The sequence below is a fragment of the Halobacteriovorax sp. DPLXC-1 genome (assembly GCF_036903125.1).
In the GTDB taxonomy this organism is placed as follows: Bacteria; Bdellovibrionota; Bacteriovoracia; order Bacteriovoracales; family Bacteriovoracaceae; genus Halobacteriovorax_A; species Halobacteriovorax_A vibrionivorans.
Genome location: NZ_JAYMCO010000001.1, coordinates 1384118 through 1614803, shown reverse-complemented (window position 1 = coordinate 1614803; position 230686 = coordinate 1384118). Strand labels below are relative to the sequence as shown.

At 36.2% G+C, this 230686-nt stretch carries 227 protein-coding genes, 1 tRNA gene and 1 pseudogene (2 of these 229 cut by a window edge); 106 read left to right on the top strand and 123 right to left on the bottom strand.

Annotated features, from left to right (window positions below):
• The 4 genes from VCM44_RS07780 to fusA all read right to left on the bottom strand — a co-directional run.
• Positions 1 to 446: the beginning of a LysR family transcriptional regulator gene (locus tag VCM44_RS07780; RefSeq protein WP_115362969.1), read on the bottom strand. The gene continues 454 nt to the left of window position 1, outside the view; 446 of the gene's 900 nt are visible here — the first part of the coding sequence; it begins with the start codon at positions 444 to 446; the stop codon falls past the left edge of the window.
• Between the two features lie 87 nt (positions 447 to 533).
• Positions 534 to 1049 carry a hypothetical protein gene (locus tag VCM44_RS07775; RefSeq protein WP_334678463.1) on the bottom strand — a complete coding sequence of 172 codons (516 nt, stop codon included), beginning with the start codon at positions 1047 to 1049 and terminating at the stop codon, positions 534 to 536.
• A 143-nt stretch (positions 1050 to 1192) separates the two neighbouring features.
• Complete coding sequence (locus VCM44_RS07770) at positions 1193 to 1669, bottom strand: hypothetical protein (RefSeq protein WP_334678462.1); 477 nt, start codon at positions 1667 to 1669, stop codon at positions 1193 to 1195.
• 443 nt (positions 1670 to 2112) lie between these two features.
• Positions 2113 to 4278 carry an elongation factor G gene (gene fusA, locus VCM44_RS07765; protein ID WP_334678461.1) on the bottom strand — a complete coding sequence of 722 codons (2166 nt, stop codon included), beginning with the start codon at positions 4276 to 4278 and terminating at the stop codon, positions 2113 to 2115.
• A 255-nt stretch (positions 4279 to 4533) separates the two neighbouring features.
• On the opposite strand from fusA, the gene VCM44_RS07760 reads away from it, so the two are divergent.
• Positions 4534 to 5229 carry a hypothetical protein gene (locus VCM44_RS07760; protein ID WP_120404902.1) on the top strand — a complete coding sequence of 232 codons (696 nt, stop codon included), beginning with the start codon at positions 4534 to 4536 and terminating at the stop codon, positions 5227 to 5229.
• Between the two features lie 541 nt (positions 5230 to 5770).
• On the opposite strand, the gene VCM44_RS07755 is transcribed toward VCM44_RS07760, so the two are convergent.
• Positions 5771 to 6271, bottom strand: coding sequence for a DUF805 domain-containing protein (locus VCM44_RS07755; RefSeq protein ID WP_120404903.1), 501 nt, complete (start codon positions 6269 to 6271; stop codon positions 5771 to 5773).
• Positions 6272 to 6356: 85 nt separating this feature from the next.
• Here VCM44_RS07755 and VCM44_RS07750 point away from each other — a divergent pair, with 85 nt between their 5' ends.
• The 3 genes from VCM44_RS07750 to VCM44_RS07740 all read left to right on the top strand — a co-directional run bounded on the left by VCM44_RS07750 (position 6357) and on the right by VCM44_RS07740 (position 8854).
• Positions 6357 to 6992, top strand: a complete 636-nt coding sequence (locus VCM44_RS07750; RefSeq protein WP_115362979.1) for a MarC family protein — start codon at positions 6357 to 6359, stop codon at positions 6990 to 6992.
• 70 nt (positions 6993 to 7062) lie between these two features.
• On the top strand, positions 7063 to 8400 hold the full coding sequence (locus VCM44_RS07745) for a D-alanyl-D-alanine carboxypeptidase (RefSeq protein ID WP_334678460.1): 1338 nt from the start codon (positions 7063 to 7065) through the stop codon (positions 8398 to 8400).
• Positions 8393 to 8854 carry an ankyrin repeat domain-containing protein gene (locus VCM44_RS07740; RefSeq protein WP_115362983.1) on the top strand — a complete coding sequence of 154 codons (462 nt, stop codon included), beginning with the start codon at positions 8393 to 8395 and terminating at the stop codon, positions 8852 to 8854. The genes VCM44_RS07745 and VCM44_RS07740 overlap by 8 nt, the downstream gene beginning before the upstream one ends.
• 302 nt (positions 8855 to 9156) lie before the next feature.
• Here VCM44_RS07740 and VCM44_RS07735 read toward each other — a convergent pair whose 3' ends face one another.
• From VCM44_RS07735 to cdaA, 7 genes are all read right to left on the bottom strand, one after another.
• The gene (locus tag VCM44_RS07735) at positions 9157 to 10311 is read right to left on the bottom strand and encodes a cysteine desulfurase family protein (RefSeq protein WP_334678459.1); all 1155 of its coding nucleotides are present in this window, start codon (positions 10309 to 10311) and stop codon (positions 9157 to 9159) included.
• Positions 10295 to 10858, bottom strand: a complete 564-nt coding sequence (locus VCM44_RS07730; RefSeq protein ID WP_115362987.1) for an Rrf2 family transcriptional regulator — start codon at positions 10856 to 10858, stop codon at positions 10295 to 10297. Before VCM44_RS07730 ends, VCM44_RS07735 begins: the two co-directional genes overlap by 17 nt.
• A gap of 320 nt (positions 10859 to 11178) precedes the next feature.
• Positions 11179 to 11634, bottom strand: coding sequence for a tRNA (adenosine(37)-N6)-threonylcarbamoyltransferase complex ATPase subunit type 1 TsaE (gene tsaE / locus VCM44_RS07725; protein ID WP_158536898.1), 456 nt, complete (start codon positions 11632 to 11634; stop codon positions 11179 to 11181).
• Between the two features lie 76 nt (positions 11635 to 11710).
• A complete protein-coding gene (locus tag VCM44_RS07720) occupies positions 11711 to 12475 on the bottom strand; it encodes a pyridoxine 5'-phosphate synthase (protein ID WP_115362991.1) in 765 nt (254 codons plus the stop codon).
• On the bottom strand, positions 12475 to 13839 hold the full coding sequence (gene glmM, locus VCM44_RS07715; protein ID WP_115362993.1) for a phosphoglucosamine mutase: 1365 nt from the start codon (positions 13837 to 13839) through the stop codon (positions 12475 to 12477). Before glmM ends, VCM44_RS07720 begins: the two co-directional genes overlap by 1 nt.
• Position 13840: 1 nt before the next feature.
• The gene (locus VCM44_RS07710; protein ID WP_334678458.1) at positions 13841 to 14773 is read right to left on the bottom strand and encodes a CdaR family protein; all 933 of its coding nucleotides are present in this window, start codon (positions 14771 to 14773) and stop codon (positions 13841 to 13843) included.
• Between the two features lie 2 nt (positions 14774 to 14775).
• Positions 14776 to 15582: a diadenylate cyclase CdaA gene (cdaA, locus tag VCM44_RS07705; RefSeq protein ID WP_115362997.1), complete on the bottom strand. Its 807-nt coding sequence runs from the start codon at positions 15580 to 15582 to the stop codon at positions 14776 to 14778.
• A 47-nt stretch (positions 15583 to 15629) separates the two neighbouring features.
• On the opposite strand from cdaA, the gene VCM44_RS07700 reads away from it, so the two are divergent.
• Entirely contained in the window at positions 15630 to 16049 is a 420-nt protein-coding gene (locus VCM44_RS07700) for a secondary thiamine-phosphate synthase enzyme YjbQ (protein ID WP_334678457.1), read from the top strand.
• A gap of 74 nt (positions 16050 to 16123) precedes the next feature.
• On the opposite strand, the gene rplT is transcribed toward VCM44_RS07700, so the two are convergent.
• The 9 genes from rplT to VCM44_RS07655 form a co-directional block, all read right to left on the bottom strand.
• Entirely contained in the window at positions 16124 to 16468 is a 345-nt protein-coding gene (gene rplT, locus VCM44_RS07695; RefSeq protein WP_115363001.1) for a 50S ribosomal protein L20, read from the bottom strand.
• Positions 16469 to 16606: 138 nt separating this feature from the next.
• Complete coding sequence (gene rpmI, locus VCM44_RS07690) at positions 16607 to 16813, bottom strand: 50S ribosomal protein L35 (protein ID WP_115363003.1); 207 nt, start codon at positions 16811 to 16813, stop codon at positions 16607 to 16609.
• Between the two features lie 204 nt (positions 16814 to 17017).
• Positions 17018 to 17617, bottom strand: coding sequence for a translation initiation factor IF-3 (infC, locus tag VCM44_RS07685; protein WP_255509247.1), 600 nt, complete (start codon positions 17615 to 17617; stop codon positions 17018 to 17020).
• 91 nt (positions 17618 to 17708) lie between these two features.
• Positions 17709 to 18137, bottom strand: coding sequence for a hypothetical protein (locus VCM44_RS07680; protein ID WP_115363004.1), 429 nt, complete (start codon positions 18135 to 18137; stop codon positions 17709 to 17711).
• Complete coding sequence (locus VCM44_RS07675) at positions 18138 to 19040, bottom strand: cation diffusion facilitator family transporter (protein WP_158536900.1); 903 nt, start codon at positions 19038 to 19040, stop codon at positions 18138 to 18140.
• Positions 19041 to 19054: 14 nt separating this feature from the next.
• Positions 19055 to 20839, bottom strand: a complete 1785-nt coding sequence (locus VCM44_RS07670; RefSeq protein ID WP_115363009.1) for a 1-acyl-sn-glycerol-3-phosphate acyltransferase — start codon at positions 20837 to 20839, stop codon at positions 19055 to 19057.
• Between the two features lie 11 nt (positions 20840 to 20850).
• Positions 20851 to 21912 carry a guanosine monophosphate reductase gene (locus VCM44_RS07665; RefSeq protein ID WP_334678456.1) on the bottom strand — a complete coding sequence of 354 codons (1062 nt, stop codon included), beginning with the start codon at positions 21910 to 21912 and terminating at the stop codon, positions 20851 to 20853.
• Positions 21913 to 22000: 88 nt separating this feature from the next.
• Positions 22001 to 23131 (bottom strand): outer membrane protein assembly factor BamB family protein, encoded by a 1131-nt coding sequence (locus VCM44_RS07660; protein ID WP_334678455.1) that lies wholly within the window; start codon positions 23129 to 23131, stop codon positions 22001 to 22003.
• A 9-nt stretch (positions 23132 to 23140) separates the two neighbouring features.
• Positions 23141 to 23803 (bottom strand): tetratricopeptide repeat protein, encoded by a 663-nt coding sequence (locus tag VCM44_RS07655; protein ID WP_334678454.1) that lies wholly within the window; start codon positions 23801 to 23803, stop codon positions 23141 to 23143.
• A 118-nt stretch (positions 23804 to 23921) separates the two neighbouring features.
• On the opposite strand from VCM44_RS07655, the gene VCM44_RS07650 reads away from it, so the two are divergent.
• The 4 genes from VCM44_RS07650 to VCM44_RS07635 all read left to right on the top strand — a co-directional run bounded on the left by VCM44_RS07650 (position 23922) and on the right by VCM44_RS07635 (position 26542).
• Positions 23922 to 24401 carry a hypothetical protein gene (locus VCM44_RS07650; RefSeq protein WP_115363017.1) on the top strand — a complete coding sequence of 160 codons (480 nt, stop codon included), beginning with the start codon at positions 23922 to 23924 and terminating at the stop codon, positions 24399 to 24401.
• A 14-nt stretch (positions 24402 to 24415) separates the two neighbouring features.
• Positions 24416 to 25189: a hypothetical protein gene (locus VCM44_RS07645; protein ID WP_334678453.1), complete on the top strand. Its 774-nt coding sequence runs from the start codon at positions 24416 to 24418 to the stop codon at positions 25187 to 25189.
• Between the two features lie 94 nt (positions 25190 to 25283).
• On the top strand, positions 25284 to 25658 hold the full coding sequence (locus tag VCM44_RS07640; protein ID WP_115363021.1) for a DoxX family protein: 375 nt from the start codon (positions 25284 to 25286) through the stop codon (positions 25656 to 25658).
• A gap of 53 nt (positions 25659 to 25711) precedes the next feature.
• Complete coding sequence (locus tag VCM44_RS07635) at positions 25712 to 26542, top strand: NAD(P)H-hydrate dehydratase (protein WP_334678452.1); 831 nt, start codon at positions 25712 to 25714, stop codon at positions 26540 to 26542.
• 8 nt (positions 26543 to 26550) lie between these two features.
• Here VCM44_RS07635 and VCM44_RS07630 read toward each other — a convergent pair whose 3' ends face one another.
• From VCM44_RS07630 to rnc, 3 genes are read right to left on the bottom strand one after another with little or no spacing between them, the layout of a single operon-like run.
• Positions 26551 to 28347: a GTPase gene (locus tag VCM44_RS07630; RefSeq protein ID WP_115363025.1), complete on the bottom strand. Its 1797-nt coding sequence runs from the start codon at positions 28345 to 28347 to the stop codon at positions 26551 to 26553.
• Positions 28348 to 28379: 32 nt separating this feature from the next.
• Positions 28380 to 29354 carry a GTPase Era gene (gene era, locus VCM44_RS07625; protein WP_334678451.1) on the bottom strand — a complete coding sequence of 325 codons (975 nt, stop codon included), beginning with the start codon at positions 29352 to 29354 and terminating at the stop codon, positions 28380 to 28382.
• A 17-nt stretch (positions 29355 to 29371) separates the two neighbouring features.
• On the bottom strand, positions 29372 to 30220 hold the full coding sequence (gene rnc / locus VCM44_RS07620; RefSeq protein ID WP_334678450.1) for a ribonuclease III: 849 nt from the start codon (positions 30218 to 30220) through the stop codon (positions 29372 to 29374).
• Between the two features lie 146 nt (positions 30221 to 30366).
• Between rnc and VCM44_RS07615 the strand changes: the two genes are divergently transcribed.
• Complete coding sequence (locus VCM44_RS07615) at positions 30367 to 31341, top strand: tyrosine-type recombinase/integrase (RefSeq protein WP_115363030.1); 975 nt, start codon at positions 30367 to 30369, stop codon at positions 31339 to 31341.
• Here VCM44_RS07615 and VCM44_RS07610 read toward each other — a convergent pair.
• Complete coding sequence (locus VCM44_RS07610; protein WP_120404916.1) at positions 31338 to 32168, bottom strand: hypothetical protein; 831 nt, start codon at positions 32166 to 32168, stop codon at positions 31338 to 31340. The two genes, VCM44_RS07615 and VCM44_RS07610, sit on opposite strands and share 4 nt — an antisense overlap.
• 101 nt (positions 32169 to 32269) lie before the next feature.
• Between VCM44_RS07610 and fsa the strand changes: the two genes are divergently transcribed.
• The 5 genes from fsa to VCM44_RS07585 all read left to right on the top strand — a co-directional run bounded on the left by fsa (position 32270) and on the right by VCM44_RS07585 (position 36883).
• On the top strand, positions 32270 to 32914 hold the full coding sequence (fsa, locus tag VCM44_RS07605) for a fructose-6-phosphate aldolase (protein ID WP_115363034.1): 645 nt from the start codon (positions 32270 to 32272) through the stop codon (positions 32912 to 32914).
• Positions 32915 to 33107: 193 nt separating this feature from the next.
• A complete protein-coding gene (locus tag VCM44_RS07600; protein WP_334678449.1) occupies positions 33108 to 33998 on the top strand; it encodes a matrixin family metalloprotease in 891 nt (296 codons plus the stop codon).
• Positions 33999 to 34070: 72 nt separating this feature from the next.
• A complete protein-coding gene (locus VCM44_RS07595; RefSeq protein ID WP_115363038.1) occupies positions 34071 to 34727 on the top strand; it encodes a paraquat-inducible protein A in 657 nt (218 codons plus the stop codon).
• Positions 34714 to 35310, top strand: a complete 597-nt coding sequence (locus VCM44_RS07590; RefSeq protein WP_158536902.1) for a paraquat-inducible protein A — start codon at positions 34714 to 34716, stop codon at positions 35308 to 35310. Before VCM44_RS07595 ends, VCM44_RS07590 begins: the two co-directional genes overlap by 14 nt.
• On the top strand, positions 35303 to 36883 hold the full coding sequence (locus tag VCM44_RS07585; RefSeq protein ID WP_334678448.1) for a PqiB family protein: 1581 nt from the start codon (positions 35303 to 35305) through the stop codon (positions 36881 to 36883). The genes VCM44_RS07590 and VCM44_RS07585 overlap by 8 nt, the downstream gene beginning before the upstream one ends.
• Positions 36884 to 36927: 44 nt before the next feature.
• Here the strand turns inward: VCM44_RS07585 and VCM44_RS07580 are convergent, their stop codons facing one another.
• Positions 36928 to 38859: a sigma 54-interacting transcriptional regulator gene (locus VCM44_RS07580; RefSeq protein WP_334678447.1), complete on the bottom strand. Its 1932-nt coding sequence runs from the start codon at positions 38857 to 38859 to the stop codon at positions 36928 to 36930.
• A gap of 207 nt (positions 38860 to 39066) precedes the next feature.
• Here VCM44_RS07580 and VCM44_RS07575 point away from each other — a divergent pair, with 207 nt between their 5' ends.
• The 3 genes from VCM44_RS07575 to VCM44_RS07565 are packed head-to-tail and all read left to right on the top strand — an operon-like array spanning position 39067 to position 41359.
• Positions 39067 to 39999: an adenosylmethionine decarboxylase gene (locus VCM44_RS07575; protein ID WP_115363045.1), complete on the top strand. Its 933-nt coding sequence runs from the start codon at positions 39067 to 39069 to the stop codon at positions 39997 to 39999.
• Between the two features lie 16 nt (positions 40000 to 40015).
• Positions 40016 to 40882 carry a polyamine aminopropyltransferase gene (gene speE / locus VCM44_RS07570; protein WP_334678446.1) on the top strand — a complete coding sequence of 289 codons (867 nt, stop codon included), beginning with the start codon at positions 40016 to 40018 and terminating at the stop codon, positions 40880 to 40882.
• A 12-nt stretch (positions 40883 to 40894) separates the two neighbouring features.
• Positions 40895 to 41359, top strand: a complete 465-nt coding sequence (locus tag VCM44_RS07565; RefSeq protein WP_115363048.1) for an EVE domain-containing protein — start codon at positions 40895 to 40897, stop codon at positions 41357 to 41359.
• Here the strand turns inward: VCM44_RS07565 and VCM44_RS07560 are convergent.
• The 5 genes from VCM44_RS07560 to VCM44_RS07540 form a co-directional block, all read right to left on the bottom strand.
• A complete protein-coding gene (locus VCM44_RS07560) occupies positions 41339 to 41596 on the bottom strand; it encodes a hypothetical protein (RefSeq protein ID WP_115363050.1) in 258 nt (85 codons plus the stop codon). The two genes, VCM44_RS07565 and VCM44_RS07560, sit on opposite strands and share 21 nt — an antisense overlap.
• Before the next feature lie 89 nt (positions 41597 to 41685).
• Positions 41686 to 42834, bottom strand: a complete 1149-nt coding sequence (locus VCM44_RS07555; protein ID WP_120404920.1) for a hypothetical protein — start codon at positions 42832 to 42834, stop codon at positions 41686 to 41688.
• Between the two features lie 92 nt (positions 42835 to 42926).
• Positions 42927 to 44840: a biosynthetic arginine decarboxylase gene (gene speA / locus VCM44_RS07550; protein ID WP_334678445.1), complete on the bottom strand. Its 1914-nt coding sequence runs from the start codon at positions 44838 to 44840 to the stop codon at positions 42927 to 42929.
• Positions 44837 to 45748 (bottom strand): agmatinase, encoded by a 912-nt coding sequence (gene speB / locus VCM44_RS07545; protein WP_120404922.1) that lies wholly within the window; start codon positions 45746 to 45748, stop codon positions 44837 to 44839. Before speB ends, speA begins: the two co-directional genes overlap by 4 nt.
• Before the next feature lie 18 nt (positions 45749 to 45766).
• A complete protein-coding gene (locus tag VCM44_RS07540; protein WP_120404923.1) occupies positions 45767 to 46900 on the bottom strand; it encodes a M14 family zinc carboxypeptidase in 1134 nt (377 codons plus the stop codon).
• A gap of 88 nt (positions 46901 to 46988) precedes the next feature.
• On the opposite strand from VCM44_RS07540, the gene VCM44_RS07535 reads away from it, so the two are divergent.
• The 3 genes from VCM44_RS07535 (at position 46989) to bfr (ending at position 48770) form a co-directional block, all read left to right on the top strand.
• A complete protein-coding gene (locus VCM44_RS07535) occupies positions 46989 to 47891 on the top strand; it encodes a hypothetical protein (protein ID WP_334678444.1) in 903 nt (300 codons plus the stop codon).
• 105 nt (positions 47892 to 47996) lie between these two features.
• On the top strand, positions 47997 to 48212 hold the full coding sequence (locus VCM44_RS07530; protein WP_115363062.1) for a (2Fe-2S)-binding protein: 216 nt from the start codon (positions 47997 to 47999) through the stop codon (positions 48210 to 48212).
• 72 nt (positions 48213 to 48284) lie between these two features.
• A complete protein-coding gene (gene bfr / locus VCM44_RS07525) occupies positions 48285 to 48770 on the top strand; it encodes a bacterioferritin (protein ID WP_115363064.1) in 486 nt (161 codons plus the stop codon).
• 24 nt (positions 48771 to 48794) lie between these two features.
• Here bfr and hemH read toward each other — a convergent pair whose 3' ends face one another.
• Positions 48795 to 51233, bottom strand: coding sequence for a ferrochelatase (hemH, locus tag VCM44_RS07520; protein ID WP_334678443.1), 2439 nt, complete (start codon positions 51231 to 51233; stop codon positions 48795 to 48797).
• A gap of 64 nt (positions 51234 to 51297) precedes the next feature.
• On the opposite strand from hemH, the gene queF reads away from it, so the two are divergent.
• Both queF and tatA read left to right on the top strand, forming a co-directional pair.
• Entirely contained in the window at positions 51298 to 51882 is a 585-nt protein-coding gene (gene queF / locus VCM44_RS07515; protein WP_334678442.1) for a preQ(1) synthase, read from the top strand.
• A gap of 21 nt (positions 51883 to 51903) precedes the next feature.
• Positions 51904 to 52116, top strand: a complete 213-nt coding sequence (tatA, locus tag VCM44_RS07510) for a twin-arginine translocase TatA/TatE family subunit (protein ID WP_334678441.1) — start codon at positions 51904 to 51906, stop codon at positions 52114 to 52116.
• Between the two features lie 3 nt (positions 52117 to 52119).
• Here the strand turns inward: tatA and VCM44_RS07505 are convergent, their stop codons facing one another.
• The 3 genes from VCM44_RS07505 to rpsP form a co-directional block, all read right to left on the bottom strand.
• Positions 52120 to 52488, bottom strand: a complete 369-nt coding sequence (locus tag VCM44_RS07505) for a response regulator (RefSeq protein ID WP_334678440.1) — start codon at positions 52486 to 52488, stop codon at positions 52120 to 52122.
• A 113-nt stretch (positions 52489 to 52601) separates the two neighbouring features.
• Positions 52602 to 52841, bottom strand: coding sequence for a KH domain-containing protein (locus VCM44_RS07500; protein ID WP_021267274.1), 240 nt, complete (start codon positions 52839 to 52841; stop codon positions 52602 to 52604).
• A gap of 57 nt (positions 52842 to 52898) precedes the next feature.
• Entirely contained in the window at positions 52899 to 53147 is a 249-nt protein-coding gene (gene rpsP, locus VCM44_RS07495) for a 30S ribosomal protein S16 (protein WP_115363074.1), read from the bottom strand.
• A gap of 137 nt (positions 53148 to 53284) precedes the next feature.
• Between rpsP and VCM44_RS07490 the strand changes: the two genes are divergently transcribed.
• On the top strand, positions 53285 to 53998 hold the full coding sequence (locus VCM44_RS07490) for a TatD family hydrolase (protein ID WP_334678439.1): 714 nt from the start codon (positions 53285 to 53287) through the stop codon (positions 53996 to 53998).
• The gene (locus VCM44_RS07485) at positions 53953 to 55014 is read left to right on the top strand and encodes a tRNA dihydrouridine synthase (protein ID WP_334678438.1); all 1062 of its coding nucleotides are present in this window, start codon (positions 53953 to 53955) and stop codon (positions 55012 to 55014) included. Before VCM44_RS07490 ends, VCM44_RS07485 begins: the two co-directional genes overlap by 46 nt.
• Positions 55015 to 55017: 3 nt before the next feature.
• Here the strand turns inward: VCM44_RS07485 and VCM44_RS07480 are convergent, their stop codons facing one another.
• A complete protein-coding gene (locus VCM44_RS07480; RefSeq protein WP_115363080.1) occupies positions 55018 to 55470 on the bottom strand; it encodes a MerC domain-containing protein in 453 nt (150 codons plus the stop codon).
• Positions 55471 to 55666: 196 nt separating this feature from the next.
• Between VCM44_RS07480 and VCM44_RS15145 the strand changes: the two genes are divergently transcribed.
• Positions 55667 to 56452 carry a hypothetical protein gene (locus VCM44_RS15145; protein ID WP_442905001.1) on the top strand — a complete coding sequence of 262 codons (786 nt, stop codon included), beginning with the start codon at positions 55667 to 55669 and terminating at the stop codon, positions 56450 to 56452.
• A gap of 34 nt (positions 56453 to 56486) precedes the next feature.
• On the opposite strand, the gene mgtE is transcribed toward VCM44_RS15145, so the two are convergent.
• On the bottom strand, positions 56487 to 57821 hold the full coding sequence (gene mgtE / locus VCM44_RS07470; RefSeq protein ID WP_115363082.1) for a magnesium transporter: 1335 nt from the start codon (positions 57819 to 57821) through the stop codon (positions 56487 to 56489).
• An 80-nt stretch (positions 57822 to 57901) separates the two neighbouring features.
• A complete protein-coding gene (locus VCM44_RS07465) occupies positions 57902 to 58759 on the bottom strand; it encodes an MBL fold metallo-hydrolase (protein ID WP_334678437.1) in 858 nt (285 codons plus the stop codon).
• Positions 58760 to 58906: 147 nt separating this feature from the next.
• Here VCM44_RS07465 and VCM44_RS07460 point away from each other — a divergent pair, with 147 nt between their 5' ends.
• The 6 genes from VCM44_RS07460 (at position 58907) to VCM44_RS07435 (ending at position 64589) form a co-directional block, all read left to right on the top strand.
• Entirely contained in the window at positions 58907 to 59578 is a 672-nt protein-coding gene (locus VCM44_RS07460; protein WP_115363086.1) for a succinate dehydrogenase cytochrome b subunit, read from the top strand.
• The gene (locus VCM44_RS07455; RefSeq protein WP_233500273.1) at positions 59578 to 61512 is read left to right on the top strand and encodes a fumarate reductase/succinate dehydrogenase flavoprotein subunit; all 1935 of its coding nucleotides are present in this window, start codon (positions 59578 to 59580) and stop codon (positions 61510 to 61512) included. Before VCM44_RS07460 ends, VCM44_RS07455 begins: the two co-directional genes overlap by 1 nt.
• Before the next feature lie 29 nt (positions 61513 to 61541).
• The gene (locus tag VCM44_RS07450; protein ID WP_115363743.1) at positions 61542 to 62303 is read left to right on the top strand and encodes a succinate dehydrogenase/fumarate reductase iron-sulfur subunit; all 762 of its coding nucleotides are present in this window, start codon (positions 61542 to 61544) and stop codon (positions 62301 to 62303) included.
• Between the two features lie 140 nt (positions 62304 to 62443).
• Complete coding sequence (locus VCM44_RS07445; protein ID WP_120404931.1) at positions 62444 to 63028, top strand: redoxin domain-containing protein; 585 nt, start codon at positions 62444 to 62446, stop codon at positions 63026 to 63028.
• On the top strand, positions 63028 to 64122 hold the full coding sequence (locus tag VCM44_RS07440) for a DUF2786 domain-containing protein (protein ID WP_334678436.1): 1095 nt from the start codon (positions 63028 to 63030) through the stop codon (positions 64120 to 64122). Before VCM44_RS07445 ends, VCM44_RS07440 begins: the two co-directional genes overlap by 1 nt.
• An 89-nt stretch (positions 64123 to 64211) precedes the next feature.
• Positions 64212 to 64589, top strand: a complete 378-nt coding sequence (locus VCM44_RS07435; protein WP_115363092.1) for a hypothetical protein — start codon at positions 64212 to 64214, stop codon at positions 64587 to 64589.
• A 7-nt stretch (positions 64590 to 64596) separates the two neighbouring features.
• On the opposite strand, the gene VCM44_RS07430 is transcribed toward VCM44_RS07435, so the two are convergent.
• Complete coding sequence (locus tag VCM44_RS07430; RefSeq protein ID WP_334678435.1) at positions 64597 to 65298, bottom strand: 7-carboxy-7-deazaguanine synthase QueE; 702 nt, start codon at positions 65296 to 65298, stop codon at positions 64597 to 64599.
• A 104-nt stretch (positions 65299 to 65402) separates the two neighbouring features.
• On the opposite strand from VCM44_RS07430, the gene VCM44_RS07425 reads away from it, so the two are divergent.
• The 3 genes from VCM44_RS07425 (at position 65403) to VCM44_RS07415 (ending at position 66933) form a co-directional block, all read left to right on the top strand.
• Complete coding sequence (locus VCM44_RS07425; protein WP_115363096.1) at positions 65403 to 65933, top strand: hypothetical protein; 531 nt, start codon at positions 65403 to 65405, stop codon at positions 65931 to 65933.
• Between the two features lie 17 nt (positions 65934 to 65950).
• A complete protein-coding gene (locus VCM44_RS07420; RefSeq protein ID WP_334678434.1) occupies positions 65951 to 66307 on the top strand; it encodes a hypothetical protein in 357 nt (118 codons plus the stop codon).
• Positions 66308 to 66501: 194 nt separating this feature from the next.
• Complete coding sequence (locus tag VCM44_RS07415; RefSeq protein ID WP_115363100.1) at positions 66502 to 66933, top strand: TraR/DksA family transcriptional regulator; 432 nt, start codon at positions 66502 to 66504, stop codon at positions 66931 to 66933.
• Between the two features lie 29 nt (positions 66934 to 66962).
• On the opposite strand, the gene VCM44_RS07410 is transcribed toward VCM44_RS07415, so the two are convergent.
• Entirely contained in the window at positions 66963 to 67652 is a 690-nt protein-coding gene (locus VCM44_RS07410) for a hypothetical protein (RefSeq protein WP_334678433.1), read from the bottom strand.
• 48 nt (positions 67653 to 67700) lie between these two features.
• Between VCM44_RS07410 and VCM44_RS07405 the strand changes: the two genes are divergently transcribed.
• Together VCM44_RS07405 and VCM44_RS07400 are read left to right on the top strand one after the other, a co-directional pair.
• Positions 67701 to 68099 (top strand): hypothetical protein, encoded by a 399-nt coding sequence (locus VCM44_RS07405; protein WP_120404935.1) that lies wholly within the window; start codon positions 67701 to 67703, stop codon positions 68097 to 68099.
• Positions 68100 to 68101: 2 nt separating this feature from the next.
• Positions 68102 to 68557, top strand: a complete 456-nt coding sequence (locus VCM44_RS07400; RefSeq protein WP_334678432.1) for a hypothetical protein — start codon at positions 68102 to 68104, stop codon at positions 68555 to 68557.
• Here the strand turns inward: VCM44_RS07400 and VCM44_RS07395 are convergent.
• From VCM44_RS07395 to VCM44_RS07385, 3 genes are all read right to left on the bottom strand, one after another.
• Positions 68554 to 68970 carry a hypothetical protein gene (locus VCM44_RS07395; protein WP_334678431.1) on the bottom strand — a complete coding sequence of 139 codons (417 nt, stop codon included), beginning with the start codon at positions 68968 to 68970 and terminating at the stop codon, positions 68554 to 68556. The two genes, VCM44_RS07400 and VCM44_RS07395, sit on opposite strands and share 4 nt — an antisense overlap.
• Before the next feature lie 16 nt (positions 68971 to 68986).
• Positions 68987 to 70294, bottom strand: a complete 1308-nt coding sequence (locus tag VCM44_RS07390; RefSeq protein ID WP_334678430.1) for a DEAD/DEAH box helicase — start codon at positions 70292 to 70294, stop codon at positions 68987 to 68989.
• Positions 70295 to 70404: 110 nt separating this feature from the next.
• Positions 70405 to 71700, bottom strand: coding sequence for a hypothetical protein (locus VCM44_RS07385; RefSeq protein WP_334678429.1), 1296 nt, complete (start codon positions 71698 to 71700; stop codon positions 70405 to 70407).
• A gap of 169 nt (positions 71701 to 71869) precedes the next feature.
• Between VCM44_RS07385 and VCM44_RS07380 the strand changes: the two genes are divergently transcribed.
• The 3 genes from VCM44_RS07380 to VCM44_RS07370 all read left to right on the top strand — a co-directional run bounded on the left by VCM44_RS07380 (position 71870) and on the right by VCM44_RS07370 (position 76374).
• A complete protein-coding gene (locus tag VCM44_RS07380; RefSeq protein ID WP_334678428.1) occupies positions 71870 to 74083 on the top strand; it encodes a hypothetical protein in 2214 nt (737 codons plus the stop codon).
• 304 nt (positions 74084 to 74387) lie between these two features.
• The gene (tgt, locus tag VCM44_RS07375) at positions 74388 to 75536 is read left to right on the top strand and encodes a tRNA guanosine(34) transglycosylase Tgt (protein WP_115363116.1); all 1149 of its coding nucleotides are present in this window, start codon (positions 74388 to 74390) and stop codon (positions 75534 to 75536) included.
• 7 nt (positions 75537 to 75543) lie between these two features.
• The gene (locus VCM44_RS07370) at positions 75544 to 76374 is read left to right on the top strand and encodes a S1 family peptidase (protein WP_334678427.1); all 831 of its coding nucleotides are present in this window, start codon (positions 75544 to 75546) and stop codon (positions 76372 to 76374) included.
• A gap of 9 nt (positions 76375 to 76383) precedes the next feature.
• Here VCM44_RS07370 and VCM44_RS07365 read toward each other — a convergent pair whose 3' ends face one another.
• On the bottom strand, positions 76384 to 77931 hold the full coding sequence (locus VCM44_RS07365; protein ID WP_334678426.1) for an NAD(P)/FAD-dependent oxidoreductase: 1548 nt from the start codon (positions 77929 to 77931) through the stop codon (positions 76384 to 76386).
• 106 nt (positions 77932 to 78037) lie between these two features.
• Here VCM44_RS07365 and VCM44_RS07360 point away from each other — a divergent pair, with 106 nt between their 5' ends.
• Positions 78038 to 79264 (top strand): CinA family nicotinamide mononucleotide deamidase-related protein, encoded by a 1227-nt coding sequence (locus tag VCM44_RS07360; RefSeq protein WP_334678425.1) that lies wholly within the window; start codon positions 78038 to 78040, stop codon positions 79262 to 79264.
• On the opposite strand, the gene VCM44_RS07355 is transcribed toward VCM44_RS07360, so the two are convergent.
• The 4 genes from VCM44_RS07355 to VCM44_RS07340 all read right to left on the bottom strand — a co-directional run bounded on the left by VCM44_RS07355 (position 79261) and on the right by VCM44_RS07340 (position 86644).
• Entirely contained in the window at positions 79261 to 79677 is a 417-nt protein-coding gene (locus VCM44_RS07355) for a transposase (RefSeq protein WP_334678424.1), read from the bottom strand. The two genes, VCM44_RS07360 and VCM44_RS07355, sit on opposite strands and share 4 nt — an antisense overlap.
• Positions 79678 to 79810: 133 nt before the next feature.
• Positions 79811 to 80275: a cyclic nucleotide-binding domain-containing protein gene (locus tag VCM44_RS07350; protein ID WP_115363123.1), complete on the bottom strand. Its 465-nt coding sequence runs from the start codon at positions 80273 to 80275 to the stop codon at positions 79811 to 79813.
• A gap of 40 nt (positions 80276 to 80315) precedes the next feature.
• Positions 80316 to 81293: a hypothetical protein gene (locus VCM44_RS07345; RefSeq protein WP_115363125.1), complete on the bottom strand. Its 978-nt coding sequence runs from the start codon at positions 81291 to 81293 to the stop codon at positions 80316 to 80318.
• Between the two features lie 29 nt (positions 81294 to 81322).
• On the bottom strand, positions 81323 to 86644 hold the full coding sequence (locus tag VCM44_RS07340) for a hypothetical protein (protein ID WP_334678423.1): 5322 nt from the start codon (positions 86642 to 86644) through the stop codon (positions 81323 to 81325).
• Positions 86645 to 87022: 378 nt separating this feature from the next.
• Here VCM44_RS07340 and VCM44_RS07335 point away from each other — a divergent pair, with 378 nt between their 5' ends.
• Positions 87023 to 91984 carry a hypothetical protein gene (locus tag VCM44_RS07335; RefSeq protein ID WP_334678422.1) on the top strand — a complete coding sequence of 1654 codons (4962 nt, stop codon included), beginning with the start codon at positions 87023 to 87025 and terminating at the stop codon, positions 91982 to 91984.
• Here the strand turns inward: VCM44_RS07335 and VCM44_RS07330 are convergent.
• Genes VCM44_RS07330 through VCM44_RS07320 form a run of 3 tightly spaced genes read right to left on the bottom strand, consistent with a single transcriptional unit; the run spans position 91971 to position 94789 of the window.
• Positions 91971 to 92996, bottom strand: a complete 1026-nt coding sequence (locus VCM44_RS07330) for a hypothetical protein (RefSeq protein ID WP_334678421.1) — start codon at positions 92994 to 92996, stop codon at positions 91971 to 91973. The genes VCM44_RS07335 and VCM44_RS07330 overlap by 14 nt on opposite strands.
• Complete coding sequence (locus tag VCM44_RS07325; RefSeq protein WP_334678420.1) at positions 92993 to 94078, bottom strand: hypothetical protein; 1086 nt, start codon at positions 94076 to 94078, stop codon at positions 92993 to 92995. Before VCM44_RS07325 ends, VCM44_RS07330 begins: the two co-directional genes overlap by 4 nt.
• 39 nt (positions 94079 to 94117) lie before the next feature.
• Entirely contained in the window at positions 94118 to 94789 is a 672-nt protein-coding gene (locus tag VCM44_RS07320; protein WP_120404949.1) for a hypothetical protein, read from the bottom strand.
• A gap of 341 nt (positions 94790 to 95130) precedes the next feature.
• Between VCM44_RS07320 and VCM44_RS07315 the strand changes: the two genes are divergently transcribed.
• Positions 95131 to 96909 carry a S41 family peptidase gene (locus tag VCM44_RS07315; RefSeq protein WP_115363137.1) on the top strand — a complete coding sequence of 593 codons (1779 nt, stop codon included), beginning with the start codon at positions 95131 to 95133 and terminating at the stop codon, positions 96907 to 96909.
• 24 nt (positions 96910 to 96933) lie between these two features.
• On the opposite strand, the gene VCM44_RS07310 is transcribed toward VCM44_RS07315, so the two are convergent.
• Together VCM44_RS07310 and VCM44_RS07305 are read right to left on the bottom strand one after the other, a co-directional pair.
• Positions 96934 to 97758, bottom strand: coding sequence for an SAM-dependent methyltransferase (locus VCM44_RS07310; protein ID WP_334678419.1), 825 nt, complete (start codon positions 97756 to 97758; stop codon positions 96934 to 96936).
• Between the two features lie 75 nt (positions 97759 to 97833).
• Entirely contained in the window at positions 97834 to 99933 is a 2100-nt protein-coding gene (locus VCM44_RS07305; RefSeq protein ID WP_334678418.1) for a hypothetical protein, read from the bottom strand.
• 329 nt (positions 99934 to 100262) lie between these two features.
• On the opposite strand from VCM44_RS07305, the gene VCM44_RS07300 reads away from it, so the two are divergent.
• Positions 100263 to 101000 (top strand): glutathione peroxidase, encoded by a 738-nt coding sequence (locus VCM44_RS07300; RefSeq protein WP_120404952.1) that lies wholly within the window; start codon positions 100263 to 100265, stop codon positions 100998 to 101000.
• Between the two features lie 38 nt (positions 101001 to 101038).
• Here the strand turns inward: VCM44_RS07300 and VCM44_RS07295 are convergent, their stop codons facing one another.
• Positions 101039 to 103225 carry a glutamine synthetase III family protein gene (locus VCM44_RS07295; protein ID WP_162929628.1) on the bottom strand — a complete coding sequence of 729 codons (2187 nt, stop codon included), beginning with the start codon at positions 103223 to 103225 and terminating at the stop codon, positions 101039 to 101041.
• Between the two features lie 75 nt (positions 103226 to 103300).
• Complete coding sequence (locus VCM44_RS07290; protein ID WP_158536906.1) at positions 103301 to 103447, bottom strand: hypothetical protein; 147 nt, start codon at positions 103445 to 103447, stop codon at positions 103301 to 103303.
• 69 nt (positions 103448 to 103516) lie between these two features.
• Between VCM44_RS07290 and VCM44_RS07285 the strand changes: the two genes are divergently transcribed.
• Complete coding sequence (locus tag VCM44_RS07285; RefSeq protein WP_334678417.1) at positions 103517 to 104068, top strand: 4'-phosphopantetheinyl transferase family protein; 552 nt, start codon at positions 103517 to 103519, stop codon at positions 104066 to 104068.
• On the opposite strand, the gene VCM44_RS07280 is transcribed toward VCM44_RS07285, so the two are convergent.
• Positions 104065 to 105807: a M61 family metallopeptidase gene (locus tag VCM44_RS07280; protein WP_334678416.1), complete on the bottom strand. Its 1743-nt coding sequence runs from the start codon at positions 105805 to 105807 to the stop codon at positions 104065 to 104067. The two genes, VCM44_RS07285 and VCM44_RS07280, sit on opposite strands and share 4 nt — an antisense overlap.
• Positions 105808 to 105937: 130 nt before the next feature.
• Here VCM44_RS07280 and VCM44_RS07275 point away from each other — a divergent pair, with 130 nt between their 5' ends.
• Positions 105938 to 106369: a HesB/IscA family protein gene (locus tag VCM44_RS07275; protein ID WP_120404956.1), complete on the top strand. Its 432-nt coding sequence runs from the start codon at positions 105938 to 105940 to the stop codon at positions 106367 to 106369.
• A gap of 21 nt (positions 106370 to 106390) precedes the next feature.
• On the top strand, positions 106391 to 107191 hold the full coding sequence (locus VCM44_RS07270) for a LysR family transcriptional regulator (protein ID WP_334678415.1): 801 nt from the start codon (positions 106391 to 106393) through the stop codon (positions 107189 to 107191).
• A gap of 25 nt (positions 107192 to 107216) precedes the next feature.
• On the opposite strand, the gene VCM44_RS07265 is transcribed toward VCM44_RS07270, so the two are convergent.
• Together VCM44_RS07265 and VCM44_RS07260 are read right to left on the bottom strand one after the other, a co-directional pair.
• Positions 107217 to 107714: a hypothetical protein gene (locus VCM44_RS07265; protein WP_115363154.1), complete on the bottom strand. Its 498-nt coding sequence runs from the start codon at positions 107712 to 107714 to the stop codon at positions 107217 to 107219.
• A 129-nt stretch (positions 107715 to 107843) separates the two neighbouring features.
• Entirely contained in the window at positions 107844 to 109601 is a 1758-nt protein-coding gene (locus VCM44_RS07260; protein ID WP_334678413.1) for a DUF6178 family protein, read from the bottom strand.
• Between the two features lie 222 nt (positions 109602 to 109823).
• Here VCM44_RS07260 and VCM44_RS07255 point away from each other — a divergent pair, with 222 nt between their 5' ends.
• Genes VCM44_RS07255 through VCM44_RS07215 form a run of 9 tightly spaced genes read left to right on the top strand, consistent with a single transcriptional unit; the run spans position 109824 to position 118481 of the window.
• The gene (locus VCM44_RS07255) at positions 109824 to 110537 is read left to right on the top strand and encodes a Crp/Fnr family transcriptional regulator (RefSeq protein WP_115363158.1); all 714 of its coding nucleotides are present in this window, start codon (positions 109824 to 109826) and stop codon (positions 110535 to 110537) included.
• A gap of 52 nt (positions 110538 to 110589) precedes the next feature.
• Positions 110590 to 113073 (top strand): heavy metal translocating P-type ATPase, encoded by a 2484-nt coding sequence (locus VCM44_RS07250; RefSeq protein ID WP_334678412.1) that lies wholly within the window; start codon positions 110590 to 110592, stop codon positions 113071 to 113073.
• Positions 113073 to 113279, top strand: a complete 207-nt coding sequence (ccoS, locus tag VCM44_RS07245; RefSeq protein ID WP_120404961.1) for a cbb3-type cytochrome oxidase assembly protein CcoS — start codon at positions 113073 to 113075, stop codon at positions 113277 to 113279. Before VCM44_RS07250 ends, ccoS begins: the two co-directional genes overlap by 1 nt.
• 2 nt (positions 113280 to 113281) lie before the next feature.
• A complete protein-coding gene (gene ccoN, locus VCM44_RS07240; RefSeq protein ID WP_115363164.1) occupies positions 113282 to 115438 on the top strand; it encodes a cytochrome-c oxidase, cbb3-type subunit I in 2157 nt (718 codons plus the stop codon).
• Between the two features lie 2 nt (positions 115439 to 115440).
• Positions 115441 to 115641 (top strand): cbb3-type cytochrome oxidase subunit 3, encoded by a 201-nt coding sequence (locus VCM44_RS07235; protein WP_115363165.1) that lies wholly within the window; start codon positions 115441 to 115443, stop codon positions 115639 to 115641.
• Positions 115634 to 116245, top strand: coding sequence for a c-type cytochrome (locus VCM44_RS07230; protein WP_158536908.1), 612 nt, complete (start codon positions 115634 to 115636; stop codon positions 116243 to 116245). Before VCM44_RS07235 ends, VCM44_RS07230 begins: the two co-directional genes overlap by 8 nt.
• A gap of 10 nt (positions 116246 to 116255) precedes the next feature.
• On the top strand, positions 116256 to 117659 hold the full coding sequence (gene ccoG / locus VCM44_RS07225) for a cytochrome c oxidase accessory protein CcoG (RefSeq protein ID WP_115363169.1): 1404 nt from the start codon (positions 116256 to 116258) through the stop codon (positions 117657 to 117659).
• Entirely contained in the window at positions 117643 to 118356 is a 714-nt protein-coding gene (locus VCM44_RS07220; protein WP_115363171.1) for a sulfite exporter TauE/SafE family protein, read from the top strand. Before ccoG ends, VCM44_RS07220 begins: the two co-directional genes overlap by 17 nt.
• Positions 118347 to 118481 carry a hypothetical protein gene (locus VCM44_RS07215; RefSeq protein WP_255509249.1) on the top strand — a complete coding sequence of 45 codons (135 nt, stop codon included), beginning with the start codon at positions 118347 to 118349 and terminating at the stop codon, positions 118479 to 118481. Before VCM44_RS07220 ends, VCM44_RS07215 begins: the two co-directional genes overlap by 10 nt.
• A gap of 7 nt (positions 118482 to 118488) precedes the next feature.
• On the opposite strand, the gene VCM44_RS07210 is transcribed toward VCM44_RS07215, so the two are convergent.
• Positions 118489 to 118956 (bottom strand): hypothetical protein, encoded by a 468-nt coding sequence (locus VCM44_RS07210; protein ID WP_334678409.1) that lies wholly within the window; start codon positions 118954 to 118956, stop codon positions 118489 to 118491.
• 138 nt (positions 118957 to 119094) lie between these two features.
• Here VCM44_RS07210 and VCM44_RS07205 point away from each other — a divergent pair, with 138 nt between their 5' ends.
• Positions 119095 to 120423 carry a cation:proton antiporter gene (locus VCM44_RS07205; protein ID WP_115363174.1) on the top strand — a complete coding sequence of 443 codons (1329 nt, stop codon included), beginning with the start codon at positions 119095 to 119097 and terminating at the stop codon, positions 120421 to 120423.
• Positions 120424 to 120476: 53 nt separating this feature from the next.
• A complete protein-coding gene (locus VCM44_RS07200; protein WP_334678408.1) occupies positions 120477 to 121190 on the top strand; it encodes a diacylglycerol/polyprenol kinase family protein in 714 nt (237 codons plus the stop codon).
• 11 nt (positions 121191 to 121201) lie between these two features.
• Here the strand turns inward: VCM44_RS07200 and VCM44_RS07195 are convergent, their stop codons facing one another.
• Complete coding sequence (locus VCM44_RS07195) at positions 121202 to 121474, bottom strand: hypothetical protein (RefSeq protein ID WP_133296971.1); 273 nt, start codon at positions 121472 to 121474, stop codon at positions 121202 to 121204.
• A gap of 36 nt (positions 121475 to 121510) precedes the next feature.
• Between VCM44_RS07195 and VCM44_RS07190 the strand changes: the two genes are divergently transcribed.
• Positions 121511 to 122176 carry a hypothetical protein gene (locus tag VCM44_RS07190; protein WP_334678407.1) on the top strand — a complete coding sequence of 222 codons (666 nt, stop codon included), beginning with the start codon at positions 121511 to 121513 and terminating at the stop codon, positions 122174 to 122176.
• Here VCM44_RS07190 and VCM44_RS07185 read toward each other — a convergent pair.
• Complete coding sequence (locus tag VCM44_RS07185; protein WP_334678406.1) at positions 122165 to 123181, bottom strand: metal-dependent hydrolase; 1017 nt, start codon at positions 123179 to 123181, stop codon at positions 122165 to 122167. The genes VCM44_RS07190 and VCM44_RS07185 overlap by 12 nt on opposite strands.
• Positions 123182 to 123230: 49 nt before the next feature.
• Between VCM44_RS07185 and VCM44_RS07180 the strand changes: the two genes are divergently transcribed.
• The 3 genes from VCM44_RS07180 to VCM44_RS07170 are packed head-to-tail and all read left to right on the top strand — an operon-like array spanning position 123231 to position 124663.
• Complete coding sequence (locus tag VCM44_RS07180; RefSeq protein ID WP_115363184.1) at positions 123231 to 123971, top strand: NAD-dependent deacylase; 741 nt, start codon at positions 123231 to 123233, stop codon at positions 123969 to 123971.
• A 58-nt stretch (positions 123972 to 124029) separates the two neighbouring features.
• Entirely contained in the window at positions 124030 to 124377 is a 348-nt protein-coding gene (locus VCM44_RS07175; RefSeq protein ID WP_115363186.1) for a hypothetical protein, read from the top strand.
• Positions 124378 to 124387: 10 nt separating this feature from the next.
• Positions 124388 to 124663 carry a hypothetical protein gene (locus VCM44_RS07170; RefSeq protein ID WP_115363188.1) on the top strand — a complete coding sequence of 92 codons (276 nt, stop codon included), beginning with the start codon at positions 124388 to 124390 and terminating at the stop codon, positions 124661 to 124663.
• Positions 124664 to 124755: 92 nt separating this feature from the next.
• Here VCM44_RS07170 and VCM44_RS07165 read toward each other — a convergent pair whose 3' ends face one another.
• The 10 genes from VCM44_RS07165 to VCM44_RS07120 form a co-directional block, all read right to left on the bottom strand.
• Positions 124756 to 125331 (bottom strand): hypothetical protein, encoded by a 576-nt coding sequence (locus VCM44_RS07165; protein WP_334678404.1) that lies wholly within the window; start codon positions 125329 to 125331, stop codon positions 124756 to 124758.
• Between the two features lie 706 nt (positions 125332 to 126037).
• Entirely contained in the window at positions 126038 to 126358 is a 321-nt protein-coding gene (locus VCM44_RS07160) for a hypothetical protein (RefSeq protein ID WP_334678403.1), read from the bottom strand.
• Between the two features lie 510 nt (positions 126359 to 126868).
• A complete protein-coding gene (locus VCM44_RS07155) occupies positions 126869 to 127522 on the bottom strand; it encodes a transposase (RefSeq protein ID WP_334678402.1) in 654 nt (217 codons plus the stop codon).
• A gap of 284 nt (positions 127523 to 127806) precedes the next feature.
• Positions 127807 to 128454 (bottom strand): hypothetical protein, encoded by a 648-nt coding sequence (locus VCM44_RS07150; RefSeq protein ID WP_334678401.1) that lies wholly within the window; start codon positions 128452 to 128454, stop codon positions 127807 to 127809.
• A complete protein-coding gene (locus VCM44_RS07145; protein ID WP_334678400.1) occupies positions 128451 to 128678 on the bottom strand; it encodes a hypothetical protein in 228 nt (75 codons plus the stop codon). The genes VCM44_RS07150 and VCM44_RS07145 overlap by 4 nt, the downstream gene beginning before the upstream one ends.
• Before the next feature lie 331 nt (positions 128679 to 129009).
• Complete coding sequence (locus VCM44_RS07140; protein WP_115363190.1) at positions 129010 to 130281, bottom strand: acetyl-CoA C-acetyltransferase; 1272 nt, start codon at positions 130279 to 130281, stop codon at positions 129010 to 129012.
• Positions 130282 to 130304: 23 nt separating this feature from the next.
• Positions 130305 to 131669, bottom strand: coding sequence for a hypothetical protein (locus VCM44_RS07135; protein WP_334678399.1), 1365 nt, complete (start codon positions 131667 to 131669; stop codon positions 130305 to 130307).
• A complete protein-coding gene (locus tag VCM44_RS07130; protein WP_158536909.1) occupies positions 131669 to 132502 on the bottom strand; it encodes an ABC transporter permease in 834 nt (277 codons plus the stop codon). The genes VCM44_RS07135 and VCM44_RS07130 overlap by 1 nt, the downstream gene beginning before the upstream one ends.
• Positions 132495 to 133223 (bottom strand): ABC transporter ATP-binding protein, encoded by a 729-nt coding sequence (locus VCM44_RS07125; RefSeq protein WP_334678398.1) that lies wholly within the window; start codon positions 133221 to 133223, stop codon positions 132495 to 132497. Before VCM44_RS07125 ends, VCM44_RS07130 begins: the two co-directional genes overlap by 8 nt.
• Before the next feature lie 9 nt (positions 133224 to 133232).
• The gene (locus VCM44_RS07120; RefSeq protein ID WP_120404971.1) at positions 133233 to 133661 is read right to left on the bottom strand and encodes an acyl-CoA thioesterase; all 429 of its coding nucleotides are present in this window, start codon (positions 133659 to 133661) and stop codon (positions 133233 to 133235) included.
• 70 nt (positions 133662 to 133731) lie between these two features.
• Between VCM44_RS07120 and VCM44_RS07115 the strand changes: the two genes are divergently transcribed.
• From VCM44_RS07115 to VCM44_RS07095, 5 genes are all read left to right on the top strand, one after another.
• A complete protein-coding gene (locus VCM44_RS07115) occupies positions 133732 to 134487 on the top strand; it encodes a MotA/TolQ/ExbB proton channel family protein (RefSeq protein WP_115363201.1) in 756 nt (251 codons plus the stop codon).
• An 8-nt stretch (positions 134488 to 134495) separates the two neighbouring features.
• On the top strand, positions 134496 to 135362 hold the full coding sequence (locus tag VCM44_RS07110; protein ID WP_120404972.1) for a vWA domain-containing protein: 867 nt from the start codon (positions 134496 to 134498) through the stop codon (positions 135360 to 135362).
• A gap of 127 nt (positions 135363 to 135489) precedes the next feature.
• Positions 135490 to 136701 (top strand): lytic transglycosylase domain-containing protein, encoded by a 1212-nt coding sequence (locus tag VCM44_RS07105; protein WP_133296972.1) that lies wholly within the window; start codon positions 135490 to 135492, stop codon positions 136699 to 136701.
• Complete coding sequence (locus VCM44_RS07100; protein WP_334678397.1) at positions 136676 to 137431, top strand: PilZ domain-containing protein; 756 nt, start codon at positions 136676 to 136678, stop codon at positions 137429 to 137431. The genes VCM44_RS07105 and VCM44_RS07100 overlap by 26 nt, the downstream gene beginning before the upstream one ends.
• A gap of 137 nt (positions 137432 to 137568) precedes the next feature.
• Positions 137569 to 138345 carry an endonuclease I family protein gene (locus tag VCM44_RS07095; RefSeq protein WP_115363210.1) on the top strand — a complete coding sequence of 259 codons (777 nt, stop codon included), beginning with the start codon at positions 137569 to 137571 and terminating at the stop codon, positions 138343 to 138345.
• A gap of 8 nt (positions 138346 to 138353) precedes the next feature.
• On the opposite strand, the gene VCM44_RS07090 is transcribed toward VCM44_RS07095, so the two are convergent.
• The 3 genes from VCM44_RS07090 to VCM44_RS07080 all read right to left on the bottom strand — a co-directional run bounded on the left by VCM44_RS07090 (position 138354) and on the right by VCM44_RS07080 (position 141571).
• A complete protein-coding gene (locus tag VCM44_RS07090) occupies positions 138354 to 139169 on the bottom strand; it encodes a DsbA family protein (RefSeq protein ID WP_334678396.1) in 816 nt (271 codons plus the stop codon).
• A gap of 130 nt (positions 139170 to 139299) precedes the next feature.
• Positions 139300 to 139998 (bottom strand): response regulator transcription factor, encoded by a 699-nt coding sequence (locus VCM44_RS07085; RefSeq protein WP_334678395.1) that lies wholly within the window; start codon positions 139996 to 139998, stop codon positions 139300 to 139302.
• Positions 139991 to 141571 (bottom strand): sensor histidine kinase, encoded by a 1581-nt coding sequence (locus tag VCM44_RS07080; protein ID WP_120404976.1) that lies wholly within the window; start codon positions 141569 to 141571, stop codon positions 139991 to 139993. Before VCM44_RS07080 ends, VCM44_RS07085 begins: the two co-directional genes overlap by 8 nt.
• A 110-nt stretch (positions 141572 to 141681) precedes the next feature.
• On the opposite strand from VCM44_RS07080, the gene VCM44_RS07075 reads away from it, so the two are divergent.
• Entirely contained in the window at positions 141682 to 142452 is a 771-nt protein-coding gene (locus VCM44_RS07075) for a 3'-5' exonuclease (RefSeq protein WP_115363218.1), read from the top strand.
• A 77-nt stretch (positions 142453 to 142529) separates the two neighbouring features.
• Complete coding sequence (locus tag VCM44_RS07070) at positions 142530 to 142928, top strand: DUF309 domain-containing protein (protein WP_334678394.1); 399 nt, start codon at positions 142530 to 142532, stop codon at positions 142926 to 142928.
• On the opposite strand, the gene VCM44_RS07065 is transcribed toward VCM44_RS07070, so the two are convergent.
• Positions 142851 to 143270 carry a group II truncated hemoglobin gene (locus VCM44_RS07065; protein WP_334678393.1) on the bottom strand — a complete coding sequence of 140 codons (420 nt, stop codon included), beginning with the start codon at positions 143268 to 143270 and terminating at the stop codon, positions 142851 to 142853. The genes VCM44_RS07070 and VCM44_RS07065 overlap by 78 nt on opposite strands.
• A gap of 59 nt (positions 143271 to 143329) precedes the next feature.
• The gene (locus tag VCM44_RS07060) at positions 143330 to 144595 is read right to left on the bottom strand and encodes a S8 family peptidase (RefSeq protein ID WP_115363224.1); all 1266 of its coding nucleotides are present in this window, start codon (positions 144593 to 144595) and stop codon (positions 143330 to 143332) included.
• A gap of 195 nt (positions 144596 to 144790) precedes the next feature.
• Here VCM44_RS07060 and VCM44_RS07055 point away from each other — a divergent pair, with 195 nt between their 5' ends.
• From VCM44_RS07055 to VCM44_RS07040, 4 genes are all read left to right on the top strand, one after another.
• Positions 144791 to 145495, top strand: coding sequence for a VC0807 family protein (locus VCM44_RS07055; protein ID WP_115363226.1), 705 nt, complete (start codon positions 144791 to 144793; stop codon positions 145493 to 145495).
• 24 nt (positions 145496 to 145519) lie between these two features.
• Complete coding sequence (locus VCM44_RS07050) at positions 145520 to 146572, top strand: aldo/keto reductase (protein ID WP_115363228.1); 1053 nt, start codon at positions 145520 to 145522, stop codon at positions 146570 to 146572.
• 86 nt (positions 146573 to 146658) lie between these two features.
• Positions 146659 to 147270 (top strand): hypothetical protein, encoded by a 612-nt coding sequence (locus VCM44_RS07045; protein WP_115363230.1) that lies wholly within the window; start codon positions 146659 to 146661, stop codon positions 147268 to 147270.
• Between the two features lie 94 nt (positions 147271 to 147364).
• Positions 147365 to 147922, top strand: a complete 558-nt coding sequence (locus VCM44_RS07040) for a hypothetical protein (RefSeq protein WP_115363232.1) — start codon at positions 147365 to 147367, stop codon at positions 147920 to 147922.
• A 53-nt stretch (positions 147923 to 147975) separates the two neighbouring features.
• Here the strand turns inward: VCM44_RS07040 and VCM44_RS07035 are convergent, their stop codons facing one another.
• The gene (locus VCM44_RS07035; RefSeq protein WP_334678392.1) at positions 147976 to 148995 is read right to left on the bottom strand and encodes a 3-oxoacyl-ACP synthase III family protein; all 1020 of its coding nucleotides are present in this window, start codon (positions 148993 to 148995) and stop codon (positions 147976 to 147978) included.
• Between the two features lie 218 nt (positions 148996 to 149213).
• On the opposite strand from VCM44_RS07035, the gene VCM44_RS07030 reads away from it, so the two are divergent.
• Together VCM44_RS07030 and VCM44_RS07025 are read left to right on the top strand one after the other, a co-directional pair.
• Positions 149214 to 150107, top strand: a complete 894-nt coding sequence (locus VCM44_RS07030) for an endonuclease I family protein (protein WP_334678391.1) — start codon at positions 149214 to 149216, stop codon at positions 150105 to 150107.
• A gap of 16 nt (positions 150108 to 150123) precedes the next feature.
• Positions 150124 to 150516 (top strand): hypothetical protein, encoded by a 393-nt coding sequence (locus tag VCM44_RS07025; protein ID WP_334678390.1) that lies wholly within the window; start codon positions 150124 to 150126, stop codon positions 150514 to 150516.
• A 4-nt stretch (positions 150517 to 150520) separates the two neighbouring features.
• On the opposite strand, the gene VCM44_RS07020 is transcribed toward VCM44_RS07025, so the two are convergent.
• Together VCM44_RS07020 and VCM44_RS07015 are read right to left on the bottom strand one after the other, a co-directional pair.
• Positions 150521 to 150655: a hypothetical protein gene (locus VCM44_RS07020; RefSeq protein ID WP_334678389.1), complete on the bottom strand. Its 135-nt coding sequence runs from the start codon at positions 150653 to 150655 to the stop codon at positions 150521 to 150523.
• 14 nt (positions 150656 to 150669) lie between these two features.
• Positions 150670 to 150843, bottom strand: coding sequence for a hypothetical protein (locus VCM44_RS07015; RefSeq protein ID WP_158536910.1), 174 nt, complete (start codon positions 150841 to 150843; stop codon positions 150670 to 150672).
• 188 nt (positions 150844 to 151031) lie between these two features.
• Here VCM44_RS07015 and VCM44_RS07010 point away from each other — a divergent pair, with 188 nt between their 5' ends.
• Genes VCM44_RS07010 through VCM44_RS07000 form a run of 3 tightly spaced genes read left to right on the top strand, consistent with a single transcriptional unit; the run spans position 151032 to position 152805 of the window.
• Positions 151032 to 151487: a hypothetical protein gene (locus tag VCM44_RS07010; RefSeq protein ID WP_115363240.1), complete on the top strand. Its 456-nt coding sequence runs from the start codon at positions 151032 to 151034 to the stop codon at positions 151485 to 151487.
• A gap of 6 nt (positions 151488 to 151493) precedes the next feature.
• A complete protein-coding gene (locus VCM44_RS07005) occupies positions 151494 to 152066 on the top strand; it encodes a DTW domain-containing protein (RefSeq protein WP_115363242.1) in 573 nt (190 codons plus the stop codon).
• A 13-nt stretch (positions 152067 to 152079) separates the two neighbouring features.
• On the top strand, positions 152080 to 152805 hold the full coding sequence (locus VCM44_RS07000) for an arginyltransferase (protein ID WP_334678388.1): 726 nt from the start codon (positions 152080 to 152082) through the stop codon (positions 152803 to 152805).
• Here the strand turns inward: VCM44_RS07000 and VCM44_RS06995 are convergent.
• Positions 152779 to 153402, bottom strand: coding sequence for an alpha-ketoglutarate-dependent dioxygenase AlkB family protein (locus VCM44_RS06995; RefSeq protein WP_334678387.1), 624 nt, complete (start codon positions 153400 to 153402; stop codon positions 152779 to 152781). The genes VCM44_RS07000 and VCM44_RS06995 overlap by 27 nt on opposite strands.
• 184 nt (positions 153403 to 153586) lie before the next feature.
• Between VCM44_RS06995 and VCM44_RS06990 the strand changes: the two genes are divergently transcribed.
• On the top strand, positions 153587 to 155374 hold the full coding sequence (locus VCM44_RS06990) for a hypothetical protein (protein ID WP_334678386.1): 1788 nt from the start codon (positions 153587 to 153589) through the stop codon (positions 155372 to 155374).
• Between the two features lie 7 nt (positions 155375 to 155381).
• Here the strand turns inward: VCM44_RS06990 and VCM44_RS06985 are convergent, their stop codons facing one another.
• The 4 genes from VCM44_RS06985 to trmFO are packed head-to-tail and all read right to left on the bottom strand — an operon-like array spanning position 155382 to position 159754.
• Complete coding sequence (locus VCM44_RS06985) at positions 155382 to 156458, bottom strand: hypothetical protein (protein ID WP_334678385.1); 1077 nt, start codon at positions 156456 to 156458, stop codon at positions 155382 to 155384.
• Positions 156459 to 156469: 11 nt separating this feature from the next.
• Complete coding sequence (locus VCM44_RS06980; protein WP_205570947.1) at positions 156470 to 157435, bottom strand: NAD-dependent epimerase/dehydratase family protein; 966 nt, start codon at positions 157433 to 157435, stop codon at positions 156470 to 156472.
• Positions 157436 to 157454: 19 nt separating this feature from the next.
• Positions 157455 to 158387 carry a DMT family transporter gene (locus tag VCM44_RS06975; RefSeq protein ID WP_334678384.1) on the bottom strand — a complete coding sequence of 311 codons (933 nt, stop codon included), beginning with the start codon at positions 158385 to 158387 and terminating at the stop codon, positions 157455 to 157457.
• Positions 158387 to 159754 carry a methylenetetrahydrofolate--tRNA-(uracil(54)-C(5))-methyltransferase (FADH(2)-oxidizing) TrmFO gene (gene trmFO / locus VCM44_RS06970; RefSeq protein WP_115363254.1) on the bottom strand — a complete coding sequence of 456 codons (1368 nt, stop codon included), beginning with the start codon at positions 159752 to 159754 and terminating at the stop codon, positions 158387 to 158389. Before trmFO ends, VCM44_RS06975 begins: the two co-directional genes overlap by 1 nt.
• A 114-nt stretch (positions 159755 to 159868) precedes the next feature.
• Between trmFO and VCM44_RS06965 the strand changes: the two genes are divergently transcribed.
• From VCM44_RS06965 to VCM44_RS06950, 4 genes are all read left to right on the top strand, one after another.
• Positions 159869 to 161623: an NAD+ synthase gene (locus tag VCM44_RS06965; RefSeq protein WP_334678383.1), complete on the top strand. Its 1755-nt coding sequence runs from the start codon at positions 159869 to 159871 to the stop codon at positions 161621 to 161623.
• 40 nt (positions 161624 to 161663) lie between these two features.
• Positions 161664 to 162290, top strand: a complete 627-nt coding sequence (locus tag VCM44_RS06960) for a hypothetical protein (protein ID WP_115363258.1) — start codon at positions 161664 to 161666, stop codon at positions 162288 to 162290.
• A 61-nt stretch (positions 162291 to 162351) separates the two neighbouring features.
• Positions 162352 to 162621, top strand: a complete 270-nt coding sequence (locus VCM44_RS06955; protein ID WP_115363260.1) for a hypothetical protein — start codon at positions 162352 to 162354, stop codon at positions 162619 to 162621.
• Positions 162622 to 162700: 79 nt separating this feature from the next.
• Entirely contained in the window at positions 162701 to 164869 is a 2169-nt protein-coding gene (locus VCM44_RS06950; protein WP_115363262.1) for an APC family permease, read from the top strand.
• Positions 164870 to 164883: 14 nt separating this feature from the next.
• On the opposite strand, the gene VCM44_RS06945 is transcribed toward VCM44_RS06950, so the two are convergent.
• From VCM44_RS06945 to VCM44_RS06925, 5 genes are all read right to left on the bottom strand, one after another.
• Positions 164884 to 166338: a sensor histidine kinase gene (locus VCM44_RS06945; protein WP_115363265.1), complete on the bottom strand. Its 1455-nt coding sequence runs from the start codon at positions 166336 to 166338 to the stop codon at positions 164884 to 164886.
• A 194-nt stretch (positions 166339 to 166532) separates the two neighbouring features.
• The gene (locus VCM44_RS06940; RefSeq protein ID WP_115363267.1) at positions 166533 to 167999 is read right to left on the bottom strand and encodes a PAS domain-containing sensor histidine kinase; all 1467 of its coding nucleotides are present in this window, start codon (positions 167997 to 167999) and stop codon (positions 166533 to 166535) included.
• A 20-nt stretch (positions 168000 to 168019) separates the two neighbouring features.
• Positions 168020 to 169285 carry a tyrosine--tRNA ligase gene (gene tyrS / locus VCM44_RS06935; protein WP_115363269.1) on the bottom strand — a complete coding sequence of 422 codons (1266 nt, stop codon included), beginning with the start codon at positions 169283 to 169285 and terminating at the stop codon, positions 168020 to 168022.
• Positions 169285 to 170709, bottom strand: coding sequence for a glutamate--tRNA ligase (gltX, locus tag VCM44_RS06930; protein WP_334678382.1), 1425 nt, complete (start codon positions 170707 to 170709; stop codon positions 169285 to 169287). The genes tyrS and gltX overlap by 1 nt, the downstream gene beginning before the upstream one ends.
• A gap of 96 nt (positions 170710 to 170805) precedes the next feature.
• Positions 170806 to 171165: a hypothetical protein gene (locus VCM44_RS06925; RefSeq protein ID WP_115363273.1), complete on the bottom strand. Its 360-nt coding sequence runs from the start codon at positions 171163 to 171165 to the stop codon at positions 170806 to 170808.
• A 50-nt stretch (positions 171166 to 171215) separates the two neighbouring features.
• On the opposite strand from VCM44_RS06925, the gene VCM44_RS06920 reads away from it, so the two are divergent.
• Positions 171216 to 171494, top strand: a complete 279-nt coding sequence (locus tag VCM44_RS06920; RefSeq protein ID WP_115363276.1) for a barstar family protein — start codon at positions 171216 to 171218, stop codon at positions 171492 to 171494.
• Here the strand turns inward: VCM44_RS06920 and VCM44_RS06915 are convergent.
• The 3 genes from VCM44_RS06915 to VCM44_RS06905 form a co-directional block, all read right to left on the bottom strand.
• On the bottom strand, positions 171484 to 172593 hold the full coding sequence (locus tag VCM44_RS06915; protein WP_334678381.1) for a lipase family alpha/beta hydrolase: 1110 nt from the start codon (positions 172591 to 172593) through the stop codon (positions 171484 to 171486). The two genes, VCM44_RS06920 and VCM44_RS06915, sit on opposite strands and share 11 nt — an antisense overlap.
• Complete coding sequence (locus VCM44_RS06910) at positions 172594 to 173745, bottom strand: hypothetical protein (RefSeq protein ID WP_334678380.1); 1152 nt, start codon at positions 173743 to 173745, stop codon at positions 172594 to 172596.
• Positions 173746 to 173871: 126 nt separating this feature from the next.
• Positions 173872 to 174018: a hypothetical protein gene (locus VCM44_RS06905; RefSeq protein ID WP_158536911.1), complete on the bottom strand. Its 147-nt coding sequence runs from the start codon at positions 174016 to 174018 to the stop codon at positions 173872 to 173874.
• A gap of 170 nt (positions 174019 to 174188) precedes the next feature.
• Here VCM44_RS06905 and VCM44_RS06900 point away from each other — a divergent pair, with 170 nt between their 5' ends.
• Complete coding sequence (locus VCM44_RS06900; protein ID WP_115363282.1) at positions 174189 to 174659, top strand: flagellar basal body-associated FliL family protein; 471 nt, start codon at positions 174189 to 174191, stop codon at positions 174657 to 174659.
• Positions 174660 to 174741: 82 nt separating this feature from the next.
• On the opposite strand, the gene VCM44_RS06895 is transcribed toward VCM44_RS06900, so the two are convergent.
• Entirely contained in the window at positions 174742 to 175164 is a 423-nt protein-coding gene (locus VCM44_RS06895; RefSeq protein WP_115363284.1) for a Kazal-type serine protease inhibitor family protein, read from the bottom strand.
• Between the two features lie 152 nt (positions 175165 to 175316).
• Here VCM44_RS06895 and VCM44_RS06890 point away from each other — a divergent pair, with 152 nt between their 5' ends.
• Positions 175317 to 176219, top strand: a complete 903-nt coding sequence (locus VCM44_RS06890) for a LysR family transcriptional regulator (protein ID WP_120404998.1) — start codon at positions 175317 to 175319, stop codon at positions 176217 to 176219.
• A 52-nt stretch (positions 176220 to 176271) separates the two neighbouring features.
• On the opposite strand, the gene VCM44_RS06885 is transcribed toward VCM44_RS06890, so the two are convergent.
• The 6 genes from VCM44_RS06885 to VCM44_RS06860 all read right to left on the bottom strand — a co-directional run bounded on the left by VCM44_RS06885 (position 176272) and on the right by VCM44_RS06860 (position 181096).
• Positions 176272 to 176448, bottom strand: a complete 177-nt coding sequence (locus VCM44_RS06885) for a hypothetical protein (RefSeq protein WP_158536912.1) — start codon at positions 176446 to 176448, stop codon at positions 176272 to 176274.
• A 110-nt stretch (positions 176449 to 176558) separates the two neighbouring features.
• Positions 176559 to 177296, bottom strand: a complete 738-nt coding sequence (locus VCM44_RS06880; protein WP_115363288.1) for a rhomboid family intramembrane serine protease — start codon at positions 177294 to 177296, stop codon at positions 176559 to 176561.
• Positions 177297 to 177305: 9 nt separating this feature from the next.
• Positions 177306 to 177716: a methylmalonyl-CoA epimerase gene (mce, locus tag VCM44_RS06875; RefSeq protein WP_115363290.1), complete on the bottom strand. Its 411-nt coding sequence runs from the start codon at positions 177714 to 177716 to the stop codon at positions 177306 to 177308.
• Positions 177717 to 177775: 59 nt separating this feature from the next.
• On the bottom strand, positions 177776 to 179653 hold the full coding sequence (locus VCM44_RS06870) for a hypothetical protein (protein ID WP_334678379.1): 1878 nt from the start codon (positions 179651 to 179653) through the stop codon (positions 177776 to 177778).
• A 205-nt stretch (positions 179654 to 179858) separates the two neighbouring features.
• Positions 179859 to 180539, bottom strand: a complete 681-nt coding sequence (locus tag VCM44_RS06865; protein WP_115363294.1) for a hypothetical protein — start codon at positions 180537 to 180539, stop codon at positions 179859 to 179861.
• Between the two features lie 20 nt (positions 180540 to 180559).
• Positions 180560 to 181096, bottom strand: coding sequence for an asparaginase domain-containing protein (locus VCM44_RS06860; protein ID WP_115363296.1), 537 nt, complete (start codon positions 181094 to 181096; stop codon positions 180560 to 180562).
• A gap of 172 nt (positions 181097 to 181268) precedes the next feature.
• Here VCM44_RS06860 and htpG point away from each other — a divergent pair, with 172 nt between their 5' ends.
• A complete protein-coding gene (gene htpG / locus VCM44_RS06855; protein WP_334678378.1) occupies positions 181269 to 183194 on the top strand; it encodes a molecular chaperone HtpG in 1926 nt (641 codons plus the stop codon).
• A gap of 107 nt (positions 183195 to 183301) precedes the next feature.
• Here htpG and VCM44_RS06850 read toward each other — a convergent pair whose 3' ends face one another.
• The 5 genes from VCM44_RS06850 to tatC form a co-directional block, all read right to left on the bottom strand.
• Entirely contained in the window at positions 183302 to 183805 is a 504-nt protein-coding gene (locus VCM44_RS06850) for a TraR/DksA family transcriptional regulator (protein ID WP_120405005.1), read from the bottom strand.
• 236 nt (positions 183806 to 184041) lie between these two features.
• Positions 184042 to 184467, bottom strand: coding sequence for a FliG C-terminal domain-containing protein (locus VCM44_RS06845; RefSeq protein WP_334678376.1), 426 nt, complete (start codon positions 184465 to 184467; stop codon positions 184042 to 184044).
• On the bottom strand, positions 184457 to 185437 hold the full coding sequence (gene rfaD, locus VCM44_RS06840) for an ADP-glyceromanno-heptose 6-epimerase (protein ID WP_334678375.1): 981 nt from the start codon (positions 185435 to 185437) through the stop codon (positions 184457 to 184459). Before rfaD ends, VCM44_RS06845 begins: the two co-directional genes overlap by 11 nt.
• Positions 185434 to 185952: a hypothetical protein gene (locus VCM44_RS06835; protein ID WP_334678374.1), complete on the bottom strand. Its 519-nt coding sequence runs from the start codon at positions 185950 to 185952 to the stop codon at positions 185434 to 185436. The genes rfaD and VCM44_RS06835 overlap by 4 nt, the downstream gene beginning before the upstream one ends.
• Before the next feature lie 16 nt (positions 185953 to 185968).
• Positions 185969 to 186700 carry a twin-arginine translocase subunit TatC gene (tatC, locus tag VCM44_RS06830; RefSeq protein ID WP_233500283.1) on the bottom strand — a complete coding sequence of 244 codons (732 nt, stop codon included), beginning with the start codon at positions 186698 to 186700 and terminating at the stop codon, positions 185969 to 185971.
• 82 nt (positions 186701 to 186782) lie between these two features.
• Here tatC and VCM44_RS06825 point away from each other — a divergent pair, with 82 nt between their 5' ends.
• Positions 186783 to 187382, top strand: a complete 600-nt coding sequence (locus VCM44_RS06825; protein ID WP_133296975.1) for a hypothetical protein — start codon at positions 186783 to 186785, stop codon at positions 187380 to 187382.
• Here VCM44_RS06825 and VCM44_RS06820 read toward each other — a convergent pair.
• Together VCM44_RS06820 and map are read right to left on the bottom strand one after the other, a co-directional pair.
• Positions 187375 to 188073 (bottom strand): (2Fe-2S)-binding protein, encoded by a 699-nt coding sequence (locus VCM44_RS06820; RefSeq protein ID WP_115363313.1) that lies wholly within the window; start codon positions 188071 to 188073, stop codon positions 187375 to 187377. The genes VCM44_RS06825 and VCM44_RS06820 overlap by 8 nt on opposite strands.
• Before the next feature lie 3 nt (positions 188074 to 188076).
• A complete protein-coding gene (map, locus tag VCM44_RS06815; RefSeq protein WP_115363315.1) occupies positions 188077 to 188847 on the bottom strand; it encodes a type I methionyl aminopeptidase in 771 nt (256 codons plus the stop codon).
• Between the two features lie 159 nt (positions 188848 to 189006).
• On the opposite strand from map, the gene VCM44_RS06810 reads away from it, so the two are divergent.
• The 4 genes from VCM44_RS06810 to aat are packed head-to-tail and all read left to right on the top strand — an operon-like array spanning position 189007 to position 193406.
• Entirely contained in the window at positions 189007 to 190614 is a 1608-nt protein-coding gene (locus tag VCM44_RS06810) for a YiiX/YebB-like N1pC/P60 family cysteine hydrolase (RefSeq protein ID WP_334678373.1), read from the top strand.
• A gap of 32 nt (positions 190615 to 190646) precedes the next feature.
• Complete coding sequence (locus VCM44_RS06805) at positions 190647 to 191600, top strand: NAD(P)-dependent oxidoreductase (protein WP_334678372.1); 954 nt, start codon at positions 190647 to 190649, stop codon at positions 191598 to 191600.
• Positions 191601 to 191614: 14 nt separating this feature from the next.
• A complete protein-coding gene (locus VCM44_RS06800) occupies positions 191615 to 192715 on the top strand; it encodes an arginase family protein (protein ID WP_334678371.1) in 1101 nt (366 codons plus the stop codon).
• Complete coding sequence (gene aat, locus VCM44_RS06795; RefSeq protein WP_334678370.1) at positions 192702 to 193406, top strand: leucyl/phenylalanyl-tRNA--protein transferase; 705 nt, start codon at positions 192702 to 192704, stop codon at positions 193404 to 193406. Before VCM44_RS06800 ends, aat begins: the two co-directional genes overlap by 14 nt.
• A 75-nt stretch (positions 193407 to 193481) precedes the next feature.
• Here aat and VCM44_RS06790 read toward each other — a convergent pair whose 3' ends face one another.
• Both VCM44_RS06790 and VCM44_RS06785 read right to left on the bottom strand, forming a co-directional pair.
• The gene (locus tag VCM44_RS06790) at positions 193482 to 195011 is read right to left on the bottom strand and encodes an NADH-quinone oxidoreductase subunit C (protein WP_334678369.1); all 1530 of its coding nucleotides are present in this window, start codon (positions 195009 to 195011) and stop codon (positions 193482 to 193484) included.
• Positions 195012 to 195018: 7 nt separating this feature from the next.
• Positions 195019 to 196362 carry a hypothetical protein gene (locus VCM44_RS06785; protein ID WP_334678368.1) on the bottom strand — a complete coding sequence of 448 codons (1344 nt, stop codon included), beginning with the start codon at positions 196360 to 196362 and terminating at the stop codon, positions 195019 to 195021.
• A gap of 32 nt (positions 196363 to 196394) precedes the next feature.
• Here VCM44_RS06785 and VCM44_RS06780 point away from each other — a divergent pair.
• Positions 196395 to 196481: transfer RNA gene (locus VCM44_RS06780), tRNA-Leu, on the top strand.
• Positions 196482 to 196571: 90 nt separating this feature from the next.
• Here the strand turns inward: VCM44_RS06780 and VCM44_RS06775 are convergent.
• Positions 196572 to 198062 carry a PilZ domain-containing protein gene (locus VCM44_RS06775; protein ID WP_334678367.1) on the bottom strand — a complete coding sequence of 497 codons (1491 nt, stop codon included), beginning with the start codon at positions 198060 to 198062 and terminating at the stop codon, positions 196572 to 196574.
• A gap of 151 nt (positions 198063 to 198213) precedes the next feature.
• Here VCM44_RS06775 and VCM44_RS06770 point away from each other — a divergent pair, with 151 nt between their 5' ends.
• Positions 198214 to 199149 carry a hypothetical protein gene (locus VCM44_RS06770; protein ID WP_334678366.1) on the top strand — a complete coding sequence of 312 codons (936 nt, stop codon included), beginning with the start codon at positions 198214 to 198216 and terminating at the stop codon, positions 199147 to 199149.
• Positions 199150 to 199272: 123 nt separating this feature from the next.
• Here the strand turns inward: VCM44_RS06770 and lpdA are convergent, their stop codons facing one another.
• Genes lpdA through VCM44_RS06755 form a run of 3 tightly spaced genes read right to left on the bottom strand, consistent with a single transcriptional unit; the run spans position 199273 to position 204684 of the window.
• Positions 199273 to 200676, bottom strand: a complete 1404-nt coding sequence (gene lpdA, locus VCM44_RS06765; protein WP_334678365.1) for a dihydrolipoyl dehydrogenase — start codon at positions 200674 to 200676, stop codon at positions 199273 to 199275.
• 28 nt (positions 200677 to 200704) lie between these two features.
• Positions 200705 to 201937, bottom strand: a complete 1233-nt coding sequence (gene odhB / locus VCM44_RS06760) for a 2-oxoglutarate dehydrogenase complex dihydrolipoyllysine-residue succinyltransferase (RefSeq protein ID WP_115363335.1) — start codon at positions 201935 to 201937, stop codon at positions 200705 to 200707.
• Between the two features lie 20 nt (positions 201938 to 201957).
• The gene (locus VCM44_RS06755) at positions 201958 to 204684 is read right to left on the bottom strand and encodes a 2-oxoglutarate dehydrogenase E1 component (protein ID WP_334678364.1); all 2727 of its coding nucleotides are present in this window, start codon (positions 204682 to 204684) and stop codon (positions 201958 to 201960) included.
• Between the two features lie 176 nt (positions 204685 to 204860).
• On the opposite strand from VCM44_RS06755, the gene VCM44_RS06750 reads away from it, so the two are divergent.
• From VCM44_RS06750 to VCM44_RS06735, 4 genes are all read left to right on the top strand, one after another.
• Entirely contained in the window at positions 204861 to 205253 is a 393-nt protein-coding gene (locus tag VCM44_RS06750; RefSeq protein WP_115363339.1) for a nucleoside triphosphate pyrophosphohydrolase family protein, read from the top strand.
• Positions 205253 to 206281 (top strand): FAD:protein FMN transferase, encoded by a 1029-nt coding sequence (locus tag VCM44_RS06745; RefSeq protein ID WP_334678363.1) that lies wholly within the window; start codon positions 205253 to 205255, stop codon positions 206279 to 206281. Before VCM44_RS06750 ends, VCM44_RS06745 begins: the two co-directional genes overlap by 1 nt.
• 22 nt (positions 206282 to 206303) lie before the next feature.
• Positions 206304 to 206516, top strand: a complete 213-nt coding sequence (gene nqrM, locus VCM44_RS06740) for a (Na+)-NQR maturation NqrM (protein ID WP_115363343.1) — start codon at positions 206304 to 206306, stop codon at positions 206514 to 206516.
• 235 nt (positions 206517 to 206751) lie between these two features.
• Positions 206752 to 207120: a hypothetical protein gene (locus tag VCM44_RS06735; protein WP_115363345.1), complete on the top strand. Its 369-nt coding sequence runs from the start codon at positions 206752 to 206754 to the stop codon at positions 207118 to 207120.
• Here the strand turns inward: VCM44_RS06735 and VCM44_RS06730 are convergent, their stop codons facing one another.
• Both VCM44_RS06730 and VCM44_RS06725 read right to left on the bottom strand, forming a co-directional pair.
• The gene (locus VCM44_RS06730) at positions 207121 to 207753 is read right to left on the bottom strand and encodes a class I SAM-dependent methyltransferase (RefSeq protein WP_334678362.1); all 633 of its coding nucleotides are present in this window, start codon (positions 207751 to 207753) and stop codon (positions 207121 to 207123) included.
• Positions 207754 to 207757: 4 nt separating this feature from the next.
• Positions 207758 to 208351 (bottom strand): YiiX/YebB-like N1pC/P60 family cysteine hydrolase, encoded by a 594-nt coding sequence (locus VCM44_RS06725; RefSeq protein WP_115363349.1) that lies wholly within the window; start codon positions 208349 to 208351, stop codon positions 207758 to 207760.
• 130 nt (positions 208352 to 208481) lie between these two features.
• Between VCM44_RS06725 and VCM44_RS06720 the strand changes: the two genes are divergently transcribed.
• On the top strand, positions 208482 to 210326 hold the full coding sequence (locus VCM44_RS06720; RefSeq protein WP_334678361.1) for a hypothetical protein: 1845 nt from the start codon (positions 208482 to 208484) through the stop codon (positions 210324 to 210326).
• A gap of 16 nt (positions 210327 to 210342) precedes the next feature.
• A complete protein-coding gene (locus VCM44_RS06715; RefSeq protein WP_115363353.1) occupies positions 210343 to 211041 on the top strand; it encodes a M15 family metallopeptidase in 699 nt (232 codons plus the stop codon).
• Here VCM44_RS06715 and VCM44_RS06710 read toward each other — a convergent pair.
• Both VCM44_RS06710 and VCM44_RS06705 read right to left on the bottom strand, forming a co-directional pair.
• A complete protein-coding gene (locus VCM44_RS06710; protein WP_115363355.1) occupies positions 211038 to 211316 on the bottom strand; it encodes a hypothetical protein in 279 nt (92 codons plus the stop codon). The two genes, VCM44_RS06715 and VCM44_RS06710, sit on opposite strands and share 4 nt — an antisense overlap.
• Before the next feature lie 68 nt (positions 211317 to 211384).
• Positions 211385 to 211840 carry an acyl-CoA thioesterase gene (locus VCM44_RS06705; RefSeq protein ID WP_115363357.1) on the bottom strand — a complete coding sequence of 152 codons (456 nt, stop codon included), beginning with the start codon at positions 211838 to 211840 and terminating at the stop codon, positions 211385 to 211387.
• A gap of 228 nt (positions 211841 to 212068) precedes the next feature.
• Between VCM44_RS06705 and VCM44_RS06700 the strand changes: the two genes are divergently transcribed.
• The 3 genes from VCM44_RS06700 (at position 212069) to VCM44_RS06690 (ending at position 216527) form a co-directional block, all read left to right on the top strand.
• Positions 212069 to 214303, top strand: a complete 2235-nt coding sequence (locus tag VCM44_RS06700; RefSeq protein ID WP_334678360.1) for a hypothetical protein — start codon at positions 212069 to 212071, stop codon at positions 214301 to 214303.
• A gap of 211 nt (positions 214304 to 214514) precedes the next feature.
• Complete coding sequence (locus VCM44_RS06695) at positions 214515 to 215738, top strand: tetratricopeptide repeat protein (protein ID WP_120405026.1); 1224 nt, start codon at positions 214515 to 214517, stop codon at positions 215736 to 215738.
• Between the two features lie 21 nt (positions 215739 to 215759).
• Positions 215760 to 216527, top strand: coding sequence for a Nif3-like dinuclear metal center hexameric protein (locus VCM44_RS06690; RefSeq protein ID WP_120405027.1), 768 nt, complete (start codon positions 215760 to 215762; stop codon positions 216525 to 216527).
• A 1-nt stretch (position 216528) separates the two neighbouring features.
• On the opposite strand, the gene VCM44_RS06685 is transcribed toward VCM44_RS06690, so the two are convergent.
• Genes VCM44_RS06685 through VCM44_RS06675 form a run of 3 tightly spaced genes read right to left on the bottom strand, consistent with a single transcriptional unit; the run spans position 216529 to position 221950 of the window.
• Positions 216529 to 217026, bottom strand: coding sequence for a PaaI family thioesterase (locus VCM44_RS06685; protein ID WP_115363363.1), 498 nt, complete (start codon positions 217024 to 217026; stop codon positions 216529 to 216531).
• On the bottom strand, positions 217026 to 217841 hold the full coding sequence (locus VCM44_RS06680) for a pyrroline-5-carboxylate reductase family protein (protein WP_334678359.1): 816 nt from the start codon (positions 217839 to 217841) through the stop codon (positions 217026 to 217028). Before VCM44_RS06680 ends, VCM44_RS06685 begins: the two co-directional genes overlap by 1 nt.
• Entirely contained in the window at positions 217841 to 221950 is a 4110-nt protein-coding gene (locus tag VCM44_RS06675; RefSeq protein ID WP_115363367.1) for a proline dehydrogenase family protein, read from the bottom strand. The genes VCM44_RS06680 and VCM44_RS06675 overlap by 1 nt, the downstream gene beginning before the upstream one ends.
• A 205-nt stretch (positions 221951 to 222155) precedes the next feature.
• Here VCM44_RS06675 and VCM44_RS06670 point away from each other — a divergent pair, with 205 nt between their 5' ends.
• The 3 genes from VCM44_RS06670 to VCM44_RS06660 all read left to right on the top strand — a co-directional run bounded on the left by VCM44_RS06670 (position 222156) and on the right by VCM44_RS06660 (position 224314).
• The gene (locus VCM44_RS06670; RefSeq protein ID WP_115363369.1) at positions 222156 to 222515 is read left to right on the top strand and encodes a response regulator; all 360 of its coding nucleotides are present in this window, start codon (positions 222156 to 222158) and stop codon (positions 222513 to 222515) included.
• On the top strand, positions 222515 to 223642 hold the full coding sequence (locus tag VCM44_RS06665) for a hypothetical protein (RefSeq protein WP_115363372.1): 1128 nt from the start codon (positions 222515 to 222517) through the stop codon (positions 223640 to 223642). Before VCM44_RS06670 ends, VCM44_RS06665 begins: the two co-directional genes overlap by 1 nt.
• A 102-nt stretch (positions 223643 to 223744) precedes the next feature.
• Entirely contained in the window at positions 223745 to 224314 is a 570-nt protein-coding gene (locus tag VCM44_RS06660) for a hypothetical protein (protein ID WP_334678358.1), read from the top strand.
• On the opposite strand, the gene VCM44_RS06655 is transcribed toward VCM44_RS06660, so the two are convergent.
• The 4 genes and pseudogenes from VCM44_RS06655 to VCM44_RS15140 all read right to left on the bottom strand — a co-directional run.
• Positions 224309 to 226483: a hypothetical protein gene (locus VCM44_RS06655; RefSeq protein ID WP_334678357.1), complete on the bottom strand. Its 2175-nt coding sequence runs from the start codon at positions 226481 to 226483 to the stop codon at positions 224309 to 224311. The two genes, VCM44_RS06660 and VCM44_RS06655, sit on opposite strands and share 6 nt — an antisense overlap.
• Positions 226484 to 226501: 18 nt before the next feature.
• The gene (locus tag VCM44_RS06650; protein WP_334678356.1) at positions 226502 to 227224 is read right to left on the bottom strand and encodes a hypothetical protein; all 723 of its coding nucleotides are present in this window, start codon (positions 227222 to 227224) and stop codon (positions 226502 to 226504) included.
• Between the two features lie 107 nt (positions 227225 to 227331).
• Positions 227332 to 229260, bottom strand: a complete 1929-nt coding sequence (locus tag VCM44_RS06645; RefSeq protein ID WP_199506664.1) for an acetoacetate--CoA ligase — start codon at positions 229258 to 229260, stop codon at positions 227332 to 227334.
• Between the two features lie 27 nt (positions 229261 to 229287).
• Positions 229288 to 230686, bottom strand: a pseudogene (locus VCM44_RS15140) (FumA C-terminus/TtdB family hydratase beta subunit) (its annotated part continues 47 nt past the right edge of the window); the annotation flags it as partial.

The following is a 230686-nucleotide window of genomic DNA, read 5'->3' as shown; positions in this document are numbered from 1 at the left end:
TCAGGAAGAACTAGGAAGTCGATCTTATTTTCTTCAAAACTTCTAATTAAGTCTTCTTGGAACCCAAGAGAAATATGAATTGAAAGTCCATCTTCTTTAAGTGCAAAGTTCAGTAATTCTTGAGCAAGCCAAGACTTACCAACACCTGTTAAGGTACCAATGCGAATACGTCCTTTCATTTCGTCTTTGTTATCTTTAATTTCAGTTAAGGCCTCATCCATTTCACCCAGAAAGTTTTGAGCAAGCTCATAGAGTCTCTCCCCTTCTTGAGTAAGAACGACTTTCTTTCCTGTTCTTTTAAAGGCCTTCACACCAATTTTATTCTCTAAATTCTTAACAGATTGAGAAATTGCTGATTGCGTTACATTCAAGTCCTCTGCTGCGCGAGAAAAGCTTTCAGCACGAGCTACGGCCACTAAAGTTTGTAATTGACTAGTTTCAAGCATAATTTAACCTTATCTTAAGTATAAGTTGAAGCTTATACCAAAACGCGAGTTTTGTAAACAAAATCTCTGTCTCCATAATGTAAATATCTAATAATTGAAAGTTACACCGATTGCGTGATTGGTAATTACAGGTGTAATGAGATTCATGAAGGATATTTGAAAGTCCTTCGACTTGTAAAGACTTATATTGGCCTCTACTCCTGCAATAGGAACAAAGTAGAACGAGCCAATTCTTGAAAAATAGGCACCTTCACTAAAATCAAAACCATCTTCATCAAAGTGATAGAAACCGACAGTAGCATTAAATTCAAGATAACGATTGCGATAGAGATTATAACTTTGTGTCACTCCCCAAATAGGTTCACAATACGAATTCTCACCTACAAGTAGTCCAGTGGACCAGTCATAGTCATAATTGATTCGTAGTGAATGGAGCTCATTATAAATAACGCCGCTGCCTTGAGATAACTCATTACACAGAGGCCTAGCATTAGCACCTGTTGGACGCTGGATATGAGGTGTGATGCCACCAAATATGTAGGTCATATCTAAGGCGCTAGCATTTAGGCTTGCAAGAATGAGTGTAGCGATAAGTTTCTTCACACTTCTATAGTTGCAATCTAAGTGCCAGAAATTTAACGGATTTATAACTAGATAGGTAGTCTACACAATGGGCACTGTTCAATAATTAGGCAAACGAAGGACCTTGTGGTGACAGAATACAAATTCGGCCACCTAGCAATTACCTACTCAACGTAAAGAGCATCTATTTTACATTTATACTTTTTAGATAATCCAAAAAGGCCACCACCGCTGAGCTTATATTTTACTTCAATAATATTATCTATTGATTGAGCAAACTCATTTCGAATTCTTATACACTCATTACGAACCTGCGAATACTTACCTTTAAGCTTCTTTTTAAATTCTTTGTTCACAAGTATATATGAGTAACTATTTAAATAAATGACAGTTACACATGTCGTATAAAAGTGCAGATTTCCTCCGGCCATTGTCGAATTTCGATTAACTGAAGTGTGAGCAAATAATCCATCAATATTCATTGCTTCTAATTTATTATCAAGAATCTCTCCTCTTCTATAACAAAGATTTGCCTCTTCTTGTGTGTGAATTGTCTCATAGTGATAAGTCATGGATTGAATGTCACTTGAAGCTAGAACTGATTGAATAAATAGTAGTAAGAATAAAATAATTTTTTTCATAGATACCCCTTATTAATGAACTCATCATCTGAGTTTTGTTACTTAATTTCTTGGGGATGGATTGGGAGATAAAATTAATACTATTTTGTTAGAACAATTTCAAGTCATTAAAGAAATTGTTATTAATTACAATAACTCTCCCATTGCTCCTGAAAACATCACGTGATTCGGTTATTTTAGATAAGTTTACTTGCTAACTTTAGCAGAGCTAAAGTGTCGCTACTATTATTCGATGGCCTTCCCATTGGCCTTGAGACGAACCGGTGTGCATAAACGCACACCTCTCGACAAACCTACTAGCTAAAGACTAGGGTCCTAGCACCGCAAACAATAGCCCGCCTTTGGGCGGCCAATTTTGCGGATGCTTCCCATTGCGCTGAAAAAAACAAGGCCCGCAGTAATGCGGGCCTGTTTTGAATATAAATCAATATTAAGATATTGGCTTAATCTTCGTTAGCAAGTTTCTCTTTACGTGCCTTCATAACTTCCTCTTGGATGTTAGATGGACAATCTAGGTAACGAGAAAATTCCATTGTGTATGATGCTTTACCTTGAGACATAGATCTTAGGTCATTTGAGTAACCAAACATTTCTGAAAGTGGTACCTCAGCATTGATGATAACTTCTCCACCTGGATCAGTTTCTGAACCTTGGATCATCCCTCTTCTTGAAGAAAGGTCACCAATTACAGAACCTTGGAATTCATCTGGAGTTGTAACTTCAACTTTCATAACTGGCTCTAGAAGAACTGGTTGTGCTTTGTTGATAGCTTGTCTCATCGCTTGTCTAGAAGCAATACGGAATGCCATATCAGAAGAGTCAACGTCGTGTGACTTACCGTCTCTTAGGTAGATTTCACAGTTAATAACTGGGAATGCAGCAAGAGGACCTTTGTCCATAACGTCTTGGAAACCTTTTTCACAGGCACCGATGAATTCATTAGGAATTGATCCACCTTTAATTTCGTTATTGAACTTAAATACCTGATCTTCTTTATCCTTATCTTCTTCAGCAAGTGGCTTAAGTAGACCAACAACTTGACCGAATTGACCAGAACCACCAGTTTGCTTCTTGTGAGTGTAATCAAAAGCTGCTTCAGTTCTGATTGTTTCACGGTAGTTAACCTGTGGAGCACCAACTTCAACGTTAGCACCGAACTCACGCTTAAGTCTCTCTACGTAGATCTCAAGGTGTAGCTCACCCATACCAGCGATACGTGTTTCACCTGATTCTTCATCAGTGTATACGTGGAAAGTCGGGTCTTCTTTAAGGAATTTAGCAAGACCTTTAGACATTTTAGCTTGCTCGTTCTTATCCTTACAAGAAATCGATAGCTCGATAACTGGGATTGGAACGTGAATACCTTCTAGTGATAGGTTCATATTATCGTCGTTACCAACGAAAGTATCCCCTGATGCACAGTCGATACCAACGATAGCGATGATGTCACCAGCGTGAGCTGAATCGATATTCTCTCTATCGTTAGAGTTCATACGAACCATACGTCCGATACGAACTTTCTTACCTGTTCTTGTATTGTAAACAGTATCACCTTTATTTAGTGTACCTCTATAGATTCTTGTATAAGTCAGCTGACCGAATTGCTCATCAGTGATCTTGAATGCCATCGCAAGTAGATCTTGTTCTGGATCTGGAGTGATCGTAACAGTTTCTTCAGTTTCTGAATCAACAGCTGTTGGAAGAGCACAAGTAAGTGGTGAAGGAAGGTATCTAGCAACTGCTTCAAGAAGTGCTTGTACACCTTTGTTCTTGAAAGCTGACCCCATGTAAACTGGAGTAAGTTGAAGAGATTGAACACCTTTTTTGATACATAGGTGAAGTTGTTCTTCAGTTGGCTCATTACCTTCTAAGTATGCTTCCATTACGTCATCATCAAATTCAGCAACAGCGTCAACCATTTCAGATCTAAGCTCTTCTACTTTATCCACTAGATCAGCTGGACAGTCTTCGATTCTAACTTTTTCACCGTTATCACCGTCGTAGTACCATGCTTTTCTTGTAATTAGGTCTACAGCACCAACGAATTCGTCTTCTGCACCGATTGGACATTGCATAAGTACAGCATTGTGGTTTAGTTTTTCTTTAAGAGCATCTCTACCATTAAATGCATTCGCTCCCATACGGTCCATCTTGTTTAAGAAAGCCATTCTAGGAACGTTATATCTTTTCATCTGTCTATCAACTGTAATTGACTGTGACTGAACACCAGAAACAGAACAAAGAACAAGGATAGCACCATCAAGAACACGTAGTGATCTTTCAACCTCAACTGTGAAGTCAACGTGACCCGGAGTATCAATGATATTTACACGAGTATCTTTATCGATACCATCAGCAAATGTCGTACCTTTACCTTCGATACCTTTCCAGTGAACTGTCGTTGCAGCAGATGTAATTGTAATACCTTTTTCCTTCTCAAGTTCCATGTGGTCCATAGTTGCACCAGCACCACCACCACGAACATCTTCGATTTTGTGGATCATGTCACAATAGAAAAGGATACGCTCTGTAAGAGTTGTCTTACCAGAGTCGATGTGAGCCGAGATACCAATGTTTCTCGTTTTCGCCATCAATTTGTTGTTAACCATTCTTAACTCCGTTTTGAGGTTGTTAATATTTTAAAAGAGTCCAAATAAATATGGATGTCCAAATTTACAGATACCTTAAATACAAAATAATCAGTGTTGCATATTAGAGAAAAAAGCCATTCAAGTCAACGAGTTATAAGGCTTTTTTACGGCCAAAACAAAGAATATTTAAGTATTTATTTTTGATAAAAGCGGTTGACAAAAAATGACGTAGTTCTTAAAAAAATTTTCACACTAAAATTAAGGAATAAACGTATGTCTTCACAGTTAAGCAAACAAGATCTGTACGAATCAGTAAAAACACTAGTTGAAAGCGATGCACAATTAGTACACTTGGCCCAACATAAATTATATACCCTCTTTAGTGTGGCATTCCAATATATGCTATTTAGATCGACAAAAGAGGCCGGAGCTTACATTATTCGAGTTCAGGATGCGAAGTTAGCGCAAAAGCTTGCTCGTAAGTCAAAAGATGAATCAACACGTAAATTCTTACAGCAATTACAGATTCCAAGAAAGATCAAATATGGAAAGTCTACTTTCTATTTAGACTTCTTCAATATTGCTAGCTGGAACCTAACGAAGAATCTAAATCCTGCAAATATCAAAGGATCAATTATTGTTCGTGACACGACTGAAGAGTCTCCAGTTAAACAAATCATGGCACTACAAGCAGAAGCGGCAATGAATGAAGCAATCTTAGAAGGGCGTGAAGAAGAGGATATCAAAATTGATATTCCAGAGCTTCCTGAAGACTTCTACTTTTCACACTTAGTTGAAGCTTCTCCAAAATCAATCTTTATCGCTTTTGATGAAGTGTTAGAAGAAGGAGTTCTTGAGCCTTTTAACCCGACTGCAATCAACTTCCCTTTTATTAAAAAGGATGTTCAAAAAACAATTTCCGGTGTAACGATTTCAAATGATCTAGATTGGGACAAAATTGATGAGTAGACGCGGCATTGTCTGCCCAAAGGCAGACTATTGGACGCGTCGACAGCTCCCCATTCTTTAGCTAATATACTTAATTCAACAAGCCGGGTTCAAGCCCGGCTTTGTTGCCTCAGGAGCAATGGGAAAGCCTACGCAACATTCACCACCCAAAGGCAGACTATTGGACGCGTCGACAGCTCCCCATTCTTTAGCTAATATACTTAATTCAACAAGCCGGGTTCAAGCCCGGCTTTGTTGCCTCAGGAGCAATGGGAAAGCTCACGTAATTTAAGCGATATTTTAGCGCAGCTAAAATTAGCACAAACCGGTACGTCGATACTTTTCGACACTTCAATCACATACACAAGACAGTAACAATTGAGCTTAGTTTTAAAGCATCTAATATTAATAAAAGTTATTCTTTTTAGACTTTTGTATTAGGGACCCTACTAATATGCTTCTTGTTACATAGAAATAGCTTTCCAGATGATAAAAAAACAAAATTTAAACACATAACATTATGAAATGTCGAAAAGTATCGACGTACCTATTTTCCTATTTTTTACAGATTACTTAAATTGTAATAGTACTGAGCGACAAAAAATAAAACCGGTGCGATTGGAAAAACAAACAAAGAAACTGTAATCGAAACGAGTCGATTGGAGAAGAATTTTAATACATACTTATTTTTAGCAACTCTTGTATATTCACTTGAAATAAAACCAGGACAAAGAACAAGAAATGCAGCCAAGAAAAGTTGTCCTATAATTGGTATCATCATTGTTCCATGAGCAAGCAATATATACTCTGGCATGAATCTACCGAATATATCTCTAGTTCTTCTAACAAATGAACTGATTAGAATATAGAAAGTAAAGCATATTAAAATAGCAAACAAGACCTCTCCAGACGGTGACATAGAAAGCCCTCCTTTATCACCAGGAAAAGCAGCAATAGGCCCGAAGATTACAATTGGAGTCATCACTATTGGGAAGATAAGCCCAAATATCAGAAACTCTTTTCGCGCTCCATGCCCTCTGAATGTTAAAAAGTCTAGAATCACGTCTCACCCAAAATTAGTTTATAAAATTATAACATACGTAAAGATTCTAACTTGAATATTTATTGAAAGCAGTCATAATCTAGATATGAAAACTGCTCACATGATCTCATTCTTTGTTGCCCTTCTCTCTGTTGTTAATCCAATTGGAGCACTCCCAATGTTTATGGGACTGACAAAGAATCTTTCAAAGACTCAAAGAAAGAGTATGGTGCGAGTTTGTTCCATTGCCGTCTTTGTTACTCTTGTGATCTCTCTATTTATTGGAAAGAAAATTCTAAGCTTCTTTGGCATATCAATAGGGGCCTTTACTGTAGGAGGAGGTATACTTATTTTCTCCATGGCAACTTCCATGATCAATGCAAAAGACGTTGAATCTAAGCTTACGCAAGATGAAATGGATGACGATTCAATTCGTGAAATTGGAATAGTACCTTTGGCCATTCCACTTCTTGCTGGACCAGGGGCCATATCAACGACTATCATCTACGCGCAAAAACTGACGTCCCCAATTGACTGGGCCTTAAGTATTCCGATCCTATTTCTTGCCGTTCTATGTATCTACATTGCTCTAATCAATGCGAATACAATTAGTGAAAAAGTTGGCCAACTTGGTGTTAATGTAACAACACGTGTCATGGGGCTCTTTCTCCTGGCCATGTCTGTTGAAATGATAACAAATGGATTGGCATCGATTCTACCAATTCTAAAAGCACAACTTTAAGAAAATCTTAATAACGCATAAAGACATCAGCTCTTGACCGAAGAGACCAAATTACCTAGAATCCCCCTTCATGAATTCGTTCAAACTTATATCCATTTTCCTTTTTGCCATTAGTATAAATGCTAATATCCACAATGGGATTGCCAATAAATGGTTAGAGCTCTCCAAAGAATTTGGCCTTGATAGCAAGGAGCATGGATTTTGCTATCTCTACAATGGAGAAATATACGGAAAAACGGCCCATCTAAAAGCGAGGCTAGCATCCACTTCAAAACCTCTAACAAGTCTTATGGCCTTAAAAACACAAGGCCCAAACTATGAGCATCAAACAGAAGTCATTTCCGACGGAAGAAATATACATCTTATTGGATCTGATGATGGCATGTTTAACGAAGATAAAATCTTCTATCTCATAGGCAGATTAAATGCTTTGGGAATAACAGAACTAGATAATTTAAGTTTTGATAACTACACTCCAATATTTGCAATTGCCCTATACTCACGCATGAGTATGAGCGAAGCGTGGTATTCAAAAGAATATAATATTGAGCAACTTGAAGAATATTTCAATTTAGATACTAATAAGGACATTCAATCGAGACTAAGAAGATTTCTAAAAAATACTCCGGTTGAAATACTAAACGATCTTGGAATCTCTTCAAGATATTCTGACTACAAAATGAGTACTAAAAGAGTTTTCTACAGTACAAGAATTCCTTTGATTGATTATAATTACAATTTCACACTAACTGCTCCAAAACTGCTGACTTATCTTAAGTATCAAAACTCAGTGTCGCATAATTGGCTTGCAGATATAACTTATCGAAGCTTTGGCGCAAGATCATATGGAGACTGGTTTCTAGAAAATTTAGCTGAAGAATCATTTGGAAACGACTACTACCAAAAACGAATTGGATTTAAAGATCAAGAGCCCCATGCACTACTCTACACAGGCTCAGGCCTAGATTCAAAGATCAATGATGAGCGTGTTGATAATTACGCAACTTGTGCAATTATAGTTAAAGCATATGAACAATTAGAGTTAGAATTAACAGACTATGGTAAAGGACTTAGCGATATATTACCAGTTGCTGGAGTTGATATAGGAACATTGGCCAATCGCTTAAATGCACGTCGAAACCTAGGATCAATAATGGCCAAGACAGGAACTCTAATGAATACAAAGTCTCTAGCAGGTAAGCTAAAGACGAAATCAGGAGATATATTCTTTGGCTTCTTTCATCATGTATATAAGGCCAATGGAAGCGAACAATATAATGCAAAAATTGTTCAAGATCTTATGACAGAATATTTAATTGAAGAATTTGGAGGAGCAAAACCTCTTATCTACAAAAGGCCAAAACAATTCTTCCCACTAAAATTATCAGAGGCAGTGCTACTTGAATAAACTTACCATTCCACTTGTCATATTTTTTATAGGTCTTGCTACTTATATTTCTCGTAACGGAACAAAGGCCGCTAATACAACGTTCGAGTCTCCTGTTCCTATTGAAATCTCAAGAGAGAGTAGAAAAGAATTAGAGCGCACTAATATAAAAAATCATAGCAATTATAAAAATTTTGATGAGGCCTTAATTGCAAGCCTAGCGATGGAGGATGACGAAGAAGTTATTCATGCATTAAAAGCAGGGGCAAATCCAAATATAATCTTTAATAATCGAAAGTTTACCATGGCAATGGATAAGAGTTTAAATTGTAACCCTAAAATTCTTATGGCCCTAATTGAAGCGGGGGCCGATTTAAATATGAAAGATACTCACAATAAAAGTGCACTTGATTATGCCAAGAGAAATGGAAATGAAGAGTGTATAAATATTCTTATTGATTCTGGTGCAAAATAAAAATGGGGCCTTGGCTTGTACTTTAAAAGAAAAGGTAGGATTTTAGAGCAAGAGAAAAAAACAAATTCTTGTTTTTCAGCATGGTCGGTAGAAGTGTTAAGTGGGACTCTTTTTAAAGAACCAAGGCCATCCAACCATTGATACTTTAATTAAAGCAATGCACGTGCCAACTTTTGAACTGATTCACTCAAGTAAATTCAAATAGTTAATCGAGGTGCATAATGCGTCCTGAGGTCAAAATGAACTCATTTCAAAATAGATCCTTGATGTCAAAGCGCACATTGGGGCGCATCATGCGGAGATTATTTTAGAAATTTAGATAGAACAGGATTTAGCTTTTGAATGATCTCACTAGAGCTTTCTGTGAACGGAGAAAGAGATAATCGTAGAACATTAGTCGAAGAAATATCATCTAATCCATAGGCTTTTGCCACTCGAGAAGGCTTTATAATACCAGAAGCACATGCTGAGCCACTTGATCCGCAGATACCGGCCATATCAAGTGCCATCATAAGGGTATTAATATCTCGCTCACCTATACTAAAGAAGATTGTCGTGGCATTACGGCCTTTAGCATTAGCACCAATTACCGTAATCTCATTTTTGAAGTTTTCTAATAACCATTTTTCAATTTCGACTTTGGCATTATTTACTTTATCGTAATCAAATTTTTCAAGATTGTATTCAAGAGCTAGCTTAATAGTATTTGTACCAAATGCATTCTCCGTTCCCGAACGCATGGCCTTCTGTTGACCGCCTCCACGTATAAGTGGAGTCCAATTAGACTTTGTCGAGATAAGGGTAAAGCCAACACTTTTCATGGCACCAAATTTGTGGCCAGAAAATGTATAGTAATCAAGACCTAAAGGAAGCTTTTGCCAATCTTTAACCTTAGAAACAAGTTGAACACAATCAATATGGACAGTTGCACCTGTCTCATTCTTTATCTCCAACACTTCATTTAAATCCCAAACAACACCGCTTTCATTATTTACGTAAGTGAAATTAATAAGCTTATCACCCTCAAGTCCTTTTAAGGCCTTAATAACTTCTTCTTTATTGAAGTCACCATCCTTAGTATTTAAAACTTGAAACGTACCACCTAATATTTCTACGTGCTCTCTTTGATTGACCATACTAGAATGATCGCTATCAAAGCATAGAACATGAAATGGCCTCTTTGCTTTTAATGAATTGAAGCTAAAGCCTTTTACAACACTATTAATGGCCTCTGTTGCACCTGAGTGAAAGAAGACATCGTATTCCCTAGCATTAAAAGTGGATTGAATTGTATCAATTGTTGCATTGATAAGAGATTTCGACTTTCTACCTAATTGATGGGTAGAGGCCGGATTACCAAAGCATGCGGCCCCCTTAGTGAGCCAATCTTCAACTGGTTTCACTAAGGGGGCCGTAGCATTATAATCTAGATAAAGACAATTATTGATTAATTTCACCTAAGCCTGATCTGATTCCTGAAGCGTACTCGCTAAATGCACTTTCTGTAGATGTGCTTTGAGTTTGAGCTTCAACTGTTTGTGAAGGTTGCTCATTAGTGCGCTCTTCGTTACCTCTTACTTCAGACTCAACCTCACCTGATTTTCTAATAAGGTCACCTAAAGAAGTTGTCGATAGGTATTCGCTCATAATGAAACCAAGGTTTTGGAAATAATTCTTTGATAAGTGGAACTCTACTGTATTTGCTTGTTCAGCTTCTGTTCCAAGAATATCCTTAGCAGGGTTGATGTTTTCACCAACACATTCAAGAACATCTTTAATTGTAATTTCTTCCATCGAACGAGCAAGAACATAACCACCACCTGGTCCTCTTACAGACTTAACTGCTTGACCATTTCTTAGCTTTCTAAAAAGCTGCTCAAGATAGTGTAGTGAAATGTTTTGTCTTTCTGAAATTTCCTGTAGTCTAACAGGGTTACCGTTGCTGTTTGTAGTTAGATCAAGCATTGCTCTAACTGCGTAGCGTCCTTTCGAAGTGAGTCTCATTGGTCTTCCTCCATAAATCCAAATGTTAAATAAAAAATTAGTTTTTTATACTTTAAGCAAGTGTGTGCTAATCAGGAGTCGCTTTCCATGCTATCCTTTCCTTGAAAGACCTTATCTATAAAATCTTTCTTCCTAAATATTATGTCAGCCCATCAGACTTAAAGTCAACTCGATTTAATCAATTATTATGAAAAAATATTTTTCATTTAATATATCTATAGAAATCTAATAAATTCAGACACTTGAAGGTGGAAAAGAGGCAAGTAAATCTATTTAAAAACAGACTTACTCGGTTATTTCTGCCCACTTGTTAGAAGATGTTAAAAAATAATTTTTTTCAGAAAGTAGTTTCTTGAGGCTTCATCGTGTCCATCTTTAACTTCATTGCTTTCAATGTCTAATTGAAAATAATGGAAATCATCTGAGAGTTCACGATAAATATCACGAATATAGTCTTTTCCCCATTCTACTAGAAAGTACTTCTTCTCTTCTAAGTACATAGGAAGTTCTAAATGCATGATCTCTTCTGCTGTTTCAAGACGATAGAAGTCAGCATGGACAACTTCTCCGCAATCATTGATTAGAGAATATGTTGGAGATCCAGAATTATCTTCACCAAGAAAAATATTTGTAAAAGTTGTCTTACCTGCACCAACTGGCCCATTTAAAACAACGATTGCTGGCTCTTTTAATGATTCTTTTAATTCGACAATAATATTTGAAATATCGCTTTGGTAAACTTTCTTCCAATGTCTAACGTCTTTGTAGTCAAACAACGGTTTCTCCTTAAAATTCATTTAAGAATATTTTCAACGATTAAAATTTTTAAAGCAACGAAAGGAAAAGCATTCCTTACTTAATTGGATGGTTTCTAAACAAATTAAGCATATCAGAAGTTACATTAGCTATTCCGCTAAAGACGGCCTGAGATACAATCCAGTGACCAATATTATATTCAACAAATAAACCCTGCTCTAATAAAGGTTTTACACTCTCCATCGTAAGGCCATGACCAGCATGGAAGGAAACCCCACTATCTTTAAGATAATTGAAGCATTGAACATATTTTTCTAAATGAGGATTTAAGTCGCCTTCTTTTAAAAAGTCGATTGCATAAGCACCTGTGTGAATTTCTACAGCATCAGCCTTCAAGTCAATACATCTTTGCATTACTTTAGTATCAGCTTCTACAAAGAGTGAAATTTTCGTATTTGGTGTCTTTTCGCGAAGATAATTCATTGAATCTTGTACCTTAGAAAAGTTATCACTCAATAGATCAAGACCACCTTCAGTTGTCTTCTCTTCCCTTTTTTCAGGAACAAGACAAATCCACTCTGGCCTAAAGTCTGCTGCTATCTCAACAATCTCTTTGGCACATCCTATTTCTAGATTAAGTGGTTTTTCATAGCGTTTTGTTACGGCCATAACACTTGTTAAGTCAGTATCTTGAATATGTCTTCGATCTTCTCTTAGGTGGATTGTAATTTGATCCGCACCGGCCTTTAATACATGAGCAGCTGCATCGGCAACGCTTGGATAACCTTCATCGCGTTGTTGTCTTAACGTTGCAACATGATCAATATTAACACCTAATCTAGCTATATTCTTTGTACTCATTACGCTATTTCCTTTTTAAGAGCGGCAACCAGACGATCACATACCGCTTCAATTAGAGCACTGCTCTTTCCTTCAACCATAACTCGAGCAAGAGGCTCTGTTCCTGAATAACGGAAAATAACACGCCCTTCATTTCCAAGCTCTTCCTCACAAGCTCTTAATTCTTTTTCAAAGCCAGGCATCTCTTCAATGCTTTTCTTTTGAGAAACTGAAACATTCTTAAGGATTTGAGGATATAATTCAATTTCTTCAGAAAGTTCATTGATTGATTTCTTAAAGTAGAAAGTTGCTTCAATGGCCTTAAGTGCAGCAAGTGTTCCATCCCCTGTCGTTGCATGCTCTAGGAAGATGATATGACCAGAAGGCTCACCACCTAAAAGGGCATTTTCGCTCTTCATATATTCCATGATATAGCGATCACCAACTTTAGTGCGATGAAAGTTAAGGCCAAGTTTCTTCAGATAATTCTCAAGTCCTAAGTTCGACATTATTGTACCAACAACAGTGTCTCCCTTTTTAAGTTTACCTTGATCAAGAAGTAACTTAGCAAAAATTCCAATTAATCGGTCACCATCAATTAGTCCACCGTTCTTATCAATCACCTGAATACGATCAGCATCACCATCAAGACAGAAGCCAATGTCAGCACGAAGCTTTACAACTTCATTTGCAGCCTCTGAAGGATGAAGACTTCCACAATTTAAATTAATATTTTCACCGTTTGGATTTACTCCAATTGAAAAAACTTCTGCACCAAGCTCACTCATAACAAGAGGAGCGACTTTATAACTAGCACCATTGGCACTATCTACAACGACTCTCATTCCAGTAAGGTCACATTCTTCAGCAATTGCTGATTTCACGTGAACAACGTATCGTCCTTCAACACCTTCTAACCTCTTAGCACGGCCAATTTCACCACCAACCTTTGGCGGGATAAGCTTAGGATTTAATACTAGTTCTTCAAGCTCAAGCTCAACTTCATCAGGAAGCTTAAAACCATGAGCATCAAATATTTTAATTCCATTATCATCAAAGTCATTATGAGAGGCCGAGATCATAATTCCAGCATCTGCTCTCATGGAAGTTGTAACAAAAGCCACGCCAGGAGTTGGAAGAGGTCCCGTAAAAATAACTCGTCCACCTTGAGAAAGTACTCCAGCAGAGAAAGCTTGTTCAATCATATAGCAGCTTAAACGAGTATCTTTTCCGATAATGATTAGAGGTGCTTTCTTATTTTCATTTTTCTTTTGAAAATAAAATGTTACTGCACGGCCTAGTGCCGTTGCGATCTCAGGAACCATTGGGTAAATATTAGCTTTTCCTCTAATTCCATCTGTTCCAAATAATTTTCTTTCACTCATTTTAACGACTCACTTTTATTACTTCTGGGTGTATTTTTAATAAGTGCACATCATCAGGGAGCTCTGCCCTTAAACGAATATTTGCACTTTTGCCCATATCTGCAGGAATATCTGCATAAATCTTTATATCACTTTCTTTAATTTTATCATTTCCTGTCTTTAATACATCTAGGGAAACTTTTCTCACTCGAGAGCGAAATTTAATATTAGGTGCGACAAAGAGAATAGGAATATTCTTTAATGTTAAATTGGCTTTTTGCGGCCTAATATCATATTTAAACTTTACGATATTCTTTTCCCCGTATCTTAAGAAGTCTGGCAGCTCTTCAAGTTCAACTTGGGCCTCACCTTGTCCAGTGTACTCAGATAGATCAATCATACGAGTTTTAACAAGCCCTACTCCTCGCATAATATCTCTTGCTCCTTCAATTCTAACTTTAGAAGGCTCTACATCGGCCGAAATAAGTTTTAAGTCCTTCGGGAGATTATTTGTATAATTTAATTTTACTGGGACATTCTTATAAATGAGTTTATCAAGGTTTATGGTTACATATTTTGGAGAAATTTCTACAACTTCAACACCAAAAGGGACAACCAGATCACTATCCTTAATCGTATACTTTATTCTTTTAGTATTGCGCTTTACCTTCAATTTCTTCAAATCAATTTGAAACTTTAAATGATCATCACCATGAAAGTCCTTTAAAAAGGCCCTTGCACCTTTTAGTTTGACATGAATCTCTTTTGCAGAAACAGATGTAACATCAACACTTGTTGCAGGAAGCACACTTAGATTATAGATCCTCTCAGTTTCAATTGGCTCAGAGTTTACAACGTAGAACCATAGAAAAACGGCCAGCGCTAAACTTGTTAGGATAAGAAATTGGTTTTGTAAGAACTCAAATAGTCGACTATTTTCAATTTTACGTAACATCTCTAAACTCCCTGTCCTGTAAGATGAGTTTGTGAATCAAGCCTTTTACCTGACCAAGCTTTCTTAAGAAGTACACGTAATTCGTTTTCGTTATGACAATATAAGAACTCTCCATTATAGCAAAGTTTGATTTTTCCAGTCTCTTCACTAACGATAATTACAATAGCATCTGAAACTTCTGAGATACCAAGAGCGGCCCTGTGGCGTGTACCAAAGTGGCGGTCAATTTCAATATTCTTAGATAGAGGAAGAAAACATCCAGCGGCCAGAATCTTTCCAGCACGTAAAATGATTGCTCCATCATGAAGTGGAGAAATCGTTTGGAAAATTGAATAAATTAAATCAGAGTGAACCTGAGCATCTAAGACAGTTCCAGTGTCGATATAATTTTGTAGTCCATTTTTTCTTTCAACAACAATTAGTGCACCAGTTCTCTCTTTTGATAATGCCGTAACACTTTTTATAACTTCTTCAAGGTCGTAATTAACAGGAGAACGATCGAAGAAGTTAAACATCTTACGTCCAGTACCAACAGTCGCAAGTGCTGCTCTTAATTGATCTTGAAAGATAACGATGAAAATGATGAAAATATAATCAAAAAAGTGTTCTAAAATCCAATTAACAGTGTAGAGATTATAGTTAATTCCTAAGAAGTAAAGAATGGCCAAAAAAACCATCCCCAATAATACTTGAATTGCTCTGGTACCTTTTACAATCTTTAATACTTGATAGATCATAAAAGCGACAATTCCCATATCGAAAAAGTCTTTTATACTGAGCTGCTTTAATAGCGTGGAGAATAAAGTCATATATAATTCTTTTATTATTAATAATATTAAATGTTTGGAGTTTAATGATGCCTATAAAAACGCAGATAGTAAACACATCAGGGGAAGGCTTTTATAATATTACAAAAGAAATTCGTCACTGCGCAAAAGAACTTAACCCACAAGAACGTGATGGAATCCTTGTTTTACAAATTCAACATACTAGCGCGGCACTATGTGTTAACGAAGCATTTGATCCAAGTGCAAAAGAAGATATGGAAAACTTCTTAAAACATCTTGTTCCAAGAGACTTAAACTTCATCACACATACGGCAGAAGGCCCAGATGACTCACCTTCACACATGAAGTCTATTCTTATGCAAACAGGACTGACCCTAATTATTGAAGATGGAGAATTTGATATTGGCAGATGGTCGGGAATTTATCTTTGTGAGTTTCGAGATCACAAGCAAGAAAGAAAAGTAAAAGTGAAATTTATAGAGGGATAAATAACAAAGGCCTCATAAAGAGGCCCTGTTATATAGTTTTGTTTTTTATTTTATTAAATCAATAGTTTAATGAATTACTTTGTTGATTCGTAGATTGCTTTAAATCCTTCAAAGTCTCTAGCAGCGATTTCCGCAAGCATCTTTCTGTTGATTTCAACATTGTTCTTCTTAAGCTGTCCCATGAACTTTGAATAAGAAGTACCAAGAAGCTTAGCAGCTGCAGAAATTCTAACGATCCAAAGCTTTCTCATATCTCTTTTAAGAAGCCTTCTACCGATATATCTGTAGTGTAATGCTCTTTTTACTGTTTCAGAAGCGTGATAGTACTTAGTTCTTCTTGAAAAGTGAAAACCTTTCGCTAATTTAAGAACCTTGTTTCTTCTCGCTCTTGCTTTAAAACCTCTTCTAACTCTAGACATAATTTACTCCATTTTTTTGACGTTTGGGGGTTAACTCATTAATCGTCAACTCTTGTACTTCCCAAAAATCAGGTTAAAAAAACAAATTGTTTTGTCGATTTATAGTTTCGACCAACTTAATTTTTGAATTGCTTGCGCTTAGTTTTTTGCAGCGTAAGGTAACATTCTTTTTACACGACCAGTATCTGAAGCGTGAACGTAATCTGTTTTACCAGCTCTTTTCTTCGCATCAGTTGGTTTCTTTTCAAGAATGTGTCTTAGGTTTGCTCTTTTTCTTTTGAACTTACCGTTACCTACTGGCTTAAATCTTTTAGCAGCAGCTCTTCTTGTTTTCATTTTTGGCATTAAATACTCCTTAAATTTTTCTGTGTTAAAACACAGATCGAGAATTCAACAAAATATAACAAAACTATAAGTGCATATTTGTAGCAGGTTTGCACACTTAATGCAAAGGATAATCATCTTTTAGTAAAAAAATATCAGGTACTTAGGAAGTATATGAGAAAGAGTGCCTGACGTAAAATCAGGCACTTACATATGAAAAAAGAGTTATTTCTTTTTAACAGGGGCAACGATTGTAATAATACGATTCCCCATCATCTTAATTGGAGACTCAATAGCAGCTGAGGCTTCTTCGCAAACTCCTGCAAGAATCGACTCAAACTTCTCTTTCCCCATATCTTTATAGGCCATTTCACGTCCACGAAATTGCATAACAAATTTTACTTTATCGCCATTTTCAAGGAATTTGTAGGCCTTCTTAAGCTTAGTTTCAAGATCATGTGCTTCAATATTTGGACGCAGCTGAATTTCTTTAAGTTGAACCTTAGCTTGCTTCTTCTTTGCTTCAGCAGCTTTTTTCTGTTGTTCGTACTTAAACTTACCGTAGTCCATTAGCTTTACAACAGGTGGCTTAGCTGTTGGTGCGATCTCGATGAGATCAACGCCAAGTTCTTCAGCAATTTCACGTGCCTTATCAATAGAAACGACTCCATACTGTTCTTCATCACTCATTAGACGACATTCTGGAATTCTGATTTGGTCATTCGTTCTAGGGCCTCTCTCTTTTCTTCTACCCCTTCCACCTTTAAAATTGTTGCTAATAAAACACCTCCGGAAATAAGACCAATTATTAGCGGTTGGTCTCATAATAAATAAATATCAAGAATTGATCATATACAATTCTAATAGTTTACAATTGTGATTGCAAACATAACAAAAAATATTCCTCGAGTATACATTAATGAAGGAGATATTTCTCATAAAAAACCTGATAATCCCCTTCATGTGAAGATATTCGTAAAAAATAGTCCTCATCTATACCTAAATCATTAAATAACTCAGAAATCTTCTTATATTCTCTTAACTTTTCTAGGCCAATCTCTACGCTTTCAATATCTCCAGAATTTAGATCCTTAGTTATAAGATTCTTATTCTGTATATTACCTATAATAGGAATCCCTACAATATACTCTAAGTCCTGCTCTTCATCCCTACTAACGAGAAGATAGAGTTCATCGTATTTGAAATGAATGAGATTGCCATGGACAATTTCAGACATTAAATGGGCCGCTTCAGAGAAAATGCGGCCTAATTCTTTATGAGTGGCCCCGTGAACCAATCGAATATTTCCAATTTTTCTAATATTTTTATCTTTACCTAAATCCATTTAGTCCTCGTGAGTCTCATCATCTGGTTCAATATGGATTAAAATATCAATATCGCGACAATAATCCTTAAGTAGTGATCTTAAGCGATCTTCAACCTCATGTGAAATTTCATGGGCCTTTGTTAATGAGAGCTTAGGATCAAGTAGAAGATGAAAGTCTATTTGCATCCATGTCGTATTTCCACGCGCTCTAAACTCATGTATATCACGGACATATTGCATATCCTCTAATGCTTTTAGATAACGGTCCTTAATAACTGGTGATACATCAAGAAGATCATTTAAATTATCTAATGTAATTTGAATCGCTAGATAAAAGAGGTAGAAGATAATAAGTCCACCAACAATATAATCGACGATAAAGATTTCAAACTTAGCACAAACTATTGAGATAAGAACACCAATACTAATGACCATATCACCGAACGTGTGCCCGCTATCTGCAATTAAAATCTTAGAATTTAACTCACGCCCTTTTCGACCTTCATAACTTGATACAAATGCACTTACTGCAATTGAGATGAGTATTGATAATATTGGGATGGCCCCAAATAAACCTCTGGTCTGCTCCCCTGAAAAAACAAAGTCGTGATAATCAATACCTAATTTAATTGAAGAACCAAATAACATTAGAGCAATAATTAGTGCTCCAAGGTTTTCAAATTTATAATGGCCGTAATTATGTCTACGATCACTTGGCTTTGCAGCGATAGCTATGGTGATTAAACCTAAGATATTTGAAGAGCCATCAAAAAGTGACTCAATCCCAGAAGATCTAAGAGAGAGAAAATCAAATTGAATACCAGCAAAGAGCTTAATTAAAGCGACTGCAATATTTAGGAAGAAAGTTATTAGTAAAACTTTCTTTATCGCACTTTCTCTTGATAGTAATTCAGTCTTCAAAGGCAACCTTTTAGTTATACCACTTTAAAATTAAGTTTGAGTTGGTCTAATAGAATCTTCTCAGTAGACTCGATAAAATCAGCGAGTTTATCTCTATCTGCTACGTAGTAAGAATTGTCTTCGTAACCTAAAACACCGACTTGTTCAAAATACTGCAAAGCAGTTTTCATTAATTCAACATTTTGGCTTTCTGGAAAACGGATGACTCTTTGAGTTTGAATTTCTGCATTATAAACATCCGCAAATCGCTTCATATAATCGGCCGTCTTAAAAGAGACATTATTCTTTTGAAAACTTTCTAACGTCAAGGCCGATACAAAGTATGCTTCGTTTATATAAGTAAGAGAGCGAGCAAAGATACTTAATTTGGAAGCGACTTCATAGAGATCTTTATTAGTGAACTCAATGGCCTCGTTTAAATTAGCAATATCTCTTCCCACAACATTACTTAGTATCTTAAGAGTCTTTGAATAGTATTGTTTTACAGTTGGTAAATAAAACTCCATCTTCAATAAGCTTCTTTGCTTAATGAAGAATTGTTTTAAACAATCGGCATTTTCTATCTCACCACTAAAAACATTAAACCAAGCAAGTGATATGGTCCAAGGTATAATGAAGTGATGAACTATTGTATTTTTGAAAAAGAGAAGCTCTCCTCTTGAGTCCTTCTTAATTGAATAAAATAGAGAAGATCCAACTTCTTTTTGCCCAATAACATCAACCTTATTATTGCCAATAAGGATGTCCATTGCACGGCCAATAGAGTCTTCTAATAGAGAGTCTTTTAGACCATCAGTAAAAGGAATATCATATGACTTACAATATTCTAAAATTGCCTGAGCTTTTAATATGATATCTGTCCACTTAAGAGCACCTGTTGGCTCATCAAGAAGAATAAGAACAAGTAAGTTAGTCGGCGTGATAACCATTTGATCACCAACACTTCTAAAACATTTAAATGCAAGGTCTCTTACATGCTTCTTATTCTCATCTGGATCATCTAATTTATATGCATATTGAGGCTTACCAAGATTGATATGTATTTTACCAAATTGATAGGCCATAAGTTTTAGAAGGCCAAAGAGTTGTCCTGTCGACTCTTTCTTCTTCTTTCCACCCATCATCTCTTTTGCAAGTGCTTTTTGCTCTGGAACATACTCATGAGCAATACTTACAGGAACAAATGCTAATCCTCTCTCTTTTGCATTTGGAAGATGTGAATGTGCCTCTAGTAGCATTTGGTATAGGCCGTATTTTGGTGGCCTAAGTTTTCCAGAGCGAGTACGCCCACCTTCAAAGAAGAATTCAATGGGCTCTTTCCTTTTTAATAGGGCAAAGAGGTAGGCTTCCATTGTAAATTTATAGAGAATGTCGTTTTGAAAGCTTCTTCTGATAAAGAAACATCCAGATTTTCTAAATATTTTACCAATTGGAAATATATTTAAGTTATCACCACCGGCAACATAGAGCATACGTTTGTATTCTTTAAAGAATTTGTAATTAATAGCAATATAATCGGCATGTGATTGGTGATTTGGAACGAGAACGACACTGTCTTTTTCAAGCAAAGCTCGAAGATCAGTGTCATTTTCTTTGTAACTGATACCATCATAAAGTCTTGGTAAAGTAGCATCAAAGAACTTTTCCATCGACTTCATATATGAAGGTGAGTTAATTGCACGCATTTCTTTAAAGTTTGCAATTACTTTCTTCCTAGTCGCTTCAGGATCTTTACTATCACTGATGCGTTTTACGATCTTAGGATAACTTAATAAGTCATCTAGGATATCAGTTTGCATAGAGCGGCCTTTTATTGTTTTCCGTGTGGTTTACTCTCTGCCATACCAGAAGATGACATTTCCATAAATAATCCGGCTTCGCTCATTTGATCAAGTTGATCAACTCCAAGATAAGTCATCCCTGAGCGAATACCACCTGTAAGTTCGTTGATAATATTCTCAACTGGCCCTTTACAAGGAATCATTGTATCAACACCTTCTGCGGCCATACCTTTTGGAAGCTCCCCACGCCAAGAAACTTGAGCGGCCTTTGAAGCCATTCCACGATATTCTTTCATTCCACCCTTAACTTCACCTGGAGTTTCTAATGCTCCTGAGAGAAGTGATCCGGCCATACATGAATTAGCTCCAGCACATAATGCTTTTACCATGTCACCAGAGTTCTTAAGTCCACCATCTGCGATAACAGGGATCCCTGCTTTCTGTGCTTCTGCAACACACATTGCAACAGCTGTTAATTGTGGAACTCCATGACCTGTAATGATACGTGTTGTACACATACTTCCAGGACCGATACCAACTTTAACAGCATCAGCACCTTTATCAATCATACGCTTTACACCATCTGGTGTTGCAACATTACCTGCAATAACATCAATTGATGGATAATTTTTCTTAATATACTCGAGAACTTCCATCATCATAATTGAATCACCATGAGCGATATCAACAGTTAGAATTTCTACTCCTAATTCAGCAAGTAGGTCTGCTCTCTTTTTTCCCTCATCCTTAACACCAACTGAAGCTGCGATAGGAAGAGAGATAGAATGTTCTTTGAAATATTTTTGAATTGCTTTTACATCTTCAACTTGTTGCTCTGGAGACATGAAACGATGAAGAATACCAACGCCACCTAGACGTCCCATCTCCATTGCCATCTCTGGTCCTGTAACTGTATCCATATTTGCAGCAATAATTGGAATATCAATTGAATGGTTCTTAGTAATTTTTGTTTTTAAATTCGTGTGTCTTCGAGAAGAAATCTCTGAATACCTAGGAATTAATAAAACGTCATCAAAAGTTAAACCTTTTCCACGACTTAAAATACCATTTGCTTTGAATGTTAAATCCATACTCTCCCCTAAAATAACAATCCCGTGTGTGTAATTTCAACGTCATAATATCATTGTCGAAAAGACACACACAAGGGAATTTTAGGTTTTATCTGAAAGTATAAAGACGATAACGTGATGAAATAAAAGCTAAAAACTCATCGTCATAGCTCATGTGACCAAATACGGCCGAGTAGGCAGAACCTAAGTCAAACTCTTGTTTGATCATTCCATTAGAGTCGATGAAAAAAGCAGTTTTACCAACTGTTGTGACAACAACGCCACCCTTCCAAGGAGCGAGAGACGACACTGCTTCATCTGAAAGCTTCACTCTCTTATATTCTTGAAATTGTTTATCAATATAAATGAGTTCACCATTAACGCTACCAAAGACCATATTTTGGCCGTTACCAATTTCTAGGCCTGCGCGGTTTGTACGGAAGTTCAATTTCTTAAAAAGAACACCAGACTTCGGCACGATCACTTCTGTACGATCATCAACTGAGCCAACAAGGATCTTTTCATTAAAAATGACAGGTCGCATATCAACATCAACAAATTTCTGCCCAGGGCTTAGCCTTCTTTCCCAAAGTACTTGACCTTCTTCAAGAGAGAAGCAGACAAAGTATCCATCAGCAAAACCTGCGTATAAGCGTCCATCAAGTATTAATGGTGTTGAAGCGCGTTGCACTGTTGAGTAGTATGGAACAGATCTCTTGTACGACCAAATAACGCGACCAGTATAAACATCAATACTAAATAATTTATGATTTCGAGTATGAATGAATAATCGGCCATTTGCTGTAACAGGAGTTGAATCGATTCCACCATCTAGGTCAAACTCATAAGCGAGCTCGCCCTTATTGAGGTCTCTTGCATAAACACGTCCAGTATCATCACCAAAGATCAATAGATTTTCAAAAATAATTGGAGCACTTGTCATTTGCCCTTTAATCTTGTGTGTCCAAATTAGGCGGCCATTTTCAACATTATAAGCATTAAAATTACCACGGCCATCAGCAGCATAGAGAATTCCATCAGCAATTAGTGGTGAAGATAATGAAATCGGAAGATTTCCAGACTCGTAACTTGGCTCTAGATTCTTAGTCCAAGTAAGAGTTAGAGGGTCCACCTCAAGCTTCTTGCCTTCTAACTTACTTGTTACTTTTTTTATGCTTGAACAAGAGGCAAGCAAAGTGGCCATTGTTATGACCACTAAAATATTACGATATAACTTCATAAATTCCGCTTATTTGATTGTATTTAAGTGATATTTAGCTAGCGACTTATATACATTTTCAGTTGTTAGAGTAAGGACTCTTTCAAAGTGTCCTTTGGCCGAAGCAGTGTCACCTTTTGCAAGGTAGCTACGTCCAAGTTCAAGTTCAATTCGACCCATTGATAGTGCACGATCATTACTTTTAAGTTCTTTAAGTGTCACAATTGCTCCATCATAGTCTTTTAAATCTTGCTGTATCACTGCCTTTCGAACATTGATAAAATATGATTGTAATGAATTAGATGCGCTTATTAGACTAATAATTTCAAAAGCTTCTTGATTTTGACCTTTATTCGTTAAGTGATCTACGGCCAATAAAGTTGTTGAAATAGCAGCAGAGCTATCACCAAACTCACCAAGAATCGTTTTTAGCTCAGAAACCATTGCGGCAGAGTCGATCTCACCTTTTTTAAACTTCTCTAAACTTCCAGTTTCAAAGCTATAAAGAGTTTGGGCAGCTTTCTCATTTTGTTGGTTTTTAACATATGAAAAAATACCGTAACCTGCAGTCGCACCGATAATAAGTAAGATTAATCCAATAACCAATGCCTTATTCTTAGCGATAAAAGCACCAAGCTCAGTTGAATTTAATTCAGAATTTAGGCCTTCATTTGGCGCTACTTGTGTTGTCATCCATTACCCTCTAGTTAAAAATTTTTATCATTTTAATAAATAACATTGAAAGTTGTCAAAAATACATGAGTATTGTTAGAATTAAATTAATTAATTTCATAAAGGATTATTACGCACCATGAAAAGGATTTCATTTTTAATAATTACCTTATTTATTTCACTTAACTCTTTTGCCATTGAAAGAGTAGGAAGATTAGGAGTTGGTTTTTCAAATACTATCTCTGACTCTATCCCTTCTCTGTCAATCAAGGTCCAAAGAAGCTCGACATTCTCATATGGAGCAATTTTTGGAGTAAACACTGCTGACGACGGTGGATGGCACGGAGGAATTCGACTTTACCGTAATATCTTTGATGAACCGTATCTCACATTTTATACGGTTGGCGCCGCGACATTGATCAACCAAAAAGTACCTGGCCAAGATAGCGAATCAGGATTTCAAGGCGATGTAGGACTTGGAGCAGAGTTTTCTCTACAAGGAATTGACAGCCTAGGCTTTAGCGTTGAATTTGGCGTACGCTTCAAAAATCTGGATGACTTTGAAGTTACGACAATGGGTGAAAACTTCTTAAATGCAGGTATTCACTTTTATCTTTAAATTGGAATTATTGAATGCATATATCTAAATACATGGCCTTCATTCTTGTCTTCTTTTTTGCAATTGTGTCTCCACAATTTACAAAGGCACAAGATGGGATGATCGGTGCAGATGATGACTTAAATATCGGTGGCGATATTTTCTCAGATTTTAATGAAGACCTACAAGAACAACAAATCTATGAAGATGAACGTTACTACAAATACGGACGCTTCTTTTCATTCTCAATGGGTATTGGTTACACAACTTGGGATGGCAATCGTGGAAAGATGTATGAGGATCTTCCTCCTACTTTCAACCTAACAGTTCAATACTTCTCAGACTTTCAATCGGCATGGAATATAGGTTTTGCATTTTCAAAACACAATATTAGTTTGACACAGAGAACTCAGGGGATCACATCAGCTGCATCAATTGATGTATCTATGCTTCGCATGTACTTTGGTTACCGCTACTATATCGACACTTCAAACCTTGGCACGGCCATAACTTATTCAAATCCTTATATAACAGCGAGATTTGAATATTGGTATGAGCAAGAAAAGATTCAAACTACAGACGGAACAACAGAAGACAGCTTTGGTGGCGCAGGACTGGGAATAGGTGGCGGACTTGAATTTCCAATAAAAATAAAAGAGTCATATGTGAACATTGAAGGCTTAGTACACACAGTTGCCTTACAAGATATACGTACAATTAAATATGCATCATTTAAAGGTGGCCCAGGGGTACCAGACCTAACGGGATTCGCCTACTCACTAACAGTTAATTATGTTTGGAATTGGTAGAGCAATAAAGTAGAAACAATAATCTCATTGAGCTTTAGCTCGATGATGATCGCAAAGAGCAAACTTAATTTGCATAAAATAAAAGGATGTATTTATGAATCGTTTAAACTCAGATTTAGGTTGGTTATGGCTTAGAATCACAGTTGGACTAGCGATGCTACTTGGGCATGGTTGGGGAAAACTTGCAGGCTTTAGTACTCTAATGACAAAATTCCCAGATCCAATTGGACTTGGCTCACCTTTTGCACTTTCGGCAACAGTATTTGCAGAAGTGTTTTGCCAGATTTTTATTATCATCGGATTTAAAACGAGATGGTTTGCTGCAATTTCAGCAATTACTATGCTTGTAGCGGCTTTTGTCGTTCACGCAAGCGATCCATTCTCTGGAAAAGAAAAGGCCATAATGTATGCAATTATATACATCGGACTCTTTTTCTCTAATGGTGGTAAATATTCAGTTAAAGCATAATCTTAAGCTCCCACAAGGGAGCTTTTTTTTTCATTAAATACTAAGATCATATTATGAAAAAAATTGATTCAAGAGAACTTTTACAAAAGCTTCCACCTTTCACAAAAGAATCAAATAAGTACAGTTTTGGTCACGTTGTAATTATCGGTGGGAATGTCGGTTATGCAGGAGCAGTCAAGCTCTGTGCACAAGCAGCTCTGCGCTCAGGTTCAGGTTTAGTTACAGTCCTTACAAGGCAAGAGAATGTTTCTTCAATTGTTTCAACAAGAGCTGAGCTAATGGTGCGAGGTTTTGACACACAAACTTCTGGAATCAATCAGGCCAGACCAATCCTAGAAAAAGCAGATGCTATCGTTATTGGCCCTGGCCTTGGAAGAGACGAATGGGCAAATCATATATGTTCAATGATTGAAGATTTCACGGTACCAAAAGTTTTAGATGCTGACGCTCTTTGGAACCTATGTCAAAGAAGTGAAAAGCAAAGATATCAAAATGCAATAATCACCCCTCATTTTGGCGAAGCCGCACGTCTTCTAAATTGCACGAGTGAAGAAATTAGAAAAGATAAAAAAGAAGCAGCTAAAAATCTTCTACAAATAAGTGAATGCGTTGTCTTAAAAGGAGACCATTCTCTTATCGCAAATGATCAAGATATCTATGAAAACGATACAGGAAATTCCATCTTAGCAATGGCCGGGACAGGAGATATTCTAGCAGGAATTATCGGTAGTTTCCTAGGACAAGGCCTGAGCTTAACTGAAGCAGCTTGTCTTGGTACTTGGGTACATGGCAAGGCCAGTGACTTATTAAGAGAAAATACAAGAGGAATACGAGGAAGTATAGCCTCTGACCTCTTTCCTTATATTCAAGAGGTCATTGGCTAATATCTATTTTATTTTGAAACTTTTTTCATACGCTTTTGAAGATCTGTACCTGTTCTAAAGATCAGGTGAATCGGCGTATTATCAAGCGGGAAGGCCCCTCTTAAACCGTTTTTAAGGTAGCGTCGGTAGTTTTCAGGAATTCCACGTGACTTATTTGTGTAAAATAAGAACGTTGGTGGATTCGCTTTAATTTGAGAAGCGTATTTAACACGGAATCTCTTACCACGAGAACCTTTAAGGATAATAGGATGTCTTTCAATAAGCTCAAATACGAAACGGTTAAGCGCACCTGTTGCGATATTTTGTCTTCTAATGAAAATCGTTTTCGTAAGAATCTTCTTAAGACGCTTAAGACCTCTCTTATGCTTTGCAGAGATTGGAATAATATCGCAATAATTAAGCCATGGAAGTTTATCGCGAATATCAAGAAGCCATTCTTTACGTGACTCTTGATCTCTAAACTTATCACCCATCAGATCAACTTTATTTAGACAAACAATTACAGAAGCACCTTTTTCAATAGCGATATCAAGAAGACGCTTATCTTGGTGTGAAACACCTTTTGTTGCATCAATCATATAGATACAAATATCACTATCAGCAATACTTCTTAGTGAGCGATAAACTGATTGTGACTCAACAAAGTCATCAATTTTCTTTTGCTTTCTAATCCCTGCAGTGTCTACGATGTGAATTGAGCGCCAGAAACTTCCTTCAGAAACTTCTTGCTCATCATCTACTAATTCTTGCTCGACTTCTTCACCAGTAGCTTCTTCACCGAAAACTTGTGCTTCCATACGATTAGCAGATGTTTCATCCAGCTGCTCATCCTGCTCGAGCATTACATCCTCAAGACCTTCAAGCTCATAGCTATCAGTATCTAACTCTTCTTCAACATCATAAGATGAAACAAGTTCGTTATAGAGATCAGGATTATTCTTTTTAAAGTCTTCGTATTGAGATTGAAGAAGATTATCATTTTTAAAATGCTCTTTTGCTTGATCAAGCTTTCTAGCATCATCTCCAAGGTAGATATCAAAGTATCCATCAATTGGATCAACTGTAGTTCCAGCAATATCAGAAACTAGAGCACGTTCACTTCCAAGAAGTTGATTTAGTAGAGTTGATTTACCAGCATTAGGTGCACCAATTAGTGCAAGTTTTGCTACAACATTCTCACGTGGAGTTACTCCTTTTTGAAGAGCTGTGATATTCATAACATCAGCAGAGTCATCAAAACGCATCATCTCCTCATGAATATTCTCACGCAATGTCTCCATTCCCCTACCGTGAGCGGCAGAAGTAACAAACATTTCGTCATCATTTACACCAAGTTCATAGAAGCTATACTCATCTCCACTTTGAGACTCAGAATCATACTTGTTAACAACAAGCCACATCTTCTTCTTTTGCTTTCTAATATAATTAGCAATGGTCTTATCAAAAGGAAGAACACCTTCTCTTACATCGACAACAAAGAGAACAAGATCAGATTCTTCAATCGCTTGATGAGCATGATCTGTCATAATATTGAAGAACTTATTAGCATTAACTTCTTGATCATTCTTTCCACTCTCATCAACTTGAGTTGGATAGAACCCACCAGTATCAACAAGTATCGCATCTAATGGACGGTCTTCATCTTTATCATTAAAAGATGTAATTCCATAGTGGCGATCACGTGTTACACCTGGCATATCGTGAGTAATGGCCTTATGTTGTTTTTTCATTAGGCGGTTAAAGATGGAACTTTTCCCAACGTTTGGCCTACCAATTAATGAAATAATCATTGAACGCTTTTGCATTTCAAAATCCTATTTAAGTTTATTATTTATAATTATTTTTGTTTCCATACACGGGCAGAGTTAATTGCACGTGGAAGTCCTAGTTCTTCTAGAACAAAGTTATTCTTAAACCACTTTGGTGATACTTTCACGTGTAGGTTTAAGTGAACCTTACCATCAGTCATTGCTGCAATCTTCTTACGAGCACGTGTTCCAATTTCTTTGATCATCGAACCTTTAGAACCAACAACGATAGCTCGCTGTGATGGACGATTAACAAGAATTGAAGCTGAGATGTGAGAAGTAAAAGCGCCTGTCTTATCTTTAAAATCTTTATATTCATCAATAATGACGGCCATCTCATATGGTAGCTCATCCTTTAAAAGGTCAAATGCCTGCTCACGAATATACTCAGTAGCAAAGAATCTCTGGTTCTTATTCGAGATAGCACCATCAAGGTATAAGTGTGAACCTGGCTGAGCATTATCACAAAGAGCTGCTGTTAAAAGGTGTACATTATCTCCGGACTTAGTTGAGATAACAAAGTATCTCTCAAGAGCTGGAATCACTTCTTTTGCCTGATCAAATACCTTATCAAGTGGCATATTTTCAGCATTTTCAACACGGTCAGACTTAGTGAAAACAAGCCATGTTTTCGATAACTCTTTCTCTTTTCCACCAATGAAATCTTTGAAGGCCTTGATTTGCTCAAGAATATCTTTTGTTAGGTCAATTAGAAGTAAGTTAACATCAACACCATCAACACCTTCAACGGCCTGTTGATTAATACGCTTATTAAGCTCCTGGCTTGAAGTGTGTAGACCTGGAGTATCAACTAGAACAACTTCAGTATGATCAACTGTGAAAACTGCGTGAAACTTATTACGTGTTGTTTGTGGTTTACTCGTTACAATTGAAAGGTCCATTCCTAGTAAGTAATTTACAAGTGAACTCTTTCCTACATTTGGTGCACCAACGATTGCTGCCATAATGGATTTGTTGTCTGGGTGTTGATCAGTCAATAACATAATTTTCTCCGTTGTCCTTATTTAATTTTGTCTAATAGATTATTTTCTAAACATTCTTTTGCGATTTCTTTTGTTCCTAATTTTTTACTATTGGAGATTAATTTCGATATTAACTCTCCATTTATATAAAGTTCGATTTCAAACTCTTGACCTTTATTTAAGGCCTTTGTGCGGTACTCAGGTAGACATTTAAATCGTGCCAATGTCTCCTCTTGTAATTTTGTCTTTGGATCAAAATCCACAAGTTTTTGAGCATTAAAGAAGACCTCTCCACTTTCCTTTTCATAAGTCGCAATAACCTGGTCGAGATAAGAGTTTGCTTTATCATTTCCTTGATCAATAGCAATGGCCCCAAGAATTGATTCAAAAAGATCACAACGAATCCCTTTATTTACTTCTTGGTCTAATTCACCTTTTCCAACGATTAGAAATTGAGAGAGTCCTAAAAAGTCAGTTAATGAACTTAGGCTATCTTCATTTACAAGTGCACTTCTTAATTTTGAAAGTTGCCCTTCATTCATATCTTCAAAATTTAAAAAAAGGTTCTTTGTCACATATGAGCCAAGAACAGAGTCGCCATAGAACTCTAGGCGCTCATAACTTTTAAACTCTAGTTTGGCCTCATGAACATATGAACTATGAGTAAAGGCCCTCATGACAAGAGAATTGTCATTAAATTTTAGGTCGAATTTATCTAAGAAAATTGATTGAATATTGGATTGATCAAAAAATAGATCTGTGACTTCATGCTTAGACACGCCATTACCAGCACCTAATTGCTTAAAATCAGCAATAGTTAGCCTATAAAATGCGTGTGCAAATGTAGGACTCTTCCCTTGTGGGTTGAGTGAGGTCGTCTCAAGCATGTAATCACCTAATATTAAATTGTTAAACGATTTATAATGCTTCTGCCCATCATTTGCAAGTGCAAGATTACTACTTGTGAAAGAATAACAGGTTCGTTAAAATCTCTTACAGTAATATACGTAGTTACAAGTCCTTAGGGTGGTTTATGGAACTAACAGAAGTCAATAAAAAGAAATTAGATAAGTGGCAAGATGCATTTTTCAAGAAAATAGCGGCCAAGGGCCGTTCAAATAATACCCTGAAAAACTATCGCACTGACCTTGCTTGCTTTAATCAATACGTAACAGAACATAAGAAACAAACGGATATTGAAAAGTATTCAATTCCAGAGATTCAAGAATACGGAAAGTATTTAGAAGAAAAATATAAGTCAGATAATTCACGAAGACGCCGTGTCCAGGCACTTAGAATATTCTTTGATCACCTAGTAGAAGAAGGTGTCTTTAACGTCAATCCAGTACGAAAAATACCTACTTCTCCAAAGTTTCTAGATATACCAAGGCCAGCTTCGTTTTCACATATTAAAAGTCTTTGGCACACATTACTCAATGATCAAAGAAATGCTCAAAGTGATCTTGAAAAACTTAAGGCCAAGAGAAATGGAATCATCTTTGCAACCGTTTATCTAGGAGGCCTTAAGGTCTCAGAACTATCTAAAATAAAAGTTGCAAGCTTCTCATTTCGCGATGAAATCAAGGCCATTATTACACATGAGAAAAGAGACCCCTATACCGTCACATTTCCAAGTATCTTTGGCCGTATTTTCTATGAATATGTTGAGCTATTAGAGAAGGTTAAAAAGGCCCAAGGTGTCTCTTTTGACCACTTACTTTTTAATGCTAACGCTCATAAGATTCTATCAGGTGGGCTATCTGCACGTGGGATGGAGCTACTCTTTGAAGACTGGCGCTCTAGACTTATGATTGAAATAACACCAAAGACTTTAAGACAGGCCTGTGTCTTTACTTGGCTCCACGACGGGGTTAATGACACAACCATAAAGGAATGGCTTGGTGTCTCGCCAGCATACTCTTTAAAACTTTATAAAGAGCATATGGACTCACATTTCTATAATCAACAATTTATTGAATTGGCACTTAATGAAGATAAATTGATTTAAGGCTGCTTAATTGGAACTGGCCTATCATAAACAGGAAGGCCGGTATCCTTATCGAGGTGCCAACGATCTGTATAAAGCTCATCTTTTTCAATACGATAGAAGTCGAGATCTTTATCTAATTTATCCAAACTATAGATTAGCTGTGATTGTAGTCTGACCTGATCGTTCTTCTTAGAAAGAAGTAAATTTAAGGCCTCATCTTTTTTTCGTTGTAACTCAAGAATCTGCTTATCGTATTCTGCAGCGACCTCAACTTGTTTCTGTGAAAAGCCCCAGACAAATTTATTCACTTCATTTAATTGAAATGTGAAATCTCTTTTTTTCGCCAACAATGTTAAACGGTAACGAGAAGCTTCCTTAATTCTCAATGCTAGCTTATCACTTTCAAAAACAAGAATTGTTCCTCGTCTTAAAGTCGAGTTTTGCCCCCAACAATTCTCAAGGTCTTTTGCGTAGATTGTAATATACATATCTTCACTATTTCTGACGTGGCCCTTGCACTTATCTTCATCCATACGTCGCGCCACATTGAAGTAAACAATATCAGAAGGCTTCAAGAACTTAACATTCTTTGATTCGACTTGAATTTTAAACACAGTACTTGATGGGTCCTTATCTGTAACTCGACCAGAGAACTTTGAATAATCAATGCTAGGATCGTAGAAAGTATCATAACCATGATCCTTAATATAATTATCGTAGGCATCATAATCATTTTTGATATCTTTATTTCTAACCTCATCTCTTTTAATAATAAAGCCATCACTATTTGCAACAGAGACCAGCGTTATTAAGCTCAATGAAATGAATAGAAAAAATCTTCTCATACGTTCATTATAACGCAAATCTAAGCAGACAATAGGGGGAGAAAACTTGTCCATTACCTGTGCTCATGATAAATTTTTAGAAAATTTATTAGGAGAATAGAATGCAATTTTTTATCGATACAGGTGATATTGAAGAAATCAAAGAAGCAGTAAAATGGGGCCTAATTGACGGAGTTACGACTAACCCATCAATTATTGCCAAAACTGGGCGTACTCAAGAAGAAGTAATCAAAGACATTTGCGAAATCGTAGATGGACCAATTTCAGCAGAAGTTATTGCAACAGATACTGAAGGGATGATCAAAGAAGGTAGTGAACTTGCAAAGATTCACGAGAATGTCGTTATTAAACTTCCACTGACAGAAGCTGGAATCGCTGCTTGTAAGTGGTTTAGTGACAATGATATTAAAACGAACGTAACACTTTGTTTCAGCTCAAACCAAGCATTACTAGCAGCAAAAAATGGTGCTACTTACATCTCTCCATTCATCGGCCGTCTCGATGATATCGGTGCAGATGGTATGACTCTTATTCAAGAGATCCGTCATATGTATGATGTTTACGGTTTTGATACAGAAGTTCTAGCAGCATCTGTACGTCACGCAGACCATGTAAAGCACTGCTCGATGGTAGGTGCAGACGTTGCAACGATGCCATATAAAGTAATCAAGTCACTTTTTAACCACCCTTTAACAGATAAAGGACTGGCACAATTTTTGGCCGATTATGAGAAGTCGCAAAAATAATACCAATTAGGCGACTTATTAACTAATTCAATAATATCTATATAATAACGGGGGCTTACAGTCCCCGTTTCTTTATTTTTTCTAAATTTAAAATCTTAAATACCGATATCGTATAAAATGGTGCAAAGCACGTCATAGTCGAGCTTTAAGCTCAACTTTGTACCTGTAAATGTATTTTCAAGGTATTTTTGGGATGAAAATTAATAGAACCATATTATCAGTTTTGGTGATTCTGCTGACTCTATCCTGTGTCGAAGAGCCAGAGAAAGTTTCTATTACGGCCCTGCCTTTAAAATGGCGTGAAAGTGCACTTCCTTTAACAGTAAAAGTTCATGCAGATTTTAGCAGTTTAAATGCAATTGATGGATCATCAGATGATCTTCCATTAGCGGCCGCTGATGATGGCCTCTATGATGATTACGATTTAATGCAGGAGATGCAAAAGGCATGGAATGATGCTGATGATGCAAGAGAATACTTTGTTCTTGACCACGGCCAAGCCGCTGGAGCAGACCCATATACTGACCTAGATGACTATTACGACGGAGAAATCGGAATTTATGTAACAGAGAATTGGTTTTCAAGTATTGGTTATGGTGTTTTGGCAATCACTTCATATTTTGCAGAACAACGAACAGATCACTTAAGAATGGTTCATGGTGATATTATTGTAAATTTCCGTGATTATTATTTCTCATTTGATAAGGCCAGAACTCAGGAGTCAACGACTTACTACGACCTTCCTTCTGTCATCTTACATGAACTTGGCCACCTCTTAGGACTTAAACATACTACCTCATCAACAGTTCAATCAATCATGTACCCACAACTTGGTTCAACAGAAGTTAAGAGAACTCTTGGTTACTATGACTCCCTATCAATTTCAAATCTATACGACACAAATACTCAAGCACTTAAGACGGCCCAAGCATTCAGTTCAGCTAGTATAGACGAATCAATGAAGAACGCTGACGATGGCCAAGAAAAACCGAAGATTATCCACGGCTATATTGAATTAAGGGCCGACGGACATTGTCGCCATTTTCAAGATGGAAGCCTAATACACGATCATAAAGTCTTTTAATTTTTAACAAATTTTAAGAATGCACCATTTTGCTCTCTAAAAAAAATCCATAACTTATGGCCTAATAGTAGTATGGGCAACAATTACGAAAACATTTATCAAAGTCAAATTGATGAAGAAACTTTGAAGGATAATTCAAAGCTTCTACTTTGCCCAGAATGTGATGAAATCTATCTATTTGAAATGATCAATAAGCGACAAAGGGCAAAATGCCATCGCTGTGGAGAAATTCTTTATAATGGAGACAGCACCATAACGATGGTGAAAGTCTTAACGATTTCAGGACTACTACTTTTTTATCCAGCAATCTTCCTACCAGTATTGAAAATAAAGATGGCCGGAGCAAACCTTGAAACTTCAACTTACGAATCGATATTTGCTTTTACAACTAAAGCGTATTGGCCAATAGCAATTAGTGTTGTTCTCTTTGCAATCTTAATTCCCCTCTTTCGCCTCGTTGCATACTTAACTGTTGTCTTTAAAAACCAATTTATCAATCATCACCTTGGAAGAACTTTCATCAGATTTCTAAGGGCCTCACACGAATGGTCTATGATTGATGTCTATTTTATGGGAATCATTGTAACGGTTGCTAAAATGGTTGATCGTTCTGAAGTAGAGCTCACTATTGGAACATTAAGCCTTATCCTATTAATGGTTAATAATATCTTACTACAATCAGTTACTCACTATGATGAGTTATGGAAGAAGCTATATGAGAGGAATTGATCATCAAAAGGCCCTTTGTCCAAAGTGCTATAAAGTAAATTCAATACTCACCTGCCAGCGCTGTGGAACTCCCATCAAACTTCGAAACTATGAAGGTATCTCACGCTGTAAGGCCTACTTAATTGCAGCAATTGCATTATATATCCCTGCTAATATCCTACCAATTATGACGGTTTTAAAATTCAACCATGGTATCCCTCGTACAATTGTTGGAGGTGTCGTCAATCTGATCAATCTGAAAATGTATCCCATTGCCATGATTGTTTTTGCAGCTAGTATAATTGTTCCAATATTTAAAATAGTTTCACTTTGGTATATCATAGATAATATAAACACCTTAAATGAAAAGAAAAAACTAATGCTCACAAGACTTTATCGAGTCGTACATGTTGTCGGTAAATGGTCCATGTTAGATATTTTCGTTATTGCCCTATTAGTTATTCTCGTCAAGGTTGAGTTTATATCAGAGATAAGAGCTGAGCCTGCAGTCTTATATTTCACTGCAGTTGTTATATTGACCATTCTAGCGTCAAATGAAGTCGACACTAGGTTAATCTGGGATGATAAGGAAAAGTATGAGTAATGCCACGCCTAAAGTAGAAAACAAAAGAGGAATTAATCCTATATGGTTCTTTCCTGTTGCTGCTGTATCGATTGGACTTTGGCTTTTATATACTAGCATTATGGCCCGTGGCTCATATATCACTATAAACTTTAGAAATGCGGATGGTATCACGCCAGGAAAGACCACTGTTATCTACAAAGGTACGATTGTCGGTAGAGTAAAAGATACTGAATTAAATAAGGACCTCTCAAGTGTTGCCGTCCATATTGAGATGTCTCCACAAATGAAAAACTATCTATCTAAAGATACAAAGTTTTGGCTTGTAAGTCCGACAGTAAATCTATCTGGTATCTCAGGGCTAAGTACCATTATAAGTGGAAAATTTATCAATATGTTTCCAGTGAAGGGAAAGGCCGTAAAAGTATTCAACGCTTTTGAAGAGCCACCAAGAGGACTAAGAAAAGACGGCCTTTATGTAAAACTTCACAGTAAAAAACTAGACTCAGTTTCAATTGGCTCACCTATTTATTTTAATAAGGTACAAGTTGGAGAGGTTACAAATTTTGATCTCGATATGGATGGCAATGGTGTTGAAGTTACGATCTTTATTGAAGAAAATTATCGCAACCTACTTCTAACAACGTCACGTTTTTACAATGTTAGCGGCTTTGAATTAGATGCTTCTCTAGCAGGAGTAAAGGTTCAATCAGACTCACTTATTTCAATCATCAAAGGCGGAATTGCATTTGTTAATCATGAATCAGAAGAGAATAAGAATAATCAGAAAGTAACAACTAACTTTGAAAAGAAATATACTCTCTACCCTAGCTATGCTCATACTGTCCCAGGAAAAAAAATAAAAGTAATATTTCCTCTAGGAAGTGCTGTAGCAAAAGAGAAGACTCCAATTAAGTTTAGAAATATTAATATCGGAGTTGTTACAGGTTCAGAAGTTGATCGCAATAAGGCCCAGCTCTTAGTAGAAGCGACGATAAAGAAAGAATTTGAGAATATTATTGTTAAAGGTGCTAAGTTTTGGGAAGTTAAACCAAAAATCTCTCTTAAAGGAATTGATAATCTTGATGCAATAACTGGCAACTATATCGCAGTTGATATCAGTCGTTATAATTTTAAGAAATCAAAGCCTGCAGGAACCTTTACAGCTCTTGCCCAAGCTCCATTAAAAGAAGTTCACAATAAATATGGGACCCATTTAAACCTATTTAGTTCAAGAAGAAATTCACTAGCAAAAGGCCAGGGAGTTTACTATAGAGGCGTTCAAGTAGGTGTTATAACAGATGTTAGACTTAATACACGAGCAAAGAATGTTATAACAGAAATCTTTATCAACTCTCCTTATCACAAGCTGGTAAAGGAAGAAACAAAGTTTTGGAATACAAGTGGTGTCGATGTAGAATTTGGCCTATTTTCAGGTGCAAAAATAAGTACCCAATCAATTGAAAGTATTCTTTCTGGTGGAGTCGAATTTGCAACCCCAGAGAAGTTTTCAATGCGTAAGAAACAATATTTTCAAGTTCATAAGAAAGCGCAGAAAGAATGGCTAGAATGGACACCAATAATTAATTTATAATAAAAAAGGCCTCGTATGAGGCCTTGATATTTTTTATGCTTTTATTAAGCAGCTTTCTTTTCATTTCCTTCAAGAGAATCAAGAACCTCTTGAGAATAAATTAACTTCTTACGTAATGCCTCACGAGAAATTCCCATCTCCTTAGCAGCTTTTGATTTATTACCAAAATTACGCTTAATCTCCTCTAAAATCATTTGTCTCTCAACAAGAGCTAAACGCTCTTTTAGAGGAAGTGTGAAGTCTGTCACATGATCAATTTGACCAAATTGCTTTTGCTTCATTGAAATATCAACTAGAGGTGCAACACCATCATTAATTTCAATATCAGATATGATATGAGATTTTGGATGATAAAGAACAGCTCTTTCGATACATTTCTTTAGCTCATAAACATTTCCTGGCCAATCATATTGTTTAATTTGATCCATTACTTTTTTAGAGAAGCTCTTTAATAGAAGTCCTTGTCGTTTACATTCAACTTTTAAGAAATATTCAACAAGCATTTCAATATCTTCTTCACGACGACGAAGTGGATCTAAATTAATCTGGGCCTGTGAGATATATTCAAACAGATCACGATAGAACTTTCCTTCATCTGTCATTATGGCAAGATCTTTAATTGATGTGGCCATAATACGACAATCAAAACTTACGATTCCACCTTCTAGGCCTTTCTTTTCGATAAGTTCAAATAGTCTTTCTTGCCACTCAAATGACAAGTGCTCAATATGGCTTAGAACAACAGTTCCACCTTGAGTGCTAGTAAAAACACATTCTTCTTCATTAGGGCCAAAAAGCATTGCTTCCAGCCTATTGAGATCTTTTAGCTTACAATCAACTGTTGTAATATCATGTAGCCCACGCTTACCTTCATAGTGAAGAACAGTGGCAAAAAGATTTTTACCAACTCCTTTTTCACCAGTGATCAGTACAGGACTATCTAAGTCTTTAAGTTTTGAAATAGAGTTTCTCATTGATTTTACACCTGGCGTGTTACCAATGATTGCAAATTGACGATCATAAGGCGCTGAGAAGCGGCGAATTTTAGAAGTTGTCGAAATTGGATTAAAACTATGAAATACTGAAGAGAAAACAAGAGCAAGGACTTTCATTGTCTTTTCATCTTCTATAGTAAATCGATCTTCATTTCTTTTATTGATAACTTCAATTACACCAATTATCTTATCTTCACGATTATGAATCGGATAACAAATAATTGATTTCGTTTCAAATCCATTCTTTTCATCAAATGCATTATTAAAACGAGAGTCATCACTTTCAGTACAAATATTTAAGGCCACACCTGTTGTAAAAACAGACCCAGCAATACCAAGACGATAATCAAACTTTAATCCTGTCTTATCCAAACCTAGAGCAGCGACTGCTTCTAATTCGTTTGTATCTGGATTAATAAGAAAGATAGAAGAACGTTGAGCATTTAGGATACGAATAACCTCTTCAAGCATTGTATCGAGGAATCCTTCTTTATCTCCAAAATGTGTAATATCTTTAAATAATGAAAGAAGTAGAGAAAACATTTCAAACCCTTCATTAGGGTCTGTATATCGCTCCTTAAGTGCTGACTGAATAAGACAGTCTTTTAATCTTTCTGAAGAGAAACTCATAATGTAACTTTCAAGGAATTTATTAATTCCTTTTTCAACATCAAGCTCAACTCCATATATAATTTCTTCGTCTTCTAAAACATTTGAAAATGCACGAACAACTCGACCAGTTAGATCAAGGTGACGTTTTTTAAATTGTAGAGAAACTTCCAACTCAGTTCCAACAGAGATTCTTTCATGTGTCTTAAAACCGAATCCTGTAACTGAAATGTCCACAAGCTTTGCATCATCGATATAAGAAAGCCTCCCCATGTCGTCTTCTTTTTGTATCAAAAACCTTAGATTATCGGCTTCCTCAACTGGAATACGAAACGATTGAAAAAACTTAAATTCTGAAAAACTAGCGAGCATGTTAATCCCCTCATTAAACTATACTGTGAACATATCGGTAAATTTGCTTTAAACTTTAGGTAAATGCCCACAAAAATTGGCTATAATTTCTATACGTTACACGAAAATCAACTCCTTACTACTTGCCTAGACTTAAGCTTTTGCGTATGATGATGCTTAAAAAAAGATCGTAATTTTAAACACTTGCAAGAGTGACAGGAAGAGTAAATGATTTTTGAAGGTTCTGAAAAGAAGGCCGAAATAATTGTTGGGCCTAACTTAAATCTATTGGATATCTCAGACGACTTTTGGTCTCAGTTAGTCGAAAAAGCACAAGCAACAATTTTATCCACTATTAATAATGAAAATATAAAAGCATTTCTCTTATCAGAATCCTCGCTTTTTGTTTGGAAAGATCGCATGCTGATAATCACATGTGGACAAACAACCTTAATCAAGGCCATCGACTTCTTCACAGATCGCTTTGGTAAAGATGTAATCAAACAATTAATTTTTCAAAGAAAGAATGAGTACTTCTCTCATATGCAACACTCAACTTTTGCAGATGATGTGAAGCTATTAGAAAATAAATTCTCAGGACAAGCACTACGCTTTGGAAATATAGATGATCATCACAACTTCATCTATTTTCTCGATCAAGAATATGCACCAAGTGCAGATGATCACACTCATGAGTTACTTATGTATGAAATCTCATGTAAAGCGAGAGAAATTCTAACTAATGAGAGTGTGACAAAAGATGAAATTCGCCAACTTTTAAAACTTGATAAGATCTTACCTGGTTTTGAATTGGATGATTTCGTATTTAATCCATACGGCTACTCTTTAAATGCCATCAAAGATGATAATTATTTCACATGTCATATTACACCTCAGGAAGAGTGCCCATATATTAGTTTTGAGACTGATATCAATATGAAAGAGATTGCAGATGTTCTAATCGAAGCAATGGAGCCAATTTCATATGACTTTATCGAGTTCTGTCCAAATCAAGATGGAAGCTGTGGATTAAATCTAAAGAAAGAAGATTATATAGCTAAAACCCAAGTTGAAAGCTATCTAAAATGTGGCTATATAATGTACTTTTCACACTTTTATAAAGTACGCCCAAATCGCCTAAAGCCTTATAAATTACTTTAAATGAATAGGAGTTACCATGCATAGCAATCTATGGATCGAAGAAAGATATAAAGATTTTTACGGAATGAGATATAAAGTAGAAAATGTTCTCTACTCTAAGAAGACTGAATTTCAAACTGTAGACGTTGTAGAAACAAAGGGGCATGGAAAGATGCTTCTTAACGACGGCCTAGTTATGGTAACAGAAAGAGATGAAATCGCTTATCACGATATGATTGCTCACGTTCCATTATTTGTTCATCCAAATCCAAAGAATGTTCTTGTAATTGGTGGTGGTGACGGTGGTACAGCTCGTGAAGTTCTACGTCACTCTTCAGTTGAAAAGTGTACGATGGTAGAAATCGATGGTGCTGTTTGCGAAGCTTGTATGGAATTCATTCCACAAACGGCCGAAGTTTTAAAAGGTCATCCTAAATTAGATCTTATCATCGGTGACGGTGTTAAATTTGTTCAAGAAACGACTGAGAAATTTGATGTTATTATCATCGACTCAACAGATCCAATCGGGCCTGCTGCTCCACTATTTGGACCAGAGTTCTACACAAATGTTAACAAGTGCCTTGCTGATAACGGTATCGTTGTCTCTCAAGGAGAATCTCCTTGGTTTGAAGCAGAGATTCAAAAGAGCATGCTTGGTGTTTTAAATGATATTTTTAAGAATACATTTATCTATAATTTCTCTAACCTAACTTATCCAGGTGGGCTTTGGTCATTTACATTTGCAACAAAAGGTGACACCCACCCAATCAATGACTTTAGAAAAGAAGCTGTGGCAGCAAGTGGCCTAGAGTTTTCTTATTATAATGAGGGGCTTCATCAAGCTGCATTCTATCTTCCTACTTTTATGAAGAAGAATCTTGAAGGACTAATACAAAATCCATAATAAGGAATCGTCATGCAATACTGGCTCTTTAAAAGTGAACCTGATGCTTTCTCAATTGATGACCTTGCCAAAAGGCCCAAGCAAACTGAATCTTGGGATGGGGTAAGAAATTATCAAGCACGAAACTTCATGCGCGATGAAATCAAGATGGGAGATAAGGTCTTTTTTTATCACTCAAGTTGCAAAGAGCCTGCGATTGTTGGAATAGCAGAAGTTGTAAAAGAGTCACATCCTGACAAAACTCAATTTGATAAAAATTCAAAATACTATGACCCTAAGGCAACAAAAGAAGAACCGCGATGGTTTCTCGTTGATATAAAGTTTGAAGAAAAGTTTGAAAAACAACTCAGCTTAAAAGAGATGAAAGCTGATAAACGATATGATGAGATGCCACTAGTTAAGAAAGGCTCTCGCCTATCAATAATGCCTATCCCTAAAAAGATTGCCACATTAATTTTAAAAGATGTAAAAAACTAAGCCTTGAAGAAACTCACGTCCAAAACTTGTATAACTCAAAAACAGAGTTGCAAAGCTTAAGATTAGGCCAATTGTAAAGAAGCTTAAAATTACGATTCCCGTTCGTCCAAGCAATGATTTAATTGGCTGCTTATAATAGAGAGAAAGATGTGAGAGATCATTATGGCCGTGGGTACCACCAAACTGATGAACCTTTGCTCCACCACCTTCTTGATTACCAAAGTCTTCTGCTGCCATAAATTCCCCAATACCCTCTTAACTTTATTAAAGCTAAATAGAGTATCGGTAGAATTTAAGTAAAAATTAAATTTGAGTATTTTGGCGGTTTATTGAATTAGTGAAGCTGTTTCAACTAATGGGTCCTGAGAGCTTGAAACAAGGCCCGCAGAGGCTTTAGTATCTGTAATTACAGAGCTTTCCTCACTATCAGCATCAATATTTGGATCATCGAGATCATCTTCAGCAATAACGACAGAGTCAACTAGGATCTCTCTAACAAGATCTAATTTATCACAAGAAATTTCATTCACACTATCTAGCTGTTCTTTCAAGTCCATCAACTGAGAGCTTAGATCTTGCTTGGCCTCTAATTCTAAATTAAATTGCTCTAAGCAACTAGTGAGACGATCTGTAAGATCCTGTTGTCCAGATCTTACTTCTTGTTCGAGATTAGAAAGAAGCCCAATGGTATTATTGAAGAACTTGGCCAAATTACGACTTAGCCCTTCAAGCTCGACACTACTTTGAGTTAATTCGCTATCATTGCTAAGTGAAGCTTGTACATCAACTCTAAAACTTAAAGTCTTAAGCTGAAAAATAAGATCTTTCATATCTTTAAACTCATTCATAAATGTATCAAAGAGTTCATGAAATTTAATCTCATCCTGTTCTTGAGTCTGCTCACTATCTTTCTTATGCTTTAAGCTATCAGACATTTCTTTTTCAAAATCAATAAGCTCTCTACGAGCATCAATTAAAGAATTAACAACAGTATCTAGCGACTTGCTAGTATCTTCAACGAGAAGTAATTGATCATTAATATCATCGCTTGCTGCAATAACTTCTAGATCATCTGCTTCCATTTTCTCAATATCAGACTTTAGACGATTTGAATCTTCGATTTCTTGAGAAAGCTTAATTTGAAGCGAATGCTTACTTTCTTTTAATTCTGAAAGTTCTTCATTGATTCGCTCTAGCTCTAAACTTAGTAATTCTTTATCATTGTGGATTCTTACTTTTGCATAATACTCTTTGATCATTGGGATAATTGCTAAGATAGCAAAAGCAATGGCAGAGGCCATAAAAATTAAGTTTAGAAGGTTTCTATTTAAGAACCAGTTATATATTAATGCTCCATGCGTAAGCAAGGCCAATGCACAGATAATTAAGTAATTTGTTTTTGATTTTGGATTTGTATTCTTTCCAGAAGCTGATTTTGTGGCCTCTTTTAATTTTTGATCAAACTTTAATGACATGTTATCGATCCCTGATAAACTCTTTTAACTTCAATGTTAATATAATTATTAGACACTAAAGTAAGTAAGTCAATTATCAGGGACCAATATTTTTACGAAAGGTAGGTATAACTCTTTAAACAGCTCTCATAGAAATCAACTAATGACACACCGTCACGAGGTCTAATTGTTCCCCTAGCAACTTGTTTATCAATTGATCTTTTAACCTTAAACGCCATATATTCTGGATTATACTGCATCGTCGATAAAACATTACGTGCTGAAGAGCCTGGAACGGTCTCTTCAATGTAGAAACCTTTAGGGTCATGCTTATCAGCGTATACATGTACTTCATTCACGCGGCCAAAAAGATTATGCATATCACCCATTACATCCTGATAAGCACCAGTTAGAAAAATACCAATATTATATTGCTCCCCTTCTTTTAACTCGTGTACAGAAAGTGTTTTCTTAAAGCCTTCATCTGGGTCATAAAAGCGGTCGATCTTCCCATCACTATCACAGGTAATATCAGCAAGAGTTGAACGCTTTGTTGGCCTTTCATTTAATCTTGTTAATGGAACAACAGGTAAGACTTGTTCAATTGCCCAGCTATCGCATGCAGATTGAAAAACAGAAAAATTACAAAGATACTGGCCACTTAAGCTATTTTCAAGTTCTGCTATTTGTTCGGTTTGAAAATCTTCATCAGGAACAAGATTATTGATCTGCTTAAGAATTTGTAAGTGAAGTGTCTCGATCTTTGCACGCTCTTCTAATTCTAAAATACCAAGTTTGAAAGCATGGATTGAATCAGACTTAATCTTTACAGAGTCATTATAAGCTTCTTGCCAATTTTTACTTTTATCAAGGAGCTCTTTTACTTGTCTCATCTCAGTAACAAGATGATGCTCTCCTGTCTTCTTCTTCGTTGAGAATTCAATCTTTGTATTATCAATTTCACCTATAATATTTGTAATGACACAACTGTGATGCGCCGTCATAGCACGGCCACTTTCAGTAATAATATGTGGGTGCTCAACATTTTCAAGATCACAAACTGTTTTAAGGCCGTAGACGATATCTGTTATATAATCACTAATAGAATAATTTATAGACGAATCATTCGTTGAATTTGTTCCATCGTAATCAACACCGAGTCCACCTCCAACATCAAAATACTCCAGAGGTGCACCAATTTTTTGCATCTTACAATAGATACGAGAGCCTTCTTCAATGGCCTCTTTAATCGAGCGAATATCTGTGATTTGAGAGCCGATATGGAAGTGAAATAATTTAAGTGCACCTAATTTCTTATGCTTTTTTAAATATTCAATTGCTAGAATAATTTCAGATGTCGTTAGACCAAACTTGGCCTTTTCTCCACCACTTGACTCCCACTTACCACGACCTTTAACAGTCATTCTTCCACGTATTCCAATATTTGGAATAACACCATATTCTTTTGAAAGCTCAACAAGCATCTTAAGTTCAGAAAATTTTTCAATGACAACAAAGATCTTACGCCCAATCTTAGTTCCTAAAATAGCAAGTCTTAAATAATCACGATCTTTATAACCATTAAGAACAGTTAGTGAATCGATATTTGTATTATATGCTAGAGCAGATAAGAGCTCAGGCTTTGACCCAGCTTCAAGCCCATAATTATATCGTGAACCTGCATCAACAATTTCTTCAACAACTTCTCTCATTTGGTTAACCTTAACAGGATAAACCCCAAAGAACTTTCCACCATAATCTTCTTCATCAATAACTTTTTGAAAAGTACGATTGAGAAGCTTTACTTGAGAGCGAAGAATATCATGGAATCGAATAACAAGAGGAAGGCTTAGGCCTTGCTCTTTAGCATCCTCGATTACATCATCAATGAGAATTCCTACATCTTTTTTTGGATTAGGTGTTGCCTTAAGCTTTCCACTTTCATCTATTTTAAAATAACCATTACTCCACTTACTAACATTGTAGAGTCGGTCTGAATCATCAATTGTCCAAGTACCATTTGTCATTTTATGGCCCCTTTTGTTTTCGAAGTTAGAAGAAGAATTAATTCCCTAACAACTTTTGCTGCAAATACAGAACTATTTCCTGTTGAATCAATTTCAGGAGAAAGCTCAACTACATCACATCCAACAATATTCTTCTCTGTTAGGATCTTAACAAAACTAATAAAAGAATGAAAATCTTCACCACCTGGCTCTGGAGTACCTGTTCCAGGAAAGAAGCTTGGATCAAAGTAGTCGAGATCCAAAGTTAAGTATATTGGCCTATTAGAGTCGATTTTAGATACTCTCTCAAGAAATTCCTTGCGAGACTTAGCAATCGATCCAGAACTATTCATATATTCATATTCTTCTTTTGTTCCAGAGCGAATACCGTATTGAATTAGCTCATGCCCTTCTTTGAAGTGATCAAGACTTCTTTTAATGATTGAAGCATGTGAATAATGATAGCCTAAGTAACCATCTCTAAGATCCGCATGGGCATCTAAATGTATGAGAACGAGATCATCAAAATCATTCAGATATTTTTTAATCGGAGCATATGAGATGGAATGCTCACCACCTAAAGTCATAAGTTTGATATCATGTTCTTTAAAGTTAATTTGACTAAAGTTATCCTCGAAACATTTCGTGGCCTCTTGCCAACTGGCCTCAGTTTGATCTTTTACTGGCAAATTTCCAAGATCATAGAAAGTATAATCTTCAGTTGTTAAGTCAAGATATGGTGAATATGTTTCTATACCATCTGAGACTTCTCTTAGGGCATCAGGACCTAGGCGAGTTCCCTTTCGAAAACAAGCGGTACCATCAAAGCCAAAACCGATAAGAGAAACAGATGAGTCTCTAAGTTCATCAGTAGCAATTGACATATCATATGGAGTTTCAGGCGCGATTGGCCCTTTTAGTTTTAACATTGCACTTCTCCAAAAAGTCTAATCTAACTTTTCTTTATTCCTATTAGCGGCAAACTCTCGACGAGTCATGGGTGCATGAAAGAGAGCGAAATCGATTGATTCACGAAACATCTTCCAATATTTCTTATGGTTACGATTATCACTTGAAGGCAGCTCAAGTGTATAAGTTGGTATCTTCCTTTCATTCCCAGCATAGTTGCCTAGGCTTCCAGGAAAGAAGGGATAATTTTTAACACGATAGCCATTTGCTTTCTCACTCATAACATTTAATAACTCTTCTGCTTTTAGGGCCAGGCCATCTTCATCATGAACATGATTACTTACAACTGGGCCATCATAGTCGAGAATCGTAAGAGGAGCATGTACAGTAATAATCTTATCTGGGTTATACCTAGCAATGATATTTACTTGAAAGATCGTTTCTTGTTCTGAATTTGCACGAACTCCAGGATAGCGTCTCTTCGCTGCTCGGTAGCGTGTCTTCCAAAGCTTTAAAGCTTTCTTATCCCAATCTTTCGTTGGGAAGTTGCGATTTGGATCGATTCCACGAGCATTCGTTCTCGTAGGTCTTCTTTTGAAAAAAGAATCTGGTGAAACAATTGGTGCCACTGCTACTAAGTTATTTTTAAGTTTCTTCTGCCCTTCAACAGTAGCGACTTCATGATAGAGGTGATGTAAAATATCAAAGCAGAATTTAATTGGTGTAATCTCATCCCCATGTACACCACAAAAAACGAGAGTCATATTCTTTGGCTCGATACGGTGTTCAACTTCATCACCAAAAACAGTCCACATTATTGGCTGACCTAGGTGGCTATTTCTTACGTGAATCCACTTATAAGAATCACAATGAGATTTACCCCAACCATACTTACGAAATTTCTCATCTATCTTATTACAATAGTCTGAAACGGCCTTCGTATTTTCAACTTTAACAAATTCATTCTTATGAGAATGATCTGTAAATTTTGAATCATCTAAAATATCTTTGCTCTTATCAGTCTTCTTAGTCTTTGGGGGCCCGACTTTCTTTCGCGCAACCTTTAACTCCTCTTTCTTCTCATTAGAGATTTCAAGCATCTCAACACCTGAGCAGCTAATAAGTGTTAAAGTTAAGGAAAGGAAAAGAGAGATTTTACTTACTAAATTCATAATCACCAAAAGGGCATATTGTTAAAGTGTTATAATATCATATAATTAACAAATATTATCAATATTTTATCGAGTCAAAAGACTATTTATGCACAAGGCCATCAACTTCCTCATTATCACCACAAACCCCAATGTCTATGCTGCTAAGCAGTTAAAAAATCATATTGAGAAAGAAGGTCATCTAATTAACATTTGTTCACCTAAAAGTCTTGAAATAGATACACTAAAAAGTGCTGATATTATCATCAATCGAAACACTGGCTTAAATTATTCAGATAAGGATTTAGAACTTATTGAAGAAGTACTTAGGCCAGATAAACAGCTTTTAACGAACTCTCTTAATTGCTCTAGGACCTTAAGGGATAAATTACGACAGGCCGAATATTTAAGAAGTCTTATCCCTAATGAAAACCTAATTGCTACCTATAGCTTGTTAGAATATCAAAAAGCACTTATCGACTCTCCAGAACAAAGAAAGTGGATTATAAAAACACGAAGAGGACAAAAGGCCAAAGGGATACATTCAAGCGTCGATCTTGAAAAAGATGCCAAAGACCTTATGGCCAAAGGTGATCATAATTATATTATTCAGCCCTACTTCCCTCTATCGAGAGAAATTCGTGTCCTAATTCTTAAAAGCCTAGATTCGAAACATTCTAAATTAATATATCTTGAAAAAAGACCATTAGATAAGAAGTCTCCATTTTATATTCTAAATTTTGAAAACTCCTCGCCAAGTTTAATCAAAGACAATCAAGTCCCTAAGGTTATTAACGAATTGGTAAGTATTATCATAAATTCACAACTTGATTTTCACTTTATCACCATCGACTTCTTAGAAGATGAGAGCGCTATGATAAAGCTTCTTGAAATCAATAGTTCTCCTGGTCTTGAAGGGGTATCAAATCTGCTACAAAAGCAGTCAAATTCCACCAATATTATTGAAACTTATCTTCAATACCTAAAATCAGATTTCAATAGACTTGTATAACGTATTGAAATCATATTAGGCGACTCTAAAAAATATATCGCAACTCAACTTTTTGTTTGATTATTAAAACTTTTGTCGATAAGATAGAAGAAGGAGATAGTTTATATGTATATTTGTATATGTAACGCCATTACACAAGATATGCTAGACAATGCGATAAAGCAGGGTCAGAGCGAAAAAGAAGTCATGAATAAGTTAGGCATTGGTAATTCATGCGGTGTTTGTGTACTTGAAAAAGTAAGCTCAGGTCTTGCGGCCAAAAAGAAAGCTGAAGCAAGTCAACAGACGGCAAAGAAAAACTTAACTCAACCAAAAAAATAATTTCTTGAAACACATTCACTTCTTCTATAGCATTAATCCATACAATTATTAATTTAATGAAAGGGTTTAATCATGAAAGGTGATCAAGACGTCATAAAAGCACTAAATGGTGTTCTCACAAAAGAGCTTACAGCAATTAATCAATACTTCCTTCACGCACGCATGCTTGAGGACTGGGGACTCGATAAAATCGGTCATCTAGAATACAAAGCAAGTATCGATGAGATGAAATTTGCTGATGAAGTAATTAAAAGAATTCTCTTCCTTGAGGGTTTACCTAATCTACAAAAGCTAGAAAGAATCAGAATAGGTCAAAATGTTGAAGAGATTATCAAGTCAGACCTTGAAACTGAGGCAGAAACAATTCCATTATTAAAAGAAGCAATCGAGCTTTGTGAAAAGAAGCAAGACTATGTTTCACGTGATCTTCTATCGAAGATTCTTGATTCTGAAGAAGAGCATATTGATTGGCTAGAAACGCAACAAGAACTTATCAAAAAAGTTGGTGTTGAGAACTACATGCAATCTCAAATCGAAATGAAATCATCTGGCCACTAAGGCCGCATAATATAAAGCAGACTCTTAGGAGTCTGCTTTTGCTTCACTAGGCTTAGGTAACTTCGCCACCATTATAATAGGAATAATTAAAAATACACTTCCAATAAAATAAGGTGCTGCAGAGTTGTATCTCCAATAAATAAGAGATGCAATAATAGGCCCAAAGACACGGGCAAGAGCACCTAGAGATCTAAATACACCAATAACATGTCCTTGATGATTTGATGGTGAGTACATTGAAACAAGAGAAGTTAAACAAGGTACAACTAATGATGATCCAATTGCTAAGAAGAAAAGACCTGCATAAACGAGCCAACTTGAAGAGGCCAATCCAATTAGAACAAGTCCAGGTATAATTGCAATAAGACCTTGAAGGGCCATCTTCCTCTCACCTACCTGATGGGCTTTTCTTCTAACATATCCTCCTTGAACCATTGCGAGAATAAATCCAATAAAGATAAACATATAAGCATTATCCATTGATGAATAATTTAGTCTCTCAGCAGCTAAGAATGTTAGAGTGAACTCCATTCCTGAAAATGCTAATAGGAATAAGAAGTATCCAAAGTTTGTTAAATTAACTCCTTCGTATGGAAGAAGCTTAAATAACTTTAAAGGATTAGCACTTCTTTCAGTCTCATGCTTACCTCTTTTTTCCTCAGGTAATGTCTCATCAAATTTATTAAATAAATTAACAAGATTAAATAATGAAAGTAGTCCAGCAACAATGGCGGCCATAGAGAAAGGATTTATTCCAATAGACTCTAGTGCTGGATACATTTTTGTTAAATCAAATAGAGATAAGATACCACCCATTGCAGGGCCAATAATAAATCCAAGTGCAAAGGCAATACCAATGATGGCCATTCCTTTTGAGCGATTCTTTCTAGTTGTCACATCAGCAACAACTGCTGTCGCTGTTGAAATATTACCTCCCATAATTCCACCGATAAAACGCGCAAGAATGAGAATAGTAAAGTTGCCAGCAACGGCCCAGAGAACATAACTTACAAAGAGTCCAAATACAGAGATAAGCAGAACTGGTCTTCGCCCAATTCGATCGGAAATAGTTCCCCAAATTGGTGCAGCAACAAATTGCAATAAAGAATATAAGGCACCAAGGGCACCACCAAAGAGAACGATAGCAGAAAACTCTCCTGCTCCTCCTACATTTGTGAGTGTATCAATTGAGCCAAAGATTGCTTTTAAAAAGAAGTTATCAGCGTCAACCGTTAAGTAGTATTTGGCCAAGGCCGGAAATAATGGAAAGATAATTGAGAAACCAACGAGGTCTAAGAATAATGTTAAGAACACAATTTTTAGAGACTTCTTAGCATTGTCACTTAAGGGCTCTGATTCCATATTAACTTTTGGCATATCCATATACTTTTCCTCTTCAACTTCATATTCTAATTGTGCAACCTCATTAGGTTTGTCACAAAGTGTTTCTACATAATTGGCAAAACCTTCAGACCACTTCTGATCATCATTTAAACAAGGGATTGCATGTATTGTTGTTCCAAACTCTTCAACTTCTTCTTGTAACTCAGTACCAATTTCATCAACTGTTTCTAAACAATCTGCAACAAATGCAGGACAATAAACAGCGATATTCTTCTTTCCACTTTTAGCAAGCTCACAAACATAATCGTCAGTATAAGGAGTTAACCACTCTTCACTTCCAAATCTTGATTGAAAAGTAAAATGTATGCGATGACTATCAATTTCTGAAACGCGATCTTTAATCAACTCAAAAGTTTCAAAGCAATGCTGATAGTATGGATCTTTTTTATAAATCACTCTTCTCTTTGGGATACCGTGAAATGAGATAACTAAATCATCGATCTGTTCACTTTTTAACTTTTCATTAATTAGTCTTGCAGAGTTATCAATAAAAGCTTGGAGACGATGGAAATTAGTAATAACCTCAAAGTTAGGAATCCTAACCTTTGTCCCTAATAGCCTACCTAGAAAGTCTATCCCACTAGCAATTGTTGATTCTGAATACTGTGGAAACATAGGTATAACGATGAGCTTTTGAGCAGGATCCCTTCTCTCATCTAATTCTTTTTCCCACTTCGCATAGACATCAGCAACTCTAGGCTCACAAAGTAGAAAAGCGTGTTCAACTTCAATATGCTCAGGCGTTAACTCATTTACCTTATGAGTAAACTCCCGTGTGATACGAGTAAGAGGAAATTCATTGCCTTCCCAAATCCTGCTATATAAAGCAGCTGAGCGCTTAGGCCTAAATGGTATGACAAAGAGATTTAAAATAATCTTCCATAGAGTTGGATTAATATCAACAACTCTTGGGTCCCCTAAAAACTCTTTTAAATATGATCGTACATCTGAAACTTTTGGACTCTTTGGAGAGCCTAGTTGAACGAGAACGACTTTAATGACTTTCTTTGCATTTTTTTTAGATGCTGGAAAAGTTAATTGCTCATGACGCATTGTCATTGGTCCTTGATAGTGTTAAATTAGATGACTATAACCTATCAAAATAATTCAAGAGAGTCGATAAATGAGTGCATCGAAGAAATCTATCAAAAAGAAAGCAACAAAGAAAAAAGCAGCGACAAAGAAGACGACTAAGAAAGCGCCAAAGAAAGGTCGTAACGTAGAAGAGCTAACAGCATTTGCCCTTGGTAGCGCAAATACACAATATCCAGATACATATGCTCCAGAAGTATTAGAAGCATTTGATAACAAGAATCCAGGCAGTGATGCATGGACAACATTTGTTTGTACAGAGTTCACTTCTCTATGCCCAAAAACAGCACAACCAGATTTTGCAAGAATCTATATCAACTATATTGCAGACAAGAAAATGGTGGAATCTAAGTCACTAAAACTATATCTGTTCAGCTTCAGAAATCACGGAGATTTCCACGAAGATTGTGTGCAAAAAATTTGTGACGATTTAACAAAGCTCATGAAGCCAAAGTTCATTGAAGTTATTGGTGAATTCACACCTCGTGGTGGTATTTGTATCTATCCATATGCCTCAAATTCCAATAATAAGAAGATTTATAAGGAAATTCGAGCAAAAAGGTTTAGCGAATATGCCCCAGGTAAGTATACAATGGACTTATCTAAAATTTATTAATTTAGCATAAAAGAGGATTTTATGAGTCTTGGAATAACAGAAAGTTTAATCATCTTAGCTATTATCATCCTATTATTTGGTGGTAAGAAGCTTCCTGAACTAGGTAAATCACTAGGAAAAGCAATTACAGGCTTTAAATCAGGACTAAAAGAAGAGCAAAACGAAGAAACAAATACAGCAAAGAAAATAACAGAACAGAGCGAAAATAAGAAAGATGACACCAAGAATAGCTAAAAGCTATTCTTGGATCACTGAAATAACTTGTTTGAGAGTAAAAGGCTTTGGAAGAATTCCAGAAACACCCATACCCTTAATAGAATCATCATTTATTGTGCAGTCACCTGTGGCCAAAATAAACGAAGGCATATCCTCTTTAAGAAAGCCTCTGGCCTGACTCGCAAGCTCCATTCCATTCACCTCAGGCATTTGATAATCTGAAATAATATGAGAATAATGATTACTTCCTAAAGCGTTTAATGCTTCTTTAGCACCAGCACAAGCGTCAACTTCATAGCCCTCAGAAATTAGTGCATCTTGAAGAAGCTCCAATATCTCAACCTGATCATCCACAAGTAAAATACGCTTTGAATTCATAATTCTTTCCACACATCCTCCTAGGATTGGAAATTTGTTTATTGGTAGATGCTCAATTTTGAGCAAAAAAAAACCTATCTTTCGATAGGCTTTTTTAAAACATAAAAATTATTGATTCAAGTAAATTATTCTATAATTTCTAAAACAGATCTTTTTTTCAATTTTGTTGATGCAGCATTAAGAATTGTTCTTAGTGCACGAGCTGTTTTACCTTGCTTACCGATAACTTTACCAAGGTCAGTCTTATCAACTTTTAATTCGATAACTGTTGTCTGCTCACCAACAATTTCATTTACTTCTACTTGCTCTGGCATATCAACTAGTGCGCGACTAACTGTGTCGATTAAATCTTTTAACTCACTCATCATGAACTCCTTCTACAAAAATGCCGTTATCGCTTAATTTAAGAAAAATCGAAATTCTTAGTTAAGAGTAATTTCGTTTTTCTTTAGAAGTGTTCTAACAGTGTCAGAAATTGTAGCACCTTTACCTAGTAGCTCAGAAATTCTCTCAGCTTTAACATCGATAAGGTTACCTTCTTTAAGTTGTGGATTGTATTGACCTAGTTTTTCACTAAATTTACCGTCTCTTGCATTTCTTGAGTCTGCAGCAACGATTGTGTAAATAGGCATGTGAGTTCTACCACCGCGTTGTAATCTAATTGTTAACATTAAGTACTCCTACATCTATAGTAACGCTATAATAATCAGTTTAAATATTTCTAAATAAATAATTGATTTTAAAAAGATAAGCAATATCTTTTTTCAAATTTTTAATTAGAACGGTAATGTATTAAAATATCTGTCATATGACAAGCAAAGAATCCCAGAGTGCAAAATTTATCGACCTCCACGGCCATCACAGCTCTTCTAAAAGCGAAGATAGAGACTTCTTATATATTTATTCCTACTCTCCCAAAATCAATGACTTACCTGAAGAGGGCCAATTCTTTTCCGCAGGAGTACACCCATGGGAGATTGAAGATGCAAGAATAAGCTTTGAAGAGGTAAAGAGATTATGTGGTGATAGTAATTGTCTAATGGTTGGAGAAGCAGGACTTGATCGCTCAATCGTGGATGATAGTGACCTAAGGCAACAAGAAGAAGTCTTTAAGTGGCATATTCAGCTAGCAAATGAGCTTAAAAAACCACTTATCATTCATAATGTGAAATGCCTGTCCGAAATTTTTCGCCTCCACAAGCAATTCCCAAATCACTCGAATTGGGTCTTACACGACTTTAATGGAAGTCTTAGCGATATCCAAGAATGCCAAAAAAGAAGCATTGCCATGAGCCTTGGGCCACGCTTTTATGAATCTCAAACCGCAAGGATTGCTCATACAATCTCTGATCACAAAATTGATTTGAATCTTATTTTCTTTGAGACAGATGAGCGAGGTGATATTAATATCCAAACAATCTATGAAAAGTTTGCTCAAAAACAAGAAATAGAGATTGATGATTTAAAGGATAGAATTTGGCAAAACCTGAAGGCCCTTCTTGGCACAAATTTAACGAGCTAGTCCAATTTAAGGCCCTCCTGGCCCCAATGGTTGGACTCTCACATGTGGCCCTAAGAGATGCCCTACGTCCCTACTTTCCAGAGGATACACCAACACTTTGGACAACAGAGATGCTAAATTCGCGTCGAATTCCAGGCCAAAGGCTTGGGGAAACACCAGAGACCCTAAAGTCACAACAAGATATAAATCTCTATCCCCAAATTCTATGTAACGAAGAAAGATATATTCAAGATTCAATTCCAAAGCTAGAAGAATGGGGAGCAAAAGCAATTGATATAAATATGGGTTGCCCAGTAAAAAAGGCCTTAAAACATAATTATGGGGTCTCATTAATGGGTGATATAAAATATGCCTCCCAAGTTGTTTCTTGTGTAAAGAAATATGCCACTGTTCCAGTATCAGTGAAGCTAAGGGCCGGACTTCAATCAGATAAGGGCTTCTTACTTGAATTCTGCCATGCTCTTAAGGAAGGTGGAGCAGATTGGCTTATCCTCCACCCTCGCCTAGCAGAGCAAAAAAGAAAAGGAAGTGCAGATTGGTCACAAATTAGGCTTCTTCAAGAAAGTATCGATATACCAATTATTGGCAATGGCGATATTCAAGAAGCTCAAGATATCACTCGCATGCTTGAAGAAACTGGCTGCCAAGCCGCTATGCTTGGAAGGGCCTTAACAGCAAAACCTTGGATTATTACACAATATGCTTACGAAAGTGGACATCAGCTAAATGAATACCAAGAAGCAATAATAAATAAAGATCCAAGTGCCCACGCTGTCTTATATGGAGAATTTGTGAAGTCCTATATTGAAGCTTGTTTTCGTTATTACGATTTTAAAGATGCTTTAAAGAGAATACGCTTCTTTCTAAAAGTGGGACACGTCTGGCTTAATTTTGGGCATAGCTTTTCAAAGAAGCTCTTTAAACTTGAGACGCTACAAGAGTACAAAGAGGCCATTGACCAATTCATGTCAAACTCTTCTCTTAAAATGTCAGCTCGAACAAATCTTAGATATTAATATTTAGTGATCGCAGTGATGACAGCGACAAAGCTTAATATTAAGCATATGGGCAGCAATCAATGCAAGTCCACCAATGATGGAAGCAACGATTTCAACTGGACCGATAGTATGAACATGGTGTGCATGTCCTGCGTGTTCTGCAAGTAGAAAGAGATGCTTAAAATGCCCAAATAAAATGGCCGCCATACCAAGAACACCAATAATAAGAGGTCTCTTATCCGAGTGAACCTTAAGATTCTTAACAAAAGCGTAGAGGCCAACAGGAACCACGATGAAGATAGAAAGACTATGAATTAATGGATTTTCAAAGATACTTGCCACTGAAGGCGTAAACATTACCAATAAAGGGATTGCCATACAATGTAGGCAACATAGGACAGAAACGATAAGTCCCGCGCGATCCGCAGATTCGTTCAAATTTGTTACTTTTGTTTCTTCCATATCATTATCCATAATCGTCCAACTATTTATTATAAGTATATATAGAGAATTCTTAACTCCAAAGCAAGAAAATATTAAATTATTCAGAGTATTAAAGTGTTGAAAATACTTGCTAATGAGTTTACCGTATTAAGGTAATATTATTGATACCCATTCAAGAATGAATCGGTTGAGATTTTAACCAAGAAGATCGATAGCGAGGATAAAAATGAGCTTAGAAGATTTTTTAAAGAAGAAGAATAAACAGGCAAAACACGCCCTAACTTCTTCAAGTGATGAGATTCTAAAAAAGTGTAAGCATTTACTAGAGCGAATTCAAGATGAAGGTAGTGAGAAGTACGATGAACTCTATTACCACTTTCGTTTTCGTTACGACAAAGTAAATGTGCAAAAGCATAAACTTGAAAAATTCTATGAAGAATTAAAAGAAGAACTCGATCGTCTTGGTAAAGATCCAATGAAAGTCTTGGCCCAATATGAAGAGAAGATTGAAAAAGAGATTGCTTCTCTTGGCCATGGGGAAACATATCAAAATGTTAAAAAAGGGACTAAGAAAGCGATAAATCGCGTTAAGAAAGCGGCCAAAGATGTTTCTGATGAGATGGAAGAAACCGTTGAAGAGGTACGCAAAACAACGAAGAAAGTTGCAAGTGACTTAAAGAAAGCAGCAAAGAAGAAAGTTGTAAAAAAGGCGGCCAAAAAGACAGCAAAGAAAACAGCAAAGAAAACAGCTAAAAAGACAGCAAAGAAAACAGCAAAGAAAACAGCTAAAAAGGCAGCAAAGAAAACTGCCAAGAAAAAGGTAGCCAAGAAAACTGCCAAGAAAAAGGTTGCTAAGAAAACTGCGAAGAAAAAGGTTGCTAAGAAGACAGCGAAAAAGAAAGTAGCAAAGAAAACAGCCAAAAAAGTAGCAAAGAAAACTGCCAAGAAAGCTGCCAAAAAAACGGCCAAGAAAAAAGTAGCCAAGAAAACAGCTAAGAAAAAGTCAAAATAAATACTAATACTAGGCCCTGAAATTCAGGGCCTTTCTATAAGAGTGCGTGAGCAATTGAAAAATAAATAATGATTCCCGTGACGTCACAAATCGTTGCAACAAAGGGAGTTGAAGCTGTAGCAGGGTCAAAGCGTAACTTTTTTAAGAGAAATGGCAGCATTGAGCCAACAAGTGTCCCCCACATTACGATACAAATAATACTACATCCAACAATTAAAGATATCTGAGCAAAGTTCACACCGTATGCTTCATTAGCATGAGGCCAAAAGTAAATTCTCATGAATCCAAAGATTCCAAGAATAAATCCCATAAAAAGACCTGAGCCTAATTCGCGAAAGAAGACGCGAAGAGAGTCACTATTTTTAACTTCACCTAGGGCAAGCGCACGAATAACGAGAGTCGAAGCTTGAGCACCTGAATTCCCACCAGATGAGATAATAAGAGGAATAAAAGTCACTAATGCTACTGTGTGAGCAATGGCCGCTTCAAAATGAGTCATGGCCGTCGCAGTTAACATTTGTCCGATAAAGAGTATAACAAGCCAACCGAGACGCTTTTTTGTCATCTCAAAGAAGCCTACTTCAAGATAAGGAGCATCAAGAGATTCGACGGCCGCAATTTTTTGCATATCTTCCGTGGTCTCTTCTTCAACGGCCTTGATAATATCATCAATTGTAATGATACCTTTCATTCTGAACTCATCATCAATAACCGGAAGAACAACTTGTTCAAAACGACTGAAGACGCGTCCAATTTCTTCCTGGTCCATATTATCAGGAATAGCAATGAGGTCATCTCCACTAGTCATCAGATCTGATACCTTTTGACCATCTCGTGCACCAAAGAGTTCACGAAGGGAAACAACACCTAGAAGCTTTTGAGTGGCATCGATTACATAAGTATAATAAATTGTTTCAACATTACTTAAAGTTTGAGTGCGAATATAGCGAATGGCCTCTTCAACATACATATTGGCGCGAAGTCGAATATAATTCGAATTCATTAAACCACCGGCCACATCTTCTGCGTAGGCCATAAGGGCCATGACTTCGATACGAGCGTGTTTTGCTAATAAGCTTAATGTTTCTTCAACTTGTTCAGGTTCAAGAAGCTGGAGAATATCTGCAAGATCATCATAGGCCAGGTCATTGGCCCATCTTCTTTTCAGGTCACGATCAAATTGTTCAAATAAGTCAGCTTGGTAATTCGAATCTAGTGAATCAAAGAAGTCACTTGCCTCTTCTTCTGACAAACTATTAAAAATCTCAAGACGCTGCGACTCCGAAAGAGACGGCCAGTCTTTTAAGGCAATACCAATTTTAGTAAATTGCATTGTCTTTTCAATTTCAGAATGAAATTCGTTTGTCATTATAATTACTCCAACATCTTACTTGTCGACATCGAATAATAAAACTTAAATAAAATTAGATAGTTATATTACTCAAGTTCCTACTTAAACTTTAAAGGAACTTTGACATAAGGGCCACCATCAGCTTCAGTAAATATAAATTCTCCGCCATTCATATTATATTGGATACTAGGTATAATTAATCTCGGCTCATTAAGCTGTGCATCTCGATTAGTACGAAACTCTAAGAACTCTTCCTTGGAAGTCGAGCTTTTACATTGGATATTGCTACGCTTTTGCTCACCTACTGTTGTTTTATATTTTATCTCACGCCCACCAGGTCCATAATCATGGCCAACATAAATCTCACATTCATCATCAAGTGCGTAAATCTTTTGAATTGAATTGTATAGCTTATCTGCACTTCCCTTTGGAAAGTCACAACGTCCGGTACCCATATCAGGCATAAATATCGCATCACCTACAAAAAGGGCCTTCTCATTTACATAAAGACTCATACACGCAGGTGTATGGCCTGGAGTCTCAATAATTTTCACATTAATATCGCTACAAACATCAAAACACTCACCTTCTTGTGTAAGAATATCAAATTGCGAACCATCCTCATTAACATTTGATGAAAAGACAGCATTAAATACACCCTGAACCAACTTAATATTCTTATGAATAACAACTTGCGCAGTGGGATAAAGCGATTTTAGTTTAGATGCTCCCGACAAATGATCGGCGTGAACATGAGTTTCAAAGATATACTTTAAACTCAATTCATTTTCTTTTAGAAATAAATCTATTTGATGGATATCTTCACTTGAAACACTACCACTTGCGTAATCGAAGTTCAGAACGGGGTCAACAACAATGGCCGTTTTTGAGACCGATGAATAAATGATATATGTCATTGTATTAGTGACCTTATCAAAGATAGAATGAACCAACATTTAGAACTCCTTTTCTCATTAACAACTTGTTGCACCACGCAGTAAAAAAACTACTAAAAATTCGCTTAAGTTTTGGTGATTTAAGGATTATAATCCAAATCAAATAACATTTAAAACTTTATTAAATCAGACAAAGGAAATGGATCAATGTCAGCATTACGCTTTTATTTGACGAACTCCATTGCTAAGAAACAGGTAATGGGAGTGACGGGACTACTTCTATGTGGATTCCTTTTTTCACACATGTTAGGAAACTTTTTATTAATCGCAGGTAAGGATGCATTCAATCAGTATGCATACACCCTTACTTCCAACCCGCTAATTTACTTAGCAGAAGCAGTTCTTTTAGTGATCTTCTTATCTCACATCTTTATGGCGCTTAAGCTTACGATTGAGAATAAGGCAGCTCGCCCAGTTAAGTACTACATGAAGCAACCGACAGGAAGAGGTTCGACATTTGCATCATCAACTATGCCTTACACAGGTATGTTGATTCTTTTCTTCCTTGTTATGCACTTAATTAACTTTAAGTACGGTGATGTTTACATGACAACACTTAATGGAATGGAAGTTCGTGATCTTTACAAAACTGTTATTGATTATTTTGCTTCACCACTGAATGTTGGAATCTATGTACTATTTATGATTACAATTGGAATTCACGTATCTCACGGATTCTGGTCAGCATTTCAATCAATTGGTTTTAACCACCCTAAGTATATGCCAGCAATTCAATTCATTTCTAAGCTTTATGCTGTGATCTTAACTGTTGGTTACTCGACTATCGCTATTTGGTGTCACGTTAAGGGAGGAATGTAATGACAAATATTAAGAAGATGGATGGAAAAGTTCCTGCGGGAAATGACATCACAAAAGTTTGGACTGATCATAAATTCAAAATGAAACTTGTTAACCCTGCCAACAGACGTAAGTTTGATATTATCGTTGTTGGTTCAGGTCTTGCTGGTGCATCTGCTGCAGCAACTCTTGGTGAACAAGGATATAATGTTAAGTGTTTCTGCCTACAAGATTCTGCAAGACGTGCTCACTCGATTGCAGCTCAAGGTGGTGTTAACGCAGCTAAAAGTTATCCAAATGATGGTGACTCGATTTGGCGACTATTCTATGACACTGTAAAAGGTGGAGATTATAGAGCACGTGAAGCTAACGTTTATCGTCTTGCTGAAGTTTCAAATAATATTATCGACCAATGTGCAGCACAAGGTGTTCCTTTTGCTCGTGAATACGGTGGGACACTTTCTAACCGTTCATTCGGTGGTGCTCAGGTATCACGTACATTCTATGCTCGTGGACAAACTGGTCAACAGCTTCTTCTAGGTGCTTACTCTTCTCTAATGAAAGAAGTAGGACGTGGAAAAGTAGAAATGCTTACTCGTCGTGAGATGGTTGAGCTAGTTGTTGTTGAAGGTAAGGCCCGTGGTATTATCACAAGAAATGTAATCACTGGTGAATTCGAAAAGCACGCAGCTGATGCAGTTCTAATGTGTACTGGTGGATACGGAAACGTTTACTACCTATCAACAAATGCTATGACTTCAAATGGTTCAGCAGCATGGAAGGCCTATAAGAAAGGTGCAATGTTTGCTAACCCATGCTTCACTCAAATTCACCCAACTTGTATTCCAAGACACGGTGAAAACCAGTCGAAACTAACACTTATGTCAGAGTCTCTAAGAAACGACGGACGTGTTTGGGTTCCAAAGAAAGCTGGTGACTATAGAGCTCCAAATGATATTCCAGAAGAAGAAAGAGATTACTACCTAGAAAGAAAGTATCCATCTTTTGGTAACCTTGTTCCTCGTGACGTTGCTTCAAGAAATGCAAAAGAACAAATCGACCAAGGTAAGTCAGTACGTGAAGGTGAAGAAGCTGTTTATCTAGACTTTGCAACTGCAATCGAGCGCGATGGTGAAGATGCAATTAGAGAGCGCTACGGTAACCTCTTTGATATGTATGAAAGAATTACTGATGAAAACCCATATAAAGTTCCAATGAGAATTTATCCTGCTGTTCACTACACAATGGGTGGTTTATGGGTTGATTACAACCTTCAAACAACAGTTCCAGGACTATTTGCTCTTGGTGAAGCAAACTTCTCTGACCACGGTGCAAACCGTCTAGGTGCTTCTGCACTTATGCAAGGTCTTGCAGATGGTTACTTCGTTGCTCCATACACAGTTCCAAACTACCTAGCTAGTGAAGGACTAATGGGTAAAAAAGTTGGTACAGATCATCCTGAATTCGACAAAGCACTTACTGATTCAAAAGAAAGATTCACAAAGCTTCTTTCAATCAATGGATCAAGATCTGTTGAGTCAATTCACAAAGAGCTTGGACGTATTATGTGGAACCACGTTGGTATGGCCAGAAATGAAAAGACTCTTAAAGAAGGTATTGAGAAAATCAAAAAACTTCGTGAAGTATTCTGGAAAGACGTTAAAGTTACAGGTACTCCAGATGGAATCAATATTGAGCTTGAAAAAGCAAATAGACTTGCCGACTTCTTAGAACTTGGTGAACTTATGGCACGTGATGCACTAGAGAGACCAGAGTCATGTGGTGGACACTTTAGAGAGGAATCTCAAACTGAAGAAAGTGAAGCCTTACGTGATGATGAAAACTACTGTCATGGTGCTGTTTGGGAATTCACTGGTCAAGATAGCGACCCAATTAGAAACGTTGAAGAATTAGACTTCCCTAACGTTCCACTAACGCAAAGAAGTTATAAGTAAGAGGTATTAATATGAGTAGTAATAATAATATGACTTTACATTTAAAGATCTGGCGTCAAAAAAACCGTGAAGACAAAGGTCAAATGGCGGATTACACACTAGAGAATGTATCTCCAGATGCTTCTTTTCTAGAAATGCTAGATCAACTTAACGAAGAACTTATCCCACAAGGAATTGAGCCGGTAGCTTTCGACCACGACTGTCGTGAAGGTATCTGTGGTATGTGTTCACTAATGATTAACGGTCAGGCCCACGGGCCAGAAGCTGAAACAACAACTTGTCAGCTTCACATGAGAAAGTTCTCTGACGGTGATACGATTGTAATCGAGCCATTTAGAGCAAGAGCTTTCCCAGTAGAAAAAGACCTTATGGTTGATAGAAGTGCATTTGATGAAATCATCGCTGCTGGTGGATTTATCTCAGTAAATACTGGTAACGCTCAAGATGCAAATGCTATCCTAGTTCCTAAAGAAAACGCTGACCTTGCAATGGATGCAGCTGCTTGTATCGGTTGTGGTGCATGTGTTGCTTCTTGTAAGAATGCTTCTGCAATGCTTTTCGTTTCAGCAAAAGTTTCGCAAATGGCACTTCTTCCACAAGGACAAGCTGAAGCTTCTCAACGTGTTCAAAACATGGTTAAGAAGATGGATGATCTTGGATTTGGTAACTGTACTAACGAAGCAGAATGTGAAGCATCATGTCCAAAAGGAATTGAGATCACAAATATCGCTCGTATGAACAGAGAGCTTCTAAAAGCTGCTGTTGTTTCTCAAACGACACCAAAAGTATAATTTAGCTTAACAGTTAAAAGATAATTAAGAGGCCTACGAAAGTAGGCCTTTTTTTGTTAATTTCTAGTAAACTTTTATTGATTTCATTGGGACTTAAGAAAAGTTCTTCTAAAATGTAGAAAACAAAAAAAGGAGTTTTGATGAAGTTACTTATAGCAATATTACTCACATCCCTAACTTTCGCCCTTTCTCCAGGAGAGAAAGCTCCTGAATTTATTTTAATGAATCAAAAAGGAGAGCTCGTCTCGCTTGAGAACTTAAAAGGCCGAAGAATTGTTCTTGAATGGTATAACGAAGGTTGTCCATTTGTTCGTAAACATTATGATTCAAAGAATATGCAAGAGACTCAAACGTTTGCATTGAGACATGGCTACACATGGCTGACAATTAATTCTTCAAATGTAGGAAAACAAGGATATATAGAGGATTCTGAAGCGGCAAAGAAGCGCTTAAAAGCAGAGGGATCTAGAGCGCAACACTTTCTACTTGATACGAAAGGAGTCACTGGTCGACTCTATAATGCTAAAACGACACCAGAGATTTTCATTATCAATGAGCAGGGAAGAATCGACTATATGGGCGCGATTGACAGTATCCCATCGGCCGATAAAAGCGATATTCAAAAAGCCGAAAACTATGTTAAAACAGCTATAAAAGAGATTGCTAAGGGAGAGAAGGTCTCAACGGCAAAAACTAAACCATATGGATGTAGCGTTAAATACTAATGTTTATTTATAATGAAAATACCCAATTATTTATAAAGAAAGTTCGTCTCAAGGCCCGTGATATTTTTGCGGGCATGGGACTTGAGCTAAAAAGAAGTCGCCTGCATTATAAGGGTGTAATGTATCCCCTATCTTTCGTGGTTAATGAATCAGATAAAGTCTTGGGCTTCTACGATCCACTTATTTACCAAATTGGAATTAATAAGTGCTTTATGACCATGAATGATGAAGAGCTCTTAGAAAATGTTCTAAAGCACGAAATTGCTCACTTTATGGTACACGTAACGTGCGGCATAAGTGAACAAGCACATGGCGTTGAATTTCGAAATATCTTTAAAAGATATGCGTGGAATCAGGACTTTTCAAAATCACAGATTAATCTAGCTGCTTACACAAAGACTAGTAACCAAGTTACTCAAAAAATTCAAAAGCTACTTGAACTTGCTAAATCTGATAACGAATTTGAGGCCAAGCTTGCAGCAAGAAAGGCCAATGATCTTATTGCAAAACACAATCTAGAAAAAGTAAGACTTACTAATTTCACTCGCAATGAGATCGATATGCGTGAGCTTGAAGACACCTATGTCAAAAGAGTCGCCTCATTTAAAAGACGAAACCTCTTACATGATTGCCTCTATGATATTCTAAAAGAGTTTTCAGTTGCACCAGTATTTAGCAGTGGCCGTGGTGGTGGCTATCTTGAAGTTATCGGCGCAAAGGAAAATGTCGAAGCGGCCCATTATATTTATGACTACACTACACAGGCCATGAACGGACTTTGGCTTCAAGCTAAGAAGTCATCTAACCTTAAAGGTGTTCGAGCTAAGAATACGTACTTTAAAAGCTTCACAAAATCCTTTCTACAAGAATTAAAGAAATCTCAACAACAACATATTAGCTCTCGTGAGCTTATCCATTTAAATGGCCTAACTTCGGCCCACCGCAATCGTGTCTATCCCCGCGTTAGCTCTCAATCGAGCCAATCTTCAAGCTTTGATCCAAAGGCCTGGAGCCTAGGTAATAAAGCGGGAAAGTCATTTAAAATTGGCAAAGGCATTAATGGCAAAGCCTCCACAAAATTAATAACTTACTGAATTTCGTAACAAAATTCGTTTTATTTAAAGATTATCTAAAACTTTTGAGCGGATTTCCGATATGTGTTAATGTGAAGTTTGGAGTGTAAATGGCAAAAATAGCAAATTCTAAAAAGATTATTAGAGGATTCATTACTCAATGTACGTTAGTATTTAAGTCCTACGACTACAATGTAGTTGAATCTAAGAATAAGCAGAATCTTTGGCATTTTAGCGTAACTAAAGACGATAAGAAGTATGTCGTCTACTGCACAAACTCACTTGAAAAAGTTCAGGGTATTATTAAAATTGCTCTCAAGAAACTTCCAGAAGGCACTCGCCTAGTGGTAATCTGTAATGATTTTACCGATGAGGATCGTTCAAAAGCAGAGGCCAGCCAGTATACAATCACTTCTCTAGGTACGATTAAGCAATACGGTGTTGAAATGCTCGATGCTAAGCAGAGAGCTCAAAGACAAGCCTCTTAAAAGGCCTTTAGACACTTTTCTTATCTGCGCCAAAAATCCACTTATGCTGTTGTCCAATAACTCGGAAAGGACCACCTTCGATTTGATTCCATTCTTGAATATCGATAAATCGCTGCATAGGAAATTCTTCACTTGGCTCATAACAAGGAGTCAAAACCCAAGGAAATTCAATATTACCAAGCTTTGATTCAAGTTCGCGATAAGCGCTTAATGTGTATTCAAAATCCTTTCGATCAGCAATCACGGCCTTCACTTGAAAGCGATTAGGATATTGCTGTGCCATCTTTTCGATAAGTGACAGACGTGTTCTAACACCTGTTGAAGGAGTTTTTAGGTCATAAGAGATATAGTCAAGAAGATCAAAAACCTCGTCAACAACTCGAGTTCCAGCGGCCTCAAGATTAATTTTAAAACCTCTCGATTTTAAAAACTTTGTAAGCTCCACAACGCTTGGAACGTGTTTAGGATGAAGAGGATCACCACCAGTAATAGAAATCCAATTAATTTTACCTTGATAGCTCTCTTCAAGAATTCTTTCAAAGATTGTATTAAGAGAAGTGCTCTCGATATCAAAACTCCAGGTGTCCATAGAGTCGCAATTAACACAACCGATATTACATCCTTGAAAACGCACAAAGACTTGTGAGCGTCCGACAAAGACTCCCTCACCTTCTGTAGCGCGATAAATATCGTTAATTAAAAATTCCATGAAACCTTCTAAACACCAATGTTTAAGCCTATTTATATAGCATAAGCCTTTAAAATGTCATAGAATTATGTAAAAGCTACACGAAATAACTTAAGGCAATGATTATGATTGATATAAATGAACAGTTTCAAGCTGTCATTAAGGACTTACAAAGTGGGAAAAGACCAAATTGCAGCTATTCCAAACAAGATATAAAAGTCTTTAAAGATGAATTTATTCGACTCAATGACAAGAGAGACTGGCAGGCCTTAATTCCCCTTCTGTGTATACTCGATAATACGATAACACTCGATCACGACTTATATCCCCAAATTATCCATGCAATAAAAGAATGTGATGATAATGAGGTTCTTGTTCTAATATTAGGAGTTGCAAGAAAGCAGATTATTGATGAGCACCACAAGCGTGGAGAGAGACTTCCATTTGACTTCTTAGAGGTACTTGAAGGCCTTATCGGTCATAGTAATCCGGAAGTATTCGAATGGAATCTAAGGCTAATAGAAGGACTTGGCTCACAGTCTATCTTCTTTAAAGAAGCCATTTTAAAGGCAAAACCAGGCTTTTTTGCTCGATTTAACCAGCACAAGAAGGCGTGCACGGAAATAATTGAGCTTCTTGAGCGTCGCTGGGGCTAAGATGTTATAATAGCTCTATGAATAGAAAGTTTGATGCTAATGAAAATTTTGAATTGTTAAAGAATGAGCGCAATATTGCAGGACGGGCAATGTATGAAAAGCGCCCTTCTCAAGAAGTAAAAGTTCAAATCTATCCAGATAAGAGCGTCTCTCCAGCTAAATTTATTCCAAATCAAAGTATGCCTGGAACATTTCGCGCCCACCCAACGACTATCGCCGCAATGCGAAGTGATCTCTTTGCAAATATGTATGACGAAGCATTTGAGGAATTAAGCGCAATAATCACTTGTTCAAGTTGTAAAACTCAGGTTGATCAGCAATTTTGGAAGTTTTGCCCCTACTGTGAAGCACCGTTTCCAAAAAATCACGGATAAGTACCTGAAATCTCGTTACAAAGTAAATCTTTGTAAGAAAAATACCTTTTACTAACACTTTCTAGACCAGTAAATTCTTTCTACAACACACGAACACAATATTTGTTGTAAATAGCTTTAATTTTGCCAAATCGAAATTTTACAGCTACAAGCAACTTGTTTCACTGGAAGAAACACGGCACAAGGGAGTCGAAATGAAAAGAGCAAACTCGTATCTATCGGACAAGCAAATAGCTGCACTAAAAGATGCACTACTTGCTGACAAAGAAAGAATTCTTAACAAAAACAGTGAGAAAGAGCAGTATTGCATGGACAAGAATGAACTACTTGATCCTCTAGATGAGGCAGTAGCAAATGTCCAAACTTCGCAGGAAATTCGTTTCAGAAATCGTGAGAACTTCTACGTAAAGAAAATCAATAAAGCACTTCAAAAAATTGAAAAAGGCGAATATGGCCTTTGTGATGAGTGTGATATTGAAATCGGTTACGATCGCCTTATGGCAAGAAATACAGCAGAACTTTGTATTGCATGTAAAGAAGAAGCTGAGCATGAAGAGAAATCAAATGTTTATCTAAAGCGTTCGAAATCTCTTGGAAAAACAATTGCTGAAATTGGAAAAAGATAAAGATACTAAAGGCCGCTTATGCGGCCTTTTTATTTTCTGAAATAACTAAGACTAAGTAATTCAAACTCATCTGCAATATGGTATTGGCCGGACGAGAAGCTCACAGAACGGGCAAAACCAGAAGACTCGACAGAAGTTTTAATCTTCTTAATCTCATCTCTTTCAACTGAAAAATCTAAGACATAAACTGAGCCAGATAAGTGTTGTGCTTTCTTAACAATATGTCCTTTGGCATTTAAATATTTTTGTAGATCCACTACAAGATCAGATTTAATAGAAACGATAAGACGATGTGGATTTATCCCTTCACAAGCACCTTTTCGTGAAGCGGCCAATGGCAACATATCTTCACCTTTATCAAAAACTAACTCTCCATCTTTACTGGCATTTGCACGAAGACAATACTCTACTGCATCGTAAGTCACACGAAATGCGATGGCCAAACGAGGGCCACAAATTCCATAAGTATGGATGGCATCGATCTGATCAGCTTTAAATCCTTTCTTATGAAAAAACTTAACCACGGGAGCTAAAATATCATCTCGAGAGGTATTTAAACTTATTTGATCATTGAATGAAGCTATTTTTGTACGATAGTCACCTTCTTTATACCAGCAGGTATCATTTCCAACTGAAGTTAAAGGACCGGCCAATAGTGAGCTTGAAGTCACTATCATGATAAATAAGAATACTCGGTAGCTATCTAAAATTTTCTTCATACATATGAATCGGTATTTATGATGCAATATTTAGTGTAGACTTAAGTTATGAAAAATCAGGAAGAAAGTATTAAATTAATCGAGAAAGTTACTCGGTCTTTTTATCAAAAGGCCATAAATGACGTTTTCATTGGTTATCACTTTCGTAAATTAACTTCAAACAACGGGCCAATCTCAAATATTGAAGACTTCAACGAGCATCTAAAATCAATAAATGCCTTTTGGCAGGCCCAATTACTTGGAATAAAATTACCTAAAGGGGCCCATCACCTCTTATCGGCCCACGAGTATTTAAAGATTCGAAAGGGAGAGCTAGGTCGATGGGTCGTATTGTTTAAACAAACACTAGAGGAAAATCGATCTGAAGATCCAAAATTTATTAATATTTGGGAACATAAGATTGATACTTTTAAAGTAGGCTTTGAAAAGTATTTTTTTGAGGGATAGACATGATTAAATATGAGAAGAATATTCAATATGTCACAATTGACAGCTATTCTAGAAATATATTCTTAATTTGCACCTTCTTCTTACTAGCATTAATCCTAACGCTTATCTTCAAAGACCCAAGGCCTGCAACAAAAGACATTATAATTTTTCTCATCCCAATTATTGCAACTATTTCAATATTAAAAAAGCGTCATCTTGAACTCAATAAACCTCGCAACACAGGAAGGCTGGAAACACGCTCTCTTATAAGAAAGAAGTTTGAAAACTTTGGTCTAGATGAGATTGAAGAAGTTGAACTTAATAAAGGCCGTGGCAGTGGAAATGCAGGCAACTACTTTATTACATTAAAATTGAATAACTCTAAGAGACTAAAAATTATGACAACTGATGCTTTTCAGTCAAATAAAGAGATTAATGAAATTTATGAAGAACTCAGAAATTGGGTTAAGAGCTAATTACAACTTTCGATACTTTTAGGGTTTTTGGCCTTATAAACTTTTTTAACAAAGTCCTCAAGAACAGGCTCACCTGTCACATCATCTAAAAGCCAATTACGAGCATGCCATTGACCAATCTTTGCGGCCGCACGACAAGCATCACGAGTTGTCATGTATTGAACAACGATCATCTCCACAAGACGAACCTTAAAGCGCTTAGGAGAGCCCTTAAGACAACCTTCTTGAGGATAATCACTACACTCTAAATGACGATCCTTATCCTTTGCGGCAATACGAACTTCTTCAATTGTATTATCAAATTTATAGGCCATATCAAACATTTCTAAAGGAGTGTAAATATCCTTTTCAGAACAAGACGTAAAAAGTAGAGATAATGTAAATAGAAAGACAATGCTAATATGTTTAGACATATTAGCATTTTATCACTTAACCGCGACGGCCGCGAGATTTTTTTGACTTATTAGGCGTGTTTCGTCCAGATACAACAGGTTTCTTAGGCATACGTCCACGTCTAGCAGGTGCCTTCTTCTTAGAAGCTCCCTTATTCGCCTTACCCATTGTCGATTTAAGAAAGATTGGATCAATTTTGAGTGTATCCTGATTTTTAATTGCATCATTGATTTGACCAATGAGCTTTTGATCTTTCTTTGTAACAAAATTATAAACACGTCCGCTTCTTCCAGCACGTCCAACTCGTCCTGAACGGTGAATATAGTAAACAGCTTCAAAAGGAAGATCATAATTTAAAACCCATTGCAGTGTTTTAATATCGATTCCACGAGCGGCCATATCTGTTGTGATGAGAACACCACCAGTAGACTTAAAGTTTTTAAAGTTATCACTTCGCTCTCTTGCGCTGATATCACCATGAGATAGGAAAAGCTTTTTTGCAAGCTTCTTCTCTTTCATATAATTATAAACTTCAACGGCCTTCTCTTTTTGATTCACAAAAATAATACCATTGCCTTTGGCCTCATTTTTCATAAAGACATCAAGCATGGCATTTTTCTCAGTATATTCCAGAGCGATATTATAAGTTTCAATAGTTTGAGATAGACCGTGAGCATCAGTTAAGCTGATTGTCTCAAATTCCATTCCAGAGAAGAAGTCTGCTTTTAATAGGTCAAAGTCATCGGCCATAGTTGCAGAAACAAGGGCCGCTTGATAATCATTTGTTAAATGTCTTCTAATGGATTTTAGCTCACGCATAAATCCCATATCAAGAAGTTGGTCTGCTTCATCAATAACAAGAAATTCAAGATTATCTAGACGAATTTCTTTTTTCTCAATCATAGACTTAATTCTTCCAGGGCCACCCACTAGGATATCAAAGTTCTGGCTCTTTAGAGAACTTACTTTCTTTCCCTTCTCTCCACCAAGTGCCAGTCTAACTCGAAGCTTTGCATGGTGAGAGATCTTCTTACACTCATCGGCAACTTGTATTGCAAGTTCTTTAATAGGAAGAAGTATAATTGCACGTGGAGAACCAGGTTTTTGATCATTCTTACTAAGATTTGCTTCACTTTCTTTAAGCATTTGAAAAAGTGGAAGAAGATAGCTTAGAGTTTTACCACTACCAGTTTTCGCCTGAATTTGAATATTTTTTCCATCTAGAAAAACAGGAATTGACTGAACTTGAACATCAGTTGGTGCTGCAAGTTTATTTTCTTTTAGAAAACCTGCAAATAGGTCCATATTAATTAAATCAATAAAATCTTGTGAGTCTTTTGCCATTATGTACTCTCCTAAAGTGACAATTCCGCTCGCGGCTCCCCGTAGCCTACACGGTAAAAATAAAAAGGGGGATCAAAGATCCCCCAATATGTAACACAATGGCAGTTGTATTAGAAGTGTAGTCTGAAATTTACAGAGTGAATTGTTGCAATTTCCACACCTTTTACCTCAGAAGTGATTGGTTGCTTAAGAGAATACATGAAATCCATGAATCCTAGCTTAAATCTTGGAGTCAGAGTCAGGTGTTCTGAATCAACCATCCCTCTAAGAGTTAAGGCAATTCTTTGCTTCCATACGTGAAGCATAACATCTGTACCAGCATAAACACCATCTGCGAAATCATACCCATCTCTCATATGGAAACCAACAAATGGACGAAGTTTTAAGTTTGAAAGATCAAAACTATAGTCAGTGTGCATACGGTAACCAACTTCTGGCTCATAAATTGGAAGATATCCTTCATCACTTTCAATAATTGTTGCAAGTGCAATATCTTGAATCTTAAACATTGTTCTAAAGTTTGTTAGCCAATTGAAACCATAAGTAATATCGGCCATAGCATAAAGAGTCATATTCTGATCAAGGTTTTCAGTGTCGATAGCATCACCATCTCCAGCAATTGCATCCTGATCAAGAACACGTCTTACGTCAGCTCTATATAGGCCATATAGAGAAAGTCCACCAAAGTGGTTCTCATTCTTATAATCAAAATTTAATCCAGCTGTAACATCAGCTTTTACATAAGCATCGATAATAGCTGCAGTTTGTCCAGATCCAGCAAATGGAATAACAGTAGAAGGACCACCAAGTGCATCTTCAAGTGCAGCCTTCTCACTTGCACTTAAACCTAGATCTGTTGCTAAATTGTCAGTATCATAACCAGGTGTAGTAATAATCGTTTGAACGATTGAGTTCGTTAACTTCCCTTCTAGTGCAGTCTTTAGTTCTGCATTACCCGGAATAGCAGCAATAAGAGTATCGGACTCAATATCTTCTTCTCCAATACCAATAAGAGAGCCAACATTAACCCCTAGTCTTACACTTGGGCTAATTGTTCCTTTAAAAGCACTAAATGAAGGAAGAGGAACTCCGACTTCAACATTTACTCTTAAGTTTTGTTCTGTATCAGCATATTCGCTAAGAACTTCAGCGGCAGCAGTTGAATCTTCAGCATCTGATACATCTGAAGCAAGCTCCATAATATCAGTATTAGCATAGACTGACATATCAATTAGAAAGTCATGTCCTGGCTCTCTTAAGAATTCTTGAGTTTGAAACTTGTCTTCCATTAGACGGAAGCGATCAAGTACATTGTAATCAGCGTCTGCTGCGTAAGCTACCTGTCCTACCATAAGAGTCGCTAAAGCGGCCTTTGTTAGGATTGATTTTTTCTTCATTTTAAACATCAACGTCCCCTAGTTGTTATAATTATTCGAGTCTTTCGAACTTAATAAAGCATGAAATTTTTGTTAACTGATTTTACCATGAGCGTGAGAGAAAAAATTAGTAGGAAAATTTATATATTCACCTTAAAATAGTAATTAAATTAATAGATTACGTAAGAAAAGGTTGAGTATGCAGGTTGGTTTTACCCACAGCAATCAGGGGGACGCACAGGAAGTTAGTGTCTCTAATCATGAATTTTATTTTAAAGAAGAAAATAATGAACTCATTATCTCTGAAAACGGAGGAAGTATCCGTGCTCAAATTGATGATGATTGCCTAATCTTAAAAGTCATACAAAAAATCCCACATGCCATTTTAGAAGAAGCAAGCCTCCAAGAGGGTTCTACTTACTTCATGGAAGTCGGAGAAAAGCTTTCATACAAAGACAGCACGTATGAATTAAAAACTCTTGATACCTCATCACCTATTCCAGAACCAACTATCACACAAAATGATGAAATTGCGCCAAACTCAGTCAATGAGGACTTGGAACAATCACCATCGTTAAGTCTAGAAAATGAAGAAAGTCATAATAGTATTCAATTTGAAGATGCAGATGATGACGAAAGTAATGAAAAAAAGGCTAAAGAGATCTCTGAATCAAAAGAGACTCCAGACTCAGCTGACTCACCTGATTCTGAAGATGAGTCTGATGTCGAGAATTCAGGAAATGGCTACTCATTTCAATTAGATACTAACCTTGCTCAAGATACAAATGAGGATGAAGAAAAAGACTCTGGTACAATGAGCATCACTCAAGTCCTAAATGTTGCAAGACTTCAGGAAGATGAAAAGCAAGCATCAAAGAAAGAAGATGAGCATGTAAGTAGGCCATTAAAGAAAAAGAGTAAGAAGAAGGCCAAGAAAAAATCGGGAAAGAAAAAGAGCAAGAATGCCTCAGACTCAGGATTGGCCATCACAACGGCACGTGATTACAAAGGAAATCGAGCCAAGAGAGATTCAAAGAAGAAAGCAAGATCAAGATCAAAACTTTTAAATGATCATAAATTAGTTGGGCCATTTACGAGATTCTTAAGTGCTTTATCTCTAATGTTTGTGACAGTCTTACTTAGTGCTCAAGTTGAAAATGAAGCAGTTAACTCTTTGAGCAATAAGGGAACTGAAATCATCAACACACAAATTGCAAAATTTGTAGACTTTAGCTTCAATCCAGAAATTACAAAGTCACTAATTGTCCTATTTATTATTCTTTTTATCTCAAATTTACTCTTTAGTGTTTCTCCTACACTATTTATTTGTGGGGCAACAACAAAAGGAAGCTTTCTAACAAAGAGAGCAAAGGCAATTTTAAGAACGCCATTTGACTTTATTGCACATTTCTTTCCAATTTTTGAAACACCAGTTATTTTTGATACTCCATCTTTGAAAGAGATTATAACGAGGGGCCCTATCAGCTATCGCCTAAGAGCTTTTCGCTATATTCCACTAGTAACCCTTTCAATATTTACATTTATTTGTGTTGGCTACCCTATTATTGAACAAGGATTATCTAATAGTAATCCTCCAGAAAAAATAAATATTCCTAAGAACCTAGGAAAGAGGCCTTTAAAAATGAAAGAGCTTCTTATCTCAAAACAATTCTCACAAGAAAATATTATTCTAAGAATACCAGCGACTCGACCGAGCTACTTCATTATTAATAAGAAGTCTGGAAGATCACTCTATTTAAAGAACACATCTTCCACTTTCTTTGCTTCATTTAAAAAGACTTTAGAAACTATACCATTCTTTAAATATCGCTATCCTTACCTAAGTAGTTTCTTAAAGGATGAAAAATCATCATTTCTTGTAAGAGAAGACTTTTCTAAGATTCTATGGGGTGGAGAAATCATTAAAGGAATGGCAACTGAAGATTTAATGTATCTAGACTTTCTTGCAATTGATCAATCAAAGAAGATATTCAATCATTTTAAGTTTCCATATGTTGAATATCGCAACTTAAATAAGTTTACATCTTTTTATCGCTCAAAGGTTGAGGATGTTTATTTGTACATAAATGATAACTCGCTAATGCAATTTGCAAAAGTCGCTGGCACGATGCGATCAAGCGAGCTTTCTGGTTTTACATTCCTTGCACGTCCTAAAGTAAGAATTGAATATGTTGATGCAGTAGAAAAAGCATTCAAAGGAACAAATGATTCTTTCTTAATAAAAGAATTAAAAGATATTCAATCTATTATTGCCGTTACAGATAATGGTGAAAATAGAAAGGCATTTAGAGACTTCACTCAATATCTTGTGGAATATTTTAAGGCCTCAGGTAATGAATCGGCCAATCGAGTTGCAACACAAATTCTGAATCTAAATATTCTAAGTAACTAAAACTTCAATAAATGAGGCCAAGCAAATCAATCTTGGCCTTATCTGCTCTATAAATATTTCATAACAATGGTGACAATAGACTCGATATGTTTAATTGAGCTTATGAACTACTTTTTTATCCTATTTTTTATGGTTTGCTTATTTCTCTCATCACTGACTGTGTATGCGTCTTTTGTTTAATTTTTACAGATAAGAGAGTTTTAAATAGACAAGCAAGCCTAATGGCCTTATTAATGCTAAATACTTTAAATAACTAAAGTTATTAGAACGAATACATAAGTCGAGTTACGACAAAGGGCAGTCCATGCGCATTCAAGATCAAGTCAAAGAACATTTTCAATTTAAAGTTGTCCACGAAGACAAAAAGTCCGGGGCAAGAGCTGGTGTCATCACTACTCCTCACGGAGAAATTCCGACACCTGTATTTATGCCTGTTGGTACACATGGTGCCATCAAAGCATTACCACCTAACTTTCTAGAAGACTTAGATACAAAAATTATTCTATCAAATACATATCACCTTCACCTATCACCAGGTTCAAAACTAGTTAAGAAAGCAGGAGGCCTTCATAAATTTATGAATTGGCCACGCCCAATCTTAACAGATTCTGGTGGGTTCCAAGTATTCTCTTTGCAGAGAAAAAGTATCAAAGAAGAAGGAGCAGAATTTAAAGACCATAAAGGTAAGACAATTCTTCTGTCTCCTGAAACATCAATTGAGATTCAGCAAGAGCTGGGATCAGATATTATGATGGCCTTTGATGAGTGTATTCCATACCCTGCAACACGCGAATACACTAAGAAGTCAATTGATCGAACACATCGTTGGCTAGACCGCTGTATTGAGTCTTGGACAAATCCAAAACAAGCACTTTTTGGAATTATTCAAGGATCAACATACGATGACTACCGTGACGAATGTCTCGATGAACTCGTAAAAAGAGATCTACCAGGCTATGCCATTGGTGGAGTATCAGTTGGTGAAGGCCCTGAGTTAATGGAGAAGATCGTAAAGTACACAGGTCCTAAGATGCCAAAAGATAAACCTCGTTATGTAATGGGTGTTGGTAATCCTGAAGATCTTTGTATGATATGGGAAAACGGTATTGATATGAGTGACTGTATCATTCCAACGAAATTTGCTCGCGGTGGAACTCTCTTTACAAGAAGAGGAAAGATTAGAATACGTCATAAGAATTATCGTCGTGACTTCTTTCCTATTGAACCAAATTGTAAGTGTTACTGCTGCCAGAACTTTACACGCGCATATGTGAAGCACTTATTTGATTCAAATGAAATTCTAGGACAAGTTCTAGCAACAATGCACAATATTGAATTTTATAAGAATATGGCAGAAGAAGCTCGTGAAGCAATTCTAGATAATCGTTACTCACAGTGGAAAGAAGACTTCTTAAAGAGTTATAAAAAAGACGACGGTTCAAAGAATAACTAGGAAAACAATGGCACTGATTAGGTTAAGCTTACTATTGACTCTTCTTACTTTCGCATTATCAACTAATGCAAAGAGGTATATAGGTGGTGACCAATGGAATAGGCCACGTATAAATAAAAGCTTCTTTATAAAGCAAGACAAGTTTATAAAAGAGCTAATCTTAAGAACTGTAAAAGTCGTAAATACAAAAAAAAGAAAAGTTGGAACAGCATTCTTTTATAAAGAGAATGCTGACCACTATATTTTCCTAACAAATTACCACGTCATATCTGGCAACAGAGAATGTCGCGACTCAAAACTTCTTCTTATTAATTCTCAATTCAATAAGCGCTACGCTTCGTGTGATGGAGTTATTCAAGAAGGTACAATCAAGTCAGGAAGTGATTATATTTACTTTAAAGTAAATAAAGAAGAGAGATTAAACTTCTTATCTCAAATAAGTGAGGTTCGTACTGATTTTTCTGATCCGGTAATCGGAGACAGACTTGTGAGTGTAGGCTTTGGCGCGGGAAAAGCAAACCTAAGAAGATATGATGCTAAAATATCAATGGATCGCGATTGCCTTTATTTAAATGGAAATATCGATATAACTTTCAATAAAGATAAAGTCAGAGATGTTTTCTTCACTGCCTGTGATGCTCAATCAGGAGACTCAGGAAGTGCTGTAATGAATTTAGAGACTGGTGATATAATTGGACTCTTCTTTGCTGTTGCCGATCAAAAGCGCAGTAATCCTCTCACATCAAAAGAGATTCAAGACAATCTCGGTACGGATTATATGGAATTCTACACCAATGCTTCAATGTCGATTGATCTTAGAAAAATTAAATTAAAATAACTTCATCACCTAAACATTCTTTTCTTTACGAATCATGGCCATGGCGACTTTCACACCATCGACAGCAGCAGATGTAATCCCACCTGCATAACCAGCACCTTCACCACATGGATATAGGCCTTTGTGAGATTCTGACTCAAAAGTTGCTCGGCTTCTCTTTATCGTTACAGGAGCAGAGGTTCTTGTTTCAGGGGCCATTAGAATAGCATCATTATTTATAAAACCTGGCATTTTCTTATCAAAGCTTTCAAGTCCTTCCCTTAAGCCCGTTGCAATAAAGTCAGGTAGAACAGAGTTTAATGAATGAGAAAAGATTCCAGATGGACAAGAAGTCTTAGGAAGATCTTTTGAAACCTTACCTTCTAAAAAGTCCTTAAGTCTTTGGGTTGGGACCTGCTTACCTTCAGCATGCTCCATAGAAGCTTCATATGCCTTTTTCTCAATATCACGTTGAAAGTAATGGCCATTTAAGACATCATCAGTTGAGAAGTCTTTACCAGCTTGAACAGAAACAACAAGGGCCGAATTTGACCATGGTGAATTACGAGCGAAGTTACTCATTCCATTAACCACAATACCATCTTCATCTGTTCCAGATGAAAGAACATATCCTCCAGGACACATACAAAAAGAATACGTACCTTTGTCATTATCTTTATTGTGATATGTAAGCTTATAACGAGCAGCACCTAGGTTTTCGTGAACAAAGCGTCCATATTGAAGAAAATCAATTAACTCACGACGATGCTCAACTCTAACACCAACAGCAAAGTCCTTTGGTACCATCTTAACTTCTTTTTCTTTTAAATGACGATACATCTCTTTAGCTGAATGGCCTGTTGCTAGAACAATATTGTTACTTTCTAATAATCTACCATCACTAAGCTTTACACCACGAGCTTGAGATTCATCAAAAAGAACCTCATCAACCTTCACGTTATAGTAGATCTCACAACCTTTTTCTTTAAGGTGATCTGTTATCTTTTTTATTAGTCCTCTAATTTTATTTGATCCAAGATGTGGATTTGAAACATAGGCCGTTTCAGGAGGAGCACCAAAATCAACAAATTTATTCATCACATATTGAACATATGGAGACTTAATACGAGTAATAAGTTTACCATCTGAAAATAGGCCCGCGCCACCCTCACCAAAGCAAACATTATTGTCCTTATCAAATTCATTATATCGCCAAAAACGAGCAATATGCTTCATACGATTATGGGCACGATCTCCTCTTTCAATGACAATTGACTTTATTCCATATTCAGCAAGTCTTAGAGCACAGAATAATCCAGCAGGCCCTGCTCCTACAATAATAGGCTTTTCTTTGAACTCACCTAGAAAATTGAATTGCTCTTGATAAGCACTAAATTTCTCACCAGGGTAAATAACTTCTATCTTATAATTATAGATTGGCTTTTTCCCACGGTTAGCACCACGTGCGTCAAGTGCCTTATTATGAATACGATAATCCTCAAAACCTGGAAAGTTCTTATTTAAGTAGAATTCTAAGTCTTGATCAAAGTCTAATTTAAAATTTGTAATTTTACTCATTCAATCTCTTTCTTGTAAATTTATATGATAAAATATCAGCGTATATTATAACCTATCTTGGTAAAGTTAAAGGATTAACATGGTTAAAATTTCCCTTAGAGTCTCCATGATAATTATTGGAGATGAACTATTAAACGCTAAAATCAACGATCTTAACTTGCAGATACTAGCAAAAGAGATCGCACCTTTAGGATTTAGCTTTAAAAAATGCACCGTCTTAGGCGACAAGTTCGATCAAGTAACAAATGAGATACAAAAACAATCTAAAGAAAATGATATTTTAATCATCACTGGTGGCCTTGGCCCTACTAAAGATGATCTTACGAAGTCGATTATCGCTAATGCTTTAGGTGTCTCTTTAGTAGAAAATGAACTTGCTAGAGAATATGCTATAAAGCAATATGCCAACTTTGGTAGAGAGTGGTCAAAAGAAAATAGTCACTATCATATGATGCCTGAAGGATCTTTACCTTTATACAATCCTGCGGGAATGGCACCAGGAATTCACGCTAAAATTGATAAGTGTGAAGTTTTTTGCACCCCAGGAGTTCCAAGAGAATGCCAGGCAATGGTTCGTGAGACAATCGTTCCAATGTTAAAAGATCGTGCTCAAAGTGGTCATGAATTATTCATATGTAGAACTCACAGTATTCCTGAAGAAACCATCTTCTTTAAACTTTGCCCCAACTTGTGGGAGACATTAGAGGAGTTTGGAAAAGTCAGCTCTCTTCCAATTATCTCTGGTGTGGATATTACTGTAGACCTAAGGCCAGAGCATCAAAACGATGAAAGTCGTCAAAGATTAAAAGCAATATTAGAAGAAACTCCCTTAAAAGATAATATATGGACTTATGGGCCTCGTAATATCGAGGAAGTTATTGTTCATGAAGCCAGTGCAAAAGGCTTAACAATTGGATTTGCAGAAAGCTGTACAGGAGGTCTTGCAAGTTCAACAATAACAGATGTCTCAGGATCATCAGCGGTTTTTCTAGGCTCAGTGGTTAGTTACGCTAATTCCATCAAAGAGAGCATTATTCACGTTAAAGAAGAAACCTTAAAAGAAAATGGAGCTGTAAGTATTGAAACAGCTAGTGAGATGGCCAATGGCGCAAGAAAATCCCTTGGCGCTGACATTGTCATCTCTTATACAGGTATTGCTGGTCCAGGCGGAGCTACTCCAGGTAAGCCTGTTGGAACCGTATGCATAGGTGTTGCTACTAAGAATGGAGTAAGTGCAAGCAGATATGAGTTTCGCGGTGACCGAAAAAGGTTGAAGAATAAGTTCTGTCAGCAAGGATTAATCGTTTTATTGAATGAAATTAGACAAAGCTAACGAATCTTAAACTCTTCTTTTTCAAAAGTTGATATACGTTTTGATATTTTAAAATAGCGATAAACATTTTGTAAATACTGTTCATCCTCGACAATTGACCATTTATAACGATTACTAAATCTATGATTAATATGGCCAGACGCCTTCCTTAACAGGATAGAAAATCGCATATTGAAATACTTCATAAAGTGATCAATATTTTCACAAGGTGTAGTTACGAGTAAGTGATAATGATTATTCATTAAAACAAAACAATTAACCTCAACCTTCGCATGTTTTCCTGCATAAATGAGTGACTCCTTACAAAAGTCCCAGGCTTTGTATATTGGGACAGGAAATGGAACTTTATTATTAGTTCGCGAAGTAACATGATAAGGAAATTTACTTTGTCTGATGAGCTTAGGTCTTGGCATTCGAAAAAACTACAAGTAAGAACATCATCTCTCAATCAACAAGTCATTCTTAGGTCAACAAGTTCGAAGTACGCTTACAAAATAAGAGGGGCCAGATTCGTGACCAGGCCCCTCCCCCCATCTGTACTTCAACTTAGGCAGCTTTTTTAGATTCTTCCATTTCCGTGATAAGGTTAGAGATCCGTTTACCTGCGCCTTGTAAACGTCCGGCCAGTAACCTTGATAGATTGAGTATCAAGAGTGAAAATATTCGAGGATTGGTTTTGTACAGGCCGAATATGTCTGAGTACTTCATAACGAGAACATCTGTATAATTATCTGATTGAACTGTCCCATAGCGGACATTTTCTTTTAGAAGAACCATCTCACCAAAGAGGTCTCCTTTTTTACATTTAGCAATTTCTTTATCATTTACATTAAAGACCTTAGCAGAACCGTTAAGAATCAAAAAAAGCTCTTCACCCACATCGCCATGCTTAAATACATAGTCACCAGGCTTTAAAGTTAGAACCTTACAGCGCTCACATATAGTCATAATTTCGTTGTCGTAAAGGTCGAAAAATAGCGGACAACCTTTAACGATTGATAATACACTCATATCTTCCTCTCTTTATTAAAATTAGTATTACAAGTTTTAATTAAGCAGCATCTTTCTTATCATCACGCTTTGCGTGTTGCTGCTCTTTTAAAGGTGCGTCTTCTTTTAAGTACCTTTCAATACTTTGAAGAACTTTTAAAACACCTTCCATTGCAATTTGCTCTTTAGCATTACCTCTTTGCAGGTGATACCAAAGGTTTTGCATACTTGTTTCAACTTTCTTAAAGATCTTAAAACGCTTCTCCGGTAATGGGAAAAGAGTGTTTAGGAAAGTTAAGATTAAAGAGAAGAAAATCCCCGCAATCGATGTCTTCATGGAGAAGGCAACGTTAATAACGAAGTTTGTAAGATTATCTGACGACTTTTCAATATTATTGAAGTCAATGGCAGCAATCTCAGGAAGTGCCATGGCAATACCAATGAAGGTACCAAAAACCCCAAATACAATGAATAAGTTTGGAAGAATATCGATCATACGAGAAGCACCATCAATTGGAATATGCCCATAGAGCTTCGTCCAATTTCTATCATCACTCATAATACGATCAGTAAGTTCAGTATAATTTGGTGGAACAGTTGATTTAAAAACCGAACTCTCCCCATGAATGGATGCAATAAGACCGTGCTTAGAACCAATGTATTGATTTAGAGAAATACTTGTTCCATCAGAACTCTGCGCCTCTTTATCAATTTCTCTTTGTTGCATAGCCTCTTTACCGTCATAGTGACGATTTTGAATATTAGCATTATTACTGAAACGAAGAGCGTTATCAGGTAATGCAGCATTTACACGTCCAAGTAAATTAGACATATAAGAATCGATATCATCAATAGGAATATTCTTTTGCTTATCATCATCGATACAAGCATCTAATTCTCTTGTAAAACGTGAATAATAAGCATCATCATCTTTACTGTGGCGATAGGCCAAGTAGCGGAAGACAAGAGCACAACATAGTAGCCCCATCATAAATTCGATAAGATAATTACCGAAAAATCCTAATACTAACTCAATCATACGTACCTCTTTGTTTACCAAATCCTCGACTATTTGGTTGTATAGTTATCCTTTTTCACTATTGGATCTAATTTCATTAAACGCTCCATCGCTTTTGGATCATCCTTAAGCGTAAAGCTAAGCTCAACACGTTGTGATTCAGAACAGCTGTAAATACCACACTTCATATCTTCATTTTGAAGTGGTACAGCGATCACACTTGCAGGAGCACGGTCTTCAAGGATAAATCCTTTAGGCTCGATAAGCTCTGCTGCGATTGATTCGCGCTGGCGCTCAATTACCTTCTTGATTGGAACAGGTCTTGAGAACCCGTAACCAATCGACTTCGTCACATTTCTCATATAGAACTTATATGGATAGTTCATGCCATCACTATAGATATAGTTAGAGATAGCAAGAGCTCTTCGTGACGAAAGGTTTAAGTTAAAGTTATATGAATATGCTTCGGCCATCATTGGATCAACTGCTTTACCAGCAAATAGTGGTGAAGCGTGCCCTTCAACGTTGAAGCTATCAATTTGTTCTCTAACAGTATCATCTTCAAATAGAACTTCAGAATATAGAGGGATTAAGCCTTTAAGCTTAGTCTTTGCATGGCGACTAAGTCTTGACGATCCTGTCTCAAATAATAAGTTCTTATTCATAAGTAGTGTTACGTTACCTGTAACCGGATCAACTGCTGCATCAATATCGTTTTCTCTAAACTTATTAGCAAGATTCTTTGCGATATTGGCACGTAGGTTACGCTTTTGATCATCAACCTTTTTAGCAATCTTCTTAACTTGCTTCATTAAGTCTTTCTTATCGTTAATTTCAGTTAAACAAGAATTAAGCTTCTTAGTTGTTCCATCTAGCCCATTTCCAAGTTCTGTAACTTTCTTGCTTAAGTCAGCATTACCTGCCTGACAGTTATTAAGATCATTACCAAGAGAGGCGATTTTACGACCTAAGTTACCATTTTCATCATTCTTATTAGCAAGTGCATTTTGAAGATCATTAACTTCTTTACCAAGACCCGCAACCTTACCTTTTAGATTATTATTATCTTTATTAAGAGTTGCAATCTTCTCTTTTGCCTTACCGAGATCACCCTTGGCCTTTCCAAGTTGATCTTTAAGTCCTTTATTTTCTTTTCCAAGACCTGCAAGTTTTCCTTGTGCTTCACCAAGAGCTTTCTTAAGACCACCGTTCTCTTTTCCAAGACCAGCTAACTCACCTTTAGCTTTTCCAAGGGCCTCTTTAAGTCCACCGATCTCTTTTCCCATACCTGCAAGTTTACCTTTTGCTTTTCCAAGTGCTTCTTTTAGGCCACCATTTTCTTTACCAAGACCAGCTAGCTCACCTTTGGCTTTTCCTAGTGCATCTTTAAGTCCACCGATCTCTTTACCCATTCCGGCCATCTTACCTTTGGCTTTTCCAAGTGCATCTTTAAGTCCACCGATCTCTTTACCCATACCGGCCAACTTACCGCGAGCTTTTCCAAGAGCATCTTTTAGACCACCATTCTCTTTTCCAAGACCAGCAAGCTTACCTTTAGCTTTACCAAGTGCATCTTTAAGTCCACCGATCTCTTTACCCATACCGGCCATCTTGCCTTTTGCCTGACCAAGGGCCTCTTTAAGTCCACCGATCTCTTTACCCATACCGGCCATCTTGCCTTTTGCCTGACCAAGGGCCTCTTTTAGACCACCTATTTCTTTACCCATACCAGCAAGCTTTCCTTTCGCTTGTCCAAGGGCCTCTTTTAAACCACCATTTTCTTTTCCAAGTCCAGCAAGCTCACCTTTTGCTTTACCAAGAGCCTCTTTAAGACCACCGATCTCCTTACCCATACCGGCCATTTTGCCTTTTGCCTGACCAAGAGCCTCTTTAAGTCCACCGATCTCTTTACCCATACCGGCCATCTTGCCTTTTGCCTGACCAAGTGCCTTTTTTAGACCACCGATTTCTTCGCCCATTCCTTTCATCTTGCCTTTAGCTTCACCTAGAGCTTTCTTGAGTCCGCCATTTTCTTCAGACATACCAGCAAGTTTTCCTTTGGCCTGACCAAGAGCTTTTTTTAGGCCTCCGATCTCTTCGCCCATTCCTTTCATCTTGCCTTTAGCTTCACCTAGAGCTTTCTTAAGACCACCATTTTCTTCTTGCATACCTGCAAGCTTTCCTTGGGCCTGACCAAGGGCCTTCTTTAGGCCACCGTTTTCTTCGGCCATTCCCTTAAGTTTACCTTCGGCCTGCCCTAGAGCATCTTTAAGTCCACCATTTTGTGCCATTAAAGACTTCTTATCACCTTCAAGTTTTCCAACCATCGCCTTTAGACGATCAACTTCTCCAGCAAGACCTTTATTCTTCGCGTCTCCTTGAGCTAGCTTTGATTGAAGGTTTTTAATATCACCTTTTAAACCCTGGTTATTTTGTTGAGAGCGTGCAAGATTTGATTTAAGACCTTTTACATCATCATTTAAGCCTGCAATCTTTCCATCACGAGCGGCAACATCCGCATTAAGCTTTTTAATTTGAGAGTCTTTTTGAGCTGTAAGTGAATCCATCGCCTGGGCGTGTTTTCCTTTAAGATCCTTGATTTGATTATCATAGGCCATTTTTTGATCGGCCTTACTCTTTTCAAATTGCTTAGTTAAGTCAGTAAGCTCACGTTTATGATCAGCATTAAGTTTTGCAATTTGAGACTTTGCATCCTTCTTAACACCTGCAAGTTGCTTTTCTTTTGTATCAAGTTCTGACTGATACTTCTTATTAAGATCAGCAATTTTAGACTCATAACCTGCTTTTTGTTTTGCTTCAGATTTCTTGTGCATTTTCTCAAGATCAGTAATTTTCTTAGCATGATCAGAGTTAAGCTTGGCAATTGTCTCTTTTGATTTTTTAATTTGACCAGCAAGTTGTGCTTCTTTTGTATCTAACTCAGACTGATACTTCTTATTTAAATCAGCAATACGACTTTCATAACCAGCTTTCGTCTTTGCTTCTGTTCTTTGGTGCATTTTTTCTAAATCATTAATCTTCTTAGCATGATCAGAATTAAGTTTTGCAATTGTTTCTTGAGATTTTTTAATTGTTCCTGCTAATTGCTTATCTTTAGTCTCTAATTCAGACTGAAATTTCTTATTTAAGTTAGCAATTTGAGTTTCATAACCCATTTTTGTATCTTGCTGCTTTTTCTCATATGACTTAGTTAAATCATTCACTTTCTTTGCGTGATCAGCATTTAGCTTAGCAATTGTTTCATCAGACTTCTTCTTTTGACCAGCAAGCATCTTATCTTTAGTATCAAGCTCTGATTGATATTTCTTATTGAGATTTGCAATTTGAGTTTCATAACCCATTTTTGTATCTTGTTGCTTTTTCTCATATGACTTTGTAATAGAGTCAACTTTCTTTGCATGATCTGCATTTAGTTTTGCGATTGTTTCTTTTGACTTTTTAATTTGACCATCAAGTTGTTGTTGCTTAGATGTAAGCTCACTTTGATATTTTTTATTAAGATTTGCTATTTGAGATTCATATCCCATCTTTGTATCTTGCTGCTTTTTCTCGTAAGACTTCGTTAGGTCATCGACTTTCTTAGCGTGATCAGAATTAAGACGAGCAATTGTCTCTTGAGACTCTTTCTTTTGTCCTGCTAATTGCTTCTCTTTAGTATCAAGTTCAGACTGATACTTCTTATTAAGATTTGCTATTTGCGTCTCATAGCCCATTTTCGTATCTTGCTGCTGCTTTTGATAAGTTTTCGTTAAATCAGCAACTTTCTTTTGGTGGTCAGAGTTTAAACGAGCAATAGTTTCTTGTGACTCTTTCTTCTGTCCGGCAAGTTGTTTGGCCTTCGTATCAAGTTCAGCTTGATACTTCTTATTTAAATCTGCAACCTTCTTTTCAAAGCCTGCTTTTTGAGATTGCTCTTTCTTTTCAAATTGCTTAGTAAGATCAGCAACTTTATTCTGGTGTTGGGCATTTAGAGTTTTAATCTCATGTTCTTTAGTTGAAATAATATTGGCATACTTCTTATTAAGGCTCTCAACTTTGAGAGTATGATCTTGATTTAACTTTTGAACTTCCTGCTCTTGGGCCTTCTTTTGTTCAACAATCTTTTTCTCTAGCTTCTCTTGAGCAATAATTCGACCTTGTATTTCACGATTAGCTTTAGCAATAATTTCTTCATTCTTACGCTTTACTTGCTGAAGTTCTTGAATTTTTTTAGTATCTTCTGATAATTTTTGAAGAGTATTGGCCAATTTTGAACGAACCTTTACGATTTCATTATTCACAAGCTTATTTTCTGCAACTTGTTCTTGTACTTTTTGCTGCTCTTGCTTAAGTTTTGTTTCTAACTTTGTTTTAACATTTTCAATTTGTTTAATATTCTGTGTTTGCTTAGATACTTGTGTTGTAAGCTCTTTTAACTTCTTTTCTTGCTGAGACTTAACTTTCTTAGCTGAAGCAAGCATCTCTTCAATTTTCTTCTTTTCTTCCTCAACTTCTTTCTTTTTCTTATCTAATTCACCGACTTTAGAGAAAAGAATATTTTCCTTATCTTTTGCCTTTGCGAGCATAGAGTCGCGATCTTCAATCTTCTTTTCAAGATTAACGAGAGACTTTTCTTTAAATTCTAAAAGTTGCTTAATTCTTGCTTCTTCTTCTGCCTTCTTCTTTACTTCTTCTTTTGTTTTTTCAAGATTCTTAGAAAGCTTTTCGTTCTCTTTAGACTTTTGTTTCATTTCTTGAACGATTTTCTTTATCTTCTTTTCAAGCTCTTTTTCTTCTTTCTTCTGACGCTCCATCATCTTTGACAGCTTGTCTAATTGAGATTCTTTTGACTTTAAATCGTCTTTGTTTTTACGAATTTCTTCAAGACGCTTTTTAAGTTCTTCAGACTTCTCATTAATTTCTTTCTTTAATTTTGTGTTTTCACGAGATATTTTAGATGATTTATACTTCTCTTTATCAAGTTGCTTTCCAACTTTTTCAACAATTGATTCTTTTTTGATTTGATCCTTAACCATATCCTGCATAACTTTCTTGTTTTGCTCTAACTTCTCAACAAATTTAGAAAGCTCTACCATCTTTTGATTAATGACGTTCTTATAGTCAGTGACCTCATTGATTGATTGCTCAATCTTATTCTTGGCCTTCATTTCTTTGATTTTCTGCTCTTTTGAAACCATCCCCTGCATCTGCTCTTCATGCTTCTTTTTCTGTTGAGCTTGCTGGAGTGACTTTACCCCGACCTTGATCATGGCAAAAACGAACATAACTAGGAAAACGACAGCAACTGTCGTAAACATATCTGAATAAGAACTCCAGATTGATCCGTCGTCTTTTCTTTCTTCTTTTTTCATAATCCTACCCTCGAATAGCACCTAGAATAGCGATTTCTGTGACTTATAAAAGATACTCATGGCATACAGAGCTATATATTTAGTAATGATCAATAAAATCAGATAGATAAAGTTCTACTGAGCATATTAGGGGCCAAAAACAGCTTTTTTAAATATGGTGATATTTTGACAATTAAAATAGTCACATTGAGTTCATTTAAATAAAAAGATATGAATGCCCACTATCTGAGCTAATCCCTCAAGTTTAAGCCCTCAGATTTCAGGTGCAACTAGCTGAAAGCTCATAAAAGTTGAAAATTACTACGGCATTTTTTAACCTTACTTTATATTAATCTTAAGTAGTTACGTGATTGAGACGATAATTACTTGGGATAGTAAATGAAGAAATACACGGATAAGTTAAAATTCATACTGGTAAGTACACTAGTGCTAGTGATGGCGTCATCGTGTGTACCTGAAGCGGCCAATAATCGTCTAACTTCTAGTACAGATAGTGAAGACGTTGGTAGTAACATCAACGAACCAGACTTTGAGTCGTCGGCAACATATATTCAATATGGTGGCAGCACTTACTCTTCAGTCTTTGAAATTGATAATTACTTTGATGATCTGATTACACTTAAAGGTGAAGGTGTACACAATTACGTTAAAGAAAACCTAGCAGATACTTATTGTGCAGTTGTTAATTTTCCTTCTATTAATTCGGGAACACCTCTTCTTGTGGTTGGTTTTCCACAATACACTATAAATGTAGAAGACTCATCACGTGAATACTTTATACGCTTCACTTATCGTAAGGATGATGCCGGATTATCACAGAGCTATTGCGGTAACTTACAAACTTATTTTACAGCAAACGGCCTTGACTGGTCTAAAGTGACTTACAAAGTCTCAGACCTTTCTTCAAGTTTATCAAATGTTTCAATTACTTCCGCGCCACTTAAGTTTGCGACCTCAATGGGAAAAGACCTATCAACGAATCTTGGAAACAACTTGGCCTTTAAAGTTTATTTTACATACAATGGCGACAATAGTGGTGGGAGCAATAACCTCTGTAGTAGCGATAGTGCATGTGCAACTTACGGAAGTGATTTTTGCTGTTTAAATAATCAATGTGTTCAAGATCTTTCACAAAAAACAGAAACAGTACCAAATTCAATTCTTAATGAAATTGAACTCAATCCATCTGCTATTTACAATTATCCAAATTATTACAATATCTGTACAGTAGGAAGCACTCCACCTACAGATAACGAAGATCAATATACTCCAGATGAAGAAGCAGCTATTCGCTTTAATCGTTTAAAACAATTATATCAGTGTACAACTCCAATCGATGGAGAAAGAGGTATTTGTACAACTATTTATGAAGGTGCGCGTACAGATCTCGTTTCAAATTACGAAACGAATATCGATGATACAAACTTTGACTATATTTATAAAGGGACTAAACCATTTTTAAATTCTGTACACGAAGTAAGATATCAAAATGCAGTTATATATAAAGATGGCTCATCAGTTAGACCTGGAGAGGTATCAATCTCAGGTGAAAATGACAACTTAACTGACACAACAAAGCTTACAATTACCACAGCATATGATGAAGAAAATAAATATAAAAATCTAGAAATAGACGCTTATACTGATGTTTCATGTAAGAGAATCAATAACTTCCAGGCACAATGTTATAAAGTGTATAAACAAGGACAAAATGAAGGCCTTATCACAGACCACTACCCTGGAACACAACGCTTTCAAATTCCATACTATGCAAATCTAGGAAATAAATTAGTTGTACAAGTTGATGATGTAACTCGTACACAAAATACATCTTGGAACTTAGAAGTTGGTGCAATCAATGAAGTTGTCTTTAATAGCTCACATATTGTACAAGACTCACAAACTGTAAAGATCATCTTTTATGTTGATTTAACTAATCACACAACAATACTTGATGCAAAAGAAAAGGCACAAGCAGAAATCGCATCATATTGTAAGTGTGCACTAAGAGAATGTGCGCTTGAAGAGGTTAGAAACACGAGTGATACAGTTGTAGATTATCAGTGTTATTTAAAACCAACACAAGATGATCCTCCGCTACAACAAAACTTTTATCTTTCTGCTAAGACTGCACCTCAAAGATACTTTGACTCAAACGGTGTAACAAAGAAAGACTTAACTCTTTCAGATGTCATCGCCGACCCTACACTTGCTCAAGAAGGATCTGCTTTTGCTTATATTAGTGGAGACAAGGCGAAGCCAAATAATATTGATGGATATGTTGGATTTAATGAAATATACGGAAGTTTTGACTTAACAAGTAGTTCAGCAAAACCAGCTAAAGAGATTCAAGTTAAAGAAGGTACAACTTATGATATTTTTGTATCAGGTGGTAACTACTCTAGCTGTTCATCTTGTGGAAATGACTACTACGCTTCTTCTGTAAAAATGTTCCCTAATGAATTTGAAAATGGTCCTGCTGGTTACCAGCCAGACCTTTCCACTTCTTCAAGAAGTGAGACAAGTAAATACCGCTCTGATGATTTTCTCTTTGGACGCGCCTGTTTTGTTCCAGCAACAATGATTGGATGGGCCCATCAGACTTTTGAAGATGTGCAAGAGCAGAGATTAAATCGTATGCGTACACAACACTTCATGGTCGCCAATGGTTATGATCGCGATTGGTATGGTTTCAATTATGGATCAGTCATTGGTTCATTTGATGGAGTAAAATGGTTTGCTGTAGGTACAAAGAGACGTATCAAGGCCACAACGAATAAATTATTTCTTGCAATAAATGCTAAATTTTCAGATCAAACAGTTGAAAATAGTTATTCAGTAACTGTTCAAGACTCTACTATTAATGGAAGTATTAGTATTCCAACAACTGACTTTGAAACCGATGGTGCCACTTGTCAGCAAGTTCATACTTGTAACACAGATAATGAATGTGTTTCATCTCTTGGTTGGGATTATGTATGTGAGAATATCTCAACAGTATCTTCTCCATATCCAAACTTTGATATCAATGCTAATGAGATTCCACAAGAGTTAGATATTGATCGCCTACTATCTTTAAATGGTACTTTTTCAGGTAATGTGAAACGATGTGTATATAGAGGTCGCGGTGCTGCTTGTCGACCAGAGTATAATGAAACAAATTCATCATCTATTTCATATACTGCTGTAGGGACAAAGAAACTTCACGGTTGCTCTTTTAATAATCACTGTCAACCTCTTGAAGGAGCAGACAACAAATACTTCAATAATCGTATCTCTAGAAAAGCAACTTCTCTAGCTCTTCAAAATGGGCAAGCTGACAATGATACTGAAATGGTTTCAACTGTAGGTTTAGTGGCACCAAGCCTTGGAAGACCTTTTAAATATAGAGGTGATGAAGAGCCAAACTACCAAGCAAGAAGAAATCTTATCCTTAATGATGTAAAAGGACTCTGTCTACCAGGCCGTGATGCAAACTTAGAAGATGTCGTAACATCTATGGATGAGCCATCTGAATTCATGCCTGACTTTATTGGAAATATGGGTAATACAGTATCAGATATGCAAAATAATACTAATGAGAATATGTTCTTAAGCTGCCCTACTTTTGATACTAATGGAAATTATGTAGCATTTGATCCTCTTCAAGATGTAACAACTAAGACGACAGAACTTCAATTACTATCACGTTCTCAAAACTTAAGTACATACTTCTTAGAAGTATTTGATGGTCTAACAAACGAAGAGCTTCTAACAGATTTAAATGAAAGTGATACAAGTATAATCGAAAGTCTATCTCTACCGGTTAACGCTTGCTTAAGAGCGCCAGGTTCAACGTGCTTCACAGACCTTGACTGCTCAGCTTCTAAATTTGTGGCCGACAACACTAAAGGTGTTGCACTAGAAGATATTTTAACTCTAACAAGCCAATATGAATTATCATTCTGGCAAACAGAACTTGTGTGTTCTCAACCGGCCAGAGTAACAGACAGTGACTATGATATTAGAAATAATCGCTGTTGTTCAGAAATTGGAAATACATTTAAACTTCCGACTCTAGAAACGACTGGATCACCTATTTCTACAGATTCATCTATTACAGTAACAGACACTGTTGATCTTGAAAGAGTTCCTGCAGCAGAAATCGGTGCCAAGGAAGCAACACGCTTCTCAGGTAATGTTCTAACAGAGTACGAGAGAAATACAGACTCTCTTAATACAATGGAAATCCAAAGAAATGATCTCACAGTTGATATCTCAGACCCAACAACACCATCTGTTGATAGACAATACAAATTACTGACAACATATGGTAAGAAGATGTGTTGTTCTGAAAACTGGGTCAGAAGTTTTAATAAAGATGAAAACGGTGGCGGCCATGAATGGGGTCCTAATAAGATGCAGGCCCATGGTCAACAAACCCTATCTGATTTCAAATGTTATAATTATGCTGAGCAAGACAAGGCAACATGTGATGGGAATAATGCTCTAAACGGTAATCTATGTTCTCTACTCGATATCCCAGAGCCTATCGCTCTCGATATAACGAAATGGCTTAGTTATTATGAACTAACAGGTATTCCTAATGTTGTCATAAAGGATCATATTGAATCTGTTCATGATACATCAGCTTCCTACCCAATGTGTAGAAAACCAATATATAGATCAGCAGCTGCGACTCCAGAATATTCAAATGGAGCTGCTCCTGATGCTAATCAAGATGAATATACTGATGACTTCTATACTCTAAATGGACTAACTAACGCGACAAGAGATGTTGATACAACAACACAGGCCGGACAAGACTTTAAGACAGTATTTGAGGCCGATGAGTTTGCATGTTGTATGCCAGCAGGAACTCAAATGGCAGCAGGAGATGATGCTAATATGTGTTGTACGGGATACATCAACCCACAAAACAATAAATGTCAGCTAAAGAATTATACTAATGTAACGGCCTATACAAATCGCTATGTCTCAAGTGAGCTACAAACATTACCAGACACAGAGTTTGAAGCAACAACAGGTATGATGACAGACCGTGAGAAACTAGCGGTAATTGCATGTGAAAGAGAAATGTGTGCAGAAGGATTTGTTGCTTTTGGACTTGTTCACGGACAATACGGACTTCCTGAAGAGACTCTTGAGGACGCTGATCAACTTGGTGCAGGTAATGTAAAAAGATTCATGCAAAACTATGATAATGATAATGAATTAGGACGCGTGGACTACTTCCTCGAAGGAATGAAGTGGAACTCTAATGTTTATTGTATTCCACAAGCAACAGCTAACGCACTTCAAAGCGCTACACCACCAGTGCAAGTTCTTAACTGTAATTAGATCTTATTTCAGTGGTGATTTTATCTAAGATATTTTTTGCGGTATCAACATGATTTTCGCTTATGAAAGGATGTACTTTTAAAGTAAGAGAAAGTTTAGCATTAAACTCCATGGCCACTAATCCAATGGGAAAATTTCTTGAACCAGGAGTCGTTGCAAACCACACCTCTTGCTCCCCTAAACTATCATAAGTTTCATCTCTCACATCCCATGAACCGACATTTGAAAATGTACCAAGCCAAAAATTCTTACCTGCTGATTTACGAGATAACTTTGCCATATAGCCTCGACCAAAGAGCACGCCTATGTGATGTACCCACCAAAGTCCTATATGATTTAAAGTCTTAACTTTTGCACTAAAAACTTTTCTAATACTTTCATATGTAGAGTTAGCATTTAAGCGCATCTGGACAAATGATGTATGATTCTCATAAGGATTAATTTTATTGACGATGCCTCGAATATTAATTGGAAGTAACCAAGAATATGATTCATTTTGACTTTCTTCTTTTATCAACTCAAATACAAAACGATTTAATAATTCTAAGATGACGATATTTTGCGAAAGTTTATTCTCTTTCAAGTAATCGTTAAACTTTTTTGTTTCATCTACACTTAAGGCCTTTAGCGCAAACTCATAATTATTCTTAGGTCGTTTTTGACTTTGAATTTTCCAATCAGGTTTGTGTGCTGGTGAGATATCCTTTGCTCTAAAAGCAAGTTTAATATGATCAAAGAAACTAATCTCTTTTTTGTAATTAGAAAAGATTGGACCTCTTTTTGCCCCAAGCTTAGTAAGATAAAAAGGGATTGAAGCACTACCATCCATTAAGGAGTGTGAGTATTCAAAATACTGAGGCTCATGAATATCACCATCAATATATTTGGCCCTACCAATAACACATTGATCATTCTCTCCTCTTTCTTTTAGAATCTCATACCAAACACCTACCCAATCTCTAGAGAGGTAACGGTTTTTTAAAATACTAAATGGCCAAATAGAAAAGATCACAGAACACTTCCTTCAAATCGAAATTTTCTCACTGGCCAAAGAGGACCTGTTGTATCACCGTGAATTTCAAACATATGCCCTGTCGATTCAACGATTATCCCATCAATAAAGTACGAGAAATTAAACTTTTCCTGACCTGTATATAAATTACAAATATGAAAATCCTTCATCGTCTTATTAAGACTGAAATATTTTAGAATACTCATTATCATTTCTTTTTTTGCTTCATTACTCAATGATTTTTCAAATGATAAATAAAGAACTTCAAGAGTTTGTAAGATACCATTACTAACCCCTGGCCTTCCCATCAATTGTACAAGCTTTGTTAATAGCCTCTTAGGTGCTTGCATATTATATAATTTATAACGACGTCCCAATGACTTGTCTGTAATCATAAAAACTGCACTAAGCTTTGCTCCATCAAATACACCAAAGTATTTATTGTCCTTCTCATCAGTGATCTGCTCTCTTAGTTCAAGATTAGAGTTTTCACTACGATAGAAATCATTAAATTTCTTAAAATCTATTTTTTGAACTCGCCCTCTTGCTGGATTAAAAACTGGAGGACAGACAACGGAGTAAACATGGTAATTATCAATATGACGGTAATTGAAACCTCGGCCATTTTTCGTCAAGGATTTAATGGCACGCTCATTATCAGATAAAATTGCAGTATAAGACATTTCACATCTTAACTCTTCACTTAAATTTGGCAGGGCCTCAATGATATCTTTAAACAATTTTCTCCATTGAACTTTAGCTCTTCTGCCCCCAACGGGAGAAACTCGTAAGTCACAAAAATAAGCAACTGGTCGAAACTCTCCATTAACATGGCGAATTTGCCTAATAATAGTCCCTACTCCACATATTGTTTCATCATCATTTAAAAAGACGAAACTCCAGTAGTGATTTCCTTTTCTTTCATAAAATTCAAAGAAGTTTTCACCACGATCAAAAGACAGGGACTCTGTCCCTGTTTGCATATGTATATCTTTGTAGAAGTTTAAGATGGCGTCATTATCGGATTTCGTAGCGAGTCTGATATGACTATATGGTTCCATGACCTCTTCTAAGGTCAACATAGACGCCTCCTTAAAGACTTAAATCGGACTTAAAAAAGTCTAAGTATAAGATTTAACTTTTCTTACTGATCTTGCTCTAACTAATCTCTTTAATAAGAAAGTAACAATACGACCAAATGAAAAGTGGACATTCATCATTGTTCCATACTCGATAACTTCATCATCTGGTTCAGTCATCCCTGGAAGTAACTTAGTATATCCTTTATAAAGTCTAAAAGGTCTAATAGTATTATAAATTTCACCTAATTTTGGTTTAGAACTTGAATATGCATAAATATAGAAGTTTCTTCTCATCTTAGTAGCTTCAAGATACATCATGAGCCAGAAATAAACTCCAAGCATACGACAACGTTGATAACGAGACATCCAAAGAGCAGTTGCCTCGAAGAGATCATTTTCAAAGTCAGGTACATCTTTTTTAAGTTTTGCTAAGGCCTCATCTGGAAGACTTTTAACAACACGTGAGTCACTTCCTAGTGCAAAAGTAAAACCACCACACATAACGCCGTGACGATTAAAAAGTGCGAATGTTTTATTTCTAGCGAGAAAGTCGATTGGAAACTTAACTCCAATTCTTTGGTAGGCCAATCTTTGAAATTCTTTTAGTTCATCAACCTCAGTAATATTTCTAAGCTCCGAACGGTAGATACGCTTTACGCGGCGTCCTGTTCCTACAATAACACCAGGTAGTACAGCTAATTGCTTTATCATATCTCTCTCCTCCATAGAGTATGTAACCGGGGACCATCTTAGAAAGCGCAGTAACCAAAAGTAAAATCTCATCCAAATATTAAGATTTCCCCATTTTCCTTGAGTGCACATATAATACCTATAAAAATAGGTGCTTATAAAGGGCCAATGAAAATCTTATTCAAAATCTAACAACAGTTTTGGCCATATTCGTCAAAAAAGATCTGTTTACAACAATTATTAGTGTCAACATGCCACCATATGAAAAGAGTCATTTTTGTAATGCTTTCAGATATTTACGCAAAGAGTCATGACGTGTACATCAAGGATTGGTAAATTCCCTCATTCACAAAAGGAGCCCCATGAATACGATAAAGTATGTCTTAATCTTAACCATCCTCAATATTTCTTTTAATATTCAGGCAATCAATAAAACGGCCTTTTCTGGCAAAGAATTTTGGTATATCGATCAGGCAGACCGTGTAGAAATCTTAACTGATCTTTATAAGCAAACAAAAGCAGAATACGCTCTTTGGGAAATTAAGAAAAAGCGTATCGGTGTTGATGGAGATAAGTTATTTAAAGAGGCAATCGAAGCAGAAAAAACAATTGCTGATGTCGATGGTGCAATTGCACAAGCAAGAAGCAATATGAATTTCTACGATCGTACTAAAAAGATCATCGCAACTTTCCAAGATACTCACTTTGGACTTAACACTCATATACCTGCACCTTGGATTGTATCTGGCTTTAATACTAAATACATCCCAGCAAGTGATAAAGTTGTTATAGCACAAATGTATGAGAAAGTTATTCAAAAGACGGTTTTAGAAAGCCGCTCAGGAGTTATCGAGCAAGTAGAACTTGGAGATGAGCTACTAAGCGTTGACGGTGTACCAGTAAAAGAGGCTATGAAAAACCTTATGCCATATATGGATGCATCAAGTGTTGGTTTTGCAAAGTCACAAGCAGGACGTTTTCTATTAGAAAGATACTTCCTCTTTCCATCAAGACCTTTCTTTGATGCAGAAATTAAGAGTGCTAAAAACGGAAGCATTTATAAAGTACGCCTACCACTTTATTTCTCTGGTGATACATCAGTTATTAGAAAGAAAGATATTTCATACTACCTTGAGCAAAAAGGTTTCCTAAAGCTTAAAGAGTTAAGATTTACTTTTTCAGATAAAGAAAGAAAATTTGTAAAGAACACTAGCCTAAAAGTAAAAGGCTTCGATTCAGGACTACCAAAAGGTGCAATTGAACTAGAGAATTGGACATCTGCAAATGGTGGAGGAAGTCCAATTGTTCACTCAGCTTTAATACTTAAAAACACTAAAGCCTATGCTTACCTTGCTGTAAATTCATTTTCGGTATCGACTGTTTATAACAATGGCCAAAGCAAAAGCTTCCTTGATGCTTTAAGACAAAACATTAAATACTTTAAAGATCAAGGCCTAGACCTAATTCTAGACATAAGAAATAATGGTGGTGGAAACGGTGGTTACCCTGCACAACTACTTTCAATGCTAACTCAAGAGAATGAGACTTATCCAAATGCAACTTGGGCAACAGCAACAACACGCTATATGCGCCAATTAATAGAATACTATGGGGTAAGAGAGTTATTTAAAGATATCAATGGAATGGATTGGGAAAGACAATCAGATGCATTCTTTGAAGCAGCATATAACGAACGTCCATACTCTAGAGCTGTACAAAATGAAGATATTAAAGCAGATGAAGAAGTTGGTGGTTACAATGGAAAAATCGTCGCTCTTATCTCTCCAAATTGTATTTCAGCGTGTGATATCACAAGTATTCTTCTTAAAGGATCAAAACGAGCTAAGTTAATAGGTACACATGCTAATGGAACAGGGGCAGGTTATCGCTCAAATGATGAATACAATACACAGTTTAAAGACCGTTTTCATGTATTCTCTACTCAGATCCCTAATATGCTATTTGGTTACGGACAATCTGAAGTTAGCTACAAACAAGACCTAGGTTTAGACTCGGCCTATGAACTAAATTCAGAAAATGTACCTGTTAAGGCAGATATTGAATATGTAGAGACATTAGAAGATTCTAAAAACTACATGTCAGGATGGATTTCAAAAGCAATTGAAGTATTAAATCAATAATTGATCTCGGCCGCTTAATAGATCTTAGTTATTAAGCGGCCTTATCATAAAGCCGATCTCTCTGCGATGAGATGGTAAATGAAAAACTGTCACATCATATTTATCCGAGAAGTTCTTTACCCACAAATCAATCTTTTCTAAATCACTTAAGACTGGTGTTTTAATCGTAAGAAAGCCACCTTTAATATCTTTATAAAAGTCCATAATGCGTCGAGATTGATTTGTATTTAAGTCTCCATTTAGATTTAGATCTGAAATCAACCAATCACAATGTTTTGGCAATTGAGTTCGAGTGATATCAAATACACTCTTTTTAATATGTTCAAAATTATCACCGAACTTTTCACTAATAATTGGATCCATCTTAGCAGGATCAATTGAGACGAGCTTAGCACCCCTTTCTAATACATAGTATGAGATTCCACCAGGAGCACTTCCGACTTCAATAACCTGATCATCTGATGATAGCTCTATATTAAATAGTGTAAATGCTTGGTTAATCTTATGATAAGCACGAGCAGGAACTTCCTGCGCTAATTCAACCTCTTCAATCTCAAATGTATCGACCGAAGTAGAAATTGTACGATAAGACCAGAATTGATTCTCTGAGACTGCGACAGACTCTCCAGCAGATGGCTTTTCCTGACTCTTCTCATTAAAGACTGCTTGTCTGCGTGCAAAGATTAAGGGATTTGCTGTTAGTTGTTCTTCATATGAAGAAGGGCCTTTCATACTGATGAATTCTTTATTAGAGAAACTTAATCTAAGCTTAGGATGCTTTAACTTAATTTCTTCAAGTAGTAGATCCTTTAGCTTTTCATGATAGAAAAATAAGTAAAAATCGTTCATAGGCCCATCCTAACATGATTTATATGCACATGCGCCCATAAATTATTTATGGGCGTATACACAAGTATATTGAAATTATAATGATGCAGGTGAACGAAGATTTTGTTCAATCTGAAATTGAGTAAAGATATTCTCCTTATTCTCTCCTTCAGAATAATAATTCTTATAAGGTATTGAACCATTTAAATTAGCACTAAAACTTCCTTTATTTGAATAAGAACCAAATAGTCGACGAATGAGATAGTCTTTTTCAACGTGATTATTAATATTGTAAGCAATATCTTTAAAACGCCACAGTGGTAGTTCATGCTTATACTTTGCATAGAGCTGCTTTGAACCTATTTCCATACATGCTGCGACCATTCTTCTACGCTTTGAAGGCCTAAAGAAATACTTCCAACGATACTTTCTTTCACACTTTCTTTTTATTTCAGAAGTATACTTTCCAACGGACCACTCTTTTAAGAATGTCCCATATGAACGATAAAGCTTGTGACGACAAGCACTGAAAAAAGACCTTAGGCGTCTAAAAAAGTTCTTTGATTTTCCACCACAAGCTTCTTTAAAGATATCGTAAACTTCAGATGAATTACGATTTAAGAAGTTTGCCATATTAGAATTATCAATTGTCATAGTAGATGAAAATTCAGCAGGTGCCTTAACTGTATAGTTATCAAGGACTGAAGCAAAGTTACCATAACTTTGAGTGCGATCTCTAATAAGACCTCTCATCTTTTTTTCGGTTTTATTCTTACTCCACTTATAGTCCTTATTTACCTTGCTTTGCTGATCAAGGGTCATGGTATAGACATTAGAGCTAAAGATATCAAAATCACGACGAGACTTAATAAGCTCCTCATTTGATTCATAATTGATATCAACGACCTTAGAATCAACTCGATCATTTGAGATTAATTGATCATAGCCAACTAGTTGACCAAGAACGATATTAAGTAATTTAGTAAAAAAGTTTTGTGTATACGATAGACGTTCATAGCGATGAGAAAAGAATTTATAAACCTTTCCATCTTTTACGACCTCTGTCGATTCTGTTTGAGAGTCTTTGACCCCACCTATAATAAAGGCCAAGTACTTACTCTTTTTTAATTCTTTCTTACGATTTTCATAGCTAGTTATATTATCTGCTAATTTTGAATAATTAAATTTTCCAAAACGAGTTACATTTTTTAACTCAGATAACTTCTCTCTATCATGTAAGTCCTGAACATAAATAGACATATAGGCCTTATATGATTTTTCAAAACTATAACTAAAGTCATAGCGAAATAATGTAAGCTTAACAATATTTAAAAAGTCCGCCATAAGCGTGATATTTGCTCCAGCTGAAATTAACTTAGAATCTTCTGCTGTAAGACGTATTAACTCATTTTCTTTTGCATTATCTGCCGGGCCAAGTCTTTGTATTTCAACAGAGGACTTTCTTTCATAGCTAGCAAGTGCACCAGCTGCAACACCAATACCTTGATAGGAAGCAGTTGCTGCCGCTCCAGCTGCAAAAGTAAGTGCATCTTCTTTTTTGATAAAATCGTAATCACTTAATTTATCAAAATTTTCTGGATTCAAATAACGATACATAAAGAATAAACGATCAAAGTTTGTCTGAAGAGCATCCGTTGCATTTGCAGCAAAGTGATTGTAGCGAATTGTTCTTTTAAGAGATAAATTACTATAAGACTTCAAAACCCCTGGAGCAATATCAATGATCCCCTTTTCTTGAAGAGCGCTTAAGAAATTACGGGCAGAAATTTCAATCACCATCTCATCATTTACAAGATACTGATCCTCATCAAAAAGAGAAGGTGCAGCTGAGCGATTAAACATAACTTTAAAACCATGAAAATTTCCAGCGTGTCTCCACCCCACAAGATTGACACCACCAAAGAAACCATTTGATTCATTACTAAGTCGATCACCAATGGACTGGTAATTTGCTTCGTAATTGTCATAAATCGTTTTATAAATTGGCGATATGTCGGCCAGATCTGTATCGGAAAACTCACTTTCTAACTTATACTTATCAACACTGAAATTAGAAAATTGAACAGATTCCTGCCCTGTCTGTGCGAAAGCAAGATTTAGATTAGTAAAAGTTGTGAATGTTAAAATGAGAAGTAGAGTTTTCAAATTCTTCTCTGCATTACCTTTAGTGTTCACGGTTCATCCCCCTATTTCCCCTGTGGACTATCCACATTGGACCTTTGGTAGGAAAAGAAACGGAAACTAACGTGCAATACAGATTCTTAGCCTAAAAGGGATGTTCGTTCATTTATCGACGCGAAGCAAGATTTTTCTTATCCATTATTAACACTGGCTTAATTTCATATATTTACGACTAAATAGTGATAGATATTATCTAATACGACTTAATATTAATTTACTGGATTTATACAAGAAAGCGTTCGATAATGAATATAACGATAAAATTCGTTGAAAGTTAAAAGTTGTAATAATGAATAAACGAGTAAATAACTAGGAGAAAAAACATGGCATTTGAAAGTATTGATGGAAAGCAAGTACCTAAGACATCATTTAAAGTTTATAGAGATGGTGGCCTGGTAGATTTAAGTTATGATGATGTGTTTAAGGGAAAGAGAGTTGTCGTATTCTCACTACCTGGTGCATATACACCAACATGTTCATCAACACACTTACCTCGTTATAATGAACTGGCCAATGCAATCAAAAAAGAAGGTGTTGATGAGATCTATGTTCTCTCAGTAAACGATGCTTTTGTAATGGATGCTTGGATACAGGATCAAAACGCAGAAGATATTCACGTCCTACCTGATGGTAATGGTGAGTTCTCAAAAGGTATTGGACTACTTGTTGATAAGTCAGATATTGGTTTTGGATCACGTACTTGGCGTTACTCAATGGTGGTAAATGACGGTGTGGTAGAAAAATCATTTATTGAACCTGATAAGCCAGGTGACCCATTTGAAGTATCTGATGCTGATACAATGTTAAAATACTTAAACCCGCAAGCTAAAGCACCTGAGGCCATTGCTCTATTTACAAGACCAGGTTGTCCTCACTGTCATCGTGCAAAAGAGCTTTTAACAGAAAAAGGCCATAAGTATAATGAAATTATCCTTGGTAAGGATACTTCAAATCAGGCCCTATTCGCTATCACAGGTCAAACAAAAGTTCCGCAGATTTTTATCAACGGGGAGCTGATTGGTGGACGCGATAAATTAGAAGAACTATACGCTTCAAAGTAAAAAAATAAGGCCAGCATTAAGCTGGCCTTCTACATATCTTAAATACAAAAAAGCATTTCAAAGTAAGTTGGAACTGGCCACATATCATCAGGAATGATCTGCTCAAGATTAGCACAGTTTTGTGCAATCAATTCACTTACAGGCATTAAGTCATAAGCAATTTTTCTAGCAGCTTCTTCTTCTGAGTTTTTCTCATGTAAGTCACTTAGGGCATTCTTTAGGTTTCTCGTTTGCTCAAATGCACCCTCAAGAGAAAATTGTAGCTCTTTTAGAAGTTCTTTTTCGACAGTTGCCTCAACCTTACATGACTTACTCGCTAGAATTGAATTCGTAAGTTTTTCTTTATATTGAATCGCTGCAGGGATTACATGCTGATTAACCATTCCAATGAGAGTATTAAATTCAATCTCACGCTTAGTGATATAAGCTTCTAAGTGAACGTTATAAAGAGTCTCTAATTCAGAATTGCGATAAATACCATGCTTCGTTAAAAATGAAGTCTCATCTTTATTAACTAAATACTCTAAACAATCTGCAGTTGTTTTAAGATTTGGTAGTCCCCTACGCTCAGCTTCTTCTAACCATTCTTGAGAGTAACCATCACCATTGAAAATTACATTCCAAGACTCATTTAATAACTCATGACAAACATCTAATAAGGCCTGATCAACAGGTGTTCCTTCATTAATTTTGCTTTCAAGCTTATGATTAACTTCTTCAAGAACACTTGTCACAGCTCCATTGAGAATTGTTAGAGGAAATCCAATTGATTGATCAGAACCACATGCTCTAAATTCAAACTTATTTCCAGTAAAAGCAAATGGCGAAGTACGATTTCGGTCCGTATTATCTTTTGGAAGCTTGGCAAGTTGTCCAGCACCAAGATCTAGTATTTCTTGAGACTCTGGAGCAAAGTCAGATTTTTCTTTAATTGCTTTAAAAATTTTCTCAATTGTTGATCCAGTAAAAACTGAAATAATAGAAGGAGGAGCTTCATTTGCACCAAGTCTATGGTCGTTACTATGAGAAGCAATAGAAGCTCTTAGTAGTTTTGCATGGCGATCTACCGCAGTAATTACGGCAGCAGTAAAAGCTAAGAAGCGATAATTTTGGTGAGGCTCTTTTCCTGGGTTTAATAAATTGATTCCAGTATCACTTGCAAGTGACCAATTTAGGTGCTTACCTGATCCATTGATTCCAGCAAACGGTTTTTCATGCATTAGAGCTTCAAAGTCATGGCGCTTGGCCACGTTTTCAATTGTCGCCATTACCATGTGATTATTATCTGCAGAGATATTTGCATCTCTAAAAATCTGAGCAATTTCAAATTGTCCTGGAGCAACTTCATTGTGACGAGTCTTTGCAGGAATCCCTAATTTATGAAGTTCAAAATCAAGCTCTTCCATAAACGCCATAACTCTTTCGTTAATAGCGCCAAAGTAGTGATCATCTAGTTGTTGGTTCTTTGTTGAAGCAGCACCAAAGAGAGTTCGTCCAGTCATTACGAGGTCGCGTCTTTGGTAGTAATAGGCCTTATCAATTAGGAAATATTCTTGTTCTGCCCCACAAGTTGCGATAACGCGCTTAACATCAGTTTCTCCAGTTAAGTGCAAGAATTTCTTTGCGACTTCACCAAGAGCTGAATTTGACCTTAGTAATGGAGTCTTAATATCAAGAGCCTCTCCGTGATAAGAAACAAAAGCCGTTGGAATACAAAGCGTCTTTGACTGTCCAGAGCCGATTAAGAACATTGGAGATGTTAAATCCCATGCAGTATAACCACGGGCCTCAAAAGTTGATCTCGCTCCCCCATTTGGGAAAGAAGATGCATCTGGCTCACCTTGAATAAGTTGAGTCGCTGATAATTCTTCTATTGGCTGGCCAGTTGAATAATCGTAATCAAGAAAGGCGTCATGCTTTTCAGCAGTTGCACCTGTTAACGGTTGAAACCAATGGCAAAAGTGAGTTGCACCTTTATTTAAGGCCCAAGCAGTTACGGCCTTTGCCACAATCTGCGCCTGAGACTCTGTGATTTGAGCGTTACTATTAATGACTTCGTTAATTTCTTCTCTAATAGAATCAGGGATTTCTTCGGCTGTTTGAATATCAAATGTATTTTCACCGAAATAATCTGATATCTTGTGATAATTTCCAGCTGTATCCTTAGGGCGAAAAAAACTTAAACCTTGATTGATAGTGTCATTAAGACTACTTTGAACACTCATATACTTCCTCTCCATGGCAGTGAGTTATTATTACCAATATTATAGGAAAGGATGAATATTTATGCCAACAAAATCTTATTGAGAAATTTGAATTTCTTGGAATGTTTGGATTTTAGAATAATCAATTGTTTCGGCCTTGATTTTAGACATACAAAGAACACAACCTGCCATTAAAACAAAGACCATTTTTAATATTGCTTCATATGCATCTGGTGGTAACATTGCGAACTCCAAAACTTTAAGCTACAAAAATAATTGATAGATAAATGCATAATTGCAAAAGAAATGCTGATGAGCAATAAAAATTTTAAACGAAGTACATTTTTATATGTGACACCAAAAGAAGTTCCAAAAGACTATCTTATGGATCACAAGCTTGATTACCGCTTATCCAGATGGTGCCTAAAAGAGCTGACCCAAGAAGAGAACTTAAGTATATCCAATCACTTACATATGGAAGCTGACGAGACTAAGTTGGTATCAATAAGTCACACCAAGGAGCTAGCAGCCTGTGCGCTATGCATCAACAAAGACGTACGTTCTATCGGCATCGATATCGAATGGGTTGGAAGAAAAATAAGGGATGGAAGCTTTAAATACTTTGTCTCAAAAGAAGAGGAATTAGAACTCTATTCTCCCCTAGAGATTTGGTGCATAAAAGAAGCGGCCTTTAAGGCCTATTATCCATTTCACGATCAATCGCAAAAAACACTTGTTCTAACTGATTTTGAAATTCAAGAAAACGCGACTTTGTTGGCCCCAAACGGTGAAACCTTTGATTTTTCACTAACAAAGCAAAAAGTAGAGGACAAAGAATTTATCCTTGTCCTCGCAGAATATTAACTCAAATACTTTTTAAATAATTCTTCATCATTAACTTTAAGTTCTTTAATTGATCTTAATCCATTGCCTAGAGTAACTGTTACAGTTTGCAACTTACCTGTACGTGCGATTAAAAGATCGATTTGATCATTTTCACTATACATCTCATCTAATTTATCGATGATCTTCTTATCTACCCTTAAAGCATTGATTGCAATAATTTCATCTCCAGCATTTAGGCCACTTTTATATCCGCAGCTTCCTTGTCTTACTGACTTAATATTGATTCTTCCCTTTTCATCCGAAAGATTAACACCAAGATCAAGTTTAGGAGTTGTCCATTCAACCTCAACACCCATTTTTTTAAGATGAGATTCAAAGTCAATCTCTTCAACACCTTCTACTAGAAGTTTAAATTCATCACATACTTTCTGAGAAACAAGAGATGATAAGATGTCAAAGAAGCCATCTTTAGTTAAACCAGTCTCAGGCCTTTCCTTATAATCCGCCCATAGAGCACGGACGAGGTCATTAATCCCCTTACCTTCTTCTTTCATAAGAACATTTAGGACGAAGAATACAAGGCCACCTTTTAAATAATAGCTAACTGAAGAATTTTTAAAATTCTCCCCTGCGCGATAAAGCTTTACCCATGCATTAAAAGATGAATCTTCTAAAGAGTGATAACCACGGCCAGGTGTTGAAAGAAAATTATTAATATTTTTCTTCATGCACTCCATATACTCACTTGGTGAATAAAAGCCTGCACGATAAGTTACTAACTGATCCACAAAACTAGTTAGTCCTTCAGTAAGCCAGTGCATACGAGTATAATTCTCATTCTTATAATCAAAAGGTCCAAGCTCTTTTGGCCTAATCCTTTTAACATTCCATAGGTGAAAATATTCATGGGCAACTAATTCAATAAATTGCTTCCTTCCTTTTTCTTTTGCCAATTCAAATGGACAGAATTGAAGAACTGTAGAATCGAGATGCTCTAGACCTCCAAAGCCATTAGGAGTTAGATGAGTGATGAAATAATAAAGATCATAAGGTAAATCTTCATCGAAAATCTTTGCTGTCTCGTGAACGGCCTTTTCCATATCCGCCATTAGTCCAGAGAAGACATCTTTTTGTGAAGCAAAATCTCCATAGAAAGCAACGTGATGTTCCTTATCTTTATACATAAACCCATTAGTTTCATGACAGCCTATTTCAAAGGGAGAATCCATTAATTCATCAAGATTCTCTGCTTCATATAAGAAAGTCGTTCTCTCAGGAGATACATCTTTTAATGCAGTTGTAACTTTAGTCCAAAGAGGATTAATCTTGATCTCAATTTGAGCAGGGCCTTGCTGATTTTCAAATGCAATAAAGACACTTGGCCCATGTAAGAAGGCATGTGTATTATCCACGTGAGATGTTCTAACCGTTAAGTCATGACAATAGACACTATATTGAATAAGAACCTTTGAATCGTCTTTAATCACTTCTGACTTGAAAACAGGATGATCAAGTTGAACTTCCCATTCATTCTTAGATACTTGCTTGTGAAAAAGTCGATTACCTTTAGAGTCCTCAACTTTTATCTCTTTAATATGCCTTGCATACTCACGCATTAAATAAGAGCCTGGTGACCAAGATGGCATATAGAAACGAAAAATATCACCTTCTACACCTTGAGATTTGATATCTGCTTCTAAACTAATATTGACGAGATGAGTGTGTGGATTTGGAATATCAATAGTATATTTAAGCACTTCTATAGCTCCTTTTATCTTTACTTTATAACTGTTAGATAACTCTAATTTATTTCATCAAAAACCTCTTGAAAAGGGTTCGTTTACTTGCTAAAAGCCATTAACAACACAATTTAATGGAAGACAACCGATGAAAACTGAATCAAAATCAGCGCAAAGCAGTGCGTCGTACAATATCGACCGCTCTCAAGTAACGCTACCAAAATTAAGTTTTACTCAAATGGCCCAAGATCAGCTTAATCTTATGCTTGAAAACGACTTTACTCTACAAGGCAAGTACTTAAGAATTCTTATAAGTGGTAAAGGATGCGAAGGATTTAAATATTCAATAGGTTTCCACGACTTAAATGATGATGACTTTCTAGTTCCTGTGAAGGAAATGGATATTGAAGTGGCCATTGATCCATTTACTGCTTTCTACTTAGGTGAAACGCAGATCGATTATCAATTTAACTACATTAACGACGAAGAAGGTTTTGTCGTTGTTAATAAGCAACAAGATGAGTTCCAAGGAAAATTTTGGCGTAAAGATAAGTCAAAAATTCCTCCAAAAGTTCAATAGCAAAATTCAGTAGGATAAAATATGGATTATCGCTATCTAAAGGCATTTACTCTAACGGCAAAATACCTAAGCTTTTCAAAAGCGGCAGCAGAGTTAAAAATTGCTCAATCTGCGGTATCTCGTCAAGTAAAGCTATTAGAAGAATCGATGAATGAAGAACTTATTATTCGCTCTAGTAAGAAAGTTATTCTTACGAAAAAAGCAAAAGATCTTCTTAAGTCGATAGAGCACTTTGAAGTTGACGTTGGTGAAATCTTTGAAAAAAATCAAGATAGGCCAATTCACATAGGAATCCTGGATGGACTACTTGTAAACTGGTTTAATCCAATTCTTGCAAAGTATGCCCAAAATTATAAACGCGATATATATGTACACGTAGCAGACTCTCCGGCCCTTAGACGAGGTATTGAAGACGGTGTCTATGACATGATCTTTTCAACTGATGGCTTTCAATCAGACCTAACTTCGTCATTGAAGTTATTTGAAGAGAAGTTTGTCATTATCTCAAAAGAAGAAATTAACAAGAAGAAGCTTCACGAGTACACGTGGATTGTTTTTAGTGAACTAGACCACTTATACAAGCTTTCAAAGAAGGCTCCCGCAAAAAAGATCGTTGTTAGCTCTCTTGAAAGTATAAAAGCGCTAGTTAAGCACGGTGTAGGTATTGCTGTAGTACCTGATCATACCCTATCTAAGAATCATAAATTTCATACAGAACCTATTACAGGCCTTAAGAATATGAATATTTATATGACCACTCTTAGCTATAAGAATATGCCGCCATTTTTAAAAGAATTTTCAAAGATATTACAGGCGAACTAGAAACGCTCGCCTGTTTTTTAGATAATTATTTAACTCTTTTGATGTCTTTGATACCAATTGTTCCAATTAGAAATTTCTTATTAGAAACAAAGTGAAGCTTTGATGAAGCTCTCGATTCAAAGTTAAACTTCCAATCTGAACCAACTCTTTCAACAGAGGCATCGTAATGCTTTCTCTCACCATTAATACCTGAGTACAAAGTATCAATTGTGATATCGGCACCATCCGATGGGTTTAAGTTTGAAGCCTTGATTTTTACAACTTGACGATCAGAGCGCTCAACCAGAGTCACTCCTTTAAGAAGCTGTTGTAAGGTATATGTCTGTGTTGAGATAACTTTTCCATTTTGATCGAATTCATTCTTATAAAGAGATTCAACCTCCAAAGTTTCATCATCGACATTAATACCAAGATGGTAGTATGACTTGTCTTCATCATTTGTAATGTGAACAAGTTTAACTGGTGCGGCCATAAGTTTAGTTGCTATAAATGCCACAATCGATAATTGAATAAGTAATTTCATATTTACTCTCCCTTCCAATTTGATAAGGCATACTGCCATTATTTCGTAATTTTTGGGAGAGAAAATATTACATGCTCCACTCGTTGAAGACCAACAAGCATTAGCTTAAACTAATAAGTACCATTAGCCTCAGCTTAAGGTGTTGAAAATAATAGGGCCACCGATGTGCTTGAACTCATCATCTCGTAAATTTTCGAATTCATAACCAGATAAATGATCATGTAAAATCTTCATAATATAGGCGTGAATATTATCTATCTTATCCAATCCAAAGGTTTGAGCAAAAAGCGCAATCTTTTCTTTAATATATGGGTTATCAAAGATTCCATCACTAAGCTTAGACTTTCCTAGAAAGTCCTTAAATTCTTCAATGGAAACACCCATTTTTCGAGAGTCATCTTTTTTAAATTTCTCTAAACTAAAATTAATAAATGTGGAAAGAATAATGGCCTCAAAATCAATCGAATTCACATCGTAATTTAAATAGTAATTATCAGATAATAGTCCATCATCTTTTAATGAAAGATATGTTTCTTTTAACCCTTTTATAAAAGGCATAAGCTCTCTTAACAAGTTGCACTTACTTTGAAGCTTTCGCCAAACCTCAGCATTATTGACCACGACAATTTTGTTATCATCATCACGATACTTAACCAGATCACTAAAGAAATCATCGAGGAAAAGATCAAAAGATGCACCTAAGAAGTTATCTGTTGAGTCCTCCATTAGATTATTACGAAGGGCCTTTTTCACATCTTTTTGTAAGATGCGAATAAGAGAATTTCCAATTTTATATATATCTGTAAAATCGAAGTAATCAAAAAGACTTTCATTATCAAAAGATCTTTGTTCATTGATATAAGACATTCCAAGTAAGACAAGTTCTCGGTTTTGGTTTCCAATTCTTGTCATGGCCACTGGGCCATCTTTTAGAACGCCATAATATTCCATACTCGCATTGAGCATACGAATAAAGTTAAAATGAAGGTAGTTAAAACGCTTTTCATCTGAAACCTTTGAAAGTTCCTCATGAATACTTCCAGAGTTCTTTTCAAAAGCGATAATTGAGTTCTGATGAAGAGTTTGAAGCTTGCCAAGAGTAGAAATATTTCCAGTTAAGGGCTCTCTCTTTTTAATAAAGAAATCGATATGACTGATTGATGGGAATGCATTCATTACCTCTAGCGCATCAAAATAATCGACAAAACCATACTCTCTAAGTCTCTCTTTTTTGGCCTGATATTGGTTTTCATTATAAATCATATAATCTTCAGAGATCATTTTAAAAAGATGCTGATAGGCCTTTTCGACTCCAACATTTGTATAGAGATCACGAATTAATTGTCTTACTTCATCAACAATTTCATTTTCTTCATCAAATTCAAAAAGTAGTAAATTATCTTCAGTTAAGAAATAATTATCGTGGTCAGGGTACTCAGGATCTTCAACATCAAAAGTCCATACATTGAAGCGTCCCTTTAGAAAGAGAATAAATTGATCAGATTCAATAAACTCGTAACGAATATGATCATCTGGACTCTTAGCAACAGAGCTTACCCACGATGAGAATTCGTTAATGTCTAAGTCATCTTTTGACCAAAGATCAATATCGTAGAAAGTTTCTCTTTGCTCCTTTGATAAAAGGCTTAGAGCATGAGTCTTAACTTCAATTGGCAAGGCCTTAATAGAAACATAAAGAGGCTGAACAGGTAGTTTTTCAAGGCTTTCTCCCTTTGAAATATAGCTATTAACTAATTCCATCGAAGTGTAGGCCTTAGATTCTTTAAGAATAAGGTTAATAACATCAGTATTAGGAAGCGATGCATTCCCGGGATTTTTCTTAGAATTATCTTTGATTTCTTTCTTATTTTTTAAATCATTAGTCATATACCTAATTTACGGCATTTGGTATAAGATGTTAATATTTATATTGGTTTGATAAGCACTTAGAAACACTGCATCAACAAAAAGAGGCTAAATTGGCTAAGTATATGAAAATTTGACTATAAATAATGCAACTAATATGATGAAGATCATGTTTTTTTACAAAAATATTATTTAACTTAAATAAGTGTTAATTTATGTTTGTAAGGAACGAGTAGGTAGAAAATGGCAGTTTTAGATAAGAAACAATGTGCAGATTGCCCATCAAAAGATATGGGAATTTTTTGTGGTCTAACTTTCCAAGAAGCAATGGAAGTTTCATCGACGACACACACATTAAAATTTAAACGTGGCCAAAGTATTTTCTCTCAGGGAAATAGCCCAGAAGGAATCTACTGCATTCAATCTGGAAATATAAAACTTACAAAAACTGGTCAAGACGGGAAAGAAACAATTATTAGAATTGTTACTCATGGTGATGTTATTGGTCACCGCTCTCTTTTTACAGCACAAGAATTTCACGGAACAGCTACGGCCCTTGATGATGTCGTGGTTTGTTTTATCGATCGCAATCATGTCCTTAAGCTAATCAATGATAAGCCATCAATCGCATTAGAATTAATTAACAAGCTTAGCCGTGATATGGGTGTTGCTGAAGAGCGCTCAAGTTCTTTTCATCAAAAAAATGTAAGAGAGCGTATTGCACAGCTTATACTGGAACTTTCAGACTCGCACGGTGTTGATCTTGGTAACGGCGAAGTTCAAATTAACCTCAAGCTTACAAGAGAAGAGATGGCAACAATGATTGGGACAGCGAATGAAACATTAATTCGCATCATCTCTGAATATCGAAAGGATGGCCTTATTGATCAAAATGGTAAATTGATAGTTATTAAAGATCGCAAAGAGCTACAAAAAAGAGCCGACGGGGTTCACTAATATTTTACTTAATTAAGTTTAAAGAATTGTTATTATAACGAAGAATTGAGAAATGGATTTTGAAAGGGCCCAGGCCCAAGAGCACTTAGTCGCAGCTCAAGATGGCATATGTCATCACTGCGGTGAACCTCTTGATGCCAATAACATTATCACATCAGAAAGTGATGGTAATGAGAGTGGTAAGAAACATCACTTTTGTTGTTACGGCTGTATGAGTGTCTATGGCCTACTTCATTCAAATAACCTACAAGAATTCTATCAATATCAAGATGTCCAAAAGTCTAAGAATCCAAAACTTTTACAAACAACAAGTAAAGAAAGTTACGAAAAGTTAAGTGATAAGTATCAATTTATGGATAAGAAAGAATTCTTAGATGACTTTATCACAATTGATAATGACAAGCTAAGAGTACACTTTCTAATAGAAGGAATTCACTGCCTTGCTTGTGTCTGGTTAATTGAGAGAATCTCTAAGCTACTGGACTTCATCGATCATGGCCAAGTTAATATTGGTAATAATGTCGCAAGTTTTACTATTGACACTAAGAAGCCTTATTCAATAGCAAAGTTGGCCGCTACTTTAGAAGGACTTGGTTATCTTCCTCATGCTTATAATCCTGCATCAAATAAGGGTGTAAAACTTAGTAATCGTACAGAAATTTTAAGAATCGGAGTTGCTGCTTCGGCCATGATGAATATTATGATCTATGCGATTTCAAATTATGCAGGAGCAACTCATGAGTACGCTCGTCTATTTGATGGAATTAGTCTTGCTTTTGCCCTACCTGTTATTCTCTTTAGCGCAAAACCTATCTTTATTAGCAGTTTAAGCGCGATTAAACTTAAAAGTACAAGTGTTGATATACCACTTGCTATGGCAATTGCATTTGGCTTTATCCTCTCAACATATAATTTTCTAATTGGATCAGGTCCTGTATATTTTGATTCAATCACAACATTAGTTTTCCTAATCTTACTATCGCGATTTGCTGTTAAGGTATTAACGCAAAAATCAATGTCCACAAAAGGTATCTCTTCTCTTTTCTACAATACAGGTGTGAAACTTGTTAAAGATGGAAAAGAAGAACAGGTTTACTCAAGTAAGATTGAAGTCGGCGATACAATTGTCGTTGAAGAAGATGAGCGCATAATTTTTGATTGTAAGTTATTGAGTGAAAAGGGAATTATTCTCAATACAATCAACACAGGAGAAAGCCACCCTATAGTTCTTAATAAAGGCGACAAAATTAAGGCCGGAGCAATTTGCATTGGCCCTAGTATTTCTCTTGAGGTTGAAGAAATAGGACTACAAACTCAACTAGGAAAGACACTAGAGAGAATTGAATCAAATTCAATCCAAAAGAACCCTGCTAATTTATGGGCCCAAAAGATTTCGAAGTACTTCACTATTGGAATTATTTTCTTAAGTACAATCGTTCTATTACAAGGCCTATATACAGGTAATCTTACAACAAGCTTTGAGAAGATCTTGGCCATTTTAATTGTAGGCTGCCCATGTGCTTTTGCAATTGCTACACCTATTGTTATTGCAACAAGAATTAATAAATTAAAATCAATTGGTATCTATATTAAAAATGAATCTTCTCTTGAAGAATTAAATAATACTAAGAATTTAATCTTTGATAAAACAGGGACTCTGACTAAAGGTGACTTTGCCGTTAATCACTTCATTAATAAGTCTCAATATAGCGATAATGAGATTCTTGCAATAGCACTAGGAATTGAGCGAAGTATTCAACATCCAATTGCCATTGCTATAAAAAAGTATGCAAAATCGAAGTTAACAAAAGAGGAAGCAAATCAATACCAACTTATTGATGTTGTTAATATTTTAGGAAGCGGAGTTAGTGCAATTATTAACAAAGCTCAATATGAAATAAAAGCGATTACTCAACAAGAAAAGAATCTTATTGGATTATTTGAAGATTCAACTCTTCTTGCAACATTTGAAGTATCAGATAGTGTGAGAGCAGAAAGTATACAAGTCGTTAACTATCTTAAAGAAAAAGATATCGATATACACTTATCAACTGGTGATCATTCTGATTCTGCATACGATGTTGCAACAAAGCTTGGAATTAATCCAAAACATATCTACATCGAACAAAAGCCTGAAGAAAAGCTAACATTAGCAGCAAAGCTTAAGAATGTTACATTTATTGGTGACGGTGATAATGACGCTCTAGCTATGGTTAAAGCAAATACGTCAATAGCGATAGGAGCAAGAGCAGATATGGCCATGAGAAGCTGTGATATCTACGTTGCTAATGATGATCTCTCACCTATCCAAATTCTATTTCAAGTTGCTTCAAATGTAAGGGAAACATTAAGAAGAAATATCTTCTTTGCAGTAAGCTACAACATCGTAGGAATAAGCCTGGCCATGGCCAATATAATTACTCCTCTTTATGCGGCAATACTAATGCCACTAAGCTCTTTAACTGTATTGCTCTCTAGTACAATACCTCTTATTGGATTTGATAAGAGAATTTTAAAAATAAAGGGTGAAAGCTGATGGAAGTCATATTTGTTTTGTTACCTCTTGCGATAATGCTAGGTGTGGCGTTTCTAGTTTTCTTTATATGGGCCGCAAAGAGCGGACAATATGATGACTTAGATACGCCATCTGTAAGAATGTTATTTGATGACGATAAAGATATTAAAACTGAGAAGAAAAAAAATCATATAAATGATGATGTTAAAAACAAAAAGGAAGAGTGATTATGAGTACAAATCATGAAGCCCAATTAGAAGAGTTTTCGTACGACGACAAGATTTCGAAAGCCTTCTTAATGGCAACAATTCTCTGGGGTGCGATAGCTCTATTCATGGGAGTCTTTATTGCATTTCAACTAGCTTATTGGAAATTTAACCTTGGGCTAGAATGGACAACTTTTGGTCGTTTAAGACCACTTCACACTAATGCGGCGATCTTTGCCTTTGTTGGAAACGGGATGTTTCTTGGTGTTTACTACTCGACTCAGAGACTATGTAAAACAAGAATGTTCTCAGACTTCTTATCTTGGGTACACTTTTGGGGTTGGCAATTAATTATTGTTTCAGCTGCCATTACACTCCCACTGGGAATTACAACTGGTAAAGAGTATGCAGAACTAGAATGGCCAATTGATATTGCTATTGCAGTTGTGTGGGTTGTCTTTGCTGTAAACTTCTTTGGAACACTGATAAAGAGACGTGAACGTCATATGTACGTAGCTCTTTGGTTCTATATTGCAACGATTGTAACAGTAGCTGTTCTTCACATCTTTAACTCTCTTTCACTACCTGTAAGCTTTATGAAGTCTTATCCGGTATATGCAGGGATTCAAGATGCACTTGTTCAGTGGTGGTATGGCCACAACGCCGTTGCCTTCTTTTTAACAACTCCATTTCTAGGGATTATGTACTACTTCATTCCAAAAGCGGCCAATCGTCCGGTTTATTCTTACCGTCTATCGATTATCCACTATTGGTCTTTAGTATTCATTTATATTTGGGCAGGTCCTCACCACCTACTCTACACTTCAGTTCCAGACTGGGTACAAACACTAGGGATGACTTTCTCTATTATTCTATGGATGCCTTCTTGGGGTGGGATGATCAACGGTCTTCTAACTCTACGAGGAGTATGGGATAAAGTACGTACCGAGCCAATGCTTAAATACTTTGCCACTGCTGTAACTTTCTACGGTATGGCAACATTTGAAGGTCCTCTACTGTCAATCAAATCAGTAAACTACATTGGACACTTTACTGACTGGGTAGTTGGTCACGTACACGCAGGAACGATTGGTTGGAACTACATGATGATTGCTGGGGTAATTTACTTCTTAGTTCCAAAATTATTTAAAACAGAAATCTATTCAAAGAAAATTGCAAACGCACAATTCTGGCTAGCAACAATTGGACTTCTACTTTATATGATGTCGATGTGGGTTGCTGGTATCACTCAAGGTCTAATGTGGCGTGCAGTTGATGCTTCAGGAAAGCTTGTTTATCCAAACTTTATTGAAACAGTAGTAAAAGTTGTACCTATGTATTGGGTAAGAGCTTTTGGTGGTGTATTCGTTCTAGTTGGTTTCTTCTTAATGATTTTTAATATTTGGATGACATATAGAAAATCAAAATGGGTAAACCAAGATAAAGAAGAAGCAGAAGAAGTATACAAAGCAGCTCCTTTATCAGCACAACCTGAAGAAAAAGATGCAGATAGCCACCGTAAGCTTGAAGGTTTACCAATGGTATTTACTGTACTTACTCTTCTAGCGATTCTTGTTGGTGGTGCTGTCGAGATTATTCCATCAATTCTATCGGATCGTTTTGTAGAAAAAGATCCACGAGTAAAACCATATACTCCACTTGAATTACTTGGACGTGATATCTACGTAAAAGAAGGTTGTTATGTATGTCACTCTCAACAAATTAGACCAACTGTTTCTGAAAAGCTTCGCTATGGTAACCCATCAGTAGCGGCCGAATCAGTATATGATAGGCCATTCCAGTGGGGATCACGTCGTATTGGTCCAGACCTTGCTCGTGTGGGTGGAAAGTACAACGATATGTGGCACTATCGCCATATGATCAATCCACGTGAAGTAACAGCTGGATCGATTATGCCAAATTATGATTGGTTAACTAAAAAGAAAGTAAACTTTAAAATGCTTCCAAAGAAAATGAATGCAATGATGGCACTTGGAACTCCTTACACTCCTGAGCAAGTAACTCGCTCAATTGACGATGCGATGGCACAAGCTCAAGAGATCGCACAAGGTCTAAGTGAGAATGGTGTTTCGATGAAAGTTGCCGATAAAGAAATCGTTGCTCTAATCGCCTATCTTCAAAGACTTGGTATTGATACTAAAGAAGAGGCAGGAGAATAGAGATGAAAACAGAAGCAATGCAAAACATGCCATGGGAATGGATGCCAACATTAGCACTTCTAATTTTCTTTACGATCTTCGTAGCAGTCCTGGCCTGGTCACATCGACCAGGCTCTAAAAAGCTCTACGAAGAAGTGGCAAACAATGCCCTTTCTGATGGCGAAGCCGTCAAAAATGAAAACAAAGGAAGCAACAATGAGTAACGAAAACAAAAATAGCAAGAGCGAAAATATTGTTTTAGAAGATGAAAAACATCTAGTCCTCGATCATGACTACGATGGGATACAAGAGCTTAATCACCCACTTCCAAGTTGGTGGAGTGGACTTTGGGCGCTTTCTTTCATTTTCTCAATCCCTTACTTTATGTATTACGTTTTAATGGATGGTCCAACACTACTTGAAACGTACAAAAAAGATATGCAGGAAATGCAAAAAGTTATTGATGCAGAAGCTGCAAACACAGCAAATTTTGATATTGAAGTTTATAATAAATATGTTGAAACAGATGCTGCAAAAGAGCTTGGAAACACAGTATTCATTGATAACTGTGCTGCCTGTCACCTTGAAGATGGTGGCGGTGATATCGGTCCAAACTTAACAGATAAGCACTGGAAAAATATTAAGAAATTTGCGCCAGAACAAATCTATAGTTTCATTGTTCATGGTAACGTTGATATGGGGATGCCTGCATGGGGAGAAGTTCTAAGTAAAGAAGATATTATGGCCGTAACTGACCATGTAATTCAGCTTCAAGGAACAACTCCAGCTAAGGCAAAAGAGCCTCAAGGTGAAATACTAGATTACTAAAGAGAAGAAAATGGCAAATAAGAACCAATTTGAATTACACGACTCACGTCTAGGCACAGTGGATGAAAAAGGTCACCGTGTCTACCTCTTCCCAGAAGAGGTAAAAGGCTTTTGGCGAACAAGGCGTGAGATATTCTATTGGTTCTTAATATTCTTTTATCTCATCTTGCCGTGGATTTATATTCAAGGAGAACAAATGATTCTCCTTAATATCCCGGCAAGAGAGTTTTCATTTTTTACATATAAATTCTATGCTCACAATGCACCAATCCTTATATTTGTCATTCTTGGCTTCCTCTTCTTTATTGGATTCATCACAAGTATCCTTGGAAGAGTATGGTGTGGTTGGGCCTGTCCTCAGACAGTATTTATCACTTCAATTTTCCTCAAACTAGAGGCACTAATTGAAGGAAAGCCAAGACAAAGAAAAAAACTTAACGATTCTCCATGGAACAAAGAAAAAATCATTAAGAAATCACTAAAGTGGATTGTCTTTACGATTGTTTCTCTTCATATTTCTCATACGTTTCTCGGCTACTTTGTAGGAACACACCACCTTGTATCAGTCAGTTTCCAAAACCCGGCCGAAAACTTCACTCTATTTTCTATTATGCTCTTTTTGACTGCATTATTTCTTTTAGACTTTGGCTGGTTTAGAGAGCAATTTTGTATCATTGCTTGTCCTTACGGAAGAATGCAATCAGTAATAATGGACGATAACTCGATGGCAATTCTCTACGATGAAAAACGTGGAGAGCCGAGGCGTCAGCCAGGGATGAAGCCTAACGAGCACGGTGACTGTATTAACTGCTATGCATGTGTAAAGGCCTGCCCGACAGGTATTGATATTAGACGTGGTGTTCAACTTGAATGCATTGCTTGTACTAATTGTATTGATGCATGTGATGATATCATGGTGAAAACAAAGAGACCCAAGGGTTTAATTCGCTACGATACTCAAAGTAATATGGAAGGCAAAGGACGCCATATTTTTTCATTTAGAAATATCGCTTATCTTATTGTCTTAATTGGACTTTTAATCGGCTTTATTTTCAGTGTCTCAATGTCACAAGGAATTACGACTACTGTCCTCAGAGGTCCAGGTACACCTTTTAGAGTACAGTCAGATACAAAGACATTAAATCATTTCCAAATTGTTTTAGAACAAAGTGGTGATATAAAAACTCATAATGTGAAATTTGCTATCGAAGGTGTTGATAAAGAAAACTATGAGATAAAAATGCAAAGGAACCCTTTTGAGTTTACGACAACTCACAAGAGACAAAACGTATTTATTGTCTTCGATAATAGTATATTAGAAAAAGGAAGTCGTAAGTTTACTTTTATCATTACTGATTTAGATACAAATAAAGTTATAAAAAAAGAGGCGGTACTCGTTGGACCAACTAAGTAGTCTCCAAGGCATTTCTCCATATCTCATTATAAGCGCAGGCTTAACAATGGGACTTGTTGCAAATTTCCACTGTGTGGGAATGTGTGGTGGCATAACAATGGCCGTCTCAAGAAATGTCGGTCAAAATCTCTCATACCAATTGGGAAGACTACTAGGTTACCTATCAGTTGCACTAATTATACCAACTCTAGGTTTTACTCTACTTGACTTTAAAGGTAACCCTTACTTAATGCTTTTTTCGAGTCTAAGTATTGGACTCATTCTTATATGGATGGGTGCAAAGAAAGTCTTTAAGTTTAATAATTTTAAATTTGCTGCAAAGATCTCTCAAAAGCTTCATCAATTGAATGCGAGGCTTTGGCCTGCAATATCAAAGAAGGTTGGAAATAGGCCTTACCTATTTAACTTTTCTATTGGAAGTATTAGCGTCTTACTTCCTTGTGGTCTACTTTGGGCGATGCTAGCTCTTGCGATCAGTGCAGCTTCCCCTGCCCTTGCGGCCCTATTTGTTTTCTTCTTTTGGCTTGGAACTTTACCTGGTTTAGTTTTTGGCCCAACACTTATTCAAAAAATTAAATTCCCGGCCAAGGTGCAAATGGGAATCCCATACTTATTTCTAATCATTGGAACGGTGACAATTGCATATCGAGTATATACAATGTGGAACCCCCAAGCTGGAGCCCCACTATGTCATTAAATATAAAGAAAATTATTATGAAATTCTTTCGTGACCCTGATTACTATGCATTCAACTTTCTGATCTTCACAGTAATCATTCTCTTTCCATGCTTACTAGTCGCCCTAACTGCGAAGTACTGGTAGAGCAACCTTACTTGCAGTCGCGCATACGCTGAAGTAGTTCACTATCTTGTGCTTGAATCTTAGGTCTTAAGTATTCAACGACAGATGAGTTTTCTTGTAGAATACGAACAAGTCGACATAAGAAGACATTATCTTCACGACTCTCCACAACTTGCCACGATTGTACGACATTATTAGTCTCATAGAATAATTTGAAAAAGAGTTCTTGGTATTTAAGTTTTACATCTCTTCCGGCCTGTGCTGTTAACTGCTCACCAATGGCCTCATCATGAATGGAGAAATTCCAAGTTAATTTATCTCCACTTCCAAGGTCTAGAGTTCCCTCATATGTTTTAAAAACAACACCCTTCTTTGTGATACGAACAAGTTTTCCTGAACGATAACCATCAGACTTAGGGTAATTTAGAATTCCCCACCCCAGTAAACCTGCTAGAATGACTAAAATAAAAACAATAAAGTAGACCTTTTTTTTCACTGAACACCCTCAAGATTTAATTTTCTCTATTGTATCCGCAAAAAACTAATTTTGTAAAAATTAAGACCTCTTAAGTTGGTCAAAGTTTCTCACTGCATTAAATTACTCATGGTACTCAGAAAACGCTCGAGGTAAAAATTGTTCAACTTTATTGACCCATCAGACACTCAGGCCGTTATTCCTATTCTGGGATTATGCCTACTTCTATGTCTTATTGTGGCCAGGTTTTCGAAGAATATTGGAATTCCAAAAGTTTCTGGTTTCATTATCTTGGGCATACTTCTTGGGCCATATGTAAGTGGTGTGATAACTCATGAGTTCTTAGAAAAAACAAGCTATCTCTCGGATCTTGCCCTAGGACTTATTCTATTCAATATAGGTGGCGAGTTTAATAAGTATCTTTTGAGGCGTATATCAGAGCAGGTTGTGAAAGAATCACATATAAAAGTTGCCCTCATGTTCTTCTTTAGTTTTATTCTCTTTGCCATCACCCTATTGATTTTTTCTTCCTTCACTTTTAGTAATATCCTTATTATTTCATTTATGCTTGCTGTTATAAGTGTTGAAGCGGCTCCCCCTACAACAGTTCTTGTTATGAAAGAGTATAATAGCCATGGCCCCCTAACTGACGCTATTATGATTCACCTTGGAATTGTCACGGGTGTAACAATCATTGGAACTTTAATCTTTACTGCTATCTTTGAGGCCACTGGCGTGTGGCCATCTTTTGATACTCCATACGAGACCATCTTAAGTATGGCCAAGGTCATTTTTGGCTCTATTGCAATCGGTGTTGTTCTAGGAATCCTACTTGCCTGGCTAGAGAATTTTGAAAATAAAATTGGAAACTTTCTCTTTTCAATTGTAACAATGCTGATATTTGCGCAAACCCTTACTTATTTTTTAAATTTGAACGTCCTATTGGTTTCCTTAGTGATGGGCTTTACCATCACTCAGGCTTCTTCCAAAGGTCGCCTCATTCATACTACCGTAAGAGATATGGGAAGCTCCCTCTATGCAATTTTCTTCGTCTATGCTGGTACCCATATCAATATTGCAGGTATTATCTCAGAGGGCGCCCTCTATGTTCTCATGTATATAGTCGTTAGAGTTATTTCAATTTACTTTGCTAATAAAGTCTTTGCCTATCGTGTAAAAGAAAATGACTACCACAATCTTGGCCACTGTCTATATTCACATGCAGGTACGGCCATAGCTGTTGCAATGGTTATTGGAGAAATCCCACATGTAACAAGTGAAATCATCTTTCAAACAATAATCTCTAGTATATTCATATTTGAGTTAGCTGGTCCCCTTATCCTAAAGGAAACATTGAAGCGAAGTGGAGAGATATCAGTGGAGATGATGAACGATGCTGCAAGTCGTTACGGCCCAGATCAAACACGAAGTTTCTTTAAAATTACGAAAGATTTCATTGATAATAGTATTTCCGCCCTTAAAAAGTAGGAATATACTGAAATATCTTTGTCAGGATTTACGTTGTGAGTTAAGATGGGGACATGGATACAACCTCAATGACTGCTAATGAACAAGACACTTGTGAAGTGAAAGCAAGTGAGACAGAAAATACAGATAAGAATAACGATAAGAAAGAAGAGATAACAAAAACTCGTAAAGACCTTCATATGCCGCGTCGTATCTTCCATTTCTCGATGGGAGTTATTGCAGGAATGATTTATAAGCACTTTCTTACTCACACTCAGGCCGTGCATATCCTAGGGGTGGCCACGTGTCTTTTCTATATTCTTGAACAAATTCGTTTAAACTATCCAGAAAACAAGTTAACAAAACTTGGTTCAAAATATCTTCTAAGAGCAGAGGAGCAGCTTAAAGAATCGGCATCAATGCCTTATCTCATGGGCCTACTTCTTACAATTTTAACATTTCCAAAAATTATTGCACTTGTGGCCATCTTCACACTAGCTGTTTGTGATCCATTAAGTGCCATTATTGGAATTCGATTTGGTAAGACAAAGTTAGCGCCAAATAGATCACTTGAAGGTACTGTTGCATTTCTTATTGCAACTCTAGCAATCCACATTGGTGTACTTACAAGTGTTTACACTTTTGATGTGAAACTCGCATTAGTATGTGTTTTTAGCTCAATTGTCGTAACCGGTTTTGACTTCTTAGACTTTAAAATTGATGACAATCTCACAATTCCACTTGTGACAGCCTCTTCAATTTGGGTATTTCTTGCATTGATTATGTAGAAGAGAGAAGCTTAGAAGATTCCAAACCTCTTTTTCTTTTTAATTTGCTTGCGGCGATAATAAGGCTCTTTTCGAGAGTTAATTATTTCAATTTTTCTCTCGATTAAATCCTCATTTAAGAATTCACTTAAGTAATCTTCCAGGACTTCCATATTGACCTCATCTAAGAGAGTGAGATCTTCTTTTTTTATCGAGATAAGAATATTTTCCATATTCATCCATTCAAAGAATGAAATATTTTCTAAAACAATTTCACGGGCCAAGTCCACACTACTAGAATTCACTTTTAATATCTCCTCGCCCCTACTATTATATGACATATGGAAAATAATACTAGCCGAATAAATGTCCAAACGACTTTACCGATTGACTATATTGAGATGGGAAATAAGAACGCCGAGCAAACTCTACTTGTCTTGCATGGTTTTGCCCAAAATGCTGAGCAAATAAAAGAGACATTAGTTGATAAATTAGCAGATGAAGTTAAAGATAAGTTTCGAATCCTTATCCCTAATGGCATCCTTCCCATTCCAAAGATAAGACCAAAAGTTATTCATTATCGTTATAGTTGGTACTTCTTTGATCATAGTAAGGGTAGTTATCATATTGATATGCAGGCACCAATTATGGCCTTAGAAAACTTTCTAAATACATTAAATGTGCCTATGAATACAGTGAGTTTGATTGGTTATTCTCAAGGTGGGTATCTTGCTCCGATTATGGCCTCGTCGATAAGCGGGATTAAGTCATCTATTGCCATTAACTCAAATACTAGGGTTGATAAATTAGGGCAAAATAAAGACTTCACTCACCTTTCAGTTCACAATGAGGGAGACCCTGTTGTTGAGTATGAGAACTCTTATAAAAGTTTTGAAAAACTGAAGACAATCATTTCAAATGCACAATATAAGAGTTTTAAAATTAACTCTCACGAGCTGCAAGAAGAAAATATTGAATACCTATCAAGTTACCTCTTAGAAATCTAAGAGTAGCTTTAAGAATTCTTTTCTAGCATTCACATCAACGGCCCTTTCAGTATTAAAATGAACGTGGCCTGGGCCTTTATGAAATTGAACAGACCACATGGCCTCAGAAGAATATGGCAGAATGCTATAGCGAGAATCTACTATAGTGTTATTCTTTCCCCAATGTAGGTAGCCACTAGTAAAGTGCTTAAAGCGTTCATAATCATAAGAGAACTTTTTTGAATCATAATGCTTGAGTAAGTTTTCAATCTCATCCTCTTTTACAATCTTTGCGCTCTCATATTTTGGATAAAGTTTAATCTCGCCAAAAGGAATACTTTTTACAGCATAGAATTTCGCTTGAGACTGATCTAGAACAATAGATCTCCATACGACATTATTAAAGATTGTTGGTTTAACCATAAAGCGTGTTGTTTCATTATTAATTAGCGATTTACTAATCAAAAACTCAGTCACCCTCTGCTTTTGGTAAAGGCCTAGACTCATAAACAAACAAAGATAAGTAATGGCCGCTATATTAAATCGTATATCTTTAAGCCTAATAGCGACTAAGACAAGAATCACAAGCGGTATTGTGCAAAGAGGATCAATGACTGCAACACCATTTAGAGCAACACGCATATCACTGAGTGGCCAAAAAAGCTGTGTCCCGTAATTAGTAAAAGCATCAAGAGTTCCATGAGTGGCATAACCTAGAAAAGTATAGAGATAACTTCTTTTAATTGGCACTCTAAATAATCGCAAGAATAAACTGACGACAAGAGCACCTATGGGAATAAAGAAAATGGAATGAGTAAAATGGCGATGAAATTGTACATGGAAAAGAGGATCACTAGCTGAGCGAATTAATACATCTAAGTCCGGAGCTAATCCCCCCAGAGCACCCCACAACGCAATGGCCTTAAAGCTTGGGCCAGACTCCTTTTCAGTCGTCTTAGTTTTCTTTTTACGTATGCTTCCAAGAGCTGCCATTGTTCCCACAACGGCTTGAGAAACTGGATCCACCTATAAACCTCATATTTTTAAATTCACTCGCTTATGATACCATATTCCCATGGATTTTCTAAAAGAGCTTACAGGTTCACATTCAATAAAAAATATCTGTGTCTTAAGTGGTGCAGGTATCTCAAAAGAGTCAGGTCTTAAGACTTTTCGTGATCAGAATGGCCTTTGGGAAAATCATGATATTTATGAAGTGGCCTCCCCCTTGGCCTTTAAAAACAATCCCACTTTAGTTTATGAATTCTACAATCAAAGAAGACGTCAGCTTTTAAGCGATGAGGTAACTCCCAATGCTGCCCATATAAAACTTGGTGAACTTGAAGCAAGTGGTGAGTATACAGTTAATATCATTACGCAAAATGTGGACAACCTCCATGAATCTGGTGGCTCAAAGAACGTCTATCATATGCACGGAGAACTTCTAAAGGCCCGCTGTATAAAAACGGGTCGTGTCTATCAATGGCTTGACGATTTAACTGGCGAAAGTCGCTGTGAGTGTTGTCATACAAAGGGCAATCTTAGGCCAGATATTGTCTGGTTTGGAGAAGTCCCCCATCATCTCGATGAAATCCAACAGATTTTACTTGATTGTGACTTATTTATCTCTATTGGAACGTCAGGTTTAGTCTATCCAGCGGCCAACTTTGTAACTATGGCCAAAAGCGCTGGTGCATATTGTCTTGAAATTAATCCCCATCCAACTAATAACGCTCAATTATTTGACTACACAATAGATAAGACTGCGACAGAGGGCGTCATAAAAATAGTTGAGAACTTATTACATATCTCTTAAATTAACTTTTATTTTCGTTATGCGTTCGTTATAAGTGGCCAATTACATTGGAGAGGTCATGAAGAAAATAATAGCAATATTAATGCTAGCTACTAGTTTTTTTGCAAATGCGCAGACGCTACGTGAGCAATGTGAAAATGCATATTATGCAACAGGTTACGTAAAGTTACATCAATATAAGATTGTCGTTAATTGGGCAAGAATCTCAGACCACGCACTTGTGGAACTTGAAAATATCTTATACTCAGATAATTTTAAAGTTTTAAAAGAAAAAGAATTACCAAATTACAAAACATTATATGTATTAAAAGAATCTAATGGGGAAGATGCCTATTACTACGAAGCGGCACTAGCAAAGCTAGAGTCTCTAACTGGGAATAAAGCATCTTGTGTGTATGATCTATAAGGGGAAAAATATGAAAGGATTATTAGTAGCAGCTACTTTAGTATTATCAGTAAATGTTTCAGCAAGCGTTTTAAAAGTTTGTGCAAAACAAGCAAATGAAGTTTGTAAAGAAATAACAAATAAAGATGATTTCATGGCATGTCATAATGCAATCATGGACTCATGTTTAAACGGGCCATACTATGCATCAGGAAATAAGTCGATGCCATGGTGTTACGATGAGTGTGCACTTGTTGCTGACGAAGCTCAAAGAAATCTTTGTTACGAAACTTGTAACGAAAAATAATTTTAAAAATTTAAAGATTATATTTGAACAAAGAGAAGGGCATCATTGATGCCCTTTTTTATTTAGAACTTTAATTATTAGTATATATTAAACTACGGACAAACCCCACCTTGAACCTTATTTAACAACTTTAAATCAACTTCTCTTGGTTTAAAGTAATCATTATTCACTATAACTTTATCTAAGGAGACATTATTATTTTGGAGAATACTGCAACTATCATTTGTACTATCTTTAACAAAATATAACTCTATACTATTAAATACATTATTCCCTAAATTTAATTTAATATCTTTCTTTTTAAATAAATATTTAAAACGTGGATTATTATCTCCAATAACACAGTACAGTTTTCGAAGATAGACAACGCTCTGATCACTACTTATGACATACCTCCCATCCATATTTAATAAGTGACCATCAGTACCATTTCCATTATCAAAACCAAAATGACAATTTTCAGAGATTAACATATCATCATAATAGATCCGTATTTTCCCAAAGAGGTTATATTTATATTTTTCAATCCTCTCTTTTATTTGAAGTTTATCATAAGTTTTTAAAACACCATTTCTTTTATAAAAACCAACCATGTTTTTTTGAAACTCAGAAAGTGAACATGATGTTAATACAAGCAGAGAAGTTATAATCACCAACCATTTTACCATATATATGATCCCCCTTCCGATGATCTTAATTTCTTATCGTCACATCCATATTCATTGATTAAAGAAACAGTAGTAAATAGAATGTCGTCGAAAATTCCAACATATACTTAATTAGCTCTGTTTATGTATTTAGTCTTTCACACCCAGCAATGCTTTATTGTTTTATCAAATCTTTGAAAAAGAAAAACAATATAATTTCGGGGATTAATAATAGTACAAGAAGTACTAACAGACACTCTCCGGCTTCTTTGTTAAACTGATTGTATACAAGAATTAAAAAGGTCAAGAAGAACAAGTTTCCGAAGACTCGTCTTTTGAAATTTTCAAATTTAAAGTATAATATAAATTCTTTCTGATACTTTTTTCCTAGACGATCAAAAAAGTTTTTGCCATCGCTCTCCCTTGTTGACGAAAGAATATGCACAAAATCTAAAACTAGCCTTATAACAATTAAAGTACAAAAAAGAAAAGTAAAAAACTTAAGCTGAGGAGTCATTCCTAAATCTAAAAACAATGTAACAACAATCAAGCCTATATAAACAATATAGTTGAAAAAATGTTTAAATAAAAAAAACTTTGAACTATTATTCATACACTTTCTATCTATTTTACTTGTTCCTCTACCGTTACACCACAAAACATGGAAAAATCTTATAGAATAATTGTTCCAGTTGCTTTTTCGTTGTATTATTTAACAACTAAGACTTTACTCAACGTTAAATAAATCTAACGACTTTAATTTAACAAGAAATTTCTCAGCCTCAGGAAGACGTGGCTCCTTGTCCTTAATAATAAAGTTATTAAAATCATTTGTTACCACTGTTATTTCAAAAAACTTAAAACGTTCAATATTCTTATAATCAATGTATACTTTTTTAATCATATCAAATGGAACTCTTCTCTCTTTTTTTAAGAATGGAATAAATTTCCAATTTGACGTAGGGATACATAGAACTCGCTCCATTTTAAATGCAATAATTCTATTTCCAATTTCAGTATTATTTCTAAAGAAGTTGGTAGCGGTCATTATAAAAATAATGAAAACTGAAAATATAAGCACACCCATGAAGAAGTTATAAGACATCTCAATATACTCCTCTCTTAAACGAAGAGAATAATCACTATATACTAAAGAAAAGAAGATTAAAGATAGTATAAAAAAATATATGAAGTTGTTAATCCTTGAAAATTTTCTGACATACAAAACATCTGAATAATTCATGCTAATGATATCCTTTAATCTAAGGCATATTAAATTGTTCTAGCAAAACATAATACGCAGTACATATAAAAATCATACAAAAAAGATCATGTTCCAGGTGCTTTTTCGTTGACACCGCGTAACTGATTTAAAATCGTATTAGCTATTAATCGACAATATAGTGAAGAAAGTTGAACAAAATCATCAACTTGAGATATACATAAGGTTTATAAGATAAGTGTAAGATTTCACAGTAGAAATTAATTATAACTAAAACAGAGAGATTTGATTTGAATTCGAGTTTTGCACAGGAACAATCTCTTCCCATAAGCTATCCTACTTAGTATATCTTGGATGAATTATCTCTGGTTCGATTGTTCTATTTCGCAAGTCCTTTCCATAACGAAAATCTGGCCTTAATAATCCTTGAGATATACTTTTATCCTCATCAATATTGAAGCTATTGTTTAACCATTCTAAAACTTCATTTGCTCGATACAAATCAAATACGAATAAATCAATCAGCTCCGAAGCAATAACAGGAACTTCATGACCAAATAATGAACAAAACGAATACGGGTACATTTGAACTTCTGCTACAAGGCTAGCCTTAACAGGATTTCGTAGGATATATTTATAAGTATTGGCCCTATAGCTTGCATTAGTTAACAAAGAGGATTTATAACGGCCGCCATAAATTGAATTTAAAACACCGGCCTTTTTTTGAACTTCTAAAGTTGAGGTCTTCATTATCCAATACATCACTTCATCTATATTTGCCATTGGAGTCTCAAGCATTAGATGAAAGTGATTATTCATAAGTGTAAAAGCGTATATTTTTACATTATAATCCCTAACTACTTTTTCTAAAGTACTTAAATATATCTCCCACATTTCCTTAATAGGTAAAGGGAACCAAGTTTTATTATGTGACCTTGCAACAACATGATATGGATATTTATTCGATCTTAGCGTCTTTCTTCGTCCCATTACTACCTCTCAATCCTAAGTAATGAAGCAAAAAGGTTTTAAGATCAAGGAAACGTAAGCACCTAATATACTTAACGAAATTCTGTCTACGAGATAAATATTTAATAAACTATTCCAAAAATCTAGAAACGCCCAGCACAAAGAAAAAGCACCTGGAACCTTTATTACTTAAGTCTTATTTCTTCCACAGAGTCTCCACTTCCTCCTGTACTAAGATTAAGAGTTAAAGCAGAACTGCCAAGGGAAAATAAAGAGAATATCAGAAAGCATAGAGACTTCACTTATCATCCACCATTTATCTCATTAATTATTTTATTAGCTATTTCTTTGTGAACTTTATTAGTCGCTGAATTTAGACCATCAAGAAAAGGCATTGCCGGTAGTAGAAAAAGTTGTCTGACCTCAGAAAAGCTGTGACTTATAGAAAACTCTCTACTTCCTTTGCTAAATTTTCCTTTAACAAGGTAGTTTTTAGTATTCCAGTATGGCAGAAGTCCCAAAGTAATAATATTAACTGTCTGCCAAGCTTTTTTCCCAAAACTTTGGTTGTGATTGATTTCAATATTTAGGTTCAAATAGTTACTACTTTTAAAATCACTATTGTTAGTGACAAAAATAACCTTTTTAAAACCATTATTTTTCAAGTTAACTATTAACTCACACAAGAACCTAAAAGCATAAGAGGTGTCTAATCGAGCTTCCTCTTGCATTAGTTTTCCAGATGCAGAAAGATCACAACCATTTACACTATTAATTTGATCCACTAATAATTTAGGGAATTTAACAAGCTTCTTCTTACTATCTATTGAGTAAAGCGTAACTTTTAATTCTAACTTCTCATCTGTAGGCTTAATAAGCTTTTTTGAAGAAGTATCGACAAAACTTGCACAGCCAAATAGAAAAATTAGCATCGTTAGGTATATCATTTTCATTGAAGTTCCTCCGCATCAAACTCTTCGGCTATTTTCGATATAACTGTTGGCACTAGTGAACCTGAAGCTAAAAACGAGTACGATTCTGCTTTAATAAATGCTCCGAAACTTCCACCCGGTGCCGGCCCTCCATTCATATAAGAGTAACCACCATCTCCTGTTCCAGAGTTACAGCTAAAAAGTAAAAAAGAACAAAAAACTAAAACTATGAATGAACTCTTCATTTATCCCTCATCAAATATTTATATTTAATTGAGTATCGGGTAGAGTTAACTTTTCTGAAAAAGAAAACTAATATTTCTTTGAAATAGGAAATAAATTCAAAGACTTATACGTCAAAGTTAAAGAAAATGCACAACTACGACATAAGAGAGTAGTACTATAAAAAGCTAGGCGAGCAGTTTCTAAAGATATCCTTTAGAAAATGTATCTTTTGACTTAAATTTTTAACTTTCGAAATTCAAGAAGTACAAAATATTGGCGAATATTCTCATATTATTTAAAGTTGAATTTATAAAAAGGGCATCACTAAGATGCCCTTCTTTATTAGAAAATTTATTTTTCAACAATGGCAACGACTCCCATCCCACCTGCTGTACAGATTGAGATGAGTCCTCTTCCACCGCCTTTTTCATTAAGCATTTTAGCAAGGCCTGCCACAATTCTTGCGCCAGTAGCACCAAATGGATGTCCAAGAGCAAGAGATCCACCTTTAACATTTAGCTTCGAGCGATCAATTGATCCAAGTGCCCCATCAAGCCCTAGTTTTGTTTTACAGAATTCTTCATCTTCCCAAGCTTTTAAAGTACAAAGAACTTGAGCAGCAAAGGCCTCATGGATTTCATAGAAATCAAAATCTTGAAGAGTAAGGCCTGCTCTTTTTAAAAGTTTAGGAACGGCATAAACAGGGGCCATAAGAAGCCCTTCTTCTTCAATAAAATCAACTGCAGCAGACTGGCAAGTTGTAAAGTAAGCTTGAATCTCTAGATTATTTTCTTTTGCATATTCTTCACTACATAAGAAAACGGCAGATGCTCCGTCAGTAAGAGGAGTTGAATTTGCAGCAGTTAATGTCGCCTTATCGGACTTCTCAAAGGCCGTTCTCAAACTTCCCATTTTCTCAACTGTCGTATCCGCTCTTAAGATCCCATCCTTTTCTAATCCCTTAAATGGAACAACGAGATCACTATAGAAGCCTTCGTTATATGCACGATCTGCATTTTGATGAGACTCCCATGCTAATTGATCTTGCTCACTTCTTGGAATCTGCCAACGTTGCGCCATAAGTTCACAACTTTGTCCCATCGAAAGACCTGTACGAGGCTCTTTTACAGCAGGAAATGAAGGCTTTAAGTCCGCTGGACGAATACTCAATAAAGCCTTAATACGATCACCTGTTGAACGAGCATAATTTGCTTTACTCATAGCATCTGAGAAATTCTTAGAGAACTCAACTGGAATATCACTATTTGTATCAACACCACCTGCAATACCGCATTCAATTTGTCCTGTAGCAATTTTCATGGCGATAATATTAGAGGCCTCAAGAGAGAGGCCACAAGCTTTTTGAATATCTGTTGCAGGAGTATGAAATGAAAGCCCTGCTTCAATTGTACATTCACGGGCCAAAGAAAAGTCATAAGCATGTTTACTAACAGCTCCAAGAACAACTTCACCAACTTCTTTTCCCTTTAAATTCATTTTATCAACAAGACCTTTAAGGGCCGCTGTCATTAGTTCCTTATTAGAAACTCCTTGATACTTTGTTCCAGAGCGAGCGAATGGAATTCTCGAACCTGTAACGATACATACTTTTCTTTGATTCATAACTTTCCCTTTATATTATGATGTTAATTAGGATTAATAAGGCTTTTTAATTCGAAAACTATCTTACGATAACTACTTAAATGAAAAAAGTCATCGAGCTCTAATAATATCGAGTTAAGCTTTAGTTTTTCACGATTCTCAAGACACTTAAGAATTTCAACGACATACTTCTCAATAACAATAAAACAAATTGCTAAAGGAGAAAGATTGGATGTGTAGACATCAGGGAATCCAATTCCATTTAATGCCCCATGATGTTGGCGTACAATAACATCAATACCACTAGGAATCCCTGAGATTTCCTGTAGAAGTGTTGTACACATATTTGCATGCTCTAATACAAGCTTCTTTTGATTTGCTGTAATATCGGCCAAGGCCAAGTCTTCAGAGTCGTGAATCTTTAGTAACTCCTCATCTCTTAAAACAATGTCGTGAAAGAAACAGATATAACATACCTTATCCATAGTTTGCTTTAATTGGTCTCCACGCCCCCAGCCGAGATTTGGAATAATCTGATAAAAGAATAAACTTATAAGATAATTTCTTTTAAAGGCATAAGATGTTTCATTTTCAAGTAATCCTCTTAAAAGTGGCATTAACTTTTTAGAGCCAGCAATAGTCTTTTGCATGGCCACAATTGAAGTCTTAGCAAGTTTAACAGTCTGAGGAGTTATTCCCATATCATTTAATAAATTCTGAGAGATCTCATAAGTATCAGAACTTGTTTCTAATACCTTACTTCCCTGCTTAAAAGCTTTAACGACTTTACTTAATGATTGAGATAAAATTTGTCCCATTAATTTTTCAAAGTCTTCCTTTTGAACATAGAAATGAGTTAGATTATTATCTTCATAACGACGAACGATATCCTTATCTAGAACATCATCAGCATAAATACGCTTAACGTAGTGATCCTCACCTGTTTTAGTCATTTTAATATAAATATCACAACAAGGATTTGATAATTGATAGAAGTTGGATATCTCAACCTGGATATAATCAGGCATTTTAAGATGCCTTAACTCTTCTTCAGTTACACCAAGGCTCTTGATTAACTGAAGACTCACGTCTCTTAATGAAAAGCGTGAAGGTAGACTGACATAATTTCCATAGTCAACTTCCACTTCACCTAAGATAATGATTGGCTTTTTAATTGAATGATCGATAGAGAAGTTAATTAAGTTTCGGCCAGAAGTAACATTGAAGCCTTCCTTATCAGTATACTTATTTTCACAAAGAATACCGTCAAAAGTAGATAATTCTTTTGGTGATTTAATCTCTTCAAAATGTCTAATCGACTCAACTTCAAATGAGTATTCATTTGAGAGATATTCTCGCAAGCTAGATTGAACACCTTGATCTGAGTGTATAATAAGTATTCTTCTCATTAGAACGATCTTTTTCTAAATAAATAATTAAATAAAAATCCCCATGCACTTAAAGTTGCAACTAAATGAATTAGACCAAATATTATACTCTTAACTTTTTCACCATCAAGCTCGGCCCCAAATGAAAGCATATCAGAAATAGCAGAAACTTCACCAATACGTGGTAAGATTCCATAAAAGATACTTCCAAATATAGATGATATATTAAAGCCTGTGATAACAGGGTTTCCACTGCTAATATATGCATAAGTTCCGATTGAAGCCAGAACATAAAATAAAGTTAATAATAAAGTCCCAATTTTATTAAAGTATAAACTTAAAAAACAGCTTACAAACATAATGATTATAATCTGTATAAAATGGGGAATAAGTGAAGCAATCATACTTATGACTGGTAAGTCCATTCCCTTAGGAAGTAGATTATTTACACTTAAAATAATCATACCAATAACAAGAATTATCACAAGATAAAGAAAGCTTAAGATCCCTCCACCAAGCATACGGTTTAAAACATATGAAGAACGTTTAATTGGTAATGCTAAGATCTGAGAAATAACTCCACTCTCTAAGTCACTTTTAAAGATATTTGCAGCGATAAGGGCCGCCACAAGTTTTGCACTTAAGCTAATGACCCAAATAACAACTGTCATACTAGCATTTGCTAGATATGTACTAAAGCCAGACTCTTCTATTTCAATTTGTAATGTATTGGTTAAAACGCCACCTAAGTACATAACTACAAATGTTAGAACAAATAAAAAGATAACTGACTTATTTCTTATTTCTTTTTCTACTGTATTTTTAATTAATGTAAAATTTATTAAATTAAGCATGTTCACTTCCACTATCATTTTTAACTAAATCATAGAAACGCTCTTCTAATGAGATATCCCCTCTTACTTCATTTAGAGGACCTTGAGCTTTGACTTGACCGTTATTTAGAATAATTACCTTTGTTGCAAACTTCTCGACCTCAGAAAGAATATGAGAGTTGATTAAAATCGTCTTTCCTTGTTGTGATAATTCAAGGCAGATATCTTTTACATCTTTAATTCCAATTGGATCTAGGCCAGAGAAAGGCTCATCTAAAATGATAAGCTCCTTATTGGCAACGACAGCAATACAAAGACCAACTCTTTGCATTTGTCCCTTAGAAAGTTCTTTTAATTTCTTCTTTTCAAACTTATCAATCGATAACTTCTTTAAGGCCTCATCAATTCTTCCATTTACTTGAGACTTTTCCACACCGTGAAATTCTGCAAAGAACTTAAGTGTTTCTTTTACTGTGAAATAATCATAAAAATTAAACTTCTCTGGAAGATAAACGAGACTTTCTCTCGAGCGTGGATCCTTAGAAGACTTTCCAAATATTGTAATCTCACCTGAATCAGCGCTTATTAAATCCAACATACATTTTACAAATGTCGTTTTCCCTGCTCCGTTTGGCCCTAGCAATGCCACAACATCGCCATTTTCAACACTTAAAGAAAAATCACTTAAGGCCAATTGGTCACGATATCTCTTCGATACACCTCGTACATCAATAACACTCATAGATAACCTTTATTTTAGAACTGTTTTAGAATTAATACTTCTTGGACGTTTGTCCTCATCAATAGCAACATATGTGAAAACACCACTTGTTACTTTAACTCGTTCTGTTTCAAATTTACGAACAACCCAAGCCTCAACCTTTACAGACAAAGAAGTATTTCCCTCTTTGACAGTAGAGCAATAACAACAAAGAATATCCCCAACACCAACAGGCTGAATAAACTTCATGGCCTCAATTGCGATTGTGGCAGTTCGTCCGTTACATCTTTTTCCTGAATAGATTGCACCTGCAATATCCATTTGAGAAAGAACCCAACCTCCAAAAATATCACCATTGTGATTAGTATCACATGGCATTGTTAGAGTTCTTACTGAAAGCTCACCTTCAGGTTGAATATTTTCTTGCTCGCTTTGAGCTTCACTATTTTTTCCCACCATTTATATCCTTTTAAAATTCGATATAATTATAATAACATATACTTATCATCATAATTTAAAAGGTAGCTCAATGCTAGAAAAGAAAGAATTGCAACTCATTGGACAGGCCGTTGTTTTCAGTACTGTTTTTATTGTCATTTTAAACGGAGCATATCTGTCGGATATTTTTGCAAAAGATGGTATCGTCTCAAGGATATTAATCCTATTAGGTGGAGACTTTATTAAAGGCGGCTATATACAGTGGTTAACCTATATGGCATTTATTTGGTCTTATAAAGAGATCAAATCTTTAAAGGCACAAATTAAAGCTGAAAAATCATATTTTAAAGCAAATCTTTTACCGACTAATGAAGGTCACCTTTTAATGGCAAATGAAGTCATTGAAATTGGCCGAAATGTTAAAGAATTTGAAAAGAAATACTCAAAAACTCTACTTACTCAATTAATAAAAAATTCTTGTGCAAAGTTTCGCTCTTCAAAAAGTATTTCAGAAGTCTTAGAAGTTATTAATATTATCACTGATCTTCATCGCGATAATTCTGAAACAGAACAATCAAATATTCGCTATCTACTGTGGGCCATTCCTTCTCTTGGTTTTATTGGAACTGTTCTAGGTATCTCAAGTGCATTGATGATTGCAAATTCAAAAGATATGAATCTCATTACAGCAACACTTGGTGTAGCTTTCGATACAACACTTGTTGCACTAATCTTAAGTATTATTCTCATGTGGTTATTTCATGACCTACAAAAGAAAACAGACAAATTCCATATGAAAACAAAGGAATATGTCATTGAAAACCTTGTTAATAAAATCGAAGTATAAGGAAGTCTATGCGCCGCCAAAGAAAGTCCATCGACGTCTTTAATATTTCATTTCTTGATCTACTTTCTGGTGCCCTCGGCGCTGTCATTATTTTATTTATTGTCGTTCCAAAAAATGAAAAGCCAGTTGCCCAAAAGCCACCACAAAAGCAAGAGGTCTGTGTCGATAACTCACAGGCACTAGATCAATGTCAAAAAATTGTAGCGCAACAACAAGACCTTATAAAAGAGCTAAATCAAAAACTTAAGGAAAGTATAAAACCTAAGAAAGAAGATAGCGTTGAAAAGATCACTAAGAAGCAAGATGATACATCAAATACTAATGATGTAGGATTTAACTTTAAAGGAAAGAATGTTGCCTTTGTCATTGATGTTTCTGGATCAATGGCAACAGATGACCGTATAGGAGAAGTAAAGGCTGGCCTTAAAATGTTAATTGCCTCAATGGGTAAAGACTATAAAGTTGATATCATTTATTATCCAGGACCTAATCGCTCATCATATTATTCTCTTTGGGGTGTTTTACAAAGCCTTCATAATCTAAAAGTAAAAGAAGAAGTATATGGGTTTCTTGCTAGGCTTACTCCAAATGGTACGACACCAACTAGAGCAGCTTTAATGTACACCCTCGATCAATATTCTGATCTAAGTGATATTGTCTTATTAAGTGATGGCTCACCAACAAAGTCAGGAGCAACAGCATCTCCCGATAATATCGATGATATCGTCAAACAGGTCACGACTAAGAACCGTCTTCGCAAGGTTCAGATTAATGCTATCGGAGTAGGGGCCAAAAACTTCAGTAAATCCTCTAACTTATACAAATTCCTAAGAAACTTAACAAAATCCAATAACGGTTTTTTCTATGGCTTCTAAAGTTGGCGAAATTTACGATTTTTCATAACTAGAATTTTTATGGAAAAAATGGGTTAAGACTCTGTAATCATTCAATTAACTTCCCAGTATCTACTGCAACTTACACAAAATTGACATAATATTGTCAATGAACGCTTCCAAGAAACAAACATTTATCAATTACATGGCCCGTGCCTTAACACGTGCCTGTTTCTCAGCATTACTTTTAGGGGCCACGGTCCTTCTAAGTTCATGTGCAGGCCCTATGAATCCATTTGGAAGTGACACTCTATCTCTTATTAATGATCGTGATGATTTTGAGAATTTACAAGCATTTACAAAGATCTTAGATGAGCATATTAACTTTGATAATGTTGGTACAAGTACTATCGGAATCGAATTCTTCCCAAAAAAGCAAAACCGTCATTCCATCTATGACTTATACGTAAAAATAAATTCAACAAGAGGTAAGCTAAATCCAGATAATATCGTTATCTTTTGGAATGGAAAAAATGTTACCTCAAGTTTTAAGCATAATAATAAAGTTATCTTTCAAGATGAAAAGAATATCATCTATAAGATAAATCGATTAAGCCTACCTGCTAGACTTACTACGGACATTAAAGTTGGATATCAATATCGCGGAGAAATTAGATCTCTTTATCGATATGAAGAACCTTCATGTCGTCAAGCATCTAAAGAGAAGATCAAAATATCTTCTACCGATCCTTTTAATGTAAAAGATAGCTTTATTGAATTAGTTGAAAAAGAGGCAAATAAGGAAAAGACAAACCCTTCTATGCTTCTTGGCCTAATTGCACAGGAATCTGGTTTTAATTATCGCTCAGTAAGTTCGGCCAAGGCCATAGGCCTTACACAAGTAACAGATGCAGCAAGCCAACATGTTATTAAAAAGCATGATAAATGGAAGGTTGATAAAAGAATTGAAAAGCTTCCTTATGGTGTTGTTAAGTTCTTAGTTAGAACAGGAAAAATTAATTATAAAAATGACTGGCGTCTTAATAAGAAGAAGTCTGTTATAGGTGGCCTTGAATATATTAATTACCTAAAAAAGTACTGGAGAGGAAATTTTGATCTGATTCAAAAGTCTTATCCAAAAATTAAGACAGTGAGATCATTTGAAAAAAGCCAATTATTCACTGATCTTATACTAGCAAGTTATAACTCAGGCCCATTTCGAGTAAAGTCACAGCTAATAAAACTAAGTACTAATTGGCGTCAATCAGATCGCCTAAAAGAAGCAAAGAATTATATTAATAAAGTAAATAGCTACTGTTATCACTTTAGCCAAAATCAAGAACAAGGAGAAATCCATGAAGATCAAGCCGTTAATCTTTAATGTTTATGCATTTGTATTTTTAGCAATTGCAGTAAGTATACCAGTCCAAGTGATGTTCCTCTATGGGTACAACGCAACAGATATTGGTGCAATCTGGTCCAAGATGACATTCTTTAATTTAATGGTCATGGCATCTTGCTGTATTAATGCATACTTCTCATTCACGGCCCAAAATGATATTAAGTGGAGCTTCCCTCTTTCAATTGGCTTTGTTTGTTTAAATAATTCGATTGTTCTCGTTTATGGAAATGATTTTGAAGCAGCGACAGTTATTTTATCGACATTCGCATATATCTTAATGACTTCATATTTTATTCTAAGTCAGGATACAAATGTAATTAACTCACCAGCTGCTCAGTGGTGGAAGACGGCCCTAAGATATAAGGCACCTCTACCAACAAAAGTATCTTCAACAGATATTCCAATTAACTTAGGTAATACTTTTGATATCTCTAGAACTGGAGCCTATATTTCTTATAATGTTCCAACTCAAAAGGATATTTTCTCATGTGGTGATGTTTTCACTTTTAATATTGGTGACGAGCTAGAACTTAAGGCAAAGGTAGTTAGAAAGTCTATGGCCGTAGGACGTTACCCAGAAGGAATGGGCGTACAATTTATCGACCTTGGCGTTAGTGAGAGAATCCAACTAGAGAAGCTTTTAAACAGTCTTAGAGACAGTGTAGAAGAAGAAAATGAAGAGTACCAACAATTTAATAAAGCTGCTTAAAACACGTTTTTAAGTGGCCTGATAACCAAGCGCTTGATTTCAATAATAACAGGACCTTACGGGGTCCTGTCTTTTTATTTACACGTAAATTCTACAATAACCTATCAAGAATTCATAAATGGCCGTAAAAACATCTCATGCGCAGATTTATAACTCTTATTAGTCTATTTATTCTTTCAACCTCAATACTTGCTGGCGAAATCACACCGCTAGGACCAGAGCGATCTCTTGAATTAAGACAAAAGCTAATCGTCCTAATGAAGAAGAATAAAAAGACTCTTTATTACAAAGAAGCAAGACTACATCTATTTAATGAAATCTATGCTTATTATAAAGAAGGAAGTGAGAATAACTTTATAAGAGATATCTACTGTGAAGTTGAATACCAGAATAATGTTGATATCTTTATGGATAACGATGACCTTCCTGATGGAAATGTTTTAAATACAGAACACACTTGGCCAAAGTCTCGTTTCTTTGATTATGGTCCGCAAGTACCTCATCATCAAAACACTTATGATGAAATGGTATCTGATATGCATCACCTCTATCCTACTGACTCATTAGTAAATCAAAAGCGTGGTGATCACTTCTTTGGAGAAGTCGATCAGGAAAATAAAGGCCAATTATGTGAAGCTTCCAAAATGGGACAAAACTCTAAATACCCTCAAGTACAATTCTTTGAGCCACCTGATGAAGTTAAAGGTGATATTGCAAGAGGCCTCTTCTACTTTGCTGTAATGTATGAGCTTCCAATCGACGATAGAGAAGAAGAATTTCTAAGAGCTTGGGACAAACTTGACCCTGTTTCTTCTTTTGAAAAATTTAGAAATGAAATGGTTGAAAAGTATCAGGGTAACCGTAACCCATTTATCGACTACCCTGAATTAATAAAATTAATTCCTAATCTATAGGCCTAGACTTACTTAGTATCAGCAGTCTTATTCTCTAACAAGCGATCAATAATCTTCTTGAAGTGAGCATAAGGATAAGCACCCTTCACAGGAACTCCGCCAACTACAAATCCTGGTGTTCCACTGAAGCCAAGCTTATTTGCACTTTCAATATCAAAAGCAATCTTATCATCAACCTGCTTTGAATTAGCTAGCTTTTTAATTTCTTTAGTATCAAGTCCCATTTTCTTAACGACTTCTAATAAGTACTTCTCTCCTAGTCGAATCTTTGCTTGATTACGAAGGATTGTTTCATGAAACTTAAATGCTTTTTTTCCATGCTTAATACGAATAGCTTCGTAGTACTGTGCTGCTAATCTTGCTTGAGGATGAATTGAATCGATTGGTAAGTGGCGATAAATAAAGGCCACATCTTTACCATATTCATCCATTAACTGTTTAACAGTTTCAAGGGCCCTAAAACAGAATGGACATTGAAAATCAGAATATTCATAGATCTTAACCTTGGCATTTGGATTTCCTATAATAAGATCATCACTATGAGATTGAACCTGAATTGGATTTTTAAAAGCATCTTCTAGAATCTCTTTTTCTTTACGATTACGATCGGCCAATGCCTGTTGTTTCATTTCAGATGCCATTTGTTGTAATGTTTCCATAAAAACCTGAGGGTTTTTCTTCATAACATCTGTAAGAATTGTCGGATCCTCTTCTAGTGCCTTTCTAATATCTTGCGCGGAGTTCTTATTTGAGCAAGATGCTAAGAACAAGGCAACCAGCACAAGTAGAATTGAAAAGTTAAATGTTTTGTTAGAACTAAGCATTATTTCTCCTAAGTTGTTAACAACCTATCGTACAATTATGCACTAGCTTTATCGAAGCTACGTTAGAGTTATGTCAATTCTTTGAAAAGTTGTGAATACTAAAGGGGGAAGGACTCCCCCTTTCAATTATTTATTGAGCATGTTGCGGTCGAAGCTTATAACCGATACCTCGAACTGTTTCAATTAAGTTTTCATTAAACTTCTGACGAAGCTGAAGAACGTGTGTATCCACAGTACGTGTTGAAGGATAACACTCATAACCCCAAACCTTATTTAAAATCTCATCTCTTGAAAGAGCGCGATTTGGATTTTCGACAAGTAGCTTTAAAAAATCAAACTCCATCTTAGTTAACTCAACGAGACCACCATCCCAAGTTACTTCACGAGTATCATTATCGATCTTAAGTTTACCTAAGGTTAGAATTCCTTTTGTATCAACGGCGTTATTGCCATTATTATTCCCACCTTGTTCACCAATTCTTAGCTGAACACGAATACGAGCAAGAAGTTCTCTTGTCTCAAAAGGCTTTGTCATATAATCATTTGCTCCTGACTCAAGGCCAACAACTTTATCGATAAGATCAGTTTTTGCCGTAAGGATAATCATTGGCGTCGTGTTTCCATTTGAGCGTAACTCTTTTAGAAAATCAATTCCTTGGCCATCAGGTAACATCCAATCCTGAATGATAAGATCGACATCTTTAAGATCAATCTTTCTTGCATTCTCTAAGGTCTGCGCCCAAATTGCATCAAAGCCTTCCATCTTTAGGAAGTCCATAATCCCTTTGCCTAAAGAAACATCATCTTCTACTAGTAATAATTTATCCATTTGGCTTTTTCCTCTTAGGTAGCGTAATAATAAATTTCGTTGGCTTTTTTACCAACTCAATTTTACCGCCCCATTCATCTACGATATTTTTAATAATATTTAATCCTAAACCTGTTCCAGAACTTTTTGATCCTTTAACAAATTCACTTGTTAAGGTCTCTAGATCCTTATTCAACTCTCCGCCATCACCAACTTCAATGACAAAGTTTTTATCTTTCTCAAAAACATTAATATAATGCTTTTCTTCACCGTGGATAAATGAGTTCTCCACTAAGTTTTTTATTAAAATTTGAAACCAATAAAAATCCACAAAGACAGGGCCTTTAAGATCGATATTGATATCAATTTCCTTTAGGTAAGTATCCTTAATAGGAATTATTGTATCATAAATTAAGTCCTCAGGATTTTCGAGTTCTTGATATGTAAACGAGAGCATTCCTCTTGCATTTGCCCCCTGTAAGTAATGTTTCGACTTCTCAGTTAACCTCTGAAGGCGATAAACTTCACCGGAGATTCTTAATAAGTCCTCTTGCTGCTCTTCAGGAAATTTATCAATATCACGATTGAGTTTATCAATAATTAGAAGAAGAGATGCCACTGGCGTTCTAAACTCATGAGTTAAAACCTGCAAGGCCATTTTCTTACGATTCTCTTCTACTTTGTCCCACTTAATCTTGCTAAAGAGTAGCCATAAGATAATAAAGAATATGACGAGAATTCCAATGAAGGAAGTTAAGGTTGAAGTTGAAACAGTTTGCAATAAGTGCTTCGTACTTTGACGCCAACAAATTGGACCTTCAGTATAAACACACCATTTACCAGGTCTTGCTCGAGAGATTTGATACGGAGTCGACTCCAAATAGCGTTCAATAGAGTCCATTGTGTAAAAACGATACTCAAGAACATTGTATTGGCGTGGGTATTTTATTCGAGAAAGTAGATAATTTTTTGCTAAGATCCTAGCTTCCTCATTGATGATATCTCTTAGAGTGTCCTCAGATAAAGAAGCAAGTAGTCCATAAATTCCACCAAGTGGCCCAATCTCACGTTGTAATTGAGAAAGTTCAGAAACGTGGAAGAAAGATAGTCTTCTTCTAACCCAAGATGTGTTTTCTGCTTGTCCTGTTGCTAATTGATATTGAAATAATAAATATGCATAACTAACACCAGAGTCATGTAGAAATGGCGGGGTCTTAACAAACCATCTTGGAATACTTCTAATACGTCCACATCTGATAAGCTCCCACATCCCCTTCTTACGACTTGCTGTTAATTGGGACTGAAGAACCTCAATATTTGAGCATCCTTTTGAACTTGATAAAAGGTCAGAATCAAATTCTTCAATTGCCATTGATGGATTCAATAATTGGAATTGTTCATCAGAATAATATAGAGACGAGAAGTTCACTATTGCATAAGGCGTGATCTGACTTTTCATCTGCTCTTTAATATCGTTTATCTCTTCAATTTGATATTGGCTGGCAAAACGAGGTGCAAAAGTCTTTAAAACAAAACTTCCAGAGAAAAAGGCCACAATTAGGGCCGTGAATATGAGTACAATATATGGTTTCATTAAATCTTTAAAATCCCAGCATTTACATTAGAGGTTGTATCGCTCATAATTGTCCTAGATTAGTCAGAAATTTGTCAATTCTGCCATAACACAAAGCAAAAGGAAATCTCATGCTCATTCTTGGTGTCGACTTAGAAGGAATCAACGAAAATCTTACACAGAAAGGCGTAAACCTCAATGTCGATAGAGTTACTGAAATTGGTGCAGTCCTATGGGATACACGAATCAACTCTCCAGTGAGAATCTTCTCAGAGCTTATTGACGAAAAAGATCGTCTTAAACTTACTCAAGAAGTTATCGAATTAACAGGAATTGATGAGCAATTATTAAAAGACTGGGGACGTCGAGGTGACGAAATTAAGATGGCCCTTGAAAGATTAGCTCTATTAATTAAAAAAGCAGACTATCTTATGGCGCACAACGGTGCAAAATATGACAAGCCAATGTTAACGGCCATGTTTGAAAGATACGAAGTAGATATGCCAAATAAGATTTGGATTGATACCCAAGAAGATATCGAATACCCAAGTAAAATCAGACATAAGTCCATGGCAATGCTTGAGCACTCTCACGGCTTTATTAATCCATTTCCACACCGTGCGGTTACAGATGTTCTAGCAATGCTTAAAATTGCTTCTCACTATGATTATGCAAGAATGACAAAGCTTGCAAGTGCACCAAAAGTTCGCATCGTAGCGGAGCTGAAGGCACCAAATTGGAAGAATAAGCAAGAAGTTGAAAAGTTTAATACTATCAAGCACAAAGTTGCACGTGCTCGCTTTCAATGGGATCCAAATGTAAAAGAATGGTCTAAGATTGTTTCTCAAGTTCATATTGATGAAGGTAAGCTCATGTATGACTTTGACTGGAGACTCTCATAAGATATTCTGATCGAGCGCTACCTGTATATAAGTTTCGCCCAGGAAAGAACCCTCACCCACTCAAAAAAGATGGGCATATGGAATTTACAGGTGAACCAGAAACAAATGCTCTAAAAAGTAGTGCAGACTTTAGAAATAACTCAGATTATCTATACGCTATTGACCTGATTAATCACGGCTACTACTGGGAATGTCACGCGTATCTTGAATCACTTTGGAATGAACATAACCGAACTGATGATTATGCCATCCTCTTTAAGGCCATCATTAAAATTGCGGCAGGCTTACTTAAAAGAGATATGGGCCAAGAAAGCGCTTGCGCCACTCACCTTGAGCGCTGCCTTGAATTATTAGACCAATTAGATTACGAAGAATTTTGCGGCATCGAACTTATGGAATTAAAAGTTCTGGTTTCTCATATGCTCAGCAAACCGCTGGAAAGCAGACCAGATCTCATCATCAAACTTAGGCTTTAGCTGCTTTTTATCAAGAGCTTTTCTCATACAATAGAGCCATTCATCACGCTCAGCAAAACCAATCTTGAATGGGAAATGACGCTTTCTCATACGAGGATGGCCATATTTTTCAATATAAAGACTTGGGCCCCCAAGCCATCCCGATAGGAACATAAATAATTTCTTATTTGCACCCTCAAGGGAAGTAGCGTGAAGCCCTCGACACTTTGATGCTTTTGGGTCAGTATCCATGATTTCATAGAAATCATCCACAAGCTCTTGGACGCCAGCTGCGCCACCTAGTTTTTCATAAGGAGTCATTTTAAATTTACGAATGAGAAATTCTGGTAGTTTAATTTTCATAATAAAAAAGGGAGTCAATTGACTCCCTCTTATATATCACTATTATTCAGATATTTGAATTAATTTTGGATATTGTTAAGTAGACGGTATGCTTCGATACGTCCCGACTTAGCTTTTGTAATAAGAGTAGCATTTGGAACTGCTGTCTTATAAATTCTTTCCTTGATCTCAGAAAATGAAAGTTGATCTTCTTTTGATAATAGAAGTCCAAGAACACCTGAAACCATTGGTGTTGCCATTGAAGTTCCTGACATTTTCTTATAACGCTCACCTGGAACTGTTGAAAGAATATTAGAACCTGGAGCAAATACGTGAACTGTTTCTTGTCCGTAGTTAGAAAATGATGAACGATTACCTTTACCGTCCATTGCACCTACTGAAATTACATTTTCAACTTCATAATTTGCTGGGTACGTTGATCTAACATCATTATCTGAACGAGAGTTTCCTGCAGCAGCAACAAATAGAACACCTTTATCACGTGCATTCTCAATTGACTCTTTTAATGCTTCTGAATATTCTCCTCCACCCCAAGAGTTAGAAAGAATTTTTGCACCATTAGCAACGGCATAATCAATTGAAGAAATTGCATCAATTGTTTCACCTGAACCACTATCACTTAGGAATTTAATCGACATAATTTTTACATTTGCCATTACTCCCATGATCCCAGTTCCATTATGACGAGCACCAATTACACCAGCACAGTGAGTACCGTGAGAGTGGCCATCCATTGGATCTGCATCTTTATTAGCAAAATCATATCCGTAAACGTCATCAACAAATCCGTTTCCATCATCATCAATCCCGTTACCAGCAATCTCGCCTTCATTCTTCCAAGTATTGGCCTTTAAATCAGAGTGAGTGTAATCAACACCTGTATCAATTACCGCTACTACTAAATCACGATTTCCTGTTTCAACATTCCATGCTTGAGTAGCATTAATATCTTCTCCAGCTTTACCTCTTGAAAACCAACCACCACTATTGCGGCCATCATTTAGTAATCCCCATTGCTTAGAGAATTGCTCATCACGATTCTCTGTTAGAGCAGATTCTACTGATTGAGGAGCACTAAAATCATTTAAGTTAATGATCCAGTTCTTTTCAACGTACTCTACTGCAGGATCAGCAACTAACCCTTCAAATTTTTCTTTAACAACAGCAAATGTACCAAAGCTAAGCTTTCTCATTTGAGCGTCAGCATACGTTGTATTAACAAATGATTCGTATCCTGGCTTAAGTTTTACAATGTAACCGTTGAAGTCTTGAGCTGATGCGCTCAGTGCACAAGTTAGTCCAAGTGCTAGAAATAGTTTTTTCATGTTTTTATCCTTATGTTCTTCCGTGACCAAAAGTTTTTCAATTCTAAAACTATTTCAAATTAATTTTCTTAAGACAAGTTCACTTTACAAGGTGTAAGAAGTTGTTACGATACCCGACTTTACATGTCGGATGATTAAAACTTTGAATAGCTTAGACAATTGGGTATGATAATTGCGTTTAGCTAAGGATCACAAATGACGGATATGCCAAATAATAACGAAACAAGAAAAAAAGAGAACCCATTCATTAATCTAATATGTAATGTGGTTATTCCTTCAGTAATTTTAACGAAATTTTCATCTGAAGAATATTTAGGACAAGTTAATGCCTTAATCATAGCATTGGCCTTTCCCCTTATTTATGGAGCATGGGACTTTATTTCTCAAAGAAAGTTTAACTGGATTGCGGCCATTGGTCTTATCAGTGTTTTACTTACTGGTGGAATTGGACTTTTCCAACTTAATAAGACCTGGATGATTGTAAAAGAAACTGCCCTTCCTCTAGTTATTGGTTTATTTGTTCTAGCTTCACAATTTACTAAGAAGCCACTTGTTAAGACTTTAATAGAGCAAATTTTTGATTTAGAAAAAATCCATCAAGCAATGGAAGAGAAAAATATAAAAGACGACTTTGATCAAAAAATCTATATTGCTGGATTTTACTTCTCTTGCACATTCTTTCTGTCTGCAGTTTTAAATTATGTACTTGCTGTAATCGTATTGAAAGGTTCTCCAGGAAGCGTTGAATTTAACGAGAGTCTAGGTAGAATGACGGCCCTAAGCTTCCCAGTAATTTCAATTCCAACAGTTATTGCCACTGGTTTTATTATTTTTGGACTTGTTAATTATATAAAGAAGCAAACTGACCTGCCTCTAGAGGCCATGGTTAAACAACAATAACCCAAACGAAAACGAGAGGGATAGATGCAACAAAATCAATTAGGAAATTCACAAATAAAAGTAAGTAAGATCTGTCTAGGGACAATGACATGGGGTGAACAAAACACACAAGAAGAGGCCCATGAGCAATTAGATATGGCCCTCGAATACGGTGTCAACTTCATCGATACAGCAGAGATGTATCCTGTGCCAGGACGAAAAGAGACATATACTAAAACAGAACAATATATTGGTACTTGGGATAAGATGCAAACGAAGAGAGACCAATTTGTTCTCGCTTCTAAAGTTGCAGGCCCGGGTAGCATGGATAGCTACATAAGAGAAAGTGAGATTAGAAAAACTCCTTTTTCAAAGTCCGATATCAAAACAGCTTGTGAAGCTTCATTAAAAAGACTTAAAACAGATTATTTAGATCTCTACCAAATTCACTGGCCAGCACGAGTAACTAACTTCTTCGGCCGTCTAAATTACGAGCACTTCACACCAGAAATAGAAGTATCATTTCGTGAACGAGTAGAAGCGATTGGTGAATTGATAAAAGAAGGAAAAATCCGTACTTGGGGACTTTCAAATGAAACACCTTGGGGTGTGATGCAATACCTTAACGCTGCAAAAGAATGTGGTGTCGATGCACCCGTTTCTATCCAAAATCCATACTCTCTTCTAAATCGCTCTTTTGAAGTTGGCCTTTCAGAAATGGCCATCAGAGAAAAAGTTGGGCTTTTGGCCTACTCACCACTTGCCTTTGGAGCCTTAAGTGGAAAGTACCTTGGAGGTGCTAAGCCAGAAGGTGCAAGATTAACGATCTTTGGTGAATACTTCACACGCTATTCATCTGAGCATGCAGCAAATGCAATTAGAGAATATGCAACACTAGCAAATGATGTTGGACTAACACCGGCCACCCTAGCACAGGCCTTTGTTAATGACAGAGAATTTACAACATCAAATATTATCGGTGCTACAAATCTTGAGCAATTAAGAGAGAATCTAGCAAGTAGTGAGATCACACTAGATACTGAGACTCTCCAAAGAATTGAAGATATTCATAAGATCTTCACGATTCCTTGCCCTTAATTGGAATTTCTTGCCTAGTCCTCCACTAAGTTTTTGATTTTACATATTTTGTTAAAATCTATTTATGAACGGATGTGGAGGAACTCATGTTTAATCGAATTAGAAAGACCAATAATGAATTCGATCAGGGTAAAAAAGAGTTAGCGAAAGTGTTTTTTGAACTTGAAGAGTTTGAAGATGCACCTTTAAAAATGGCCCTTTCAACTTATGAGTCTCTACGTGAAAGCACAAAATCGAGTGAAGACTTCTTCTACTATTTAATTGAAGACTCTATCTTCACATCACTATATGCAACATTTTATGAAAAAATTTTTCAGGCCATCGCCTCTCATCCAGAGCGCGCACTTGATTTAATTGATAGCTTTAGTGCTGATGTTGATGAAAGAGAGCAAATTATCGCAACTCAAACACAGCATCATTTAAACTTTGTTGAAAATTATGGAATGTGTAATGGCTGTTCATCTTGTGAATTCCACCAGGATGTTGCCGAACTCATCTCTTATTATCAACGTGGTGATATTAATTTCTTCACAGAGTTATTCCTAGGTATGCAAACAATGCAATTTGCCATGGAGTACTTCCTCTACGACTACATTCCTAGTAATCCTGCCTACGCTAAATTATGTGGACCTGAATATATCCAATACTGGCGTGAATTGATCTACAATTATTGCAAAGTTAAGGCCCGTGAACTTTAAAGATAAACTTACAAGTTCTATCTTTAAGCTTTACTAAATTGCATAAATTAAAACTCCTTAATATCATTAATAGGATTATAAAAAGGAGTTTATAATGAAAGTAATCATAAGTTTACTACTGCTTCTGCCTGCCTTTGGTGCTGGGCTTAAAATTGGAAATGACCTAACGTCAAACCCTGTTGAGGGAACAATCCGTCTTACATGCTCTGATCGTAATGGAAGAGACTTTCGCTTTGTCGATTGCCGCGCAAACTTCTTAAGTCCATCAGAATTCTCAAAATTCGTTCTTGGTGAAGGTGAAAGAGTTGATGCTGATGAAGTAACTCTTTACTACAAAGACCACAAGGGTCGCACGAAATCAAAATCATCACGCTTTGACTCTGAAAAAGGTGAAAGTAAGAATAGATTTAACCTTTGGATACATACACTTTTTCAAAGACCTCTCCTAAATTATTACGGAGAAAATGAAGTTGAGTATAAGCTTGAAAAAGATGGACGCGAAGTTGCAACAGGAAAGTTTGTCGTTAATGTTGAAAAACAAGAAACGAAATACTGCCCTCAAGCAAGTTACTGGTCAAGTAACCTAGATGACTGCCGCTTCCCTTCTAACTACTGTAGTCGATATTTCCGCGATTATAATTATTGCCAATAATAAGAAAGCCTCCATTTCGGAGGCTTTCTTTTTTCTATCAATTAGATACTTTTTTAAACACGGTATAGAGCAGATGCCCAAGTAAAGCCTGCACCAAATGCAGCAGAGGCCACAAGCATACCAGGCTTTAAAACACCTTCTTTCATGGCATCATGCATTCCAAGTGGAATTGTTGCCGCTGTGGTATTTCCATATTTTTGAATTGTATTGAATACTTTTTCTTCTGGGATTCCCATCATTTCAGCAACCTTAGAATTAATTCTTAGGTTTGCTTGGTGAAATAAGAAAACATCCACATCATCAATTGTAAGATTATTCTTTTCAAGTAGAGCACCGAGACTTTCTGCCATTCTCTTCGTTGCGTGAACAAAAACAGTGCGCCCATTCATTTGTGGGTAATGTAATTTTTCGTCAAGCATTTCTTGAGACATTCTTTCAGATGAATCAAATCCTGTTCCCGGAGCTGGAATCCATAATTCCTTAGCATACTTTCCATCACTATGAAGACTTGCATCGATGAAACATGGCTCTGATTTTTTATCGTTAACTTCAGATGCACTCATAACAATTGCACCGGCTCCATCGCCAAACAGAACAGCAACATTTCTTCCATCAGGCGTTTGATCTAAGCCTTTTGAATGAACTTCTGCTCCAACAACAAGAATATTTTTATTTGTACCTGTAGAAATAAATTTATCTGCAACAGACATTGCATAAAGAAAGCCAGAACATTGTTGTCTTAAGTCTAGACAAGGAATTTCACTCATTCCAAGTTTTGCCTGAAGAAAGCAACCTGTACCAGGAAAGTCAAAGTCAGGAGAAAGAGTTGCAAAAACAATCATATCTATATCTTCTTTATTAAGCCCAGCATTTGAAATTGCTTCTTCACTTGCTTTTACGGCCAAATCAGATGTTGATGTTTTAGAATCAACCCAATGACGTTGCTCAATTCCCGTTCTTTGAACGATCCACTCATTAGAAGTGTTCATCATTTCTTCAATATCAGTATTCTTATAAACTTTTGGTGGTACGTAAGAGCCCACACCAATAATTTTACTTGCCAATACACCCATAGTATTTCCTTTTCATAAATCTTCTTACATTTGAATTGGTGAATGATATTTTACAAATTTAACACAATATTCTTAGATGCGATAGATAGCTACCTTACAATTTTATCTTTATTAATTTGCCCCGACATAACTTTTATGCTCGAGTATTTGCCCTGTTTTTTTATTGGCCATCATATTTTTTCTTGTTAACATATTTATATTCCAAGGAAGGAATTAAAATGACTAAGCTTAGTCACCTTTTGGTGCTTTTATCCATTCAAATAAGTTTCAGTGTTCACGCAAATGTTCACTTTAATCTTACCTCAACCCCTCTCAGTAAAATAAATTACTATCCTGAGAATATTGAAAAGTATCTAAATAAAACTCATTCAAAAAACAATTCAAAACAAAATCTCAAGCAGGCCTTGCGCAATATTATTGTCTCAGGACATATAAGAAAGGCCGGGCAAAAAGATATCTTAACAAGTTCATGTAAAGGTCTAAAAAATTGCTACGAGCAAAAAGCTCCTGATAGTTACAAGCAAGCAAGAAAGTATCTATTTGGAGATATTTATCTAAGACAAAGCCGCGGTCAGTACCTTGTTAAAGATGTTTATTGTAACCAAGAAATTGGTGAAAACGATGGTATCGGGCCAATGCAGATTCCAAATCACCGAGTCATGAATTGTGAACATAGCTGGCCTCAGTCAAAGTTTAACCCTAACGAAAGTCGCAACACACAGAAGAATGACCTTCACCACCTCTTTCCAGTAAACTCTCGAGCGAATTCATCAAGAAGCAATCATCCTTTTGGCGAAGTAACTGGGCGAGCTGTAAACTCTAATTGTACATCTTCTTCAATAGGAGAGGTTAATTACGAGAATCAACTAACCACATCTTTTGAACCGCCACTAGAGATAAGAGGGAACATTGCTCGCGCTCTATTCTACTTCTCTACTCGCTATAATTTAGCAATTGATGAGGCCCAAGAGTACTACTTAAGAAGATGGCACCGTGAAGATCCAGTTGATGATTTTGAAGTGCAAATTAACAATCGAATTTATGAAATTCAAAATAGTCGTAACCCATTTATTGACGACGAAGAATTAGTCAATGCTATTAAAGATTTTTAAATACTCAATTTTTATAATGGCCATTATTTCTTGTGCCACTCCAACTAAAGAAAAATCTAAGCCTCTCACTCGTCGAGAGCGTCAACTTCTATATTACCAACGTCTAAGAGCTGCTCAGTGGCAGGAGATAACAAAGAAGAAAAAGTCGACTCCTTCATATCACAGAGATAAGAAAATATCGGTTCAGCCTAAGCGCCAAAAGAAAAAAGAGAAAAAGAGGTCACAAATTATCCCAGTTGATCCACATGGACAAAGAATTGAAATAGAGCAATTACTAACATTCCATTGCATAAAACAACGTATGGATAATTGTGATGAATTATCGACTCGTATTTTTGATAAGTGTCTCCAAGAATATAATCCCGGAGACAGAAGACTAACTGACTGTGTAAAAAAATCTCTAAAATAGAAGTTTAATTTGCTGTTTTCTTCTTTTTTTCATCTGATGAATCATCATTCTTCTTAGCTTGTTTTTGTTGCTCTCTGGCTTGCTCGTCTTGTTTTTCTTGGGCCTTTTGTTTTGCCTTTTCAATTCGTTTAAAAGACAAATCTGTTACATTATCTAATTTTCCAGAATTGGCCCCAACTGCTTTCCCAGCTCTTCTCCATTGATTAACTCTTGTTCTTCCTCTTCACCTTTCTTCTTCGCATCAGGACGCTTCCTAAATCGCCAGTAAGCTTGAATGAGATTCTTACACTCCTTCTCTTCAAGCTTGAGTCTTTCCTTCAGGTTCATAAATTTCTCCTTGGTCACATTTTGGGAAATATATTCTATTTGGCCACAGTGGTGCATCAATAGCAACTTAAGAGAGTTATAGATTTTCAAAGTGCATAAAATTAAGTTTTTCTAAACCATTAATTAAGTTTTAAGAAGTTAGATACTACTTATTGAGTTAAGTACCGCAAAGGGGTATAATTTAATAAATGAAAAGCTTAGTGATAAACACGACATTAAAGGCTTCAGTGGATGAAATTCTGAGCAATTTCAATGCAAAAACAATGCAAGAAGCAACTCCACCCTTCATCAATCTTGAAGTTACCCGCTTTGATGGAGTTGAATATGCTAATCAGACACATATGATTACTTCTATCCTTGGTCACTACCAGTCTTGGATAATTGAAGTGATGCAAACAAAGAGAACCGACAAAGGTATAATTATTCGAACAGAGGCCACAGAGTGCCCATTCCCGTTTAATCTTTGGATTCACACTTATCATATTCGTATGCTTGAAAATGGCATGACTAAAATAACAGATAATATAAAGTATAAAACAGAAAACTTTCTCTTTGATCTTTTAATCTATCCTATCGTCTACTTCATTATGTACTACCGTAAGCCAATTCTAATGGATAAGTACAATAAAGAAGTCAATATATAGACTCTTATGAATAAAGAAAAACGCGCTCATTGTGATAAATGTCACAGGCCTTTGAAGTCTTGTCTATGCGCACATGTAAAACCAGTAAAAATTCAAACTCCTATTACTATTCTTCAAAGTAAAGATGAGGCAAAGCACCCATTTAACACCGCAAAGTTTGGGCCACTTGCTAGTGATAAGATTAGAATTATAAAAAGTGATGATATTACAGAAGAAATAATAGACGAACTTACCTCAAAAGAATCGTTTCTATTATTTAAGAATGAACACTCAAGGCCTATTTCTAAAAGCGATCTTCCAAAGGGAGAGATGATAGTCTTAGATGGAACATGGAAGAAGGCCAAAGGTGTTTACTTTAAATGGCCTAAGCTAAGTTCGATTCCGTGCTACCACCTTGAAGAAGATCAAAGAACGATCTACTCCTCAATAAGAAAGTCCTGTGGTGAAGAACATTTATCGACTTTAGAGGCCATAGGAATGACTTTAAAAGCACTTGGGGAACTCAATGAAAATTCTTATGAGGAATTAATTTCTCCACTAAAAAAGCTAATTGAACAACAAGAAGCTTTCAAAAAATGATACAATATATTGTATGAAGATGCTTGTCTCTCCTCGCCTTAGTGAACTTGACTCATGCCCTTACTTAGAAGGTCACATGGAACAACATGAATTCTTCTTTGCGGGAGAGCTGGCCTTAGATGAACTTGATTATCTTTTACAACACGGTTGGAGAAAATTTGGTCAATTCGTCTTTCGCCCCACGTGTCCAAATTGCACAAAATGTATTCCTCTTAGAGTTGACCTCTCCAATTTTAAAGCAACTAAGAATCAAAGAAAGTTTCTAAAAAAACATCAACACCTGCAAATTAAGTTTACTCCTCTAATCTTTAGAAAAAGACATTATGAAATATATAGAAAGCACGGTATCGAGAGATTTCAAAATAGTATTGATGCTTCAATTATAGATAATGAGCAATTATTTAAAGAGACTTTTTATCGCTTTACTGGAACCCAATTATTGAGTGAAATTTTTGAGGATGGTAAATTGATAGCTTTTGGTATCTTAGAGCAGTCAGAAAGTGCTCTTAGTAGCGTTTATTTTAGTTATGATCCAGACTACGAGAAAATGAGCTTGGGTCACCTTGGAGCATTAAGTGAGATCTTATATGCAAAAAGTATAGGCCTTGAATATTACTACTTGGGATACTGGGTTGAAGAAAATAAGTACATGAGATATAAATCCCGCTACACCCCTCATCAATTATATGACTGGAAAGAGCAGACTTGGAAATTAGCGGATAATTCTTCGAAAGGTTAAATTTATCCTTGGCCCAACTTTTCTTGCAGTTTTATTTAACTGGTGCTTCCAGTAATGTTGGGTTGCTCCCTTCATAATAAGTAAGCTTCTATCCTCTAACTCGATTTCTACTTTTTCACATGATTTATCAAATCGATGCTTTAAGACAAATTTTCGAGTTTCACCAAAAGAGGCCGAAGCGATGACTGGGTTTCGCCCTAAACTTTCTTCATCATCACTATGCCATGAGGCGTAGTCTCTTCCATCGCGATAGAGATTACAAAGACAGCCATTAAAACTTTCACCTGTTATTGCTTCAATTTCATCTTTAATCGTTTTTAATTCTTTATTCCAATCATTTCGTAAAAGCTTGATTCCTGAGTAACTATATTCCATGTCACTTGAATACCATGCCTGAAGTCTAGGAATATCGTGAGTTTTACCATAAAGCGTAATCTGATCTTGGCGTAGATTTAACGAGTTCTTCAAAGACTCAAAATCGACTTTAGTGCGTCCAAAGAAATTTGGGTAATAAATGATTTTAGCGTCTTTTAAATTATAGACAACTTCATCACTAGTTTCTTGTGTACTTTCTCCAAAGAGATCAAATTGATTCATGGCCAGATATTAGCATTAAGAGCATAAACTCTTCAAATCACAAGTCTAAAAATGCCAAAAATAGGACACGCTTATAAATAGCGTAATTCCTGCCTAAGTACCTAAAATCTCTCTTACTCTTATATAATAGTAAGAGATTAACCAAAGATTCGCTAAAATTACTATATAAGGTAAGGAGTTTGCTATGCATATGGCACAACGAAATTTCATCATATTCAAAAAAATCTTAATTACTGTGATTTCATGGTCTCTATTACTTACACCAACAGCAAATGCTTTGGCACAGCAAGAGACTACTCCAACACAGCAGGAAACTTCAGCACCTCAAGAAGGCACTGAGACTGAAGCTGAAACATCACAACAGTCGACGACTCAAAATAGCACACCACCTTCGAGTATGAATCCTAATTACTGCCATGAAGATGGTAGTGCTAAGGACTGCCCTAGTAAGTATGTTTATAATTGCCATCTAAAGAGCTGTGTAGCGAATGAAGATAACGAAAACTACAACCAAGAGTATATGAAATGCGGTGGTAGTGAGAAGTGTCAGGAAGAACTTAAAGCGGATGCTAAAATGTTCACAGAACATAAGGCCACTGATGCTAGTTCCGTAAAATCCAAAGACGATGTACTTCGTTATCTAAAAGTTGCCGCAAATATTGGATATGGATGTGTACTCCTTGGAGCCGGTGGTTGTGATACAGACTTTGGTCTACAGATAGCAGCAGTTATTATTATGTCATCAGCAGTCATGAGCTTAATGGGAGATACATATAAGGATGACTTTAAGAATGCAAAGAAACGTCTTGAGAACTTAGAGAAAACTGATGAAAAAGGCTGGAACCATAGAATTCAAAGAGAAGCACTAAAAGCTGAAATTGATATGTTAAAGGATATGGAAAAAGCAGCGAAGAAGAAGATGAAGCACCATCAGAGAACATCCACACTAATATCAATTGTTGGGATTTTAGCTGGTATTTGTATCGCTTTAACTTGGACTGGTTGTAGTGTAAGTAATCCATGTTCTGGTTGGGCCTTTGGCCTAAGTGCTGTCGCCTTTGTCTTAGAGATGAAAGCTAATCAAATTGCGAAAAAGGCCATGAAGAGTGCGCAAAGTGCACGTCAAAAAGCGCAGAAGGTTTTAAAGAAATTAGAAAGCCGATATAATAACCAATACAGTGCAGGGAGAACGCAAAAGATTGCAACAAGCTCTGCTGGAACCGTCGGTCAGTCTGACTTCCAAAACGCTTCAGTATCTCAAAATGAAGCAACTGCTGGAAATGTTCAAGGAGAAGTCATTTCGGAAGTTCCTGAGATGAATATCAACATGGGTACACTTGGAACAAATGGACAGAACTTTCTTAACGAAACAGGTGGAGCAGAGGTAATCGAAGGCTTCAACCGCACAGTTAAAGAAGGTGATACAAAGTATGTTAACGATTCTATCGATAAGAATGCAGCTAAAATTTCAAAAGCAGCAAGAAAGGTATTAGAACTAGTCGCAAAATCAAAGAAGGCCGACGATAAAGCAAAGTCTGCGGCAAATGCATTTCTAAATCCTAATAGTGAAGATAGTCAAAGATTTCTTGCTAATACTTTAGCAGATAATACATCCCCTATTGCCATGGCACTAAATTACCGTAAAGCAGGTGGTGCAAATGCTAGTAAAGAATTAGAAAATAATACAAAAGTAAAACCTGAAACGGCCATTTCCTACGATAGCTCGTCAAAAGATTATTTAAAGAAAATCAAGGCCCAACTTGAAGATTATGAATCACTCCTAGCTGATGATACAGGAATTATGGCCATGAGTAATTTTGGAGACCCAACTGTTGATAGCAATGCTGTTGATCAATTAAACCAAAATAATAAAGACCCAAAAGAGACGATTCATAAAGACTCTGGAGTCTCTCTATGGAAAATTATTTCAAATCGTTATAACGAAATAAAATTGAAGAAAATTCTAGATTAAAAATATTCTAAGCTTCACAGCATGAGTCATTTGACTTTGATGCCTGTGAAGCTTTCTTTGCCTCTAGCTCATCACAAATCTTTTGAAATTCTCGATGAAAGATATGTTTAAACTTCACCATCTCGTAATTAGCTGAAATGCCATGACGCTTTTTAGGATCTTCTTCAGGTACATCTAAGGCCACAGGACTTGTTTGTGCAAAGAAGTCATCGTTAAGTTTATGAACACCAATACCAAATGGTAAGAACTTATTTCCAATAGTGAAAACAGGGCGCCCACAACTTAGTGCCTTAAGGGCAAAATGTGGAAACTTCACTTCAGTATCGATGACATAATTAGCACCAGCATAAAGAGGAGCTAGCTCGCCTGAGCACTTATTTCCAAAAAAGAATTGAGGATACTGGCCAAGAAGTTCACCTAAATGATCTTCTTTACCAATGAATTTAAATTTATGATCTTTATAAGTTTCAATAAAAAGGCGTGCTTCTTCAATACTTAGAGGTTCACAATTTATTAAAAAGTAATCCCTTTTAAACATGCCCTCAGGTAATACTTTATAGTCTTTAAGAGATGTTGCCGGTTTTACCTGCTTTGCATTTGGAAATTGAGATAAGATATATTCTTCATTAGTCCAAAGAGTGTCGGCCCTCTTTAAGTACTTCATTTGCTTTGAACGAACAAAGGAGCTAAAAAATCTTTTCAAAAGAGAAAGGTTTTTCTTACCTTGATTAATGTCTTCAATGAGATAAGTAAATAGATGGGTCTTATCACAAACCTTGATTTCTTGTGAAAAACCTCGAGAGAGATTGACAACTAAATCAACACTACAAGGTATAAATAGTCCCTGGGCAGCTCCATGAATAAGATGAGACTTATCAAGTAGTTCATCCCAAGACTTAACCATCTTGCTTAAAAAAGTTGAATGAATTTTACGTTGCTCAACTGGCCCAATGACCTGTCCCTGTCTATGAACAAGTGTATAGAGTTCAACATTTTCACCAATTACACCCATCATTGTTTCAAGACATTCAATATAAAAGTCTCTTTCAACAACAGCATCACAACTTACAACAACTTTTAGCATATATTTCTCTTCTACTTTTTGTATTCTCTAAAGAATTTTGCCGTTCTCTCAATCCCTTCAGCAAATGTTACTTTTGGTAAATATCCTAATTTCATAACACGATTTATATCTGGTCTTCTACGCTTAGGATCATCTTTTGGTAATTCTTGATAAGTTAATTTTGAAGATGAATCAAGAGCATCAACAATCAACTCTCCTGTTTCTTTAATTGAGTACTCATCAGGGTTTCCAATATTATATGGCATATGATCACCAAGCATTAAAACGTGATCAATAGCATTAGCAAGATCCGTCACATAACAAAATGATCTCGTCTGACTTCCATCACCATAAACAGTAATATCTCGTCCTTCTAAGGCTTGATTGATAAAGTTTGGAATAACTCTCCCATCATCAGGACGCATTCTTGGCCCATATGTATTAAAGATACGAATAATTTTTGTATCCACATTATATTTTCGACGATAAGTCATTGTTAATGCTTCAGCATAACGTTTCGCTTCGTCATAGCAGCTTCTTGGACCAATTGGATTTACATGACCAACATAATCCTCGGTTTGAGGGTGAATCTCTGGGTCTCCATAAACCTCAGAAGTTGATGCCTCTAAGAAGCGTGCCCCATGATCCTTTGCAAGCTCTAATAAGTTTTGTGTACCAATCGAATTTACAGTCATAATTTCCAAAGGAATAACCTTAAAATCAATTGGTGAAGCTGGAGAAGCAAGGGATAAAATATAATCGAATTTTATATCTCCGAAATCTGGTAGGCCATGAGTTATGTCACATTCCGTAAAGTGGAAGTTTTCATATTTAGATAGTAATTCAATATTTGACTTAGACCCTGTAATAAAATTATCTAAACCATAAACAGTAGCACCTTTATCTAAATATAATTGTGCCACAGTAGAAGGAACAAATCCGGCTGCACCTGCAATTAAGAAATTCTTCCCTTTGTGATCCATTGGTAATTCTAACATCTATATATTCTCCGTACTTTTAATAATTCGTTTGTGCTTCAAGACGTTCTTGTTTTCGATTGGCCAATTGTAGCATTGTGGAACTTAACAGTAAAAGTATACCACCTGTAATCTGAACAAAGCTCAGCTTTTGATCAAGGGCAACCCAGTTAATAATCACAGCAAAGAATGGAAATGACATTTCGGCCAAAGTACAAACTTTTGCCGTTACCAAGCTTAGACCTCGGTAGTAGAAATACATACCAAAAACACCTGATATTAGAGCGAGTACACTAACTTTTGCCCACAACTCCATTGGAAAGACAAGGCCAATATCATTAGCGGCCATAAATGGAATAATTGCAATGAAACCAACGGCAAAACGGATGGCCATAACTTCTTTTTCAATCCATCCCTGTTTGATTAAATACTTTCCAAAAACTGTCGCACTCCCCCAACTTATGACTGCAATTAAGGCAAGACAAAGTCCATACAATGATGAGCGATCAAAGCTCAATTTTCCTGTTTTAATGAGGTTGATTGCACTAACAATATCATAATAACTAATTAAGATAGCTCCTAAAATAGCTAGGAGCGCCCATACAAGAAATCGTTTCGTGATTCTTTCTTTTAGAATTATATAGGCAAGACTTATGGCCACAAATGGTTGTAACTTCTGTAGTAAAATAACAAGAGAAGGGTTTATAAGTGAGAAAGACTTTGTAAAAGACAATGTAGCAATTGCTGAACCCATTGCTCCAATTATGAGAAAGCATAGAAGTTCAAATGCCTTCATTCTCATGATTTTCTTTCTTGCCGCATAGAGACCAGGTAAGAAAATAATCGTTAAAAACAAATGCTCACCGAAGACAATAATTTCACTACTCTTATACTTATAAAGAAGAGGATATCTTATAAGAGTATCAAGGGCCCAAATAAAGCAGGCAATTAGAATGAAAATTAATCCTTTCACTACTTATTATATTCCTTCATAAAGTTATCAAATGACTCTTTTGCACGATCTGATGCCAATTGTTTTTTTACTTTCTTTCTATTTTTACGATCACGTCTTTGCTCCTTTGTAAGAGCAACCGGTGGTAGTAATCCGAAATTAATATTTGATGGCACAGGCTTTGGCACAGTCATTACATAATTTACGAGTGCTCCCATTCCTGTTTCAACTGGAAATGGCCTTACTTCTTCACCTCTTAGTTTCTTAAGTAGTTGAAAAGCAACATAAAGTCCCATTGAAGCAGACTCAGTGTAGCCTTCAACACCAGTTATTTGACCTGCAAAGTAAATATTTGGGAACTTCTTAACACTTAAATCAAAGTCTAGAAGAGTTCTTGAATTGATAAAAGAGTTTCTATGAACAGAGCCAAGATGAAGAAAACTAGCGTTTTCAAAACCAGGGATCTTACTAAAGACGCGTTTTTGCTCAGGATATTTTAGACGAGTTTGGAAACCAACCATATTAAAAGCTGAGCCTAGTAAGTTTTCACGTCTTAATTGTACACAAGCATATGGTAGAGAACCATCAGGAAGCTCAAGTCCAATTGGTTTCATACAAGAGAAACGGGCCGTATCAACGCCACGCTCGGCCATGATATCAACAGGCAGGCATGACTCGAAGAATTTATAATCCTCAAAGTTTTGAGCTGGTACTTTTTCGGCCTTAACAAGCTCAGCAATGAAGTCTTCATACTGTTCTTTATTCATTGGAGCATTAAGATAATCTGCCTGCTCCCCTTCTTCTTCACTTACCGGCTTATGGCGATCTTTATAATATAGTTTTGAGTAATCCAGACTATCGCCATCTACCACTGGGGCAATAGCATCATAGAAATAAAAGTCATCATCGGAGATATTCTTAACAATCCAATTTGAGAGACCTTCTGTTGTTAATGGACCAGAAGCAATAACACATGCATCTGCTTCATACTTTGCCATTAACTCTTGTGGATCACTTGCGTCCATGGCCACAACTTCAATATTTTCATGATTATGAAGGCGATCAGTTACTTCTCCAGAGAATCCATCACGCTCAACTGCAAGAGCATCTCCTGCTGGAACTGCATGCTTACGAGCACAATCAAGGATGATTGATCCAAGTGCATCCATTTCATATTTTAATAGTCCGTGGCCAGAAGCAGGATTCATTGATTTTAAAGAATTGGTACAAACTAACTCGGCAAAAGCATCAATCTTCTGTGCAGGATTCTTCTTAACAGTTTTCGATTCGACTAAGACAACCTTAACACCTTGACTTGCTAGAAAGTTTGCTGCTTCACTACCGGCCATACCGGCACCAATTACTATAACTTTGTGTGAGTTAGACAATTTCAACCTCTTTAATATACTTATATGATGATATAGACCTTATATATGCAAACATGCTATAAAGTCCATTAATTACCAGTATTTAAGTATTATTATTAACATAGAGACGACGCAATGCAAATAGTCATTCACCAAACAGATCACACAATTGGCAACTTTACACAAATTTACAAATACATAGAAAACCTAACGAGATCTGAAGACTTTCAAGATAATATACATATCTTTCCTGAAACATTTCTTTCAGGCTATCCTCTTCAGGATTTAGTCCTACAAAAAACATTTATTCGCCAATACCATGAGCTTTTACAGGCCCTGAGAGATTTATTTGCAAAGATAAAGCTTTCAGATAAAACGGCGCTTCTTGTTGGTGGACTACGCTACGAATTTAAGGATAACGCAGATATTCCTTCAAATATCTATAACGTTATTTACGAAGTAACAAAGAAATCAAATTTCAATGATATTTACACAAAATGTCTTCTTCCAGATTACGATATATTTGATGAATCTAAATATTATACACCTGGGAGTGCCCCATGTATCTGGTCTCATGCAGGATGTGATTTTGGCCTACTTATTTGTGAAGACATGTGGCATTCTGAACAATATGCTGTTAACCCACTACAAATGCTAATGGATGAGGCCAATGGCAAAGAGTTGAATGGAATAATCAATTTTTCAGCTTCTCCATGGAATATCGATAAAGAAGAAAAGAGAATTAAGCGTGCCAGCGAAATATCACGAGTATTTAAGACACCATTCTACTATGTGAATAAAGTTGGTGCAGAAGATGAAATCATCTTTGATGGTGCAAGTTTTGTCGTTAATGAAACACAAGTCATTGCCAAAGCAAAATCCTTTAAATCAGATCTTATGAAGGTTGAGATTGCCAAAAAATCAAAAATTGAGAATCTTGGAGTGGCCCCTGTTGGTGCTAACTCTTGGGAGTCATTATTTGGGCCACATATCGAAAAGATAAACGGAAAAATGAGCCTTAAAAAGCTCAGCGATGACAAACTTGATGCTATTTTAGGTGCTTTAAACCTAGGTTTACAAGATTACGCTAGAAAATGTGGCATGAACAAATTCTTGGTTGCTCTATCAGGAGGAATTGATTCGGCACTTGTTCTTACGCTTGTGAAGTTATTTCTAAAGCCGGGCCAAGAAGTTGAGGCCATTTATATGCCAAGTAAATTCTCCGCATCACTAAGTTGGGAAATTAGTGATAAATTATGCAAGAATCTTGGAATTAAATTACATAATCTACCAATCAAATTCCTCCATTCATCTGTGCAAAACCTCTTTAATGATAACCTCGAGCCATTAGAAGGCCTTGCAGATGAAAATATTCAATCGAGACTACGAGGCTCCTTACTATTTGCTCGCTCAAATCAAACAGGTGCCATGGTTATAAATACATCAAACAAGTCAGAGTTAGCTGTTGGTTATTCGACTCTATATGGAGACTCTGTTGGCGCTATTAGCCTATTGGGAGATCTCTACAAAAGTGAAGTCTTTGCTCTGGCCAGACATATCAATAAGAATTTCAGTGATATTATTCCTGTTGAGGTTATAGAAAGGCCACCAAGTGCAGAATTAAGGGCCGATCAAAAAGATGAAGATTCTTTACCTCCATATGAAACACTGGATATGATATTAGAATCATACCTTTCTTATCGCTACGACTTACCAGATCTTCTTAATTTAGGGTTAAACAAAACTGAAGTTGAAAGGGTGATAAAATTGATATTAAATAGTGAGTACAAAAGGCAACAATTTTGTCCTATACTAAAATTGAAAGACAAAAGCTTTGGTTTTGGTCGACGAGTGCCGATATGTAAGAAGGTTGATTTTAATCTCGGATAACAATAGTGATTCGAATACGCATACTAAGAGGAGTAATGAAATGAATAAAGCCTTTGAAAGAGTTCTTAGCTCATTTGATGAAGTTAAGTCTATGGTTGATGGAGTTATGGCAAATAAGTCCGTTAAAGAAGTTGAAAAAAATGTAAAAGACTTTATTGGCCAAGTTGAAAAAGAGGCTAAAAATGTAATGGATAAAGATATTCCTCGAGTAGTGAAAACGTTAAAGAAAGAAGGTCAAAAAGTTGAGAAGCTTGTTGATTCAACGATACAAAAAGAAGTTAAAGCTGCTAAGAAATACCTAGATGGACATATCAAAGATGTTCAAAAGCTTCAAAAACAGCTGGATAAATTTCTTAAAGATGAAATGAAAAAAGCTAAGAAAAAGGCTTCAAAAAAAGTGAAAGAAGCTGAATCAACTATAAAGAAAAAGGCCAAGCAAGCAACAGGCCTAAAGAAAGCTGCTAAAAAGAAAGTAGCAAAGAAAAAAACAACAAAGAAGACAGCGAAGAAAGCGGCCAAAAAAGCTACTTCAAAGAAGAAGGCAACTGGTGTAAAGAAAGCAGCAAAGAAAACAGCCAAGAAAGCAGCAAAGAAGACAGCAAAGAAAAAAGCCAAATCTTCGACTTCAAAAAAGAAGTCAACTCGCCAATCAACAAGAAGAGCTTAAAATTGTAAATGATTAAAACCTGGGCAGAGTCCTACTCTGCCCTCATATATAAGGTGCAGTCATGGAAAAAAGTCTCAATCAACATATTCAAAAACTTCTTCCGAAGTTTAAACAGTCTAAAAAAACAGAAATCAACCATTTATTACCTAAGGTTGCCACTATGAGTGAAAAAGAGCTCAGAGAAGTTCTTCACAAGATGGCCGGTAGTTTCTCCTGTTATAACTTCCTTCAAATAGGCTCTACACTAAAGGCATTTGAGATGGATCAGCATCTTGACTCAAAGCGTGATCGTGTAAAGAAGGCGCTAGAAGAGATATTGCGAGAATTATAGATAACGTAGTATTTTTATTAACATTCCTCTTTATTTAAGGGATAATGCACACTTAATTACCCTAATTAGAGAGGATTATTTGAAGAAGCTTGAAAGAAATTTAGGGCTATCATCAGTCATTTCCATAAGTATTGCATCAATGCTCGGATCAGGTATTTTTGTTCTGCCAGGTCTAGCTTTTGAAGTAACAGGTCCATATGTTTGGATATCATATTTAATTGCAGCACTATGTGTTCTACCTGCAGCACTGTCTAAGTCAGAACTTGCGACGGCCATGCCTGCCTCAGGTGGAACTTATATTTATATCGAAAGAACTTTTGGGCCAATGGCCGGAACAATTGCAGGCTTAGGTCTTTGGATCTCCCTACTTTTAAAAGCGGCATTTGCCCTCATGGGTTTTGGTGCATACTTAAGTACATTGACAACAAGCTTCGATCTAAAATACCTAGCGTTATTCCTGACAGTTATCATCACAATTTTAAATATTATTGGTGTTGGTAAAGTTAGTGGGCTACTAATTGCTGTTGTCATTACATCAACTCTTGGGCTTACTATTTTAAATATTGGAACACTTTCAACCGCTACCGTCATACCGGGGATTCCATTTTCATTCTCACATATGGATAGTATTTTATTAGCTTCAGGACTTGTTTTTATCTCTTATGCAGGAGTAACTAAAGTTGCGGCTATTGCAGAAGAAATTAAAACACCTGAGAAGAACCTCCCAAGAGGAATTCTTTTATCACTACTTATTGTGACGGTACTTTATTGTGTAACAACACTTGCACTTGCTAAATTTCTACCTATTGATCAGTTAAAAAGTAACTTACGTCCAATTTATACATTGGCCCAAGTATTTGGTGGTAATACATTTGCAACAATCATGGCCATCTTGGCCATCCTTACTATGACTTCAATGGCCAATGCTGGGCTTCTTGCAGCATCACGCTTCCCTTTTGCTATGAGCCGAGACCACTTATTTCCAAAGTCCTTTGGCCATATTCATCGTAAATTCTTAACACCTGTATGGAGTATTCTTGCATCAGGGATTATTATTGCTTGTGCTATCTATTTCTTAAATATTGCAAAAATTGCAAAACTAGCATCTGCATTTATCTTAGTGCTTTATATGTTTGTAAATATAACTGTCATAGCTTTACGAGAAACACATATTCAATGGTATAGACCGACTTATAAATCACCATTTTATCCATATATACAAATTTTTGGAATCATCTCAACTTTCTACTTATTAGTAATGATGAAAGATCTTGCAATTATTGGTCTTGTCTCAATTTCAGTACCAGGAATTTTGATATACTTCTTATATGCAAAAAGTCGTGTTAACCGCAAAGGAGTACTTGGAATTCGTGGAAAGAGAAAGGATCTATTCGATGATACACCAAACTTCTCACCAACAATGCACTCACTTGGCCGTTGTGAACTTGACCAAGATGCCAATGTCGTAGTTGCCTTGGTTGGAAATGAAAAATCTCCAGAGATGCTCATTGATATTGGAACTTCTCTCGCAGATGGAGAGCAAATAGAGGTGGCCCATTTAACAGAGGCGCCAGAACAATCAGACCTGAATGATTTTACAGATGAAGATCCTAATCTTCGTTCATTAAGACGACGTGTTGTTGCAATGGCCATTGAAAAAACAACACCTATTAACTTTGATCCTATTGTTACACACGACCTTTCTAAGTCAATTTTTGAAATTGGACAACGACTTCACTGTAATTGGTTATTCATGGAGTGGAAAGGAAGACTTCGCGGTACATTTACAACTCAAAGTCCAGTTGCGTGGCTGCGTTCACACCTAAGCTGTCACCTAGCAATTTACAGAGATAAAGGAGTAAGATACACAAGAAAAATTCTTATTATCCTTGATGAGAATTCTAATGATGAAGTACTTGCACAAGCAGCATATCATATTGCAAAAAATAACAATGCAGAGCTCACTTTTGTATACTTAACAAATAAAGACTTGGATATTAGCGAAACATCAAACTTAGAAAAGTACATTAGAGATCTCTCTGATGAACTTGATGTAAGAGCGGTTGGTCACATTGAGCACTATCAAAATAAGATTGAGAAGATTGAATCTCTAAGTGTTGAATACGATCTTCTATTATTCAACACAAGTACTAATTATAAGTGGTATAACGTCTTTGGTACTGAAGATGATAAGATTATTGCTCAAGCTTCTTGTTCTGTTTTAGGTATCCATACAGCACCAGCATAAAGAAGCAATAATGACTAAGAAGGATTAACTTGAGGCAAGCAAATCCTAAATGTAGTGTATTCACTTTCAGGATCAAAACTGATAGCTCCACCATGATCATTTATAATTCCTTGGCATATATTTAGACCAAGTCCCGTCCCTTTCGTTCTGCCTTTTGTTGTATAGAAGCGATCAAAAATTTTCGTTGCTATTTCTTTATCAATTCCAACACCAGAATCAATAACATCAAGATAAACTAGGCCGTTGTGATCAAAGAGATTTAACTCAATCCATTGATCACTTAACTCATCAATAGCGTCAAAAGCATTATTAAGTAAGTTAATAATGACTTGGATAATTTCAGAAGAGTTTATATTTACCATGTCGTTATCTGAATCATTAGAGAATACAATCTTTAACGATTCATCAACTGTCGCAGTTTTAAAAAGAGCAATTGAATCATGGATAATAGACGAGAGACTTGTATGCTCTCTTTTTGAACGGTCATCATGAGAGTAAATTTTTAAAGAACTTACAATATTTGAGATACGATCCTTTTGCTCTTTAATTGAATTGATCTTTTCCCTTACTTGTTCAATCGTAAAGTCAGCACCTCTTTTAGAAATTGACTGCGCCTGTAATTCAATAATTGCAAGAGGGTTATTTACTTCATGAGCAATATTAGCTGCCATTTGCCCAAGAGCTGTCCACTTTGACATTTTTTCTATTGCAGACTTTTGAGATTCTATTTCTCGATTTCTTAAAACCTTTTCAGTTACCTCTGCTGTGCGATCCAAATAATACTTTCCAAGAGCACCAAAGTCATGAAACTCCATTGAAGATTCATAATAGACAAGACCGCGATTAGCTACATTAAGTTTTACGATATCAGTTATAACCTCTCCGGGATTTTCAGTGGCCTTTTTCACACGATCTTTAAATATTTCTAAGACATTACCATTAATAAGAGAACTTATATGCTTACCTACAATTGGTTTAATATCCCAATCCTGATCAGTTTTTGAAATATAGACGAAATTTAAGTCTTCATCAAAAACGGCAAAATAATCATTACTTTTTTCTACAATTTCTCTTATTAAGTAATTAGTTGAAGTAGTGGAAAGCTGTATTTCTCGTGGTTGAATCTTAGTAACACAAAACCTGTCCCCTTCTTCAGAGGTAAAAGGTAAAAAAGTCGTATCCCAATTAATTTCTTCTTTATCTAAACTGTCTTTAAGTACAATGACTGAACTTGTTGAAATACCTTCTAGGGCATTATTAATACCGTTAATAATTTTATCTAACTCACTACTTGGAAAATGGTCCTTGTAATAATCATAAACTGGCATTTCTTTATAATTTTCATAAAAGCTCACCAATGTAGAAGACATGTAGAGAAATTTTGATTCAGAATTAATAACGGCCATACGAATATTTTGATCTTCGTAATTTCCGTATTTAAAAATATCAATAAGCTCATCGACTTTCATCTTACCTACGTATCAAAGAATAAATATTGACCACTTGTACCTCTAAACAATATTCGATTACAAGTAATAAGTAGTTATTACACACCAGAAAAAACCATGTAATACACAGCCAAGGGGACTACCAGAGGGACTATTAGAAGGGCATTCAGGTATCGATGCTACTAAAGTTTAGTTTTAAAGGGGAACTTGAAATTCTAGTTTAATTCAACACTAGGAAAAGTTAATGAGAAAGTCGTGTGTTCGGCATCCTTAACATAAGAGATATGGCCCCCATGATCATTCATGATCTCTTGGCAGATATTTAATCCTAGCCCAGTTCCCTTCTTTTCACCCTTCGTTGTATAAAAACGATTAAAGATCTTACTCGCTAACTTAGGCTCAATTCCATGGCCACTATCGATTATATCAACATAGACCTTATGATTACTATCATCCAAATTAATTTCAATCCATTTATCTTTCAAATCAAGAATTGCATCGTGAGCATTATTTAAAAGATTAATAAATACTTGAATAATCTCGGATGAATTAACCATTACGATGTCATTATCTGAATCATTCGAGAAAACGATCTTTAAGTCTTCGTCAACAAGAGCAGTTTTAAAAAGAGCAATAGAGTCATGAATAAGAGACGAGAGACTTACAGATTCTCTTTTTGAACGATCATCTTGAGAGTATATATGAAGGGAGCTAACAATATTTGCTATTCGATTCTTTTGTTCAGCTATAGAGCGAACCTTCTCAAGGACTTGTTCAATCTTTAAGTCCTTGCCTCTCTTTTCTAGAGCTTGAGTTTGTAATTCAATAATTGCAAGTGGATTATTTACTTCATGTGCAATATTAGCGGCCATTTGACCAAGAGCTGTCCATTTAGACATTTTATCAATCGTTGCTTTTTGAATTTCAATTTCACGATTTCGTAGAACCTTTTCTGTAACATCAGAAGTACGATCAAGATAATAACAACCGAGTTGATTAAAATCATGAAATTCAACTGATGATTCTAGAATTAACTCATTACGAGGATCATCATCAGAACTCATATCAATAGTGACAATATCAGTGATGACAACGCCTGGATTTTCTTTTGCTTTTTTATAACGCTTATAAAATTTTTCAAGAGCTTTTCCAGAAATAAGATCTGAGATATGTAGCCCTAAAACAGACTCGTCACGCCACTTTCCAAGAACTTTTGAAACGTAAACGATATAAAAGTCCTTATCAAATACAGTGAAAACATCAGAGCTTTGTTCAACCATTTCACGAATAAAGAAATTTGTAGAACTTGTACTTAAATTGACTTCATGAGGTCGTATCCTTGATAAAACATAGGTATCACCTTTATCATCCACAAATGAATTAAAGTCCACGTCCCAAGTGATTTTTTCTTTATTTAACCGATTCGTTAAAATAGCCTGCGTACATGAGGGTTCCCCATTTAAGGCCTTAGCAAAGCAGTCTTTAACTTTTTTAACTTCTGAATCAGCAAGGTGACCTTGATAATATTCATAGACTGTCATACCCACATAGTTTTCAGTGAAGCCAAAAAGAGTGGTGGAAACAAAAACAAAACGAGCATCTTTATCAAATATAGCAATGCGAGAATTTTGATCTTCAAAATTTCCGTATTTTAATAATTCGATAAACTTCTCTAAGTTCATACTTCCCTAAGGTTTAACAATTAAATAAATTTCACTACACAGTAGTTCTTCTTACCTTTTTTAAGGATAAGGCACGACTCACTAGCTAGATCATCTTTTGAGATTACGTGATCAATATCCTTATTCTTTACATTGTTAATGGCCACACCATTTTGGCCAACCATTTTTCTTGCCTCCCCCTTAGATTTAAAAAGAGGGGTTAGAGCAAGCATATCTAGATAAGAAAGCTCTCCTAATTGAGCTTTATCTAATTCTATTGAAGGTACATCATCAAAGATTCCAGCAAGTTCTTCATCTGTCGTGTTTTCAATGACCTTTCCAAAGAAGAAGTCAGTGGCCCTTATGGCAGCCTCAAGCCCTTCTTTGCCATGAACGAGAGTAACAATTTCTTCGGCCAAGCGTTTCTGAGCAGCTCTTAAATGAGGCTCAGTTTCTACTAATTTTTCATATTCAGCAATCTCTTCAAGTGTTAAGAAAGTTAAAGTTTTAAGATACTTTATAACAGAAGAGTCATCTGAATTAAGTAAGAATTGGTACATCTTATAAGGAGATGTCATTGAAGGATCTAGATAGATTGCTCCACCTTCAGACTTTCCAAACTTCTTCCCATTTGAATCAGTAAGAAGAGGAATCGTCATACAAAAGGCAGGTTTAGAGTGCATCTTACGAGTAAGGTCCATTCCTGCAACCATATTTCCCCACTGATCGGCACCGCCAATTTGAAGACTTACATCATATTCTTTATTAAGGTGAGCAAAGTCGTAACCTTGTATCATTTGATAAGTAAATTCTGTAAAACTAATACCAGCATCTGAATTAAGACGTGATTTTACTGAATCTTTTGAAAGCATTTCACCTATTCTAAAACGCTTTCCAACATCTCTTAGAAATTCAATAAGTGAAAACTTACCAATCCAATCGATATTATTAACCATGGTAGCGGCATTTTCACCACTAAAGTCTAAAAGCTTTTCAAGTTGTGCTTTTTGTCCCGCCAAATTCTTATCAAGATCATCTTGGGTTTGAAGATTTCTCTCGTCGCTCTTTCCTGAAGGATCTCCAATCATTCCAGTAGCACCACCAACAAGAACGTAAGGCTTATGTCCTTGTTTCTGCAGTCGCATCATTGTCACAACAGCAAAAAGATTTCCAAGTTGTAGGGACTTTGCTGTAGGATCATACCCACAGTAAAAAGATATTTTCTTTTCATTTAAGATTTCTTTTAATTCATCATGCGAGAATTGATTTACAATTCCTCTTGCTTCTAATTCTTCAAAAAAATTCATTAAGCTAATCTCTCTTTGATAATTTTAATTGGAGTCAGCGCCACGACAGTTTTTAAATCTGGCCCATGCGCTCGTCCAGTAAGACAAACACGTGTTCCCATAAATAGTGGCTTCCCTTTTATTTTTAATTCTTTCTTTAAGTAATTCATCCACTCACCGACTTGCTCTTCAGTTACGTTAGTTGTCTGATCAGCAAGCTGAGCCTTTAGGTATTCTTTAATCTGTGGAGTTGTCTCCCACCCCATGGCCTCGTTATATTGATCATCAGCATCGACAGCTGCATCAAAGAAAATCGGCAGGTGTTCATTAATATGACTAAAAAGTTGTACCTTTTCTTTCATAAGTCCTGCAAACTTAACTTTCCAAGCTTCGTCTTGCTTATGATACTCGCTTCCTTCAGGAATAAAGCGATCAAAGCCAGCAGCAATATCTTTATCATCTAACTTTCTTAGCCACTGCTCGTTGAAGAAGTTTAGCTTTGCAATATCATACATTGCAGAAGACTTAGAAAATCTCTCATAACCAAATTTATCTCCAAGCTCATTTACATCAAAGATATCTGTCTCATCTGGATGAGACCAACCGAGAAGACATAAGTAATTTGCAAGAGCAGCTGGTAAGTAGCCTTGATCTTTATACTGAGTAACAGAAGTGGCTCCGTGGCGCTTAGAAAGCTTTTGGCGATCGTGACCAATTAAAAGTGAAACGTGACCAAATTTTGGAGGAGTTACACCCATTGCATCGTAGATCATAAGCTGGCGACAAGTATTATTTAAATGCTCTTCTGCACGGAATACGTGAGTCATTTCCATCTTTGCATCATCAACAACACAACAGAAGTTATAAACAGGCATTCCATTTGCTCTTAAAATAACAAAATCCCCTACCATATTTTCTGGAAATTTTACGTGTCCTTTAACAAGGTCAGTGAACTCCCAAGTCTTTCCAGGGTTTTTAAAACGAATCACATATTCTTCTCCAGCATCAATTCTCTTTTGAGCTTGCGCTGGATCAAGGTCGCGAAATTGACCGTGATAAGCATGTGGGTCTTTATTTTCACTTGTGGCCTTTTCAGTTAAGCGCTCAAGTTCAATACTTGTTAAAAAACATGGGTAAGCAAGTCCGCGCTTAACGAAGTCCCAAGCAATATCTTTATAAATTTGTAATCTTTCTGATTGGCGATAAGGGCCAAAGTCCCCACCTTTATCAGGTCCTTCATCGTGTTCAATTCCCATCCACTTAAGATCAGCAATTTGTGCTTCTTCGTATTCACGCTTTGATCTCTCAAGATCAGTATCTTCAATTCTTAGAATATATTTTCCACCATTTGCCTTAGCAAATAGGTAGCTATAAAGAGCAGTACGGGCCCCACCAATGTGAAGGTATCCAGTTGGAGATGGTGCAAAACGAACGCGAACAGTCATACAAATCCTTTTAAAAAAATAAATTAAACGTATATCAATGCATTATAGCGTTTTTGAATAGAAATGGCACTTTGAAAATAGGCAAAATACTTGATTTTAGAGGCTTTTTAGAATGGAATCCACATGATTAACGTTCTCGAGTCTCTTTGACATTGAGCGTGATACGATGCAATTCTCACCGTAGCATTTATTAGTGATCTTATGAAAACACATACTGAGCATTTTAAAATACTCGGGTGAGCCAACGAGAATCTTTCCAGACTCATTCTTCTTCGTCGTAATCTTGTTATTATAAAGCTTTAGGCACTCATCAACACCGAAAGTGGTGTATTCGAGAAGATATTGTTTTCTAGCTTTAAGGTATTGCTGTTGCTTAATAGTAATATGCTTTTTTGCAATAACAGAAGATGAAAACAATAATTGACAGGTAAATAGAAAAATCATTAACTTATTCACTACAACCATTCTAACGATATTTAGATATCAAGCAAATAAAAAGTAAGTAAATGAGAAAAGAAATTGAGTTAAATTCAAATGGACTAGAAACACTTGAGGATTACCTATCTGAATGTGGCCGACTATTTAACTTCCCTTCTTTTTACCAAAATAATCTCGATGAACTCTATGAGTTTCTTCAAACATATACTGATAAAAATTTAAGTGTTTATTGGGCAAATGCAAAAGAGGCCCAATTAAAACTTGGAAATGATTTTGATCGATTAAAAGAAATATTTGAATTAGTTGCTTCCCAACATAGTGAGTTTAAATTCTATATTAACGAGTGATAAATGTACTTCGAGATGCCTTAACAGGTATTAAAACTTTATTTCCATCAATATATGTTCTTAAATAGCCTTTCGAATCACCAGAAGACAATCTTCCTTTATAATAATAAAGCCCATCGCGAATATGATGAAACTTAATAGCAAGACCTCTAAGAATCCCCTTACTTCCAACAAATATTGGGCCACTTGGTAAAGAGCCTTTTTCAAATTTCAAGTAGACCGCAAAGGTATTTATATCTTCGGCTTTATCAATTGAAACATATTGTTGTGAAAGAAACTCTTTTTCAAATATAGCTAGACTTGAGTTTTTACAAAGCTCAGGTTTTTCTAAGCATGTCTTTGTAACATAAGTGGTAGCAGGCGTTCGCGGAAGATTAAATCTCAAATGCACTCCGTGAATATTATAGTGCTTTGAAATATTATTTCCCAGAACGACATTAGGATTTGAACTATAAGGCGCTACTGCAAAATCACCCTCTACATCAAAGAGATTTGGAGCAAACAGTGCTGAGATTGAAATATAATTTAGATCTTTAAGATATGAAAGAAAGTCCTTATTATTAAATAACTCATAAGTTTGCATTACTTGCTTGGAGCCAATCCTCATATCTTTTAGCTCTTTTTTTCCAAGTATCGGCAAAATAAATGTTCCAAGACTGTAACCAAGATTTGCTATTTTAGCACCGTAATAAGGTGTCGCCATCGTCATAAGGCCATTTACACGAAATCTAATAGTATCATTATTATCTAGCATTCTCTTTAACCAATAAAGAGTTATCAGCCCTCCTTGAGAATGAGCAACAATTTTAATCTTACCTTCAGATAAGCTTTCTTGATGCATGAATTCATCAAAAGATTCAACAAAGTCATTTAAAGATAATCTATTATTTCCAGTATCATATTCAAAGAAGTGTGAACTTAAACATTCATCTTTATGAAATTTTTGTACATATTGGTCCCAGTAACCAAAGGCTCCTTTGTTACTGGCTATTCCATGAATGAAAACAATATGATTTTTGCTAGTGCCACATTCGGCACTAGCAGAGATAGAAAAAAGTAAAAAAAATAATATTAAAAAGTTTAAAGAACTTCTTTTCAATTACTCCATACCTTCTGGGTAAATCTGAATAGCATGATTAAGTGTCGTTTGTACCCAAGCAAACTCACGAGCAATTAAAGGTGCATTTAAATGCCCTTCTTCACCTTTTTGAGAGAAGTCATAATCATACTCTGGCATAGTATCTGTTCCATAAATTGAATCTCTAACATAGAAGACACCTTTTTTTGCACAACCACCAACTTCTTCTAAGCGATTCTTAACAGCGGCTTCTCTTCTTTTTGCTTTATCAGCATATCCAAGATACTTCTGACGCCATTTATCAGACTCTGTTGTTTGTGACTTCTCAATCCAGTAGTCATACTTTTCTTGCATACGTGTTATAAAAGAAGTTGTAAAAGGACATCCCTTTGTATCTGCATTGTCATTATAGCCGAAGATATAATTTGCATGCCAAAAGCCTTTATGATTGTAGATGACAAGAACAGGTGCATTTCTTTTATGAAGAGCATTCTTGATTCTTTCAACGATATCTTTTGGCGCCTTACCTACGGCCCACTGGTCACGTTCAGCATCTGCAAATAGCACTTCCCTTTTAAACTTTGGAAGCTTAAATACATTTGCATCTTTTGAGATTTCATCAGTTAAATTAATCCAATTATATGATGTACCATAGCTCGCATCTTCATCTTCTTTATCAGTAACAACGCGTTTACCATCAACTCTTTTATAGTAACCCTTAGTAAAACGGTAATCTTTATTACTAAAGAAGATTGAACTTTTGTTAATTCGGCGAATATTATCAGTTCTCCAATTATCAATTTCTTCCTGATTTGTTTTTTCAGTCTTTAAAGACATGTAGTAACGTTCAGCAAAGTCCACCTTACGAGATCCAGTTAAGTTATTTAATCTGTTATACCACCACTCGACGACACCAGTATGTGACATATAAAGACATGAACCAGCATCTTCTTGATCAGGTGTCGCTACAACATATTTCATTAGATCGTTGAATCCACCAGATGTAATATCATCATTTGAGCTTGCTAACTCTAGTGACATAGGATTAATGACTCCAACGTAGTCTTTTTCTTGTTGAATTCTTTCAATTTGATTTTGATTAAGGTCTGAAATCTCGGCCATTGCAGTAGTAGCAACTAAACATGCCGATAGAAGTGAAATCAATTTAAACATTTATCCCTCTTTAAACTTTTATTTTCCAATATTTTGCGTGTGTGAAGAAAAATGCTAGCAAAATTGAAACACAATCACAAAAATTTAAGAGGGTTAATGCAGTGAGAAATTCTCAAGTATCTAAAATTACGATAGGTAGATGACAACACCTGCGCCTACAACTGTCATGGCCACTAAGATCCATGTATTCATTTTAGAACTTTTATTCGCTTTATTAGATTCTTTATTCATTACGTACTTTTTCTTACGCTTATTCTTTTGAGACTTACCCATGAGAACTCTCCACATCCTTGAGAAATTTATATTGAATATATATTTTAAACTAAAATTCTTGTCGATGATAGACCAAGCGCTTCACTCGGTTTTAAACATCTATTTGCTAGTATTTTCTACCCATAATATGAGCAGTTAAATCACTAAAATAACTATGATATTATAGAGTTATGACAGGAAGAAAACTACTTGATCAAATCATTATTGCCCTAACTCTACTGACGACAATTGCGACAGTTGGAGTCTTTGTTTATACCAATGTGATCTATAAAAAAGAACTTCCTAGTAATCAGAAAGAATTAACATCACTAAAGGAAGACTTTGGCGAGTTAAACTTCCCTTCAACATATGTTCTCGACAAGATAACTCTCAATTTAGAATCTGCCACTCGAAGACTTAGATTCCTAGACGTACAAATTAACCTTGTACTCTTTAATCAAGATGACAGTGAAATTCTTGATCAATATAAGCCTCAAATCTACGATATCGTAATTGATGTTGCTGCGGCCATCTCTCCAGAAGAGCTCAACTCTCTATCAGGAAAACTCATTTTTGAAAGTCGAATTAAAAAAAGAATTAATGAGCTAGTGAAAAAACGAGTTGTAAAAGAAGTCTTCTACTCTAAATTTGTCGTACAATAAGGTTTTTAAATGAATAGGCCCGCGAGGGAACACGGGCCTTAGACAACAACACTTTAAAGGAATTTAAAAAGGGAATTTTAAATTACTCGCAAGACCCTTCTTTTACGAAGATGGCCTTTGCTCTATATAATTCACAAGAATTTGAATAATTAATTAGCATATCACCGTCAATACCACTTACTGCACCACAAACTGGTGAGAAGATCTCTGGGCAAAACTGTGTCTCTTCTGGTTGATCAACCCAATTCTTACAGTTAAGAACTGCTTCTAATCGATATTTTCCAAGAGACTCTTCTTTAAGTGCGAATTCACCGTTTTCACAACTTTGTGCTTCAAAGTACTCATTAACAAGTTTAACTTCTTCATTTTCCTCAGTGATAATCACTTTGAAAATTCTTCCAGTAAAAGACTGAGAATCAATTAAGTCACCGTTAAGAATAATCTCTTTTGCACTGATGTTTGTTGCAACAACTGCTAGTAGAATAATTGAAATTAATTTGCTCATAACGTTCTCCCTAAAAAAGAATCTAAGTCTTATCTTGTTTGTGAGAGAGTTATAGATCAGAATATAAATTAGTAAAAATTATATATACTAATCAATATCCATAATTATATGTTATAGTTCATACAAAGAACTAGTAATAAGTAGCTGAAATTATGAATATTGATCATATTTCCATTCCGACACTAAGAGTCTTTCTTGAGGTTTATCAAACCCAGAATATGTCTCAGACGGCAAAAAACCTTGCCATGACTCAACCAGGAGTCTCTCAACATATAAAATCTCTTGAAGGCTTACTTCAAATAAGTCTCTTTGATCGGATAAATAAAAAGGTTCTTCCCACAGAACAGGCTCACCTACTCTTTGAGAATTGCAAGAGAGCACTTCAAGGGCTAGAGGATGCATTAAGCGAAGTTTCAGCAAAGAAGAATAAACTTAAGGGTATCTTAAATATTGGTCTTCCAATTGAGTTTGGAAATAATAGGGTTCTACCAATTATAGGCCAGTGGTTAAAGCTGCATCCAGAAGTTTCTATCCGTATTAATTACGATCACGCCGCAAGACAAAGTCAGCTGCTATTAAATGGTGGACTCGACTTCGCTATTACCGATAGCTTTAATTTTCCTAAACAAATTGCAACGAAGAATCTTTCTTCAGAAAAGCTCATTCTTTGCTGTTCTCATGACTATGCAAAAGAGCATAGATTAACTAGTGAGACTAAGTTTAAAAAAACGGATAATCTTGATTTTATCGCCTATCTAGAAGGTGCTCCAGTAATTACAAGTTGGTTTAAGTATCACTTTAAAAAGAGTTTTCAAACTGAAGCAAAAGCACAATTAATGGATGTTCAAGGTGTTCTAAGGCTCACCTTAGCAGGTGTTGGTATCTCAGTATTACCTTTGCACGTTCTTGAGAGATCTGATAACTCAAAGAAGTTATTACAATTTAATGGTACGAAAGATCATATGATTAACGAGTTAAATCTCGCTTATCTAAATGCTAGAAAAATGGGGCCTGTGGCCTTGAGTCTATTTGAATATCTAACAGAAAATATTTAAATAAAAAAGGCCACCTATAAGGTGGCCTTCATATATGAAAATGAATTGAAAATTACTTTTTCATTCCTGGAGCTTGTGACTCATCAGTAGTTGTCACGTTAGCTTCATCATCACCTAGAGAGTTTAAAAACTCATCTACTTGTGCTTGTGTTACTTTACCTTCAGCAATAAGCTTATCTCTTAATCTTAGGTCTAGAATTTTTTCTTCTAAAGCTCTTGAAAGTCTCATGGATTTTCCTTATGTAAAATTGAGTTATAAACGTAATAATGTAGCTTTATATCATGTGTTACAAGCTTTGCAAAGTCTAAAGTAATCAATAACTTGCTGGATATTTGAGCTTATTGCCAATAACGCGGCTCATCTGGATTAGGCTTTTCTTCATCATCCACTAATCTGAGATGGCCCTTGCGCTTCTTCTTTACCTTGCCTTGCTTCTTCTTAAGATTACCAACTTGATCTCTAAGATAAAAACCAAGTCCTCTCATACCAAAAACAAATGCTGCACCAAAAATCATTGAAGCAATATTTCCAAACGCCTGAGCTCCTCCAGGAGAGAAGAAACCTTGATAAACATTCATCCCGGCCAGGATTAAACAAAAGTATTTGGCCTTAACTGGGATAATCATAAAGAATTGAAAAATTCGATCTGGGTAGATCACGGCATAACTCACACACATAGCAGACGATAAAAAGGCCATACCATGAAATGGATAATTTAATGAAGCACCACCCATAAAGATTGCAAATAACGAGTAAGCAAAAGCATTTACAAATGTCGCAATTAATAGATAGTGAATATAGCGTCGTGATCCCCAGCGCGCTTCAAGATCACTACCAAGAAACCAAAATAAAAGCCCAGTGAAGACAACGTTAAAAAGACCTGTACTCACAAGAGGATAAGTCACCATCTTATAAATTAAACCAGATTTTAAACTTGCTACATCAAGGCCAAGAATGGCCACAAGAGAAATATCAAAAGCCTTTGCAAAAACGGCCCCTAAGACAAATGAAACCACTAAAATACCAATGAGATATTTATTAACTTTCGTTAGCGGTGGTAAGTACATTTGTTGCATTATTTCTCCTTACATTTTTTGAGCAATTTCAATTAAAACACCACCTGTAGACTTTGGATGAATAAAGTTTACTAAGCAATTATTCGCCCCTTGGCGTGGTGTTTCATATAATAAATTATAACCTAGATCGCGAAGCTCTTGGGACTTTTTTGTCACATCAGGAACACGGTAACACATATGGTGAATCCCTGGACCTTTCTTCTCAAGATACTTAGCAATTGGCCCTTTTCCATCAATCGGCTCTAGCAATTCAACATGAGCGTTTTCATCAATATGAGCAAATGAAGTTGTTACTTGTTGATCTTCGACAACTTCTCGGTGGTTAAAAGTTAAACCTAAGTCACGATATATTTTTTCTGCATTATCAAGATTCTCTACTGCGATAGCAATATGATCAAGGAAACAATCTTTATTAAACATAATCTTCTCCACTTAATTTTTAAGCATTATAAGAAAGTCACTCCCCCTTAGCAAGCTGACTATAAATCACTTAAATTAAATGGTGGGTTATCAAGAACATTATCCCCTGCACAATCGGCCGGTGTTGTTGGAGCTGCCGGTTCTTGAGGCGTTACAGGAGGTTTACAATATCCTGAAACACAATCCCCAAATGTAGGCACTGAATAACAACGCTTAGCACATGTCAGTGAATTATTTGGATCATTGATGCGAATTAAGTAACATTGACGAACGTATTCAATTCGACAAAATTCCTTCGACACACATGATTGATTTGGAACTTTTGAACAAAGAACTTGTTCAAAGTCATTATTTACGTGATCTTGGCATGTATTAGTTGAACCGTTACAACACAGAGATGAACAGTCAAAGTCTGAGTTACAACTTTGACCTGTCGGCTGGTTTCCTGTTGAATCGTAATCATCGCTACACTGACCGACAATCGATCTTGAATAACAACGATTATTAAAACAACACTCTCCAGAACCACATTCACGGTTTCCATTACAAGACTTTAGAGAATTGTAATCATAACCATCTTGAGCTCCTAGGCCCGATTTTAGAAGTTGAAGTTTAATATCTTTTGTAACTGCAATTTGAACCTCTGAACCATTTTCCATTGTGAAAAGTTCAATTGTTCCAGTTACATTACAACTTGAAATTGTCTCACCAGTTGTCGCATTATAATTTTTGGCACGAATATTACACCCATCCATATACTTTGTATCACCTGCTGAGTTAAGTGTTTGAACTGAGCGATTAGAAAATGGTGAATCTGATCCTAAGTATTGAATCCCCGTTGTTTGATAATTAATCTTTCCGGCCCTTGGAAACATATATGACTGCATACCTGCTGCCACATTAGAAAATGAACTTGCTCCGGCCAAAGGTGCTTTAAAAACACCACTAGGTACAGATCCTTGTTGATAAATTGCGGCGCCTTTAATCTCCCATTCATCTTCATTGAAGATACGATATGGACCACGATACTCATATTGATTTCCACCAAGAGTTAAAGTCGTACCAATATTTACGGGATGATTTACACCAAATAAGCTTTGAAACATCGAACTGTCATTACGATCAGGAAGACACTTTAAAAGATTATTTGATAGAGGCTCACCTGAAAGTAAATTTCCATCAATATCAATTTGTTCATAAGTTGGAATATTAGTTCTCTCTACAATTTCTCCATCGACATTTTCTTCACGCCAAAGAGTTTGATCACCAACACCAGCATATGCATAGAGACAAACATCACCTGCTTGATCACAATATGGATGGCTAATAGAAGGTGTAAAAGTAGGATCATCTTCTAAACGAAGGCCGCGACAGTAAAGTCCAGCATTTGTCGGATCAGTTATAACATCCTCAGCTGTATCACTATCGTAGTCATTATAATCAAAGAGACTATATAGAAGACGAATATCAGAAAATTTTCTAGCTGCCATATCAAAAGTAATGACATTAATAGTAGAATATTGAGTGATCCCTTCCCCAGGAACTTGACCAACAACACCATCTAATTCAATTGGTGTGCGCTCACGTCCAAAGTAGAAGCGACCTTTAATAACTCGATTTTTAAGTGAAGAAATATTTAGCCCCGTAAGATGAAGCTTTCCTCTAAAGTCCTTTGGAATTGAAACTTTCTTTTTAAAAGAGCCTGTATTTGGATCAATAATTTGCGTAATCTCAACGGCCGTATCTTCAGGAATATTTGTGATGACCTCAGTATCTCCATCAGTGGCATTATTTCCACCAGAAGACCCATTATTGCCACTTCCATCACCTATTGAATCAGTTGGTGAGTCAAGACTCGCTCTTCTTGAACGAGGCTGCTCCATGCATGAAGCAAAGAGAGTAAGCATTAATAGAAATGTAATCGTTTTTTTCATCATCACTTTGGCCTTAAGTACCTTTTGTAAGTTGATAGTCTTCCCTCAACTTATCGAGTTAACTGACAATTAAGTTAACCCTAAGTAAATATTAACCTTTAACGTGAAAAAACTGCCTAAATTCAGTTAACCTACTGAAATTACGAATTGTAACGTAGAAGCCCCTGCCAACGAGAGCTGGCGTCGAAAAACACCAATATTCAGATACTTATGCTTTATTGAAGAGGGCGACAACAAGGCCGGCCATAACATCCTGAACAAGAGTCAAAATCAGACAAGAAATGTAGAGAATTCCCATTGGAATTCCTGTTCCTGGAGCATAATTTGTAACGATAGTGCCAACACCAGAGATAATCATCGTCAGAACAAAGTAAATTGCGTACGTACCACCAAGACTTGATACCTTTGTCTTTGTGATCTTAAAATTTGATTCACCTTCTTGATCAAAGAGAATCGCAACCATTGGCAGGGCCATGTAGAAATACATGACATAAAGGCCGGGAATAACAAACAGGGCAAAACCTAAAACAGTTAATAAGCTCATTAAAAAACCAAAGAAGACATATGTCGGTATATCCCATAAGACTTTCTTTATCTTAAAGTCTAGGCCATTGAGAGCAAAGAAGAAGAAATTCAAAATTAAAACAGATTGAAAAACAGCACCGAGAACATTGACGATGGCCGCTTCAATGATCTTCATATCAGTTGCCATATCCCCTAAGTTAGCATTGTATATAGCATATGCTTTTAAAAGAAATGAGAAGACAAAGAGAATAGAATAAGGGCCAAGACGCTCTTTCATTATACTAATAGCATCATACATTGCTTCAATGATTCCATATTGGCTTGATGTTACTGTTTCTATTTCTGAGTTATCTTGCATATCCATTGCATACTCCAAATGCTTCTTTATTCGTCGTCAATATATTCGAACGTACGTTTTGCGTGATTCTTTCTCACACCAGGGACTTTAAATAATTGTCCATGAAAAGAGATATAAATGCCAGCATCTACTATTTTAGCAGCATAAAGACTTTCTGTAACATTTTGAAAGGCATCACTATCAACAAAGCCCATCGGCTTCATTGCACCGGTAAAAATAATTGGAACATCTAGCTCTTTTGCTCCGTCTAATGCTTCATAAACGAACTTTGCAGACTTTGCCATGGTATCTGTACCATGAAGGATTATAAGAGGAATATTTTTCTCGAGTTGAGACTTAATCGTTTTTAGAAGAACTTGGCGATCGTAATCGGTAAAATAAAGAGAGTCTTTATTGATGATATTCATGATGTGAAGCTTCGTATATGGAAGCCTAAGGCGATCGATAATAGTTTGTCGAATGAATGAATCACGATTCTTAAGTGAGCCATCACTTTCACTATATGATTTCTCAATGGTACCACCAGTTGAAATCAGCTGAATATTTTGAACATGGTTATCCATGAACTACCCTTTTTAAAGAATTCTAATAATGAACTTAGTTATACATTGTTTTATCAGTGATTTTAAGATCTTATGTAATTTTTTTGGCCAATACCCTTGACGCCTATAAAAAGCATACCATGTTATAGCTGTAAGACACTTATCTATTTGATTATTAATATAAGGAGTACAAATGACTAACCGCACAGGACAAATTTCCGTAGCTACAAGTGACATTTTCCCAATTATCAAAAAATGGCTTTACTCTGAGCATGATATCTTCATTCGTGAGCTCATTGCCAATGGAAGTGACGCCATTACAAAGCGTGCTGAACTTGGCCGCCAAAAAGGATTAGAAATTCCAACAGGAAAGATAGCAGTTGCTGTTGATAAAGAAGCAAAGACGATTACTGTTACTGACAATGGGATCGGAATGACTGAAGAAGAAGTTGAAAAGTACATTGCTCAACTTGCCTTCTCAGGTGCAGAAGAATTTATCAAAAAAATGGAAGATGCTGGTGGTGAATCAAATAAAGACATCATTGGAAAGTTTGGACTTGGATTCTACTCGGCATTTATGGTTGCAGGAAAAGTAGAAGTTGACTCTCTATCAATGAATGAAGGAGCAACGGCAACGAAATGGACTTGTGAAGGTGACACAGAATATACTTTCTCAGACTCTGATAAGAAAGAAGTTGGGACTACAATCACTCTTCACATCAATGAAGACTCAGAGGAATTCTTAAATAAGTGGAAACTAAATGAAACTCTTTCTAATCACTGTGATTTCATGCCTTATGAAATCTCTCTTCGTGACGTAAACGAAAAGATTGAAGACGGCGAAGACAAGGGTAAAGATGTTGAGCCAATTATCGTAAATGATACTAATCCAATTTGGAAGCGTGATCCAAAAGAATTAACAGATGAAGACTACAAAGGTCTTTACCGTAAACTCTTTCCAATGGACGGCGAGCCACTTTTTTGGATTCACCTAAATGTTGATCACCCATTTACTTTAAATGGTATTTTATTCTTCCCAAAATATAATCCAATGAAGCCAGTTGGTGATAAGAATATTCGCCTTTACTGCCGTCAGGTATTTGTATCTGATAACGTAAAGAATATCATCCCTGAATTCCTAGGACTTCTAAAAGGTGCTATTGACTCACACGATATCCCACTTAACGTTTCACGTTCATCTCTTCAAGGTGATCCAAACGTAAGAAAGATTTCAAATTATATTGTGAAAAAAGTTGCTGAGGCCCTAAAAGTACTTAATAAGAAAGACCGTGAAAAGTACGAGAGCATCTGGGAAGATATCGGACTCTTCGTTAAGTACGGATGTGTTTCTGATGAGAAGTTTGACAAGATCATGCGTGAGCGTGCCCTATTTAAAACAAATGAAGGCAAGTTTGTTACTCTTAATGAGTATCTTGAATCTGTTCCAGCTGACTATGCTGAAAAGATGAAAGGAAAAGTACTCTACTTTGAAAAAGAGAATGCTAATCAATCATTATTAGCACAGCTTAAGGAAGTTGGATTAACTGCACTTGAAACAGATAATCATATTGATCCACACTTTATTCAACACTCAGAAATGAAGAAATTCAAAAAAGGTGAAGAAGAAGTTGAGATCAAATTTGTAAGTGTTGATAGTGAAATTGAAAACCTACTTGCAAGTGAAGCAACTTCTGAAGACGATATTAAAGTTAAAGAGATGTTTGCGAAATTCCTTGATATCAAACTTGAAGAAAAAGAAGGTGAAGCACCAAGTGATCGTGGCCTTGAGATTGGTCGCATTGCAAGTGCCACAACTCCAGCTTATTTCAAGGTTGATGAATCAATGAAGCGCTTTGCTCAAATGACTCAGTCAATGGGTGGAGGACAACAATTCCCAATCAAGAAGACACTAGTTGTTAATGCAACAAACCCACTTGTTCAAAGTGCATATAAACTTCACACAAGTGGTAAGAATGAAGAACTTGCTAAGAAGTTATGTGTTCACGTACAAGACCTTGCAGGTATCTCAAGTGAGGGCCTAAAACCAGAAGAGCGTGATTCATTTGTAAAACGATCACAAGACCTCATTAGTGAACTATCAAGTCAACTAAGTCAGTAAATGTCGACTAAGGCTTTTGCCTAAAGTCGATAGGCATACCTTCCTGGAAATAAAAAAAGGCCAGCTTCATAGCTGGCCTTTTTATATATCCCTTTTATTTCTAATTATTAAAAAGCTGCGTTCTTCTCATCGAACTTTCTTGCAAATGTTTCAATTGAGACAACATTTGTTTTCTCATCCATACCATCAGCATGATTGAATCCAACATTTTTGTTATGTGCGCTCAGTTTATTTCCATTTGTATGAGAGCGTTTTTCGTATGTACGAGAGTTCTCTTCTCTTTCAAGCTCTTCTTTACATGCAATACAACAAGTTGCAATTGGACGAGCGTGTAATCTTCTCATTGAGATATTGTCACCACACTCTTCACATTCACCAAAGGTTCCTGCTGCGATTTTATCAAGTGCGCGGTTTACTTTATTTAGAAGAAATTTATCCCTTCCCATTAGTTTTAATTTTAGTTGAGCATCTCTCTCATTAGAAGTTTGGTCGATGATGTCACCACTGGCCTGATTAGTTAAAACTTGCTCGACACTTCCTGTTGAATTGACCAGTTGATTTTTAAGATTAATAAAAAGATTTTTGAAATGTTCTTTTTGTTCAATGTTCATAGTATCTCCATCCAATCTAAAAATAAGTAGTCCATCACGTCTTAACTAAAGCTTTCTTCCTGAGAACTTTAGAGAGATTCCTTTCTCTGCCAATGTATAATGCAACGGCCGTGCCAAGTTTTTGTCTTAGTAATCTAGAGATTTAGTCATATTTATGTAAGATTTGGTGTCATTCTGGCGTATTTGGGCCTGATTCGCCCCTGTCATAACGCACCACTAGGTGATTTTAATTGAGATTAGACGGTTTTATCGTCTTTGGAGATAATAAGGCGTTCATCATCGATCATTTGAGTGAATACGGCCATAACGTCACGATGGGCCTCAAAAGCATGAGATTTTGGGACCTTCTTATCAATGTAGAATTCAACATCTTGGCGAATACTCTTTGGCAGCTTAGCAAGAATTGCGCTACGAACCTCTTCATCTTCCACCTTAAGAGCATTTCCAAAACTTTCAGTTTTAACTTCTCTTAGAAATTCACTTAGCATTTTTGGAGTTATATAAAGAAGATCTTTAAGACGATACATATTGGCCTTAAGTTTTTGGGCCAATTGAGCATCCATTCGAGAGAGGTTACCTATAAGAGTATCCTTCTCTTCCTTGTTCATTAAAGAGATGGCCTCAAGAATTGACTTAAATCCACTCTCCTTCTTATTCGACATAAGGATTATCCTTCATAAGATGGTTCTTAACGTAATCTTCAACCCCCTCATCTACAATGCGAAAGTCGAAGTTAGGAAGAATTCCTCTAAACTTCTCCATATCAGCTTGAGTATAGTATTGGTATTGCTTACGTAGGTGCATAGGCATATCGATGAACTCGACTTTTGGTTCTAGGCCCATTGCCTTGAATGTTGCATTGACAAGATTTAAGAAACTATCGGCCCTTCCAGTTCCAATATTATAAATTCCAGAATGCTTGGCCATTTCTTTATCTGATAATTCAATCATAGCATCGACAACATCTTTGACATAAACGAAGTCACGAAGTTGTTTACCATCTTCATAGCCATCTTTATGAGACTTAAATAGTTTTACCTGGCCTGTCTCATTTATTTGTCCAAATGCCTTGTGAACTAGAGAGCGCATTTCTTCTTTATGATATTCATTAGGGCCATATACATTAAAGAACTTTAAACCAAACCAGTGCTTTGGCTTAGTCTCCTGCTTTAAGGCCCATTCATCAAATAGCTGCTTTGAATAACCATAAGGATTTAGTGGCCTAAGCTTACCGATTTCTTCCTCTTTATCTTCATAACCAAGTTCACCATCACCATAAGTGGCAGCGCTTGAAGCGTAGATAAATGGGATTCCTAGATCACTGGCCAATTCAAAATAGTACTTTGAATGGCCAACATTATTAACCATAAGATAGTCCATATCCATCTCAGTCGTCGATGAGCATGCTCCCATGTGATAAATGAAAGAAATCGACTTATGTACTTCTTCTAAAGCGATATCAAAGAATTCATCGGCATGGAAATACTCAGCGTACTTAAGTCCCCTAAAGTTTTTCCACTTATCTTTGTGATCAAAACGATCAACAATAATAATATCTTCACGGCCTTTTTCATTTAGTTTGGCAACTAAGACACTTCCAATAAATCCAGCACCACCTGTAACTAAGATCATGCCTCACCTTCTTTCGTTTCTAATCTGGCCAGCCCTGTAATGCTTATCCCACACATAGTAAGAAGTGCGAGTAATTTATAGCTATCAAGTTTTACATAGAGGTTATGATAAGTTCTAAGTTTTTCTTCAAGAACTTGATATTCTTCATCAGTGTGAGTGTAATTAGATTTAGCAATATTTGTATCTCTGATACCAGGAGATAATGTCGTCGTATAAACAATTGCTAGAACTAAAGTTGAAGCCGCCAGAACTTTAAGTATGATCGTTGCTTTTGATCCTTTCTTCTTATAAAGAATTGTAAAAAAGATAAGAGCAATGGCAAAGATCATCTCGATTATATTAAATGATGTAAATATAATCCCACCTAACGTTCCCGCTTCTTTAAGAGAGCTCACATTTCGAAAAATATTTGGAGCGGCGATAAAGTCAATAAATGCTGTGGCAAAAAACCATGCTAAGCAAATACCAAAAATTAAACATAATAAGACGTGTTTCTTTTTCATTAATGATTTCATAGAGAAATCATACCGATTATTTCATGTGATGACGAGCAAGATATGGATGCACGATTAACGCAACGGCCAAAATCCCAGCTTCAAAGAGAACAACAAGAGGTGCCCATAATCCCATCATTGTAATAACATCTGGAGGAGTTAGCATCGCTGAGACAAGAGCAAAGCCCACATAGACATAGCGTCGCATCTTTGCCAAAGATTGCTTTGTTACAATTCCCATAAAGCCTAGAATAAGCATTACATTTGGAAGTTGAAATATAAGACCTAAGAACACTAATACCTTACTAGAAAGGACCAGATAGTCTTTAAGTGCAATTGTTGCTTCAACATTTTGAACACCAAAGCTCATGAGAGTTTGGAAAGTTAAAGGAAAAACAATGAAGTAACCAAAAGATACACCAAGTGCAAAAAGAAAGAGACCAATAACGATAAAGGGCTTTACGGCCTTTTTCTCATGATCATAAAGGCCTGGTGCTATAAATTTCCAAACTTGATAGAACCAAAGTGGGCATGAAAGAATCACACTTGAATAGAAAGCAACTTGAAATTGAGAAAGAACTTTATCAAGAAGGCCTAAATAGACAACCTTTCCACCAGTGTCACCACCTAAAGCTTCTCTTAGGGGTGCTAGTAGGATTTCTTGAATTAAGTCTCCATAGGCATAACAAGCGACAAAGGCGGCCATAATAATAATTAATATCTTTACCAATGCGCTACGTAATTCTTCTAAATGGTCGATCAAACCCATTTCTTTCAAAACTTACCCTAGTTTTTAATTTAGTCTTAAAGTAAAATAATTATACTGTATTAATTTAACATAACAAACGCGAATGAAATACTTTTTAATTATCACTCTATTTTTCATATTTATGCCTGCACAAGCAAGTGCTCAGACAATTCTTCTTTGCCTTGGTAAAGAAGAAAGTTTCTATGCAAAAAAACACTACACTGGCCCAAAGTATCATCTAAATCAAATTATGATTAATGAGATTTCATCTGTTGGGAATCCAGAGTTAGCAGCAGGAAATTACAAGAAATATTGTACCCATCCAGAACAGAGCCCTTCTTTAAAACTTTTAAAAGCAATGACTTTAGGAAAGAAAGGACTTTTTAACTTTAAAGAAGATGAGGGTGATGCAGGCGTGCAATTTGCCATGGTAACCTATGATGAATTTAGAAAGAAATCCATCAAAGTTCTTATGCAATATATGTCAAAGATTCAAATGCAAGCGGCAAGCGCTGACTGCCTGACAAAGAATATTCCAGGCCTTACTCAATTCTATTCTAGGTTTCGCTATTTGGAAGAAGAGATAGATTCAATTGCATTAAAAGGTTCAAAAGAAGACCTTCTACGTCTTTATGACTCACTTGAGAATATAGATCAGATCTTAAAGAAGTGCCAAAAGAAGCCAACGAAAGCAGTTAAATAAAAAACAAACTAATCGTCTTATCTTTTTGGGCCAAGAAGTCTTTTAATTTTAAAGATGACTCACTATCCTCATCTCCAACAACATAGAGATGATTTCCAACTAATCCTTCGACATCAATATCATTTAACTTATCCGTAAAAGGAAAGAGATCTTCTCTAAGAAAATCGACTGGGCTCTTCCCTGCTACTTTTTCTTTTTTCATATTTAAAAAAGTAACTTCTGGAATCTTACGTTCGCTGCCTTGTCCTTTAAGCATTGGCCTAATATCAACAGCACAACTACCACAACCTCCACCTGCTTTCGTTAAGTTTGTGATAGTGAGTAAGTCCTTTGCACCATTAGATATTAAGTTTTGTACTTCATTACGAGTAATTCCAAAACAGCGACAAAGAATTTCACTTGTATCAATAACAAGCCCTTGATTTGGATTAAAGTACATTAGAACTTCTTTATAGAAATCAAATAATTCGACTTTAAATCTCTCATCGTTTTGAAGGTAGCTTAGGATAACTTCACTTAGGGAAGATTTATTTTGTTGGACACTAGATAAGAGATCACCAAGATAATTCTTGAGTTCATCATTTTCGGTATCAATAAAGAATTCGCGAACCTGATTAAATTTCGAAAACCTTAATTCAATTAAGCAAGGCCTTTTAGTTCTTAAATCAGGTGCGATAAGTGAAGTATTCATTTATTAAGGATGAACCTCATCACTTCTTAATGTTAAGACTTCAAAACCAGAATCTGTAACTAAAATTGTATGTTCAAATTGTGCCGATAATTTCTTATCACGTGTGATTACAGTCCAGCCATCTTTGAGAGTTTTACAGTCTTTAACACCCATATTAATCATAGGCTCAATTGTAAAAGTCATCCCCGGCTTCATCTCTGCGCCCTTTCCACGTTTTCCAACGTGAACAACTTGAGGATCTTCGTGGAATTCTCTACCGATTCCATGGCCACAATAATCTTCAACTACTGAATAACCGTGATCGTGAGCTATTTCCATAATGGCCGCACCGATGTCACCAATATGACCACCTGGGCGAACTTGCTTAATTCCTTCAATTGTACATTGGTATGTAATGTCAACTAGCTTCTTAGCTTCTTCACTTACATTACCTACAAGGAATGTTTTATTTGTGTCACCGTGAAATTTATTTAAATACGTTGTTACATCAATATTTAAAATATCACCGTCTTTTAATACATCTTTCTTATTTGGGATTCCATGACAGATAACTTCATTAAGAGAAGTACAAACAGACTTTGGAAACCCGTGGTAATTTAATGGAGATGGGTACGCACCATTTTTTATAATATATTCATGACAAAGATCATTTAACTCTTCAGTACTTACACCAGGTTTAATAAATTGTTCGATATATTCTAAAGTCGAAGAAGCTAGCTTCGACGTTGCTCTCATAAGCTCAATTTCACGCTTTGATTTAATTGAAATCATTATTTATCCTCTATTGTAAGTCCTTAAATATACATCCTTTTAACATAGAAAATACTTGGAAAGAATAGATACTACAAAAATTTTACAATCGGGAGGACATGTAGCGTTAAAAATGGCATAAATAAGCTGATTCAAGTTAACGTAAGTTAGGGAAATTATTACATGAATAATATTTTAACTACCATTTTTCTAAGTTTAGTCATCCTTCTAACTTCTCAGGTTCATGCTGAGCAGAATATGAAGTCCACAATCATGGCCCTCCATGAAATTGACGACAAGGTAAATCAGACAACATTTAACAAGTCTGGTGCATATGAAAAATTAGCGCAATATCAGAAGATTAATGAGCAAGCAAAGAAGCTAGAGGCCATAGCAAGACAATATGCGAATACTCTCCATAAAAGAGCTGTAAATAATCTTCCAATAAAGGGCGAAGATCTCTCGATTATGAGGGCCCTTATGAACTCAACTATCCTCTTATTAGAGAAGACGAGTTTATTTACAAATACATTCAAAACATCATCTAAAGTTAATGAAATCGCGACTGCCCAACAACGACTAGCAAGTCTAATCGTTAAAATTAATTATGTTAAATTATACCGATCAGCAGTTGAGATCTTCTTTAAGAATAACGAGGTAAAGAAAGTTGCGGTTGAAATTTTTAATATGATCAATAATCCAAAACAGAAAGCTGTTATGGAGAAGTTCTCAGAGATTCCACAAACAGATCAATTTGCACAAAGCCTGCAATTTGAAGCTAATCGTTTTGTGGATAATCACTACTACTATTTGAAGTTACTTAATCCGACAGTAACAAAGGCCGTCGTAATATTAGAACAACACAATATTGAGCAAACGATACTAGGAAGAACAATCCCAAAATTAAAGCTTCAAAATGTTGGAACATGGTTTGTTGAAATCTGGAATCGAACGACAAACTTTGTATCAGGTCTTTTTGGAAACTTTGTTGGAGCAATTCGCTTTCGTCATGGTTACATGAAAAACCATAAAGTTGCCGTTAATGAACTTTATAAAGTTTTAAGACCCCTTGATATTATTGCTGAAAAAACACCTTTTGCGGCAACAGACTTTTTCATTCCAGGACACTTTGGTCACATTGCCATCTATTTAGGAACTGAAGAACAATTAAAACAATACGGTTTATGGGATGCACCTCTTGTTCGCAAGTATCATCACCTTATCCGCCAAGGAAAAACAATTGTTGAATCGATTCGTCCAGGAAGCCGTATGGTTTCACTAGAGGACTTTCTAGAAATCGATGAGATTACAATAATTCGCGACCGAAACATTCTTAATGATAAATGGCAAGCAAGAATGACTGCTGAAGTAGCACTTGAGCAGCTATGGAAAGAATATGACTTTAATTTTGATATCTCAACATTAGATAAGGTTGTATGTTCAGAAGTTCCATACCATGCATTTGGTTATAAGAGATGGCCAACAAGCTATGTTCTGGGACGTCATACTATTTCACCAGATGAAATCATTCAAAATGCTTTTACAAAAGGCTCTGGTGTCGATTTTATTTTATCACTTAAGGCAAAACGTGATCGTAGATTAAATCTTGTCTCTAAAGTTGAAATGGCTTCAAATCTTGATATCGATTACAATGCGCAAGAGGACCTTTTCACGAAGAAAGAAAAGAAATGTCGAACAGTTACGACATATCGCCATGCGAATAATCGTGCATCTCGTTACCATAGACGATGCACCACATATGATAAGCCTCTAATCTACAACGACCTGTAGTAAAGTAGTAAAAAACTTGCTAAATTAGAGGCATGACATACTATCTCTATCGGCCAGAAATATCGAGTTACCAAGGTGAAAGCTTTCGTATAAATGAAAGAGATGCCCTTAGTAAACTAGGGATAAAGTACGTCGACACAAGTATAGAGATACCTGATGGAAAGAAAGTCATCGTTATTTCCACAAGCTACACAAAGAATGAAGAAATTGTAGAATCTCTTTCTCATGCAAATATTGCACTTTGGATTCACCCAAACTCTGGATATGATAATTTCAGTTATAAATTCATTAAAGAAGCTCAGTTTCCAATTATTCTAGGAAATGAAATAAGAGCAAATGCCGTGGCCCAATTTTACATACAATCCCTGTTAAATCATCTCGGTAAGATTCCGATTACAAAAGAATGGGATGAATCGAGGCGGTTTCGACGTAACCTCTTAAACGAAAAGAATGTTCTAATAATTGGGAAAGGACCTATTGGCAGTAAAGTCGGCCACACGCTTGAAACACTGGGAAGCAGAGTCAATTACTACGATCCATACCAAGATAAGTCGCATAACAAAAAATACTTCGCGCAGGCTTTAAATACTACAGATATCCTTATTATGGCCTGTTCTTTAAATGAAAGTTCTCATCACATAATTAATGAAGAAGTGTTCTCTCTTTTAAAAGAAGAGATCATTATAATGAATGCCGCAAGAGGAAAGCTTATTGACGGAGATCAACTTAATGATTTTCTAACTAAGAATCGTAAGGCCTTTGCCATCATAGATGTATTTGAAAAAGAACCAATCGAGTTTGCTACTTTTAAACATCTTTCTAATATAAAGCTTAGCTCTCATATTGCAGGTGTTTACAATGGAATAAATGAAGAAATAATTAATTTTGAAAAAAATATTATAAGAGAATTCATGCAAGATAACACTCTCAGTAAGTACGAGAATGCTCAAATGAAGAATCGATTAAAAGGAAATCTCTTAATTTAAATAGGAATAACGATATGAGTAACAAAGAAAATTTACTAAACGACTACCTTTGTCCTCCCGGCTTTGGCGTTTTTACCGTCAATACTGCAAAAGAAAGAAAAGATAAGCTCACTCAATCCCTATACCAAAGTACAGAAACTTCGGAAATTGAGAAAAAATGGAGAAAAAGTTTAGAATCTCTTTCACAAAAAGATGGATGCGCTATTTTAGGTGTCGCATCTGATTGTGGTGGCGGAATTCAAAGAGGTGCAAATTGGGGACCATTATTTTTAAGAAATACACTCTTAGAAGATCATCAAGAAGTCTACAAAGCATGTTTTGACCTTGGTGATATCAGAGTTATTCCCCACCTACTTCACGATAAATATCTTAATGACGAAACAATTAAGAGTGCTCAAAATGCACTCTATAAAGGCAAAGAATTAAGTGTATCACCTTTAAGTATTGCAAAAGCAAGTGTTGATGAAGTCTTTAAATTCAATCAAAACCTTAAGCTTTTTAGTATTGGTGGTGACCACTCAGTAAGTTTCCCTCTTGTTAAGGCATGGATAACAAACCGTCGCTCACTTGGTAAAAAAGTTGGCCTAATTCATTTTGATGCCCATACAGACTTATTACGTGAGAGACTTGGTATTGATTATTGTTTTGGTTCATGGCTTACACATGTACTGGATGACCTAGAAAGCCCTTCTCACTGTTACCAATACGGTATTCGTTCAACTGGTAAAACAAAAGAGCATTGGGAAAAAGAATTTGGAATCAACCAATACTGGGCAAAGGATGTGAAAGAAATAGGAGCAAAAGAGCTTGCTCTTAAATCAATCAAAGAATTACAAGAACAAGGCATCGAAGAAATATATATTAGCTTTGATATTGATGCTCTTGATGAGAGCGTAGCAAGTGCGACAGGAACTCCAGAGCCTGAAGGTCTTATGCCTCATGAATGTGCTATAATGATCAAAGAGTTTACTAATGCATTTTCATTAACAGGTGCTGATATGGTTGAAATTGCTCCACTTGTTGGGCTAAGCGAACAAGGATCCAAAACAACATTAGAAGTTGGTGCCGCAATGAGTGCTCTTATGATTGAGGCCATGACGAATGCCAATAATTGAGTTTCCACCAGTCGATATAGCAGATGAACAGGGTCTTCTTGCCATCGGAGGAGACCTTCATCACGATTCTCTACTGCTTGCCTATCAAAGTGGTATTTTCCCTTGGCCAATTTCTGAAGAATATCCCCTTGCTTGGTTCTCACCACCGCAAAGAGGAGTTATCTTACAAGAAAACATACGATTTAATCGTAGTTTAAAAAAGTTTGTAAAAAAATGTAATTGGAAGATAAGTTTTAACCAAGACTTTTTGGGAGTTATCAAAGAATGTCAAAAAGTACATGCCAAATCAAATGATGGAACATGGATAACAGATGAAATTATTGATGGATATTACAACTTCTTCCACCAAGGTCTTGCTTATAGCGTAGAAGTAAAAAACGAAAATGGCGACTTGATAGGAGGACTCTACGGAGTGAAAATTGGACATTTCCTAAGTGGTGAGTCCATGTTTTTTAAAGAGACAAATGCTTCAAAGCTTGCACTCCTAGGCATCTTAAGTATTCTTATTGAAGAAGGCATACCATTTTTAGACACTCAAATGGTTACACCTATTACAGAATCATTTGGAGCAACTGAGATTCCTCGAATAGATTTTATAAAGGCGATTACACCCTTATTTAACAAAGGTATTTTAAACCTTCCAACAACATCAATAAAAGCAAGTGATATAGCTATTAAGCTTTCTTTTTAGCATTAATAAATAATGCTAATCTTTTAAAAAATATTAAGATACGAGACTTTCTTTTATAAATCGACTTTTTTAAAATCATTTAACAATCTCCTCTTCATCTAGGCCAAGAACATTCCATTCACATGCCATTTGAGGCAATGCAAATTTCTTGATGCGTCTTTTGAAGTACTCAAGATTAGTCACAGATGGAGAAATATAGTGCAAGCGATCAAACTTACCATCATCATTTAAATTTAGTACGAGACCTAGCTCTCCAGATGAAACTTGAGTAACACCTAAGAAAAGCCCAGATTTAGGCTCTATTTCACTATCCGAGGAAGGTGTTTGGTATTTTAATTTCACAACAGGATATTCTTCACAAATTTTAATGATATTCGAATAAGTATTTCTCAGTTCTTTAATACGAATAATTAACAACTCATAAGTAGAGCCATTTAGGCTTAAGAACTCTTGAGTGTCTAAATCATCATATTCATAAAAACTCTCAAATTTCTTTAAATTATAATGATAACCTAAGCTTTGTAGAGGATATGACTTTAGTGAATGATCAAGTGCCGAAAGATTTGAATTAAAATAGTCTTTATACTTTAAAAACAGCTCATTTCCTTCAACAACTTGATAGGCCTTATCTAATTCTTTTTCAAAATTATGAATGCAGTCTCTTATGTCATATAGCCATTTACGATCTTGCATCTCTAAAATGGCCTTTAATTGTTCAAGGTCTTTAATTCCATCAGGAGCAAAGAGTTGCATAATTTTATTATATTGAGATTTAAATATACATTTAAGTTCGGCCACAGAACTCTTTGCAAATGTCTTTTCAAGGCATTTAATATTTTCTAATGCGCTAAAAACTTCAAACGTAAACATTCTTTGAATATTTAAGTCTGTGCGCTTATTTTTATGATTTACATATTCATCAAATTCATAAAGTAATAACGAGGCCATTAGACGATTTGAAAAGCTTGTCCCCAACATTGAGTTGATGGCATTTTCAATAGTCATTGTTTCAATATTTTTTTCAAAGCTTATATGATTATCAAAGTGAAATTTAAAAATAGAGTTTTCAACTTTATCAGAGTCCACATCAAAGATCATCTTTGATTTAGAAGCAGGATTTAAAAACTTTTGTAAGCTTACTTCAACACCTTCTCCTCTAAGAGAAGCCTGTTTAAAGTAAGTATTACATAATTCACTAGAGCCTGAATCCTTTTCAAAACGATACTTTTTTTGAGGAGTGATAATTTCTTCTTGAATACGATCTTCTTTTTGATAGAAATGAATTCCAAAGTTTCGATTTACTTCAGCTTCATGCCAAGTTAGTGCATTAAACAAGTGTCCATACGAAGACATTGTTTGCCCATAGCTCAGGCTAATTCCATAGAAGTATCTTTTGTGTTCCAATAAGTTTTGAAATTGATAGATAAGTAAGAATCTTCCGTTAAAGAGATTTAACTCATCTTTAATTTTCTGCGAATTCATTAAATCAAGACAAGTTAAACTATTAAAGACAATATGATCATTGTCTTTGAGTCTAAATGCTTCAAGAGCAAACTCAGACTTTGATAAAATACGAATAGAATCTAATATATTGATAAATTTCATTTAAAACCTAATTTAATTTAAACTTCACATCAACTGGAAAGACTTGTTTAACTTTAGAATTATCACAACTCAATTTCTTACCGTTAAACCATACCCAATTATAAATCTTTTGATTGAATGTGTCTGCACCACTATCATATTCAATATAACGATAGTGTGGAGCATTTGCATTGGCCAAAGAAGCTAGTAAACTAATAGCAGATGGGAAAGCTCCCATTACTTCCCTATCATTGCAGCCTCTAATCTCCTTTGCTGAATCCACAACAAACTCCCCTTTAGAGTCTCTGATATTTCTAACCCATGAGCGACTTCGACAATTGTAATAATAACCAGAATCAGTTGCATATTCAAATGCACTTAAATATTCAATTAACCAATGTTCTTTCATCTGATTCTTAATATTAAAGTGACGGACATATTTACGACAAATTAAAAATTTATTCCAATAATTCTTATGATAATTTTGAAATCTCTTAGCGATTCCCTCTTTAGACTTAAATACCCTTAAGGCCTTATCATAAACACTTTGGCATGAGTTTCTTAGGGTTGCTAATTCTTTATTTGTAAATAAATGTCCTGAGTTAATGACGTATTTTAAAGCTCTAGTTGGTAGAATTGGAGACTCTAAGCGATAAGCGCCTTTTGATGTACGACCGATATCATTGTGACCCATTGAATTTTCAAGGAATGCTTTAAAATAATCCCAATCAACATATTTCTTTAACGAATTAAGCCCATATGCTTTAGTAAGATCTTCATCAAGCATACTCTTTGCTATCAAAATAACCTCTGAGTCCCACTGGTTTCTCAAGTCACATAAACCACTCAAGCAACTCTTAAGGATAACACCACCTATAACTTGAACCTGAATTGTTTCTTCATTAGGAAACTTGCCATCAACGAGATATTTCAAGTCGCCAAATACTGCAACTCGTTGAGGTCTTCCATTGCTTCCAAGTAGCCTTGGAATATAGGCCCAAGAAAAGTTTGGCCTATTAATAGATGAGGAATAATTTTTCCAGATATCTTCAGTTTTACAATAATTTCTTTCTTTGTAGAGACGACCACTCACAAGATCAATGTCATATTGGAAGGCACTATCACGGGGCGTTGTAATAAAAACATCAACAAGGCGTTTTTTTACATCAATCTGTGGTGCAAAGTCGAAGAATAGATGACCAATTGTTCTACCTTCATAGTTTTTGTAGGAAAATTTCTCACCTGCATCAAACCAACTTGGGTTAACTTCTTTCGTCGGAAGTACAATTTTTTTTGTTGCACAACCAATTATAGTAAAGGCAAGTAAAAGAAAAATGAATTTAGTAGTTTTTTTGAATTGACAAATATACACATTATAGTCCAAAATCTTAAAACGCAATTAACGGTTCGGTGTTGGAATTGGTAGACAATCTGGATTTAAAATCCAGTGGGGGCAACCCCGTGCGGGTTCAAGTCCCGCCCGAACCACCATTTCTTTATTCTAATATTATCAACTTAACATTCAACTTAATCAAGCTCATTATTAGAAACATTAATTTCAGGATTTATTCGATGCGAAATTTATGCAGCAGATTTATTTTGATCGTCGTTATTGAGAATCTCTAGCATACACTCACCAATAACTTCTAAGACTGTATCTGAAACTGCTTCAAAACGTATACCAAGGCCTTTAGGTCTCTTTTGTGCACTTGTACGCATAATTGTAAAATCAATTGCAATTGCTCTTTCGAAGCGGCCTTCTGAGATAAAGATTGTTCCCATTGAATCTTGCGTAAAGACATCTTCAAATTGTGTCACTTCAATAAAGCCACCACTTAAAGAAAGGTTCGTTAAATAACCTTTAAATTCTTTTTGAACTCCGCGGATAGAGAACGAAACAATTTCTTGTAGGCCAACGCGATATTCAGTTCTTTCTATTAAGTATTTATTATTTTCTGGATTTTGCGGATCATCGAAGATCTTTTCTGCTTTTGTATTTAGCTCTAGGCAGTCTCTTGAAGGAACCCAAGAAGCTCCAACTTTCTTTTTCACAAGAGTGTCGCCTTTAATATTTCCTTTGATAAGATCTTCTAGCATCTCATCAAAACGAAGAGGACCGACAACTCCAGCACCTGTATCATATAACCAAGTCTTCTTATTTGAGATTTCATAAGACTTACCACTTTTAAGGCCTTCTAGATTAAGACTTTCAAGCTCGTCATCGTCTGATTGCGCTCGACTAGAAGAGGCCATCTCTAGTCCTCCACTTGAAATATCAAATTCACCAGTTACTTCTTCGCTCGCATCAGTCTCGTCAATAACTGGGCCGTCACTGATGAGAACATCTTGAGAGATCATATTAATCTTTGGCTTTAAATCTTCTTCAGGATGATTAACTTCTTGTGTTTCATTCGTAACTTCTAAAACTTCTTCTTCCACATTATTTGTAGGAGTTTGAGAAGCTTTTAATGAATATTCTCTGAAATGTTCAAGCTCTCTTTCTGCAACTTCAAGTTTAGCATTTAAGGCCTTGGCCTTAGCAATAACCTTAGAAAGGTTCTTCTTGGCCAATTTATTTTCTACAGAAAGATTCTTATATTTAACTTTTAATGCTTCAAACTTTTTCTTGTACTCAACGGCATCGACTCCACTATCTTCTATTTCACGAGCTGCTGATTTTGGAATATTCTTAATCGCATCACCAATACGTGTTTCAACTGCTTCCACTTTTACAGACATTTCATCACGTAATTGACCAACCTCATCTTTAATTAGCCTAGAAATAATAGCTACTAACTCATTTTGGTCTGTGCTTGGTGCTTCAACTTTTTGAATGATGGCCATACCTTCTGGCGAAGTTTCAGGACAATCAAAATCTGTAGGAGATTTTTGCAGGGCCTTTCTTACCACATCAGGAATCTGGTGCTCACTTAAATGACTCCATATTCCCTTTCCAGAATCAAAAGCATATTGATTTGAAAAAACGACTCCAGACAACGCCTCAACATAGAGATCGTTGAGATCAACTTCCCTAAAATCTGTTAATGTGTCTGCAATAATAATCTTTTTCAAAGTCATCCTCTTTTACTACTCTTAGTATATCGGTAAGATATTAATTAAAGTTTAATAATAACAAAGGCTTATATTCAATTTGTTTAGTATAGTTATCAAGTTTTCCTAGAACTAGTTACTAAGTGACTGAAAATACTTATTTTAAAAATTTATGAACAATATAGAAAACGAAATAAAATTGGCAAAAATAGTTGGTTTTGACCTAAATAAGGTCTCTGAAATCGAGTCTCAACTAAATAATGGCCATTCACAAGATCAAGATAACCTCTACCTTCAAGGCCTAAAAGAAGAGGCGATCAATACATCTCTATTGGATTTTTATGAGATTTTAAAAGAAGTACAATCCAGAAGTAATGGAGAGGAAGTTACCATTTGTGATATTGGAGCATCCTATTGCAAAATGGCATTTGTGGCCCAGGCCTTTTTTCCTAAAATAACGATAGTAAGTATCGAGCCAGTAAAAGAGAGAATTGACTACGCCATCAATAATCTGGATTCATCAAAACATATCTTTTTTAACGACTACTTTAGAAAGACTCATGTCGAAAAATATCGCCCAGACTATATCTTTCTCTACTTTCCTGTATGTGATGCACTTGAGGAAATCTTAGAAATTATTGACTCACCTATTATCGCCATAGAGGCACACGGACAACTAATTAACCGATTAGGCCACGCATATAAGCATAAAGAAGTATTTACGAAACTTATTATGCCAAGACATAATCCAATGAGTTACTTTTTTAGCAAGCGAAGAGACAGTGAAGCTATCGTATCTTTAAACCACCTCAGCTCAAGCGCTGACGATCTTATGATTATAAATGATAGAAAGCCTTGGTTTGCAGACAAAGAAGGCCTAAGAGCTTATTTTGATGAGGAAGAGAAGATTACCATTGAACTTCAAAACCCTCCTCGCACAATCCACTTTAGTGACAACTTAGAAACAATAAAAAGTAGCGAGCTTGATACTAACGTTCAAGAAATCATTTCCATGCGACGTGAAGGTAAGCAAATTGATGGATGCTATATTCGTAAGATTTTTGTGGATGGGAGTTATGAGTTATCGAGTGGGGAGATAAGAGAGTGAGTATATCCCATTGCTCCAGAGACGAACCGGCGTGCATAAACGCACGCCTCTCGACAAGCTCCCTAGCTAAAGAGCATGGGAGCCTATACCGCGTCAAATCTTAGCTTCGCTAAGATGCCGCGGTTATATATTTAGAGGTTTTTTATCAAAGGCATCAAGAGCAGCTTCTTTGAATGCTTCAGAATAAGTCGGGTGAGCATGACAAATGCGCCCGATATCTTCAGCAGCAGCTCTAAACTCCATTGCTGTTGCAGCTTCTGCGATTAAGTCTGCAGCACGAGGACCTACGATATGAACTCCTAGGATCTCATCTGTTTCTTTATCAGCTAGAACCTTTACGAAACCATCAGACTCATTTGAGGCACGAGCACGTCCACTTGCTTTAAATGGAAACTTCCCAGATTTATAAGGAGTCTTATTCGACTTAAGCTCTTGCTCTGTTACACCAACTGAAGCAACCTCTGGCCAAGTGTAGACGACACCAGGAATAAGGTTGTAATTGATATGTGGCTTTTGACCAGCAATGATCTCAGCACAAACAACACCTTCTTCTTCCGCTTTATGCGCAAGCATTGGCCCTGTTGTAACGTCACCAATTGCATAAATATGAGAAATGTTAGTTCTTAGATGATCATCAGTAACAACACGTCCACGCTCATCAAGATTTACACCAGCATTCTCAAGACCTAGCTTGTCAGTATATGGACGACGTCCAACGGCCATTAGGCAGTAGTCACCTTCAAGTTTAATCTCTTCTTCATTCTTTTTGTTTTTGGCCTTAACGTGAACTTTTGCGCCTTTTCTAACAACTTCAGTTACACCGTGACCTGTATAGAATTCCATTCCTTGCTTCTTAAGAACTTTTCTCATCTCTTTTGAGCAGTCTTTATCCATTGTTGCAAGAATTGAATCAGCATATTCAACAACAGAAACTTTTGATCCAAGTCTTAGGAAAACTGAACCAAGCTCAAGTCCAATAACTCCCCCACCAATTACGATGAAGTGCTTTGGAAGAGTTTCAAGCTTAAGAGCTTCTGTACTTGTGATGATTCTTTCTTTATCGATCTCGATTCCAGGAATTGTTGCAGGCTTTGAACCTGTTGCAATAATAAAGTTTTTTGCCTTAAGAGTTTCCTCTTTTTCACCTTCAACTTTAAGAGTGTGAGCATCTACAAATGATCCAAACCCATGGAAAGTTTCAACTTTATTTTTCCCCATAAGGTATGTGATACCACCTGAAGTATCTGCGACAACACCAGCGACACGTTCTGCCATCTTTTTTAGATCGGCCTTAACTTTACCAGTTGTGATTCCGTGTGCCTCAAACTCATGAACTGCTTCATGATACTTCTCACTTGAGTCAAGCCATGCTTTTGATGGGATACAACCTACATTTAGGCATGTTCCACCAAGAGTATTGTATTTTTCAACGATCGCTACTTTCATTCCAAGTTGTGCACAACGAACAGCACTGATATATCCACCAGGGCCTGAACCAATTATAACAACATCAAATTCTTTACTCATATTTATTCCTTAAAAATTAAATTTTAAATTAGATATCCAGAAGCATTCTAGCAGGATCTTCTAACATCTCTTTTACCATCTTAAGGAATGTTACTGATTCCTTACCATCGATAATTCTGTGGTCATAAGATAGTGCAAGATACATTACAGGGTGAATAACAACCTGACCGTTAACTGCTACTGGTCTTTCAACAATATTGTGCATTCCTAGAATCGCAGATTGAGGAACGTTAATAATTGGCGTAGAAAGCATTGAACCAAAAACACCACCATTAGTGATAGTAAATGTTCCACCAGTCATTTCGTCTACTGTAAGCTTCCCATCACGACCTTTAAGAGCAAGTCTTCTTACTTCTTTTTCAATTTGAGCAAGACTTAAGCTTTCAGCATTTCTAATAACTGGAACAACTAGACCTTTTGGAGTTGATACCGCGATACCAACATCTGCATAGTCGTGATAGATGATATTTTCACCATCAATCTGTGCGTTAACACCTTTGATTTCCATAAGAGCTTTTGTACATGCTTTTGTGAAAAAAGACATGAACCCAAGTCCGATATCGTGCTTATCTTTGAAAGCATCTTTATACTTCTTACGAAGCTCCATCACGTTATACATATCAACTTCATTAAAAGTTGTTAGCATTGCCGTAGTATTCTTAGCTTCCACAAGACGCTTAGCGATTGTCTTACGGATACGCTTCATTTTTACTTCTTCTTTTCCTCTACTTGCTCCACCCATTGGTGTTTGTGTTTCAATTTCAGGAGCTGGAGCAGCTTTTGCAGCTGGAGCCGAAGCTGGTTTAGAAGCTTTTGCATTTACTGCATCATTCTTTGTTATGCGGCCATCTTTCCCTGTTCCATTTACACTTGAAGCATCAATTCCTTTTTCTGCAAGGATCTTTGAAGCGGCTGGAGATGGATAATTCTTATCTCCACCTTCAGGTGCATTTGCAGCTGGAGTTGTAGGAGCTTCAGTTGAAGTTGGAGCATCATCACTTGAACCTTGTTCTGGAGCAGAAGCTGAAGTATCAAGCTCAGCAACTACAGCACCAATTTCAAGCTCTGCACCTTCTTCAGCGATAATCTTGATTACACCACTTTCTTCAGCAGGAAGAGGAAGTGTCGCCTTGTCTGATTCTACTTCAACAAGTTCGTCACCTTCGTTTACAAAGTCTCCATCAGCAACAAGCCACTCTCCAAGAGCTACTTCTGTGATTGATTCTCCAATTGGTGGAATAGTAATTTTTACGATTGCCATTTTTTATCCTTATTTATTTTTTAGCTAAAAGCTTTTTCTACTATAGTCTCTTGTTCTTTAACGTGTACCGAAGCATATCCTGTTGCTGGAGAAGCCGAAGCTTTTCTTGATACACAATCAATATCTCTAAAAGTATCACGCCAACGATTTAAATGCATCCAAGCTCCCATATTCGATGGTTCTTCTTGGACCCAACGGTGAGTTGCATCAGGATACTTATCAAGGATTTCCTTAATTTTAGTTGTTGGTAGCGGGTATAATTGCTCCAGACGAACAATGGCCACATCTTTACGGTCATTTTCTTGCTGATGCTTAAGTAGATCGTAATAAACTTTACCTGAGCAAAGAAGAACCTTCTTAACATCTTTAGCTTTAACCCAAGAATCATCAACAACTTCTTCAAACTTCCCACTTGTGAAGTCTTCTACTTTAGACTGACAAAGAGGGTGTCTTAAAAGAGATTTTGGAGTGAAAACAACCAGTGGTTTTCTAAATTCCCACTTAAGCTGACGTCTTAGAGCATGGAACATATTTGCTGGAGTTGTAATATTACAAATAACCATATTTTCTTCAGCACATTGTTGTAAGAATCTCTCTGGTCGACAAGAAGAGTGCTCAGGTCCTGCTCCTTCATAACCGTGTGGTAGAAGCATAACTAAGTTACTCATTCTTCTCCACTTACTTTCTGCAGCTGAGATAAATTGGTCGATAACAATTTGAGCACCATTAGTGAAATCACCAAATTGTGCTTCCCAGATATTTAGAGCATGTGGCGTTGCTTGAGAATAACCATATTCAAAAGCAAGTACAGCATATTCAGATAGAAGTGAATTATAGATATAGAAGTCACCTTGACCAGTCGTTAGGTGTTCTAGGCCACAGTATGCTTCATTTGTTTTCTCATCAAAAACTTTAGCGTGACGGTGTGAGAATGTTCCTCGAATAACGTCTTCACCAGAAAAGCGTACATCATTTCCTTCAGTCAGAATTGAACCGTAAGCAAATAGCTCAGCTAGTGCCCAATCAATTTCATCATTCTCATAACTTGCCTTTCTTTGATCAAGAAGCTTTTGAGCTTTTCTTAAAGTCTTAAAGCCTTCAGGAGTTGAAGTTATTGATGAAATAATATTATCTAAAACGCTCTTTTCAACAGCAGTTTCAGGAGAGCTTAAAAAGTCTTCTAATTTAGAAAAACGAAGATCTCCCCACTCTCTATGTGGACCTGGTACTTTCTTTGGAATTTCGTTTTGTTTAACATTATTAAAACGATCAGAAAGAAGGTCTTTAAATTCTTTTTGCATCTCTTTTGCAACTGCACGATCAACTGATCCACTTGCTGCTAATTCTTCAATATACATTTCACGAGGATTCTTATGCTTTGAAATCATCCCGTAAAGTTCAGGTTGAGTATATTTCGGCTCATCACCTTCGTTGTGCCCGTGCTTACGGTAACAAACCATATCAACGAAAACATCACGCTTAAACTTCTGTCTGAATTTAACAGCAAGCTGACAAGCGTAAACAACGTCTTCAGGGCAGTCACCATTAACGTGAATAACTGGAATATTTAACATCTTTGCTACAGATGTTGAGTAATGAGATGAACGTGCATCTGTAAAGTCAGTCGTGAAACCAATTTGATTATTAATTACAAAGTGGATCGACCCACCTGTACGGTAACCAGGAAGTTCCGACATTTGTAATGTTTCGTAAACAATCCCTTGACCAGCAACGGCCGCATCACCGTGAATGACAATTGGGATAATCTTACTTTCATCACCTTCATAAGCAATATCAATTTGTGCACGAGCATAACCAGTTGCCACAGGAGATACTGTTTCAAGGTGAGATGGATTTGGTAGAAGTTTTAAATAAACTTCTTTATCGTCTTCTGTTTTTGTTACAGAAGTAAATCCCATGTGGTATTTAACGTCACCATCACCTTCACCTTCAGCTTGTTCAACAGAATTTCCTTCAAATTCAGAGAAGATATACTCATATGTTTTACCAAGAGTGTTAGCAAGAACGTTTAGACGTCCACGGTGGGCCATACCAATAATATATTCTTTAGCTCCTAGTCTTGCACCTTCATTAATCACGGCATCAAGTCCAGGAATTGTCGACTCTCCACCTTCTAGTGAGAATCTCTTTTGACCTGTGTATTTTGTTTGAAGAAAGTTTTCAAAAACATTAGCTTCGTTCAGTTTGTGAAGAATTCTTTTCTTCTTATCAACCGTAAATTCTTTCTTTAAATATGTGTTTTCAAATTCTTCTCTAAACCAACGTCTCATTTCAGTGTCATCTGAGTGCATATACTCAACACCGATCTTTCCGCAGTAAAGCTTCATCATGTGGTCCATAATATTTTGAAGAGTCGTTGCTCCTAGGCCAACAAACTCACCACAAGTAAATACTTCTTTTAAATCAGAGTCAGATAAATCGTAATCTTTTAAAGAAATATGGGCACGACGATCAATTCTTGGACGAATCGGGTTTGTATCCGATAGTAAGTGTCCACGTGAACGAAATGATTGAATTAGTCTAAATACGTTGAATTCTTTGCGAAGCTTTTCATCGCTGACATCTCCGCCGCTAGCAGATCCCTTACCTGCACCAAACTCAAAACCTAGGAAAAAGTTACGCCAGCTCTCCTCAACTTCTTGAGGGTTTGCTTCGTATTGTTCATAGAGAGAGTCGATGTAAGAAATGTCTGAACTAGAGAGGGTTGAAAAGTCGAATTTTTCCATTTGATAAAATCCATTTTACTGCTTTGCAGTTACTACAAATTAATAATTTAGGCGTCTTAATATACATTATATCTTAACAGTTCGTGAAGTTTTCTTTTTGCACAGGCAAGCTTTGACTAGATAAAAATTAAAGTGATAAAGTCGGCTTCACCACACAAAAAATAACAGGAGAATTTATGGACTCAAGAAAATATATGAGTGATGCAATCAGAACGGAATCAAGAGACTTTGATGCGATGAACACACGTCTTTTAGACGATGGAGTTAAAAGACTTCTTCACGCTGGAATTGGTATTTCAACAGAAGCAGGTGAATTCCTTGATGCTCTAAAGAAGCATATATTCTATGGTAAGGAACTTGACCGTGTTAATCTTGCGGAAGAGCTAGGTGATCTTTTCTGGTATATGGCAATTGTTGGTGATGAGCTAGGAATTAAGTTTGAAGACGTAATGGAGCGCAATATCACAAAACTTAAGGCGCGTTATGGTGAAAAGTTCAGTGAAGAAAAGGCCGACAAGCGCGATCTTGAAAGCGAAAGAAAAATTCTTGAGGGTCAGGCTTTTAACTAATGAAACTTAACAGAATCTTTATATTTAATTTGGCGATCTTTTTAATCGCCTTAACTACTTTCTCATCTTGTCAGAGCGATAAACTACAATTCTATCGCCTTTCTGGCCCAACTATGGGGACAATATACAACATAAAATTTATTGCACCACAGGGATACAATGAATTAAAGCTAAAAAAAGATGTTGAAATTCGTCTCGATGAAGTCAACAAGGCCATGAGTACATATATAAGCGACTCAGAGATCTCATTATTTAACAAAATGAGTAAAGATGAGAAATTCTTCCCAGGCAATGACTTTAAGAGAACTCTTGAGCATGCACTTGATGTAGCGAAAAAGACAGATGGTACTTTCGATCCAACAATAGGAACTCTTGTAAACCTTTGGGGTTTTGGTCCAAATGGAAAGAGAAAGATTCCATCACAGTCAGATGTACTAGCAGCAAAAGAGAAAGTTGGTTATGAGAAAATCAAACTAGATGGCAATACTCTTACGAAGTCTGTTGATGGAGTCTACTTAGACTTATCTGCCTCTGCTAAAGGTTACGGGGTTGATGCATTAATTGAGCTATTAAAGTCTCAAGGAATACGAAATGCCCTAGTAGAGGTGGGAGGCGAAGTACGAACAATGGGAGAATCCCTTACAAGACCGTGGAAAATTGGAGTTGAGTCCCCTTCTAATAAAGACGGCAATCCCGTCGTTCGTGTCGTAACAATGAAAGACGTTGCTCTAGCGACTTCTGGTGATTACCGAAACTTTTTTAAAGAAGGTGGCAAACGCTATCAACATACGATCAACTTCAAATCTGGAGCACCTGTTGCATCACAACTTGCATCAGTGAGCGTTGTTTCAGAGACATGTATGGATGCAGATGCATGGGCCACGGCCTTAATGGCAATGGGTAAAGAGAAGGCCATTGCCTATGCTAAAAAAAATAAATTGAAAGCGTTCTTCATCTATCGTTCTGACGATGGTTCAGGAAAGTATTTAGAGACATCGACAGAGGAATTTGATAAGATAACCAAGTAAAACACTCTGATACGGAGACATTATGGATTCAAATATTAAGTTATTTTTTGTTACTTTTGCTGTCCTTGCTATCTCGATTACGGGAATGGCAGTAGGTGTCATCCTTTCAAATCGTAAGCTTCAAGGCTCTTGTGGTGGACTTGGAAAAATCATTGGCGAAGATTGCATGTTTTGTGAAAAGAAAGAAGAATGCAAAGAGCACCCTGAAGAAGCGCAAGATTGCCTAAAGGCATAATCAAAATTCCTCAAATAGATTTCAAATAACAAAAAGGCTCCAAATTGGGGCCTTTTTACTATCCTATAGGGCCAAAAGGAACCCTTTAAGCACTTTTGCACCAGCGTAAGTAGTTGAATGTACGTGTTCAAACTTGGCACAGTTCATGCTTTTATATTGGCAACAAAGCTATTAAACAGGAAGTTTAAAGCTGACGGCTTCAGGAAGAGCGAACCATTAGGGAAAAGAGGCCAATATGAAAAGTACAATGAGGAGAGCACTTTACATCACTTTAGGATTAGTTATGTTATCAATAACAATCCAAGAAAGAGTTCACGCAAGAACAATGAAGAGAATCACGCCTGAGCAAGTACAGAAACTTGATCGTGGAATGGCAGTTGAGACTTACAGAGGAGAATTTCTCGATATCAGCTCAATCTCAAATATCCGCAAGACTTTTGGAAACTTAGCAGATCTTAAAGATGGTCGCGAGATCAGACTTAAGAATGGTGATACTTTAACAGCACAAGATATCAAATTTCTATATGTTGAAAGATTTGGTGGAGATGCACCAAAGAGAGGAAAGAAGTTAGAAATCGCAAGAACACCACATGACGAGGAGTAATCAACTATTTTCAATACAATTTGCTACGTCTTCCTTAGTAGCAATGACCAGTAAGACATCCGGGTCGCTCGAAAGAGCGGCCTTTCTTTTTTTATCTGCAATTATTTTACGTCCTGTAGGCATCATTAAATAAAGAATTCTAAATCCTTTATTAATAAATAGTCTTTCATATTCCATAAAATCTAATACAGTCACTTCCATATTCTCAAGTAACATCTTCTTATGTGAAACCATGGCCTCCATACAAAAGAGCCCGCCTACACTTAACTTTTGAAATACGTTTTCTAAGTAATGAGAAATATCATCCTTAGATGAAAGATAATGAATATGATGAGAATCTAAAATGAGATCAAACTCACCTTCTAATTCATTAAGTGAAAGACTTGATAAACATTTAAAGGAGCCTTGTGGAAAGTTTAGAGATGCCTTCTTAATCGCCTCTTGCGATCGGTCGATGCCCAAAGTTTCAAAGAATTTAAAAGAAGACAGTTGTAGACCTTGACCACAGCCTACTTCTAAAGCTCGATGAATATCAATTGAACTTAAATCAAGGGCCTTTGCCACAAGCTCTTTTAAGCTAGGTGCTAATTGAAAATGGTCACTATCTAAATGGGCCTTATTAAACTTATCCACGCCTTTAGTATAGCGGCCCCATCTCTACAAAGTCACTTGAGCGATAAAAATCATTTGGTGATAGTCCAGGTTGTCCATGCGGAGGTTCATTTCCACCAAAGTAGCGGCGCCAACCATCTTCATTTACATCATAGCGCATCGGCTTTGGCGCAAAATTCTCAATTGCATAAACGCTTTTTAAAAGCTTATAGATAAATTCAGAGCAATAAAGCTTATCATCATCCCAAGTGTATTCATGGTCAAATGGCATATTTAAGAAATCATTTTGATAACTTTCTAGAAGAGCTCTTCTCTTTGTGAAGTTTATAAACTTAGGTCTTACAACTTGTACTGGCTTATTTGTATAGCGAAGAAATTTTGCAAGCGGCAGATGATGAACAATCCCAAGAGACTGGGCAACATATACTTTCGTTCCATATTTTAAAATAATACCAGAATGAGAAAACGGCCCATTGGTTTGTTTCTCAATTAACTCACAGCTGAAGCAGTCCATATCTAAAAGTAGGATATCTCCTGTTTTTAGCTCATCCATTGGTAGTGCCAATGTTTTAAGGCTAGCAAAAATCGACATTATCAGTATTAATCCAGCTGTCTTCATATCAAAACCTCTATCTTTTCAGATACTTAAAGTAGGTACTCCTCATTTCCCTACTATCATAAGACCAAGCTTTGCTGTTATACTACTTAAGTAACTAGATTTATACCCTAAAAAAAAGGGACAAGTAAAAATGAAAGGCATAATTCTAACGTTCATATTTTTAAGTTTCGCACTTGGGCACTTTGATATCTTTGCTTCCTCAAAGTCGTGCCCTACTGGACAAACATTCAATCGAACATTAAATCGCTGTATGTACACAGAAGGCTCAATCAAGAACCGAGATGAGTTCACGAAATGTGAAAAGATCGAAGGCAAGGCCCAAAGACAAGAGTGTATGAAGAATGCAGCAGATGAGCGCCAGGCCAAGGCCGTTGAAGAAATGAACTCCGATGGTACTAAACGTGTTACAGGTGGTGATGCAGAGGATACAGGTGACGGTAATCTTCTCACAGGATTCTCGGAAGCTTGGGGAATTATGAATGGAATCGCTGCAGCGTACTCTTTTGGTGAACAAAAAGAATGGTGGGGTGGCGATGAAACGAAAGCAGAAGGAGAAAGTTCTGATAGTGATACTTGTAAGTCCTGCTTAATTCAAACAGGTGTATCTCTTTATAGTGTCTATCAAACAAAAATGAATAAAGAAGACGTTAAGAAGAAAACCAATGAGATGAAAGACGAATACGAAGAGATCTCAAGTAATGCTGAAACAATGAAGAACGCTCAGATGTCAGCCTATGATATGCTAGAAAAAGAGCAAGAATATGTTGCAGAAGTTTCAGGTAAGCAAGAAAAACAATTTAAAACTCTTGCCCTTGGTTATACAGCTGCAGCCGGTGTTGCGGTTATGGAAATGTGGGGAGACTTTGGTGCCAGCTGTGGCCCATTGAAAGATGCATTATCTGAGCCTTCAAAAAACTGGAAAAACCTCTTTAATAATCCATGTGGTATCCTTTTGACTTCTGTTATTACAGTTCCATCAGCCCTCCTCGTCTCTTCACAGGCAAAGAAGAATAAACAAGATGCAGAATCAAATGTTGAACAAGTAAAGATCTTAAAAGAGAAGTACACGAAGTCCATTGCTTCATTCTGTCCAGATGGAAGAGATGATTTAAGTAACCCTCCTTGTTACTGTTATACTTCTGATGGAAATAGAAATCCAAATCGAGAAAAGTCTAATACATGTCAAGCATACTGGAATCGTTACTTTGGTAAGTTTGTGGCAACAAGTGATTCAAGTCGAGCTGCAAAAAGTAGCAATCCAGAAGGCTGTATTTTTAAAGACGGGAAATTTGACCGTGAATGTCAGTGTCGTAAGTTAAAGAATAATAAGGGTGAAAACGCTTGTATGACAGTTTCTGTATCACCTGGTTCCCTAAGTGGAGCACTTGGAGGACTTGATGCTTCAGAAGGTGTAAGAGTCGCAAATGAAGCCCTTCAAGGAAACGGTGGAACATACAATGCTAGCACTTCAGATAAAACAGCTGCTATGGCCGGAAAGACGATACAGGCATTAAAGAAGAAAATCGAAGGACCTTTTGCAAAATCAACAGGTGTTAGTCTTGATAAAGTCGCAGATAAAATAGCTAGAGATCTTGCAAAAAGTGGAAATAATAATGTTGCTATCTTTAATGGTGCCGGAGCAGGTGAACAATTTGCTCGTCTTAGGCCAACAGATTCATCATTTCAAAATGCGCTAACTAGTGTAGAGAAAAACTCTCCAGCAAAGAAGTCTCTTGTTGTGAGAAAACAAAATACGCGTCGATCAAATAAGAAAAGCACTGGTAGTAAGTGGAAGTTTAGTAATGACTCAAGCTCTGAAGTTTTAAGTTATGGACAAGGAGCTGGTGATGGCGATTCAAAGAAGCGCTATGATTACGGTGATAACGATATTATTAAAGACAAGTCCGTCTCAATTTTTAAAGTTATCTCACATCGCTATGTTCAGTCAGGACTAAAGAAATTATTTGAAGAATAGATAGATTAGGAAAACTATGAGTAATGTTAACAAGGAAGTTCTATTTGGTATGACCAAAGATCATCTTATCTTTGATGAATCAATTAAGCGCTACTTTCACAAAGACTCATATAATGACTTTCAAGAATTTAAGAAATACGCCCATGAAAATGGAATTGATTTTTATGTAACAAGCTCATTTCGCTCTTTTGAAGATCAATTAAGGATCTGGAACGAAAAGTGTGAAGGTAAAAGACCGATCTATAATCGTGAAGGTGTTGAGCTAGACGTTGAGAAATTATCTTCCCATGAAATTGTAAAAAGCATTATTAACTGGTCTGCCCTACCAGGAACTTCACGTCATCATTGGGGAACAGAGCTAGATGTCGTTGATGGAAATAGCTGGCCACAAGGTTATCATATCCAACTCATACCTTCTGAATTTGAAAAAGATGGGCCATTTTATGAATTTGGCCAATGGCTAAATAAGCAAATTGAAGAGCAAAAAAGCTATTCTTACTATAGGCCATATCTTGAGGATCTAGGAGGAGTTGCTCCTGAAGCATGGCATATTAGTTACGCTAAGATTTCTGCGAAATATCACAAGCAATATACATACGAAATTTTCTGTGAATTATTAGAGCATGAAAAGATGCGTGAGCTTACTTTCTTAGATGAAGTGAAAGCAAACTCACAGCATATATATGATCATTTCTTTAAAAAACTTTTGGCCTAATCAAGGCAATTTAATTCTTCAACGTAGAAGCTATTATAACCTTCAACATCATTTGAAGTAACCTGAGTTAATTCATATTCTCCGTTAGAACATTCTTCAAGGTAATTTCCTTGTTTAAAGTCTACAACAAGAGTTTCATCCTGAGTCTTGATAACTTTAATAGGAATCGCTGTTCCAAGCATTCCAACCTTAACTTCTTTAAGCTCACCTTGAACAGAAAAAGCTTGTGCACTAAGTGAAATAAATAGAACTGATAATACTGCTAAAATCTTCATACTGGCTCCCTAAATAGTTTTAAACTATTTATCACAATTGAGCTTCTAGCATGAGTTTTGAGTAAAACTTACAAACTTTTCTTTTTTAAGCCAATTGCATCTAACCATTCACTATTAGCAGCGATAAGCTTTCTTGCCTTAAGATCAAAAAGCCCTACATCCATAGTAATCGTATTATAGACTTTACCATCATGATCACGCATTTCTTGCTGAATTGTTAAGACCTTTGGATTCTTAATTTCGATAATCTTCGTATGAATCTTAATTGGCTGTCTTAATGTTAGCTCGGCCTTGTATTTGATATTGATCTCAATAATAACAGGGCCTCGTTTTTCTTTCATGATACGGCCAACACCCCAATTATTCTTAGTGATCATCTCCCATCGTGCCTGCTCATAAATTTCTAAATATGTGGCATTATTCATATGCCCTAAAAAATCTAAATGAGTCTCTTGCACAATAAAATCAAAGACAGATTCTTCCACATCGTAATTTTCAATATTTACATCAAATTGTTCACTCATATTTAGCACCTCTAACTTACTGAAATCTTAAAATTGGCCATTTAACTTGGCAAGTGGCCAAAGGCTATTTTACCTCTTGCTCAACTATAAATGAACAGGTTTTTAAGTACTTAAGTAATGCAACACCCCTCAAGAGGCCAAAACATGCTTAAATACTCAACTTTTAACAATAATTAACCGATTAGAACTTATAATTTAAGTAAGGATAACTTAACTTTCGAGATAACTATGAACAACAAATTAAATAAAATTCTCATTATAGCGTGTCTATTACCAGTTTATTCATTCGCCAATGGTGGTACTCAAAAATTTGAGTACAGGTGCATAAATGCAACGACTGGAGATATTTTTGAAGGCAGCTTCAATAGTCGCTCTAGTGCAGGTGTTCAAGAAAGAAAGAGAGAACTATGTGCTAACGAAGGTCTATCGCTCTACACTGAAGAATCTCGTGATGAAGAGTTGGCTGATCCAGCAGGTTTAGTTCAACAAGACCAAGGCTCACCAGGAACAGCAACAGTTCAAGTAACTTGTACAGGTGCAAATGCTGCTCAAGCTTCTGAAGCTTGTAGAAATGTATTTGATGCTCAAGGGATAGATGCAGCAGGAAGAACGGCAGGACAAAGTGCAGCAAGAGCAGCAAGACCAACAATGGAGGAAGCTCCAGATGCGAGCGATAATAATAAGACCGTTTGGAATACATGCTACTCGGCAGCTAATGGGGAGAAATTAACCCCTAAAAAGTTTAAAGAATGCGCAAATAGCGCTTGGGATGATTTAGTTATTTCAAATATCTCAAGTGATGATGTTGCTTATCGTGGTTCAAGTGCTGCAAGAGAGTGTCAGGCAGTCTTTGTAAAAGCTGCAAATGGAGCTGATTGGAAAGATATTTCAAAGGATATCCACTCTAATGGAAGTGCTGAGCTAGACTATAATAAGGCCGTAGCTATTTTCACTGTACGTCTACACGGCGACTCTAAAAGAGGTCAAGAAATTCAACCAGTGACAATTTCAAAAGCAGCAAAGAAAGTTGCAGCTTGTTCTCAACTAGCAGCTGTCTTTGGTGAAAATTTTAAAGAAGGACGAGAACAAGAAGATCCATATATTAATCCTGAAAAGTTAACATCAATGGATGGCAAGATCACTTGTAACCTAACAGGACTAGAAACACTTGATTATGACGAGTGTTCAGCTCTTATCGTAGCTCATAATAGTGCGGAAATTGGAACAGCTGCAAATAATACATTCCAACAATATGAGGCCCAATCACTTCGTAGTGAGCAGCAGCAAAAGCTTATGAATATGGACCCTAATTCAAATGTGACAACGGAAGCGCTTAAAACACAAAAAGATAATCTTGCCACTCAACAAGATATGGCAGAAAACAGACGTGCCATTCAAGCAGCAAGACTAGCGGCCATCGCTGGTTTCTCAGCGGCCATCCCAACAGTTGATGACTTCTTAGATAATCCAGCATTTTGTGAAAATCCAGTAGATGGTGCAATAAACAACCTCGATATGAGTGTAAAAGAATTAGCAGGAGACCCTAAAGGTGGAAAAGCTCTATGTCGAAATCTACTGGATGGATCAAGATTTAATTACTTTAGAAATGGAAATGCAAAGAGAGCTGGGAATAAGATCGCAGCAGAAGCAGGTGTTGAAGTAGCGGCAGAGACCATGGCCGTTTCTCAACTTGGAAAACAAAAGAAAATGATTGATGGAGCGATTGGAAAAATCGAAGGGATGAACACTCTTGAACTACCAGAAGACTTTTATCAAAATGAAGATGTTTATATGCAATTTTGTACAGCAAACCCTACTCACCCAGATTGCCAGACAGGCTTTGGTGCAGCAGTAAATGTCCCAAGTTTTGGCGACTATAACGTTGGAGGCTTTGGAACAAATCAAGCTTACCAGCCTACAGATACAACAGAATCAACTGGTTCAGCAGCTTCAGCAACTTCAGACCCAACTGCCGCTAATGTTGATACATCAACAGCTGTAACAAAGTCATCTCCAAGCGGAGGACTTAAGGGAAGATTTGGTTCTGGTGCAACTGTTACAGAAGGTGGAGGCCTAGCACAAGGTGCCGGTGGTGGTGGAAGTAACCCTGGAGGCGGCGGAGGCGGCGGAGGCTCCTCAGCAGGCGGTGGCGGTGAACAACAAGCCGGAGCGACAGCAGCTTCAGGTGGAACCAAAGGCCTAAGCTATATCGGTGGACGTGGACCAAGTTTTGTTGGTGGACGTGGAATCGCAAGTAGAAGAAAGAACACAAAGAATGATGCAAATCCATTTAAGAATATGTTCGATAAAAATAAGAACCGTAACCTAAGTTCACTTAACTTTAAAGGTAAGGCGGCCATTGGTTCAAAGTCAGGAAATCTCTTCCAAAGAATTTCATCTGCCTATGATAAGGCCAATAATAAAGGAAACCTTTTAAAGTACGAAACAAAATCAATTGAATAGAAGCTAAAGTACGAACAAATACATCAAAAGTTTAAACACTGGGGCCAGATAATTTGGCCCCATTCTAATTCTCCCCTAATAAAATCAATTACTTAAAAACAAGAAAATTGGCACGTAACGTGTATGTGTATAAAGTAACTAAATGAGCGAGCACGATGCGTCGCAACGTAGACATAATGATGCCGAAAGTGCATATTTCAAGGACTGAGATATGAAAAAATCAAGGGAAGATATGACAAGTGTTCAAGAGATCCTGTTAAGTGAACTAACACAAGCAAGAAGTTACGTAGAAAGAATCCTTCACGCAGTATGTGAATTGAGTGACACTCACCTAACGCCTAAAGCTAGAGTAGTTATTCAAGAATTTAGCGCTGAATATGAGAAATTAGTTTGTGAACTAATTATTCCAAGTCACTTTGGAGAACTAAATCTCATTCACCAAGATAACTTCCGCCAAGGAAGAGAAAATCTTAGAATAATGAATAACTTTATTGAAAGCTTTGTTGCTCTTGGGCCAAAGAATGATGAAGAAGTTGTTGGTACAATCACAAGATTAATTAATCTCGTTTATAAGTACACGAGAGAATTACACCTCGTTCTTATTGAAAAATCATCACTTGATGTGGCCACTCCTCGTATGGGTCTACTTAAGGCAATTGATATCAAAGAAAAGAAAGAAGTCATCAAACCACATGCAGTTATCAAGAAAGGTCCTTTTACTTTGATTGAAGGCGGACGTGTTGATGAGATTGACGAAGATGAGTTTGAAGATGAGGCCAGCCTTAATCCTCCACTCTACTTTCTTGAAACATTAGAAATTTTAAATCTTGCACATGCTAAGACTGCGCCAATACTTGGAATGAATGCAAAAAGAGAAGAGAAATATGAGCAAAATATTTCACAAGCTCACGTTCTAGTATCTAAGAAAGATCTGGCCGGCGCCCTAGAGTTATTTGAAAAGGCACGTGGCCATAAAGAGACGGCAGAAGTCTTAACACTGATGGCCTGGGTAAACTCTCAAATGGGAAATAACGAAGAAGCAAAATCTCTTTGCTTAAAGGCCATTGAGATCGATCCTGAATATGGTGCTCCATACAACGATCTAGGAACCCTACTTTTAAATGAAGGTCATATCAATGAATCAATCAAATGGTATGAACTTGCTAAGAAGGCCCCTAAATATACAAATCGCGAATACCCGTACATCAATGCTGGTCGCGCATATATGCAACTTAATAACTTCGACAAAGCAATGGAAGAGTTTGAAGTTGCTCTTAAATTAGTTCCTGAAAATCAAGAACTTCGCCACACTGTTAGTAAAATTCGAGCTTCAGTACTAAAAGAAGAAGATAATACGACAAAGCGCGGCTTCCAAAAGTTCAAAGTTGATTTCTCTGATAACCAAGGCGATAATGATAACCAACCAACACAATAATTAAAGGTATGGATATCATTTATGGCAAAAGTTTCAGCACGTGAGCTAGCAAAGTTTTTAAATAATCATTTAAATATTTATGATTACCAAGACTATGGACCAAATGGCCTTCAAATTGAAGGTAGTTCTGAGATTTCAAAAATTGCATTTGCTGTATCAGCACAACGTGACTCAATTGAAAAAGCAGTAGAAATGGGAGCAAATGCAATGATTGTTCACCATGGACTATTCTGGAAATTTCATGGAGTAAGAACCGTTACAGGAAGCTTTGCTAAAAGAGTTAAACCTCTTATTAAAAATGATATTAATCTATTTGGTTACCACTTACCTCTTGATGCACATATTGAGGATGGTAATGCTGCTGGAATAGCAAAGAGGCTTGGTCTAAAGGACTTAGCACCATACGGGGATCACAAAGGAATGCCTACAGGTCTTCAAGGAAGGTTTGAAAGACCACTTAGTCCAAGCGAGCTAAAAGACCTCCTAAAAAATATATTAAATCACGATATCATTCATAGTGAACCAAATGATGAAAAGATTTCATCGATGGGAATCATCACAGGTGGAGCTAACTCAGATTGGCGCTACTGTGTTCGCGAAGGGCTAGATGCCTATCTTACGGGAGAAATGAGTGAGCACGACTGGCATGAATCCAGAGAAGAAGGAATCCACTTCTTTGCAGGAGGGCATAATGCGACAGAAAGATTTGGTGTCCTTGCGCTTAAAGATTTGATTGAAGAAAAGTACGGGATTGAGTGCGTCTTCATCGACTCACCCAACCCAGCCTAGCTTATTTCTTAGACTTTCTTTTAAGAGAGAGAGTAATTGTAAATTCAGCAACTGGCTCATCATCAACATCTGGACAAGTTGCTGTGATCTTAAGAGGAAGATTATGTCTTTCGTCACTTGCTAGAACCATATCAACGAATTCGTCGATTTCCTTACCTTGCTTACAAGTAAAGACAGTATCCCCTTCAGCACGTTTTAGAAATTCCGCATGGAAATCTTTAAAAGCAAGAGAGACTCTCTTTCCTTTATCCATCGTTTTCTTCATTGCTGCAAATCCGCCTGCTAAATCAGCTCCACAAGCAAGAGCACCAAAGTACATACTATTTAGATGGTTCTTTGATCTTCTCGATAATGGAATCTTGATGGCAGTAACTTCTTCGCTTAATTCTATTACAGTCGGCCTTAACCAAAAGATCATTGGAACTTTTGTAAGACCAAAAAGACGCACAAAAGCAGTATTTCTTAAGCCTTCGGGAAGCTTATCTAGAACTTTCTTCATTACTTATTTCCCTTTAATTCAAGCGTTCTTTGATAAGCACGCTCCATTGCAATATTAAATATTTTTTCTAAATTTGATTCTTTTAAAGATTCCAAGGCCTCAAATGTAACACCTTTTTTTGATGTAACGTTTTCACGAAGTTCTTGAGCATCGTCATTTTGTACTAGCATTCTCCCAGCACCTTCTATTGTACCGGCAATCATTTGGTGTGCAAGCTTCTTATCAATTCCTCTTCTTTCAAGATCAGAAATTAGAATACGAGCTATTTCAAAAAAATATGCAGGACCAGAACCAGAAAAAGGAGTGATTATATCGATATCATCTTCTTTCTCAAAGACAGTATTGATTCCTTTTGTATTAAAGGCATCCCAGAAGTACTTCCATTTATCCTGATGAACTCTTTTAGACTTATAAAGAGCATTTACACCTAGACCAACTTGAGCAGGAGTATTAGGCATTATTCTAATAACTTCCTCACTTCCAAGAGCAGAAGCTAGTGATGCACTATCAACACCCGCAAGAAGAGAAACAATTGTAAGATATGGATGAGATAAGAATTCAACCTCTTTTGCAACTTCTATTAATTGTTGTGGCTTAAATCCACACCAAATAAAGTCGATATGTTGATTTCTTAAGTCCTCTAAACTTTCAATCCAGCTTACATCAAAGTCCTCGGCGAATTTCTTGGCCTTTGTCCTAGAAGGAGTAAACACAAAGAACTCACTCTCATCACTTTCTTTAGCAACTGCAATAAAGTTAGGTAAAAGCGCACGGACCATATTCCCTGCGCCTAAAATAAGATGTCGATAGGCCATTACTGATCTAACTCCATCGGTGCACCATGCCTCATGATATTTACAGCGTAACTTCTTTCACATGAGAAAAGGTGGAAGAGATCAAAGTAAGAACAATTGATAAAATCTTCAAGAGGAGTAATGAAAGTCGTCATTACAGATTGCCCATTATACTCACCTTGAATCTTATTGAACTCTCTAATATTCTCCTCATCTCCATCACAAATCACAACATCAAAATTCTCTTTTAGAAGCTCATGCATTTTATCTTTGTTTACAAAGTAACAATCAATATTCTTCTTAGAGAAACGATTCTTCTTTAAAATATCAATAAGGAAGTTCCACCATTGATAAGATGCTTTATTAGAGCAAAGAACTGTCACACCTGTTCCTGCCGCTAAAGACATTAGAACAGCAAAGAATGTCTGCATATTAATATCTTTATTTAAACTTAAATAGAGTGCGCGGTCTTTATTAGCATCAAATACAGAGTAGTTAATCTGACCAGGAATATAGCGGTTATTTCGGCCATGATTTAAAAGCTCAAGGTATTCTACTTCAAACCATTTTTTTAATTCAATAATATTATGTCTTTGACCACCAAATGTTCCAGGAAAGAGAGGACCAAAATTCCCAAGGATTTCATCAATAGCACCTAGAATCTTTTCACGTCTAATGAAGTGATCTGATCGAGATGAGCGAGAGATCACAGGAGAATCGTTTCCACCTTCTTCATAGAAAGACTCAGAAATATCCTCATCACTTGGCCTTACAAATAGGCTTCTTAGATAATCTTCACCACCGGCCTTTGGACCTGTACCAGACATCTTAAATCCACCAAATGGCTCAATCGCAACTCGAGCACCAGTGATACCACGGTTGATATAATTACTCCCCACAAGCATCTCTTTTGAAAGATAATCAATATCATCTTGAGATTGAGAGAAAATCCCACCAGTTAATCCGTATTCAACACTATTGAATAACTCTAATGCATCGTCATGATCATCATAAGGAAGAATGTGTACAACTGGTGCAAATAATTCTCGACATGCAAAGCTTTCAGGATCATAGGCGCGAGACTTTGGAAGTTCAATAACAGTTGGTCCAACGCAATAACCTGGAAGATCTTCCTCACTACGATTTACGTGAACTTTACCACCATACTTATGAGCTTCTTCACATGCTTGTTTCACTTGAGCGATTAAACGGTCTTTTTCTTCTTGACTTACGAGTGGATTAATATAACTTGCAAAGTCCGTTGCTGGCCCGACATTAATATCAAGTGCAGCCTGTTTTAACCTTGCAATGAGTTTATCTTTAACTTCACGGTCAACAAGAACTCGTGATGCCGCCGAACATTTTTGTCCAGCGTGTGCAAATGCCGAGTAGAGAATTCCATCAACTGTTTCATCAAGTTCAGCGTTATTCGTTACAATTACAGCATTCTTTCCACCCATCTCAGTGATGACTTTAACTGGATAAGTCTTTTGCGTTTCGCGATTATGATATAAACGTTGGCTACAAACTTTTGCGATATGAACCCCTACTGGTTTTGAACCAGTAAAGATAACACCTGCAATACGCTCATCTTCAACAAGCTTTTGTCCAACAGTCTCACCAACACCAGGAAGATGAATAAGAGCATCTTTTGGAACACCTACTTCATGGAATAGATTAACTAGCTCACATGTAATAAGTGGAGTTTGTTCTGCAGGCTTTAAGATAACACTTGAGCCTGTTAGAAGTGCTGATGCAGTCATTCCACATGGGATGGCCATTGGAAAATTCCAAGGTGCGATAATAGCAAATGGACCTCGAGCATCGATGTCTCGACTTGGGCCAACTTCTTGTAAACGGCGAATATAATAATTTAAAAAATCAATTGCTTCATCGACATCTGCAAGTGCCTCACTAATGGCCTTACCAGACTCATGCATAATAAGTGCAGAATAGTAATTTCTGCGCATATACATAATCTCAGCAGCATGGGCCATAATACTTGCACGTTTCTGCCAAGAGTAACTCGACCACTCTCCATCATAGAATGATTTATCAACTGTATCTAACGCTTTTTGCGCATCATCAAGTGTAGCAAAAGTAATTTTACCTACGACAGATTTTCCATCTGAAGGAGAAAGTACATTTTCAACTTCACCACTTAGTTTGAAATCACTTTCATAATCTTTACCTAATTCAAACTTTTCAAAGTCTCTTCTAAAGTACTTCAATTCTTTTTCGAGATAAGTTTTCAGTGGTGGACAATTAGAAAAATCACCAAAGATATTTGTGATTGTTGAGTCAAGATTTAGAAGCCCTTCCTCGTGGTGTTTAGCATAAATATCATTTGGTGCCATAAGTTTTGCATTCTTCTTATGACTTCTCATAATTGTAAGAACACCAACTTGAGATGAGTTCTCCATAATACGACGAACGAGATATGCCATACCAACAATTAATGAACCGATAGGTACATAATTTCTGACTGCCCATCCCATTTTGGCCATGGCCGTAGATAAGGCCTCATATGTCATATGTAGACACTGGTGTTCGATTTCATCGATATCACTATATTTAGTCTCTCTAAGAGCACTTGCAAAAGCGTGATCAGAGAAGTTGTGAGAGGCAAGACATAATTTAATATGTGGAAAGGCCTTAAATGTCTCATCGATCATTTGTCTAAAGTTAATATCTGTTTCTTCTTTATTTAAAAACTCAGGAGCATTGTGAGCATGAGCTTCGGCCTCAACTGTTTCAGCATCCCAATAAGCACCTTTTACAAGACGTATTGGCATATTATGTCCACGCTGTTTTGCTAGATCAATAATGTCTTGTAGATGCTCGTAGCAGTCACGAAGGTAGGCTTGAACAACAATACCAGTATCTGCATAATCTTTTAACTCAGGAGTATCAAGAAGCGCCTTTTTATAAACCTCAAAAACTATATCACGGTAGTGATAGTGTTCGGCATCGATATTGATAAAAACCTGTTGCTCCATCCCTGCTTTTAAGATCTTGATAAGTCTTGGAGCAACTAAACTATATGTATAATTAAAAGCTTCTGGCCTAAAGTCAGAACAAAGAGCTGAAACTTTAATCGATACGTGGGCACGAAGAATTCCTGCCTTATTTCTACGACCTGGAGAGATATGCATACTAAAACCATTAACTAGCTTTAGAACTTCATTCATATAATTATCAGCTTCTTCTTCTGATACAACTAACTCACCTAACTGATCCAAGGTTACATCACGACCAGACTTAAAGATCGTCGAGAAATTCTTTTGGGCAGTTTCAATTGTCTCACCTGCAATAAATCTTCTTGCCATAAATCGAACTTTAAAACGAACAATGGCAGCAAGTGGTTTTGCTGGAAAGACTTTTACAATTAATAAAGTAAAGTAGAAAAGAAGAACTAATTGAGAAGGAAGAGGTTGTCTATCCCCTTTTAGGCCAAGTTCTTCAGCTTTCTTAGAATCGACAATAAGGCGTCTTAACGCTTCTTTTAAAGTCCTCTTAACTTCTGTTCCTTCATCATCGTGATCAAGAGAAGGAAGAATTGCCAAGAACTTAAGTAAGTGAATTCTTAGAAGAGCATAATTGGCCGTAAGACCTAAAGCAAAGTCAGAGATTTTTTCAAAAAAGACAGGAGAATATCCATTGATATATACTAAAAGCTTTTTTGTAATCGTCTCAGTCATTTTTGAAACTTCTTCAGTATCAATTTGAGCGTGTGTATCTAAGTTATAACGTTTTGTAATGATACGACTAACACCAGGGAAGTCGCCAATTCGAACCTTCATAACCTTCGTTACATGATTCTTAAATGCTTTATAGGCTTTATTCTTTTCTCCGTTGAAATTATCAAGAAGAAAAATTTCATTTGCCATCTTAACATTACAAAGTCTTAGAACCTTATCTTTATTATCAACACCTAAAAGGAATTGTGTTCCTTCTAGAGCAATTTGAAATTTGAATGAACTATCAAAAGAAGTCCAAAAGACTAATTCTTTTTTTACTTCTTCTTTTAGATTGTTCTCTTCATCGAGAATAAGTGATGAGAAATGTTCATAAAAATCGAGTCTAAAATTCTCATCTAAATTGATCTGTTTAATAACAGGTAGCTTCACATTAACTCCCTTAAAAATTATAAAAATTTGGCAACTTGATCCTTTCTCTTAGAATCAAGATAGCCGATTTATTTTGTCATTTAACTTCCAAAGGGTATAATAAAACAAAGTAGATATTAAAAAAACATATTTACGTAGTGTCACAGAGCACAAAAATAACTAAATATTACTTTTGATAATAGTCTAACTTTGCGAAGATAAGACTATGAAAGAAAAAATTGTTTTTATTGATGACGATGAGAATATTGCTGACCTATTTGCCATGACATTGAGCGCAGGTGGTCATGAGACGAAGGCCCTAAGCGGAGAGCACGACGTAGAGCAATATTTTCATAATATTAGCGATGACCTTAAAATCGTTATTGCAGACAAGAATATGCCCGTCATCAATGGCCCTGAAGTCGTAAGACGTTTTGAAAGTGGTCCAAAAGCGGGAAAACTTGAGTATATAATTATCTCAGGTGACGAAGAGTTAGATAGCGACGATATCTCTCAAAAAGTTCACTTTATGAGAAAACCGTTTAAGAAAGAACAACTTTTATCTTTAATTGAGGAAATTCTTTAATGCGCCAAAGCTTTTGCTTCATTCTATCACTTCTGTCATTGCAAGCGCTTGCACTGACTTATACACTAGCGGACTTACGTGTCCTCTATAGTGAGAAGTCATATAATGAATATATGAAGCATCACCTCGATGTACGTCCATCCAAAAGAGATTTTGAGTGGAAGAAAATGACACGAGAGATGGCCACTGCCCAAGCTGATGAATTTATAAAGAAAGAACAAGTCACTCGTGAAAATTTCAATCTTTTAACTAAATATATAGAAAATAAAAATTTAAAAGCCTACGCATTTTACACATTGGCCTATTCTAAATTTGCAAGACTGTATTTTAAGAAGTGCAATAACTGTATTAAGGATCTCGATCGATACATTTCACACTCGGCCAGATATCCAGATATTGATTTCGACATTTATAAAAACCTTAATAACTCGATTAAATCAAATTATGACAACCTAGTTAAAGCTCCTTTAAAAAGTAACGATTCAATTTACTACTGTAAAGAAGAGCAAGGTCAGAAAGCTTTAGTCAAAATCCTTGTTGATGAAATTGGAAGAGAAGATACCAAGGATACAATTGTAAAAAAGTCCAAAGATATCTTTAATCCTGATTGCCTCAATGGTTTCTCAAAAGAAGATATCCATGCCCTTTTAGACAAAGCAGATTATACAAGTGAGATCATATACCTAACGTTTCGCGCATTTGAAAAGATTGATGATATTACTTCAGACACATATCTCATGACCTATCTTTTAACTTCACCTAAACCGGGCCCAATCATGAATATGGCCTGGAACCAGATAGAGATGCTTTCAGCCAACTATAAAAAGAGAATGAAAATATTTGATAATCTTAAAAAGCAATATCCTCTTAGTGGTGAGATTTTTGAGCGCAAAAATGGAAAAGTCGCTGAAAAATCTAAAATCATCATCAAACGCTTTGCAGAAAACTTTCCAGAGTACCTAAATTTCTATGGTGAAACGTGCCTCAATTTCTACAGTGGAAAAGTGAAATTTGCTCGCGGAAACCCTGCCCTACATTGTGACGATTTCATGGCCGAAGAAGTGGCCGGCAAGTGGATGAGCGACACTGTGCGACTTAAATACTCTGGCGCTAAGAAAATCAACTAGTTAGACCAGGTAAAAACCTCTTAATTCCTAGCATTTCCTTGCCTGATGTTCACAAATGTGGGAATATCAAGCACAACAATAAATATTAGGGAACTGTTAATTATGATCAAGTCACTTTTAACATTATTTATTTCATTCGCAATCATTGCAAATCCAGCTCAAGATGACACTACAATTGGTGATAATGGGCAAGATGATAACCAAGTCTGCCTCGAGCTTAGTCAAGATAAGTTAATTGGTCTTGAGAGTAAGCCTGAAAATGAGCTAGTATTCGTTTCCAATAAATGTTCATACGCTGACTTCACAAAAGAACTAAAAGAGAAACTTCAAGCGGCCCTGCCTTTTGAAGGAGAAGGAAGATTACAACTTTCACTAAAAGACGAAAAAATCAATGTCATTATGGACACTCTTGCAACAGAACATGTTGGTTCAAGTCGTTTTTCATATGAAGACACAAAGAAAATTGAAGACTTCTATTCTTCAACTAAAGCTGATTCTCTTAAACAATCAGGAAACCTAGAGTCTCTTAGAGATGATCAATCAGACGAATTCTACCTTGTGCTATTCTTTAATGCGCAAAAGGATCGCCTCATTGTAATTTATAAGCGTCTAACAGAAGCACCAGTTAATGATGTGCCTCCGTCGGATGATCTACCATCTGAAGAATTATAAAATAAGAAATTTCTTAGCAAAGATACTAGATGCTAGATCGGCATTTTCGCTACTACGATTATCAATACGATAACCTATAAAGACCTTCTTTCCTCTACGGAAAGTATATGAAGGAACAAGGCGAACATATTGGTCCATATCGCCTTTGTATAAAATAAACTCTTCACCTGGCTTAATATCCTTAGCATTAATAAGAAGAGATCCAAGATCGATACTTTTTGCAGACCAATCAACTTTTATCTTCTTTATTTCATCATCCTTACTTGCAGGCCCTCGCCCACTATCTTTTTTATATTCAAGTCCATTAAACATCTTAGAAATTTCAGATGCATCAGGATGATTTGTTATTGATGCTGGTAATGTTGCACCTGAGCTTTGTAGATTATTTAAATCTAACTCTGGAGCAGAACGTCCTGTAATATCAACTACAGTGGCCTTCTTTTCAGGAGGCAAGAAAGTTGAGCTTCCTGTACCACTAGAACCACCAGCTCCAGAGCTCATCCCATTACTGCCACCACTTCCAGAAGTAGGGCTCCCCACATTTGCAATTTGTCTATCATTACTTCTTCTACGATCATCACTTGAAGGAGATCTTCTAATTGGCTCTAAAGTCTCAGCATCATAGCGCTGATACTTTTCACGATTGGCCCTTGCAAGCTCCTCTCGCTCTTTCTTCATACGACGATCTTGCGCTGCAATCGCATCTTTTAAAGAACTACCTGCTTCACGTAATGTCTTAATCGTCTCAACCATCTGCTTAGTTCTAGCTGAAACTTTTCTGCGACCACGTCCGCGTGATCCCATCGTTAATCTTCCGCTATTATTTGTGTTTAAGTTGCTTTGTTGAACTGGACCCTGTTGTGCTATTTGCTGATCTTGCACTTGAGCCTGTTGTTGGGGCTGACTCATTTGAGATGTATTTTGTGAAACAGCTTGAGAACTACCCATTGATTCATTATCACTTTGTGATGGTGTTTGGTGTGCCATCTCCTTAGTTTCGATATCACCAGATATAAATTGTTCAGTTACAGAGTTTACTTTCTCAACATCTGCTCGAACTTGATTGTAACGAGAAATTTGTAATACCTTCTCATAATCTTCATCACTTAAGTTCTCTTTAAGATATTCTAAATCTTCTTCTTTAAACGAGCCTTCTTTTATTTTATAGTAAATATCATTTCCAATAACTTCCACTAAGAAATTACAAGCATCTTGATTTTCTACAGTTGTTTTATTCTTACAACTTAATGTTCTTAGCTCTTTTTTTGCATTTTCTTCATTTAATTTACATCCATAAATTGAATAAGGAGCATTATCTTCACACACTTTTTTACAGATTGTAGGGGTCTCATCTAAACGATTAGCTCTTTCATATTCTTCTTTTAGAATATCTAATACATTAGAGCTACTTTGTTCTCTTACAGGCTTGTCTTTCAATTTACAATAATAGTTATAATTATCAGCAACATCTGGATTTGTAATATGATCAAACTCAAACTCTTCTTTGGCCATTTCTGTTAACGACTCATTATTACAAAAATTAGAAACTTCGTTTGAGAACTCACTACACATAGAAACCAATGCAGTTTGTGGATCCTCTACTTTTTCAAAGACATAATCACTCATCTTTATAAGTGGAGATGCACAACTTTTTGTCTTAAATAAATTCATCGTGTTATTAGATTCGTGGTTATATAATTCTGAATGATCAATAAATAACTCATATGCTAAGTTTTTACCTTTATATTCAGGAAGCATTTCATCAACTAACGAATCGGAACAGTTTTTTTTAATTATTCCATTTAAATTACAATCAAGTTGAAATTGTTGATTAGGATAATAGTTATCAAATTGCTTCAGAGAGCTAATCATTCTAAATACACTACCTTTAAACTCTCTACCAAAGATAGCTCTAAACTTCTTTCTACTAACAGAATAATTAGTATTAGGATTTTTATCTATACAATCACAATAAGATTCACTTGTAGCTTCAAAACCCAGTTTCTCAGAACACTCTTTTCCAACTGTAGATTTCTGACTTCCTACAAGATGATTCGTTAAATTTTTAATCTCAGGACTTTTAAAGATAGAGATTATACCTTGACGACACTCAGCAAAAGAAACTGAAAAAGAAAGAATTAATAATATATATTTAAAACTATTATTCAATCTAACATTCTCCACAAACTACGGCATTGGTAAGTTAATCGGCATATCAGGGTTTTCTCTTTTAATTTGAGATAGACTCTTTGGTTCAGTTAAATGATATGAAGGATGATTTAATCTCTTCATACCTTTTAAGTATTCTTTTTTATAATTTTCTGAATTTTTATAGTTTTTCTCTAAATGGGCAAAGACATGGTACAAAGGACCTTCAAAAACTTTTCCTTCTCTTTTAATTCGTACAAAAGCATTCATATCGATACCACCAAATGGTACCTTCATCATATTACCAAAAGCATGAGTAATACCATTACCTTCGATTGTAGAATCTAAGAAGTTTTCTTGAAATGGATAGCAGTCTAAAGTAAGCACATATCTAAAAAAGAAATCTTTATGATCTCCTCCTTTATATTTTTCATCAATCCAACTCATTATACTTTTATAAGAAGGAGAATTTGAATCAGCTACTTTATATGTATCGCATACTGCTCTTTTAGATGGTTTCAATATTTCATCTAAGTTATCAGGTAATTTAGGATAATCATATATTGAGTATCTATCTTGTACTGAGCCTGATTTTACATCAGCAATCATTCTAAAATTAAGTTCATTTTTACGATCGAGAATAGGTGGAACTGACTCAGTTAGACAGTCAACATCTGCACCTTGAATTGCTCTTACGCCCACAAAAGCACTGCTATGAAAGGCAAAAAGAAATGTTAAAAATGGTAAAATGAATTTATTCATAAGTAATCCTTTGTCAGCTAATCGGCTTCTAAGTTACTGACTTTAGGGATTACTTATAATTTTTTAATTTGGCTTAGATCGGCCAGACCGACTGTATCTGTCGGTCTTTAGAGGCTTTTAAAATAATCTAGACTTTCTGGATTTGATACCGCTTGAACATTATCGAGCTTGCGTCCGTTTATTAAACGACTTACGGCCATTTCCATTTTTTTACCTGAGCGTGTGTATGGGATGCCCTTCACTGCAATCACCTTCTTAGGCATATGCCTTGGTGTTGTGTTCTCACGAATACGCGAGCGAATTAGTTTGATATCTTCTTTTGAAAGTTCATGGCCATCTTTTGTGACAACAAAGAGCCATACTTCGACATCCCCATCAATATTCTTTCCGACACAAACTGAATCTTCAATGAAGTCAATGGTCTCAGTTTGACGATAGATTTCAGCAGTTCCAATTCGAACACCACCAGGATTAAGAGTAGCATCAGATCGCCCTAAAACTTGTGCACCACCTGTTTCAGTGATTTTAATAAAGTCACCATGATGCCAAACGCCTTTAAACTCTGCAAAATAGGCTTTATGGATTCTTTCGCCGTTATCATCATTTAAGAAATAAATTGGTCGAGATGGAAAGCTTTGAAGACAAACGAGTTCCCCTTCCTCACCTTTTACCTCTTTTCCACGAGAATCAAAACAAGTGACATCCATTCCAAGGCCTGCACATTGTAACTCTCCTCGATGAACTGGAAGAATAGGATTTCCTAAGAAGAAGCAACCAATAATATCTGTTCCACCAGATATACTTGAAAGCTGGATATCTTTTTTAAATTTATTATAAACATAGTCAAATTGCTCAGGTAGTAGCGGTGCACCTGTTGAGAGCATTGTTTCTAAAGATGAAAAGTCATATTTAGAAAGATCGATACCTGAATCTTCAAGGGCCTTTAAAAACTTAGGACTTGTTCCAAATATATTAATTTGTTCTTTTTCAATTAAGGAAATAAAGTCACCGAAAGTTGGATATGCAGGTGATCCTTCATAAAGAACTGTAGTTGCTCCAAAATAAAGTGAAGAGATCAACCAATTCCACATCATCCAACCACAAGTAGTGAAATACATTATTGTCGAATCTTCTTTTAGATTTGTATGTAAGCCTAATTCTTTAATATGGTTAAGTAATGTTCCTCCAATTGAGTGAACAATACACTTCGGCTTTCCAGTTGTCCCCGATGAATACATGATATAAAGAGGATCTTTAAAATCACACTCTATAAATTCGATTTCATCTTCACTTGGCTTTACAATATCACTCCAAGAGACGGCCTTATGAATTGATGAAACATCCATCCCCTCGCCCTTGAAATCAACGACAATAACTTTTTCAATACTATCAATCTTTGAAACAACAGCATTTATCTTATCTGTTAGATCAAAGTATTTTCCACCATATTCGTATCCGTTAACAGTAACAAGGACCTTCGGTTTTGATTGGCCAAAACGATCAATAACACCTTCGATACCAAAGTCACTTGAAGTCGAAGTAAATACTCCACCAAGAGCTGTTGTCGCTAACATTGATGTCGCAGTTTCAGTGATATTTGGCATATAACAAGCAAGAACATCGCCTTTAGAAATATGATCTTTTATGACTTTTTGTAATCCTGAAACATCTTTTCGCAATTGCTCAAATGTCGTTTTAATTGTTTTACCAGATTCTCGAACACTGCTTAGAGCAATATTTACATCACGGCCTTTCTTGAGCATATTCTTTGCGAAGTTAAGCTTCATATTTGGAAACCAACCATAAGTATCAAAACTTAGATCAGTACATACAGGCTCTAGCTCTCCGCTGAAATCAACATCATAGAATTTTACGAGTTCTTTCCAAAAACTATTTGGATTATCAACCGAGTACTTATGGAGAGAATGATAAGACTGGCAATCAAGGCCTTGAGACTTATTAATATACTTAATGAACTCCATCATATTTGATGACTGAATTCTTACGTTGCTTGGCGTGTATAAAATATTACTCACTTCTTCTTCCTCAGTACTCGATTATATTTAAAGCAGTCCTTTTAATGCTTGAGCGCTATCAGCTTCTACTTTTTCATGGAGAGAGTTTCCATGAGCATCCATTGTTACGACAACAGGAAACTCCTCAACAGTTAATTCCCAGATAGCTTCTGGTGAACCAAGATCACGCCAATAAACATTATCCACTGATTTAATCTTTTCAGCTAGAACCTGAGCTGCACCACCAATACCGTGGAAATATACACAGCCATATTCTCTACAACCATCAAGTGTCTTTTGACCCATTCCACCTTTACCGATAACTCCTAGGATTCCATGATCTCTCATAACTTCCCATTGATATGGCTCTTCACGAATTGAAGTCGTAGGCCCTGCTGCTTTTACTTCATATGTACCATCATCTTTTTCAAGAACGACTGGACCACAGTGATAAATAATTTGATTATTTAAATCAACAGGAGGTTCTGTGCCCTCATGTAAACGCTTATGTACAGCATCACGTCCAGTAAACATTTTTCCTGAAATAAGAACCATGTCACCAACTTTTAGTTCTCTTATTTGTTCTTTTGTAAAAGGATAATCTAGTCTTTTCATTTCGACCTCTTAGTATAACCAGTTCTTAATTTCGTTATTTGATTTTAGAGCAACACCTTGTCTTCTAAATGCCCAGCACATATATGAAACTGAAACAAAGAATGATGCTGGTAGACGGTTTAGATCTGTTACCTTACATCCAAGAAGAGTTGTCTTTCCACCAAATCCCATTGGTCCAATACCTAATTTATTTGCTGTTTCAACGATATCTTTCTCAAGAGCAGCAAGCTCTGGGTTTTCATTTGTATCATCAAGCTTTCTTAAGAATTGATCTTTAGCAGCGACATGACCTGTTCCACGATCACCACCAATACAAACACCTAGAACACCTGGTCCACATCCCTTTCCTTGTGCCTTTTGTACACAATCAAGAATCGCCTTTCTTACACCATCAAGATCACGTCCAGCATTTAGCTCTGTATTAGGAAGTGAATATTGTGCACCGACGTTTTCACATCCTCCACCCTTAAGCATTAGTTTTACATTTAGTGATTTTGACTTATGTTGTTCAAACTTAATGACAGGATGGCCACCACCGACATTCATACAGTCATTCTTTCCAGTAAGAGAATTAACAGAATTCTGTCTTAGGTATCCAATTTCAGTTGCTTTTAAAACAGCCTTCTCGCAGATTTTACGAAAAGCTGCTTGATCAAAGTCTTTAGGATGAGAAACTTTAAAAACAATTGTTCCAGTATCCTGACATAGAGGCTGAGACTTCATCTTTGCCATTTTAATATTTGCTTGAATGATATTCATTGCATACTCAGCAGTTGTGTTCTTTTCTTCTCTATGAAGGGCCTCAAGAACAACTTTCTGCACGTCGTCTGGC

What these genes read in the sequence shown, in the direction of transcription:
- VCM44_RS06905 (WP_158536911.1), bottom strand. Translation starts at nt 174,018, where the DNA reads ATGGGTAAGTCTCAAAAGAATAAGCGTAAGAAAAAGTACGTAATGAAT.
- VCM44_RS07360 (WP_334678425.1), top strand. Translation starts at nt 78,038, where the DNA reads ATGATAATTATTGGAGATGAACTATTAAACGCTAAAATCAACGATCTT.
- infC (WP_255509247.1), bottom strand. Translation starts at nt 17,617, where the DNA reads ATGAGACCAACCGCTAATAATTGGTCTTATTTCCGGAGGTGTTTTATT.
- VCM44_RS06845 (WP_334678376.1), bottom strand. Translation starts at nt 184,467, where the DNA reads ATGTCGAATAAGAAGGAGAGTGGATTTAAGTCAATTCTTGAGGCCATC.
- VCM44_RS07255 (WP_115363158.1), top strand. Translation starts at nt 109,824, where the DNA reads ATGGCAGTTTTAGATAAGAAACAATGTGCAGATTGCCCATCAAAAGAT.
- VCM44_RS07585 (WP_334678448.1), top strand. Translation starts at nt 35,303, where the DNA reads ATGAGTAATGCCACGCCTAAAGTAGAAAACAAAAGAGGAATTAATCCT.
- VCM44_RS07165 (WP_334678404.1), bottom strand. Translation starts at nt 125,331, where the DNA reads ATGGTAAAATGGTTGGTGATTATAACTTCTCTGCTTGTATTAACATCA.
- VCM44_RS06680 (WP_334678359.1), bottom strand. Translation starts at nt 217,841, where the DNA reads ATGGCCTATCGACATCTTATTTTAGGCGCAGGGAATATGGTCCGTGCG.
- VCM44_RS06710 (WP_115363355.1), bottom strand. Translation starts at nt 211,316, where the DNA reads ATGAAGATTTTAGCAGTATTATCAGTTCTATTTATTTCACTTAGTGCA.
- VCM44_RS06735 (WP_115363345.1), top strand. Translation starts at nt 206,752, where the DNA reads ATGAAAAGTACAATGAGGAGAGCACTTTACATCACTTTAGGATTAGTT.
- VCM44_RS07440 (WP_334678436.1), top strand. Translation starts at nt 63,028, where the DNA reads ATGTTTATTTATAATGAAAATACCCAATTATTTATAAAGAAAGTTCGT.
- ccoS (WP_120404961.1), top strand. Translation starts at nt 113,073, where the DNA reads ATGGAAGTCATATTTGTTTTGTTACCTCTTGCGATAATGCTAGGTGTG.
- VCM44_RS07420 (WP_334678434.1), top strand. Translation starts at nt 65,951, where the DNA reads ATGAATAGAAAGTTTGATGCTAATGAAAATTTTGAATTGTTAAAGAAT.
- VCM44_RS07560 (WP_115363050.1), bottom strand. Translation starts at nt 41,596, where the DNA reads ATGGCAGCAGAAGACTTTGGTAATCAAGAAGGTGGTGGAGCAAAGGTT.
- VCM44_RS06810 (WP_334678373.1), top strand. Translation starts at nt 189,007, where the DNA reads ATGAATAATATTTTAACTACCATTTTTCTAAGTTTAGTCATCCTTCTA.
- VCM44_RS06820 (WP_115363313.1), bottom strand. Translation starts at nt 188,073, where the DNA reads ATGAATACTTCACTTATCGCACCTGATTTAAGAACTAAAAGGCCTTGC.
- VCM44_RS06685 (WP_115363363.1), bottom strand. Translation starts at nt 217,026, where the DNA reads ATGAAGAAAGTTCTAGATAAGCTTCCCGAAGGCTTAAGAAATACTGCT.
- VCM44_RS06990 (WP_334678386.1), top strand. Translation starts at nt 153,587, where the DNA reads ATGCATATGGCACAACGAAATTTCATCATATTCAAAAAAATCTTAATT.
- VCM44_RS07455 (WP_233500273.1), top strand. Translation starts at nt 59,578, where the DNA reads ATGACAAATATTAAGAAGATGGATGGAAAAGTTCCTGCGGGAAATGAC.
- VCM44_RS07090 (WP_334678396.1), bottom strand. Translation starts at nt 139,169, where the DNA reads ATGCTTAGTTCTAACAAAACATTTAACTTTTCAATTCTACTTGTGCTG.
- VCM44_RS07395 (WP_334678431.1), bottom strand. Translation starts at nt 68,970, where the DNA reads ATGTCTAAACATATTAGCATTGTCTTTCTATTTACATTATCTCTACTT.
- VCM44_RS07060 (WP_115363224.1), bottom strand. Translation starts at nt 144,595, where the DNA reads ATGAAAAAACTATTTCTAGCACTTGGACTAACTTGTGCACTGAGCGCA.
- VCM44_RS07085 (WP_334678395.1), bottom strand. Translation starts at nt 139,998, where the DNA reads ATGGATAAATTATTACTAGTAGAAGATGATGTTTCTTTAGGCAAAGGG.
- VCM44_RS07710 (WP_334678458.1), bottom strand. Translation starts at nt 14,773, where the DNA reads ATGTTACGTAAAATTGAAAATAGTCGACTATTTGAGTTCTTACAAAAC.
- VCM44_RS07590 (WP_158536902.1), top strand. Translation starts at nt 34,714, where the DNA reads ATGAGAGGAATTGATCATCAAAAGGCCCTTTGTCCAAAGTGCTATAAA.
- VCM44_RS07320 (WP_120404949.1), bottom strand. Translation starts at nt 94,789, where the DNA reads ATGATAAAGCAATTAGCTGTACTACCTGGTGTTATTGTAGGAACAGGA.
- VCM44_RS07075 (WP_115363218.1), top strand. Translation starts at nt 141,682, where the DNA reads ATGCTCATTCTTGGTGTCGACTTAGAAGGAATCAACGAAAATCTTACA.
- VCM44_RS07140 (WP_115363190.1), bottom strand. Translation starts at nt 130,281, where the DNA reads ATGAATCAAAGAAAAGTATGTATCGTTACAGGTTCGAGAATTCCATTC.
- VCM44_RS06850 (WP_120405005.1), bottom strand. Translation starts at nt 183,805, where the DNA reads ATGAACATTGAACAAAAAGAACATTTCAAAAATCTTTTTATTAATCTT.
- ccoN (WP_115363164.1), top strand. Translation starts at nt 113,282, where the DNA reads ATGAGTACAAATCATGAAGCCCAATTAGAAGAGTTTTCGTACGACGAC.
- tyrS (WP_115363269.1), bottom strand. Translation starts at nt 169,285, where the DNA reads ATGAATTTTTTTGAAGAATTAGAAGCAAGAGGAATTGTAAATCAATTC.
- VCM44_RS07615 (WP_115363030.1), top strand. Translation starts at nt 30,367, where the DNA reads ATGGAACTAACAGAAGTCAATAAAAAGAAATTAGATAAGTGGCAAGAT.
- VCM44_RS07285 (WP_334678417.1), top strand. Translation starts at nt 103,517, where the DNA reads ATGAGCAATAAAAATTTTAAACGAAGTACATTTTTATATGTGACACCA.
- VCM44_RS06705 (WP_115363357.1), bottom strand. Translation starts at nt 211,840, where the DNA reads ATGAGTGAACAATTTGATGTAAATATTGAAAATTACGATGTGGAAGAA.
- VCM44_RS07120 (WP_120404971.1), bottom strand. Translation starts at nt 133,661, where the DNA reads ATGGTGGGAAAAAATAGTGAAGCTCAAAGCGAGCAAGAAAATATTCAA.
- VCM44_RS07035 (WP_334678392.1), bottom strand. Translation starts at nt 148,995, where the DNA reads ATGGGTGTATTGGCAAGTAAAATTATTGGTGTGGGCTCTTACGTACCA.
- VCM44_RS07325 (WP_334678420.1), bottom strand. Translation starts at nt 94,078, where the DNA reads ATGTTGACCTTAGAAGAGGTCATGGAACCATATAGTCATATCAGACTC.
- VCM44_RS07400 (WP_334678432.1), top strand. Translation starts at nt 68,102, where the DNA reads ATGATTAAATATGAGAAGAATATTCAATATGTCACAATTGACAGCTAT.
- VCM44_RS06960 (WP_115363258.1), top strand. Translation starts at nt 161,664, where the DNA reads ATGAATAAAGCCTTTGAAAGAGTTCTTAGCTCATTTGATGAAGTTAAG.
- VCM44_RS06985 (WP_334678385.1), bottom strand. Translation starts at nt 156,458, where the DNA reads ATGCTAAAAGTTGTTGTAAGTTGTGATGCTGTTGTTGAAAGAGACTTT.
- VCM44_RS07745 (WP_334678460.1), top strand. Translation starts at nt 7,063, where the DNA reads ATGAATTCGTTCAAACTTATATCCATTTTCCTTTTTGCCATTAGTATA.
- VCM44_RS07425 (WP_115363096.1), top strand. Translation starts at nt 65,403, where the DNA reads ATGATTGATATAAATGAACAGTTTCAAGCTGTCATTAAGGACTTACAA.
- VCM44_RS07295 (WP_162929628.1), bottom strand. Translation starts at nt 103,225, where the DNA reads ATGAGTGTTCAAAGTAGTCTTAATGACACTATCAATCAAGGTTTAAGT.
- era (WP_334678451.1), bottom strand. Translation starts at nt 29,354, where the DNA reads ATGTTATTGACTGATCAACACCCAGACAACAAATCCATTATGGCAGCA.
- VCM44_RS07535 (WP_334678444.1), top strand. Translation starts at nt 46,989, where the DNA reads ATGCACAAGGCCATCAACTTCCTCATTATCACCACAAACCCCAATGTC.
- VCM44_RS07115 (WP_115363201.1), top strand. Translation starts at nt 133,732, where the DNA reads ATGCTAGAAAAGAAAGAATTGCAACTCATTGGACAGGCCGTTGTTTTC.
- VCM44_RS07365 (WP_334678426.1), bottom strand. Translation starts at nt 77,931, where the DNA reads ATGAGTAAAATTACAAATTTTAAATTAGACTTTGATCAAGACTTAGAA.
- VCM44_RS06695 (WP_120405026.1), top strand. Translation starts at nt 214,515, where the DNA reads ATGAAAAAATCAAGGGAAGATATGACAAGTGTTCAAGAGATCCTGTTA.
- VCM44_RS06755 (WP_334678364.1), bottom strand. Translation starts at nt 204,684, where the DNA reads ATGGAAAAATTCGACTTTTCAACCCTCTCTAGTTCAGACATTTCTTAC.
- VCM44_RS07095 (WP_115363210.1), top strand. Translation starts at nt 137,569, where the DNA reads ATGCGCAGATTTATAACTCTTATTAGTCTATTTATTCTTTCAACCTCA.
- VCM44_RS06715 (WP_115363353.1), top strand. Translation starts at nt 210,343, where the DNA reads ATGAGTAATGTTAACAAGGAAGTTCTATTTGGTATGACCAAAGATCAT.
- VCM44_RS06895 (WP_115363284.1), bottom strand. Translation starts at nt 175,164, where the DNA reads ATGAGCAAATTAATTTCAATTATTCTACTAGCAGTTGTTGCAACAAAC.
- VCM44_RS07265 (WP_115363154.1), bottom strand. Translation starts at nt 107,714, where the DNA reads ATGAAATTACTTATTCAATTATCGATTGTGGCATTTATAGCAACTAAA.
- VCM44_RS07000 (WP_334678388.1), top strand. Translation starts at nt 152,080, where the DNA reads ATGAAGATGCTTGTCTCTCCTCGCCTTAGTGAACTTGACTCATGCCCT.
- VCM44_RS07480 (WP_115363080.1), bottom strand. Translation starts at nt 55,470, where the DNA reads ATGGATAATGATATGGAAGAAACAAAAGTAACAAATTTGAACGAATCT.
- VCM44_RS07235 (WP_115363165.1), top strand. Translation starts at nt 115,441, where the DNA reads ATGAAAACAGAAGCAATGCAAAACATGCCATGGGAATGGATGCCAACA.
- rpmI (WP_115363003.1), bottom strand. Translation starts at nt 16,813, where the DNA reads ATGCCAAAAATGAAAACAAGAAGAGCTGCTGCTAAAAGATTTAAGCCA.
- VCM44_RS07630 (WP_115363025.1), bottom strand. Translation starts at nt 28,347, where the DNA reads ATGCAAAAGCGTTCAATGATTATTTCATTAATTGGTAGGCCAAACGTT.
- speA (WP_334678445.1), bottom strand. Translation starts at nt 44,840, where the DNA reads ATGACAAATGGTACTTGGACAATTGATGATTCAGACCGACTCTACAAT.
- VCM44_RS07580 (WP_334678447.1), bottom strand. Translation starts at nt 38,859, where the DNA reads ATGCTCGCTAGTTTTTCAGAATTTAAGTTTTTTCAATCGTTTCGTATT.
- VCM44_RS07005 (WP_115363242.1), top strand. Translation starts at nt 151,494, where the DNA reads ATGAATAAAGAAAAACGCGCTCATTGTGATAAATGTCACAGGCCTTTG.
- glmM (WP_115362993.1), bottom strand. Translation starts at nt 13,839, where the DNA reads ATGAGTGAAAGAAAATTATTTGGAACAGATGGAATTAGAGGAAAAGCT.
- VCM44_RS07150 (WP_334678401.1), bottom strand. Translation starts at nt 128,454, where the DNA reads ATGAAAATGATATACCTAACGATGCTAATTTTTCTATTTGGCTGTGCA.
- VCM44_RS07215 (WP_255509249.1), top strand. Translation starts at nt 118,347, where the DNA reads ATGTCATTAAATATAAAGAAAATTATTATGAAATTCTTTCGTGACCCT.
- VCM44_RS07770 (WP_334678462.1), bottom strand. Translation starts at nt 1,669, where the DNA reads ATGAAAAAAATTATTTTATTCTTACTACTATTTATTCAATCAGTTCTA.
- VCM44_RS07130 (WP_158536909.1), bottom strand. Translation starts at nt 132,502, where the DNA reads ATGCTTAATTTAATAAATTTTACATTAATTAAAAATACAGTAGAAAAA.
- VCM44_RS06690 (WP_120405027.1), top strand. Translation starts at nt 215,760, where the DNA reads ATGGCAAAAGTTTCAGCACGTGAGCTAGCAAAGTTTTTAAATAATCAT.
- VCM44_RS06900 (WP_115363282.1), top strand. Translation starts at nt 174,189, where the DNA reads ATGACAGGAAGAAAACTACTTGATCAAATCATTATTGCCCTAACTCTA.
- VCM44_RS06720 (WP_334678361.1), top strand. Translation starts at nt 208,482, where the DNA reads ATGAAAGGCATAATTCTAACGTTCATATTTTTAAGTTTCGCACTTGGG.
- VCM44_RS07720 (WP_115362991.1), bottom strand. Translation starts at nt 12,475, where the DNA reads ATGAGTACAAAGAATATAGCTAGATTAGGTGTTAATATTGATCATGTT.
- VCM44_RS06920 (WP_115363276.1), top strand. Translation starts at nt 171,216, where the DNA reads ATGAGAAAAGAAATTGAGTTAAATTCAAATGGACTAGAAACACTTGAG.
- VCM44_RS07190 (WP_334678407.1), top strand. Translation starts at nt 121,511, where the DNA reads ATGGAAAATAATACTAGCCGAATAAATGTCCAAACGACTTTACCGATT.
- VCM44_RS07250 (WP_334678412.1), top strand. Translation starts at nt 110,590, where the DNA reads ATGGATTTTGAAAGGGCCCAGGCCCAAGAGCACTTAGTCGCAGCTCAA.
- VCM44_RS06835 (WP_334678374.1), bottom strand. Translation starts at nt 185,952, where the DNA reads ATGAAATCATTAATGAAAAAGAAACACGTCTTATTATGTTTAATTTTT.
- VCM44_RS06910 (WP_334678380.1), bottom strand. Translation starts at nt 173,745, where the DNA reads ATGTTTAAATTGATTTCACTTCTATCGGCATGTTTAGTTGCTACTACT.
- VCM44_RS07160 (WP_334678403.1), bottom strand. Translation starts at nt 126,358, where the DNA reads ATGACCGCTACCAACTTCTTTAGAAATAATACTGAAATTGGAAATAGA.
- VCM44_RS06955 (WP_115363260.1), top strand. Translation starts at nt 162,352, where the DNA reads ATGGAAAAAAGTCTCAATCAACATATTCAAAAACTTCTTCCGAAGTTT.
- VCM44_RS07170 (WP_115363188.1), top strand. Translation starts at nt 124,388, where the DNA reads ATGAAAGGATTATTAGTAGCAGCTACTTTAGTATTATCAGTAAATGTT.
- VCM44_RS07760 (WP_120404902.1), top strand. Translation starts at nt 4,534, where the DNA reads ATGTCTTCACAGTTAAGCAAACAAGATCTGTACGAATCAGTAAAAACA.
- VCM44_RS07045 (WP_115363230.1), top strand. Translation starts at nt 146,659, where the DNA reads ATGTTTAATCGAATTAGAAAGACCAATAATGAATTCGATCAGGGTAAA.
- VCM44_RS06800 (WP_334678371.1), top strand. Translation starts at nt 191,615, where the DNA reads ATGAGTAACAAAGAAAATTTACTAAACGACTACCTTTGTCCTCCCGGC.
- VCM44_RS07670 (WP_115363009.1), bottom strand. Translation starts at nt 20,839, where the DNA reads ATGCAAACTGATATCCTAGATGACTTATTAAGTTATCCTAAGATCGTA.
- VCM44_RS06870 (WP_334678379.1), bottom strand. Translation starts at nt 179,653, where the DNA reads ATGATGAAAAAAACGATTACATTTCTATTAATGCTTACTCTCTTTGCT.
- VCM44_RS06945 (WP_115363265.1), bottom strand. Translation starts at nt 166,338, where the DNA reads ATGAAAGTCGATGAGCTTATTGATATTTTTAAATACGGAAATTACGAA.
- VCM44_RS07335 (WP_334678422.1), top strand. Translation starts at nt 87,023, where the DNA reads ATGAAGAAATACACGGATAAGTTAAAATTCATACTGGTAAGTACACTA.
- VCM44_RS07750 (WP_115362979.1), top strand. Translation starts at nt 6,357, where the DNA reads ATGAAAACTGCTCACATGATCTCATTCTTTGTTGCCCTTCTCTCTGTT.
- VCM44_RS07490 (WP_334678439.1), top strand. Translation starts at nt 53,285, where the DNA reads ATGACAAGCAAAGAATCCCAGAGTGCAAAATTTATCGACCTCCACGGC.
- VCM44_RS06670 (WP_115363369.1), top strand. Translation starts at nt 222,156, where the DNA reads ATGAAAGAAAAAATTGTTTTTATTGATGACGATGAGAATATTGCTGAC.
- VCM44_RS06860 (WP_115363296.1), bottom strand. Translation starts at nt 181,096, where the DNA reads ATGGATAACCATGTTCAAAATATTCAGCTGATTTCAACTGGTGGTACC.
- VCM44_RS07175 (WP_115363186.1), top strand. Translation starts at nt 124,030, where the DNA reads ATGAAGAAAATAATAGCAATATTAATGCTAGCTACTAGTTTTTTTGCA.
- VCM44_RS07055 (WP_115363226.1), top strand. Translation starts at nt 144,791, where the DNA reads ATGACGGATATGCCAAATAATAACGAAACAAGAAAAAAAGAGAACCCA.
- odhB (WP_115363335.1), bottom strand. Translation starts at nt 201,937, where the DNA reads ATGGCAATCGTAAAAATTACTATTCCACCAATTGGAGAATCAATCACA.
- VCM44_RS06995 (WP_334678387.1), bottom strand. Translation starts at nt 153,402, where the DNA reads ATGAATCAATTTGATCTCTTTGGAGAAAGTACACAAGAAACTAGTGAT.
- VCM44_RS07290 (WP_158536906.1), bottom strand. Translation starts at nt 103,447, where the DNA reads ATGTTACCACCAGATGCATATGAAGCAATATTAAAAATGGTCTTTGTT.
- queF (WP_334678442.1), top strand. Translation starts at nt 51,298, where the DNA reads ATGAGTGCATCGAAGAAATCTATCAAAAAGAAAGCAACAAAGAAAAAA.
- VCM44_RS07270 (WP_334678415.1), top strand. Translation starts at nt 106,391, where the DNA reads ATGGATTATCGCTATCTAAAGGCATTTACTCTAACGGCAAAATACCTA.
- VCM44_RS07030 (WP_334678391.1), top strand. Translation starts at nt 149,214, where the DNA reads ATGACTAAGCTTAGTCACCTTTTGGTGCTTTTATCCATTCAAATAAGT.
- bfr (WP_115363064.1), top strand. Translation starts at nt 48,285, where the DNA reads ATGAAAGGTGATCAAGACGTCATAAAAGCACTAAATGGTGTTCTCACA.
- tatC (WP_233500283.1), bottom strand. Translation starts at nt 186,700, where the DNA reads ATGGGTTTGATCGACCATTTAGAAGAATTACGTAGCGCATTGGTAAAG.
- VCM44_RS06665 (WP_115363372.1), top strand. Translation starts at nt 222,515, where the DNA reads ATGCGCCAAAGCTTTTGCTTCATTCTATCACTTCTGTCATTGCAAGCG.
- VCM44_RS07135 (WP_334678399.1), bottom strand. Translation starts at nt 131,669, where the DNA reads ATGAGAAGAATACTTATTATACACTCAGATCAAGGTGTTCAATCTAGC.
- lpdA (WP_334678365.1), bottom strand. Translation starts at nt 200,676, where the DNA reads ATGAGTAAAGAATTTGATGTTGTTATAATTGGTTCAGGCCCTGGTGGA.
- VCM44_RS07610 (WP_120404916.1), bottom strand. Translation starts at nt 32,168, where the DNA reads ATGAGAAGATTTTTTCTATTCATTTCATTGAGCTTAATAACGCTGGTC.
- VCM44_RS06790 (WP_334678369.1), bottom strand. Translation starts at nt 195,011, where the DNA reads ATGAAATTTATCAATATATTAGATTCTATTCGTATTTTATCAAAGTCT.
- VCM44_RS07300 (WP_120404952.1), top strand. Translation starts at nt 100,263, where the DNA reads ATGGCATTTGAAAGTATTGATGGAAAGCAAGTACCTAAGACATCATTT.
- ccoG (WP_115363169.1), top strand. Translation starts at nt 116,256, where the DNA reads ATGGCAAATAAGAACCAATTTGAATTACACGACTCACGTCTAGGCACA.
- VCM44_RS06965 (WP_334678383.1), top strand. Translation starts at nt 159,869, where the DNA reads ATGCAAATAGTCATTCACCAAACAGATCACACAATTGGCAACTTTACA.
- VCM44_RS07540 (WP_120404923.1), bottom strand. Translation starts at nt 46,900, where the DNA reads ATGAATTTAGTAAGTAAAATCTCTCTTTTCCTTTCCTTAACTTTAACA.
- VCM44_RS07200 (WP_334678408.1), top strand. Translation starts at nt 120,477, where the DNA reads ATGGATACAACCTCAATGACTGCTAATGAACAAGACACTTGTGAAGTG.
- VCM44_RS07460 (WP_115363086.1), top strand. Translation starts at nt 58,907, where the DNA reads ATGTCAGCATTACGCTTTTATTTGACGAACTCCATTGCTAAGAAACAG.
- VCM44_RS07110 (WP_120404972.1), top strand. Translation starts at nt 134,496, where the DNA reads ATGCGCCGCCAAAGAAAGTCCATCGACGTCTTTAATATTTCATTTCTT.
- VCM44_RS07730 (WP_115362987.1), bottom strand. Translation starts at nt 10,858, where the DNA reads ATGAGACTCACTTCGAAAGGACGCTACGCAGTTAGAGCAATGCTTGAT.
- tatA (WP_334678441.1), top strand. Translation starts at nt 51,904, where the DNA reads ATGAGTCTTGGAATAACAGAAAGTTTAATCATCTTAGCTATTATCATC.
- VCM44_RS07275 (WP_120404956.1), top strand. Translation starts at nt 105,938, where the DNA reads ATGAAAACTGAATCAAAATCAGCGCAAAGCAGTGCGTCGTACAATATC.
- VCM44_RS07655 (WP_334678454.1), bottom strand. Translation starts at nt 23,803, where the DNA reads ATGACAACACAAGTAGCGCCAAATGAAGGCCTAAATTCTGAATTAAAT.
- VCM44_RS15145 (WP_442905001.1), top strand. Translation starts at nt 55,667, where the DNA reads ATGAGCTTAGAAGATTTTTTAAAGAAGAAGAATAAACAGGCAAAACAC.
- VCM44_RS07555 (WP_120404920.1), bottom strand. Translation starts at nt 42,834, where the DNA reads ATGTCATTAAAGTTTGATCAAAAATTAAAAGAGGCCACAAAATCAGCT.
- VCM44_RS07260 (WP_334678413.1), bottom strand. Translation starts at nt 109,601, where the DNA reads ATGACTAATGATTTAAAAAATAAGAAAGAAATCAAAGATAATTCTAAG.
- VCM44_RS07370 (WP_334678427.1), top strand. Translation starts at nt 75,544, where the DNA reads ATGGCACTGATTAGGTTAAGCTTACTATTGACTCTTCTTACTTTCGCA.
- VCM44_RS07575 (WP_115363045.1), top strand. Translation starts at nt 39,067, where the DNA reads ATGATTTTTGAAGGTTCTGAAAAGAAGGCCGAAATAATTGTTGGGCCT.
- VCM44_RS07315 (WP_115363137.1), top strand. Translation starts at nt 95,131, where the DNA reads ATGAATACGATAAAGTATGTCTTAATCTTAACCATCCTCAATATTTCT.
- VCM44_RS07645 (WP_334678453.1), top strand. Translation starts at nt 24,416, where the DNA reads ATGCATATATCTAAATACATGGCCTTCATTCTTGTCTTCTTTTTTGCA.
- VCM44_RS06880 (WP_115363288.1), bottom strand. Translation starts at nt 177,296, where the DNA reads ATGCAACAAATGTACTTACCACCGCTAACGAAAGTTAATAAATATCTC.
- VCM44_RS07385 (WP_334678429.1), bottom strand. Translation starts at nt 71,700, where the DNA reads ATGTTTAAAATGAAGAAAAAATCAATCCTAACAAAGGCCGCTTTAGCG.
- VCM44_RS07125 (WP_334678398.1), bottom strand. Translation starts at nt 133,223, where the DNA reads ATGAGTGTTATTGATGTACGAGGTGTATCGAAGAGATATCGTGACCAA.
- VCM44_RS06890 (WP_120404998.1), top strand. Translation starts at nt 175,317, where the DNA reads ATGAATATTGATCATATTTCCATTCCGACACTAAGAGTCTTTCTTGAG.
- VCM44_RS07390 (WP_334678430.1), bottom strand. Translation starts at nt 70,294, where the DNA reads ATGGCAAAAGACTCACAAGATTTTATTGATTTAATTAATATGGACCTA.
- mgtE (WP_115363082.1), bottom strand. Translation starts at nt 57,821, where the DNA reads ATGACAAACGAATTTCATTCTGAAATTGAAAAGACAATGCAATTTACT.
- VCM44_RS07700 (WP_334678457.1), top strand. Translation starts at nt 15,630, where the DNA reads ATGCCTATAAAAACGCAGATAGTAAACACATCAGGGGAAGGCTTTTAT.
- tgt (WP_115363116.1), top strand. Translation starts at nt 74,388, where the DNA reads ATGCGCATTCAAGATCAAGTCAAAGAACATTTTCAATTTAAAGTTGTC.
- VCM44_RS07380 (WP_334678428.1), top strand. Translation starts at nt 71,870, where the DNA reads ATGCAGGTTGGTTTTACCCACAGCAATCAGGGGGACGCACAGGAAGTT.
- fsa (WP_115363034.1), top strand. Translation starts at nt 32,270, where the DNA reads ATGCAATTTTTTATCGATACAGGTGATATTGAAGAAATCAAAGAAGCA.
- VCM44_RS07430 (WP_334678435.1), bottom strand. Translation starts at nt 65,298, where the DNA reads ATGGAATTTTTAATTAACGATATTTATCGCGCTACAGAAGGTGAGGGA.
- VCM44_RS06750 (WP_115363339.1), top strand. Translation starts at nt 204,861, where the DNA reads ATGGACTCAAGAAAATATATGAGTGATGCAATCAGAACGGAATCAAGA.
- VCM44_RS06825 (WP_133296975.1), top strand. Translation starts at nt 186,783, where the DNA reads ATGAAATACTTTTTAATTATCACTCTATTTTTCATATTTATGCCTGCA.
- hemH (WP_334678443.1), bottom strand. Translation starts at nt 51,233, where the DNA reads ATGACAATGCGTCATGAGCAATTAACTTTTCCAGCATCTAAAAAAAAT.
- VCM44_RS07660 (WP_334678455.1), bottom strand. Translation starts at nt 23,131, where the DNA reads ATGAAGTTATATCGTAATATTTTAGTGGTCATAACAATGGCCACTTTG.
- VCM44_RS07340 (WP_334678423.1), bottom strand. Translation starts at nt 86,644, where the DNA reads ATGAAAAAAGAAGAAAGAAAAGACGACGGATCAATCTGGAGTTCTTAT.
- fusA (WP_334678461.1), bottom strand. Translation starts at nt 4,278, where the DNA reads ATGGTTAACAACAAATTGATGGCGAAAACGAGAAACATTGGTATCTCG.
- VCM44_RS07405 (WP_120404935.1), top strand. Translation starts at nt 67,701, where the DNA reads ATGAAAAATCAGGAAGAAAGTATTAAATTAATCGAGAAAGTTACTCGG.
- VCM44_RS06725 (WP_115363349.1), bottom strand. Translation starts at nt 208,351, where the DNA reads ATGAAGACAGCTGGATTAATACTGATAATGTCGATTTTTGCTAGCCTT.
- VCM44_RS07145 (WP_334678400.1), bottom strand. Translation starts at nt 128,678, where the DNA reads ATGAAGAGTTCATTCATAGTTTTAGTTTTTTGTTCTTTTTTACTTTTT.
- VCM44_RS07450 (WP_115363743.1), top strand. Translation starts at nt 61,542, where the DNA reads ATGACTTTACATTTAAAGATCTGGCGTCAAAAAAACCGTGAAGACAAA.
- speE (WP_334678446.1), top strand. Translation starts at nt 40,016, where the DNA reads ATGCATAGCAATCTATGGATCGAAGAAAGATATAAAGATTTTTACGGA.
- VCM44_RS07565 (WP_115363048.1), top strand. Translation starts at nt 40,895, where the DNA reads ATGCAATACTGGCTCTTTAAAAGTGAACCTGATGCTTTCTCAATTGAT.
- VCM44_RS07640 (WP_115363021.1), top strand. Translation starts at nt 25,284, where the DNA reads ATGAATCGTTTAAACTCAGATTTAGGTTGGTTATGGCTTAGAATCACA.
- VCM44_RS06745 (WP_334678363.1), top strand. Translation starts at nt 205,253, where the DNA reads ATGAAACTTAACAGAATCTTTATATTTAATTTGGCGATCTTTTTAATC.
- VCM44_RS07025 (WP_334678390.1), top strand. Translation starts at nt 150,124, where the DNA reads ATGGCCATTATTTCTTGTGCCACTCCAACTAAAGAAAAATCTAAGCCT.
- VCM44_RS07680 (WP_115363004.1), bottom strand. Translation starts at nt 18,137, where the DNA reads ATGGATTTAGGTAAAGATAAAAATATTAGAAAAATTGGAAATATTCGA.
- htpG (WP_334678378.1), top strand. Translation starts at nt 181,269, where the DNA reads ATGACTAACCGCACAGGACAAATTTCCGTAGCTACAAGTGACATTTTC.
- VCM44_RS07040 (WP_115363232.1), top strand. Translation starts at nt 147,365, where the DNA reads ATGAAAGTAATCATAAGTTTACTACTGCTTCTGCCTGCCTTTGGTGCT.
- VCM44_RS06660 (WP_334678358.1), top strand. Translation starts at nt 223,745, where the DNA reads ATGATCAAGTCACTTTTAACATTATTTATTTCATTCGCAATCATTGCA.
- gltX (WP_334678382.1), bottom strand. Translation starts at nt 170,709, where the DNA reads ATGACTGTTCGCGTTCGTTTTGCACCATCTCCAACTGGATACCTTCAC.
- cdaA (WP_115362997.1), bottom strand. Translation starts at nt 15,582, where the DNA reads ATGACTTTATTCTCCACGCTATTAAAGCAGCTCAGTATAAAAGACTTT.
- VCM44_RS07065 (WP_334678393.1), bottom strand. Translation starts at nt 143,270, where the DNA reads ATGAAAATTAAACTACCAGAATTTCTCATTCGTAAATTTAAAATGACT.
- VCM44_RS07310 (WP_334678419.1), bottom strand. Translation starts at nt 97,758, where the DNA reads ATGAACGATTTTTACTTATTTTTCTATCATGAAAAGCTAAAGGATCTA.
- VCM44_RS07435 (WP_115363092.1), top strand. Translation starts at nt 64,212, where the DNA reads ATGGCAAAAATAGCAAATTCTAAAAAGATTATTAGAGGATTCATTACT.
- VCM44_RS06940 (WP_115363267.1), bottom strand. Translation starts at nt 167,999, where the DNA reads ATGAACTTAGAGAAGTTTATCGAATTATTAAAATACGGAAATTTTGAA.
- VCM44_RS07010 (WP_115363240.1), top strand. Translation starts at nt 151,032, where the DNA reads ATGAAAAGCTTAGTGATAAACACGACATTAAAGGCTTCAGTGGATGAA.
- VCM44_RS07600 (WP_334678449.1), top strand. Translation starts at nt 33,108, where the DNA reads ATGAAAATTAATAGAACCATATTATCAGTTTTGGTGATTCTGCTGACT.
- VCM44_RS07445 (WP_120404931.1), top strand. Translation starts at nt 62,444, where the DNA reads ATGAAGTTACTTATAGCAATATTACTCACATCCCTAACTTTCGCCCTT.
- VCM44_RS07100 (WP_334678397.1), top strand. Translation starts at nt 136,676, where the DNA reads ATGAAGATCAAGCCGTTAATCTTTAATGTTTATGCATTTGTATTTTTA.
- VCM44_RS06770 (WP_334678366.1), top strand. Translation starts at nt 198,214, where the DNA reads ATGAACAATATAGAAAACGAAATAAAATTGGCAAAAATAGTTGGTTTT.
- VCM44_RS07665 (WP_334678456.1), bottom strand. Translation starts at nt 21,912, where the DNA reads ATGGATTTAACATTCAAAGCAAATGGTATTTTAAGTCGTGGAAAAGGT.
- VCM44_RS07155 (WP_334678402.1), bottom strand. Translation starts at nt 127,522, where the DNA reads ATGGGACGAAGAAAGACGCTAAGATCGAATAAATATCCATATCATGTT.
- mce (WP_115363290.1), bottom strand. Translation starts at nt 177,716, where the DNA reads ATGTTTAATAAAGATTGTTTCCTTGATCATATTGCTATCGCAGTAGAG.
- VCM44_RS07345 (WP_115363125.1), bottom strand. Translation starts at nt 81,293, where the DNA reads ATGATTGAGTTAGTATTAGGATTTTTCGGTAATTATCTTATCGAATTT.
- rfaD (WP_334678375.1), bottom strand. Translation starts at nt 185,437, where the DNA reads ATGATCTTAGTTACAGGTGGTGCTGGATTTATTGGAAGTGTCTTAGTT.
- VCM44_RS07500 (WP_021267274.1), bottom strand. Translation starts at nt 52,841, where the DNA reads ATGAGTGAGTTAAAAGATTTAATCGACACAGTTAGTCGCGCACTAGTT.
- speB (WP_120404922.1), bottom strand. Translation starts at nt 45,748, where the DNA reads ATGTTAAAACTAAAAGGGCCAATCGCGCCTGAAACTCCATATGATATG.
- VCM44_RS07080 (WP_120404976.1), bottom strand. Translation starts at nt 141,571, where the DNA reads ATGAAACCATATATTGTACTCATATTCACGGCCCTAATTGTGGCCTTT.
- VCM44_RS07635 (WP_334678452.1), top strand. Translation starts at nt 25,712, where the DNA reads ATGAAAAAAATTGATTCAAGAGAACTTTTACAAAAGCTTCCACCTTTC.
- VCM44_RS07015 (WP_158536910.1), bottom strand. Translation starts at nt 150,843, where the DNA reads ATGAACCTGAAGGAAAGACTCAAGCTTGAAGAGAAGGAGTGTAAGAAT.
- VCM44_RS07230 (WP_158536908.1), top strand. Translation starts at nt 115,634, where the DNA reads ATGAGTAACGAAAACAAAAATAGCAAGAGCGAAAATATTGTTTTAGAA.
- VCM44_RS07050 (WP_115363228.1), top strand. Translation starts at nt 145,520, where the DNA reads ATGCAACAAAATCAATTAGGAAATTCACAAATAAAAGTAAGTAAGATC.
- VCM44_RS07070 (WP_334678394.1), top strand. Translation starts at nt 142,530, where the DNA reads ATGGAATTTACAGGTGAACCAGAAACAAATGCTCTAAAAAGTAGTGCA.
- VCM44_RS07595 (WP_115363038.1), top strand. Translation starts at nt 34,071, where the DNA reads ATGGGCAACAATTACGAAAACATTTATCAAAGTCAAATTGATGAAGAA.
- VCM44_RS06865 (WP_115363294.1), bottom strand. Translation starts at nt 180,539, where the DNA reads ATGGATATGCAAGATAACTCAGAAATAGAAACAGTAACATCAAGCCAA.
- VCM44_RS07530 (WP_115363062.1), top strand. Translation starts at nt 47,997, where the DNA reads ATGTATATTTGTATATGTAACGCCATTACACAAGATATGCTAGACAAT.
- VCM44_RS06700 (WP_334678360.1), top strand. Translation starts at nt 212,069, where the DNA reads ATGAACAACAAATTAAATAAAATTCTCATTATAGCGTGTCTATTACCA.
- nqrM (WP_115363343.1), top strand. Translation starts at nt 206,304, where the DNA reads ATGGATTCAAATATTAAGTTATTTTTTGTTACTTTTGCTGTCCTTGCT.
- VCM44_RS06805 (WP_334678372.1), top strand. Translation starts at nt 190,647, where the DNA reads ATGACATACTATCTCTATCGGCCAGAAATATCGAGTTACCAAGGTGAA.
- VCM44_RS06885 (WP_158536912.1), bottom strand. Translation starts at nt 176,448, where the DNA reads ATGAGACTTTCAAGAGCTTTAGAAGAAAAAATTCTAGACCTAAGATTA.
- VCM44_RS07650 (WP_115363017.1), top strand. Translation starts at nt 23,922, where the DNA reads ATGAAAAGGATTTCATTTTTAATAATTACCTTATTTATTTCACTTAAC.
- VCM44_RS07355 (WP_334678424.1), bottom strand. Translation starts at nt 79,677, where the DNA reads ATGCCAAGACCTAAGCTCATCAGACAAAGTAAATTTCCTTATCATGTT.
- rpsP (WP_115363074.1), bottom strand. Translation starts at nt 53,147, where the DNA reads ATGTTAACAATTAGATTACAACGCGGTGGTAGAACTCACATGCCTATT.
- VCM44_RS07350 (WP_115363123.1), bottom strand. Translation starts at nt 80,275, where the DNA reads ATGAGTGTATTATCAATCGTTAAAGGTTGTCCGCTATTTTTCGACCTT.
- VCM44_RS07465 (WP_334678437.1), bottom strand. Translation starts at nt 58,759, where the DNA reads ATGTTGGTTCATTCTATCTTTGATAAGGTCACTAATACAATGACATAT.
- rnc (WP_334678450.1), bottom strand. Translation starts at nt 30,220, where the DNA reads ATGCTTGAGACGACCTCACTCAACCCACAAGGGAAGAGTCCTACATTT.
- VCM44_RS06650 (WP_334678356.1), bottom strand. Translation starts at nt 227,224, where the DNA reads ATGAATAAATTCATTTTACCATTTTTAACATTTCTTTTTGCCTTTCAT.
- VCM44_RS07180 (WP_115363184.1), top strand. Translation starts at nt 123,231, where the DNA reads ATGGATTTTCTAAAAGAGCTTACAGGTTCACATTCAATAAAAAATATC.
- VCM44_RS06980 (WP_205570947.1), bottom strand. Translation starts at nt 157,435, where the DNA reads ATGTTAGAATTACCAATGGATCACAAAGGGAAGAATTTCTTAATTGCA.
- aat (WP_334678370.1), top strand. Translation starts at nt 192,702, where the DNA reads ATGCCAATAATTGAGTTTCCACCAGTCGATATAGCAGATGAACAGGGT.
- VCM44_RS07105 (WP_133296972.1), top strand. Translation starts at nt 135,490, where the DNA reads ATGAACGCTTCCAAGAAACAAACATTTATCAATTACATGGCCCGTGCC.
- VCM44_RS07415 (WP_115363100.1), top strand. Translation starts at nt 66,502, where the DNA reads ATGAAAAGAGCAAACTCGTATCTATCGGACAAGCAAATAGCTGCACTA.
- rplT (WP_115363001.1), bottom strand. Translation starts at nt 16,468, where the DNA reads ATGTCTAGAGTTAGAAGAGGTTTTAAAGCAAGAGCGAGAAGAAACAAG.
- VCM44_RS07410 (WP_334678433.1), bottom strand. Translation starts at nt 67,652, where the DNA reads ATGAAGAAAATTTTAGATAGCTACCGAGTATTCTTATTTATCATGATA.